Below are 225,297 nucleotides of genomic sequence, written 5' to 3'. Positions count from 1 at the left end.
GCCGCCGAACAGCGCCGGCGCCGACGCCAGCAGCGAGAACCACTCGAACTGGTGGCCGGGCTCCACGCGGTTGTCCGCCGGCGCCACCGCGCCCGCCACACCCGGCGCCAGCGGCAGCTCGGCGATGCAGCCGGTGGCCGGGTCGACGAAGGCACCCAGCACGGCCGTGGCGAGCGCCTGCAGGCGCGTGGCATAGAAGCTGTCGCCGGTCAGCGCGTGGGCCGCCAGGTAGGCTTCGGTGAGATGCATGATGGGGTTCTGCGCCGGCGTGGCGGCGGGGCTGAAATCCTCGGCCAGCGCGGCGTGGTAGAGGCCGTGCGCGGTGGCGAAGCGCGCCTCGATCAACTGCGTGGTGTCCTCCAGCAGCGTGCGCGCCGCGGCGCTGCCGGTGCGCTCGGCATAGGCCGCGCACGCGAACACCACGAAGGCGTGCGTGTAGAGATCCTTGGTGGTGTCGAGCGGCTTGCCCTGCGCGTCGATACTGTAGACGAAACCGCCGCGCGCGGCGTCGGCGAAATGCCGGCGCAGCGAGTCGAACAACTGCCCGGCGTGGGCGGCATCGCCGGCGCCGGGGCCTTGCGAGAACACGTACAACTGGCGCGCGCAGGCCATCGCGCGGTAGCGGCTCGCCGGCAGCGGCTGCCGGTCGGCGCCGCCCAGTGCCTCGCAGGGCAGTTGCATGGCGGCGTTCCAGCCCGGGCCGCGCCACAGGGGAAGGACGGCGGCGTCGTAGTGCGCGCGCAGCGCGGCGACGGACGCGGCGATGGACGCCGCGGCGGACGCGGCATCGTCGGGGGCAAGGCTCGGGGTGGCATTCATGCGGATGGCGGGTCGGTAAGGCGCACCGGCGGCGGCTCGGGGCGGCGCGGATGCTGCTATGGCCGCAAATATACATCAGGGCCGCGCGCGCGCCGCCGCCGGTGCAGCCAGGTGCCGTCGCGCCGGAGTGCCGCGCGCATCCCCTTTCGGTCGCGAACGGCCAGAATCCTTGATCCTGCCGCCAGATCGCCTAACCTTACCGCGTGGCCCCCGGCATCGCGCTGCGCGCCGAGCGGCTACCGAGCCGCAATGCCGCCCCCGCCGCGGCTCCCGGGCCACATATCCTGGTCCGTGCCTGCAAGATCGCCCGGAAAGCACCCGCTTCCCGCCGGCCAGGCACCTTCGGGCCATCCGGCGCCGCCGGATACCGTGCCCACGCTCCTTGGGAGAGCGCGATGGAGAAACCGATCGTAAGCCCGTCGAGGTTCGTCGAGATACTGAACGCCAGGCTGCCCGAACATCCCCTCTACCAGGAAGGGATGCGGGTCTACGCCATCCCCAACCATTCGGACCATCCACGCAGCCTGGTCTGCGTCGGCCCGCGCGGTGTCAATGGCGTATGCGCCACGGTGGAGCTGATCGTGCGCGGCGAATGCGAAGTGGTGCCGGACATCCCCGGCGAATGGCACGCGCCGCGCCACACGGCCGGCCGCGCCGCCAGCCGCTAGCGTCCGCGCCGCTTCCCCATCCTTCTCCCCGCCTTCTTTCCCGCCTTCCGCGCGCCGCAACCCGCGCGGGCGCTCACGCCGCCACGCGCCCCTCGCCGCGCACCGGCGCCGCGCCGGCATGGCCCGCGCTCACGGCGCTGGCCGGATAACCGGCCGAGAACACCAGCCGCCCGCACGACCACGTGTGCGTGACCAGCGGCTGCCCCGCCACCGTGGCCACCGCCACCAGGTCGGCGCGCAGCCCGGGCTCGATGCGGCCGCGGTCGGACAGGCCGCAGGCCAGCGCCGGGTTGGCGCTGACCAGCGCGGCCGCCTGCGACGGCGTGAGCTCCGCCTCGCGCTCGGCGGCGAAGGCCGCGGCGATCAGCGTGGAGGGCTGGTAGTCCGAGCACAGGCAGTCGGCCACGCCAGCGCGGATGGCGTCGATGGCACGCATCGAGCCGCTCTGGCTCTGCCCGCGCAGCACGTTGGGCGCGCCCAGGATGGTCGGCAGGCCGCGTGCCACGGCGGCCTGCGCGGTCTCCAGGTTGATCGGGAACTCGCTCATGCGCACGCCCAGCGCCTGCATGGTGGCGATGCGCTGGACCGAGTCGTCGTCATGGCTGGCGGCCGGCACGCCCAGGCGCGCGGCCAGCGCCAGCAGATGCTCCACGCGCGCGAGCGCGCCCTGCTGCGCGGCGGCCTTCCTGTCGGCCGCGGCGACGGCTTCCTCGCGGCTCATGTCGTGGTTGCCGATCATGTAGGCCACGTAGGCTTCGAGCGTCTTGAACTGGCCCTGGCCCGGCGAGTGGTCCATCACCGAGATCAGGTCCACCACGCCGGCTTCGAGCAGCGTCTCCAGCACCGGCAGCGCGCTGGCGTCGGTGACTTCGTAGCGGCAGTGGATGCGGTTGTCCACCAGGCTGTGCGCGCGGAAGGCGGCCACGGTGCGCACGATCTGCGAGGCGGTCTCGTTGTTGCGCACGCCGAACTGCGTGCTGGCGAACGACAGCGCGTGGTACGGCGTGGTGATGCCGGCCGCGGCGTTGCGGCGGTCCACCTGGGCCACGGCGAAGTCCAGCGGGAACATCACGCGCGAGCGCGGCTCGGCTTCTTTCTCGATGGCATCGCAGTGCAGGTCGATCAGGCCGGGCATCAGGGTCTGGCCGCGCAGGTCGATGACCTGGGCGGCGCGCGGCACGTCGGCGGCGTCGGGTTCGATGGCCGCGATGCGGCCGTCCTCGATCAGCAGCGCGCTGTCGCTCAGCACGCCGTCGGGCAGCACGATGCGCGCGCGGGTCAGGTAGGCAGGAAGCATGGTCGGTTCCGGGTACGGGTCAGGCACGGAAAAAACGGGAGGTTCAGGCCGGCACGGCGGACAGCCGGCCGGCCGGCGCGTCGGCGCCCGCCACCGGGTGCAGCGGCAGCAGGCGCGTGGCCACGGCATCGCGCACCGCCTCGTCGTGGAAGATGCCGACCAGGCAGCGGCCCTCGGCCAGCGCCTCGCGGATCAGCGCCACCACCACCGCGCGGTTGTCGGCGTCGAGCGAGGCCGTGGGTTCGTCCAGCAGCAGCACCGGATGGCCGCCGATCAGCCCGCGCGCGATGTTCACGCGCTGCTGCTCGCCGCCCGAGAAGGTGGCCGGCGGCAGCGCCCACAGCCGGCCCGGCACCTGCAGCCGCGCCAGCAGCACGGCGGCGCGCTCGCGCGCTTCCTCGAAACTGGCGCCGCGCTGCTGCAGCGGCTCGGCCACCACGTCGAGCGTGCTCACGCGCGGAATCACGCGCAGGAACTGGCTGACGTAGCCGATCACCTCGCGCCGCAGCCGCAGGATGCGCTGCTCGGGCGCGCGGGTCAGTTCCACCCACTCGGCGTCGTCGCGGATGCGGATGCTGCCTTCGGTGGCCAGGTAGTTGCCGTACAGGCAGCGCAGCAGCGTGCTCTTGCCCGCGCCGGAGCTGCCGGCCAGCACCACGCATTCGCCGGCGGCGGCGTCGAAGTCGATGGCCTGCAGCACCGGCAGGCGCGTGCCGCCCTGGTTGTGCAGCACGAAGGTCTTGCCCAGGCCGCGCACCGCGATGCGGCGCGGGTCGCCGGCATCGGCAGCGTTGGCGGCGAGATTGGTGTCGAAGTCTTGCGTCATGTTCAGCTCTGCAGGATGGAGGACACCAGCAACTGGGTGTACGGGTGGTGCGGGTCGTCGAGGATCTGGTCGGTCAGGCCGCTTTCCACCACGCGCCCGCCCTGCATCACCAGCGTGCGGTGCGCCAGCAGGCGCGCCACGGCGAGGTCGTGGGTGACGATGATGGCGGCCAGTCCCAGGTCGGCTACCAGGCCGCGCAGCAGGTCCAGCAGGCGCGCCTGCACGGACACGTCGAGCGAGGCGGTGGGCTCGTCCATGAACACCAGGCGCGGATGCGTGACCAGGTTGCGGGCGATCTGCAGGCGCTGCTGCATGCCGCCCGAGAAGCTGGCCGGCGCGTCGTCCAGGCGGCCGAGGTCCAGCTCCATGCGCTCCATCCAGGTGCCGGCCACCTGGCGCAGCTCGCCGTAGTGGCGCCCGCCCACCGCCATCAGGCGCTCGGCGATGTTGGCGCCGGCGCTCACGCGCATGCGCAGGCCGTCGCGCGCGTTCTGCCGCACGAAGCCCCAGTCGGTGCGCGCCAGCAGCCGCAGGCGCGCGTCCGACAGCGTGGCGAGGTCGGTCAGGCCCTGCTCGCGGGTGTCGTAGCTGACGCTGCCCGCCTCGGGCGCGGCCTGCCACGACACCGCCTGCAGCAGCGTGCTCTTGCCCGAGCCGGATTCGCCCACCACGCACAGCACCTCGCCGGGGAACAGGTCGAAGCTCACGTCGTGGCAGCCGTGCACGCCGTCCCAGGTGCGGGTCAGGCCGCGCACGGACAACAGCGGCTGGTCGGTGCGGCTCATGCTGGCTCCTTGCTGGTGCTGGTGCTGGTGATGCCGGCGCTGTCCGCGGCGTTGGCCGGGCCGGTCAGGCCCTGCTCCTGGCGCGTGGCGCAGTATTCGGTGTCGGAGCAGACGAACATGCGCCCGCCCGCGTCGTCGATGATGATCTCGTCGAGATAGCTGTCGGTCGAGCCGCACAGCTCGCAGCAGCCGGCCCAGGTCTCCACCGCGAACGGATGGTCGTCGAAGTCCAGGCTCTTGACGCTGGTGTACGGCGGCACCGCGTAGACGCGCTTCTCGCGCCCCGCGCCGAACAGCATCAGCGCCGGGCTGTGGTCCAGCTTGGGGTTGTCGAACTTGGGGATCGGCGAGGGCCGCATCATGTAGCGCCGGTTCACCATCACCGGGTAGTCGTAGGTGGTGGCGATGCGGCCGTGGCGCGCGATGTCCTCGTACAGCTTGACGTGCATGGCGCCGTATTCGGCCAGCGCGTGCATGGTGCGCGTCTCGGTCTCGCTCGGCTCCAGCCAGCGCAGCGGTTCGGGGATAGGCACCTGGAATACCATGATCTGCCCGGCCGCCAGCGGCGTCTCGGGGATGCGGTGGCGGGTCTGCACGATGCTGGCCTCGGCGGTGCGCTCGGTGGTGCGCACGCCGGTGACGCGGCCGAAGAAGCGGCGGATGTTGATGGCGTTGGTGGTGTCGTCCGAGCCCTGGTCGATCACCTTGAGCACGTCGTCGCCGCCGATGACGGAGGCCGTGACCTGGATGCCGCCGGTGCCCCAGCCGTAGGGCAGCGGCATCTCGCGGCTGCCGAACGGCACCTGGTAGCCGGGGATCGCCACCGCCTTGAGCAGCGCGCGGCGCAGCATGCGCTTGGTGGATTCGTCGAGGTAGCCGAAGTTGTAGTGCTCGTCGCGCACCACGGCGTCGGGCGCGGCATTCTCGTTGGGGGTCGTGCTGGCGTTGGTCATGATGCGAGTGCCTCCTGCGCTTGCGGGCCGTCCTGCGCGGGCCGGGCGTCCGCTTCGGGCCCGGCCGGCGCGGCCTGGGCGCGCTCGGCGCGCAGCCGGCGCAGCAGTTCGAGGTTGGTCTGGAAGTCCACGTAGTGCGGCAGCTTCAAGTGCTGCGTGAAGCCGGACGCTTCCACGTTGTCGCTGTGGTAGAGCATGAACTCGATGTCGTTGGCGGGCGCGTCGGCGGCCTCGCCCAGTTCGGCGGCGCGCATGGCGCGGTCGGCCAGCGCCATCGACATGGCCTTGCGCTCGCCGTAGCCGAACACCAGGCCGTAGCCGCGCGTGAAGCTCGGCCCTTCCTGCGCGTTGCCGGCGAACTGGCTGACCATCTGGCACTCGGTGACTTCGACCTCGCCGATGGTCACGGCAAAGCCGAGCTCCTCCACGAACAGCTCCACCTCCGCCTGGCCGTAGCGGATCTCGGCCGCGAACGGGTGCGAGTTGCCGTAGCCGCGCTGGGTGGAATAGCCCATCGACAGCAGGAAGCCTTCGTCGGCGCGCGCCAGGTTCTGCAGGCGCGCGGGGCGCGCCGCCGGCAATGCCAGCGGCTCGCGCGTCAGGTCGGGCGGGGCCGGGTCGCCGGCCGGCACGGTCTCCGGCTCGATCAGCGATTCCTGGCGCAGCAGGTCGGTCACGCGCGGCATGCGCGCTTCCAGCGTCGCCTGCGCGGGCGGCAGCGGCGCGGAGTCGCGCTCGGCCTCCAGCGTGAAGTCGAGCAGGCGCTGGGTGTAGTCGTAGGTCGGCCCGAGCACCTGCCCGCCCGGCACGTCCTTGAAGGTCGACGAGATCCGGCGCTGCAGGCGCATGGTGCCGGTATCGAGCGGCGCGCAATAGCCGAAGCGCGGCAGCGTGGTGCGGTAGGCGCGCAGCAGGAACACGGCCTCGATCAGGTCGCCCGCGGCCTGCTTGATGGCCAGCGCGGCGAGGTGCGGGTCGTACAGCGAGCCCTCGGCCATCACGCGCGACACCGCCAGCGGCATCTGCTCGCGCACCTGCGCCAGCGTCAGCTCCGGCACGGCGCGGTCGCCGCGGCGGTAGTCGTCGAGCATGCGATAGGAATTCAGGATGGCGCGTTCGCCACCTTTGACGGCTACGTACATGTCAGGCCTCCACCTGGGTGGTGCGCGGCAGCGCGCTCAGGGCGTGGCCGCTGGTCAGCAGCACGTCGACGCCGAGCGGGAAACGCGCGTGGTTGTCCCGCCACTGGGTCCAGAAAGCGGCGGGCAGGCCCTGCGCGCGCAGCGTGGCCTCGTGCTCGATGCCGGGGCCGCGCAGCGTCGCCGCCGGGCCGTCCGCCAGCGAGGCCACTTCCAGCAGCAGCGTGGCGGAGCGGTCCGGGTAGGCCGGATCGCCCTGGGCGCAGTCCGCGAGGTCCGGCGCGGCATGGCCCGCCGGCACCGCCACGAAGGCCGCCCGCGCCACCTCGTCCACCAGCGGGCAGCCGCAATGGAAGCGCAGGAAGGCGCGCACCGCCGCGGGCGTGCCGGGCGGCAGCCACAGCGGCGTGTCGGCGTCCACCAGCGTCAGCAGCAGCGCGCTCAGCGCCGGCGACAGGCCGTGCGGCACGCCGCAGGGCTCATGCAGCTCGCGCACGCTGCCGGGACGCGACATCGCGTCCAGCGCGGCGCGGAAGGTGCGCTGCGCCGACGTCACCGCGTCGTCGAAGCCGGGCAGCAGCATCGCCGCGCCGGCACGGCCCGCGGCCGCGTTGTCACTACCTGCCGCCGGGGCGGCAATCGCTTGGCCTGGCATCTCAATCCTCTCCACGCACCATCGTAAAAAACTCCACCTTGGTCTGTGCCGCCACCGCCGCCTGCCGCGCGTCGCGCGCCGCGCGCGCCTGCGCCAGCGGGGCGACCACCGCGGCCTGCACGCGCTCGTGCCAGCCGGGCAGCTGCAGCAGCGCGTCCAGCACCGCGATCTGTTCCGCCTGGCGGTGGGTGCGGCCCTGCACATAACCCACGCCGACCACGCCGCCCTCGTCCGACGCCATCGTCACCGCGCAGCGCGTGACGCTGACTTCGCCCAGGTTGAACTGCGCGCCGGCGCCGCCGGCACGGCCGCGCACCATCGCCATGCCGCTCTCGGGCTTGCGCAGCAGCCGGTGGGCGGGCAGCGTGCCGAGCTCGCCGAAGGCTTGTTCGAGCGCTTCCGGCGCGGCCAGCGCCAGCTCGCGCAGCCAGGCGGCGCGCGCCGCCTGCTCCGCCGCGAGGCCGCGCGGGGCGCCGGCGGTGCGTTCGGTATCTCCGGTATCGGTTCGATCCATCTGTACATCCCCTATACGTCTATACGTTTAGATGTAGAATACCATCCACCGACCGAACTAGACCACAGACAGATGAATCTTTCATGACGGCCCGCCAGCTTGTCCGGATCGACGCACGCGGCGCGCCGTTGAGGCACAATCGCATTCCATTGAAGCATGCCGATGATGAACGCTGGATGACGAAGGGACGGGAAACGATGCTGGAACAGGAAGTCGAACGGGGTTCGGGAGTCGCGGTGTGGCGCCAGATCGGCGAGGCCCTTGCGCTCGACATCCGCAACAAGCTCTACGAACCGGGCGAGCGCCTGCCGCCGGAGCCGGAGCTGGCCAGCCGCTTCGCCGTCAACCGCCACACCATCCGCCGCGCGATGGGCGAGCTGGAGCAGAACGGGCTGGTGCGCATCGAGCAGGGCCGTGGCACCTTCGTGCAGGAGCACGCGATCGACTACGCCATCGGGCGGCGCACGCGCTTCTCGCAGAACCTGGCCAGCCAGGGCGTGCGCGGCCACGTCGAGGTGATCGAGTCGCAGACCCTGCGCGCGCCCGAGATCGCCAAGCACCTGGGGCTGGCGCGCAACGCCCCGATCCTGCGCGTGCAGATGCTCGGCAAGGCCGAGGCGCGCACCATCGACGTGGCCGAGCACTACTTCGACGCGGCGCGCTTCCCCGAGCTCGAGGCGCAGTTGCGCGCGCGCCAGTCGATCTCCAAGGCGCTCGCGCATTTCGGCGTGGCCGACTACACCCGCAAGTGGTCGCGCATCACCGCGGCCATGCCGACCGCGCCGGTGGCGCGCCAGCTCAACCAGCCCAAGACGCGGCCCATCCTGCAGGTGGAAGCGCTCAACGTCGATACCGCCGGCACGCCGCTGCACTACAGCGTGGTGCGCTTCGCCGGCGACTGGGTGCAACTGACCGTGGCCGACCAGGACTGAGAGGCCCGCACAGGAAAACCGGCGCCGCCGGGCGCCGGGCAGCCGCATCGTTTTCCAGGCCATTGCCGCATCATGCGATGGCCGCCCGAGCAACAAAATTGGTCTAGACATCCGCTTGTCATCTGACCACGCTAAGGTCGCCAGCATGGATACCACTCTCGCCCCTCATCCCACTCTCGCCGGCCTCAGCGGCCGGCGCGTCCTCACCGCCGGCGGCATCGCGCCGGCCAGCCTGGCGTTCCGCGACGGCTGCATCGGCGCGCCCGGCGCCGCCGGCCCCACGCTCGACGCCGGCGACCTGCTGGTGCTGCCCGGCATCGTCGACATCCACGGCGACGCCTTCGAGCGCGCGGTGATGCCGCGCCCCGGCGTCAGCTTCCCGTACGCCGGCGCGCTGTTCGACGTGGACCGCCAGCTGCTGTCGCACGGCATCACCACCGAGCTGCACGGCGTCACGCTGTCGTGGGAAGGCGGGCTGCGCGGCGAGGCCTATGCCGAGCGCATGTTCGACGGGCTGGAGCGCATGCGCGGCGCGCTGGGCGCGCAGCACCACGTGCACCTGCGCTTCGAGGCGCACCACGTGGGCGGGCTGGACACCGCGCTGGCGTGGATCGCCAGCGGCAAGGTGCGCTTCCTGGCCATCAACGATCACCTGCCGATGATGCTCCGGCGCATGCAGGACACGCGCAAGCTCGCCGGCTACGCCGAGCGCGCCGAGTGCGACACGGCCACCTTCCGCGCTCGCCTGGAGCAGGCCGCCGCGCGCGCCGGCGAGGTGCCCGCCACCGTGGCCCGCCTGATCGCCGCGGCGCGCGCGGCCGGCCTGCAGGTGGCCTCCCACGACGACGGCGACGCCGCCACGCGCCAGGGCTTCCACCAGCAGGGCTGCCTCGTCGCCGAGTTCCCGCTGACCGTGGACGTGGCCCGCGCGGCGCGCGCGCTGCGCAACCTGACCGTGTTCGGCGCGCCCAACGTGGTGCGCGGCGGCAGCCACACCGGCGCGCCCGACGCCACCGAGATGATCGCCGCGGGCCTGTGCGACGTGCTCGCCTCCGACTACTACTACCCGGCGCCGCTGCAGGCCGCCTTCCGCGTCGCCCAGCTCGGCGTGCTGCCGCTGCCGGCCGCGTGGGACCTGGTCTCGCGCAACCCGGCCCGCGCCGCCGGCCTGACCGACCGCGGCACGCTCGGCCCCGGCCTGCGCGCCGACGCCATCCTGGTCGACGACCGCAATCCCGCCCTGCCCCAGGTCTGCGCCACCATCGTCGGCGGCGTCGTGCACCACGCCACGCGCGCCTTCCCGCTGCAGCAAGCCGGCGGCGAGCGCCGCGCCGCCTGACCCCACGCCCGCCCAGCCCGATGCAGCCGCCCGCCTACCGCTACGCCATCTACCTCACTCCCGCGGCGCCGTGGCGCGACCTCGGCGCGCGCTGGCTCGGCCGCAGCGCCGAGACCGGCGCCCCGGTCGAGCGCCTCGCCGGCGATGCGCGCCTCGCGCGCTGGACCGAGGCGCCCGCGCACTACGGCCTGCACGCCACGCTCAAGGCGCCGTTCCGCCTCGCGCCCGGCCGCACGCCCGCCGCGCTCGACGCCGCCCTGCGCGCGTTCGCGCTCGACCGCCATCCGTTCGCGGTGCCGCTGGCGCTGCGCAACCTGCGCGGCTTCCTGGCCTGGTGCCTGGGCGACGACCACGCCGCCAACGCGCGCATGCACGCGCTGGCGGACGCCGCCGTGCGCGAGCTCGACGCATTCCGCGCCCAGCCCACCAGCGCGGAAATCGCGCGCCGCAAGCCCGACGCGCTGCAGCCCGAAGCGCGCCGCATGCTCGCAGCCTGGGGCTACCCCTATGCGTTCGAGACCTTCATCTTCCACATCACGCTCAGCGGCCAGCTCGACGCGGCCGACCAGGCCGCCGCCACCGCGCTGCTGCAGGCGCACGCCGGCCACCTGCTGGCCACGCCGATGCCCGTGCGCGACGTGAGCCTGTTCGTCCAGCCCGCGCCCGACGCGCCGTTCGTGGCCGCGCGCCACTACGGCTTCGACGGCAGCACCGCCGACGCCGCCGGCGCGGCCCTGCTGGAGGAGGCGGCATGAGCGGCGGCATCAGCGATGTCACGAGCGATGTCACAAGCGACGCCGGCCGCCAGCTGGTCTACCTGATGGGCCCGTCGGGCAGCGGCAAGGACTCGCTGCTGCGCGCGCTGCACGAGCGCCTGCGCCCCGGCGAGCGCGTGGTGATCGCGCACCGCTACATCACGCGCGCCAGCGGCGCCGACGAGGCCAGCGTCGCCATCACGCCGGCCGAGTTCGCGCGCCGCGCGGCGCTGGGCTGCTTCGCGCTGCGGTGGGACAGCCACGGCCTGCATTACGGCATCGGCATCGAGCTCGACCACTGGCTGGCGCGGGGCCTGTGCGTGGTCGTCAACGGCTCGCGCGAATACCTCGCGCAGGCGCACGCGCGCTACCCCGGCCTGCACGCGGTGCAGGTCGGCGTGCGGCCCGAGGTCCTGGCGCAGCGCCTGCGCCAGCGCGGCCGCGAGGACGAAGCCGACATCGCCCGGCGCCTGGCGCGCGCGGCCGAGCCGTTTGCCGTGCCGGCGGGATGCCGCTTCACCGAAATCGACAACAGCGGCAGGCTGGAGACGGCGGCGCAGCGCTTGCTGGAAGTCGTGCGGGAAGCGCAGGAAGGCGCCGGCGGAGACACCGGGCTGCCGGCCGCGCGGCGCGCCTGAATGTCACGCAGTGGCGGCGGCGCGCGCCCGGCCGCCACCGCGCCATTCAGGCGTTGCCCTGCCGGTCCCAGTACGGCGGCGCGCCGAAACGCTCGATGAAGAAGTCCACGAACGCGCGCACCTTCTGCGAGGCGCGCCGGTTCGGCAGGTAGACCGCCTGGATCGCCCCGCCCGCGCCCAGCCCCGCCTCCCAGCCCGGCAGCACGGCGCGCAGCCGGCCGGCCTCGATGTCGGCGCCGACCAGCCAGCTCGGCATCAGGATCAGCCCCATGCCGCCGATGGCGGCCTCCCGCAGCATCTCCGAATTGTTCGCGCGCAGGCTGCCGCCGACGCGCACCGCCTCGTCCGAGCGCCCCGAGAAGCGCCAGATGCTGCTGCCGCGCGCGTAGGAGAAGGTCAGGCAGTCGTGCCCGGCCAGTTCGGCGGGCGCCTGCGGCTCGCCGCGCCGGGCCAGGTAGTCCGGGCTCGCGCACACCAGCCGCCGGTGCGGCGCCATCCTGCGCGCCACCAGGCTGGGGGCGTCGACGCTGCCCAGCCGGATCGCCAGGTCCAGCCGCTGCGCCACCAGGTCGACCACGTCGTCGGTCATGGTGAGATCGAGCCGGATGCCGGGATACATACGCGCAAACTCGGGCAGCGCCGGCGCGATGTGCAGGCGCGCGAACGCCACCGGCAGGCTCGCCCGCAGCAGCCCGCGCGGCGGCCCGGCGGCCTCGCCGGCCTCCAGGTTGGCGCTCTCCAGGTCGCCCAGGATGCGCACCGCGTGCTCCAGGTAGCTCTCGCCCACGCTGGTCAGCGTCACGCTGCGCGTCGAGCGGTTCAGCAGTTGCGTGCCGAGGCTGGCCTCCAGCGCGTCCACCTGCCGCGTGACCGACGACGTGGCCAAGCCCATGCGCCGCGCCGCGGGCGCGAAGCCGCCTTCCTCGATGACCGCCACGAAAGCCTTCAAGGCAGCGAATGTGTCCATGCACGGGGTCCGGTTTATCGTTGCGTACAGCGCAACACACCTACCGAACCTTACCCGATTATCAGCGCCGTCGCTACGGCCTAAAGTGAGGGCGTCAACACCACCACCGCACCCCGGAGCCGACCATGCCAGCCTCCCGCCCCCAGCCTCCCCGCCCCGAGACCCCGTCCCGGCGGCGCGCGCTCGTCGTCGGCGGCTCGCTCGGCGGCCTGTTCGCCGGCAACCTGCTGCGCCGCGCCGGCTGGGAGGCCGACATCTACGAACGCTCCCCGCGCGACCTCGACAGCCGCGGCGGCGGCATCGTGCTGCAGCCCGAGGTCGTCGAGGCCTTCCGGCTGTCCGGCGTGACGCTGCCGGACAGCGCGCTGGGCGTGGGCTCGCAAGCGCGCGTGGTGCTGCGCCCCGACGGCTCGGTCCAGAGCCGCCGGGACGCGCCGCAGACGCAGACCTCGTGGTCGCTGATCTATTCGACGCTGCGCCAGGCGTTCGGCGCGGCGCACTATCACCAGGGCCGCGCGCTGGCCGAGGTCCGCCAGCTTGCCGACCGGCGCGTCATGGCGATCTTCGAGGACGGCACGCAGGCAAGCGCCGACCTGCTGGTCGGCGCGGACGGCGGCAACTCGCGCATCCGCCAGCAACTGTGGCCGCTCGCCCAGCCGTCCTACGCCGGCTACCTCGCCTGGCGCGGCCTGCTGCCCGAGGACGCCATGCCGGCCGTCGCCCGGGAGGCGCTGCATGGCGACTTCGGCTTCGCCAACAACCGCGGCTCCCATATCCTCGGATATCTCGTGCCCGGCCCGGGCAACGACACGCGCCCCGGGCACCGCCTCTACAACTGGGTCTGGTACCGCGTGGCCGGCGCCACGCAACTGCGCAGCATCATGACCGACGCAACCGGGCGCCAGCGCGGCCACGCCATTCCCGAAGGCCTGCTGGCGCCGGCGTGGCGCGAGCACGTCTACCGCGAGGCCGACGCGCTGCTGCCCGCGCCGTTCCGCGCGGTGGTCAGGGCCACCGCGCAGCCCTTCGCCCAGGCCATCCGCGACCTCGCGGTGGACCACATGGTCGACGGCCGCGTGATCCTGCTGGGCGACGCCGCCTCGATTCCCCGCCCGCATACCGCCGCCAGCACCTCGAAGGCCGCCGCCAACGCCATCGCGCTCGCCGCCGCCCTGCGCGCCTTCCCGGACGACCCCGACCGCGCGCTGGCTAGCTGGGAGCCGCAGCAGGTGCTGCTGGGCCAGCGCCTGCGCGACCACGGCCGCGACATCGGCCAGCGCCTGCTGTTTCATGCCGCCCATCCCGTCGGCGTAGGCTAGCCGCCCACGCGCCACACCCAGGTCTTTTTTCCACCCAAGCCAAGGAGCCATGCCATGAAATTCCTCTTCGACGACGAATCGTTCTCTTTCGAAACCCTGCGCACCGCCGGCTTCGCCAACTACGGCGGCGCCGATCTCGGCGAGGTCATCGTCACCGCGCGCGCCATTCCCGAAGGCGACGAAGCCGCCTGGCTGAAGCAGTGGGAAGCCACCGCCGACCGCGTGGCCCGCATCGGCGAAAACGCGCTCGCCGCGGGGCACCGCGTGAGCGCGCGCGAAGCGTTCCTGCGCGCCTCCAACTACTACCGCACGGCGGAGTTCTTCAAGCGCGCCGCGCCCGTGGGCGACGCCGACGTCGCGCGGCTGTCGGGCCGCTCCACGCAGACCTTCATCCAGGCCGCGCAACGGCTCGACACGCCGTTCGAGATCGTCGAGATCCCCTACGAGGGCACCACGCTGCCCGGCTACCTGTTCCTGGCGGACAGCACCGGCGAGCCGCGCCCCACCGTCATCTACAACAACGGCTTCGATTCGACGCAGGAAGAGTCGTACGTGGCAATCGGCGCCGCGGCCCTGCGGCGCGGCTACAACGTGCTGGCCTTCGACGGCCCCGGCCAGGGCGCGGCGATCCGCGGCGCCGGGCTGCCGTTCCGCCACGACTGGGAGCACGTCATCACGCCGGTCATCGACTTCGCGCTCACGCGCCCGGAAGTCGACCCCGCCAGGATCGCCCTGTTCGGCTACAGCCTCGGCGGCTACCTGGTCGCCCGCGCGGCGGCCTTCGACCACCGCCCCGCCGCGATCATCCTCGACGACGGCATCCTGGACTTCCACGCCGCCTTCGAGCACATGCTGCCGCCGTTCCTGCTGGACTGGATCGGCGCGCACAAGGACGCCGAAGCCGACGCGGTGCTGCGCATGCTGATGCTCGCCAAGACCGGCGCGCGCTGGGCCATGCAGAACGGCATGTGGACCTTCGGCACGTCCTCGCCCAGCGAGTTCGTACGCCTGACGCGGCGCTACACGCTCGCCGGCGTGGCCGGCGACATCCGCGCCGCCACGCTGGTGCTCGACGCCGAGAACGACCAGTTCCTCAAGGGCCAGCCCCAGGCGATCCACGCGGCGCTGAACGCGCCCAAGGCGCTGGTGACGCTGACCGAGGCCGAAGGCGCCGGCGAGCATTGCCACATGGGCGCGATGTACCGCGCCCACCAGACCATCTTCGACTGGCTCGACGACACCCTGGCCCGCGCCTGACCCCTGCCGCAGGCTGCCGTGCGCCGCGCGGCGGCACCCCCTCACCCCACGGAGCAAGACCATGAACCAGCACCTCTTCCGGCCGATCGCGCTCGGCCCGCTCACCCTGAAGCACCGCGTCGTCATGGCGCCGCTGACGCGCTCGCGCGCCGGCCAGCCCGGCGACGTGCCCACCGCCATGAACGCCGAATACTACCGGCAGCGCGCCGGCGCCGCGTTCATCGTCACCGAGGCCACGCAGATCTCGCGGCAAGGCCAGGGATATGCGTGGACGCCCGGCATCTACAGCGACGCGCAGGTCGAGGCCTGGCGCGCGGTCGGCGACGCCGTGCACGGCCAGGGCGGCACCATCTTCATGCAGCTCTGGCACGTCGGCCGCGTCTCGCACCCGATGTTCCAGCCCGACGGCGCGCTGCCGGTCGCGCCCAGCGCCCTGCCCGTGCCGGGCAAGACCTTCATCATCGACGAACAGGGCAAGGGCGCCTGGGGCGACATCCCGGTGCCGCGCGAACTCACGGTGGAAGACATCGGCGCCATCGTCGCCGACTACCGGCGCGCCGCGCGCAACGCGATGCGCGCCGGCATGGACGGCGTGGAGATCCACGCCGGCAACGGCTACCTGCTCGACCAGTTCATCAACAGCAGCAGCAACCACCGCCAGGATGCCTACGGCGGCAGCATCGAGAACCGCGCGCGCCTGCTGCTGGAGGTGGTGGCAGCCGTGACGGACGAAGTGGGCGCCGGGCGCGTCGGCGTGCGGCTCACGCCGATGGGGCGCTTCATGGGCATGGGCGACGACACCCCGGAGGCCACCTTCGGCCATATCGCCAGCCGGCTCAACGACTGGAACCTGGCCTATCTCCACCTGGTGGAGCCGGCCATCGCGGGAACCGTGAAGGATGAGAACGCCGACCCGCGCCGCGACGCCATCATCGGCCAGATGCGCGCGGCCTATCGCGGCGTGCTGATGCTGGCCGGCGGCTACGACGGCGAGGCCGCCGAACAGGCGCTGGCCAGCGGCCGGGCCGACCTGATCGCCTTCGGCCGCCTGTTCATCGCCAACCCCGACCTGCCCGCGCGCCTGCGCGGCGGCCACCCGCTCAACACGCCCGACGCGGCCAGCTTCTTCGGCGGCGACAGCCGGGGCTACACCGACTATCCGGCGCTCGGCTGAACGGCAGGCGGACCGGCTGGCGGCTCAGCCTCCGGCCAGGTCGATGCTGAAGCTGATGCCGTGCTCGCGGAAGCCGAGCCGGCGGTAGAACTGGTGCGCCTGCAGCCGGCGCCCGTTGGACGACAGCGCGAGCTTGTCCGCGCCGGCCTCGCGCGCCAGCCGCATGGCGGCATCCATCATGGCCGAGCCGACGCCGCCGCCGCGCGCGCTCTGCGTGACCACCACGCCTTCGATGACGGCCTCGTTGTGCCCGGCGTGCACCAGCACCGGAAACACCAGCAGGCTGAAGGTGCCCAGCGCCGCGCCGCCGGCATCGCGCATCAGGTAGCAGCGGTAGTCGGGCACGGCCCGCACGCGGGCGAACAGCGCGCGCATGCGCGGCAGCGGCAGCGGCGCCTCGCCGTCCATCTCGGACAGCAGCGCGGCCACCTGCGCCAGCTCGGCGTCGGTGCCGGTGACTTCGTGCAGCGTCAGCGCGCCCGGCGCGGCGGACACGACATCGCCCCGGCCCGGCGCATTGTCCTCGGCCATGTCAGGCTGCCTGTGCCGGCCGGCGCAGGCAGCGCGCCACGATCGGCAGGTAATGTTCCAGCGGCGGCGTGGCGAGGCCGACCACCTTGGCGAGATCGTCGTAGCGGCGCAGGCGCACCGCCTCCGCGCCGTGGGGCTGCGCGAGGAAGGCTTCGGCCTGGGCCGCGTCGAACGGGCCGCCCTGCAGCGCCAGGCTCTGCTGCGAAGCCGGCGACAGCGCGGCCTGGTAGCCCGGCTCGATGGCGCACAGGTAGCGCTTGGCGGCCACGTGCAGGCGGACCGGCTCGGTCACGGCCGGGCCGAAGCCGACCGCGAGCAGGTCGGCGCCGACTTCCTGGTGGCGCATGTCGGTGGTGCTGTCCTCGGCCATCACGAGGTGGCCGAGGTCGTGCAGCAGGCTGGCCACCACCAGCGGCTCGGGGTCGCCGGCCTGCTCGGACAGGTGGGCGCATTGCAGCGCGTGCTCGGTCTGGGTGATGGCTTCTCCGCCGTAGTAGTTGGCGCCGTGGCCGGAGAAGAGGATTTCGATGCGCCTGAGGATGGTCATGAACTGATGTGTCGAGTGGAAAAGCCGGCGTCTTCCGGGTTGCGCGCCGGACGTGGTGGCGTCGCGCTCAGACCAGCGCCTTGCGGATCTGGGCGGACAGCACGTCGATGCCGGTGACGAAGATGACGATGATGATCATCACGGCGCAGGTCTCGGCGTACTGGAAGCTGCGGATGATCTCCCACAGCACGGTGCCGATGCCGCCGGCGCCGACGATGCCCAGCACCGAGGCCGAGCGCACGTTGGATTCGAAGCGGTACAGCGCGAACGAGATCCACAGCGGCAGCACCTGCGGGATCACGCCGTAGACGATTTCCTCCAGCGCGTTGGCGCCGGTGGCGCGCACGCCCTCGACCGGGCGCGGGTCGATCGACTCGGTCGCCTCGGAAAACAGCTTGGCCAGCACGCCGGTGGTATGCACCCACAGCGCCAGCACGCCGGCGAAGGGCCCCAGGCCCACCGCCACGATGAACAACATGGCGAACACCATTTCGTTGATGGCGCGGCAGGCGTCCATCACGCGCCGCATCGGCTGGTAGACCCAGCCCGGCACGATGTTGGCCGAGCACGCCAGGCCCAGCGGCACCGCCGCCACCACGGCCAGGAAAGTGCCCCAGATGGCGATCTGCACCGTCACGATCATCTCGTCGAGATAGATGCGCCAGTCGCGGAAGCTCGGCGGGAAGAAGTCGGCGGCGAACTTGCCCATGTTGCCGGAGTCGCGCAGCAGGTCGAGCGGGCGCATGTCGGCGCCCTGCCAGGACAGCGCCAGCAGCGCGAGCACCACGGCCCACACGAACAGGACTGGCAGGCTGGTGCGCGGCGGACGGGCGGCGCGGGGCGAGGTGGCTGGGATCATGGCGGGGTTGGCGGGACGATGCATAAAGACAAGAAAACCGGAAGCCCGGAAAGGCGGGCGTGAGTACTGCGGCGCCGCCCGGGCGGCCCGCCCCGGTTCTGCGGGACGGGCCGCGCGCGGCGGCGCGGCTGCTGCGGTACGGCTGCTACGTTGCTGCGGTGAAGCTGGCGGTGGCGCTTACTGGGCGCTGGCCGCGGCGACCTTGTCCAGCTCGGCCAGCTTGCGGCTCACGTCGGCCAGGCGCTTTTCCTTGTCGGCGCCGGCCAGCGTGGTGTCGGACTCGATCTTGGCCTTTTCCTTGGCCAGCTCGATCTGGCGGATCGGCACCAGCTGCGCGTCGGTCGAGGCGCGGAAGCCCTGGTACGTCAGCGGGGCCAGGTTGGCCTTCTCGCGGGCGGCGTCGGCGCCCTTGCCGTAGTTGACGAAGAAGGTCTTGATCTTGAGCTTGAGGTCGGCCGGCAGGTCCTTGCGGTAGACCAGCGGATCGGCCGGGATCAGCGGCGACTTCCACAGCACGCGCACCTGGTCGTAGGCGTTCTTGCCGGTGTTGATGCGATAGCGCTCGAAGTTCTCGGTGTTGTTCACCGCCACGTCGACCTGCTTGTTCAGCACCGACAGCAGGTTGGTTTCATGGTTGCTCACGCGCACGGTCTTGAACAGCGTCTTCGGCTCGATATTGCGCGCGCCCCACAGGTAGTGGCCCGGCACGGCGGTGCCGGAGGTCGAGTTCGGGTCGCCCGCGCCGTAGCTCAGCGACTTGCCGTTCTTGATCACGTCGTCGACCGACTTCAGGTCGCTGTCCTTGTTGACGATCAGCAGCGACCAGTAGCCGGGGTTGCCGTCCTTGTCGATCACCGAGGCGAACACTTCGCCGTTGGCGCGGTCCACGGCTTCCATCGCCGCCTTGTTGCCGTACCACGCGACCTGCACCTTGTTGAAGCGCATGCCTTCGATGATGCCGGCGTAGTCGGAGGCGAAGAACGGCTTGACCTGCATGCCGAGCTGCTTGCTGAGGTCGTCGATCACCGGCTGCCAGGCCGACTTCAGGTTGGAGGAGGTCTCGGTCGAGATAAAGCCCATCGTGATGGTCTTGCCTTCCTGGGCAAGGGCGGGCAGCGACAGCGCGCTGGCGGCGCCGGTCGCGATCAGGGCAACAAAGGTTCTGCGCAGCATGTAAAGGCTCCGGGAGAAAACGGGATTGAGGCTGGGTTGGGATTGCTTGCGGTAAGACTGGCGAAAGCGCTACGGGAAAGACATCGGGACCGGTGCGGGACGCGCGGCGTCAGGCGGCCGCCAGTCCGGCGGGCGCGAGCGCCGGCGCGTCCTGCAAGGCGTCATGCGGCAGGAGTTCGTCCGCTTCGGTGCCGTAGAGGTCGCGCAGCATGGCCGCCGTCAGCGCCGCCGAGGGGCCGTCGTAGACCACCTGGCCGTGGCGCAGCGCGACCACGCGCGGGCAGTAGCGCATCGCCACGTCCACCTGGTGCAGCGACACCACCACCGCCACCTTGCGCGTGCGGTTGATCTGCGCGAGCAGCTCCATCACGCGGCGCGCGGATTCCGGATCGAGCGAGGCGATCGGCTCGTCGGCCAGGATCACCTGCGCGTTCTGCACCAGCGTGCGGGCGATCGCCGCGCGCTGCTGCTGGCCGCCCGACAGGGTCGAAGCCCGTCGAAACGCATAGTCGTCTATACCAACCTGGGCAAGCGCTTGCAGCCCCGCGTCGATTTCCTCATTCCGGAAATAACGCACCAGGCTGCGCCACAGCGGCACGCGCGGCAGCATGCCGGTCAGCACGTTGGTGATCACCGGCAGGCGCCCCACCAGGTTGAACTGCTGGAACACGAAGCCGATCTCGGCGCGGGCGCGGCGCACGTCGCGCGCCAGGCGCCCGTCCTGCTGGATCACCCGCCCGTTGACGACGACCTTGCCGGCGCCGGCGTCGCCAGCCACGAAACCGGCCAGATGGCGCAGCAGCGTGGACTTGCCGGAGCCGGAAGCGCCCAGCAGCGCCACCATTTCACCCTGGGCGACGGCGAGGCCGACATTGTCCAGCGCCTTGCGTCCCGCCTGGAACGACTTGGACAAGCCGTGCACTTCGATCGCATGCGTCATCCCGCTCTCCTTGCATCATCACTTGCATAAACAGTGAGCGCATTCTGGGTGGCGCTGATGACAAAACGATGAAGGTTCGAGCATGGCGCCCTGGAAAGCGGCCAGGCATGCCGCCGGCGCATGCCAAGCGATGCCGGGACGACATGGCGCCCGGCCGCGGCGCGCGACCGGGGGGGGCCGCTTTCCGGCGGGCGGCCCGTCCTGTAGACGGGAGACGACATTGCCGACGCCGGTCCCGCCCCGGGCGCGCCTCAGCCCGGCAGCACCGCCGCCACCGAGTCGGCGAAACGCGCAATGATGCGGTCGATGTCCTGCGCCGTGCAGATGAACGGCGGCGCGAACAGCACGTGGTCGCCATGCACGCCGTCGACCGTGCCGCCCATCGGATAGACCTGCAGCCCGTTCTGCATCGCCGCGGACTTGAGCCGCGCATGCGTCTTCAGGGCCGGGTCCAGCGTGGCCTTGCTGGCGCGGTCGGCCACGAACTCCACGCCGACGAACAGCCCGCGCCCGCGCACGTCGCCCACGTTGGGGTGGTCGCCGAGCGCCGCGCGCAGGCCCGCGCGCAGCTGCTCGCCGCGCGCCCGCACGTTGTCGAGCAGATTCTCCTCGGCAATCGTGCGCTGCACGGCCAGCGCCGCCGCGCACGCGGTGGCGTGGCCGATGTAGGTATGGCCATGCTGGAAGAAACCGCTGCCGCCCACGATGGCGTCATAGATGCGGCCAGTCGACAGCATCGCGCCGATCGGCTGGTAGCCCGCGCCGAGGCCCTTGGCGATGGTCACGATGTCGGGCACCACGCCGTCTTCCTCGCACGCGAACAGGTAGCCGGTGCGGCCCATGCCCGCCATCACCTCGTCGAGGATCAGCAGCACGCCGTACTTGTCGCACACCGCGCGGATACGCCGGAGGTAATCGGCCACCGGCGGCACCGCGCCGGCCGTGGCGCCCACCACCGTCTCCGCCACGAAGGCGGCCACGCTGTTCGGCCCCAGTTCCAGGATCATCGCTTCCAGCTCGTCGGCCAGCCGCTGCGCGTATTGCTGGCCGGTCTCGCCGGCACGCTGGTCGCGGTAGGCATAACAGGGCGAGACGTGATGCGCCGGCACCAGCAGCGGCAGGAACGGCTCGCGCCGCCAGGCATTGCCGCCGATGGCCAGCGCCCCGAGCGTGTTGCCGTGATAGCTCTGCCGGCGCGCGATGAAATGGCGGCGCGCGGGCTGGCCGGTCTCCACGAAATACTGCCGCGCGAGCTTCAGCGCCGCCTCCACCGCCTCCGAGCCGCCCGAGACGAAATACACGTGATCGAGATCGCCCGGCGCGGCGCGCGCGAGCGTGTCGGCCAACTCCTCCGACACCTCGGTGGTGAAGAACGAGGTATGCGCGTAGGCGATGCCGTCGAGCTGCCGCTTGATCGCCTCGATCACGCGCGGATGCCCGTGGCCGAGACAGGACACCGCCGCGCCGCCGGACGCATCGAGATAATGCTTGCCGTTGTTGTCGATCAGCTCGATGCCGCGGCCGGCGACGGCCACGGGAAGCGCCTGGCGCGGATTGCGGTGGAAGACGTGGGTCATGATGTGCGGTACGGGAACGGGGCGGAGATGCCGGCCCGGGCAAGTATAAGGAAACGCCGCCGCGCATGCAACATATGTTTCTCAAATACGATTAATAGATTCACTTGATTCTCTCTTGCCGGAGCCCCGCCGGCCAGCCGCCCGGAACGCGCCGCCGAAGATTGTGCAACAATCGTTGCATCCATTCACAGCGAACCCACGATGCCGACCGAAAGCCCCCAGCCGCCGCAGACCCTGGACGACCTGCAGGCCCACCTGCGCGAGCACTTCGCCTCCCTCAGCGCGCAGTTCCAGGCCGGCGCGCGCTACCTGCTCGACCATCCGCAGGAAGTGCCCATGCTGTCCATGCGCAAGATCGCCGCCGACGCCGGCGTGCAACCCGCCACGCTGGTACGCCTGGCCCAGTTCCTCGGCTTCGACGGCTGGCAGGGCCTGCGCGAACTGTTCGTGGCCTCGCTGCGCGGCGGCCCCCAGCCCTACGCCAAGCGCGCCCGCAAGGTGGTGCGCGAAAGCGGCTCCACGCGCATGCTGGCCGAGATGCTCGAAGTCCAGCACCGCAACCTCGAGCGCACCGGCGCCGCCAGCGCCGACGCCATGCCGCGCGCGGCCGAGCTCATCAGCGCCGCGCCCAGCGTCCACGTGGCGGGCTTCCGCTCGTGCTACCCGATCGCCTTCACCTTCCACTACCTCTACCGCCTGTTCCGCGCCTCGGTGCACCTCGTGCGCGGCGACGCCGGCACGCTGGAAATGGAACTGCGCGCCTTCGCGCCCAGGGACGCGGTGGTGGTCGCCAGCTTCGCGCCCTACTCGCAGGAAAGCATCCGCGTGGCCACCGCCGCGCACGAAGCCGGCTGCCGCGTGATCGCGCTGACCGACAGCACCGTCGCCCCGATCGCCCTGCACGCCGACTGCACGCTGCTGTTCTCGCTCGACAGCCCCTCCTTCTTCCCCTCCATCACCGCCGGCGTGGCGCTGGCCGAGGCGCTGGTCGAGCAACTGCTGGCGAAAAAGGGCAAGGGCGCCATTAAGGCGCTCGAACTGGCGGAGGGGCAGCTTCACCAGACCGGGGCGTATGTGGCGGCGAAAAGGAACTGAAGAGGCTGAGGGAAGCTGAACGCGGCCCTATCGCCCTATCGCCCTATCGCCCTATCGCCCTATCGCTCTATTCGAACGCCTCGTCGCTCGGCTGCTCGTAAGCCTTCCTGACCGCGGCGCTCATCGGGAACTCGAAGCTCACGTTCTTCGGCGGAATCGGCTTGTTGAACCACTTGTCGTACATGACGCGGATCTCGCCGCTCTTCATCAGGCCGGTGATGACGCCGTCGACCAGCTTCTTGAACTCGGGATCGTCCTTGCGCATCATGAAGCCGTAGGCCTCGAACGACTGCGGCGTGCCCACCACGGTCCAGTCGGCCGGCGCCGGCGCCGTGGTCTTGACGCCCGACAGCAGCACGTCGTCCATCATGAAGGCGGCCACCCGGCCCGACTGCAGGATCAGGAAGGACTCGCCGTAGTCCTTGGCGCTCTGGATGGCGATGTTGGCCTTCTTTTCATCGTTGAGCCTGCGCAGGATGCGTTCGGAGGTGGTGCCGGCGTTGGTCACCACGGCCTTGCCGGACAAGTCGCCGAAGTCCTGCACCGGGCTGCCCTTCTTCACCAGCAGGCGCGTGCCCGCCACGAAGAAGGTGGTGGAAAACGCCACCTGCTGCTGCCGCGCCTTCAGGTTGGTGGTCACGCCGCACTCCAGGTCGACGGTGCCGTTCTGCACCAGCGAGATCCGGTTCTGCGACGTCACCGGCACCATGTGCACCTGCAAGCTGGCCACGCCGGCCCGCCTGCCGGCCTCGGCGATGACCTTGTCGCAGATGTCCTGGGAAAAGCCGACCACCTTCTGGCTGCCGTCGTAGAACGAAAACGGTATCGACGAGGTGCGGTGCCCGATCGAGATCGTCCCGGTCTCCCGGATCTTCGCCAGCGTGGCGCCGGCCGGCGCATCCGCCGCATGGGCCACCGGCACGCCGCACACCGCCGCGGCCATGCCGCACACCGCCGCCATCTTCATTGCCTTCGTTGCTTCCAGTGCTTTCATCGATTGCTCCTTGTCTGGCGGATACGGACATCCGTCGTCGTTTCAGATGCTAGCCACTGAGCAACATTTGTTCCATCATGGATAACCATGAAACAATCGTATTTTCCGAGAAAAAACCGAAACAGGCGATGCAATGCACAATCATGGTGAAACACATGGTGCAAAGCGGCATGGTTTTGGCGCACGGCAGCGCCCCGGGCCCGGCCGGCCCCTTTTGCGGGCGGGCCCGGGCATGGTTACAATCGGCTTCGCCGCCCGCGCCCCGCGCTGCCGCATCGCGGCCGCCGGGCCGTTGATCCGAGAACGGAAAACACGCGCCGCCCCGCAACCCCTGCCTGGACCCATCATGTCGAACTCACAAGCCACCGCCCGCCTGGGCCCCGCCGACGCCAACTATCTCGTGCACCTGCAGGCCGGCAGCCACGCGCTGACCGGCGACGAATCCGCCGGCCTCGGCGGCACCGACCAGGGACCGGCGCCGTTCGCCTTCGTGCTGTCGGGGCTGGTGTCCTGCACCGCGATCACGCTGAAGATGTACATGCAGCGCAAGGGATGGCCGGTGGCCGACGTGGAAGTCACGGCGGTGTTCCAGGGCAAGGACGAAGCGCGCTTCATCCGGCGCGAGGTCAAGGTGAGCGGCGCCGACCTGGGCGAAGCCGAACGCGAGCGGCTCGCGCAGATCTGCGAGCGCACGCCGGTGACGCTGTTCCTGAAGGCGGCGTCGCGGATCGAGACGACGTTGGTGTAGGGGACGTTATCGGGAAAAGCCTGGGGGCGCTGCCCGGGTTGGGGCATGCGGGCGACTTCGCTCTGGCGAGCGCTGACCCACTCCCCCTCTCCCTCTCGCAAGCGGGAGAGGGGGAAAACCAACGACTGACTACCAGCAAAGAAAACCTACTTCGCCCCAACCTCCGCCGCATGGGTACGGATCACCACCTCGGAATGCAGGGTGCGGTGCACCGGGCATTTGTCGGCGATCTCCAGCAGGGCGGCGCGCTGCGCGTCGTCGAGCGGGCCTTGCATGGTGATCTCGCGCTCGATCCAGTCGATTTTGCCTTCGGTGGTGGCGCAGTCCGAGCAGTCGGCCGCGTGGATCTTCTCGTGGCGCAGCGACACGGCCACGTGCTCGAGCGGCCAGCCCTTGCGGTCCGCGTACATGCGCATGGTCATCGAGGTGCAGGCGCCGAGCCCGGCCAGCAGCAGGTCGTAGGGCGCCGGGCCGCCGTTGAGGCCGCCGAACGAGACCGGCTCGTCGGCCACCAGCCGGTGCGGGCCGGCGGCGATGCGCTGCTGGTACTTGCCGATGTGCGCCTCTTCCACCCGCACGAAACCTTCCTCGGCCACCGCGGGCGGCATGTCGAGCGTCTCGGTGCCGAGGTAGCGCTGGCTCCAGGCGGCGATGGTGTTGGCCACGTAGATGGCGTCTTCCTTGCGCGTGAGCAGGTGGTCGGCGCGGTCCAGCGAGACGAAGCTTTTCGGGTGCTTGGCGGCGATGAAGATCTGGGTGGCGTTGTCGATGCCCACGGTGGTGTCCTGCGGCGCGTGCATGACCAGCAGCGCGCGGCGCAGCCGGGACACGCGCTCGAGCAGTTTCTGCTCGCCCACGTCCTCGAGGAACTGGCGCTTGATGCGGAACGGCCGGCCGGCAAGCTGCACTTCGGCTTCGCCCTCGGCCGCGATGCGCGCGGCTTCTTCGCCGAACAGGCCGACCACGTGGCCGGGATCGCTGGGCGCGGCGATGGTCACGACGGCCCTGGCTTCGGGCACGCCTTCCGCGGCGGCCAGCACGGCCGCGCCGCCGAGGCTGTGGCCGATCAGCAGCGCGGGCGCGCGGTAGTGCTGCCGCAGGTAGTCGGCCGCCGCCAGCAGGTCGGCCACGTTGGACGAGAAATTGGTGTTGGCGAAGTCGCCGCCGCTGCCGCCAAGGCCGGTGAAATCGAAGCGCAGCACGCCGATGCCGTGCTCGGTGAGCGCCTGCGCGATGCGCGTGGCGGCAAGCACGTCCTTGCCGCAGGTGAAGCAATGGGCGAACAGGGCAAAGGCCCGGACCGGGCCGGCCGGTAGATCCAGCCGCGCGGCGAGCTGCTCGCCATCGCTTCCGGGAAACTGCAGGCGCTGGGCTTCCATGGGCATCCTCATCGGTAACGCAAGCTGTGCGGGGGTTCCCACTCTAGCGCAAGTTCGCGCCGCGGGGGCGGCGCGGCGTGCGCTACCGGGCGCAATGCCCCGGCGCGCCACACCGCGCGCGCGGCCGCGCGCCGCACGCTTGCCAGCATGCGCCTTCCGTTGTACACAGGAAGGCACCCCGGGCGGCGGCGATGCCCTGCCCGCCGCCCGGGCGATCCAAGCTGCCGGGATGACTACGCCGCCTTCGGCTTTTCCGGCCGCTGGGAGAAGGTCCGCTCGAACACCGACTCGGCGATGCGGTTCTTGAGGATCTCGATCGAGCCGCCCGCGATCATCCAGCCGCGGCAGCGGCGCAGGCAGTATTCCACCAGCGCTTCCTGGCTGTAGCCCATGCCGCCCATCACCTGCAGCGCTTCGTTGGCCACGTCGAAGCCGGCCTGGTTGCAGAAGGCCTTGGCGATGGCGGTCTCCTCGGCCGACGGAAAGCCGCTGTCGGCGTTGGCGGCGGCGCGGTACAGCAGCAACTGGCCGGCGTCGAGCTTGATCTTCATCTCGGCGAACTTCCATTGCAGACCCTGGAACTCGCACAGCAGGCGGCCGAACTGGCGGCGCTGCATGGCCCATTCGCGCGCCACCTGGTAGGCGTAGCGGCCGAGCGCCAGCGAGCGCGCGGTGTTGCCCATGCGTTCCACGTTGAAGCCGGCGATCTGCTTCTTGAAGCCGCCCTCGCCGAGCAGCACGTCGGTGGCGGGGATGCGCACGTCCTCGAAGTAGATCTGCGCCCACTCCTCGCCCGACATGAAGCGCGAGCGCTGGCCGATGCGCACGCCCGGCAGGCGGGTGTCGATCAGCACCGAGCCGATGCCACCCACGCCGGGGCCGAAGCGCACGTAGGCCAGGATCACGTCGGCGTGCGGGCCGTGCGTGGTGAAGACCTTGGTGCCGTTGATGATGAAATCGTCGCCGTCGGGCGTGGCGGTGGTGCGCAGCTCGGTCACGGCGGAGCCGGCCTCGGGCTCGGTCATGCCGACCGAGATCAGCGCCTCGCCGGCCAGCAGGCGGCTGAGCCATTTGTCCTTCTGCGCCGGCGAGCCGTACTCCGCCAGCACGCGGATGGCGCCGAAATTGCCGGCCTGGATCACGTCGGCGCTGCGCGGGCACACCGCCGCCACCGCCTGGATGGCGATGATGGCGTCCATCAGGCTGCCGCCCTGGCCGCCGTCGGCCTCGGCCACGGTGATGCCGAGCAGCCCCTGCGCGCTCATCTTGCGGGCCACGTCCCAGGGATAGTCGTCGGTGTGCGCGCGGGCCACCGCGCCGGGCAGCAGCTCCTTCTGCGCGAAGCGGGTCACGGCCTGCTCGAACTCGGCCTGCTCCGGGGTCAGCTTGAAATCCATCGTTGTCTCCGTTTGCTGTTTCGGTGAATCCTGTCCATGCCGCGGCTCAATGCCGCGCGTCCTGGGCGTCCTGCGCGTCCGCTTCCGCCAGCCGCACCACGCAGTCCACGCCGACCACGCCGTCGGCGCGCACGAACAGCGGGTTGATCTCGGCCTCGCGCACGCGCACCTCGTGCAGCGCCGCCAGGCGCGAGAAGCGCACGATGGCGTCGGCCAGCGCATCCATGTCGCCGCGCGGCAGGCCGCGGAAGCCGCGCACCAGCGCCGTGCTGCGCACCTCGCCGATCATCTCCACGGCCTCTTCGCGCGTCACCGGCGCGGGCCGCAGGCTCACGTCGGCGTGCAGCTCGGCGGCGATGCCGCCCGCGCCGAGCATGACGACGGGCCCGACCAGCGGGTCGTCGCGGTAGCCCAGCATCAGTTCCAGCAGCTTGTCCTCCATGCGCTGCACGAGGATGCCGTCGAGGCGCGCGGCGGGCGCGGCGCGCGCCACGCTGGCCAGGATCGCCGCGCCGGCCTGCTCCAGCTCGCGGGTGTCGCGCACGCCCACGCGCACGCCGCCCACGTCGGTCTTGTGCAGGATGTCGCGCGAGCAGATCTTGGCGACCACCGGATAGGGAATGCCGTGATGGGCCTCGCCGGCGGGCACCAGCGCCAGCGGCGCGATCGGCACGCCCAGCGCCGCGAACACCTGGGCGGCTTCGTATTCGGACAGGTCGCCGGCCAGCGGCAGGCCGCGCGGCCATGCCTGCGGCGCGGGCGCGTCGCCGCTGCCGGCCGGCGCGCGCGCCGCCTGGAACAGTTGCGCCAGCGCGTCGGCACAGGCCTCCGGCGTGCGGAACGCGGCCACACCCGCGGCCTGGAGCACGCGCAGCGATGCCGCCGCCTCCGGCGCGAGGAAGGCCAGCAGCGGCTTGCCGGCGCCGCTGCCGGCGGCCTCGACGATGGGACGCACGGCCAGCTCGGGATGGAACTGCGCCGACGATCCGGCCACGCACAGCACGGCGTCACACCAGTCGCTCTGCAGCAGTTGCTCGACCAGGTCCTTGTACTGCGCGCTGGTCGCGGCCAGCGTCAGGTCGATGATGGGGGTCTGGCGGATGCGCACGCCGCGCGCCGCCATGTGGGCGATGAAGGCGTCGGGCGGCGCCACCGCCTCGATGCCGGACAGCCCCAGGCGGTCGACCACGGTGGCCGCGCCGCCGCCCGTGGTAGTGACCACCGCCACGCGCGGCGGGCGCGCCAGCGCGGGTACGCGGCTGCCGTAGCGCTGCGCCAGCGGCGCGGCCTCGAACAGCGTTTCCAGCATTTCCACGCGCATCACGCCGTGCTTGCGCAGGAATGCGTCGACCGCGGCGTCGTTGCCTGCCAGCGCGCCGGTGTGCGACTGCGCCAGCGCCTCGCCCTGCGCCGAGCGGCCCAGCTTGTAGGTGATCACCGGCTTGCCCGCGGCGCGCGCGCGGCGCAGCGCCGGGCCGAGCACGGCGGCGTCGCGGATGGTTTCCAGGAACAGCAGGATGACGCCGGTCTCGGCATCGTCGACCAGCAGGTCGACCAGCTCGCCCACGCCGACGTCGCTCTCGTTGCCGACCGACGCCAGCTTGGCGAAGCCCAGCCCGCGCGCCGCGCCGCGCGACAGCAGCGCGCCGAGCATCGAGCCGCTTTGCGAGACCAGGCTGATGGGGCCGGCATGGAGCTCGTCCATCTCGAACACCGCGTTGACGGACAGCACCGCGCCGGCCGCCACGTTGACCACGCCGATACTGTTGGGCCCGACCAGCCGCACGCCCGCCTCCGCGGCCTTGCGCACCAGCGCCTGCTGCGCGGCCATGCCGGCCTCGCCGGTCTCGGCGAAGCCGTCGGAGAACACCGTGACCACCTTCACGCCGCTGGCCGCGCATTGCGCCAGCGCGGCCTCGACCTGGCTGCCCGGCACCATGACGAAGGCGTGGTCCACCGGCCCCGGCACGGCCGCCAGCGACGGATAGGCCTTCTCGCCGAGCACCTCGGCGCGCGTGGCGTTGATCGGGTAGAGGCTGCCGCCGTAGCCGTGCTTGCGCATGAAACGCATGGGCCGGGCGGTGTTCTTGGCGATATCGCTGGAGGCCCCGATCAGCGCCACCGAGCGCGGCGCGAACAGCGCGGCGGCCAGCGCGGCGCCGGTCGCCGGGCGCGTGGTGTCGGACTGCTTGCCACCGACGCTATTGCCAGCGTTATTGCCCACGCTATTGCCAGCTTCCACCCCGGCGGCGCCGCCCGCCTGCGCGGTGGTTTCGATCACTTCTTTCATGTCGTTTCTCATCGTTTCAGGCCCTTCCCAGTTCCGCCAGCCGCAGCGCGCGCACGCTGCCGGCATCGAGCTGCCACAGCGCGGCCAGCAGCGCGCGCGCGGCGTCGCCGCCGATCACGGGCGCGGCCAGCTCGGTGAACTTGTCCGCCAGCGTGGCGTCGTCGAGCGGGGCTTCGGGGTCGCCCTTGCGGTACGGCGCGAAATGCGCGTGGCGCGTGCCGTCCTTGAGCAGGATTTCCACGCGCGCCGCGCGCTGGCGCGGAAACGCCGCGGTCAGCCCGGGATCGGCCCGCAGCACGACCGCGCGCATCAACTGGCGGATGCCCGCGTCGGCCAGGCGCGCGTCGGAGAACGCATCGAGCCGCACCGCGCCGTGCAGGATGCCGTGCGCGACCACGTAGGGCAGGCTGAAGCGCGCCTCGAACGCGGTGCGCGGCGTGGCGTTGCCGGTCACGTCGAGCGCGGTCTGGTAGGTGTCGACCGTGACCGACTCGATCGCCTCGGCGGCAATGCCGTGCTCGCGCACCAGCGCGATGGCCGCATCGATGGCCGCGAACGTATGGCCGCAGCAGCCGTGGTTCTTCTGCGTGATGCGCAGCACGTTGTAGTCCGTGCCCAGCCCCTGCGTGACGGCCGTCCAGTCGGGGTTGCCGCACAGCGCCGCGCCGAAGCCGGCCGCGCCTTCGAGGATGTCGTGCACGCCGTTGACGCCGGCGGCCGCGGCCTGCGCGGCCTGCACGCCCACCTGGGCGGCGTGGCCGGCGTGCAGCGCCTTGGTCATGGCGTCGGAGCGGAAGGCCTGCTGCAGGCCCGAGGCGAAAGTGGCGGCGGTGGCCAGCGCGTCGGCCGCCACGGTGGCGTCGCCGGGCGACACCAGCAGCGCGCCGGCCGCGGCGCTGCCGAAGCAGCCCACCGTGCCGGTGGTGTGGAAATAGCGGTAATGCGCGGGCTGGATCGCCGCGCCGATGCGCGTGGAGACCTCGTAGCCCGCCACCACCGCGCGCAGGAAGTCCTCGCCCGAGGCGTCGCGCGACTCGGCCAGCGCCAGCGCCGCGGCGATGGTCGGGCAGCCGGGATGGTAGACGGCATCGCGGAAGATGTCGTCGAACTCGGCCGCGTGGGACGCGCTGCCGTTGATCCACGCCGCCGTGGCCGGGAATGCCGTGGTGCCGTGCGCCACCACCGAGGCCGCGCCCACGCCCAGCTCCGCGCGGTGCGCCCGCACGAGGTTCGTGCCGGGCGACATGCGCGTGCCCGGGAACAGCGCGGCAAACCAGTCGATCACGGCACGCTTGCCGTAGTGCACCACCTCGGGCGGCAACGCGCGCCGGCCCTGCGCGCCGACATACTCGGCCAGTTCTTCGATCACCATGCTGCGTCGCTCCTTGTCTCTTGTCGTTCTTCCGCCTTGCGCGGCGTGTCTGTCCAGGTGCCCAATGTTAGGGAGCGCGCGGTGCCGAGACTTGAAATTTGGTGAAAGCTCGTGAGCAGGCACGTGAAGCGACGCATGCGCGGGCCCGCCAGGCCGCCGGCGGAGGGCCTGCGGCGGCGTTGCCGTCACGCCCGGGAAAATCCGGTTTGACGGCGGCGGCGCGCATGCATAGCATTGCTGCGCAACGGATGCGGCGCCCGCCCGCGTCCCCTGTTCGCCCTGTTCGCCCTGTTCGTTTTCTTGCCGTCTTTCCTCACCGTCTTTCCTCACGCATTCCCTACCCCGCATGGACATCGCCTCCCTGGAAATCCTCATCGCCGCCGTCGAGGAAAAAAGCCTGTCCCGCGCAGCCGAGCGCGAGAACCTCGTCACCTCGGCCGCCAGCAAGCGCGTCTCCGAGATGGAGCGCCAGGCGGGCACCGCGCTGCTGGTGCGGCATGGCCGCGGCGTGGAGCCCACGCCGGCCGGCGCCATGCTCTACCAGCGCGCCAAGGCCATCGTGCGCAGCATCCGGCTGGCCGAGGAAGCGCTGACCGTGTACTCCACCGACGGCACCGCCAAGATCCGGCTGGCGGCCAACCCGTCCACCATCCTGCAGTTCCTGCCCACCGACATCAGCGGCTTCCAGCAGAGCGCGCCCGACAGCCGCATCGACCTGATCGAGTCGTTCAGCTTCGACATCCCGCGCATGGTCTCCAACGGCGACGCCGACATCGGCATCTACCACGCCGAGGCGCCCAGCCCCGGCGTGTTCTCGCTGCCCTACCGCTCGGACCGCGTCGGCCTGGTGGTGCCGCGCGGCCACCCGCTGGAGGCGCGCGGCTCGCTGCGGCTCGAAGACGCGCTGGACTACGATTTCCTCGGCTATTTCCCGCGCCACACGTTCGATGCGTTCCTGCAACTGGTGAGCAGCACCATCTCGCGCCCGCTCACGGTGAAGACGCAGGTCTCGAACTTCGAGGCGCGCTGCCGCATGGTGCGCGAGGGACTGGGCATCGCCGTGGTGCCGGAGGGCATCGCCAGGAACTACCTGGGCATGATGGGACTGAGCCTGCTGACGCTGACCGACGCCTGGGCCGCGCGCAATTTCTACGTGTGCGTGCGCGACCGCCAGTCGCTGCCGGCCGGCACGGCGCGCCTGCTGGACTACCTGGGCCAGTGCGCCAGCATGGAGCGGCACTACCAGCGCGCGCGCTGAGAAGTCGTTTCAAAAGGATCCTGGCGTCGTTGCGCGGCCGTACAACCAGCCATCATGCGCAAAGAAAGCAGCGTTTCTCTTTGATCAACGCTGGGCCGCGCCAGGCCCCTACGATGTCTCCAACGGTCCGCGCCAATGCAGCGCGGGCCGAAACCACCTCGAACCGTGGAGCGAGACATGAATCCGACAAAGCGGCTGCACGCCGCCGCATTGCTATTGCTGGCCGGCGCCGCCAGCGCTCTCACCAGCACCGCTGCCATCGCCGGCACCGACAGCTATCCCAACAAACCCATCCGCATGATCGTGTCGTTCTCGGCCGGCGGCACCACCGACATCCTGGCGCGCGAAGTGGCCAACCAGCTCGGGCAGACCCTCAAGCAGACCGTGGTGGTGGAAAACCGGCCCGGCGCGGGCGGCAACATCGGCACCGAATTCGTGGCCAAGAGCGCGCCGGACGGCTACACGCTGCTGGCCACCTCGGTCGGCCCGATCGCCATCAACCCCACGCTCTATCCCAACCTGAAGGTCAATCCGCAGACCACGCTGGCCGCCGTCGCGCCGATCGCCGACGTGCCGAACGTGCTGGTGGTGCACCCGGGCGTGCCTGCCGCCGACGTGAGCCAGCTGGTGGCCTACGCCAAGGCCCATCCCGGCAAGATGAACTTCGCGTCCACCGGCGTGGGCACCGCGGCCCACCTGTCTGGCGCGCTGTTCAACGAGCGCACCGGCGCCAACGCCGTGCACGTGCCGTACAAGGGCGCCGATGCGCTCAACGACCTGCTGGCCGGGCGCGTGCAGTTCATGTTCGCCACCATCCCGTCGGTGATGAGCCATATCCGCGCGGGCCAGTTGCGCCCGCTGGCCGTGACCAGCGCGAAGCGCGCCGAAGCCCTGCCCGACACCCCGACGATGGCCGAAGCCGGCGTGAAGAACCTCGTGACCGGCGCGTGGTTCGGCCTGTTCGCGCCCAAGGGCACGCCGCCGGAGATCGTGGCCAGGCTCAACAAGGCGGTGGCCGAGGCGGTCAACCGCCCCGACATCCGCAAGAAGTTCGTGATGCAGGGCGCCGAGCCGATGACCTACACGCCCGAATCGTTCGGCAAGTTCGTGGTGGCCGAGTACCAGGCCTGGCAGCCGATCGTCAAGGCCAGCGGCGCGCGCATCGACTGAAGCGGCCCGGACGGCCCGGATGCCGCGCCGGCATGGCCCCGCTCGCGCCGGCTAGAACCTGGCCTTCTCGCGCACCGCGCCGCGCAGGAAGTCGGCCATCGCCACCACGTTGCCGGGCGTGGCCGGCTCGCGCTTCCACACCAGGCCCACGTCCATCGACGGCACCTTGTCGGCCAGCCCGCGCCGCGTGATGCGCTGGCCCTCCAGCGACCACGGCCGGTAGACCAGGTCGGACAGGATGGCCACGCCGCGCCCGGCCGCCACCAGGCTGCGCACCGCCTCGATCGAGCAGCTCTGGTAGCGCACCGCGGGCGCCAGTCCGTACTGGCCCCAGTATTTGCCGACCGTGGAGATGTGCTCGTCCATGTCCAGCAGGATGTAGTCGTGCCGCGCCACGTCGGCCAGCCCGACGCGCTCGGCCGTCATCAGCGGGTGCTCCGGGTGCCCCCACAACTGCCGCGGCGAGCGCAGCAGTGTCTCGCAGGTGACGTGGCCCAGGCCCGGCAGGTTCGACACCAGCAGCAGCGCCATGTCGATCCGGCCCTCCAGGATGCCGCTTTCCAGGTCGTGCCGCTCGCGCTCCAGCACTTCGAGCCGCAGCATCGGAAACTTCCGCTCGATTAACGGCAGCAGGCCGGGCAGCACGTAGGCCGTGATGGTCTCGGTCACGCCCAGGCGCACCGTGCCGCTGATCTCCACCGGAGACACGCCAACGGCCTCCACCGCGTCCAGCACCGAATCCTCGATACGCTGCGCATGCCGCAGAAAACGCGCGCCGGCGTCGGTCAGGCGGATGCCGCTGGCGTGCCGCGTGAACAGCTGCGCCCCGAGCGCCTCCTCCAGCCCCTTGAGCGACGCCGTCATCGACGACTGCGAGACATGGCAGCGAAGCGCCGCGCGCGACACCTGCCCGCACTCGGCCACCGCGAGGAAATGCTGTACCTGCTTCAAAGTGGGGAGCATCGATTTTTCCGATATTGCTTCTTCAAAATTAAGAATTAGAAATACCCGGCCATGCTAGCTAGCATCCGCCCTGGAGACAAGACGCATGGGCCGGCAATGAACGACGAACCGCACGACGTACCGGGAAGCGCCCCGGGCAAGATGGAAAAACACGGCTACTGCACGCTGTGCCGCTCGCGCTGCGGCACGGTCAACGTGGTGGAGAACGACACGCTGCTGTCGGTGCGGCCCGACCCGGCCCACCCGACCGGCAAGGCCATGTGCCTGAAAGGCAAGTCCGCGCCCGAGCTGGTGCACAGCGCCGAGCGCATCCTCCACCCGATGCGGCGCACCAACCCCAAGACCGATCCGGACCCCGGCTGGCAGCGCATCTCGTGGGACGAGGCGCTGGCCGAGATCGCCACTCGCATGCTGCAGGCCCGGCGCGAGAGCGGCGCCGAATCGGTGGCGTTCGCCGTCACCACGCCGAGCGGCACGCCGCTGAGCGACAGCATCGACTGGATCGAGCGCTTCATCCGGCTCTTCGGCAGCCCCAACACCTGCTACGCCACCGAAATCTGCAACTGGCACAAGGACTACGCCCACGCCTTCACCTTCGGCTGCGGCATGCCGACCGCGGACTACCGCCAGGCCGGGCTCATCGTGCTGTGGGGGCACAACCCGGCCAATACCTGGCTGTCGCAGGCCGACGCCATCGGCGCGGGCAGGAAGGCCGGCGCCAGGCTGCTGGTGGTCGATCCGCGCGAGACCGCGCTGGCCGCGCAGGCCGACCAGTGGCTGCGCGTGTGCCCCGGCACCGACGCCACGCTGGCGCTGGCCATCGCCAACCTGCTGATCGAGGCCAACGCCTTCGACCTGGACTTCGTGCGCCAGTGGACCAACGGGCCGCTGCTGGTGCGCAGCGACAACGGGCGCTTCCTGCGCGGGCGCGACGTCGGCCTGGCCGACGGCGACGCCTACCTGGCGTGGAACGCGCGCGCCGCGCGGGCGCAGCCCTGGTCCGGGCTGCGGCCCGCCGATTTCCCCCACGTCGCGCTGCGCGGCACGTTCAGCGTGGGCGACGCCGGCGCCCCCGGCCTGCCCGCGATCGCGTGCCGGCCCGCCTTCGACCTGTATGCCGAGGAATGCGCGCGCTACCCCGCGGCGCTGGCCGCCGAGCTGACCTGGGTACCCGAGGGCGACATCCGCCAGGCCGCCGGCCTGTTCGCCAGCGCCAGGCCGGTGGCCTATCACGCCTGGTCCGGCGTGGGCCAGCACGACAACGCGACCCAGACCGACCGCGCCATCGCCTGCCTGTACGCGCTGACCGGCAGCTTCGACCGCGCCGGCGGCAACCGCGTCTACCAGAAGCCGCCCTACAACCCGGTCAGCGGCTTCGGCCTGCTGCCGCCGGAGCAGAAAGCCAAGGCACTCGGCTACGGCGAGCGGCCGCTGGGCCCGCCCGCGCAGGGCTGGATCACCGCGCGCGACCTCTACCGCGCCATCCTCCATGCGCAGCCGTACCGCGTGCGCGCGCTGGTGGCATTCGGCACCAACCCGCTGCTGTCGCAGGCCGACGTGGAGGACGGCGCGCGCGCGCTGCGCAGCCTGGACTTCTACGCGCACTGCGACCTGTTCGAGACGCCCAGCGCGCGCTACGCCGACATCCTGCTGCCGGTCAACACGCCGTGGGAGCGCGAGGGCCTGCGCATCGGCTTCGAGATCAGCGCGGAAGCCGAGCAACTGGTGCAGTTGCGCCAGCGCATGGTCTCGCCGCGCGGCGAATCGCGCTCGGACAACGACATCGTGTTCGACCTCGCGCTCAGGCTGGGCATGTCGGACGCGTTCTTCGGCGGCAGCCTGGAAGCCGGCTGGAACCACATGCTGGCGCCCAGCGGCCTGACGGTGAGCCAGCTGCGCCAGCACCCCGAAGGCATCCGCGTGCCGGTGGCCGACGTGGAAAGGAAATACGCGGCCAAGCCGCGCGGGCGCGCGTTCGACACGCAGACCGGCGTGGTGGAGCTGTACTCCGAGCTGCTGCTGCGCCACGGCTACCCGGCGCTGCCACGCCCGTCGTCGCCCACGGAGCATTCGCCCGCGGCGAGCAACGCGCCCGGCGCAGCCCTGGAGCCGTTCCCGTTCATGCTGACCTCGGCCAAGAGCGGCTACTACTGCCACAGCCAGCATCGCGGCCTGCCGTCGCTCAGGCGCAAGGCGCCGCGCCCGGAGGCGGAGATCTCCACCGCGCTGGCCGCCGCGCGCGGCATCGCCAGCGGCGACGCCATCCGCGTGAGCACGTCCGCCGGCAGCGCCACCTTCACCGCCCGGGTCAGGGAAGGGCTGCATCCGCGCGTGGTGGTCGGCGAGTTCGGCTGGTGGCAGCGCTGCGACGCGCTGGCCCAGGCGCCGCTGCCGGTGGCCGGGCCGGGCAACAGCAACTACAACGGGCTGATCGGCACCGACAGCATCGACCCGCTGAGCGGCTCCGTGCCGCTGCGCGCGTTCCGCTGCAACGTCGAGCGCGAGCCGGGGCTGGACGTGGCGCGGCGCGCGTGGGAGGGCTATCGCGCGTTCCGCGTGGCCGGCCTGCGCAAGGAGGCGCACGAGGTCACGTCGGTCTTCCTGGAGCCCGCCGACGGCGGCGGCCTGCCCGATTTCCTGCCCGGCCAGCACGTGACGATCCAGCTCGCCGCGCAGCCCGGCGGCGAGGACGCGGTGCGCTCGTATTCGCTCACCGGCCCGGCCACGGTGCCGGGGCGGCGCGGCTATTCGATTTCGGTGCGCCGCGCCGGCGGCGCCGTGCCCGGGCTGGTGTCCTCCCACATCAACCAGCGCCTCGCGGTGGGCGACGCGGTCGCGCTGCGGGCGCCGTCCGGCACCTTCGTGATGCCGGTGCGCACGCGGCGCCCGCTGGTGCTGCTGGCCGGCGGCATCGGCATCACGCCGTTCCTCTCGCTGCTCGAATCGCTGGAAGGCGTCGACGACCCGCCCCGGATCCTGCTGCTGTACGCCAACCGCAACGGGCAGGCCCACGCGTTCCGGGCGCGCCTGCGCGCGCTGCGCCGGCAGATCCGCGGCCTGGAAATCATCGATTTCTACGACTGTCCGGACCCCCACGACCGGCCCGGCACCGACTACGACGTGGCCGGGCGCGTCGGCGCCGGGTACGTGCCCGCGCCGTGGCTGGCCGCGCGCCCGCTGGTCTACATGTGCGGGCCGGCGCCGATGATGACCGCGTTTGCCGACGGGCTGGCGGCGCTCGGCGTGCACCGCTCGGACATCTTCCGCGAGGTCTTCCGCGCGCCCGGGCGCGCGCCGGCCGGCCCCGCGCAGCAGTTCCGCGTGGTGTTCGCCAGGTCCGGCATGGCCGGCACCTGGCATTCGGCGCACGGGCCGCTGCTGAGCTTCGCCGAGCGGCTGGGCGTGGCGCTGCCCAGCGGCTGCCGCGTCGGGCAGTGCGAGAGCTGCGCGGTGCCGGTCGCCTCCGGCCAGGTGCGCCACCTGCACGGCGAATATCCCGAGGACCCCGGCATGTGCCTTGCGTGCCAGGCCATCCCCGCCAGCGACCTCGTGCTCGACGCCTGAGCGCGGCGCGCCATGCCAGCCACCGCCAGCGACCGTTTCCTCCCTTCTCACTTCATCACGCGACCATGCTGACACTGGACTCCGACACCACCCGCGCGCTGCTGCCGTTCGACGCGCTCATCCCCGCCCTGCGCGAGGCCTTCATCCGCGGCTGCGAGGTCCCGCAGCGGCACAGCCACGCCATCGGCGCGCCCGGCCAGGGTACGAGCACGGGCACGGTGCTGCTGATGCCCGCCTGGCAGACCGGCGCCTATCTCGGCGTGAAGACCGTCACCATCTATCCCGGCAACACGCAGGCCGGGCTGCCCGGCCTGTACTCGACCTACCTGCTGCACGACGCGCGCACCGGCCGGCCACTGGCGATGATCGACGGCAACGAGATCACCTCGCGCCGCACCGCCGCCGCGTCGGCGCTGGCCGCCTCGTACCTGAGCCGGCCCGGGGCGTCGTCCATGCTGGTGATCGGCGCGGGGCGGGTGGCGAGCCTGCTGCCCCACGCCTACCGCGCGGTGCGGCCGGTGGCGCGCGTCGCGGTATGGGACATCGACGCCGGGCAGGCCGCCGCGCTGGCCGCCCGGCTGTGCGCCGACGGCTTCGACGCGCGCGTGGCGGCATCCGTGGAGGCGGGCTGCGATGGCGCCGACATCGTGACCTCGGCCACGCTGGCCACCGTGCCGCTGGTGCGGCGCGCCTTCCTCGGCGCCGGCACGCACCTGGACCTGATCGGCGGCTTCACGCCCGAGATGCGCGAGGCCGACGACGCCTGCTTCGGCGGCACCTCGGTGTTCGTCGACACCGGCGAAGCCATCCTCAAGGCGGGCGACCTGCTCCACCCCATCGGGCAGGGCGTGCTGCGCGCCGCCGACATCCGCGCCACGCTCGCCGAGCTGTGCCGGCAAGCCCATGCGGGACGCGCGGACGAGCGCGAAATCACCGTGTTCAAGGCAGTCGGCACCGCGCTGGAAGACCTGGCCGCGGCCGTCATGGCCTACGAAGGATTCGAAGACCCGCGCGGCACCGCGCCGCGCGCCATATCCCTGGCAAAGTAAGGAGAGAGCAATGACGAGCACACCCCTGTCGCTGGAAAGCGAAGATCCCCCGAGCCGCGGCGGGCTGGAACGCCTGGCCGTCAAGGTCACCGACTGGTCCGAGCGCTGGTTCCCCGATTCCTACATCTTCGCCGCGATCGCGGTGGTGGTGGTCGCGCTCGGCGCGCTCGGCATCGGCGCCTCCACGCAGAGCGTGGCGCAGGCCTTCGGCGACGGCTTCTGGAGCCTGATCCCGTTCACCATGCAGATGGCGGTGGTGGCCATCTCCGGCTACGTGGTGGCGGCGTCGCCGCCGGCGTCGCTGCTGATCGCGCGGCTCGCCGCGCTGCCCAGGACGGCGCGCGGCGCGGTCGCCTTCGTGGCGCTGGTGAGCCTGCTGACCTCGCTGCTGAACTGGGCGATCAGCCTGATCTTCAGCGGCCTGCTGGTGCGCGCCATCGCCCGCCGCAGCGGGCTGCGCGTGGATTACCGGGCCGCCAGCGCGGCCGCCTACCTGGGCATGGGCGCCACCTGGGCGCTCGGCCTGAGCTCGTCGGCGGCGCAGTTGCAGGCGAACCCGGCCAGCCTGCCCAAGTCGCTGCTCGACATCACCGGCGTGATCCCGTTCGCCGAGACCATCTTCCTGTGGCAGTCGATGGCGATGACCGCCGTGCTGATCGCCGCCTCGCTGCTGGTGGCCTATTTCTCCGCGCCCGCCGGCGACCGCGCGCGCACCGCGCAGGACATGGGCGTGGATCTCGACGATGCTGCCGACGTGACCGCGCGCCCCACGCGCCCTGGCGAATGGCTCGAATACAGCCCGCTACTGACCGTGGTCATCGTCGCGCTCGGCGCCGGCTGGCTGGTGCACGAATTCACCAGCAAGGATCCCATCCTGGCGATCTCCAACCTCAACACCTACAACTTCCTGTTCCTGATGCTGGGGATGCTGCTGAACTGGCGGCCCAGGCGCTTCCTGCGCGCGGTCGCGCGCTCCGTGCCGTCCACGGCCGGCGTGCTGATCCAGTTCCCGCTGTACGGCGGCATCGCGTTCATGCTGACCAAGGCCATCGGCGTGGACGGCGCGAGCCTGTCGCACCACCTGGCCTCGGCCTTCGTCTCGGTGGCCACCCGCGAATCGTTCTCCGCGGTGATGGGCGTCTATTCGGCGGTGCTGGGCTTTTTCGTGCCCTCCGGCGGCGGCAAGTGGGTCATCGAGGCGCCCTACGTGATGCAGGCCGCCAACCAGCTGCAGGTCCACCTCGGCTGGGCCGTGCAGGTGTACAACGCCGCGGAGGCGCTGCCCAACCTCATCAACCCGTTCTGGATGCTGCCGCTGCTGGGCGTGCTCGGCATCCGCGCCAAGGACGTGGTGGGCTTCACCTTCACCCAGCTGCTGGTCCACGCGCCGCTGGTGCTGTTCATGCTGTGGGCCTTCGCGACCACGCTGCCCTATCGTCCGCCCGTGATGCCCTGACGGATCGATGGCGCGGGGACCCGCGCGGGAGGAAAACGCCGGGGCGGCCCGCGTCCCGGTTTAAGATGCGGCTTTCCGGCCACGGCCGGAACCCGATTTTTCCACCCAGCCAAGCCAACGATGAAGAAGATCACCCTGTTCCTCGCCGCCCTCGCCACCGCCGGCGCCGTCCACGCCGCCGCGCCCGCGGGCCCGGCCGAGACGCTGCCCTCGGGCATGACCATCCAGCACCTCGTCAAGGGCACCGGCCCGTCGCCCAAGGCGTCCGACACGGTCAAGGTCCACTATCGCGGCACGCTTACCGACGGCACCGAGTTCGACAGCTCGTACAAGCGCGGCCAGCCGATCTCGTTCCCGCTCAACCGCGTGATCCCGTGCTGGACCGAGGGCGTGCAGAAGATGCAGGTCGGCGGCAAGGCCAAGCTGGTCTGCCCGGGCCCGACCGCCTACGGCTCGCGCGGCGTGCCCGGCACGATCCCGCCCAACGCGACGCTGAACTTCGAGGTCGAGCTGCTGGGCATCGGCGGCTGACCAGGGCACCGGCGCATGGCCTGCTCCAGCGGGCCGTGCGCGGCGCTGCCGGCCTGCCGCATCCGCTACACTTCTCTGTCGACAAGAATGCAGGCACGGGGATGAGAAAAGGCGGACGGATCAAGGCATGGCATGCCGACAAGGGCTATGGGTTCATCGAGATCCACGCCCAGTCGAAAGACGTTTTTTTCCATATCAGCGCGCTGCAGGGCCGCGCCGTCGCGCCCAAGGTCGGCGACCGCGTGTCGTTCGAATTGTCGGCGGGCAAGGACGGCCGCCCGCAGGCGAGCCAGGTCTCGATCGCGGGCGCGCCCGGGCAGGCCGGGCCGGCGGGACGGACGAACCTGCTGCCGGCGCTGGTAGCAGCGTTCGCGCTGCTGGCGATCTTCGCGGCTTCGCTCGCCGGCCGTCTGCCGCGCGGCGTGGCACTGGCCAGCCTCGGGCTGAGCGTGGCGGCCTTCGCGCGCTATGCCGTCGACAAGCGGCGCGCCGTGCGCAGCGAACAGCGCATTCCGGAGAACGAGCTGCACCTGCTCGCGCTGTGCGGCGGCTGGCCGGGCGCGCTGGCGGCCCAGCACCTGCTGCGGCACAAGAACCGCAAGGCGTCGTTCCAGGCCACCTTCTGGGCCACGGTCCTGCTGAACGTCGGGGCGATGGTGCTCTGGCCGACGGTGCTCGACGCGTAAGCCGCAACACCCGCGCGGGCGGCGCTTGCCGGCGCCGATCGAGCCGTGTTACCTTGCGCCTTCCAGGAGAACGAGGCGCCTTCACCATGCATGGGAAGACCCCTCTACCGAAGGCGTACCCCTGAAACGCTCAGGTGCAAAAGACTGGAAACCGAACGAACTGGAGAGCGCCGGGCCGCACCGACAAGGTGAGCGGCACGCGGCCGCCGAAGGGGCAAGCCGCCACCCATGCCGGGTGCGGCGAATCTCTCAGGTAAAAGGACAGTGGGGACAGACAGGCCGGATGGCCTGGCTGTCCCTTTTTGCTATCCGGAGCCTGAGAAATGAAAGTCATCGTGATGGGAGCCGGCGTGATCGGCGTCGCCTCGGCGTGGTACCTGGCGCGCGCCGGGCATGAGGTGGTGGTGCTGGAGCGCAATGCGGGCGCGGCCCGCGAAACCAGCTTCGGCAACGGCGGGCAGATCTCCGTCAGCCATGCCGAGCCGTGGGCCAACCCGGGCGCGCCGCTGAAGATGCTGCGCTGGCTGGGGCGCGAGGACGCGCCGCTGCTGTTCCGCCTGCGCGCCGATCCGGCGCAGTGGTCGTGGGGCCTGAAGTTCCTGCGCGAGTGCTCGGCGCGGCGCTCCACCCACAACATGGTCCAGTTGCTCAACCTGGGCACCTACAGCCGCGCCAGCCTGCAGGCGCTGCGCGCCGAAACCGGCATCGAGTACGACCACCTGACGCGCGGCATCCTGCACTTCTACACCAGCCAGAAAGAGTTCGACGCGGCCATCGAGCCGGCGCGCATCATGCGCGAGCTGGGCTGCGAGCGCCGCGTGATCGGCCCGGACGAGGTGGTGCGGCTGGAGCCGGCGCTGGCGCACATCGCGCCGCGCCTGGCCGGCGCCACCTATACCAGCGAGGACGAATCGGGCGACGTGCACCGCTTCACCACCGCGCTGGCGGCGCGCTGCGAGGCGCTCGGCGTGCGCTTTCGCTACGGCGTGCGGGTGCAGCGCCTGCATGCCGAGGGCGGCGCCATGCGCGGTGTGGAGATCGCCGACGAGACCGGCGCCTACCGCATCGAGAGCGCCGACGCCTACGTGCTGGCGCTGGGCAGCTTCAGCCCGATGCTGGCGCGCCCGCTCGGCGTGAAGCTCGACATCTACCCGGCCAAGGGCTACTCGGCCACGCTGCCGGTGCTCGATGCCACGCGCGCGCCCAGCGTGAGCCTGACCGACGACGAGTACAAGCTGGTGTTCTCGCGCTTCGGCGACCGCCTGCGCATCGCCGGCACGGCGGAGCTCAACGGCTATGCGATGGATCTCAACCCGGTGCGCTGCGAGGCCATCGTGCGGCGCACGCTGGAGGTGTTCCCGGGCATGAGCCGGCCCGAGCTGGCGCAGTTCTGGACCGGCCTGCGCCCGGCCACGCCGGGCAACGTGCCGTACATCGGCGCGTCCGCCGTGCGCGGGCTGTACCTCAACACCGGGCATGGCACGCTGGGCTGGACGCACGGCTGCGGCTCGGGCCGCGCCATCGCGGACATCGTGAGCGGGCGCGTGCCGGAGGTGGACTTCGCCTTCACCGGCGAACTGCCGGCGGGCGCGCCACGGCCGGCCACGCCGGCGCCGGCCGCGGCGCGGCCCGCGGCGCACTGACGCCATCGGCCAGCCGGCGCCATCGCTGCCGCGCGCCGGGCGCGCGGCAGCAGGCCGGACTTATCCGTTCACCGCGAGCCTCACCGGGGCGGTCAGGAAGTTCGCAGCCACGGCGTTTCACTCACCGCAACCAGCAGTCCTTCCGGGCTCAGGAAGCGCGTCACCTTCTGGCCCCAGGGTTCTTCCCGGTTGGAGATCAGCAAATGGTAGCCCTTGGCCATTAATCCTTCGGTGGCAACGGCGATATTCTCGACGTCAAACTCCAGCCAGGCCTGCGGCGTCGGCAAATCGGCAGGCCAGGTCTCGCAGCCGAAACAGGACCGGGCCGCTTGCGCCAACGGCCACAGCGCGAAATGCTTGACTCCCTCCAAGGCGCCCGCCTCGGACAGCAAGTAGTCCTTGTTGTCGCCATAAGACTTGAGGGGCAAGCCAAGCGTATCCACGTAAAGGGCGCGACTGCTCTCCGAATCCTTGGTGATCGGACCGAAACCGGCAACGAACAGCACGCCAAGTCCAGCGAATTCCTGCTCCATGACCAAATCAGCCCCCATTCCCGAAATGCTTCGGGCAAGCCCTGCCGAGCCCGCCGGGCGCTACCGAACGCGCCACGGCTCGGAAAACATCGTCAGACGTCGATCGCCGTATCCGATTTGACCTTGCGGCGCAGCTCGAACTTCTGGATCTTGCCGGTCGAGGTCTTGGGCAGCGGGCCGAAGTAGACCGCCTTGGGTACCTTGAAGCCGGCCAGCAGCGTGCGGCAGTGCGCGATCAGCTCCTCGGCGGTGGCGCTGGCGCCGTCCTTGAGCTCGACGAACGCGCATGGCGTCTCGCCCCACTTGGCGTCCGGCTGGGCCACCACCGCCACGGCCAGCACGGCCGGGTGGCGGTAGAGCGCGTCCTCCACCTCCACGCTGGAGATGTTCTCGCCGCCGGAGATGATGATGTCCTTGCTGCGGTCCTTGATCTTGACGTAGCCGTCCGCCGTGCGCACGCCCAGGTCGCCGGTATGGAACCAGCCGCCGGCGAAGGCTTCGCGCGTGGCGCGCTCGTTCTTGAGGTAGCCCTTCATGCAGATGTTGCCGCGGAACATGATCTCGCCGATTTCCTCGCCGTCGGCGGCCACCGGCTGCATGGTGTCCGGGTCGAGCACGGCGACGTCGGCCTGCAGGTGGTAGCGCACGCCCTGCCGGGCCTTCTTGGTGGCGCGCTCTTCCTGCGACAGCGCGGCCCAGTCGTCCTGCTCGGCGCACACGGCGGCCGGACCGTAGGTTTCGGTCAGGCCGTAGACGTGGGTCAGCTCGAAGCCCATCGCTTCCATCTGCGCCAGCACCGCGGCCGGCGGCGGCGCGCCGGCCACCATGCCGCGTACCGGGCCGCGCAGGCCCTCGCGCCAGGCCGGCGGCGCGTTGACCAGCGCGGTGTGCACGATGGGCGCGGCGCAGTAGTGGGTCACGCCCTCGTCGCGCATCAGGTCGAACACCAGCTTGGGCTCGAACTTGCGCAGGCACACGTTGACGCCGGCGCGCGCGGCGATGGTCCACGGGAAGCACCAGCCGTTGCAGTGGAACATCGGCAGCGTCCACAGGTAGACCGCGTGCTTGGGCAGGTCCCACTCGAGGATGTTGGAGACGGCGTTGATGGCCGCGCCGCGGTGGTGGTAGACCACGCCCTTGGGGTCGCCGGTGGTGCCCGAGGTGTAGTTGAGCGCGATGGCTTCCCATTCATCGGCGGGCATCTGCCAGTCGTAGTCGGGGTCGCCCGAGGCCAGCAGGCCCTCGTAGTCGGTCTCGGCGAAGCGCGGCGCGTCCTGCGGGCCGAGCGCGTCGATCACGGCCACCACCTTCAGGCCCGGGATCTCGTTGGCGATCTGGCGCGCGAGGTCGGCGAACTCGGTGTCGGCCAGCAGCACCTTGGCCTCGCCGTGGCGCAGCATGAAGATCAGGTTGGAGGCATCGAGCCGGATGTTGAGCGCGTTGAGCACCGCGCCCGCCATCGGCACGCCGAAGTGGGCTTCCACCATCGCCGGCGTGTTGGGCAGCAGCGCCGCCACGGTATCGCCCTTGCCCACGCCCAGGCGCGCCAGCGCGCTGGCCAGGCGGCGCGCGCGCGCATAGGTTTCGCGCCAGGTCTGGCGCACCGGGCCGTGCACGATGGCCAGGCGCTCGCCATAGACCGCGGCGGCGCGGGCCAGGTAGTCGAGGGGCGTGAGGGGAACGTGGTTGGCCGGGTTCTTGCCCAGGCCGGTGTCGAAATCGGTTGGCATTGCTGGTCTCCGCTTGCGCCGGGCGCTGACTGCGCCGCCGGTCGCTGTTACTTTTTGCTGCGCAAGGCTATCATCCCACACGACAAAGCTTTGTCGTCCGGATGACAGTGCCCGCCTGGCCAGCGCTCCGGGCTTGACCCACATCAATGTCCAGCCTGCCCCTCCCCCCTGCCTCCGCCGGACTGCCCGGGACCGCCGCCCCCGCCGCCACAGCCCCTGCCGCCACGCCTGCCGCCACACCCGAGCCGCCCGCCGTGCTGCTTGCCCGCCACGAGTGGTTCGCGGCGCTGGCGCCGCAGCACCAGGCGCTGGCCGCGCGACAGACGGTGTTGCAGGACTTCGCCGCGGGCGCCTTCGTGGCGCGCCGGGGCGAGCCCTCGCGCTACTGGATCGGGGTGGAAAGCGGGCTCATCAAGCTGGCGGTCTACACGCCCGACGGGCGCGGCTGCACGTTCTCCGGCGTGCCGGCGGGCGGCTGGTGCGGCGAGGGCAGCGTCATCAAGCGCGAGGCGCGCCGCTACGACGTGATCGCCATCCGCGACTCGCGCATCGCGCTGGTGCCGGACACGGTGTTCCACACGCTGCTGGCCGAAAGCCTGCCCTTCTCCAGCTTCGTGGTGCGCCAGCTCAACGAGCGCATGGGCCAGTTCATCGCCACCGTGCAGAACGACCGGCTGCTGGGCGCGGACGCGCGCGTGGCGCAGGCCATCGCGCAACTGTTCCATGCGGCGCTTTATCCGCGCACGAACGCCGTGCTGGAGCTGTCCCAGGAGGAAATCGGCCTGCTCACCGGCCTGTCGCGCCAGCGCGTCAACCAGGCGCTGCGCCGGCTGGCGGCCGACGGCATGGTCGACATTTCCTACCAGAGCATCCGCGTGACCGACCTGGAGCGGCTGCGGCGGGTCGGGCTGTCGGAGCTGTAGCGCGGGCAATGGTCGCCGCGACGACAATCTGGCGCGCCGACCCACGTACAATGCGGCTTTTCCGTCCGCGCGCGGCATGCCCACGGCATGCGCGCCAGCCGCGCCCCTGAACCTCGCATGGCCCTCGTCAGCAGCACCGAGCTGCGCCTGTCCCACCTGCGTTTTCCCTTCGCCGTGCGCGTGGACGCCCTGCGCGGCGGCGCGCGCCTGCGCGACGCCAACGCGCGGCGCGAGGTGGTGCCGGGCAAGCCCTTCGTGGTGCCGGCCTTCGCGTATTTCGACTGCGACCTGCTGCCCAGGACCGGGCAGGACACGGCGCTCGCGCTGCGCGCGGTGCCCGACGCGGCCTGCCCGCGCATGACGCTGGGCGGCCTGCCGCACGGCCAGGGCGCCGCCGAGAAATGCTGGTCGCGCGCGCTGGCCGGCGCGATGTTCGAACTGCCGCGGCTGGCGTGGGACGCCGCGCTGGTGTCCGAGCGCTGGCAGGTGCCGCCGCGGCTGGTGCGCGCGCGCCTGTTCGCCGAGGGCGAGGCGCTGCGCGTGCTGCTGCGCGAGCAGCGCGTGGCGCACGCGCTCTACCTGCTGGCCACCGGCCGGGGCATTCCCGGCGACTGGCTGGCGCGGCAGGCCGGGCTGCCTCATGCGCGCGCGCTGGCGGCGGCCTGCGCCAATACCGTGGGCCCGGCCGCCGTGCGGCTGCTCGACGCCGGCGAGCCGGACGCGCCGCGCGCCGGCGCGGCGTTCGGCCTGCCCGGCTTCCATCTCGCGGCCTGAGCCGCGCCGCTGCCTCGACGCCGCCCGCCTGGACCTTCGCGCGGGCTCGCAACTGCAAATACCGGGCAACCCCTGCGCCACCAGTAAAAATCGCGGACGTTGTAAAAAACGCCGGGAAACCGTGGCGCGGGTGCGTGAAAGTGGCGCCGCGCATATGACGCCCCGCCGACTTCCGCACGGCCCGATGGCGCCTCCCTGCTTTTGCGCGACCTTTGCGCGCGGCGGCGATCCCTTGCCGGCGCGCGCCTCGCGGGTGTGCGGCGCGCGCTGGGCGGCGCGGGCGCCACCGCGCGTGGCACGCGGCTTGCACCCTTTCCCGTCACGCGGCATTCCGCCGCGCCACGGAGAGCACGATGGGACAGCAACAATCCGGCCAAGGCCAGCAAGACCAAGGCAAGCAGCAACAGCAATCGGGTCAGCAAGGCTCCCAGTCCGGCAGCCATGACCAGAAGGGCGACCAGCAGCAGCAACAGGACCGCGGCCAGGGCCAGCAGGGCCAGCATGGCCAGAAGACCGACCAGGCCGGCCAGCAGAACCAGCAAGGGCAGAAGAGCGGCCAGCAAGGCGGGCAACGCTGACGGCATCGCGGCGGCGCGGGAGCGGGGCGAAAGCCCCGGCGCGTCGCCGTTGTTCGGTCACGGTCCGGTGCACATCGATCCAGAGCCACTTATTGAACCGGCCGGCACACGATCCGTCGTGCGCCGGCGATCGTGGCTCAACAGACTGGCTTCCTGGTCATCGGGCCGCTTCACCCGTTTCACTCAGTTCACCAGCGGGCAGGTCTACTCTGCGACACCGTCTTTCGCTATTCGCCGATGGCAATGATCTGGTTCAACTGCTCGCATGCCGCGGCAAAAACGTCCGCGGGAACCTGCTTCCACGGGTGGGCCTTCGCTCCGCGGGCACGCCAGTCGAATGATTTTGGCTGATGCGCGAGCACGTAGCTCGTCATGCTCTTCGGCCCCTTGAACTGGATCGCGAACGGATTGGTGTCGTTGAACTCGGCCGTCGTCATCGGTAGCCCGATCACAATGCCGGTTCGCTCGTTGAATGCTTTCGGCGACAGGACCAGCATGGGATGCAGGTTCTTCATCTCGCGTCCCGAATTGCCGGGACGTTTCAACATGTCGATACGCGCAGCAAGCGCTGCCCCCGCCCGGCAGCGCCCGGCTGTCTATTGCTGCCTGCCGGCGCGCTTGCCGCGCGTGCGGTAGAGGTCGGTGTCCTCCAGCCCGCGCTCGATGTCGCGCCCGGCCTGCTGGACTTCCTTGCGCGGGCCGCTGTGCTGGCTGTGGTGGCTTTCGTCGTGCTCGTGCGGCAGACGCGGCTGCGGGCTGCCCAGGCCGTCCTGGGCGCGCGTGGCGCGGCCGCTGCGAGCGGGCCCGGCGGCGTGGCCGGGTTCTTTGCGGGGTGATCGGGTCATGGCGGTTTCCTTTCTTGGATGGCCGCCGGCAGCGGCATGGTCCGATACCGCCGCAAACACCATGCCATGCGCGCCCCGCGGAAAAAGTGACGCGCGCCATTCCCGCCCGCGTCCTCATACGGCGTGGGCCATTCCGTGCCACAGTGCGAATCTGCAAACCAGCAGGCGATACCAAGAAGGCGCCGCGCGGGAATACTGCAGAATCCCCACCAGACAGAGAACTTCCCCCACCGCACGGCAAAGGAGTGGCTATGAGCGACGACGTTGGAAAACCCCGGCTGAGCGCCAGCGCAGCCGCCCTCCGGTACGGCGGCATCGGGGCGGCGACGCTCGTGCTCGCCTGCGCCTTCGCCTACGCGGGCGGATGGCTGTCGCCGGGCCGGCTCACCCAGGACCGGGTCATCTCCGGGTTCGAGGCCGCGAACGGCAAGCACGCCGGCTTCCGCCGCAATCACGCCAAGGGCCTGTGCGCGAGCGGCTGGTTCGACAGCAACGGCGCCGGCGCCGCGCTTTCCCGCGCGGCGCTGCTCGCGCCGGGCCGCGTGCCCGTGGCCGGGCGCTTCGCCTTCGCCGGCGGCATGCCGTTCGTGCCGGACGGCCCGGGCCTGGTGCGCAGCCTCGCCCTGCAGTTCAAGCCCGCCGGCGCGCAGGAATGGCGCACGGCGATGGTGGACATTCCCGTGTTTCCGTTCAGCACGGTGCAGGCGTTCTACGACCAGATGATCTCGTCGGTGCCCGACCCGAAGACCGGCAAGCCCGACCCCGCCAGGATGAAGGCGTTCGCCGACGCGCACCCGGACTTCGTGGCCGCGGTCGGCGTGGTGGGCCAGCGCGCGGTGTCGTCCGGCTTCGCCAACAGCACCTACAACGCGCTCGATACCTTCCTGTTCGTCGACAAGGCCGGCGCCACGGTGCCGGTGCGCTGGTCTGCCGAGGCGGTCACGCCGTTCGAGCCGGCGGCCAAGCCGCAGCCCGCCGATCCGAACTACCTGTTCGACGCGCTGATCTCCGACGTGGCGCGGCACCCCGCGCAGTGGAAGATGATGGTGACGGTCGGCGAGCCGCAGGACCCGGTCGAGCCCGACAAGGCCTGGCCCGCCAGCCGGCGCAAGATCGACATCGGCACGGTGACGATCGACAAGGTGGCGAGCGAGGACGGCGGCGGCGATGGCGGCAGCTGCACCGACATCAATTTCGACCCGGCCATCCTGCCCGCCGGCATCACCACCTCCGCCGACGACATCCCGAGCGCCCGCTCGGCCGCCTATGCCCGCTCCTTCACGCTGCGCGAGAACGAGCGGGGCCAGAAGCCGCCGAGCGCGGTCACGCGGCAGGAAGTGAACGCAGGAGGCAAATCATGAGACCCCACGCTCCCGGCTTCTCGCTGCCGTCGCGGCTGCTCCACTGGCTGATGGCGGCGCTGATCCTGGCCATGCTGTTCATCGGCGTGGGCATGGTCGCCACGGTCTCGGACCGCTATGTGCTGCTGCTGTCGATCCACCGCCCGCTCGGCGTCGCCATCCTGGTGCTGGCGGCGCTACGGCTGGTGAACCGCGTGATCCACCCGCCCCCGCCGCTGCCGGCCTCGCTGCCGCCGCTGCAGCGCGTTGCCGCGCATCTGTCGCACGTGCTGCTGTACGTGCTGATGTTCGCCATTCCACTGATCGGCTGGGGCATGCAGTCGGCGGGCGGCTACCCGATCGTGCTCTACGGGCAGGCGCAGCTGCCGCCGATCCTGCCGCACAGCGCCGCGCTGTACGCGCCGCTGCGCGCGGCCCACACGGTGCTCGCCTTCCTGCTGTTCGCCACCGTCCTGGCGCACTTCGCCGCGGCGCTGTACCACGGGCTGATCCGGCGCGACGGCGTGCTCGCGGCGATGACCAGCGGCAAGCCGCAATGAGCGCCGCGCCAGGTCTTCACCCGGCCTGGCCGCCACCGGGCGCGTGAAGGCGCCGCCCAGGATCGCGTCTCACGCCGCCAGTTCCGCGCCGACTTGACAGCGCGCCCCGCGCCCCGGTCACGCCGTTGCCGGGGCGCTCCCTGCGTTGGCGCGGCATCACGGGCGTCCCCGCGCCCGGTCGGCCACCGGCCGGGCAAACGCCACGTAACGTTTATGACGCTCCGCCGCAGTGCCAGCAGCCGGCATGCTTCACGCCCGCGCCCGGCACCGCCACCGTCACGCCGCCCACGGCATCGCCGGACGCATCCCGGCGCTTTCGCCGCGCCCGGCGCTGTCATCGTGCTGTCACGCACCATCCCCACAATCCGCGCTGTAACGGGTTATCGCCTTGCCGGCGCGGGTTTCGCTCACGCGCCGCAATATCACAAAGGCTTGCTGCCCGATTTTTTTGCGACTTGAATGAAAACGTTTTCATTTCTGGAAAACGTCTTGGCTCCTTCCCCGAACCCGACCCGCGCCATCAACGTGAACCGCAACCAGGAACGCTCGCCCGCCGTCCCGCACGACGCCGCCGCCACCCTCGTGGACGTGGCGCAGGCCGCCGGCGTATCGCTGGCCACGGCGTCGCGCGCCTTCAACAGCCCGGGCCTGGTGCGCAAGAGCACCGTGCAGCGCGTGCTCGACGCCGCGCGCGAACTGAGCTTCCGCCCCAACCTGCTCGGCAGCAAGCTGCGCGCGCAGCAAAGCCGCATGATCGGCGTGATGCTGCCGACGCTGGAGAACGCCGTGTTCGCCGACTGCTGGCGCGGCATCGAAGACACCGCGCTGGCCGCCGGTTACTCGCTGATGCTCGTGACCAGCGCCTACGACCCCGCGCGCGAGCGCGAGCGCATCGAATACCTGCTGCGCCACCGCGTCGACGGCATGGTGCTGACGGTGGCCGACGCCGCGCGCAGCGCCGTGCTCGACCAGCTCGACACCGAAGGCGTGCCCTACGTGCTGGCCTACAACCAGGCCGCCGCGCGCGGCCAGCGCCATTCGGTGTCGGTCGACAACCGCGCCAGCGCGCGCGAGGGCGTGGCGGCGCTGATCGCCGCCGGGCACCGCCGCATCCGCGTGGTGTCGGGCGCCTTCGCCGCCTCCGACCGCGCGCGCCAGCGCTTCGACGGCTACCGCGACGCGATGCGCGCGCACGGCCTGGCGCCGGCGCCGGCGCTGTGCCTGCCCAGCCATACGGCCAGCAACGCCGAACAGATCGGCGCGCTGGCCACGGGGCCGGACGCGCCCAGCGCCTTCTTCTGCACCAACGACCTGCTCGCCATCGGCGTGATCTCCGACCTCAAGCGCCTCGGCCTGCGCGTGCCGCGCGACATCTCCGTGCTGGGCTGCGACGGCATCGCGCTCGGCGCGCTGGTGGAGCCGCCGCTGGCCTCGGTGGTGCAGCCCAATGCCGAGATCGGCGAGCGCGCCGTGGCGCGCCTGCTGGCCCGCTTCGATCCCGCCGCCGCGCCCGGCGGCGCGCGCGTCACGCTGCTGCCGCACGGGCTGCGCCTGGGCGGCACGGTTGCCGCGCCGGCGCGAGGCAAGGCATGACCCCCGACCCATTCCCCCAGCCCCAGTCCGCAACCAAGGAGTTCACCATGCAAGCAAGCCGTTCCTGGCACAAACCGCTACGCTGGATCGCCATCGCGCTCGGCGCCGCCGCCTTCAGCCAGGGCGTGGCCGCCCAGACCGCGATCTGCTACAACTGCCCGCCCGAATGGGCCGACTGGGCCGCGCAGATCCGCGCCATCAAGGAAAAGACCGGCGTCACCGTGCCGCACGACAACAAGAACTCCGGCCAGTCGCTCGCGCAACTGGTGGCGGAGAAGGCCAGCCCGGTGGCCGACGTGGTGTACTACGGCGTGACCTTCGGCATCCAGGCCAAGAAGGACGGCGTCACCGCCGCCTACAAGCCGGCCCACTGGAACGACATTCCGGACGGCCTCAAGGACCCGCAGGGCAACTGGTTCGCCATCCACTCGGGCACGCTCGGCTTCATGGTCAACGTCGACGCGCTGCGCGGCAAGCCGGTGCCGCAGTCGTGGGCCGACCTGCTCAAGCCCGAGTACAAGGGCCTGGTCGGCTACCTCGACCCGGCCAGCGCCTTCGTCGGCTACGTCGGCGCGGTCGCGGTCAACCAGGCGATGGGCGGCTCGATGGACAACTTCGGCCCGGCCTTCAAGTACTTCAAGGACCTGCAGAAGAACCAGCCCATCGTGCCCAAGCAGACCGCCTACGCGCGCGTGCTGTCGGGCGAGATCCCCATCCTGCTGGACTACGACTTCAACGCCTATCGCGCGCGCTACAAGGACAACGCCAACGTGGCCTTCGTGATCCCGAAGGAAGGCACGGTGGTGGTGCCCTACGTGATGAGCCTGGTCAACAAGGCGCCGCACGACGCCGAAGGCCGCAAGGTGCTGGACTTCGTGCTGTCCGACGCCGGCCAGGCGCTGTGGGCCAACGCCTACCTGCGCCCGGTGCGCAGCGCCGGCATCCCGAAGGAAGTGCAGGCGAAGTTCCTGCCCGCGGCGGACTACGCGCGCGCCAAGCCGGTGGATTTCGGCAAGATGGCCGATGCGCAGAAAGCGTTCAGCGAAACCTACCTGAAGGAAGTCCGCTGAACGCGGCATGACCGCCCATGCCAGCCCATGCCAGCCCATGCCAGCCATTGGGCCGGCGCGGGCTCCGGCCGCAGCCGGCGGCGGGCTTCCCGGCCCGCCGCCGATTCCAGCCGCGGCGCCCGTGCCGGCGCCGCGCGAACCCGCCTCCACCGGCCCGCGCCGCGGCGCGCCCAGCCCATGAAGAAGCCCTTTCCTCTTCTCCTCTTCGCCCTGCCCGCCCTGATCGTGTTCGTGGCCTTCTTCTGCCTGCCGATGGCGAAGCTGCTGGCCATCAGCATCGCCGGCAAGGACGGCGCCAGCGTCTACTGGACCGTGCTCTCCAGCCAGCGCTACCTGCACAGCCTGCTGGTCACGGTGCTGCTGTCGGCCGCGGTGACGCTGGCCACGCTGGTCATCGCCGGCATCACGGGCACCTTTCTCGAGCGCAACGCGGTGCCGGGCAAGGCGCTGCTGGTGGCCATGCTGACCTTCCCGCTGGCCTTCCCCGGCGTGGTGATCGGCTTCATGGTCATCATGCTGGGCGGGCGCAACGGCCTGCTGGCGATGGCCGGCGACTGGCTGGCCGGCGAGCGCTGGACCTTTGCCTACGGCCTGACGGGATTGTTCGTCGGCTACCTGTATTTCTCCATCCCGCGCGTGATCCTGACCGTGATGGCCGCGGTGGCCAAGCTCGACGCCTCGCTGGAAGAAGCCGCGCGCTCGCTCGGCGCGGGCCGCTGGCGCGTGGTGCGCGACGTGATGCTGCCGGCGCTGATGCCGGCCATGATCTCCAGCGGCGCGATCTGCTTCGCCACCAGCATGGGCGCGTTCGGCACGGCGTTCACGCTGGCCACGCAGCTCGACGTGCTGCCGCTGACCATCTACAACGAGTTCACCAACTACGCCAACTTCGGCATGGCGGCGGCGCTGTCCGTGCTGCTCGGCACGGTGACGTGGGCCCTGCTGGCGCTGGCGCGCTGGTTCTCCGGCGACGCCGTCGCCGCCACCGCCTGAGGAGCGCGCACATGATGCATTCACGACGACGCGGCGGCGCCTACTGGCTGCAGCTTGCCCTGGCGCTGCTGGTATGCCTGTTCATGGTGGTGCCGGTGGTGCTGTCGGTGCTGGCCGGGCTGACCAACAACATCTTCATCGGCGTGGCCAGCGGCCTGACCACGCGCTGGCTGGCGGAGGTGTGGTCGCTCTACCGCAACACCATCTTCCTGTCGCTCGGCATCGCGCTGGCCTGCCTGGCCTGCACGCTGGCGCTGGGCGTGCCCGCCGCCTACTACATGGCGCTGCGGCGCGGGCGCGTGACGCGCCTGATCGAGGAGCTGCTGATGCTGCCGGTGGCCGTGCCCGGGCTGGCCACGGCGCTGGGCCTGATCCTGCTGTACGGCGGCTGGCAGGCGTTCCGCACCAGCTGGGTGTTCATCCTGGTCGGGCACGTGCTGTTCACGCTGCCGTTCATGGTGCGCTCGGTGCTGGCCATCATGTCGGCCATCGACATCCGCACGCTCGAGGACGCCGCCGCCAGCCTGGGCGCCACGCGCGTCCAGCGCTTCTTCACGGTGGTGCTGCCCAACTGCCGCCAGGGCATCCTGGCCGGCGCGCTGATGGTGGTCACGCTGTCGGTGGGCGAGTTCAACCTGACCTGGATGCTGCACACGCCCACCACCCAGACGCTGCCCGTGGGGCTGGCCGACAGCTATGCCTCGATGCGGCTGGAGATCGGCTCGGCCTACACCATCGTGTTCTTCTTCATGATCATTCCGCTGCTGGTGCTGATGCAGGCCGCAAGCGCGCTCGGCGCGCGCGCCCGCCGGCACCGGCCGCCCGCCGACGACGCCGTGGCCGAGAGCCTTGCCGGCGCCGATCCGCTTCCCGCTTCCGAGGCCCGCCATGCATGAACCCACTCCCATCACGCTGCACCGCTGCGGCAAGACCTTTGCCGACGGCACGCTGGCGCTGGAGCCGCTCGACCTGGAGATCGGCGCCGGCGAGACCGTGGTCCTGCTCGGGCCTTCGGGCTGCGGCAAGACCACCACGCTGCGCATCATCGCCGGACTGGAATATCCCGACGCCGGCGGCGTGGTCATGTTCGGCGACAACGACGTCACGCCGCTGCCGATCGAGCGGCGCGGCGTGGGCATGGTGTTCCAGAGCTACGCGCTGTTCCCCAACATGACGGTGGCGGAGAACATCGCCTACGGCCTGCGCGTGCGCCGCGTGGATGCCGCCGCGCGCCGCCGCCGCGTGGACGAGATGCTGGCGATGATGCACCTCGGCCCGTTCGCCGGGCGCCGCGTCGACCAGCTCTCCGGCGGCCAGCGCCAGCGCGTGGCGCTGGCGCGCGCCATCGCCGTGCAGCCGCGCGTGCTGCTGCTCGACGAGCCGCTCACCGCGCTCGACGCCAAGCTGCGCGACGCGCTGCGCGCCGACATCAACCAGTTGCTGCGCAGCCTGCGCATCACCGCGGTCTACGTCACCCACGACCAGGCCGAGGCGATGGCGCTGGGCGACCGCATCATCGTGATGGACCGCGGCCGCATCGCCCAGGCCGGCACGCCGCAGCAGATCTACCGCGCGCCGGCCAACGCCTTCGTGGCGGACTTCATCGGCACCATGAACCGCCTGCCGGCCGCGCTGGAAGGCAACGCCTGGCGCGTGCCCGGCGGCCTGGTGCCGTGCGCGGCCGATGTGGCCAATGTGGCCGCCGCGCAGAACGCCGAACTGCTGTTCCGCCCCGAGGACGTGGCGCTGGCGCGGCCCGAGGACGCGCACCTGGGCGGCGCGGTGGTGACGGCGCTGTTCCTCGGCAACTACACGCGCCTGCTGGTGGACGTGGGCGCGCCGGCGCCGCTGGTGGTGGACACCACGCGGCGCGACGGCTGGCACCCGGGCGACCGCGTCGGCCTGCGCCTCGACACCGGCCACCTGATCACGCTGGCGCAAGCGCGCGCCGCCTGAAGCAACGGGCGACGAATACCGCATCGGCACCGCATCCGCACCGCACAAGCCACACATGAACACCCCGAACCAAGACCCCGCCGCAGGCGCCCCCGGCAGCGACGCCGGCAGCTACCTGCTGGCCCACATCACCGACCTGCACATCAAGGCCGGCGGCAAGCTGTCCTACGGCATGGTGGACACCGCCGGCGCGCTGCGGCGCTGCATCGACACCATCCTGGCCGCGCCGCAGCGGCCCGACGCGGTGATCGTCACCGGCGACCTCGTCGATTTCGGCAGCGAGGCGGAATACCGCTTCCTGCGCGGCCTGCTGGCCGGCCTGCCGCTGCCGCTGCACCTGCTGCCGGGCAACCACGATCACCGCGCCTCGCTGCGCCGCGTGTTCGCCGACCACGCCTACCTGTTCGCCAACGGCGACGGCGACGCGCCCGTCCACTACAGCGTGGACGCGGGCCCGCTGCGGCTGGTGGCCTTCGACTGCACGGTGCCGGGCCAGCCGGGCGGGCGCGTCGAGCCGGCCGCGCTGCCGTGGCTCGAAGCCACGCTCGCGGCGGCGCCGGCGCGGCCGACCTTGCTGATGCTGCACCATCCGCCGTTCCACACCGGCATCGGCCACATGGACCAGCAGGGGCTGGAGAACGCCGGCCTGCTGGAAGCCGTGGTGCGCCGCCATCCGCAGGTGGAGCGCGTGCTATGCGGGCACCTGCATCGCCATATCGTGCACCGCTTCGGCGGCACCATCGCCATGACCGCGCCGGGGCCGGCGCACCAGGTCACGCTCGACCTCGACCCGCGCGCGGCCTCGCACTTCCGCATGGAGCCGCCGAGCTACCTGCTGCACTGGTGGCATCCGGCCCACGGGCTGGCGAGCCACGCGGCGGTGATCGGCGAGTTCGGCGCGGACCATCCGTTCTTCGACGCGGCCGGCAAGCTGATCGACTGATCGACTGAACGGGGTTGAGCGGGCCGGAGGCGGACACGACGATGCGATGCGATGCGGGCAGGGCAACGGGCGCGGGCAGCCGCATCGGGCGCGCGCCGCCGCCGGCCATGCGGCGCCAATGGCGCCGATGGCGCCGATCGACCCTGCGAGGTGCACGGATCGTACAGGCGAAAAAAAGCCCACAGCCGGGTGGTTGTGGGCAAGAAAAGTGGTATGAGCGAGTCGCGGAAATCGCCCACGCCTGCATGGTGACAGCGGGGCCCCGGCGGCGAAATAATCTTTCCGGACTAGTGCGGCCCGCCGCCGGGCCGCTCCGGCACCCCGCGAAGCCAGCGCTGGCGCGGCCTGGCGGGAAATCGGCGGGGGCCGGCGGCGAAACCTTTCCCCTCGAAGGTAGGGGTGATGGACAGTGCGGCAAGAATCGAGTCCAATGCGCCCTTCGGCCCCCGGCATCGCGCGCGCGGCTTCGCGGCGGGGCGCTTGCTATGCTTAGTCTTTCTGCCACGGCCACCGTGCCGCCCACCGCCCCCATGCTCAACGCCCGACTGCTGCTGATCGACGACCACACCCTGTTCCGCACCGGCCTGCGCCTGGTGCTGGCGGACAGCCCCAGCGTGGCCGGCATCATCGAGGCCGGCTCGGTCATGGGCGCGGTGCAGGACCACCGCGGCGCGGCCGTGGACATCATCCTGCTCGACATCCAGATGCCGGGGCTCAACGGCCTCGAGGGCGTCAAGGTGCTGCGCCGGCATTTCCCGGCGGCGCGCATCCTGATCGTCTCCGGCACGTCCGGGCTGGACGCCATTCCGGACGCGGCGCGCAAGGAGATCGCGGGCTTCCTGCCGAAATCGGCGGACAGCGTGCAGATCGAGCAGGCCATCGCCCGCGTCCTCGGCGGCGAGACCTATTTCGGCCCCGACCTCGACGCGCTACCGGACAGCGCCGGCACGGCGGACGGCGCGTCCCGCAACCCCGGCGGCGCGGGCGGCGCCGGCAGCGCAGGCGGCGGCGCCTACCAGGCCAGCTCGCTGACGCCGCGCCAGTTGGAGGTGCTGGAGCAGCTCAGCCTGGGCCGCTCCAACAAGATCATCGCGCATCACCTGGGCCTTTCGGAGAACACCGTGCGGGTCCACGTGGCGGCCATCCTCGACCACCTCGGCGTGGTCAGCCGCGTCGAAGCGGTGCTCGAGGCGCAGCGCCGCGGCCTGGTCCAGAACGGCAGGTGAGCCATGGCGCTGCCCGTTCCCCGCTATGACGAACCGCGCCTGCTGGCCGCGGAGATGGAACTGATCGACCAGAGCTTCGGCATCGCCATGCTGGGCTGCGCGCTGGCGGGGCTGATCCTCGCGCTGGGGCTGAGCGTGGGCAACCGCCACCCCGGCGCGTTCGCCTGGGCCGCCGCGCTGGCGGCGTGCTGCGCGCTGGGCCACTTCGGCCGGCGCGCCATGCCGGACCGCACCGGCGAGACCGGCGCCGGCGCCTACGCGCGCGGCATGACGGCGCTGCTGACGGTGATCGGCGGCCTGTGGGGGCTGGCCGCGTGGCTCTACATGGACGTCGGCTCCCCGGCCACGGTGATCTGCATCCTGTCGCTGATCGCCGGCATGAGCGCCGCCGCGCTGGCGGTGTTCTCCGCGTGCCTGCCGGTGGCGATCGGGTTCTTCGTGCCGGCCATCGTGCCGGTGTGGGCGGTCTTCGTCGCCACCGGGGACACCGCCTACCTGGCCATGTTCCTCGGCGCGCCGCTCTACCTGGCGGTGCTGATGGTGTTCGCGCGCAACTATGCGCGCGTGGCGCGCCACGCCATCGCGCTGCGCTTCGCCAACGTCGAGCTGATCGCGCGCCTGCGCGAGCAGACCGCGCGCGCCGAGTCGGCCCAGCGCGAGGCCGAGGAAGCCAACCGCGCCAAGTCCGTGTTCCTGGCCTCGGCCAGCCACGACCTGCGCCAGCCGCTGCACGCGCTCGGGCTGTTCGTGGTCACGCTGGGCCGCTCCGAGCTCAACGACAAGCAGCGCCAGTTGCTGGCGCATATCGAGGCGGCCTCGGGCGCGGCGCGCGAGATGCTCAACACGCTGCTGGACTTCTCCAAGGTGGATGCCGGCGTGATCACGCCGCGGCCGCGCCTGTTCCCGCTGCAGCCGATGCTCTACAAGCTGGAGAACGAGTTCGCGCCGCAGGCCGACGCGCGCGGCCTGTTCTACCGCACGCGCGACACCACCGTCGCGGTGTTCGCCGACCCCAACCTCGTCGAGCTGATCCTGCGCAACCTGATCGCCAACGCCATCCGCTACACCAGCCAGGGCGGCGTGCTGGTGGCGTGCCGCCTGCGGCGGGACACGGCGGTGCTGGAAGTCTGGGATACCGGCATCGGCATCCCGCTGGGCCAGCGGCGCGCGATCTTCCGCGAGTTCCACCAGCTCGGCAACCCGGAGCGCGACCAGCGCAAGGGGCTGGGGCTGGGGCTGGCCATCGTGGAAGGCCTGGCGCGCACCATCTCGACCCGCGTGCTGCTCAACTCGCGCCCCGGGCGCGGCTCGGTGTTCCGCTTCGCCCTGCCGCTCATGGGCCATGCCACGCAGGCCATGCAGGCCGCGCAGCCCGAGGACGCGCCGGACGACATCGCCGCCGGCCTGCTGCCGCGGCCCGCGCTGAACGGGCTGCGCGTGCTGGTGCTCGACGACGACCCCGACATCCGCACCGCCATGCGCGAGCTGCTGCAAAGCTGGCAGGCCGCCTGCCTCGCGGTGGAGTCCGAGGACGAAGCGCTGGACACGCTCGACGACTTCAAGCCCGACCTGCTGCTGGCCGACTACCGCCTGCGCGGCGAGCGCACCGGCAGCCAGGCGATGGAAGCCATCCGCGCGCGGCTGGGCCGGCCTATCCCCACCGTCATCATCACCGGCGACACCGCGCCGGACCGCCTGCGCAGCGTCCATGCCGACAGCGCGGCGCTGCTGCACAAGCCGGTGGTGGCGCAGCACCTGCATACGGCCATGACGGCGCTGCTGAGCGAAGCCGGCTGGCGGCCCGAGATCCCGCGCGCGGCCGGCATGCGGGCGCATGGCTGAGGTGCGCGGCCGAGGTGCTGCCGAGGTGTGACCAAGGTGCCGCTGCGGTACGACCAGCGGCGCGGCTGCGGTGCGCGGGCCGGTGCCGCCGCGGCGCGCGCTTGCCCGACTCATGCAAATTTCGTATTAATCAATCCATCCTATTAATTGGACTTAGAGCCGGCGCCCGCCCACACTGCATGCATGACAGCAGGCACGGGCTCCGGCAAGCCGCATGCGCCCCGCGTCACCGTGCCGCCCGGTTCCACCGACCCAAGCGAGGAGCGACCATGAGCACGCAGCCCGAACTGCCCCGACACGACCTGCTGATCGACGGCAAGCGCCAGCCGCCCGGCACCGGCGAATACTCCACCGACCTCAACCCCGCCACCGAGGCGCCCATCGCGCTGGTGGCGCAGGGCAGCGCCGCCGACGTCGACCTCGCGGTGGCGGCCGCGCGCGCCGCGCTCAAGGTCTGGAACGGCATGCGCGCCGCCGAGCGCGGCCGCATCCTGTACCGCCTGGCCGACCTGCTCGAGCTGCACCAGGAGGAACTCATCGCGCTGGAAAGCCTGGACGCCGGCAAGCCGCTCGCCGCGGTGCGGCGCCAGGACATGCCGGCGGTGATCGACACGCTGCGCTACTACGCCGGCTGGGCCGACAAGATCAACGGCCAGGTGGTGCCGGCGCGCCCCGGCGCGCTGACCTACACCGTGCGCGAGCCGGTCGGCGTGGTGGCGGCCATCGTGCCGTGGAACTTCCCGCTCATGATCGGCATGTGGAAGATCGCGCCGGCGCTGGCCTGCGGCTGCACGCTGATCGTCAAGCCCGCCGAGATCACGCCGCTGACCGCGCTGCGCGTGGCCGAGCTGGCGCTGGAAGCCGGGCTGCCGCCGGGCGTGCTCAACATCGTCACCGGCAAGGGCAGCGTAGTGGGCAACGCGCTGGTGGCGCACCCCGGCATCGACAAAGTCACCTTCACCGGCTCGCCCGGCGTGGGGCGCGGCATCATGCAGGGCGCCGCGGCCAACTTCAAGCGCGTCACGCTGGAGCTGGGCGGCAAGTCCGCCAACCTGATCTTCGCCGACGCCAACGTGGACGCCGCCGTGCGCGCCGCCGCCTCCGGCATCTTCTTCAACTCCGGCCAGGTCTGCTCGGCGGGCTCGCGCATCCTGGCCCAGCGCGAGATCTACGACGAGGTGGTGGAAAAGCTCGCGGCGCGCGCCAGCTCGATCCGCGTGGGCGACCCGGCCTCGCCCGACACCACGATGGGCCCGGTGGTCTCCGCCGCGCAGATGAAGACCGTGCTCGACTACGTGGAGATCGGCAGGCGCGAGGGCGCCACCGCCGTCACCGGCGGCGCGCGCCTCGGCGACAAGGGCTACTTCGTGGCGCCCACGGTGTTCGCCAACGTCGAGCACGAGATGCGCATCTCGCAGGAAGAGATCTTCGGCCCGGTGGCCAGCGTGATCCGCTTCGAGGACGAAGCCGACGCCGTGCGCATCGCCAACGGCACCGCCTTCAGCCTGGCCGCCGGCGTGTGGAGCGCGGACATCGGCCGCGTCCACCAGGTGGCCGGCGAACTGCGCGCGGGCACCGTGTGGATCAACACCTACGGCCACACCGACGTGCGCCTGCCCTGGGGCGGCGCCGGCGATTCGGGCCTGGGGCGCGAGCACGGCGACGCGGCCATCGACAACTTCACCGAGCCCAAGGCGATCTGGCTGGCGCTGCGGCAGTAGGCGGCCCAGCGGGGCGGGCAGTGGCGCGCGCGGCCGTGAATATCCCGCCCCGCGCCGCACGTCTTGCGACCGCGCGCGCTAGATCTTCGGAATCCGCAGCGTCTTGCTGATCATCAGCGAGCCCGACAGCACGAACAGCAGTGCCAGCGGATGCAGGTCCGCGGGGCCGATGGTCCACACCCCGCCGAACAGCGCGTCGCCGAGCCGGTCGCGCCATGCGCACCACGCCAGCACGCCGGTCAGCAGCACGCTGGTGGGGATCGGCGTGCCCTCGAAGTAGGCCACCTTGTCGGCGCCCGCGGACAAGGTCTCGGCGGTCACGTTGAAGCGCGCCAGCCGGCTCACGCCGCAGCACACGAAGTAGATCAGCGCGGCCATATCCCAGCCGCCGCGCATGCCCGCGGCGAACGCCAGCGCGGCCGGCCCCACGCCGAACGAGATGATGTCCGCCAGCGAGTCCAGCTCGCGGCCGAGCGCCGAGTGCTGGTGCCGCCAGCGCGCGATGCGGCCGTCCAGCACGTCGAAGAGGAATGCCGCGGGCGCCAGCGCGGCGGCCGCGTAGAAATGCGCCGGCGCGCGCGTGGCCACGTAGAACATGGCGAAGAAGACCGACGCCATGCCGCAGGCGGCATTGCCCAGCGTGAACAGGTCGGCGAGCTGCATCTCGCGCAGCATGGAGAAATGCTTGGGACGTTCCGGTGTCGAGGCCATCCTGGCGAGCTCCTGGGTCCGTTGGCATGTGGCGATGGCTCGCAAGGCGCGAGCCCGCCGCTAGAAACGCAGGCCCGCCTCGCGCAGGGCAAGCTCGGTGCCGGCGGCGCCGACATGGTGCACCGCCTGCCAGCCGAGCGCGGCGGCGGCGGCCACGTTGGCCGCGTTGTCGTCGATGAACAGCATCTCGTGCGGCGCGATGCCCGGCAGATGCCTGCCGACGCGCGCCTGCATGAGGCGGTAGATGGCCGGGTCGGGCTTGGCCACGCCCACCTCGCCGGACACGAGGATGTCACGGAACACGTGCAGGAAATCGCCCATGCGCTGCGCGTGCGGGTAGGTCTCGACGGACCAGTTGGTCAGGCCGAACAGCGGCACGCGGGCGGCATGCAGGCGGCCCAGCAGGTCCACGCCGGCATCCAGCGGGCCGCGCAGCATCTGCGGCCAGCGGCCGTAGAACGCGCGGATCAGGCCCGCCTGCGCGGGATGCTCGGCGACGAGCTGCTCGGTCGCCTCGCGCAGCGGGCGGCCCGCGTCCTGGCGCAGGTTCCACGCGGGCGAGCAGACCTCCGACAGGAAGCGCGCGCGCTGCGCGGCATCGGGGATCAGTTCGCGGTAGAGGTATTCGGGGTTCCAGTCGAACAGGACGCCACCAAAATCGAACACGACGGCATTGACGGTCACGGGATCTCGCCGGGCGGGCGGAAGTCAGCGGAATAGCAGGCATTCTCGCAGAGTCTGTCGACGGCAAACCGTGCGGCGGACCAAAATGAGATTTTTCTCAGCGAACCGGCGCGCCGCGCGCCATACGCTGAAGGCATCGCGACCTCTGCCGCCAGCCGGCCCAAGCCATGCGCCCGATGCCTCCGCCGTCCGCCCTGCCGTTTCCGCCCGCGCCGCCGTCGTCATCGGCGCCACCAACACCATCGGCGCCACCAGAATCACCCGCGCCGCCCGCGTCGTCTCCGTTCCGGCGCCTTGCCCGCGCCGGCCTCGCCTGGGCCTGCCTGGCGGCGCCGTGGCTTGCCTTGCCCGCCCATGCCGCGCCGCGGGCGGCCCAGTGCGGCATGCCCGCCACGGCCATCGCCGAGCTGCGCGCGGCCGGCGTGTCCTCGGTCGGCCGCCGCGTCACGCTCGAAGCCGTGGTCAGCGCCGACTACACCGGCGGCAACGGCTTCGCCGGCTTCTTCGTCCAGCAGGACGACGCGCAGCGCCAGCGCCGCCCCGGCATCTCGGACGGCATGTTCGTGTCCGCGCCGCGCGCCGGCATGCGCGCCGGCGACCTCGTGCGGCTGGACGGCACCGTCGAGCAGCGCGCCGGCCAGATGCAGTTGCGCCTGTCGGGCGCGGCCACGGTCTGCGCGCGGGACCGGCCGCTCACGCCGGTGGACATCGCGCTGCCGTTCGCGCACGCGGAGGCGCCGGCCGCCCACGCGGGCATGCTGGTGCGCCTGCCGCAGGCGCTCACCGTGAGCGACACCTACGAGCTGGGCCGCTACGGCAGCGTGGTGCTCAGCAACGGCCGCCTGCCGATCCCCACCAGCGTCGCCGCGCCCGGCGACGGCGCCCGGGCGCAGGCCGCCGCCAACGCGCTGAACCGGCTGGCACTGGACGACGGCTCCAGCCGCCAGAACCCGGCCACGGTCATCCATCCGGCGCCGGGCCTGAGCGCCGCCAACACGCTGCGCGCCGGCGCCACGGTGGCCGGCGTGCAAGGCGTGCTGGACTGGCGCTACGGCGGCTGGCGCGTGCAGCCGCTGCCGGACGCGCCGCCGCCGCGCTTCGTGGCGGCCAACCCGCGCGCCGGCGCGCCGCTGCGCGCGGCCGGCAGCGACCTGCGCGTGGCCGCCTTCAACCTGCAGAACTACTTCACCGGCGACGGCAAGGGCGGCGGCTTCGACGACCCCGCCAACCGCGGCGCGGCCTCGGCGGCCGAGTTCGCCCGCCAGGAAGCCAAGCTGCTGGCCGCGCTGCGCGCGCTCGACGCCGACGTGATCGGCCTCATGGAAATCGAGAACGACGGCTTCGGCGCTGGCAGCGCCATCCACCGGCTGGCGGCGCGGATGGGGCCGGACTGGCGCGTGGTCGACCCCGGCGGGGTCAGCCTCGGCGGCGACGCCATCGCGGTCGGGCTGCTCTACGACAGCCGCGCGGTGCAACTGGCGGGCCGGCCCGCCACGCTGTGGTTCGGCGAGCGCACGCGCCAGCCGCTGGCTGCCACCTTCAGCCTGCCCGGCCACGCGCGCCGGCTCACCGTGGCCGTGAACCACTTCAAGTCCAAGCGCTGCACCGACGCGCGCGGCGCCGACGCCGACCAGGGCGACGGGCAGGCCTGCTGGAACCGCGCGCGCATCGCGGCGGCGATGCGCCTGGCCAACTGGCTGGCCGGCTCGCCCACCGGCGTGCCCGACGACGGCAAGCTGGTGATCGGCGACCTCAACAGCTATGCGCGCGAAGACCCCGTCCGCCATCTGGCCGAACGCGGCTACGCGGACATGATCGCGCGCTTTTCCGTGGCGCCGCCGTACAGCTTCGTGTTCGGCGGCGAGGCCGGCTACCTGGACCACGCGCTGGCCGATGCCGCCGCGGCCGGCCGCGTCCGCGCCGCGCGCCACTGGCACATCAACGCCGACGAGCCGGCGGCGCTGGCCTACCCGTTCGCCGGCAAGAGCGCGGCGCAGCGGCAATCCTTCTACGCGGCCGACGCCTACCGCTCGTCCGACCATGATCCGGTGCTGGTCGACGTGGCGATGCGCGACGAGGCCACACCGCCCGCCGGCGGAGCGCCGGCAGCGGACAGTCAGGAGAACGGCGCGCTGGCGTGGCCGGCCGAAGGCGGCGGTAGCGGCGGTGGCGGCGGTGGCGCCGTGGACCCGCTGCCGGCCCTCGCGCTGGCCGGGGCGGCATGCATCGCGCGGCGGCGGCGCTGGCCACGCCGCTGGCGCCGGCGCAAATGACGCCGGTGGCGCAGGCAACGCCGGTGGTGCCAGTGGCGCTAGCGCGCGCTGGCCGGCGCGCGCCGGATGCCGTTGGCCAGGTAGACCACGATCAGCACGTTGGCCACGGCCAGGCCGAGATGGACCGGCGTCGGATGGGCGATGGCCTCGTAGGCCTCCACCGGGATGTAGACCGCGCCGGACCAGACGCCGAGCCAGCTTGCCCATACGCGCTGGTGCCACAGCCCGAAGGCCTCGGTGAAGCGCATCGCCGCGTACATCGCGGCCGAGCCGCCGATCGCCCACAGCCGCGCATCGCTCGGATGGTTCAGCAGCGACAGGAAGATGGTGGGATAGCGGCTGCCCGGATTCAGGTGCAGCCGCATCACGATGGTCTCGGCCAGCGTCTGCGCGTCGCGGTGCAGGAGCGCGACCAGCCCCAGCCCGGCCAGGATCACCAGCGCGCCCTTGGCGGCCTCGAACAGGGCGATGCCCTTCAGGCCCGCGCCTCCCGCTGCGTGCTTTGCCATATTGCCTTTCCTTTGTCGAAACCGGCCTGCCGGACGCGCCGCGGACCCAAGGCGGGATCGTACCGCGCCGCGCCCGCGCGCGGCAATCGGCGCCGCCGGACGCGGGCCGCGCACCGGCGCGCCGTTGCCGTTGCCGTTGCCGTTGCCGTTGCCGTTGCCGTTGCCGTTGCCGTTGCCGTTGCCGTTGCCGTTGCCGTTGCCATTGCCATTGCCATTGCCATTGCCGGCGCCGTGCCGCCGGCACGCTGTTACCATCGGGCTGCCGCCGCCATCCGACGCCCGTGCCATGAACCCCGAACACCTGCAGCTCCTGCTCACCCGCACCATGCCCTACGGCAAGTACAAGGGCCGCGCGATCGCGGACCTGCCGGGCAACTACCTGAACTGGTTCGCGCGCGAAGGCTTCCCGCCCGGCGAGATCGGCCAGTTGCTGGCGCTGATGCACGAGCTGGACCACAATGGCCTCAAGGGGCTGCTGGAGCCGCTGCGCGGGCGCTAGCCGCGCGGCGCCCGCCGCGGCGGCGCCACGGATTGGTAGTACGATTACGCCCTTGCCACGCAACGCCATACAGCAGGGGGAGAGTTTTGCCATCAGTGGAACGCCGCAGCGCCGGCTCGCCGCGCGCCCGGACCGAGACCGTGTCGGAGAACGAACGGGCCTATGCCGGCCTGCGCGAGCGCCTGACCACGCTGGTCTACCGCCCCGGCGAGCATCTCAACATCTCCACGCTGGTGGACGACCTGGAGATCGGCCGCACGCCCATCAACCAGGCGCTGCACCGCCTGGCCAACGAAGGTCTGGTGCAGATCCTGCCGCGCAAGGGCGTGGTGGTCGCGCCGCTGTCGCTCGACGACGCGCTGCACCTGATCGACGTGAGGCTGGCCAACGAGACGCTGTGCGCGCGGCTGGCCGCCGAGCGCGTCACCGCGCAGGGGATCGCCGCGCTGGAAGGCATCCTGCGCGAGCTGGACGCGGCCGTGGCGCGGCGCGACCTGCCGCTGGTGACGAACCTGGACCGCCTGTTCCACGAGGAAGTGGCGCAACTGTCCGGCAACCCCATCCTGATCGAGATCCTGAAGGTGCTGCACGCGCGCTCGCAGCGCTTCTGGGCCATCTCGCTGTCGTCCGAGGGCCACCTGGGCGAGGTCGGCGAGGAACACCGCGCCATCCTGCAGGCGCTGCGCGACGGCGACGGCGCGGCGGCGGCCAGCGCGGTGACGGCGCACGTGCTGTCGTTCCGCCAGGCCCTGCTGCAGGGCCGCCGCGAGCCGGTCTTCGCCATGACCGGCGCGGCCGGCTAGCGGCCGGCTAACGGGCGACCGGCCGGCGCCACGCGGGCGCCGCCAACACAGCAGTCAACGCCGCCGTCAGTTCTCCAGCGGCTTGCGCGCCGTCTCGCGCGCCACCAGCAAGGCCACCAGCGTGACGGCCAGCGCCAGGCTCACGTAGAGCGAGATCGCGGTGGTCGAGCCATACGCCTTGTACAGGCTGGCGATGATCAGCGGCGCGAAGCCGCCGCCGAGGATGCCTGCCAGCGTATAGGCCAGCGACGAGCCAGCGTAGCGCACCCGCGTGGGAAACTGCTCCGTCACGAAGGCGGCCTGCGGGCCGTACATCATGGCGTGGATCACCAGCCCGCCCACCACCGCCGCGCAGATCTGCCACGGCTGCGCGCTGTCCATCAGGCGGAAGAACACGAAGGCCCACGCCACCGCCAGCAGCGCCCCGGCGACATACACCGGCCGCCGGCCGAGCCTGTCGGACAGGCTGCCGAACAGCGGCACGGCAAGCGCGTTGCAGCCGGCGCCGATCATGGTGGCGGTCAGCGCCAGCGGGCGCGACAGGTGCAGCACGCCGGTCACGTAGGTCAGCGTGAACACCACCACCAGCGCATAGAGCACGTCCGAGCCGATGCGCGCGCCGCCGGCGACGAGCAGGCGCCGCCAGTGGTCCGCGAACACGTCCTTGATCGGCGTCTTCGCCGTGCTCTTGCGCGCTTCCATCTCCCGGAACAGCGGGGTTTCCTCCACGCCGCGGCGCAGCCACAGCCCGAACACGACCAGCAGCACGCTGGACAGGAAGGGAATGCGCCAGCCCCACGCCTGGAAGTCCTCGGGGCTCAGCCACAGCGACACCAGCGCGATGAAGCCGGTGCCCAGCAGCGTGCCGCACGACGGCCCCACCTGCGTGAACGAGGCATTGCGCCCGCGCTGGTGCTGCGCGCCGTGCTCCATCGACAGCAGCACCGCGCCGGCCCACTCGCCGCCGATGGCCGCGCCCTGCACGAAGCGCAGCGCCACCAGCAGCAACGGGCTCCAGACGCCCCACGACTGGTAGGTCGGCAGCACGCCCATCAGGCCGGTGGCCACGCCCATCACGACCAGCGTGGCCACCAGCACGAAGCGGCGCCCGAGCTTGTCGCCGAGGTGGCCGAACACCACGCCGCCGAGCGGGCGCGAGACGTAGCCCACGGCATAGGTGGAAAACGCCAGGATGGTGCCGGTGAGCGGATCGAACGAGGGGAAGAAGATGGCGTTGAAGACCAGCGCCGCCATCAGGTTGTAGACGGTGAAGTCGTACCACTCCAGCGTGGTGCCGATGGTGCTGGCCGCGGCCAGCCGGCCCATGCGGGGCTTGCCGGTGGCGGCGTGCGCGCCGGCCGGCATGCCGGCGTGCGCGACCGGGTGCGTGGCGGCCTGCGCGCCGGCCAGCTCCTGCGCGGCGGTGGCGGTGGCGATAACGGTGTCGGCGCCGCGCATCATGCCACCTCCCGCGAGAACAGCTTCCACCGCAGCGCATAGCGCGCGGCGCCGGCGGCGTCCGCGCCGCATGCATCCAGGCGCGCGGCCGCGTCGCGCAGCGCGGCCACGCCGGCGGCTTCGCTGCTGGTCTCGATCACCAGGAGCGGGCGCAGTTGCCGGTTCTCCACGCTCTCGCGCGGCAGCGGCTGGCTCAGCGCGGCGTCCGGCACCAGCAGGTAGGACTGCACGAAGCCGGGCCGCGCGGAGAGCTCGCCGCCCACGTCGGCGGCCTGGTCGACCAGCGCCGGCACGTCGTCGGGCCGCGCCAGCGGCAGCACGGCCAGCCAGCTTCCGCTGCCCTGCCCGACCACCGCGGCGACTTCGCTCACGCGGCGCACCGGCTGGCGCATGCGGCCGAGGTTGGCGACCGACCACGGCGTCTGGCGGCCGAACGCGGCCTGGTAGGCGGCGGACGTGAAGGCCGCCAGCGATTCGGTGCGATACAGGCCCAGGTATTTCGGGCCGCCCTGCACCGCCTCGTAGCGCGCGGCGGAGATGAAGCCGCGGATGCGGGCGCGCTCTTCCACGTGCTCGCGGTCGTACCACTGGTTGAAATCGTCCTCGTCGGCCGCGTCCACGTTGGCGGCGACGAACAGCATGCCGTGCGGCGCCATGCCCGCCGGCGCGTCGTCCACGCCGGACGTTCCGGCCATCCCGCGCATTTGCCGCATCTCGCGCATTTCCTGCGTATCGTGCATCTCGCTCATCCTTCTCTCCTGTGGCCCGCGCCGTCTGCGGGCGGTGAGAAGATGATCGGCGCCGGCCGCGCGCGCGGCAAACGGGTTTTTCTTCGCGTTTCCGATCAGTTTTTCTGTTCGATGCGGCCATGCGCGCGCACCAGCACGGCGCGCGCGCGCCCTATGCCGGCGCAAATGGTGCAGGCAGCGACCGCACGTAGCGGTCGGATTCGCGGCAGGCCAGCTCCGCCACCAGGCGGATCGCCTCGGAGGCGGCGTGGTCGAGGTGGCTGACCACCAGCCGCTGGTGCGGCAGGGGCACGTCGCACGGGATCACGCGCAACTCGCCGCGCTCCACTTCCTCGCGCACCGGCGCCAGCGGCATCAGCGCGTTGCCGAAGCCGCCCCTGACCAGCCGCACGATGGCCGCGATGGAGCTGACGCAATGCACCTTGCCCACCGGCAGCCCGGCCTTGCGGTACAGCTCCTTGAGCGCGAGATGCGGCTGCGAGCCGGGGCTCATGGTGATGGTGGGATGCTGGAGCAGCGTGGCCAGCCGGCCTTCGCCGGGCTGCGCGGGCCCGAGCGGGCCGACCCAGCCGATGGCCATCGGCAGGCACGGCGTGCTGGTGATGCCCTCGCCCACCGCCGGATCGGTCTGCAGGGCAATGTCGATGCCGCCCGCGCGCAGGGTGTTGTGCAGGCTCTGCGTAGTCTCCGAGGTGAGCTGCACCTCGATGCCGGGATAGTGCGTCTGCAGGTGGCGCAGGAAATCGACCAGCCACGTATGCACCACGCTCTCGATGGCGCCGATGCGCACCAGCCCCAGCGGCGCGTCGCCGGCGCGCCCGAGCACCATGATCTCGCGCTGCAGCTCCAGCAGCCGCTCGCCGTAGCCGAGCAGGCGCAGGCCGACCGGCGTGAGGCGCAGGTCGCGCGCCTCGCGCTCGAACACCCGCGCGCCGATCTCCTGCTCGAGCGAGGCGATGCGGTTGGACATCGCCGCCTGCGTGATGTGCAGCTTCTCGGCCGCCGCGCGGAAGCTGCCCAGGCGGGCCACCCACATGAAGGCTTCGATGAAGCGCGTGTTCATGGCGCCGGACCTGCCGCGCGCCCACGCCGGCACGCATGCCGGCACCAGCGCCGGCCGCCGTGCCCGCCGCACGAGCCGCCTCCGCCGCGCCGGCGCGGCGCCAGCGGCGCCTGCCTGGCTACCGCAGCGGCCACAGCCGTGGCCGCCGGCACGCCGGATGTCCCGGGCGCGCGGGATGTCCGGAACGCCCCGGATGCCGTCATTCGCATGTTCCCCCTGTTCGATAAACTGAAATTTCACAGTAATGGCAGGGCGATTCTCATGCAATTTCCGCACCAGTGCTGTAGTGGGATTCCCTAGGAAAGCGGCGGGCGCGGAGGCGAACGAAAAAGCGGACGAAAAGGCAAGCAGGAAGACCGACGCAGCGGCGGCAGCCGCGCGCGCCGCCCGCCTCCCGCCGTCAGGCAGCCGGCTCCGCCACGCCGCGCTCGGCCAGCCACGTCTCGAACGCCGCCGGCGGCATCGGCATGGCGAACAGGTAGCCCTGGCCGATCTCGCAGCCGTGCGCGCACAGGAAGGCGCGCTGCGACTCTTCCTCGATGCCCTCGGCGACCAGGGTCAGGCCGATGCTCTGGCCGATGCGGATGGCCGCGTCCACCAGCGTGGCGGCGGCGTGGTGCGAGTCGAGGCCCTGCACGAAGCTCTTGTCGAGCTTGAGCTCGTCGACCGGCAGGTTCAGCAGGTGGCCGAGGCTGGAGTAGCCGGTGCCGAAGTCGTCCATCGACAGGCGCACGCCCAGCCCGCGCACCGCGGCGAGCGTGGCCTGTATCTCGGGCTTGCTCTCCATCACCAGCCCCTCGGTGATCTCCACGGTCAGGTCGCTGCCGGCCAGGCGATGCCGCCGCAGTATCCCGGCGATGACGTCGGGAAGCTCATGGTGATGGAAATTCAGCGGCGACAGGTTGACGGCCACCGACGGCACCCGCAGCCCGGCGGCCCGCCAGCGCGCCAGTTGCCCGCAGGCCTCGTCCAGGGCCCAGTAGCCCAGGTCGACGACCAGGCCGCATTGCTCGGCCAGCGGAATGAACTGGTCCGGGGAAACGTTGCCGGTCTCGCCGTGGTGCCAGCGCGCCAGCGCCTCGACCCCGGCCAGGCTGTTGTCGCACAGGCGGATCTTGGGCTGGTAGTGCAGTTGCAGCCGGTTCTCGAGCAGCGCCGCCTTGAGCGCCTGCTCGAGCCGGGCGCGCGCCAGTTCGCGCGCGCCCAGCTCGGCGTCGAACAGGCGCACGCGGTTGCGGCCGCCGTGCCGGGCCTCGCGCAGGGCGAGGTCGGCATGGCGCATCAGCGTGTCCCAGTCGCGCCCGTGCGCGGGGCAGACGCAGGCGCCGATGCTCGCCGACACGTTCAGCTTGCGCCCGGGTATCGACACCAGCGGCCGCGCGATGGCCGCGCGCAGGTTTTCGGCGAGCGCCAGCGCGGCTGGCGCGTCCAGGCCGGGCAGGATCATGACGAATTCGTCGCCCGAGCGCCGGCCCAGCAGCGCGGCGGCGGGCGCGTGGGCGCGCAGGCGCCCGGCGATCTCCTCCAGCAGCAGGTCGGCCTGCCGGTGGCCCAGCACGTCGTTGATCTGCTTGAAGTCGTCCAGATCGATGAACAGGGCGGCGAGCGGCACGCCGCCGCGGTCCGTCTGCGCAATGGCGTCCTCGGTCAGGCGGCGCACGGCGTGAAGATTGAGCAGACCGGTCAGCGCATCGTGATTGGCCTGCCAGCGGATCCGCTCGCGCGCGGCGTCGCGCTCCAGCGCCAGCGCGCACAGATGCGTGCAGATCTCGGTGAGGCGGCAGTGATAGGCGTCCGGGCCGCGGCGGGTGGAATAGTAGAACGCGAAGGTGCCGAGCACGCTGCCGTCGCCGGACTTGATCGGCGTCGACCAGCAGGCGGCCATGCCGGACAGGCGGGCCATGTCCTGGAACGACGCCCACAGCGGATCGGTGAAGATGTCGGTGACGGCAACCGGCTCGCCGCGGAACGCCGCCGTGCCGCACGAGCCGTTGCACGGACCGACCGGCGCGCCGTCGATGCCGGCGGAGTAGCGCGGCGGCAGGCTGGGCGCGGCGAGCGGGCGCAGGCGCCCTTCGGCGTCGACGCGCAGCACCGAGACCGCGACGCCGGGCGTGACGCGCTCGATCGCGCGGCACATGGCGTCCATGATTTCCGCCAGCGGCCGGTCCTGCGCGATGGCTTCGAGCGCGGTGCGCTGGATGCCGTCGCGCAGCTTGGTCTCGGTGATGTCGGTCAGCACGCAGACGAGGCTGGCCAGCGCGCCGTGGTCGTCGAGCACCGGATTGGTGAGCGCGGAAAACCAGCGGGGATATCCGCCGGCCGTGTCCAGCAGGCATTCGCCGCGCACCGCCTGCCCGGCCGTGAGCCGGCCCAGGAACTCGCCGGCCGGCGTCGCCGGCTGCAGCCACGCCCACAGGGCCGCGCCGCCCGCCGGGCCGGCCAGCGGGCCGAACAGGGACACGAAGCTGGCATTGGCCTGGACGATGCGGCCGCGCGCGTCGGCAACGGCCACCGGGCTGTCCATCGTATCCAGCCCGATCGCGGGCGGCGCCGCCGCAAGCCCGCCAAAGCGCGCGCCGGGAACGAACAGGCGATTCATCTGCGATGACATTCAGGCATCCTCATGAGACCGGCGATGCGCCAACCGGCGGCTTGCGCGCCACTTTCCCATGTTCCGTGGGAACTCGCGATCCATATTAGCCGGGCGGCGGCGTGCGGCACAAGCGCGGCAGCATGACAGCCGCCGCCCGGACTATGCGCTGCGTGCCGGCGCGCGCTCCGTGCGTTGCGGCACGCAGCGCCGCCGGCGGGGCCGGCGGGGCCGGATTGGCGCCGGAATCTGCTAGATTTGCCTTGCGGGCCCGGCGCATTCCGCGCCGCATGGCGACTGCGCACAGGGGGCACATCGTGAGCACCGATACCGCGACACTGCAAGCCTACGACCGCGCCGCCGCCGACCATGCCAGGGACTGGCACGCGCGGCCCGCGCCGGCCGGCCTCTACGCCACGCTGCTTGCAACATTCGCGCCCGGTCCGAGCGCCGACATCGGCTGCGGCGCGGGCCGCGACACGGCGTGGCTGGCCGCGCACGGCTTCGACCCGTGCGGCTTCGATCCCTGCGAAGCGCTGCTGGAAGAGGCGCGCCGGCGCTACCCCGCCCTGCCCTTCGAGCAGGCGGCGCTGCCGGAACTCGAAGGCGTGCCGCGCGGCTATTACCAGAACGTGCTGTGCGAGGCCGTCATCATGCACCTGGAGCCACGCATGATCGCCAGCGCCGTGCGGCACCTGCTCGGCATCCTGCGTCCCGGCGGCACGCTGTGCCTGAGCTGGCGCGTCACCGACCACGTCTCGCGGCGCGACCCGGACGGCCGCTTCTACGCGGCCTTCGACAAGGCGCTGGTGGCCGGCGCGCTGGAGCGCGGCGACAGCGTGCTGTCCGACCAGGAAGAGGCGGGCCCGCCGCCGGGCAAGCGGATGCACAGGCTGATCGTGCGCAAGGCGGCGGCTTGATGGAGGCCTGATGGAGGCCTGATGGAGGCCTGATGGAGGCTTGATGCGGCTGGACGCCGCCCGCGGCGCTCAGGCCAGGCCCAGCCGCGCGTTCAGTTCCACCAGCGCGGGCGCGCAGGCGGCGTCCACCTTGAGCGCCAGCAGCGCGTCGGCGCGGGTCTGGCCGAGATTGACGGCGGCCACCGGCTTGCCCTGCTTCTGCGCCTCGAGGCAGAAGCGATAGCCGGAGAACACCGTGAGCGAGGAGCCGATCACCAGCAGGGCATCGGCCTGCGCCAGCGCCTGCATGGCGGCATCGACGCGCTCGCGCGGCACGGACTCGCCGAAGAACACCACGTCGGGCTTGAGCACGCCGCCGCAATGGCCGCACGCGGGAATGCGCACGGACTCGAAGCTGGCCAGTTCCAGATGGGCGTCGCCGTCGGAAGCGGGCAACGCGCGCAGTTCGGCCAGCGCCGGGTTGTCCGCCTCGAGCTGCGCCTGCAACGCGGCGCGCGGACGGCGCGTGCCGCATTGCAGGCAGACCACCGTGCCCACGTGGCCATGCAGCTCGATCACGCCGTGGCTGCCGGCACGCTGGTGCAGGCCGTCCACGTTCTGCGTGACCAGCAGGCGCACGTGGCCGGCCGCCTGCAGCCGCGCCAGCGCGAAATGCGCGGCGTTGGGCTGCGCGTTGGCCAGCACCGGCCAGCCCAGCATGCTGCGCGCCCAGTAGCGCTGGCGCACCGCGTGCGAGCGGAAGAAGTCCTGCGCCTGCACCGGCAGCGTGCGCTGCCAGTTGCCCCGCGCGTCGCGGTAGCCGGGAATGCCGGAATCGGTGCTGATGCCGGCGCCGGTCAGCACCAGCAGGCGCGGATGGCGCCGCACGAAATCGTGGAGATCGGCCACGGCGGGCTGGCCGGCGGCGAGTACGGGAGACTCGGGAGATTCGGAAGACAAGGCGGCGCGCACGCTTTCAGAAGCTCGGGCCGCCGGCGGCGGCGGCATCCGCCGTCTCGCCGGCCAGGGCCTGCCACGCCTTCAGCTCGGCGCGGTAGCGCGCCATCGCCTCGGCGTGCAGGTCGAAGATGCAGGGCTCGCAGCCGTTGCCGCAGCACTCGTTGATGTCCGGCGCGACCGGCGCTTGCGGCCGCGGCGGCAAGGCCGCCGCGGGCTGCGGCGCGGGCTGCGCGGCTGCGCTGCGCTCTGCTGTGGACGCGGGGTTTTGTACCGACACCATCGACTCCGGTTGGATTGCACCCCAAGTATACCGCCGGGCGGACAACCCGGCTGCGGCCGCCGTGGGAGCGCCCGCGCAACGGTCCCGCGCATTCGGGCGCGGCGGCGGCGCTGGCATAATCACGGGCTGGCCGGCCCCTCGCGGGTCCCGCATGCGCCAGCCCGCGGCCCATGCCCGGGCCGCGGGCGCAATACCACGAACACCGACATGCCAGCCACGACACCGCAGACCGGAACGCCCCCGGCGCCCGACCACGAGGGCGGGCTCACCGATCCGGACCAGATCCTGCTCGTCCTGCTGGGCCTGGCCCGCCAGGGCGCGTCGCTGCGCCTGCGGCCCGCCGGCATGCATCCCATCGCCACCCGGCTGCTGCTGGCCGAGCCGGCAAGCCGCGCCTGCATCCTGGAATGGTGCCGCAACGGCGCCGAGCTCGACGCCATCCTGAACGCCCGCGAGCTGACGCTCTCGGGCTCGCTCAACGGCGCGCCCGTCCGCTTCCTGGTCGGCACGCCGGCCATCACCCGCTTCGACGACCGGCCCGCCTTCGTCACGCCGTTTCCGGCCAGCGTCCATTACCTGCATCGCCGCCGGCATTTCCGCGCCAGCGTGCCCGCGGGCAGCGGCTTTCGCTGCGAGATCCCGCTCGACGACGGCCAGCTCGCGCATCTGCGCATCGCGGACCTGTCCGTGTCCGGCGTCGGCCTGCGCGCCCCGCAGGCCGACGCGCCGCCACTGCTGCGCGATGCGCGCATCAGGCGGTGCCGGCTGTCGTGCGCAGACCTGGGCACGCTCGAAGTCGATCTGGAGGTGGTCAGGCACCGCGTTGCCTGGCGCGGCGGCAAGGCCGTCCACCATTTCGGCGGCGCCTTCCGCCATGTCGACGGCCAGACCGAGAAGCAGTTGCAGCGCCTGGTGTTCGCCTGCGAACTGGCGCATCGGGCCTAGGCGCGAAAAAAAAAGCGCCCTGGGGGCGCTTTTGGGAGTGCCGACGACATCGGCCTGCCGCTTGTGTGCTCCCCGCTCCCGCTTGCGGGAGCGGGGTCGGGGGAGAGGGAGGACACCTTGCTTGGGCCAGCTCTGGCGACTTGGGCCCGTTCTGGCGGCTTCGTCAGTCGCCTCAGGCTTGCGCCGCCGCGGCCTTACCGCTTCACGGGTTCGCCGCGAGCGGCGCCGGCGGCGCGGACGAGCCGGCGTCGGGCAGCGGCCCCCAGCCGCCGCCCAGGCTGCGCACCAGCGCCACCGTGGCGGAGGCGCGCAGGCCGGCTACCTGGTTGGCGTCGCGCTGCGACTGCAGCACCGTGCGGTCGGCGTCGATCACCGTCAGGTAGTCCACCGCGCCGGCCTCGTAGCGGCTGCGCGAGATCTTCGCCGCGCGGCGCGCGCCGCCCAGCGCGCCGTCCAGCGCGCCGGCCTGCTGGCTCAGCCAGCGCACGTCGGCGAGGCTGTCTTCCACTTCGCGCAGCGCCGTCAGCACGCTCTGGCGGTAGCTTGCCACCGCTTCTTCGTGCTGGGCCTTGGCCGCGTTGAGGTTGGCGCGGTTGCGCCCGCCGTCGATGATCGGCGCGACGAGCGTGCTGCCGACCAGCGGTCCCAGCATCCATGCCGACGACGACCACTTGAACAGGTTCGACAGGTCGCTCGACTCGAAGCCGAACAGCCCGGTCAACGTGATCTTCGGGAAGAACGCCGAGCGCGCCACGCCGATGCGCGCGTTGGCCGCGGCCATCAGGCGCTCGGCCTGGGCGATGTCGGGGCGGCGCTCCAGCAGGTCCGAGGGCAGCCCGGCCGGCACCGTGATGAGCGTGGCGTCGAGCGGGCGCGCGGCCAGTGTGAACGCGGCCGGCGGCGCGCCGGTCAGCACCGCCAGCGCGTGCTCCTGGTTGGCGCGGCGCCGTTCGATGGCGGCCAGGTCGGCGCGCGCGGTGCCGAGCTCGGCTTCGGCGCGGGCCGGGTCGAGGTCGGTGGTCTCGCCTTCGTCGAAGCGGCGCTTGAGCAGCTTGAGCGCGTCCTCGCGCAGCACGATGGTGGCGTTGAGCAGGTCGCGCTCGCTGTCGAGCGTGCGCAGCGAGAAGTAGGCCTGCGCCACGTCCGCCTGCAGCGCGAGCTGCACCGAGCGGTACAGGTCTTCGGCGGCGGCGCCCTCGGCGCGCGCGGCCTTGACGTTGTCGGCCACGCGGCCGAACAGGTCGAGCTCGTAGCTGGCGAACGCGCGCGCCTTGTACACGGTCTGCGCCGGCACCTTGGTGCCGTCGGGGAAGCCCTGCGAGGCGGCCGAGTACTGCGTGCGGGTCGGGTCCAGCCCGACGCTCAGTTGCGGATACAGGTCGGCCTCGGCCACGCCGGTGAACGCGCGCGCCTGCTTCAGGCGCGCCGCGGCCACGGCGAGGTCCTGGTTGGACTCGCTGGCCTGGGCGATCAGGCGGTCGAGGTCGGCGTCGCCGAAGATCTTCCACCATTCGCCGCGCTGCGCGCCTTCGGCGGGCGTGGCCACTTTCCACTGGCTGCCTTCGGCCCGCGCGGCCTCGGCTTCCTTGTAGGCCGGCGTGGCGGCGGTGGCGGCCTCGGGCACCTTGTACGTGGGCGCCAGCGAGCAGCCGGCCAGGATCAGGGCCACGGCCAGCGTGGCCAGGCGCGGCAGGGTCCCGGATGTGATTGATGCAGTCATGTCAGTCGTCCTTATTCTGCGGAGGCGATGGCCTTGTGGCTCGCCGACGGGGCATCGCCCGCGCTGGCGGCGCGGCGGCGCTCGCCGCGCGTGGCCAGCAGGCGCAGCGCCACATAGAACACGGGGGTGAGGAACAGCCCGAAGAAGGTCACGCCCAGCATGCCGGCGAACACCGCCACGCCCATCGCGTGGCGCATCTCGGCGCCGGCGCCGGTGGAGATCACCAGCGGCACCACACCCATGATGAAGGCGAACGAGGTCATCAGGATCGGGCGCAGGCGCAGGCGGCTGGCCTCGATCGCGGCCTGCACGATGGAGCGGCCTTCATGCTCCAGCTCGCGCGCGAACTCCACGATCAGGATCGCGTTCTTCGCCGACAGCCCCACCAGCACGATGAAGCCGATCTGCGTGAAGATGTTGTTGTCGCCGCGCGTGAGCCACACGCCGGTCATGGCGGCCAGCAGGCTCATCGGCACGATCAGGATCACCGCCAGCGGCAAGGTCAGGCTTTCGTACTGGGCGGCCAGCACCAGGAACACCAGCAGCACGCACAGCGGGAAGATCCACACCCCCGCGTTGCCGGCCAGGATGTCCTGGTAGGTCAGGTCGGTCCATTCGAACTTGATGCCCTTGGGCAGCGTCTCGGCGGCGATGCGCTCGGCCGCGGCCTGCGCCTGGCCCGAAGAGAAGCCCGGCGCCGGGCCGCCGTTGATGTCGGCGGCGGTGAAGCCGTTGTAGCGCACCACGCTGTCCGGGCCGAAGCCCTGCTTGACGGTGAGCAGCGACGACAGCGGCACCATGTCGCCGGCGCGGTTGCGCGTCTTGAGCTGCAGGATGTCCTCGGCGTGGTTGCGGAACTGCGCATCCGCCTGCACCTTGACCTGGTACGTGCGGCCGAACTTGTTGAAGTCGTTCACGTAGGCCGAGCCGAGGTAGGTCTGCAGCGTGTCGAACACGTCCGTGACCGGCACGCCGAGCTGCTTGGCCTTGACGCGGTCGAGCTTGACGTCGAGCTGCGGCACGTTGACCTGGTAGTTGCTGAAGATGCCGGCCAGCTCGGGCGTGGCGCGTGCCTTGCCCATGAACGCGTTGGTGGCGTCGAACAGCGCGTCGTAGCCGAGCGCGGCGCGGTCCTCGATCATCAGCTTGAAGCCGCCGATGGTGCCGAGGCCCTGCACGGGCGGCGGCGGGAACACCGCGATGAAGGCGTCCTGGATCGACGCGTACTTCTGGTTCAGGTCGGCGGCGATCGCGTTGCCCGACAGCGCGGCGCTCTTGCGCTCCTCGAACGGCTTGAGCGTGGCGAACACGATGCCGGCGCTCGGGCTGTTGGTGAAGCCGTTGATCGACAGGCCCGGGAAGGCCACCGCCGACTCCACGCCCGGATGCTTGAGCGCGATCTCCGACATGCGGCGGATCACGTCCTCGGTGCGGTCCAGCGTGGCGCCGTCGGGCAGCTTGGCGAAGCTCACCAGGTACTGCTTGTCCTGCGCCGGCACGAAGCCCTTCGGCACCAGCTGGAACACGCCCCAGGTCAGCACCAGCATGACCGCGTAGACGCCGAACACGGCGGTCTTGCGCGAGATCACGCCCTTCACGCCGCGGCCGTAGCGCTCGGCGCTGGCGCCGAAGAAACGGTTGAAGCGGGCGAAGAACTTGCCCAGCACGCGGTCCATGCCGCGCGACAGCCAGTCCTTGGGCGCGTCGTGGCCGCGCAGCAGCAGCGCGGACAGCGCCGGCGACAGCGTCAGCGAGTTGAAGGCCGAGATGATGGTCGAGATCGAGATGGTCAGCGCGAACTGCTTGTAGAACTGCCCGGTCAGGCCGCTCATGAAGGCCAGCGGCACGAACACGGCGATCAGGGTCAGCGCGATGGCGATGATCGGGCCGCTGACTTCGCGCATGGCCTTGTAGGTCGCTTCCTTCGGACTCAGCCCTTCCTCGATGTTGCGCTCGACGTTCTCCACCACCACGATCGCATCGTCCACCACGATCCCGATCGCCAGCACCAGCCCGAACAGCGAGAGCGCGTTGATCGAGAAGCCGAACGCGTGCATCAGGCCGAAGGTGCCGACGATCGACACCGGCACGGCCAGCAGCGGGATGATCGAGGCGCGCCAGGTCTGCAGGAACAGGATCACCACCAGCACCACCAGCGCGATCGCTTCGAACAGCGTGTGGGTGACGGCCTCGATACTGTGGCGCACGAACTGCGTGGGGTCGTAGACGATGCTGTAGTCCACGCCGTCGGGGAAGTTCTCCTTGAGCTCTTCCATCGTCTTGCGCACGTCGTCCGAGATCTGGATGGCGTTGGAGCCCGGCGCCTGGAAGATCGGCAGCGCCACCGCGGACTTGTTGTCCAGCAGCGAGCGCAGCGCGTATTCCGACGCGCCCAGCTCGATGCGGGCGATGTCCTTGAGGTAGGTCACCGCGCCGTCGGCCGAGGTCCGCACCACCACGTCGCCGAACTCTTCCACGCTGGTCAGGCGGCCCTGCGCGTTGACCGAGAGCTGCAGGTCGGTGCCGGGCAGCGAGGGCGACTGGCCGATCACGCCGGCGGCCACCTGCACGTTCTGCTCGCGGATCGCGTTGACCACGTCGCTGGTGGCGAGCTGGCGCTCGGCCATCTTCTCGGGATTGAGCCACACGCGCATGGAGTAGTCGCCCGAGCCGAACATCTGCACCTGGCCCACGCCCTGGATGCGCGCGAGGCGGTCCTTGACGTTGATCAGCGCGTAGTTGCGCAGGTAGGTCATGTCGTAGCGGTCGTTCGGCGAGACCAGGTGGACCACCATCGTCAGGTCAGGCGAGCTCTTGACGGTGGTGATGCCCAGGCGGCGCACGTCTTCCGGCAGGCGCGGCTCGGCCTGCGAGACGCGGTTCTGCACGAGCTGCTGCGCCTTGTCCGGGTCGGTGCCCAGCTTGAAGGTCACGGTCAGCGTGAGCGTGCCGTCGCTGTTGGCCTGCGACGACATGTACAGCATGTCCTCGACGCCGTTGATCTGCTCTTCCAGCGGCGTGGCCACGGTTTCCGCGATCACCTTGGGGTTGGCGCCCGGGAACTGCGCGCGCACCACCACGGACGGCGGCACCACCTCGGGGTACTCCGAGATCGGCAGCTTGAACATCGAGATGGCGCCGATCAGGAAGATCAGCACCGATAGCACGCCGGCGAAGATAGGCCGGTCGATAAAGAATTTCGAGAGATTCATCTCAGTCTCGGCGAAAGCGCTCCCCCTGGCGGCCCGGGTGGCGGGCGCCATATGGAGCGTGGGGAAGCAAATAAATGGCTCGGTTTTCCGGGGGGCGGCGTTTCGCCGGGACCGGTGCGCATGTCTTGCGCCGGCCCCGGTGAAATGCCATCCCCCGGCCCCTCTCCCGCACGCGGGAGAGGGGAGCAAACCCTCAGCAGATTCCGTTCATGTCGGGTTCATGTCGGCCATTCGGGGCTCAGGTCACCGGCTTGCCCTCGGCGGCCTTGTCGGTTTCCTTGTCGGCGGCGGCCTGCTTGCGCTCGGCGGCGTCGGCGCGCTGGTCCAGCTCGCGCTTGTAGGCCATCTCCACCGCCTTGGGCGACACCGTGTCGCCGGGGCGCACGCGCTGCAGGCCGTTGACCACGATCTTCTCGTCGGCCTTCAGGCCCTGGCGGATCACGCGCAGGCCTTCGTACGACGGTCCGAGCGTGACTTCGCGGTAGGCCAGCTTGTTGGCCTTGTCCAGCACCAGCACGAACTTCTTGCCCTGGTCGGTGCCGATCGCGCGGTCATTGATCAGCACCACCGGATGCGGCGCGCCGCCGCCGAGCTTGATGCGCGCGTACAGGCCCGGCAGCAGGCGGCCGTCCGGGTTGTCGAACACGGCGCGCACGCGGATGGTGCCGCTGCGCGTGTCGAGCCGGTTGTCGATCGACTGGATGCGGCCCTCGCGCGGGTATTCGTCCTCGTTGCCCAGGCCCAGGAACACGGGCAGCCTGGACTGCGCGCCCTGGGCGCCGCCCGTGCCGCCGGCCTCGGGCGCGGTGTAGCGCAGGTAGGTCTGCTCGTCGACCTCGAAGTTGGCGTACATCGGCGACACCGACACCACCGTGGTCAGCACCGGCGACGAAGCGCCCGGCGCGACCAGGTTGCCGACCGTGATCTCGGCGCGCGAGACGCGCCCGCTCACCGGCGCCACGATGCGGGTGTAGGTCAGGTTCAGCCGCGCCACTTCGAGCGAGGCCTGCGCGGCGCGCACGTTGGCGACTTCCTCACGCGCGGTGTTGTCGCGCTCGTCGAACTCGCGGCGCGACACGGCGTTGTCCTGCACCAGCCGCTGGGCGCGCGCCAGTTCGGTCTGCGCGTGCGAGGCGCGCACCTGGGCGGCGGCCAGCGCGGCCTCGGCGCGCGCCACTTCGGCGGCGTAGGGGCGCGGGTCGATGGTAAACAGCGGGTCGCCCTTCTTCACCAGCGCGCCCTCGCGGAAGTGCACGGCGTCGATGGTGCCGCCCACCCGCGCGCGGATCTCCACGCGGTCCACCGCTTCGAGGCGGCCGGAGAACTCGTCCCACTCGGTGATGGTCTTGCCGATCACGCCGGCCACATCCACGGCGGTCGGGGCGGGTGCCGGCACGGCCTGCGCCTCGCCGGCATGCCAGGGCTTGAGCAATGAGGTCGCCAGGCCCGCGCCGAGCACGGCGACGATGGCCAGGGCAATCATGGTGCGTCGATATTGCTGCTTCATTTTTCTACACTCCGTATTCCGTAGCGGGTTTTCTTCAACTGGAAAGCAAAAAAAGGACGAACGCCGCCGCCGGGGCGCGCCAGGGGCCGCGCCCGGTATGCCTGCTCGCGCAGGCCGGCTTGTCGTGGTTCGCGCGGGTCAGCCTGGCGAGCTGGCGCCCGGGTCGCGTCCGGTCCTTGGTGAGGCATCGTCATCGCCGGCAAGGCAGCCTTGCAGGTAATGCGCGCCTTCGTTGACCCAGACCTGACATCGGTCGAGGGTCTGTTCCACCCCGTCGCCACAGGCGCCGGGCATGATTCTGGCTTCGGCCGGCACGCCGGCCGCCTGCAGCCGCGCGGCGAAGGCCTCGCCCTCGGCGCGCAGCGCATCTTCTTCCGCCACCTGGATCAGCGTGGGCGGCAAGCCCGCCAGCCGCGAGGCCAGCGCGGGCGCCGCATACGGGTGCACGCTGGCGGCCGGGGTCGGCAGGTAATCGCGGTAGAAACCCGCCAGGCGCTGCAGCCGCTCCAGCGACACGCTCGGCCCGCCCTGCGCGAACGCGCACGAGGCGTGCTCTAGGCAGGGGTCCGTCACCGGCCGGATCAGCCACTGCGCGCGCGGCTCGGGCAGGCCGCGGTCGCGCAGCATCTGCGACAGCGCGATCGCCAGGTTGCCGCCGGCCTCCTCGCCCACCAGGGCGAAGCGCAGCTTGTCCACCTTCAGGCGGCGCGCGTGACGCAACACCCAGGCGGTGGTATTGAATACGTCTTCCGGCGCCGCCGGAAACGGAAAATCGGGTGCCAGCGAATAGGCCGGCGTCACCACCACCGCCGGCATCGTGGCCGCCAGCCACGCGGCCAGGCGCTGGGATTTCTCCACGCTGCATTCCACGAAGCCGCCCGCGTGCAGATAAAGCAGCCACGGCAGCAGCGCGGCGCCCTTGCCTTCCGGATAGCCCGGCGGATAGCTCAGGCGCACCAGGATCGTGCGGCCGCAGCTCTCGACGGCGTGCTCGGTCGTGCGTCCCACGGCCAGTTCGGCGGCGGACGCTGCGGCTGCAGCTTTCGATCGGGAAGGCATGGCGATCACATGCGCCGCGTTAACGGCGCTTCCATTGCATATTGCGATGCAGCGAATTATGGTGGTTGATAAAGGTGGGATAAAGCGAGGCTTTACCAATGCACTGTTTCTGCCGTGAAATAATCCGGCGCGCCCGCGGCGGGAAACCCTGCGCCGTGCAAGGTCATTGGTTTTGTGATCCACTCCCGCACTTCCGCGGCCGCGCGCGCTGCGCGATGCGCTCCCGGCCCGGCCGCTAAAGGTCTGGCCCGGGCGGCCGACAAGTCCAGCAGGCCCTGTAATCCCAACAGGCCCGGCAGGCCCGACGGACTCGACAAGAAGTCCGGCACGCCAGCCAGGCCCGCCCGTATCCTTTTCCCGGGGAGTGAACATGGATCGTCTCGTATCAATGCAGGCATTCACCCGCGTCGTGGATATAGGCAGCTTCGCGCGGGCGGCCGAATCGATGGATCTGCCCAAGGCCACCCTCACGCGGCTGATCCAGAACCTGGAAACGCACCTCGGCGTGAAGCTGCTGCATCGCACGACGCGGCGCATCAGCGTCACTACCGACGGCGCCGCCTATTACGAGCGCTGCGTGCGCATCCTGGCCGACGTGGAGGAAGCCGAGCAGTCGCTGACCCACCAGAACAACACGCCGCGCGGCACGCTGGCGGTGGATACCTCCGCCGGGCTGGCGCAGATGGTGCTGATCCCCGGGCTGCACGAGTTCTTCGCCGCCTATCCCGAGCTGAAGATGGAGCTGACCATCAACGGCAAGCCCATCGACCTGCTCAAGGAAGGCGTGGACGTGGTGCTGCGCGTGGGCGACCCGGTGGACGAGACGATGGTGGCGCGCCGCATCGGGCAGCTGCGCCTGGGCTTCTATGGCTCGCCGCTCTACCTCAACCGCCAGGGCACGCCCACGCAGCCGAGCGACCTCGCGCAGCACAGGGCGGTCAACTACCTGTCCAACCGCACCGGCCGCGAAATGCCGTGGCCGATGGGCCAGGGCGACAAGCGCACCGAGCTGCTGCTGCCTTCGGCCATCTCCACCAACGACGCCGACGCCTACCTGGCCTGCGCGCTCGAAGGCCACGGCCTGGCGCGCATCTCGCGCATGATGGCGCAGCCCTACGTGGAAAGCGGCCGGCTGGTCGAAGTGCTGACCGACTGGCCCACCGACTCGCTGCCGGTGTCCGCCATGTATCCGCAGAACCGCCACCTGTCCGCCAAGGTCCGCGTGTTCGTCAACTGGGCCGCCGACCTGTTCGCCCGCCACCCGCATTTCGGCGACAGCAAGGACGGCCGCCCCGCGCAGCCGCCCAAGCTGGCGGCGTAGGCGCGGCCGCATCACGCCGGGCGGGCCGCCGGGGCATCCGCCACCGCCAGCGCCTCGATCTCGAACAGCATGCCGTCCAGCGCCAGCCGCGGCACCGGGATCAGCGTGCAGGCCGGCGCGGGCGCGTCGCCCCAGATCCGGCGCAGCTCGCCGGACAGCACCGCCAGGCGCGCTTCGCTGTGATCCACCACCAGTACCGTGAGCCTGGCCACCTGCCGCGGCTGCGAGCCCGCCGCCGCCAGCGCCACGCACAGATTGTCCAGCGCCTGCCGCACCTGGGCCATGAAACCGGCGGGCAGGCTGCCGTCGGCGCGTTCGCCGCCCTGCCCGGCCACGCAGACCAGGGCGGCGCCGGGCGGGATCATCGCCACGTGGGAATAGCCGTTGGCGCGGGGATCGTACAGGCCGAGCGGGTTGAGCATGGTGAGCTGGCGCGGCGCGGGCCGGATGCCGGGGGCGTGCATGGGGCGGTCTCCTTTTGACTCTTGACGAATGCGGCGGATGCCGGACAGGGCGGAAGCAAAGCGCCGCGCTCGACAACGCGCGCGGGCTGCCCTAATATCCAAGAAAGTTTTTGGATATTAGGGCGCCACCATGCATTACGCAATAGAAAACTTGGATAACCCTGCCGGGTCTCCGGGTGATCGCATCCTGTTCCTGCTCAAGACGCGCGGCCCGGCTTCCACCACGCAGATCGCCCAGGCCCTCGGCGGCACCGCCGAGGCCGCGCGCCAGCAGGTGCACAAGCTGCTGGCGGCGGGACTGATCGAAGGCCGCCAGCAAACCCCGGCCGGCGCCGGGCGGCCCCGCCAGGACTGGGTGCTCACCGCCAGCGGCCACGGCCGCTTTCCCGACACCCACGCGCAACTGACCATCCAGTTGATCGGCTCGGTGCGGCAACTGTTCGGCGAAGCCGGCATGGAACAACTGATCGCCAGGCGCGAAGCCGACACCCGCGCGCAATACCTCGCCGCGGTGGCGGGGCAGGCGGAGATCGGCCGGCGGCTGGAGACGCTGGCCGGGCTGCGCAGCGCCGAAGGCTACATGGCGCGGCTCGAGCGCGACGGCGAAGACTGGCTGCTGATCGAAGACCATTGCCCGATCTGCGCGGCGGCGCAGGCCTGCCAGGGCTTTTGCCGCGCCGAGCTGGAGATCTTCCGCGAGGTCGCCGGCGCCGGCGCCACCGTCGACCGCGAGGCGCATCTGCTGAGCAACGCGCGCCGCTGCGTGTACCGGATCCGCGCGGCGGCCTGACGCGGGCGGGCCGCGTTTGATGGGCGGGCGCGGCAATGCTATCTTGGGCCGGCCGCCCGGCACCCCGACAAGAAACCGGCGCCCGCCACCAATGGAGACAACCATGCCGAACCGCCCCGCTTCCGGATTCGCCCGCCTGCCCGGCGCGGCATGGATGATGGCCCTGCTGCTCGCCGTGCTGCTTGCGCAGGCGTGGCTGGCCGCGCCGGCGCGCGCGCAAGGCGCGCCGGAAGTGATCGACCTCCCGACCCGGCCCGGCGTCACGCAGCGCTTCATCTACCTCGCGCCGGCGCAGCCGACCGCCGCCGTGATCCTCTACGCGGGCGGCCACGGCGGGCTGCGCATCGCGCCCGGCGGCAGCTTCGGCTGGGGCGCCAACAACTTCCTGGTGCGCGCGCGGCAACTGTTCGTCGACAACGGCCTGGCCGTGGCGGTGGTCGACGCGCCCAGCGACCGCCTCGCGCCGCCCTTCCTCAACGGCTTCCGCCAGACCGCCGAGCACGCGCAGGACGCCCAGGCCGTGATCGCCTGGATGCGCAGCCGCGCCAAGGTGCCCGTGTGGCTGGTCGGCACCAGCCGCGGCACCCAGTCGGTGGCCGCCATCGCCATCCGGCTGGCCGACGGCGGCGGCCCCGACGGCATCGTGCTGACCTCCACCATCCTGCGCGAGGAGCGCGGCCGCGCCGTGCCCGCGATGGACCTCGACAAGCTCAAGGTGCCGGTGCTGGTGGTGCACCACGTGCAGGACGGCTGCAAGCTGTGCCCGTTCGGCGAGGTGCAGGGCCTGATGGACAAGCTGGCGAAGGCGCCCAGGGCCGGCCTGATCCGCTTCGACGGCGGCAACAACGAGGGCGATCCGTGCGAGGCGCTGGCCTACCACGGCTTCAACGGCATCGAGCCGCAGGTGGTGCAGGCCACGGCGCGCTGGATGGCGCAGAAGTAGCCGCGCAAGCGGCCATGACAGCCGAAGTGGCCACCGCGCGCGCGGACGCTAGAATAGCGGGCATGCCTTCCGCCCCGCATCTCATCAGGAACCCGCCATGACCCATTCCACGCTGCTGCTGTTCGTGCTGGCCTCTGCCGTCACCATCGCCACGCCCGGCCCGACCGTGCTGCTGGCGCTCAGCAACGGCTCGCGCTTCGGCGTGCGCGCGGCCTGCTGGGGCATGGCCGGCGCGGTGTGCGCCGACATGCTGCTGATCGCCACCGCCGCGGCCGGGCTGGGCGCGGTGATCGCCGCGTCGGAGGTCGCCTTCCGCGCGCTCAAGTGGATCGGCGCCGCGTACCTGGCCTACGTGGGCTGGAAGCTGCTGCGCGCCAGGGTCGGCCACCTGCCCGCCGGGGCCGCGCGGCAAGCCGGCCACCCGCGGGAAAGCGCGCCCGCGCGCGAGCTGTTCATGCGCTGCTTCCTGGTGGCCGCGACCAACCCGAAGGCGCTGCTGTTCATGTCCGCCTTCCTGCCGCAGTTCATCGACACCGGCGCGCCGCTGCTGCCGCAATACGCGCTCATCATGGCCATCCTGGCGCTGCTGAACCTGCTGGCCATGCTGGTCTACGCGATCCTCGGCGCGCGCGTGATGCACGCGTTCCGCGACAGCGGCATGCGCTGGCTCAACCGCGTCTCCGGCGCGACGCTGATCGGCCTGGCCGGCGTGCTGGCGGTGTACCGGCGCGCGCAGGCCTGAACCGCCGGCGGCTACGGCAGGCGCGCCGCCATCTCCTTGCCATGCACGAAGCCCGCGGCCTCGGCCGCCTCGGGCGTCGAGTACTGCTCCGAGGGCTTGGCGGACTCCACCAGGGTGCTCGCGGCCCGGATATTGGTGCCGGGCCGGCACACGCGCACCGTGTAGTCCCACGCGCTGGGCGTCTTGGCGCGCACCAGCACCTGCACCTCGTGCGTTTCGAACACACGCTTCTTCCAGGCAATCTCATAGGGCATGACTGTCTCCGTTCTTATGGGGCGGTCCCGGTGCCGCCGCTGGCGAACGATGGCGAACGATGGCGCTTGCGCGTCACCCGCGCCCGCGCGCGCGGGTGCCGGAACCTAGTCACTATCCTATCAAAGCTGGCCGCGAACGCCGCCCGCGTCGGGCCGGCTGTTGCGCCGGCGACACCGTGCCGGCGCCCTGCCGGCACGCAGATGCTCAGAAGATGGAGTGCCCGCTGAGCGTGGTCAGCCATTCCAGCGCCTGCACGCCGGCCAGCGAATTGCCGCTGTGGTCCAGCCCCGGCGACCACACGCACACCGCCCAGCGGTGCGGCAGCACGGCGACGATGCCGCCGCCCACGCCGCTCTTGGCCGGCAGGCCGACGCGGTAGACGAAATCCCCGGCCGCATCGTAGGTGCCGCAGGTCAGCATGAGCGCGGACAGCCGCTTGGCCGGGCTGGCGCCGAGGATGCGCTCGCCGCTCCACGGCACCACGCCACCGTGCGCGAGGAACAGCGCGGCGCGGGCCAGGTCCTGGCAGCTCATGGTGATGGCGCACTGGCGGCAATAGGCCTCGATGACCTTGTCGACGGGCATCTCCAGGCGGCCGAAGCTCTTCATGAAATAGGCCATCGCGCGGTTGCGCTCCGCGTGCTCGGACTCGGACTGCGCCACGCGGGTGTCGTAGTCGATGGCGGGATTGCCGCTGAGGCGGCGCATGAACTGCACCAGCGCGGTCTCGGCCTGGACGAAGCGGCTGCACAGGACATCCGTCACCACCAGCGCGCCGGCGTTGATGAACGGGTTGCGCGGCAGGCCCTGCTCGTATTCGAGCTGCACCAGCGAGTTGAAGGCGTTGCCCGAAGGCTCGCGCCCGACGCGCTGCCACAGGTCTTCGCCCAGCAGCTGGAACGCCAGCGTGCAGGCGAACAGCTTGGAGATGCTCTGGATCGAGAACGGCACCGCGGCGTCGCCCACGCAGTGGCTGCGGCCGTCGGCGAACACCAGCGCCATGCCGAAGCGGTCGCCGCGGACCTTGCCAAGTTCGGGAATGTAGTCCGCCACCTTGCCCTGGCCGAGCAGGGGCTGGATGTCGCGGTGGATGCGTTCGAGGATGTGCGCGTAGTCCATGCGTGGCGGCGGGCGTGGGTTGAAAAAACAGCGCACATCGTACCGCGGCACGGGCGGCGCGGGGCCGCCCCCCGCGTCGAAAGATCGAAAGGCCGGAAGGTCAGAAGAACAGGCCGCGGATCAGCGGCGCGGCCAGCACGCTGACCAGCCCCGCGATCATCATCACCAGCGAGGCCACCACGCCCTGCACTTCGCCGAGCTGGCGCGCCTTGGCGGTGCCGGCGCCGTGCGCCGCCGCGCCGAAGATGGCGCCCTGCGCGAGCCGGCTGCGCACCGACGGCAGGCACGCGAGCACGGTCTCGCCGATGGCCATGCCCAGCAGCCCGGTGATGACCACGAACACCGCGGCCAGATCGGGCGGGCCGCCCAGCGCGCGCACCGCGTCCACCGCGAACGGCGTGGTCACGGAACGCACCGCCAGCCCCTTCTGCAGCGCCTCCGACAGGCCGAAGCCGCGCGCCAGCCAGACCGAGCTGAACACGGACGTCGTCACCGCGGCCAGCACGCCGAGCGAGATCGACAGCCAGTGCTGGCGCACCAGCGCGCGATGGTCGTAGATGGGCAGCGCGAAGGCGATGGTGGCCGGGCCCAGCAGCCACATCAGCCAGCGCGTGTCGGCGATGTAGTCGCGATAGGGAATGCGCGCGGCCAGCACCAGCGCGATCAGCACCGCCGGCGTGGCCAGCAGCGGCATCAGCCACAGCCGCGCGCGGCGCGCGTAGACGCGCTTGTTGAGATAGTAGAAGGCGACGGTGGCCGCGAAGCTCAGCGCCGCCAGCACGGTATCACGCATGACGATGCTGCTCCTTGCCCAGGTGCCGCTGCCGGAGATGCTTGCGCCCGCGCGCGCGGCGCGCCAGGCACAGCTCCAGCCGGTAGACCTGCTCCACCACCAGCGCCGTGACCAGCATCACCGCCACCGTGCTGGCGCCGATCACCGCGCAGATGCGCAGGCCCTGGTGCCGGACCAGGTCCGGGTACTGCACCACGGCCAAGACGGCGGGAATGAAGAACAGCAGCATCTCGCCCAGCAGCCAGTCGGCGCCGCGCCGCACCCAGCCGCCGCGCACGGCGCCGCTGAACAGCAGCGCCGCCAGCGCCATCAGGCCCAGCAGGCCGGTCGGCAGCGGAATGCCCAGGCGCACGCGCAGCCAGTCCGCCAGCAGCCACAGGGCGGACAGTGCGGCCACCTGCGCGCCGGCCACGGCGCCGTTGCGCAGCCGGCCGGCGGGCCGCGGGGAGGGAATGGACGGCGCCGGGTGGCCGGGGTCCGGCGTGGAGGGAACTGCGCTGTGCATGGATCGGGGAAAAACCAGGGATGGCGACGGAAGCTAGTGTACGAAGCGCACTTCGATATATAAAATGAATATAAATTATCGAATCGATGCCGATCTGGAATACCAATCCGGCGCGGCGATCCGACCACGATCCGACCACGATCCGACCGCAATCCGACGGCGATCGGAGTTGGCAATCTTTCAGGCAGCCCAATGGACATTCGCGCCCTGCGCTATTTCGTCGAGGTGGTCCGCCAGGGTGGCTTCACCCGCGCGGCCGAGACCCTGCACGTGACCCAGCCCACCATCAGCAAGATGGTCAAGAGCCTGGAGGAAGAACTGGGCGGCCCGCTGCTGCTGCGCGAGGGCCGCACCGTGCAACTGACCGACGCGGGCGAGGTGGTGTTCGCGCGCGGCCAGGCCGTGCTGGCCGAGGTGGCCCGCCTGCGCCAGGAAGTGGCCGAGGTGGACGGCATGGCGCGCGGCGAGCTGCGGGTCGGCATTCCGCCGATGGCCGGGCGCTACATGGCGCCGGTGATCGGCGCGTACCGGCGCCTGTACCCGGGTGTCAAGCTGCGGCTGCGCGAGCAAGGCGGCCGCGCGCTGGAGGAAGGCGTCGCCGCCGGCGAGCTGGACCTCGGCGTGACCGTGCTGCCGGCGGCGGTGGCGGGGCTGGCCAGCCTGGCCGTGACCAGCCACGCGCTGGTCGCGGTGTTTCCCGCCGGCGACGCGCCGCGCAAGGCCGGCGCGGTGAAGCTGGCGGATCTGGCCGGCCGGCCGTTCGTGATGTACGAGGACGACTTCGTGCTCTACCGCATGCTGCTCGACGCCTGCGAGGCGGCCGGCTTCACGCCGCAGATCGCCGGGCAGAGCCGCCAGTGGGACTTCATCGGCGAGCTGGTGGCGGCCGGCGTGGGCGTGGCGATCCTGCCCGCGCCGGTCGCCGGCCAGCTCGACCCCGCGCGCGTGGCCACCCGCCCGCTGGCCGCGGGGCTGGTGTGGGAGCTTGGCCTGGTCTGGCGCGAGGGCTACCTGTCGCGCGCCGCGCGCGCGTGGCTGGCGTGCTGCGAGCAGGCTTTCGGCACCGCCCGCAAGCCCGCCTGAAACACGCCGCGCCGCGCCGCAATCGCGCGCGGCTCTCAGTCGCGACCGATCTCCTGCAGGATGCGCGACATCAGGTAAAGCCGCGGCACGATCGAGTCGATCTCGATGTATTCGTCGCGCGCGTGGTAGCCGAAGCCCGCCAGCCCGAAGCTCTCCAGCACCGTGGGCTTGCCCGAGCGCGCGGCGTAGCCCGCGTCGGTGCCGCCGCCGGTCTGCGGCACCATCGTCAGCTCGCGGTCGATCTCCTGGTAGATGGCCTGCGCGCGCGCCGCCAGCGCGCGGCCGCGCTGGTCCGCCACGTAGGGCAGATGTCCCGGGGTCAGCGTCAGCGTGGTTTCCGTGTCGGGGATCAGCTTGCCGGCGGCCAGCTTGCTCTGCAGCGCGGCCTGCAGCTTTTCCAGCGCGCCGGGCCGGGTCAGCCGCACGTCGCCCACCGCCTCGGCTTGCTCCGTGACCTGGTTGAGCGGGCCGCTGGCGCTGGCGCGGGTCCAGATCAGCGCGGCGCCGGGCACGTCCCTGGCCACGTCGCGCGTCTGCAGCATCTGGTAGGACAGTTCATAGAGCGCGTTGCGGCCCAGTTCGGGCGCGGCGCCCGCATGCGCGGCGCGGCCCTTCACGTCGAGCGTGGCAGTGGCCACGCCGGCCGAGGCCAGCAGCAGCGGCTGGCCCTTCATGACCACCGAGCCCGCCGACGGCTCGCAGGACAGCACCACGTCATGCTGCTCGGCCAGCGTGGCGATGGTGTCGCCCGAGCCCGGCGAGCCCACTTCCTCGTCCGGGTTGAACAGCACCGTGAGCCGGGCGTAGTCCTGCCAGCCGGCGGCCTTGAGCAGCGCCAGCGAGTGCAGGATCACGGCGATGCCGCCCTTGTCGTCGGCGATGCCGGGGCCGTACAGGCGGTTGCCGTCCTGCCGGATCGGCTGGGTGGCCAGCGTGTCGGGGCCGTAGACGGTGTCCATGTGCGCGATCAGCATGATGCGGCGGCGCCCGTTGCCGGTGAAGGTGCCCTTGACGATGGTGCCGGGCCCGCGCGTGACGGCGATGCGCTCGGTGGTGGCGCCGAGCGCCTTGAGGCGGCCCTCGGTGAAGCTGGCCATCCGCGCCAGGCCCGCGGCATTGGCGCTGCCCGACTCGATCGACACCATGTCCTTGAGCGACTGGATCACCGCGGGCTGGGCCACGCGCGCGCCGTCGAGCAGTTGCTGGTCGGCCGCGCGGGCGCTGCCGGCGGCGCCGAGCGCCAGGGCGAGCACGGCGGCGGCATGGGTAAGTCGGCGCAGGGATGGCTGCATGAAGTCTCCTGTTGGCATTGTTGTCGTGGCGGCGGCGTGGTGCCGGCCGAGCGACGATGCTAGCCCGGGCGCGCGCCTCGGGGTAGGATCGATCCCGCCATTTGGAATGCCGATCTCGCCATGACCGCCTCCACCGACCCGACCGCCCTTCCACCCGCCGCCGCGCCGCCACCGCGCGCCGTGCCGCTGCGCGTGCGCCTGCTGTGGCTGCCCGATGCCATGCCGGGCATGCTGTTCGGCGCGCTGGACGTGCTGCGCACCGCGGCCGGCGTGGCCCGCCTGCAGCGCCCCGACGCCGACCCCGGCCTGAGCTGGAGCGTGATCGGCCCCGGCGGCCGCGCGCTGTCGCTGCCCGCGCTCGGGCTGGAGCCGTCGCGCCGCCGCCGCGGCGGCGAGGACGGCAACGCGCTGGTGGTGGTGCCGGGCGTGCACGCGCGCAATGCGCCGCACCTGGAGGAGATCGTGAGCGGCGCCGGCCCGGCGCTGCGCCTGCTGGAGCGGCACGCGCAGGCGGGCGGCTGGATCGCGGCCGGCGAATGCGGCATCGCCTTCCCGGCCGAGCTCGGCCTGCTCGACGGCGCGCGCATGGGCGCGCCGTGGCCGTTCCAGAGCTGGATGGCCAGGCGCTATCCGCGTTGCGATTTCTCCGCGAGCGAGCCCATGAGCGTGCACCAGCGCGTGTTCGGCTGCGTGGCGCCGGCGCTCCAGACCGAGTTCATGCTGCGCGTGCTGGGCCACCTGCACGACCCCGACCTCGCGCAGGCCTGCTCGCGGCTGCTGCTGTACCAGGCCGGGCGCCAGCAGCTGACGCCGGAGCTGGTCTCGCAGCGCTGGCTGAGCCGCACCGCCGACAGCCCGGTCTACCGCGCCATGCGCTGGCTGCAGGCCAACGTGGACGCGCCCTACCGGCTCGCGCAGGTGGCCGAGGCCGCCGCGGTCAGCGAGCGCACCTTGCTGCGGCACTTCCGCCAGGTCAGCGGCATGAGCCCGCTCGACTACCTGCACACGCTGCGCGTGGAGCGCGCCAAGACCTTGCTGGAAGTGACGCTGCACGGCGCGCAGGCGGTGGCCGAGGCGTGCGGCTACAGCGACGCGGCGGCGTTCCGCCGGCTGTTCCAGCGGGCCACGGGGATGTCCATGTCGAACTACCGCGCGCGCTTCGCGCTGCGGGCGCAGCGGCGCTACTGGCGCGTGGAGGACATGGCGCGCGCCACGGGCGGGGCGTAGCGCGCCGCGCCCGCCGCGGGGGACTTCAGTTGCTCAGGACGATGCGGTTGACCACGTCCTCCACGCCGTGGACGTACCAGGCGTCGCGCTCGGCCTGGCGCCGGGCGGTCTCGCTGGTGGCATAGCCTTCGAGCGTGACGACGCGGTTGCGCGTCTGCACGTGGATGCGGTCGGCGTCGACGAACGGATCGGTTTCCAGCACCAGGCGCAGCGCCTCGGTGACTTCGTCGTCGCGGTCGGTCTCGGCCGGGGCCACCACCAGTTCGTTGACGACGCAGCGGCAGCCGCGCGACCACCACGCCAGCACCCCGGCCAGGCGCATGTGCGACAGGCTGATCACGTGGCCGCGCAGCGTGACCACGCCGTCGGTGACTTCGATGGCGATCTCGCCGCTGGATTCGCCCACGGCCTCGCGCACGGGCTCCACGCGGCCCTTGGCATGGGCGCAGATGCGGCAGTTGCGGAAATCGATGGCCTGCAGCAGCCGCACGCAGATCGCATTGCGCAGCTCCGCGTCGCCCACCGGCGTGCCCTCGGCCGCGATGCGCAGATGGTCTATCACCTCGGGCACGCCGTCGACGCGGCGCACCATCGCGGCCACGCGGGATTTGTCGACGATGTCCGGGACGTCGCCTTCGAGGATCAGCGCGCCGTCGCTCAGGCGCAGGTGGATGGTGGGATGGATGGGATGGCTGTGGAACGGCACGTGGGCGATGGCCGCCCGGGCCTGGGTCAGGACTGCTTCACTGCTATGCATGATGTCTGCCTTATCTTTAATGGGTCTGGATATAGGAGACGCGTTCCGTCCGGCGAACGCACGCGACGCCGCGCGCCGGAGTGCGGCGCGCGGCAGGCAGTTTTCATTATAGGAAGCCAGTCCGGGCGTGCCCGGACTGTTGGCGCGGCGGGCTCAGGTCTCCACCGTGGCGTGCATGCTGATTTCGGCCTTGAGCACCTTCGACACCGGGCAGCCCGCCTTGGCCGCCTGCAGGCAACGCTCCACGGCGGCCTTGTCGGCGCCCGGCACGCGCACCGCCACGTCGAGCTGCACCGCGGTGATGGTGAAGCCGCTGTCGTCCTTGTCCAGCGTGACGGTGGCCTTGGTCTCGATCTTCTCCGGCACCAGCTTCGCCTCGCCAAGGATCAGCGACAGCGCCATCGAGAAGCAGCCCGCGTGCGCCGCGCCGATCAGTTCCTCGGGGTTGGTGCCGGGGCCGCCTTCGAAGCGCGCCTTGAAGCCGTAGGGCGCGTCCTTCAGCACCCCGCTCTGGGCCGAGATGGTGCCCTGCCCGTCCTTGATGCCGCCCTGCCATCTGGCCGATCCATACTTTTGCATGACTGTGCTCCCACGAGGAAAAGCGAAAAGGTTGCGGCAGGGCCTGCGCCGAGCCGATGATGTGACGGAACCGCATCCCGCCCGGACCGCTTGCCGCGCGCGTGCGCCGCATGCGGCGCCGGCGCGCTCCGGTGCCGCCGGCTTCACCCGGGACGGCGCCATCTGGCGGAAATTCGCCGAAGCAACGGCAATTCCAGCAAATTCACCACCAATTTCTGTCAATTCATGCGAATTATCGGGAACCGAATTACCCGCGGGCCTGCCTTATCTCCGCGATGCACGCCTGGCGCGCGGCTTGCGTGCCCAGGCTGAACCACAATAGGACGCAAAGGGGGAAACGGCCAGCGGCATGCCCGGCGGGCCCGATACGGCACAAAACCGCGCCACCATCGCAAGATCCAACGAAAAAAGGGAGAACGGATGACTTTGACTTCGACGAAACTGCCGGCCTGGACGCTGTGGCTGCCGCTGGCGGCCTGGGCCATCCTGGCGGCGGGCCTGGCGCTGCCCGGCCAGGCGCTGCTGCTGGCGCTGGCCGGCGTGGCGCTGGCGGGTTCCGTGTTCGCCGCCGTGCATCACGCCGAGGTGGTGGCGCACAAGGTGGGCGAGCCGTTCGGCACGCTGGTGCTGGCCATCGCCGTGACGGTGATCGAGGTGGCGCTGATCGTCTCGGTGATGCTCTCGGCCGGCCCGGAAAAGGCGGGACTCGCGCGCGACACGGTGTTCGCCGCGGCCATGCTGGTATGCAACGGCATCGTCGGGCTGTGCCTGCTGGTGGGCGGCCTGCGCCACCGCGAGCAGGCCTTCCAGGCGCCCGGCGCCACCGCCGCGCTGGCGGTGCTGGCCGCGCTGGCGGGACTGACGATGGTGCTGCCGAACTACACCAGCGCGGTGCCCGGGCCGATGCTGTCGCAGTCGCAGCTGGCCTTCGCCGGCATCGCCTCGCTGGTGCTGTACGGCAGCTTCGTGTTCGTGCAGACGGTGCGCCACCGCGACTACTTCCTGGTGCCCGGCAACTCCGACGAAAGCGTGCACGCGCCGCCGCCGCCCACGCGCGTCGCGCTGGCCAGCGGCGGCATGCTGCTGGTGTGCCTGGTGGCGGTGGTCGGGCTGGCCAAGCTGCTCTCGCCGACGGTGGAAGCCGCGGTGGCCAGCGCCGGCGCGCCGCCCGCGGTGGTGGGCATCGTGATCGCCGCGCTGGTGCTGCTGCCCGAAGGCCTGGCCGCGCTGCGCGCCGCGCGCGCCGACCGGCTGCAGACCAGCATGAACCTGGCGCTGGGCTCGGCGCTGGCCAGCATCGGCCTGACCATTCCCACCGTGGCGGCGGTCTTCATCGTGGTCGGCAAGCCGCTCGTGCTGGGCCTGGGGCCGACCGAGACCGTGCTGCTGGCGTTCACGCTGCTGGTCAGCACGCTGACGCTGCACTCGGGGCGGACCACCATGCTGCAGGGCGTGGTGCACCTGGTGCTGCTGGCGGCCTACCTGTTCCTGTCGGTGGTGCCCTGAGCGCGCCCTCGTTCCGGGCCAGGCGCGCGCACGATCCTTGCTAGCGAGAACTTATCGTTCTCACTAGCGCCCGAGCGCCCACGCCATGCTCCACCCGCCTCGCCTGTACCTCTACCTGGACGCCGTGGCCCGCCACGGTTCCATCCGCAAGGCCGCCGAACAGCTGCACGTGGCGTCCACCGCGCTGAACCGCAAGATCCTGGAGGTGGAGCAGCAGGTCGGCACCGCGCTGTTCGAGCGCCTGCCGCGCGGCGTGCGCCTGACCGCCGCCGGCGAGGTGCTGATCGCCACCGTGCGGCGCAGCCTGGCCGACCTGGACGCCGCCGCCGCGCAGATGGAGCAGCTGCGCGGGCTGGTGCGCGGCACCGTGCGCGTGGCCACGGTGGAATCGGTCGCCACCGATTTCCTGCCCGAGGTCATCGGCCGCTACCAGGCCACCCACCGCGGCGTGCAGTTCCGCGTCTCGGTGGGCAACTCCGGCGAGCTGCTGGCCGCGCTGCGCGAGGACGAGGCGGACCTGCTGCTCGCGCACGACCCGCCGCCCACGCCGTTCCTGCACGAGCTGTCGGTCTCCGCGCAGCCGTTCTGCGCCATGATGCGGCCCGACCATCCGCTGGCGGAGCGGCGCTCGCTGCGCCTGTCCGACTGCCAGCCCTACCCGGTCGCGCTCGGGCCCGAGAGCTTCGGCAGCCGGCAGTTGATCGAGGCCATCTGCGCGCGCAACCGGCTGTCGCTGCGGGTCATGCTGGAGGCCACCACGGTGGAGATGCTCAAGAGCTTCTCGCGCCAGACCGGCGCCATCAGCTTCCAGTTCCAGGCCGGCACGCTGCGCGAGACGCGCCAGGGCACGCTGACCGCCATCCCGCTGTCGGACCCCGAGCTGTGCGCCGGCCGGCTGGTGCTGGGCGCGCGCAAGGGCCGCATCCTGCCGCCGGCGGCGGCGGCCTTTTCCGAGCACCTGAAGGCCGCGCTGGCGGGGCTGTACCAGCCGCTGGCGCAAGCCGCGTGAGGCGACGGCGCCGACAGCGCCGGGCGACGATGGCGCCGGCCCCGCCAGCGCACACATTTTGCGCGCGCCATGAGAAGAAATAAGTGCTGGTTGCGTGCGGTCGAATTGCCGCAAACTGCATCCATCGCAGCCATCCATCGCCAACCGATGCAACATCCACGACGCGCGCAGGCCGGCCCGCAGCGGCCGCCAGCCTAGCGGCGGGCCCGCCCTGGGCCCGGCCATTTCCAGCGAACCGCAAGACGCCAGATGCAACGGGGACGTGTCCCGCTCACGCCCCCGCGGGCCCTGTCGCGCCCGCGCCGGGCCGGCGCCCGGATGCAGCGATGCCATACCACAAGAGCCAGCAACCACAGCAATGACAAGAACGGGATCAACCAGGGAGGTCTTCATGCATTACAAGTTCAAGCCGGTGGTCAAACCGGCGATCATGGCCGCAGCCTTGCTGTGCGGCAGCGCGATGGCGCAGTCCAGCGTCACGCTCTACGGCATGGTCGACGCCTTCGCCGGCGCCAGCAAGGCCGGCGGCGGCCAGCGCGCCTACGGCGTCGACAGCGGCGGCATGCAGACCTCGTACTGGGGCGTGCGCGGCACCGAGGACCTCGGCAGCGGCCTCAAGGCGATCTTCGACCTCAACGGCTTCTTCCGCCCCGACGCCGGCAAGCAGGGCCGCTTCGACGGCGACCCGCTGTTTACGCGCAACGCCTTCGTCGGCCTGCAGAGCGACAAGCTGGGCGCGGTCCGGCTCGGGCGCAACACCACGCCGTACTTCATCTCGACGATCCTGTTCAACCCGCTGATCGACTCCTACACCTTCTCGCCGTCGATCTTCCACACCTACTTCACCGCCAGCAACGGCCGCGTGTTCGACCCGGGCATCATCGGCGACTCGGGCTGGAGCAACTCGCTGGTGTACTCCACGCCCACCATCGGCGGCCTCACCGCCAACGCGATCTACGCCTTCGGCGAGCAGCCGGGCAGCAACGGCCAGAACAAGTGGGGCGGCAACGTGCTCTACTTCAACGGCGGCTTCGGCGCCACCGTGGCGTTCCAGCAGGTCAAGTTCAGCAACGTGCCGGGCGACGTCACCTCGCCCGCCACGCTGGCCGGCTTCGACAAGCAGAACGCGGTGCAGGTCGGCGTGAGCTACGACTTCAAGGTGGTCAAGCTGTTCGCGCAGGGCCAGTACATCAAGAGCAGCGTGAACAACGCCACCGGCGACATCAAGCACACCAACGGCCAGATCGGCGCGTCCATCCCGGTCGGCGCGGGCAGCGTGCTGGTCTCGTATGCCTATGACAAGACCAGGAACGACGCGGCGGACTTCCGGCGCAATACCGCGGGCCTCGCCTATGACTACAACCTGTCCAAGCGCACCGACGTGTACGTGGCCTACTTCTACGACAAGCTGACCGACCAGTCGCACGGCGACAGCTTCGGGCTGGGGATGCGGCACCGGTTCTGATGCGGGCGCGCTCCGGGGCTGCCGCGGCCGGCGGCGAGTTGGAGCTAGGGATTACCCTGGGCGCAGCGCCGGTCCCCGGTGGTGGCCGTACAATTTCCGCCATGTAGTCGGACATGTCCACGGAGGGCCCCATGAGCAAAGGCACCGCTGAAGGCTTGTCGCAGTTTCTGGCGATGGAAACCTGGCTCCCGCAAGGCGAGCAGGCTGCCTATCTGCGTTCGCTGACGCACCTGGGCGAATCTCTCAGTCTGGAGAGCGGGGTCTGCCTGTTCAGCCAGGGGCAGATCGACCAGGCGTTCTACGTGGTGGTGGAGGGCCGCCTCCACGTTCACATGCTCAGCGAGGACGGGCAGGAATCCATCCTCAACATCATGGGGCCGGGCAGCGTCATCGGCGAAGCCGCGGCCTTCCTGCAGCGCCCGCGCTGCGCGTCCGCGCGCACCATGGAGCCTTCGCGACTGCTGCGGTTCGACATCCGGCGAATGCCGGCGATGGTCGCGAGCGATCCGACCTTCGCCATGGCCATGCTGTACCTGCTCAGCATCAAACAGCGCCAGGCCATCGAACGGCTGCGGCAGACCGTGTTCGATCCGCCCGAACAACGCATCGTCCAGTTCCTCGAGCAGTTCCGGGTAACACACCAGCATCCCGAATCCCCGGGGCGCGCGGTGGCCGTCGACCTCACGCATGAGCAGATCGGCCATCTCACCGACCTGTCCCGCGTTACCGTGACCCGCGTCCTCAACCGCTTCCGGCGTGACGGCGTCATTGCCTTCAGCGGCCGGCGCGTGCTCTTGCTGAAGTCTCTCGTTCAGCCCTCCCACTAGCGCCAGGCAAACACGCCGGCGCGGGCGCACGGCACCCCTTCGGGGGAAACCCCTAGGGCTGCTTCCCCCCTCTTGTATCGCCAGATACAGCGTGACGCGCCGCCCGCTGAGAGACTGCCCTCTCCACCAGCACGCAATCCGGCGCTTGCCTCCGAGTGGCAACGCGGCCGGCGCGAGCCGGGATCTTCGAGGGGGACAAGACATGTTGGGAATCAAGCGGTCCGCCGCGGCGCTCAGTCTCGCCGGCCTGGCGCTGGCCCACGCGGCAAACGCCGATACGCGCCCGGAACTGCGCATCGGCGTGGTGAGTTCCATGACCGGCGGGGCATCGGCCATCGCCGCCGGCGCCGTGGCAACCATCAATCTGATGCAGGAGCGGCTGGGCCAGGACGCCGAACTCCCTTTCCGCGTCACGTTCGTCAAGTACGACGACGGCTCCGACCCGGCGCGCGCGGTCAATGCCACGCGCAAATTGATCCAGGAGGATCGCGTTCATCTCGTCATCTGCTGCACGACGACGCCCGCATCGCTGGCGGTCAACAAGGTGGTCGAGGAGGAGAAGACGCCGAATCTGTCGCTGGCCTCGGCGGCCGCGGTGATCGAGCCGGCCGATCAGCACCGCTTTACCTTCAAGACCCCGTTGACCGATCGCCTGATGATCGTCCGCACCGTCGACTACCTGCGCAGCAAGGGCTATCGCACGGTCGCCTTCATGGGCCTGGAGGATTCTTATGGCGAGGGCGGCTGGGTCGAATTCCAGCGCATCGCCGGCGAGAAAGGCATGAAGATCGTCTCGGCGGAACGCTTCGCGCGGGGCGACACCAATTTCACGCCGCAGGCGATGCGCGTAGTGCGGCAGAAACCGGATGCCGTGTACGTCCACGCCATCCCGCCTTCGTCCGCGCTGGCGCACGAAAGCCTGCGCCGGGTCGGCTTCGGGGGCGAGATCCTGCACGGTGCCGGCTCGTCCACCGCGGCGCTCATCGCCGTGGGCAAGAAGGCGATCGAGGGCGCCGTGGTCGGCACGGCCGCGCTCACCGTCTACCGGCAGCTGCCGGCCAGCCACCCGATCAAGCCGGTGGTCGAGCGCTTCGTCGGCCTGTATGAGGGCAAGTACGGCGCGGGCAAGGCCGACCTGTTCGCCGCGCAGGCCTACGACACCGTGAACATTCCGGTCGCCGCCTATCGCCAGGTCGTTGCCGCCGGCAAGGCTTCCGGCCTGGCCCAGGCCAGGCTCGCGTTACGCGATGCGATCGAGCAGACGCGGGAATATGTCGGCGTCACCGGCATCTACAACTACAGCCCGCAGGACCACCTCGGCCTGGACGGGCGCAGCACCTTCCTCGCCATCGTCAGGAACGGCAAGTTCGAGTTGCTGAAATGACCATGGACGCCCTCACCTCGCTGTTTCTGCTCGTGGATGGCCTGACCAACGGCGCCGTCTACTCCCTGCTCGGACTGAGCCTGGTGCTGGTCTACACCACCACGCGCGTGGTCAACATCGCGCAAGGCGAGTACATCACCTTCGGCGCATTGACCTACGCGAGCTTCCTGGAAAGCACGCTGGCGCCGGTCGCCTATGTGGTGGCCGCCGGCGGCGCCGTCTGCCTGCTGCTCGATCTGCGCCGCGCGCGCCACGGCCAGCGCAGCCTGCTGCGCCCGCTGGCGGGCTATCTCGGGGCCTTCCTCGCGCTGGCGGTGCTATGCATGCTGTCGCTGCGGCTGCCCTTTGCCGGACTGCGCATGCTGGCTTCCGCGGCACTGGTGGCGGCGCTGGGGCCGATCGTCTATCGCCTCACCGTGGAGCCAAAGCCGGACAGTTCCACGGTGGTGCTGGTCATCATCGGCGTGGGGGTGGCGATGATCCTGCATCCGCTGGCGCTGCTGCTGTGGGGCCCCGACCCACGGCCGGTGCCCGCGCTCAGCGATGCGAGCCTCGCATTCGCCGGCATCGGCGTGGGCGCCCAGTCACTGTTCATCGTCGCCATCTCGCTGGCCGCGGCGCTGGCGCTGTATCTGTTCTTCCGCCACACGCTGGCGGGCAAGGCATTGCGCGCGGCCTCCATCAACCGCGAGGGCGCCGAGTATTGCGGCATTCCGGTCGTGTTCGCGGGCCGGCTCAGCTACTTCCTGGCGGCCGCGCTGTCCGGCCTCAGCGGCATGTTGCTGGCCCCGCTGGTGACTGCGCACTATGAAATGGGCTTTGTCGTTGGCCTCAAGGGCTTCGTCGGCGCCGCCATGGGCGGGCTGATCAACTATCCGCTCTCGGTGGCGGGGGTGTTCCTCGTGGGCGCGCTCGAATCCTTCGCGTCGTTTCTGAGCAGCGCATATCGCGACGCACTCGTCTTTGCCCTCGTCATTCCGATCCTGCTGTGGCGCAACCGCGGCGCCGCCGCGCACGACGAATGACGCGCCCCTGACAACTCCCTGGCTCGAAAGCGCATGCATTCCACCAAATCGATTCTTGTCGGCACCACGCTGGTCCTGGCGACCATGATTGCGGCATTGCCGACCTATTACGCGGGGCTGCTTGCGCTGGCCGGCATCCACGCGATCGTCTGCCTTGGCCTGTCGTTCCTGCTGGCGGCCGGGCAGTTGTCCCTGGGCCATGCCGCGTTCCTCGGCACGGGCGCCTATGCCGCCGCCATTCTCACCCGGGACGCCGGCTGGCCGCCGCTGCTGGCCCTGGCTGCCGCCGTGGCCGGCTGCGCGGCGCTGGCCTACCTGCTCGGACACCTGACGCTGCGCCTGCGTGGCCATTACCTGCCGCTGGCCACATTGGCCTGGGGCATGGCGATCCATGTCTGCTTCGGTGCCGCGACCGGGGTGACGGGCGGGGCTTCCGGCCTGCCGGACATCCCCGCCTTCAGCCTGCATGGCGCCGTGCTGGGCACGCGCGCCATGACGGCGCTCACCTGGGGTGTGGTGGCATTGTCCTTCCTGGCTTTCTGCCGCATCCATCGCGGGCGGATCGGAAGAGCCGCCGCGGCCATCAAGTCCAATCCGACGATGGCGAGCGCGTTCGGCGTCGACGTGGCCGCGGTGAAGATCCGGATATTCGTCCTGTCCGCCGCCATGACTGCGCTGGCTGGCGGCTTGTACGCGTTCTACATGCAATTCCTCAGTCCCGGTTCGTTTTCCGTCGGCGCCTCGTTCAACCTGCTGATCATGGTGGTTCTCGGCGGCGTGCTCCATCCGCTCGGCGCGCTGCTGGGGGCCATCGCGTTCACCGGCCTGGAAATCGGCGCGCAGTACCTGGTCGCCAGTCTGCTCGACCTGCCGGGACAGATGGAGAGCATGCTGTTCGGTGCGATTCTCATCGCCGCGCTGCTGCGTTGGCCGAACGGCCTGATGACCTGGGTGCGCGTGCCCCGCTCTGCCGCCGCGCCGGCAATGGAAGGCCATGCGGTCTCGCCTGCCGGGGCGGACAGGTTGCCGGCCCGCGCGCTGCGCGTGGAGGCGGTGGAGAAGCACTTCGGGGGCCTCAGAGCGCTGCAGGGCGTGTCTATCGAGATCGGCGCCGCGCGCATCACCGGCCTGATCGGGCCCAACGGGGCGGGCAAGTCCACCCTGTTCAACGTCATGACGGCCGTGCTGCCCGCCACCCGGGGCCGGATCACCCTGGGCGGCGAGCCGCTGGCAAGGACATCGGCGCAGGTCGTCCGCCAGGGCGTGGCCCGGACCTTCCAGCACGTGCAACTGGTCGCGGAACTGAGCGTCCTGGAGAACGTCATGCTCGGCGGCTACATCCACGGCCGCGCCGGCCTGCTGGCGGCGGCGCTGGGCCGGGACCGGGCCGAGGAGCGCGCCCTGGCCGCGGCGGCTCATGCCGCGCTGGCGCAGGTCGGGCTGGCGGCGGAGGCGGGACGCCCGGTGGCCGAGCTGACCCTGGGCAGCCAGCGCCTGGTCGAGGTAGCCCGCGCGCTGATGGCGCATCCCCGCGTGCTGTTGCTGGACGAACCGGCGGCCGGCCTGCGCGAGCCGGAGAAGCGCGCGCTCGTCGCCCTCATGCGCAGGCTGCGCGACGAACGGGGGATGGCCATCCTGCTGGTGGAGCATGACATGGACCTGGTCATGGGCTGCGTCGACTACCTTTTTGTCCTGAACTACGGCGAGCTGCTGTCGCAAGGCGCCAGCGCCGAGGTGCAGCGCGACCCGGCCGTGGTCGCCGCCTATCTGGGAGCCGACGCATGAGTACGCTGGCCGTGCGCAATCTCACCGTGGCCTATGGCCGGGTCAATGCCCTCGAGGATGTCAGCTTCGACGTGCCGCAGGGGAAGCTGGTGACGTTGATCGGCGCCAACGGCGCCGGCAAGAGCACCTTGCTCAAGGCCCTGATGGGCAGCCTGCCCATCCATTCGGGCAGCATCGCGCTGGACGGAACCGCCATTGGGCATGCGCCGGTGGTCGAGCGCGTGCGCCGCGGCATGAGCCTGATCCCGGAAAAACGCGCGTTGTTCGGCTCGATGCGCGTCGAGGACAACCTGCTGCTGGGCGCCTACACCCAGCGGCGGCGGACCGATCTCGCGCGCGAGCTCGCGCGGATCTACACGTTGTTCCCGATCCTGCAAGCGCGCCGCGGCCAGTTGGCGGGGACATTGTCGGGCGGCGAGCAGCAGATGGTCGCCATTGGCCGCGCCCTGATCGCACGCCCGAAGATACTGTTGCTGGACGAACCCTCCATCGGACTGGCGCCGAAGATCGTCCAGCAGATCATGGAAGTGGTGGTGGCGCTGCGCCGCGAGGAAGGGCTCACCGTCATCCTGGTGGAGCAGAACGCCCGCCTGGCCCTGAGGAACGCCGACCTGGCGTATCTGATCGAACTCGGCCGCATCGTCAAGTCCGGCAGCAGCCAGGCGATGGCCGACGATCCCGATCTGTTGCGCAGCTACCTTGGCAGCGCCAGGCGGAACGAATGCGAATCCTCCGCCGTTCAGGGCCGGGCGGCATGATCCACCAAGCCAGTTTCCAGCGCCTGCGCGCGTTGTACCGCGACCGTGCGCTGACCCCGGTCGACGTCGTTCGTTCGGCCCTGGAGCATGCCGAGCGGGTCGATCCGGTCCTGAATGCCTTTGCGCTGATCGATCGGCAGCCGGCCCTGGTGGCGGCGTCGCAGTCCGCCAGGCGCTGGCGGCACGACACGCCGCTGGGGCCGCTCGACGGCATGCCCATCACTGTCAAGGAGTCCGCTTCCGTGCGGGGATGGCCGTCCCGCCGGGGATCGGCCACCACCGCCGACACTCCCACCCCGGACACCACGGTCTTCGTGCGGCGGCTGCTGGCCTCGGGGGCGATATTGCTGGGCCAGACGCGCGCGCCGGAGTTCAACTGGAAAGGCGTGACCGACAGCCCGGCCTTTGGCATCACCCGCAATCCGTGGAACACGGCGCTCACGCCGGGCGGCAGCAGCGGGGGCTGCGCCGCGGCGGTGGCGGCCGGCGTGGTCCGCATCTCGCTGGGCAGCGATGCCGGCGGGTCGGTGCGTATCCCCGCGGCCTTCTGCGGCGTCATCGGGCTCAAGCCGAATCATGGCCGCATCCCGCTGGCGCCGTTCCCCAGTGCGTTTTCGCACCTGGTGCATGCCGGCCTGCTCGGCACGCACGCGCGCGACATCGCCGAAACCCTGCAGGTCGTCAGCGGCCCCAGCCCGGCGGACTGGACCTCGAACCTGGGCCAGGCGCTGCGGATATGCGCCGCGGGCACGCCTCCGGGCAAGCTGCGCATCGGCCTGCTCGCGCCGCGACGCTGGGCAGAAAGCGAGCCGGCCGTCCACGCGGCCATGCACGGCATGCTCGTCCTCCTGGCCGACGGCGGCGCCTGCATCGAGGAGGTGGACTACGACATCCATGCGGCATCCCGGACCGCCGCAGAACTATACCGGCTGGGGTGCGCGGCCGCGGTCGCGGGCGTCCCGCCCGCCCAGCGCGCAAAGCTGGACCCCGGGCTCGTCGCGTTTGCCGGCGCCGCCCGATGCGGGTCGATGCCGGAGTACCACGCCCTGTGCCGGCAGCGGGATGCGCACGCCGGCGCACTGGAGGCGCTGTTCGAGCGCGTGGACATGCTGCTGCTGCCCACTGTCCCGATCCGGGCCTTCCGCGCGGGGATGGACCAGCCGGAGCACTGGCCCGGGGCGGACTGGATGTCGTGGAATCCCTATACGCCGGCGTTCAACGGCGCGCAGGTACCGGCAATGTCCTATCCGCTCTGGACATCGGCCAGCGACGATCTGCCCGCGGGCATCCAGTTTGTCGCTCCACGCTACCAGGAAGGAAGACTGCTCGCCCTGGCGATGTGGCTGGAGAGCGTGTTGCCGCTGCGGCTGGCCCCGTTCGCCGCTTGAGTGCCGCTGTATCTCTGGATACAGCGCCACGCAAGCCACCACAAGAAAATCGATGACATCGAATCGCCGCTGGCAGCGGCATGGACAAGGAGAACCACATGGAGCGCAATATGGACGACATGAATTTCAACATCCTTCGCCTCGGGCATATCGAATACTTCGTTGACGATCTCTCCCGTTCACGCGATTTCTACGTGGACGCGGTCGGCTTGTTCGAGACCGAGCGCGACGAACGGCATGTGTATCTGCGCGCCATCGAAGATCGCGAGCATCACAGCATGGTGCTGACGCAGTCCGGCACGCCGGGCGTCGGCGCCATTGGCTTTCGGGTGTCCCGCGAGGAAGACCTGGACCAGCTCGCACGGAAGTTCCAGGCCCGGCAGTTGCCGATGCGCTGGCTCCAGCCGTGGGAAAAGCGCGGTCAGGGGCGCACCTTGCAGGTACAGGACCCGTTCGGCTTCCCGATCGAGTACTACGCCACCAAGCAGCCGGTGGAATCGCTGCTGCAGCAATACCACCTGCATCGCCACGGTTGTCCGACGCGGCTGGACCATGTGAACGTCCTGATGCCGGACGCGCAGGCCGGCTACGAGTGGTACACCCGCGAGCTGGGCTTCTTCTGCTCCGAGTACACGCAATCGGCTCCGCCCGACGACCACGTGTACGGCGCCTGGCTCTATCGCAAGCCCACGACGCACGATCTGGCGGTCATGACCGGGCCGGGGCCGACCATGCACCATGCCGGCTTTTCCCTGATGGAACCGATGGGCGTGATTCGCGCCTGCGATGCCCTGGCCGCGGCCGGATACGCCGACAACATCGAGCGCGGTCCGGCCCGCCACGGCATCTCCAACGCCCTGTTCGTCTACGTCCGCGACCCCGATGGCAACCGCTTCGAGCTGTACACCGGCGACTACCTTACCGTGGACCGGGACCAGCCGCCCAAGCGCTGGGAGCTCGACAACCCGCGCCGCCAAAGCCTGTGGGGCCCGCCGCCGCCGCGTTGCTGGTTCGAGGAGTCCATGCGCGTGACCTCCCTGGCGACCGGCGAACCCCAACCGGTACAGGCACCCACTACGCGCGCCATCCCCCTCTACGTCGAATGAAACCCTCGATCCGCCGCACGGAGAACAGCATCCTCATGAAGCGCGAAGTCATCATCCCTGCCACGGGCCTGCTGCCGCACCGCCCTTACTCGCCCGCGATCCGCGTCGACGACCTGCTGTTCGTTTCCGGGCATACCGGGTCCGACCCGGTATCCCGGGAAATTCCCGAAGGCATTGCCGCGCAAACCGAGCTGGCATTCCGCAATATCCGCGCGGTACTCGATGCCGCCGGGGCGAGCATGGCGGACATCGCCAAGCTGACGGTCTTCATGACCGACCTGGATGCCGACTTCCAGGGCATGAATGCCGTCTTTCGCCGGACCTTTCCCGAGTCTCCGCCCGCGCGCTCCACCGTCGGCGTGGCGCAACTGGCCCGCCCCGGCCTGAAGATCGAGATCGAAGCCGTCGTCGCGGTCGGCTCCGCCGGTGCCGGCCATCGCGCGCGCCTCCCGTAAGACACCATGCGGCGCCGCCCGCCCGCTCACCGATCGAGAAGCCAAGCCATGATTTCCCACCTGATCAACGGCCGGTCAGTCGAAAGTCCGTCCGTCATTGAAAATCTGAATCCCGCCACGGGCAAGGTCCTGGCCGAGGTTGCCCGCGGCACCGAGAAGGAGATTGCCCTGGCCGTCGCCGCCGCCAAGGCAGCCTTTCCCGCCTGGGCGGGCCGGCCCGCCAGGGAACGCGCCCGCATCCTGCGCGACCTCGCCGCGCTGATCGAGCGCCATGTGCCGGAGCTCGCCGCGATGGAGACGGACGATACCGGGTTGCCGATCCAGCAGACCAGGCATCAACTGGTACCCCGGGCCGGCGAGAATTTCAATTTCTTCGCCGAGGTTGCCACCCGCGTCAACGGCCACACCTATCCGGCCGACGACCGGATGCTCAATTACACGCTGTACCAGCCGGCGGGCGTGTGCGGCCTGATCTCGCCGTGGAACGTGCCGCTGATGAATGCCACCTGGAAGGTCGCGCCGTGCCTGGCCTTGGGCAATACGGCGGTGCTGAAGATGTCCGAGTTGTCGCCGATGACGGTCGACCGGCTGGGCCAACTGGCCCTGGAAGCGGGCGTGCCCGCGGGCGTGCTGAACATCGTGCATGGCTATGGCGCCGAGGCCGGCGATGCCCTGGTCAGGCACCCCGATGTGCGGGTGATCTCCTTCACGGGCGGCACGGCCACGGGACACCGCATCGCCGAGCGCGCGGGCATCAAGCGCCTGTCCATGGAACTGGGCGGCAAGTCCCCCGTGCTGGTGTTTGCCGATGCGGATCTGGACCGGGCGCTGGATGCCACGCTGTTCACCATCTTCTCGATCAACGGCGAGCGCTGCACGGCCGGCTCGCGCATCTTCATCCAGCGCAGCATCTACGACAGCTTCGCCCACGCCTTCGCCAAGCGCTCACAACGTCTGGCGGTGGGGGATCCGCGCGATCCGGCCACTCATGTCGGCGCCATGATCACGCGACAGCACCGGGAAAAGGTCACGGGCTACGTCGAGATGGCACGGCAAGAGGGGGCCACCGTCGCCGCGGGCGGCGCAGTGCCGCCCGGGCTGCCGGCGAGCATGCGGCATGGCAACTTCGTCCAGCCCACCGTCCTCACCAACGTCGAGAACCGCATGCGCGTCGCCCAGGAAGAGATCTTCGGCCCGGTGGCCTGCCTGATTCCGTTCGACGCCGAAGACGACGGGCTGCGGATGGCCAACGACATCCGCTACGGCCTGGCCTCCTACGTCTGGACGCGGGACATCGGCAAGGCTCACCGCCTGGCTCGCGGCATCGAGGCAGGCATGGTCTTCATCAACAGCCAGAACGTGCGCGACCTGCGCCAGCCCTTCGGCGGCATCAAGGATTCCGGCATCGGCCGCGAAGGTGGCGCGGCAAGCCTGGAGACCTTTTGCGAGATCAAGAACGTCTGCCTCTCGATGGGGCAGCACGAGATCCCCCGATGGGGCATCGCCGAGCCATCCGATGCGTCATCGATCGTTCGTTGAATTGCGGATCTTCGGCATGTGTCGTGGAGGATCCATCTGGCTCCAGCCTGCCGATCAGCCGCCTTCGCTCGACTCCGGCGGGAGCGACAGGCGCGCGCCCGTCGACCGGGATAGCGAATAGACTCTCGACAATGCCGACCGGCAGCTTTCGCCGCCAGACCCGATGCCGTACGCATTTCACGACGTGCCAGCCACCGAACCCGACCTTCCCGCCCTACTCGCCCAGGTCCGCGCGTGCCGCGTCTGCGCCGGCGCGCTGCCGCTCGGCCCGCGCCCGGTGGTCCAGGCCGCGGCCCCCGCGCGCATCCTGATCGTCGGGCAGGCGCCCGGCGCGCGCGTGCACGCCAGCGGCATCCCGTGGGACGACCCGAGCGGCGACCGGCTGCGCGAATGGATGGGCGTGGACAAGACGGTGTTCTACGACCCGGCGCGCATCGCCATCATCCCGATGGGCCTGTGCTATCCGGGACGCGGCGCCAACGGCGACCTGCCGCCGCGCAAGGAATGCGCGCCGCTGTGGATGGACGCGCTGCTGGCGCGCCTGCCGCGCGTCGAACTGACGCTGCTGGTCGGACAATACGCGCAGCGGCATTTTCTCGGCGCGGCGGCGCGCGAGGGCGTGACGGCCACGGTGGCCGGCTTTGCCGCGCACGGGCCGGCGTATCTGCCGCTGCCCCACCCGTCGCCGCGCAACCAGGGCTGGTTCAAGCACAACGCCTGGTTCGCGCAGGACCTGCTGCCGGTGTTGCGCGGGCGCGTGGCCGAGGTCCTGCGGAGCGCCGCGCAGGACTAGCCGCCTGCGCGCCCTCCCTATGCGCGCTCAATGCGCGGCCAGCTTCGCGGCGATGGTGGCCACGTGGCGGCCCTGGTAGCGCGCGATGGCCAGTTCGTTCTCGCTGGGCTGGCGCGAGCCGTCCGCCGCGGTGAGCGTGGACGCGCCATACGGCGTGCCGCCGGTGATCTGGCTCATGTCGAGCAGCCGGGCCTCGGCGTAGGGCACGCCCACGATCACCATGCCCTGGTGCAGCAGCGTGGTGTGGAAGCTCGTGATCGTGGTTTCCTGCCCGCCGTGCTGGGTGGCGGTGCTGGTAAAGACACTGCCGACCTTTCCCACCAGCTTGCCGCTCATCCACAGGCCGCCGGTCTGGTCGAGGAAATTGCGCATCTGCGCGCACATGTTGCCGAAGCGCGTGGGCGTGCCGAACAGAATGGCGTCGGCGTCGGCCAGCTTGTCCGGCTCGGCCACCGGCACGTGGGCGAAGGCCGCGCGCGCGGCCTTGGCGCCGCTCTTTTCCAGCACCGCGTCGGGCACCAGTTCCGGCACCTGGAGCAGCGCCACTTCCGCGCCGTCGACCTCGCGCGCGCCGGCCGCCACGGCCTCGGCCATCTTGTAGACGTGTCCGTACATGCTGTAGAAGACCACCTGGATCTTGCAGGTCATGAGCACTCTCCTGTCGGAAAACGGGGAACGGGGAACGGCGGCATGCGATGCGCGCCGGCGCGCATCGCGCCCACTCCGTTGAGTCTAGGCGAAGCGCGGCCGCGGCGCGAAGGCGGCTGCGCGACTCATGCGCCGGCCTGCACCTCGGGCGCGACCGGCGTGGCGTCGTCCGCCGCGCTGTAGACGTGGCGCGTGGCCAGCAGCGCGGCGAGGTCGGCATCGCCGGCGATGACCGCCCGCAGGATCTGCGCGTGCTCGTCCCAGTTCTGCTGCGCGCGCAGGCGGTGCGCCGGCGCGAACACCAGCCCGGTGCGCTCGCGCAGCGAGCGCATCATCTCCTGCAGCACGCTGTTGGCGGCAATGTTGCCGAGCACCTCGTGGAAACGGAAGTTGAGCGCGAGCAGGCGCTCCTCCTCGCCGCCGCGCGCGGCCGCCGTGCCCTCGCGCAATACCGCCTGCAGCTCCGTCACCAGGCGCGGATCGCGGCGCTGCGCGGCCAGCTTGGCGTTGAGCCCTTCCAGCGTGGCGCGCACTTCCACCATCTCGCGCGCCATATGCTCCGACAACCGCGCCACCGAGGCGCCGCGGCGCGGCTCGATGCGCACCAGCCCTTCGGCCGCGAGCGCGCGCAGCGCCTCGCGCACCGGCACGCGCGACACGCCGAGCTCCTCCGACAAGGCATGCTCCACCAGGCGGTCGCCCTGGCGGTAGACGCCGCCCACGATGCGCTGGCGCAAGGTATCCGTCACCTGCGCGAACAGCGGCGAATGGCGCGCGCCGAGGCTGCCGCCGGGCTGGTCCATGTTCAGGTGCGCTGGAAGGTGAAGCTGTCCGCGTAGATGTGCGCGCCGCTGGCGCCCAGGCCCATGAAGGTCTCGCGCGCGTCGCGGATCATGTCCGGCGAGCCGCACAGGTAGATGGCGTGCTCGGACAGGTCGGGCAGGTCCTCGGCCACCGCTTGCTGCACGTGGCCGCGGCGCCCGCTCCAGCCCTCGCCCGCGCGCGACAGCACCGGCACGTACTGGAAGTCGTACAGGCGCGCGCCCCACTGCTGGATCTGGTCGTGCAGGTAGAGATCGGCCTCGGTGCGCATGCCCCAGTAGAGCGACACCGGCGGGCAGTCCGGGTCGTCCATCAGCGATTCAAGAATGCTCTTGATCGGCGCCAGCCCGGTGCCGGTGGCCACCATCACCAGCGGGCGGTAGTCGTCCTTGCGGAAATAGAAGCCGCCCAGCGGCAGCTCCACGTCGAGCTGGTCGTCGGAGCGCAGGCCGGCCAGCAGGCGCTCGGTGAAGTAGCCGCCGGGAATGCGGCGCACGTGCAGGTCCACGATGCGGTCCTTCGGCACCGACGCCATCGAGAAGCTGCGCGCCACGCCGTCGCCGGTGAAGATCTTCAGGTACTGGCCCGGACGGTAGTCGAGCGCCTCGGCCTGCGGCAGCTCCAGCGTCAGGTGCACCACGTCGGCGCACAGCGGCTCGATCTTGCGGATCACCGCGGTGTGCCGCGCGGGCTCGACGCAAGGCTCGCCGGGCCGCGCGGTGCTGATCACGAGGTCGCTGGTGGGACGCGCCTGGCAGGCCAGCGCGAAGCCTTCCTCCTCTTCCTCCGGCGTCAGGCTCATGGGGTATTCCTCATAGGCCACCGTGCCTTCCACCAGCCTGACGCGGCACGTGGCGCAGCCGCCGAAGCGGCAGTCGTGGGCCATTTGCACGTTGGCGCGCAGGGCGCCGTCGAGCACCGATTCGTCGGCGCCGACTTCGAACGATTGCTGGGATTCGATGAGATGGATACGGTAAGACATGGCTGACTCGGCAATGCGTGAAAAGCGAAGGCGCGGCGTGCTGCCGGCGGTCTGCTCCCCTCTCCCGCACGCAGGAGAAGGGAGACAACAGTCGGCAGGCCGATTTGGCGGTTTCCTGCTTACTTCTTGATGTCGGCTTCGACCAGCACCTTGAGGTCGTCGCCGGCCAGCAGTTCCTGCAGCGCGGCCAGCGCGGCCACGCCGCAGGCGGTGTCCTGCTCGCCGTTGCCGCCGCTCAGGCCGATGCCGCCGATCACCTCGCCGTTGACCACGATCGGGAAGCCGCCGACGAACACCGCGAACTTGCCCTCGAAGCTCCACTGGATGCCGAACGCTTCGTTGCCCGGCAGCGCGGGGCCGTTGGGCACCTGGTTGAACAGATGGGTGGAGCGCTTGTGGCCGGCGGCCGTGAAGGCCTTGTTCCAGGCGATCTGCGGGCCGGTGATGCGGGCGCCGTCCATGCGTTCGAGCGCGAGCGGATAGCCGCCGTCGTCGACCACGCAGATCGTTTCCAGCACGCCGATTTCCTCCGACTTGCGGATCGCGGCCGCCACCATGTGGCGGGCTTCCTTCAGTTCCAGCTTGATGGCTTTTCTCATGTCCTGCTCCTGCTTCCTGCTTGATGGGTTGAGTCCGCGCCGCCTCAGCAGCCGCGGTACACGGTCTTGATCTGCGTATAGAACTCCAGCCCGGCCCGGCCCGACTCGCGGAAGGTGGAGGTGCTGGACTGCTTGAGCCCGCCGAACGGCGCGTTGACCAGGTTGCCGGTGGTGGTGCGGTTGATCTTGACCGTGCCCGACTGGATGTCGCTGGCGAACTCGTGCGCGTAGCGCGGGTTGCTGGTCACGATGGCGGCGGACAGGCCGTACTCGGTGTCGTTGGCCTTGGCGATGGCGTCGGCGTAGCTGCTCACCTCGATGATGGCGATCACCGGGCCGAAGATCTCCTCGCGGGCGATGCGCATCTGCTGCGTGACGTCGGTGAAGATGGCCGGCGCGACGTAGAAGCCCTTGTCGAAATCGCCGCCGCTCAGGCGCTCGCCGCCGCACAGGAGCGTGGCCTCGGCCTTGCCGATGTCCACGTAGCCCAGCACGGTCTCGAGCTGCTTGCGCGTGGCCAGCGGGCCGAGGTCCATGCCCGGGGTCATGCCGCTGCCGATCTTGAGCGTACCGACCTTGGCCAGCAGCTTCTCGGTATAGGCGGCCTTGACCGAGGCCATCACCAGCACGCGGCTGGTGCCGGTGCAGGCCTGCCCGCTCAGCGAGAAGCCGCCCTTGATGGTGAGGTCCACCGCGCGGTCGAGGTCGGCGTCTTCCATCACGATCAGCGGGTTCTTGCCGCCGAGCTCCATCTGCGTGCGCGTGCTCAGCGACACCGAGCGGTGGATGTGCTGGCCGGCCGCGGTCGAGCCGGTGAAGGAAATCGCGCGCACGGCCGGCGCCTCGGTGATGGCCGGGCCCACGTCGCCGGCGCGGCCGGTGATGAAATTGAGCACGCCCTTGGGCATGCCGGCCTCGACGAAGGCCTGCGCCAGCCGGTAGCCGCTCAGCGGCGCGTCCGACGAGGGCTTGAACACCACCGTGTTGCCGGCGATCAGCGCCGGCGCGATCTTGCGCGCGGGAATCGACACCGGGAAGTTCCACGGCGAGATCACCGTCACCACGCCGAGCGGCTCGCGCTGGCTGTAGACCAGCATGTCGGGGTCGTCCTGCGGATAGGTCTCGCCCGCGAACGACTGCCCTTCCACGGCGTAGAAACGGATGGTCTGCGCCGAGCGCAGGACTTCGTCCTTGCTCAGGCCGAGCGCCTTGCCTTCCTCGCGCGTGAGCTCCTCCGCGATCTGGGCGGCGTTGGCTTCGAGCCAGTCGGCCGCGCCGTTGAGGATCTTCGCGCGCTTGCCGATCGGGGTCTTCTTCCATGCCTCGAACGCCGCCGCCGCGGCGGCGACCGCGGCCTGCGCGTCTTGCGCCGTGGAGGCCTGGAAGCGGCCGACGATGTCGTCCGTGTCCGCGGGGTTGACGTTGTCGAAGGTGCGCCCGCTGGCGCTCTTGGTCCATTCGCCGTTGATGTGGTTGGCGAATTCGTCTGTCTTGGTTACTGCCATGATGTGCAAGCCTTTCGTCCGGTCAGGCCCCGCGCGGGGGCCGTCGATGCCAATGCAGTCGTGCCTTGTCCTCGTTCAGGCGGCGAGTTCGAGCTCGGGCAGCGGGATTTCTTGGGCGACGTAGTCGTGGTAGAGCGCGGTGGTGTAGAGCAGGCGCATCTGGGCGCCGATCTCGCAGATCTTCAGGCAGCGCTGCTGCAGTTCGGGCGTGTTGGCGTGCTCGAGGACGATCTGGTAGCCGCGCTCGCCGTGGATCTCGTCGGAGACGATGTGCAGGTCGAAGAACTCGACTTCCTCGTCGGTGAAGCCGTACTTCTCGCGCAGCGTGGGGGTCTGCTTGCGGTAGATGGAAGGCACCTGCGATTCCAGGCCGACCACGAGTCCGGCGACGGCGACGATGGGGTCCTCGCGCATGGCGACGGCGTAGCACCAGCTTTGCAGGCCGCGGGTGGTGGCGGACATGTTGTCGGGGTCGATGACACGCTCGCGGGTGGTGCCGCAGGCTTCGGCGAAGCGGATGAGCAGGTCGGTGTGGCGGTCGCCGCCGATTTCCTCTTCATACATATTGGCGAGCAGGAAGTCCTTGGCTTCGGTGAAGCGGTCGGGGGTGCGGGCGTAGATGTAGGCGAGGTAGTCGGCGAAGGGGCCGACGTAGTGATAGTGGTTCTCGGCCCAGCGGGCGAGGTGATCGCGGGAGAGCTTGCCGCTGGCCCAGGCGATGCTGAAGGGGGCCTTGTTGGCGCTCTTGCCCTTGATGGCGTTTTCGAGCGCGGCGCGGAAGACTTCGCGGTTCATGAGTTCGGGCATTTGGGGGCTCCAGGGTTGGGATCGCGTTGGAATCGGGCCGCTGCGGCCCTGCCGGTGAATCAATGTGTAGATTGTATACTATCTACCGGGTTGACCAAGGTCAATGAGTTTTTTGCGGAATCGGGGATGGTTTTTCCGGCGCGACAGGAAGACGCCGCGAAAGCGACGAGGGCGGCGGCGCCGGCAGGCACGGCCGCCCTCGAAAACAGGCAGTGGCGAAGATGCAGCCCGAGGAAAGCGGCCCGAGGAAGCAGCCCGGAGCCGCCCCGTTCAGGCCGGTCAGGTGGTCAGGTCAGTGCCAGATCAGCATCGCGCAGACCGTGGAGACACCGAGCCCGATCAGCACCGGCAGCAGCAGCGCGCGCACCGCGTCGAGCACCGGCACGCGCGCGAAACCCGCCACCGCGATCAGCGAGGACCACGCGATCAGCGTGCCGCCGCCGGTCCAGACCGCGCCCATCTGGCCGATCGCCGCCAGCGTGGCCGAATCGAAGCCGACCACCGGCCCCAGCGCGCCGGCCAGCGTGCCGGTCAGCGGCAGGCCGGCGAAGCCCGAGCCGTCGATGCCGGTGATCATGCCCACCACCAGCACGCCGAAGGCGACCAGCACGTGGTTGTCCGGAATCATGTGCTGGTAGGCCTGGATCAGCTCGAACAGCAGGCTGGGCGCGCGGTCGGCGCTCACGCCCAGGATCTGCGCGGCGGTCTCGCCGGCGCCGACGAAGAAGAAACCGGCGATCGGCAGCACCGAGCCCATCGCCTTGAAGGCGAACACGAAGCCGTCGGTGATGTGCTCGGGACAGACGTCGAGCATCTTGCGCGGGCCTTCGGCGGCCAGCGTCGCCAGCATCATCAGCACGGCCGCCACGCCGCCCACCAGCGCCGCGGCGTCGCCGCCCTTGAGCTCGGGCAGGCCGGTGCCCATCTTGGGCAGCACCATCACCGCGACCACCGCCAGGAAAGCCAGCGGCGTGACGATGGCGAAGCACTTCGACCACTTCACGCGGCGCTGCGCCACCATCGACAGGCTGCGCTCGATGTTGGAATCGGTGACGAGCGGCTCCTCATGCTCGGTGCCGCGCGCGATCTCCGCCTTGTCGAAGGTGCCGGAATGCTCCAGTTCGGCATCGGTGCCGCTGGCGCGCGCCTGCCACTTGGTCAGCAGGCTGCCGCTGGCCGGCACGATGTGCCGGCGCATCGACAGATACGCCAGCGTCAGCGCGATGCCGCCCGTGATGATCGACAGCACCAGCGCGCGGTCCGCCACCACCGCGGCGCTGACCGCGGCGCCGGCGGCCTTGGCGCTGATGCCCGGCGCCACGCCGATCACGTAGTCCGACGACAGCGCCATGCCCTGCCCCGCGATGGCGATGGCCATCGCGCCGGCCAGCGGCGGCAGCCCGGCCGCGATCGCCGCCGGCAGCAGGATGGCGGACACCAGCGGCACCGCCGGCGTGGGCCAGAAGAACAGCGAGATCACGTAGGTGATGCCGGCCAGGATGAAGAAGGCGGAATGCCCGTTCTTCATCACCACGCGGAATGGCTCGACCATGCGGATGTCCGAGCGCAGCGTCTTGAGCGAATTGAGCAGCGCCGTCATGAAGGCGATGACCAGGAAGATGTTGAACAACTCCTTGGCCGCCACCAGGCTGGCCGAAAAAATGCCTCCGAGCGCCGAGACCGGGCTGCCGGTCAGCGCGAACACCACCAGGAACGTACCCAGAATCGAGGGTACGACCACGTTGGCCCGCAGGATCATGGTCAGGACGATGACCGCCACGCCCAGTAGATAGATCCAGTGTGCCGCGCCAATCACTGCTTCGTGTTGCATGTATTCCCCTTGGATCCTTGCCTGTAGAGACCTGTGTGCTGTTTTCTCTGGGTGCTATCGCTGCCCCATGAACGTATACTATATTCTTGATCGAGGTCAAAACAAGCGAAATCTGAAAGGATTAGGGAATGCCCCCGGATTGGTGCGAACCCTTATATTTCCGCGCTAAAACAGGGATTTCCAGCACCTTTTGAGAGCAGACCTAAGTTGTGTGCATTTCCGGCAGATGCCTTCATCCCGCATTTTATGTAGACTGTATACAAATAGACGTAAGAAAGCGCAGCCGGCGCCTGTTGCCGGCCCGTTCCCGCCGCCCCGACCGCACATGACATCCGCATTTCCGCCTCCCGCCGGCGTCACCGCCCCGCCATCCGGCCCGATGGGGATGCCGCGCGCCGCCGCTGAGCCGGACAGGCGCGCCCGCCGCCTCACCGGCTGCGACGCAGCCGGTTCCGACCCGATCGACCCCCACCTCATCCATTGACCCATCGCGCCCCCGCGCCATCCGAGGAAACACACCATGCTGCATATCACCGACGAGATGATCGACCGCCACGTCAGCCCCGCCGACGTCCAGCAAGTCATGCTGGACGCCTTCCGCAGCTTCGGCGAAGGCAAGGCCGCCATGCAGGAGCGCATCCGCACCGAGGCCGGCGGCGTGAAGCTGTCGACGCTCGGCGCCGTGATCCCCGAGCAGCAGGTGGCGGGCGCCAAGGTGTACACCACCATCAACGGCCAGTTCTCCTTCGTGATCCTGATCTTCTCCACCGAGGACGGCCGCCCGCTGGCCTCGTTCGATGCCGGCGCCATCACCCGCCTGCGCACCGCGGCCTGCTCGGTGCTGGCCGCGCGCCACCTGGCCCGCGCCGGCGCCGAGGTGCTGGCGCTGTTCGGCGCCGGCACGCAAGGCGTGCAACATGCGCGCCAGCTCGCCGCGGCCCTGCCGCTCAAGCGCATCCTGCTGTCCGACCCGTATGCCGATGCCGCCATGCCGGAGCGCCTGGCGCAGTGGTGCGGCATCCCGGTCGCCTTCGCCGAGCCGGACGAGGCCGTCGCCCAGGCCGACATCGTGGTCACCGCCTCGCGCTCCACCACGCCGCTGTTCTCGGGCCGCTCGCTCAAGCCCGGCGCCTTCGTCGCCGCGATCGGCTCGAGCCTGCCGCATACCCGCGAACTCGACGACGTGGCGCTCGCGCGCGCCAGCAAGCTGGTGGTGGAGTGGCGGCCGCAGTCGATGCGCGAGGCCGGCGACATCGTGCTGGCCGATCCCGCCGCGCTGCCGGCCGACAAGATCGTCGAACTGGCCGACGTCGTGACCGGCAAGGTCCGGCCGCGCGCCAGCGAGGCGGACGTGCTGATCTACAAGTCGGTCGGCGTGGGCCTGGAGGATGTGGCGCTGGCGGGCTTCGCCTACCGGAAGGTGCGCGAGGCAGGTGAACTCAAGGTCGCCTGAAGCGGAAAAACGCGCCGGGCGCCGAAAAAATCCGAAAACCGGGTTGACCTTGGTCAACCCGGTAGATAGTATACAATCTACACATTGATTCACCGGCAGGGCCACAGCGGCCCGATTCCAACGCGATCCCAACCCTGGAGCCCCCAAATGCCCGAACTCATGAACCGCGAAGTCTTCCGCACCGCGCTCGAAAACGCCATCAAGGGCAAGAGCGCCAACAAGGCCCCCTTCAGCATCGCCTGGGCCAGCGGCAAGCTCTCCCGCGATCACCTCGCCCGCTGGGCCGAGAACCACTACCACTACGTCGGCCCCTTCGCCGACTACCTCGCCTACATCTACGCCCGCACCCCCGACCGCTTCACCGAAGCCAAGGACTTCCTGCTCGCCAATATGTATGAAGAGGAAATCGGCGGCGACCGCCATACCGACCTGCTCATCCGCTTCGCCGAAGCCTGCGGCACCACCCGCGAGCGTGTCATCGACCCCGACAACATGTCCGCCACCACCCGCGGCCTGCAAAGCTGGTGCTACGCCGTCGCCATGCGCGAGGACCCCATCGTCGCCGTCGCCGGACTCGTGGTCGGCCTGGAGTCGCAGGTGCCTTCCATCTACCGCAAGCAGACCCCCACGCTGCGCGAGAAGTACGGCTTCACCGACGAGGAAGTCGAGTTCTTCGACCTGCACATCGTCTCCGACGAGATCCACGGCGAGCGCGGCTACCAGATCGTGCTCGAACACGCCAACACGCCCGAACTGCAGCAGCGCTGCCTGAAGATCTGCGAGATCGGCGCCCAGATGCGCCTGCTCTACACCACCGCGCTCTACCACGACTACGTCGCCCAAGAAATCCCGCTGCCCGAGCTCGAACTCGCCGCCTGAAGGCGCGTTGAATTTGCCATGACGCGGGCGGCATCGCGCGATGCCGCCCGCACCAGAGAGACCGCCCGCGGGACAGTCGTATGCCGAAAGTCGTATTCCACAAGAACGGCGAGACCTATGAAGACGAGGTCAAGCCCAACACCAACCTGGTGGTGCGCGCCGGGATCAAGCAGTTTCCGTATCCCAACCTGCGCTACGAGTGCGGCATGGGCAAGTGCTCGAAATGCGCATGCCGCGTGATCGCGGGCGCCGAGCACCTGCCGCCGCCCAACTGGAAGGAAAAGAAGCAGCTCGGCGAGCGGCTGGAACAGGGCTACCGCCTGACCTGCCAGCTCTGGCTGGAGCATGACATCGAACTGGAGCAGGACGAGCTGCCGGCGCAGAGCGCCGCCGCCGCGCTCCAGCCGGCCACGATAGCGCCGGCAGCCAATCCGTAATCTCCGGCAATCCGCCGCAACCCACCGCATCCAGCAGGCAGCGCAGTCATGTACGTCATTCTCAGCAGCAAGCCAGGCCAGTTCCGCACCGAGCTCGTCGACGGGCTGGTGGCCGTGGAGGCCTACGACTACCTTTTCTACGGCCGCAAGACGGCGCAATACGTGATCGCCGAGCTGGCGCATCCGGTCAAGCTCAAGGTGGTGGAGGAAACGGAAGCCGACAGCGCCGCGCCGCCGCTGATCAACTACGTGCCCTCCAAGTTCCTGGAAAAGTTCGACACGCTCGAAGACGCGCGCCAGGAACTCAGGCACCTGGCCAGCTTCGGCAGCATGGACATCGCGCTGGTCAGGCGCTGAGCCCGCCGCCCGCCCCACGACAAACCCCGAGTATGACCGGCACGGCGCCGGGCAGCCCCCTCATGCAATCGGACCGCCCCATGATTGAAATCACCTTCCTCACCAACGGCAGCAAGGTCGTCAGTGCTCCCGAGAACAGCAACCTGCTGCGCGTGTCGCTGCGCGAGAAAGGCGGCATCCCCTTCAAGTGCGGCGGCGGCCTGTGCGGCACCTGCAAGTGCAGGATCGAACAAGGGCGCGAATCCACCGACGCCATCAAGCCCAAGGAACGCCGGCACCTGACCGACGAGCAGTTCGCGCAGGGCTACCGCATGGCGTGCCAGACCTTCGTCAACGGCGACATCAGCGTGTCGTGGGAGCCGCAGGCCGACCCCGCCAGGCCGCCCTCGATCGCCGTGCGGCCCACCGCGGCCGCGCCGGCGCCCACCGCCCCGGCAGCCAGCACCACCGACGCCGAATAGGCACGCGGACGCCGTTCGCCGTCACGCCGCGGGCGCCCTGCCCGCCGCGGGACGTGCGCGCGCCGCCCCTCCGGCAGCCGCCGGTCCGCGCCAGGGTTGCCGCCCCGGCGCGAAGCCGGCTACGATGCCGCCTCTGCACGGACCGGCAGCGCCAGCCCCCAGGCGCGCCGGCACAGGAGACAAGCCCCCAAATGGATTCACACATCGCCCTCGGCGCGGCCCACTGGGTCTACCTCGCCGGCGTGTTCGCCATCGTGCTCACGATGGTGTTCCGCGCCAACGTGGTGGTGCCCGCCATCATCGCCACCTTCCTGGTCACGCTGGCCTGGACCCACAACCCGGTCAGCGCACTGGCCAGCATCTTCAACGCCAGCTTCGTGGCCGCGCGCGAGCTGTTCAACATCTTCCTGGTGATCGCGCTGATGACGGCGCTGCTCAATGCGCTCAAGGCGCTGCGCTCCGACGTGCGCATGGTCGAGCCGTTCCGCGCGGTGATGAAGAACGGCCACGCGGCGTACTTCATGCTGGCGGCCATCACCTACGCCATCTCGCTGTTCTTCTGGCCCACCCCGGCGATCCCGCTGGTGTCCGCCATCCTGCTGCCGGCCGCGATCGCCGCCGGGCTGCCGCCGCTGGCCGGCGCGATGGCCATCGCCATCGCCGGCCAGGGCACGGCGCTGTCGTCCGACTACGTGATCGGCGTGGCGCCCGGCATCAGCGCCAAGGCCGCCGGCGCCGCGGTCAGCGCCACGATGGTGGCGGACCGCGCGCTGGTGCTGTCGCTGATCACCGGCGGCATCGCGCTGACGCTGGCCTACCTGTCCATCCGCGGCCACATCCGCCCCGCCAGCGCCAGCCTGCTGGAGCGCTGGCAGGGCCGCGCGCCCGACGCGGACCTGGCCCGCGTGGAAGCCGCCGGCAGCTTCGACAAGAGCGAGCTGGCGCGCGGCACCGCGCACGGCGAGCCGCTCGGCACCGATGCGAACATCGCGCGCAGCCTGTCGATGGTGGAGCAGCGGCGCATCAAGTGGTCCAAGGCCTTCGCCATGCTCACGCCGCTGGCCTTCGCCGCGGTCATCGCGCTGATGGTCTCGCCCAAGCTCGGCCTGGGCATGGCCGAGCTCAAGGGCGGCGAGGCCGCCGCGCTGGTCGGCGGCACCGCCGCGCTGCTGATGATCCTGTGCACGCTGGCCGCCGAAGGCCCGCGCAGGATGCTCGACACCAGCGCCGAGCACATCACCGACGGCTTCGTGTTCGCCTTCAAGGCGATGGGTTCGGTGCTGCCGATCGCCGGCTTCTTCTTCATCGGCGCCGGCGACACCGCCGGCGCCATCCTGCAGATTGGCGCCGGCCACGCGCCCAGCCTGCTGTTCGAGCTGATCCAGGGCGCCGAGAACTGGATCCCCAGCAACCACGTGCTGGTGGCCTTCGGCGTGCTGCTGGTCGGCATGATCACCGGCATCGACGGCTCGGGCTTCGCCGGCCTGCCGCTGACCGGCACGCTGGCCGGCGCGCTCGGCCCGACCGTCGGGCTGGACGCCGCCACCTTGTGCGCGGTCGGCCAGATGGGCGCGGTGTGGACCGGCGGCGGCACGCTGATCGCCTGGTCCTCGCTGGTGGCCATCGCCGGCTTCGCGCGCGTGCCGGTGCTCGACGCCGTGCGCGCGCTGCTGGTGCCGGTGCTGGCCGGCCTGGCGGTATCGACGATGTGTGCCGTGGTGCTGTGGCGCTGAAACGCCGCAACGCCGAAACGCTGAAACGCAAGCCCCCCATTCCCCTCACCTCGATGGAGCAAACCGCATGACAACCGCAATCCCGCCCGAAGGCGTGCGCGCGCCGCACTGCATGGTCGCCACCGGCCACCCGCTCGCCGCCCAGGCGGCGCTGCGGGTGCTGCGCGAAGGCGGCAGCGCCGTGGACGCGGCGCTCGCGGCCGACGCCATCCTCGGCGTGGTGGAGCCGATGGCCACCGGCATCGGCGGCGACATGCTGGCCATGATCGTCGAGCCCGACGGCCATGCGGTCAGCTACAACGGCACCGGCCGCGCGCCGGCCGCCTTCCCCGTAGAGGCGCTGGCCGGTCTGCCCAACCAGCGCATCCCCGAGCGCCACGCGCTCTCGCTGACCACGCCGGGCGCGGTGCGCGGCTGGGAAGACCTGCACCGCCGCTACGGCCGCATGGAGTGGAAGCAGTTGTTCGCCCCGGCCATCGCGCTGGCGCGCGACGGCTTCGCGGTGGCGCCGGTGGCCGCGCGCGAATGGGCCGTGTTCGACCGCGTGCTGCACCAAGACCCGGTCTGCGCCGCGCTCTACCGTGCCGGGCGCCCGCCCGTGGCCGGCGAGACCTTCAGCAACCCGGAACTGGCCAGGGTACTGAGCGCCATCGCCGCCGAAGGCGCCGACGCCTATTACCTGGGCGCGCCCGCGCAGGCGGCCGAGACCGCCAGCCGCCATGCCGGCGGCGCGCTGGCCGCGGCGGATTTCGCGGCCCACCGCGGGGACTTCTGCACGCCGGTTTCCACCGAGTTCCGCGGTCTGACCATCCTCGAGTGCCCGCCCAACACGCACGGCGTGGCCATCCTGCACGCGCTCGACGAGCTCGGCCAGCTCGATCCGGCCCTGCTGGCCGAGGACGATCCCGCCGCCGTGCTGCGCACCGTGCGGGCGATGGGCCGCGCCATGCAATACGCCAAGCAGACCGTGGCGGACCCGGCCGGCAACACCGTCTGCACCGTGGTGGTGGACCGCGACGGCCTCGCCGTCACGCTGATGACCAGCATCTTCAAGCGCTTCGGCTCCGGCATCGCGGTGCCGGGCTGCGGCTTCGTGCTGCAGAACCGCGGCTTCGGCTTCGCCGGCCCGGGTCACATCAACAGCCCGGCACCGGGCAAGCGCCCGTATCACACCGTGGTGCCGGGCGCGGCGCTGCGCGACGGGCGCTTCCACGCCGGCTTCGGCGTGGTCGGCGGGCTGATGCAGCCGCAAGGCCAGCTGCAGTTGCTGGTGCGGCTGGCGGCGTGGCAGCAGCCGCTGCAAGCCGCGCTCGACGCGCCGCGCTGGCGGCTGGAGTCCGACACCGCGCTCGCCATCGAAGCCGGCACGCCGCCGGCCATCGCGAAGGCCCTGCGCGACGCCGGCTACGGCGATCCGGCCGGCCTCGGCGAACTCGGCGGGCGCAGCGATTTCGGCGGCGCGCAGATCGTCATGCGCGATGCCGACGGCAGCCTGCTGGGCGCGTCGGACAAGCGCAAGGACGGCATCGCGCTGGGCGAGTGAGCCCGGCGCCGCCCCTTCCCAACCCTCGAACCAACCCGCACCCCATCCGTGACCCTGAAGATCTACGGCATCGCCGCCTCGCGCGCCATCCGCCCGCTGTGGGCGGCCGAAGAACTCGGCCTGCCCTACGAGCACGTTCCGCTGCACTACGCCTCGCCCGAAGCCAAGGCGCCGGCCTACCTGGCGATCAATCCCAACGGCATGGTGCCGGCCATCGACGACGACGGCCTGGTCCTCTACGAATCGCTGGCCATCACCCTGTACCTCGCGCGCCGGCACGCCGGCCGCGTGCTGTGGGACGGCACCGCGCGACAGGATGCCCTCATCCTGCAATGGACGCTGTGGGCCGCCACGATGGTCGAGCCGCTCACCACCCAGCTCGCCCAGCACACCCGCCTGCTGCCGCCGGCGCAGCGCGACCCGGCCCAGGCCGCCGCCGCGCTGGCCGCGCTGCGCAAGCCGCTGGCCGTGCTCGACGCGCATTGCGCGCGCCAGCCCTACCTGCTCGGCGACAGCTTCACCGTGGCCGACCTCAACCTCGCCGCGGTGCTGCATCGGCTGGCCGACCTGGACGCGGCGGACCTCGCCAACGTGGCCGCGTGGCACCAGCGCTGCGTGGCGCGGCCGGCGGCGCAGCGGGCCTTCGCGCTGCGGCAGAAGACCGCCTAGCGCCGCGTCGGTCCGGCGCCTCAGTCCAGCGCCTCAGTCCAGCGCTTCAAGCGCCAGCGCGATGCCCTGGCCGCCGCCGATGCACAGCGTCACGATGCCGCGCCGGATGCCGTCCGCGCGCATCGAGTACAGCAGCCGCGTGGTCAGCACCGCGCCGGTGGCGCCGATCGGATGGCCGTGCGCGATGGCGCCGCCGTCCACGTTGATGATGTCGAGCGGCAGGCCCAGCTCGCCGGCCACCGCCAGCGGCACCGCCGCGAACGCCTCGTTGATCTCCACGCGCTCCACGTCGCCCAGCGCCCATTGCGCGCGCTGCAGCGCCTGGCGCACGGCCGGTACCGGGCCCAGGCCGAACAGGCCCGGCTCGACCGCGCCGACGCCGTAGGCCACCAGCCGCGCCATCGGCACGAGGCCCTTCGCCTCGGCCAGCGAGCGCTCGGCCACCACCATCGCCGCCGCGCCGCTGTTGAGCCCCGGCGCGTTGCCCGCCGTGATGGTGCCGTTCTTGCGGAACGCCGGCTTCAGCTTGCCGAGGATCTCGAAGGTGGTGTCCGGCCGGTTCGCCTCGTCCACGCTGAACGTCGCCATGCCGCCCTTGGCCTTGACCGGCACGCCGACGATCTGCGCGGCAAAGCGGCCCTGCTCCTGCGCGCGCGCGAAGCGCTGCTGCGAGCGCTCGGCCCAGTGGTCCTGGTCTTCGCGGGTCAGCTTGCTGCGCTCCACCAGATCTTCGGTGTGCCAGCCGGAATGCTCGCCCGAGAACGCATCCACCAGGCCATCGCGCAGCATGCTGTCGTACAGCACCGCGTCGCCCATGCGGCTGCCCCAGCGCCCGGCCGGCATCAGGTAGGGCGCCTGGTCCATGTTCTCCATGCCGCCGGCGATCGCCACGTCCACGTAGCCCAGGCGGATCTCGTCGGCCGCGCTGGCGATGGCCTGCGCGCCGGAGCCGCACACGCGGTTGACCGTCATCGCCGGCAGCGAAACCGGCAGGCCGGCGCCGCGCGCGGCCTGCCGCGCCGGGTTCATCTTGTTGCCGGCCTGGATCACGTTGCCGAACACCACGCTGCCGACCAGCTCCGGGTCGAGCCCGGAGCGGCGGAACGTCTCGGCGATCACCGCCGCGCCGAGCTCGGTCGCCGGCGTCGATTTCAGTGCGCCGTTATAGGCTCCGATTGCCGTTCGCACCGGATGGCACAGCACCACGTCTCTCGCTTTCATCACATCGCTCCTGGTTGGGGCGAACGTTCCGCCCTTGCGTCATTCGATTGAATGACGATCATCATACTAAAGAACCGGAAAGAAGATGAAGCGCCGGATGCCGGCGTATCCGCCACTTCTACCACCGTGGACCGGCCATTGAATGATGACCGTCATGCCATCGTCATGGCATGATGTGGCATCGGCTGCCGGTCGCTTCATCATCCGGATATGATGATCGTCATCCAATCAGCGCCGCCCTCAACCTACGGAGTCCAATCGTGCGTTACTCGCCGGAACACAAGGCCGAAACCCGCAAGCAGATCGTCGAGGCCGCCGCGGCCGAATTCCGCGAGCACGGCATCGACGGCGTCGGCCTGGCGCAGCTGATGAAAAGCGCCGGGCTGACCCACGGCGGCTTCTACGCGCACTTCGATTCCCGCGATGCCCTGGTCGCCGACGCGGTCGACGCCGCCTTCGGCCAGACCACGGCCTTCCTCGAAGCGGCCGCCGCGGCGGCGCCCGCGCGGCAGCGCAAGCGCGCGATCCTGCACGCCTACATGAACCGGAAGCACCGCGACAAGCCCGCCAGCGGCTGCGCCATCGCCGCGCTCGGCGCCGACGTGTCACGGCTCGACGCCAGGACCCGCAAGCGCTTCGAGGCCGGCGTGGCGGCGCTGATCGAACTGATCGCGGGCGACGACAGCGCGTCGTCGCGCAAGGACGCGATCCTGATGCTCGCCACGATGGTCGGCGGCCTCGTGCTCGCGCGCGCGGTGCGCTCGGAGGCGCTGTCCACCGAAATCCTGGATACCGTGCAGGCGTCCCGCTAGCGGCGCGCGGCGGCGCGTTGCACCACCGCGCATCGCCATCGCTTCGCATGCGAACCATTATTTTCGCGCGGTGATGTGGCTGCCGCCGACCCTCTTTTTTTCTCTCTCCCTCCTCTTCCCGCTTCATCGAGGTAAACCCTCGCCAGCCCGCCGCGCGCTTGACCTGCCGAAATCCGCTAACTAGCATGTAGACAGTGGATACACCGAGACGGCCACCCGGCGCGGGTGCCTGGACACCCGGCAAACCGGCGGCATCCTGGCAACCAGCCGGATCGCTCCGCCCAAATCTATCCACTGTCTATATATGCCACGCACCAGGACCGGAAGTCCCCGTGCGGATACCCATACCAAAGGAGAACCCATGTCTCGCGCAGTGATCGTTTCCTACGCCCGCACCCCCATCGGCAAGGCCGGGCGGGGCGCCTTCAACCAGACGCACGGCGCCACGATGGCGGGCCACGTCATCGAGCATGCCGTGCGGCGTGCCCGCCTCGAAGGCGGCGAGGTGGAAGACGTCATCTTCGGCTGCGGCCAGCCGGTCGCCGCCACCGGCGGCAACGTGGCCCGCACCGGCGCCATCCGCGCCGGCCTGCCGGTCTCGGTGAGCGGCACCACGCTCACGCGCTTCTGCGCTTCCGGCCTGCAGGCGGTCGCCTTTGCCGCGCAGCGCGTGCTGGTCGACAAGGTGCCGGTCATGGTGGCCGGCGGGGTCGAGTCGATCAGCCTGTCGCAGCCGGTCACGCTCAAGGTGGCCCAGCAGGAAGCGTGGCTGGCCGAGCACCGGCCCGACGTGTACCTGCACATGATCGACACCGCCGAGATCCTGGCCCGGCGCTACGGCGTGTCGCGCGAGCGCGCCGACGCCTTCTCGCTGCGCAGCCAGCAGCGCACCGACCGCGCCCAGCAGGCCGGCCTGTTCCGCGACGAGATCGTGCCGCTGGCCACGCGCAAGGGCGTGACCGACAAGGCGACCGGACAGACCACCACCGAGGCCTGCCTGCTCGAAGCCGACGAAGGCAACCGCCCGGACACCACGCTGGAAAAGCTCGGCGCCCTGCCCCCGGTCAAGGGCGAGGGCTACCAGGTGACGGCCGGCAACGCCAGCCAGTTGTCGGACGGCGCCGCCGCGCTGGTGGTGATGTCCGAGCGGGAAGCGCAGCGGCGCGGGCTGGCGCCGCTGGGCTATTTCATCGGGCTGGCGACGGCCGGCGTGGAGCCGGACGAGATGGGCGTCGGCCCCGTGCGCGCGGTACCGCGCCTGCTCGAGCGCAACGCGCTCACCGTCGACGACATCGACCTGTGGGAGCTCAACGAGGCCTTCGGCTGCCAGGCGCTGTACTGCATCGACCAGCTCGGGCTGCCGGAGGAGCGCGTCAACGTCAACGGCGGCGCCATCGCCATCGGCCACCCCTACGGCATGACCGGCGCGCGCCAGGTCGGCCACCTGCTGCTCGAAGGCCGGCGCCGCAAGGCCAGGTACGGCGTCGTGACCATGTGCGCCGCCGGCGGCATGGGCGCGGCCGGCCTGTTCGAGTTCATCCACTGAACGACCGGAAAGCCAACAAACAAGACGGCGCACGCTGACAGGAGACAAGCCAATGACAACCAACCCGACCACCCCCATCACCGAATACGACACCGTGTTCGTCGACCGCGACGGCGGCTGCGGCATCGTCACGATGAACCGGCTCGAGAAGTACAACGCGCTCAACGCCACGCTACGCAACGACATCCACGCGGCGATGTCGGCGCTGATGGCCGACAAGACCATCCGCGGCATCGTGCTGTGGGGCGGCACCAAGGCCTTCGTCTCGGGCGGCGACCTGGTCGAGATGCTCAAGCGCCGCCCGCTCGATGCGTTCGGCCCCACCAGCGGCGCGTCCGACCTGTGGGCGCTGATCCATCACAGCACCGTGCCGGTGGTGGCGGCCATCGCCGGGCCGTGCTTCGGCGGCGGCCTGGAGCTGGCGATGGCCTGCGACCTGCGCGTGGCTGCCGACAACGCGCTGATGGGACAGACCGAGACCAACGTCGGCCTGATCCCGGGGCGCGGGGGCACCCAGCGCCTGGTGCGGCTGGTGGGCGCGACGCGCGCCAAGGAAATGATCTTCACCGGCGAGATCATCAAGCCGGACGAGGCCTACCGCATCGGCCTGGTCAACAAGGTGGTGCCCGCCGCGCAGCTGCTCGACGAGGCCAAGGCCTACGTGCACCGCATCGCGGAGAAATCGCCGCACTCGATCGCCCTGGCCAAGCTGATGATCAACAACGGGCAGGACACCAACCTGGATACGGCGCTGATGATGGAGCAGCTTGCCTTCGCCACGCTGTTCAGCACCGACGACATGCACGAAGGCGGCGATGCCTTCCTGAACAAGCGCCGTCCGGCCTACCGGGGATCCTGACCATGACGCAAGCCGCCATCGAAGCCGCCGCCCGCGCGCGGCGGGACCTCTACCAGCCCGGGCTGCGCGTGGCCACGCTCGGCGACATCGAGCGCTTCGAGCAGACCCCGCTGCCGGCGCGCGACCTGCCGGCCAGCACCTACGACCTGCTGCGCCTGGCGCGCGACCGCGCGCCCGACGCGCCCGCGCTGCACCACTTCGCCTCCGGCGACGAGCTGGAGCGCGCCACCACCGTGAGCCACGGCCAGTTGTTCGGCCGCATCACCCAGACCGCCAACCTGCTGCATGCGCTCGGCCTGGGGCCGGCCGACGTGATCGGCATCCTCATGCCGGTCGCGCCGGAGTCGCAATACGCGCTCTGGGGCAGCGAGGCGGCCGGCATCGCCTGCCCCGTCAACTGGATGCTGGAGCCGGAGATCATCCGCACCCTGCTCGCCAACGCCGGCGCGAAGGCGGTGATCGTCTACGGCCCCGACCCGGACATCGAGGCCTGGAACAAAGCCATGCTGATCCGCCGGGAGCTGCCCGGCGTGCGCCACTGGATCAAGGCCGGCGGCGGCCCCGCGAGCGAAGATGGCGTGGTCGACCTGCTGGCCGAGCTGCCGCGCTTCGGCGCCGAGACGCTCGACAGCGGCCGGCGCATCGCCCCCGGGGACACCGCCTCGATGTTCCACACCGGCGGCACCACCGGCACGCCCAAGCTCGCCCTGCACACGCACGGCAACGAGGTCTTCATGGCCTGGGCCAGCGGCATGCAGTACGACGTGCAGCCCGCGGACGTGCGCGTGTGCGGCGTGCCGATGTTCCACGTCACCGGCGTGCTGACCAACTGCCTGATGCCGCTCGCGCGCGGCGCCTCGGTGGTCATGCTGACCTCGGGCGGCTGGCGCGATCCCTCCGTGATCCGCAACATCTGGCGCATCATCGAGCGCTTCCGCGTCACCACGCTCAGCATGGTGCCAGCCGTGGTCAACATGCTGCTCAACATCCCCATCGAGGATGCCGACATCGGCTCGCTGCAGGCCGCCACCTGCGGCACCGCGCCGCTGTCGACGGCCATCGCCGAGGCCTTCGGCAGGAAGACCGGCTCGGTCATTCTGGAAGGCTACGGCCTCACCGAAGGCACCGCGCTGAGCGCCTGCAACCCGCGCCACGGCGAAGCGCGCACGGGCTCGATCGGGTTCCGCATGGCCTACCAGCAGATGAAGGCGGTCAAGGTGGCCGGCCGGCGCATCGTGCGCGACTGCGAGCCCGGCGAGCCGGGCGTGGTGGTGGTGCGCGGGCCCAACGTCTTCGCCGGCTACCTCGACCCGGCGCACAACCGGGACATCTGGTTCGACGGCGGCTGGTTCAACACCGGCGATCTCGGCTACATGGACGCGCAAGGCTACTTCTGGCTGACCGGCCGCGCCAAGGACCTCATCATCCGCGGCGGCAACAACATCGACCCGCGCATGATCGAGGAAGCGCTGTACCGCCATCCGGCCGTGTTCGACGCCGCGGCGGTCGGCATCCCGGACGCGCACGCGGGCGAGCTGCCGGTAGCCTACATCGCGCTCAAGCCGGGCAGCGACTATCCGCTCGGCCGCCTCAGGCACTACGCCTACGAGGCGATTCCCGAGCGCGCGGCGGTGCCCAAGCAGTTCTATCTGGTCGACGCCATTCCCAAGACCGCGGTCGGCAAGATCCAGAAGAACGTGCTGCGCGGCGACGCCATCCGGCGCGCCCAGCAGCAGATGCTGGCCAATGCCGCCGCCGGGGCGCCGCTCCCCGTGCGCGACATCCGCGTGGAAGACCGCGGCGACCTCGGGCTGGCCTCCACGCTGGTGCTGCCCGCCGCCATGAGCGAAGCCGAGCGCGCCGCGGCGATGGCCACCATCGAGACCGCCTTCGCCACGCTGACCACGCGCTACTCGGTGGTGTACGAGTAGCACGGAAAGGCTGGCGAAAGCCAGCCGAAATGCGGAACCGAGAACTGATCGAAATCAGATCGAAAACAGATCAAGACAGGAGACAACCATGACCACGTCCAACACGGCCGCGCGCCTCGCGGCCGGGGTGGCCGGCTTGCTGCTGCTGGCGCCCCACCCCGCGCATGCCGAAAAGCCGGCGGATTACCCCACCCATCCGATCCGGATCATCGTGCCCTACGCCGCCGGCGGCGGCACCGACATCATCGCCCGCACCGTGGGCGCGGCCCTGTCGCGGCAGATGGGGCAGCCGGTCGTGGTGGACAACCGGCCCGGCGGGCAGACGGTGGTGGCCTACTCGATCGCCTCGAAGGCGGCGCCGGACGGCTACACCCTGCTGCTCAACAACTCCGCGCACAGCATCCAGCCGGCGCTGTTCAAGGACCTGCCCTACGACGCCATCAAGAGCTTCCGCGGCGTGGCCGGGATCGCGGCAGCGCCCGTGGTGTTCGTGGTGGACCGCAAGCTGCCGGTGACGGACCTCAAGAGCTACCTGGCCTATGGCAAGGCGTCGCCCGAGCGGCTCAACTTCGGCTCCTTCGGCGCCGGCACCGGCTCCCACCTGTGGGGAGAGATGCTGGCCTCGGTCAGCGGCATCGACATGATGCACGTGCCGTACAAGGGCTCCGCGCCGGCGATCCAGGACCTGATCGGCGGCCAGATCAACGGCCTGTTCGTCGATCCGCTGGCGATCAAGCCGCACATCCAGGCCGGCACCGTGCGCGCGCTCGGCGTGACCGGGCCGCGCCGCTGGAAGGGCCTGGAGAGCGTGCCCACCTTCGCCGAGCAGGGCTATCCGCAGTTCGCCGACGTCGGCTGGTTCGGCCTGTTCGCGCCGGCCGGCACGCCGGACGCGATCGTCAACCGTCTCAGCGCGGAGGTCGCGAAGGCGGTGGCGGTGCCCGAGGTCAAGGCCCGGCTGCAGGAGCTGGGCACCGAGCCGAGCGGCACCACGCCGGCCGCGTTCGACGCGCAGATCCGCAAGGACGCGGAGCGCTGGGCCAGGGTGGTCGCCGAAAAGCACATCACGCTGCAATAGCAATCACCATCGCCGCGCGCGCGGATGCGGGGCGGGCGCGCTGCCGTTGGCGCTAACATGGAGGCCTGACGACACCGCCCACGGCAACACCATGACCAACGCCACCACCCCGCCGCCCCGCCAGAGCTACCACCACGGCAACCTGCGCGAGGAAATGATCCGCTGCGGCAGGGAGATCCTCGCAACCGAAGGCGTCCACGGCCTGACGCTGCGCTCGGCGGCGCGGCTCGCGGGGGTCTCGCACGGGGCGCCGCGCAACCAGTTCGCCGACAAGGAAGGACTGCTCGCCGCCATCGCCGCCGACGGCTTCCGCGAGCTGGTGGCGATACGGCGCGCCCGCATGTCGCCCGACATGACGGCCGAGGGACGGCTGCTCACGGTGATGGACGGCTACATCGAATTCGCCGTCAGGCACCCCGCCCTGTTCTACCTGATGTTCGGCCCGCAGATCGTCGGCAAGGAGAATTACCCCGAGCTGCTGGAGGCGGGCGCGGCCTCCTACCAGTTGCTCTACGGCGCGGTGCAGGACTATTTCAGCGAGAACGGGCTGGACGCGCAGTTCGACGACATGATGGTGCGCTGCGCCTGGTCCGCCATGCACGGCGTCAGCATGTTCTTCAGCGCCAAGCCGACCGGGCCGACCACGCGCCCGAAGGTGGCGCTGGCGCAATGGCGGCAAGGCGTGCAGCAGTTCGTGCTGACCGGCCTGCTGGCCGCCGGCAGGGAGAAGGCGGCATCGGCCGCATCGGCCGCGCCGAAGCCGCGGACGCGGCAGCGCGCCGCGGCCCGCTCATAGGCCGCGGCCGTTCGCGCAGGGCACCGCGCGCAACTGCCGGGCGGCCACCGCCGCCTTGCGCCCCTCCTTGCGCCGCCCCCACCAGCCGCCGATCACCAGCAGCAGCGCCACCGCCACGATGTCGCCGCCCAGCGCGATGGGCCGCGAAGGCCGCCCGCCGGCGATGCCGTAGGTAAAGCCCTCGATCACCACCGACACCACCGCGCCGAACACGAAGCAGAACAGGCTGTGGCGGCCGATCTGCACCACCGGCCCCATCACCGAGGCCAGCCGCGCCACCCAGCCCGCGCGCACCGCCAGGTAGGCCAGCCACGCCAGCCCGAGGAAGCTCGCCACGCGCAGCGCCGCCAGGCTCTTCTTGGGCAGCGGGAAGACCATCGTCGGCAGCCATGCCGGCAGCCACGGCTCGTACACGTGTGGGCGCATCCACAGATAGGCCAGCAGCACGCCGGCCAGCGTCATCGCCACCGCCAGCACCGTCACCACCCAGCGCACCAGCGGCTGGCGCGGCAGGATCACGTCCGGCCGCAGGCGCGACATCAGCCCCAGGCCGAACATCAGTTGCCACGCGAACGGGTTGAAGCTCCAGCCGTTGCCGTCGCTGCTCGGCAGCAGCGGCGTGAGCATCGGCGCCATCAGCCACAGCAGCGCGCTGGCGCCGACGAAGGTCAGCGGCCGCGCGCGCGCCATGCGGATCGACAGCGGCGCGCACAGGATGAAGACCGCGTACATCGGCAGCACGTCGGAGACGAAGGGCTGGCGCGCCACGCTGAACACCTCGATCAGCGTGCTGAACGGATGCGCCATGAAGATCGGCGCCTCGGTGGACACCACCGCCGGCGCCGGCACGCGCGCGAGCGCCAGCAGCAGGCCGAACACCAGCATCAGCAGCCCGGTCAGCACGAAGGCCTTGTAGATTTCCCAACTGCGCCGCACCAGGCGGCTCTGCGCGGCGGCCGCGCCATGCCGCGCCTCCATCGCCAGGAAGGCGGAGCTGGCCGAATAGCCGGCCAGGAAGACGAAGATCTCCGCCGCGTCGAAGAACGCGAAATTGCGGATGGTGTAGTCAGCCAGCACGCTGCCGTTGACGTGATCCACCACGATGAAGATCAGCGCCACGCCGCGGATCAGGTCGACCTCAGTTCTGCGCTGGGTTTCGTTTGTCGCCAAAAGCCTCTCCTGCATCACAGGCAGCGGGCGTCCCGACAAGGCGCCCCGCCACCCCGGACCCGCCATATGGCGAATCCGCTACCTGTTTCACTATGAAATCCGGCACGTTGGACAGCGCAAAGACAAAAATGTGCCGCGCCCGCGACGCGGCCTGCCCTGGCGGCCAATGCACCGGGCGAGATGATACGGCATATTGGGGATTACCCTAGGGCAAGGCTGCCGGGGGCTGGGGAAACGCGGGAGGGCGGGAAGGCGGGAAGGCGCGAGGGAGGAAAGACGGCGCCGGCTCGCGCGAGCCGGCGTGCGGAGAGCGCGGACGGTTGCCGGTACTGGTGCCGGTACTGGTGCCGGTGCCCGATTCCGGCCTACGACTGCAGCGGCTGGATTTTCGCGCGATGCACGATCGCGCGCCATTTCAGGGTTTCGCTGGAGATGGTCCTGGCGAACGCTTCCGGCGTGCTGCCCACCGGCTCCAGGCCGAGACCCAGCAGCTTCTCGCGCACCTCCGGCTGGCGCAGCACGGCGGCCGCGTCGGCCTGCCACTTGCGCACCACCGCGTCCGGCGTGCCCTTGGGCGCCACCAGTCCGTACCACGAAGTCACGTCGAAGCCCGGATACGACTCCGCCACCGTCGGCACGCCCGGCAACTGCGCCAGCCGGTGCGGCCCGGCCACCGCGACCGCCACCAGCTTGCCCGAGCGGATGTGCTGGAGCACGCTCGACACGCCCGCGAACACCATCTGCACCTGCCCGCCCAGCACGTCGTTGAGCGCCGTCGCGATGCCGTTGTAGGGAACGTGCACGGTCTTGATGCCCGCCTCCAGGTTCAGCAGCTCGCCCGCGAGGTGCGCGCCGCTGCCGTTGCCCGGCGAAGCGAAGTTCAGCTCGCCCGGATGGGCGCGCGCGTATTCGACCAGCGCCTTGAGCGTGTGCGCCGGCAGGCCCGGATTCACCACCAGCACGTTCGGCGAGGTCGCCAGCAGCGTGACCGGCACGAGGTCCTTCACTTCGAAGCCGAGCTTCGGGAACAGAATCGGGTTCACCGTCAGGTTACCCGCCGGCGCCAGCGCCAGCGTGTAGCCATCGGCCGGCGCGCGCGCCGCCGCTTCCATGCCGATATTGCCGGCCGCGCCTGGCTTGTTGTCGATCACCACCGGGCGGCCCCACTGCTCCGCCAGCTTCTGCCCGACCAGGCGCGGCAGCGCATCCGCCACGCCACCCGCCGCGAACGGCACGATCACCCGGACCGGGCGCGCCGGATAGCCTTCCGCCCCGGCCGGCCCCGCGGCCGGCGCCGGCAGGCTCGCGCAGGCCAGCAAGGCGGCGCCGGCGATGCGGATGACAAGGGAATCGGCCAACAGGCGGACAAGACGGTTCACTTCTGACTCCAGAAACATGGAAAGACAACAAGCGCGCCGGGACCGCGCGCGCTTGTAGATCAGACCGATGTTATCGGGCCGCCCGCTACTTGTATAGACAACTTTTCGGCTATGGAAAGGCGGTTTTCGCATATGGGCACGGCCGCCAGCGCCGAGGATGCGCAAAAAAAAGGCCGGCTCGCCGCCGGCCAGGGTGCGCAGCAGGCGCCCCTATTGCGCCGCCGCCGGCGCAGCCGCCGCGCTCACGGCCTGCGTGGCCTGTTCCATGAAGAATGCCGCGCGCAGTTTCGCGCTCGCGGATTGCGTGCTGGCATCGACCGACTTCATCAGGTTGGGATAGTCGGGCGCCTCGTCCCATTCACCGGCCACCGGCGTGGTGATCTGTACCGGCTCATACCATTCCAGCCGGTTGGTGCGCAGGTCGATCATCTGCCCCACCAGCGACACGTAGCCCACCGGCGCGCCCAGCGGCATGAACGCATAGTAGTTGCGCTGCGTGCCCAGCCACTTGGATTCGATCAGCAACAAGCGGTCGGCCCCGTACCGCTTGGCCAGCGGCCGGTAGTCCATCTTCGCGACGCCGTCGCCAGAACCCTCCGTGAACTTCGCCAACTGCTCCGTATCGAGCGGCTCCGGCACCAGCACGGTCTTGATCTGGCGCGACTCCAGCCCCTGCGCGAACGCCTGGGGCAGGTTCTTCACCGCCGAGAAATCCTGCTGCTGCAGGCGGTCCACGATCGCCTTGGCGTTGGCCTTGTTGATCGCGTAGTCGAGAACGCCCTGCGCGCCGGTCATGCTCTGATTCGGCTCCGGCAGTTTCTGCACCGCCACCGCGACGGTGCTCGCGCGGTTGTCGAAGAGCTTCGCGGAAGCGGGAATCGGCGTCTGAACGACGGCACAGCCACCCAACAAGCCCAGCGCCAGGAACAGCCCGGCAAGACGGATACGACCCATGATTCTCCTGTTTGATTTTGTAGAGTGAGGCTGCGCGCTACCGGCCCATCAGGCGCCCGCGCGCCGCAATCTGGCAGATTCGACGATCTCTGGCGTATTCATCCAAATTGACGCTTGTGTTGACCAAAGACGATATACACCTGCTGCCATTGATTGCAGATATCGGCACGGATGCCTGCTCCTGAATCCCCACCGAAGTCTGGGCCCGCGGCGCGTATGCGCCATCCCCGTGCGTGCCGGCTTCCCCGGCCGCCACATGCACCCTCCTGCGGCACGCACGCACCGTCACGGGGAATATCCGCCAAACGCTAAAGCCGCGGCGCGCGGGCGTCGATATGGGAATGCCAGCCAACCCTCCAGCCAGGCCCGGCATCTTTCTTGCCTCTTTCCCGCCAGCCCGTTGGAGTGCGCCATGAGTCACCCTAAATAATGCGCGACGGTGCGCGCACGATGAAAGACAATCCCTTCTTCCGGTTTCTCGGGCGCCTGCGCGTGGGCCGCAAGCTGCTGCTGATCTATCTGCTGGATCTGAGCGCGGTGGTCTATATCAGCGGGATACTGATCCACGAGAAATACATCGCCATCGATTTCTCCAACAAGGAGATCGGCGGCAACATCTACCTGCACACGGTGCGCGACGCGCTGGCCGACGTCGCGCTGACCGAGGCCGGGGCGCGGCCGCCCGCCGCGCGCTTCGAGCAGATCGGGGCTGAGCTGGCCCACGCCGAGCAGCAGTACGGCACGCACATGCAGAGCGCCGAGCTGAGCCGGCGCGTGCGCGCGGCACTCGCCGCCATCGCGCGCGAGCCGCAGCCCACGCCCGCCACCGTGGGCGAGGCCCTGGAGGCCTGCCGCGAGCTCGTCACGCGCATCGGCAACCAGTCCAACCTGATCCTCGACCCCGACCTCGACAGCTACTACGCCATGTCGCTGTCGATCCTGCGCTATCCGGCACTGGTCGACGCGGTGCACGGCATCGGCCGGCGCCTGCACGACGGCATGCACGGGCAGGAATCCCGCGAGGCCCTGCGCACGCGCTACCTCGTGCTCGAAGGCCAGCTCGACGCGGTGCTGGAAGGCCTGCGCTCCGACCTCGCCGAGGCCGGCGCCGCCGACCGCGCGCTCGGCACCGCGCTGGCGCCTTCCGTGGCGCGCATGCGGGCCGCGGTGGAAGCGTACCGGCACGCCGCGCGCATCGTGGTGAACGGCAGCGACAAGACCGACCCCGCCCTGCTCGCCAACCTCGACACCGCGCAGCAGGCGCTGGTGCTGAGCGTGCGCGACACCTGGCGCGACACCAGCGAGCAGCTCGACACGCTGCTCCACGCGCGGGTGCGCGGGCTGTTCTCGCGCATGTGGCTGCATCTGGGCACCGCGCTGTTCCTGCTGTGCGGCATCCTCGGCATGGTGTACTTCGTCGCGCAGCAGATCTCGCGGCCGCTGCGGCAACTGGCGCGCGTGATGGACACCGTGCGCCGCACCGGCGACCACACGCTGCGCGCGAGCTGGCACAGCCAGGACGAGATCGGCCAGCTGGTGCGCGGCTTCAACGAGATGCTGGAGCAGCTCGACCGCGAGCGCGACGTGCAGAAGGAACTCGCCGCCACGGCGCGCGCCTCCGCCGCGCAGCACGCGCTGGTGGAAGCCACGCCGGTGCCGATGATGGTGACGGCGGTCCCCGGCCACGAAGTGCTGCACGCCAACCAGCCCGCGCTCTACTGGCTCAACGGCTGCACGGCCGACCCGTGGGCCTTCGCGCTCGACTCGCCCGTGCGGGCGCGCTTCTTCCAGCAGTTGTCCGACCGCGACGCGGTGGAGGAATTCGAGGTGCGCTGGAAGGCCAGCGCCGAGCCGACCTGGGCCATGCTGTCCGCGCGGCGGCTCAAGTTCCAGGGGCGCGACGCGGTGCTGACCGCCTTCACGCCGATCAACCAGATCAAGCTGATGGAGCAGCGGCTCGAGCTGTGGGGCAAGGTGTTCGAGGCGTCCTCGGAAGCGATCCTGATCCTCGACCAGGAGCGGCGCCTGCTGACGGCCAATGCGTCGTTCTACCGCGCCACCGGCTATCGCGCGGAAGACGTCACCGGCAAGCTGCCCGAGTTCGTCGTCGCGGCCGCGGGCGGCACGCCGCTGATCGAGGGGCTGGCGACGCTGGTCGACCTGTCGAGCGTGTGGAACGGCGAGGCGCAGATCCGGCGGCGCTACGGCGGCGACTACCCGGCCTGGCTGATGATCAGCGCGGTGCGCGACAAGCGCGGCAACGTCTCGCACTACATCTGCACGCTGATCGACATCACCGACCGCAAGAAGAGCGAGGCGCGCATCCAGTTCCTGGCCGAGCACGACGTGCTCACCGAGCTGCCGAACCGCGCGCTGTTCACCAAGCGCCTGGGCACCGCGCTCGAGCGCGCGCGAAACTCGCCGGCGCGCGTGGCCGTGCTGTTCATCGACCTCGACCGCTTCAAGGACATCAACGATTCGCTCGGCCACCACATCGGCGACGCGCTGCTGCGCTCGGTGTCGCGGCGCCTGCTGCAGGCCGTGCGCAGCGGCGACACCGTGAGCCGGCTGGGCGGCGACGAATTCACCGTCATCCTGAACGACATCGGCGGCGCGGCGGACGTCGCCAGCACCATCGACGACCGCCTGCTGCCGCTCGTGCGCGAGCCGCACGCGATCGGCGGCGCCACGCTGCAGGTCTCGTGCAGCGTGGGCGTGGCGATGTACCCGGACGACGGCACCGACATCGACACCCTGATGCAGAACGCCGACGCGGCCATGTACCAGGCCAAGGCGGCCGGGCGCAACCTGGTGAAATTCTTCTCGCCCGACATCGCCGAGCGCGCGCGCCAGCGGCTCACGCTCGAAGCCTGCCTGCGCACCGCGATCGAGCGCCAGGAACTGCGCCTCGCCTTCCAGCCCTGCCTCGACGCGATCACCGGCGCCGTCATCAGCGTGGAAGGGCTGCTGCGCTGGACCCATCCGCAGCTCGGCAGCGTGATGCCGGCCCAGTTCATCCCGATCGCGGAAGACACGCGCCTGATCATCCCGATCGGCGCCTGGGTGATCGACGAAGCGTGCCGCCAGCTCGCGCAGTGGAGCACCGCCGGCCTGCCCGGCATCCGCATGTCGATCAACCTGTCGGCGATCCAGCTGCGCGACGCCGACCTGGCCGCCACGCTGCGCGCGAGCCTCGCGCGCCACGCCGTCGCGCCGGAGCGGCTCGAACTGGAGATCACCGAGACCGTGCTGATGGACAGCGCGGAAAACTATCTCGACGCGATCAACGCGATCCGCGCGCTCGGCGTCAAGCTGTCGCTCGACGACTTCGGCACCGGCTACTCCAGCCTCAGCTACCTGAACCGCTTCCCGCTCGACCGGCTCAAGATCGACCGCGCGTTCGTGCACGACATGCTCGACGCGCCCGCCGACCTCGCCGTCATCAAGGCCATCGTCGAACTGGGCCACGACCTCGGCCTGCGCGTGGTCGCCGAAGGCGTGGAAAGCCGGCACCAGGCCGACATCCTGCGCAGCCTCGGCTGCGACGAGCTGCAAGGCTTCCTCTATGCGCGGCCGATGTCGGCGCAGGCGCTGGAAGACTGGCTGCGGGAGCAGGCGCTGGTGGATGCCTGAGCGCTATCGCTGCCCGTCAGCCCCGACGACATTCTCCTTGAGCAGGCCACCGAGACGCGAATGCACGCGGCCGCCGGTGCCCATGACCAGCGCGAACAGGATCTCATCGGGGCGCGGCGCGTCCTGGATGCCGATCTCGATGCTGTTGAAGTGGCTGCGCACGTAGGACGCATGGATGTAGTGCACCGGCACCATCATCCGGTAGCCGGCCGAGGCCACGGCCTTCACCGCCGGCACCATCGCCTTGGGCTCGCCGAGCACGGTGCGCATGGCCCAGCCGCCCGCCTCGTGCCACACCGCGCCATGCTCCATCTCGCCGTTGATGCCGACGATGGCGGCCTTGCTGTAGACCTCCACCTTGTCCTTGCCGCCGAGCGTGTCGACCAGTTCGCCGGCGAGCAGCGAGCCGAGCGAGCGCAGCTCCGACATGAACGGCATCAGGTCCGGCTCGTAGCGGCCCGCGTAGGGATTGCGGATCACCGCGCACGACGCCGCCAGCTTGAGCGGCTTCTCGGGCGGCGGGCCGCCTTCGTGATACGTGGTTTCGACGATCAGGCAGCGCTTGCGGATTTCGATCAGGGACACGGGAAACTCTCCAGAAAACACAGAAAAAAGCGGGCAACGCCGACCGCACGGCCAGCGCAGCCAGCACGGCCAGCACCGCCTATTCCGGCGTGATGCCGGCTTCCTTGACGATGGCCGCCCACTTGCCGATCTCGGCCTTGACGAAGGCGCCGAACTCCGGCGCCGGCTGGCGCTTGGGCGTCAGGCCCTGCGCGGCGAAGCGGCGGATCAGTTCGTCCGAGGACAGCGCCTTGTCGAGCGAGGCCGACAGGCGCCGCGCCACGTCGTCCGGCAGCCCGGCCGGTGCCATCAGGCCGAACCACACCGTCAGGTCGAAGCCCGGCGCGCCGCTTTCGTTGAGCGTGGGAATGTCCGCGGCCAGCGGAAAACGCTCGCGCGTGCTCACGCCATAGACCTTGACCTTGCCGGCGCGCGCCTGCTGCAGCCCGTTGGCGAAATCGGTGAAGGTCAGCTTGACGATGCCGCCCATCACGTCGGTCAGCGCCTGCGGGCCGCCCTTGTACGGCACCTGCGTGATGTCCGACTTGCCCATGTGGGCAAGCTTCGCGCCGAACACCTGCGCGCTGCCCGAGCCATAGCCATAGGTCAGCTTGCCCGGGTTCTGGCGCGCGTAGCTGAACACGTCGCCGACCCGCTTGCCCGGCGCGTCCGGCGAGCCGACCAGCAGGTAAGGCGTCTCCGCCACGCCGCCGAGCGGCTGCAGGTCCTTGACCGGATCGTAGGGCAGCTTCTTGAACAGGCTCACGTTGCTGGCCGCGGTGGTCACGCCGACGATCACGATCGTGTAGCCGTCGGCCTTGGCCTGCGCGGCCTGCTGCGTGCCGATGATGCCGTTGGCGCCGGGCTTGTTGTCGATCACGAACGGCTGGCCCAGGTCCTGCGACATCGGCTCGGCCAGCGCGCGCGCAACCACGTCGGTGATGCTGCCGGCCGGGAACGGCACCACCATCCGGATCGGCCGCTCGGGATAACCGCCGGCCAGCGCGCCCATGCTGAAAGCCAGGCCGATTGCCGCGGCGGCAATGCCTCGGTAAATGCTCATGTTGTTGTCTCCTCTTGTGCTTTTGTGCTTTTGTGCTTTTGTGCTCTTGTGTTCTTGTCGTGGCGGCGCGAGGCCGCCCGTGCTACGCCTGCTTGTCCAGGTAGCGGATGATCTCCGTGTTGTCCGCGCGCGGGTCGAGCGCCCCGGCGGCCTGCTGCCACAGCGACGCGCACAGCGACAGTTGCGGCGCCTCGACGCCCGCCAGCGCCTGCAGCCCCGCGGCCGTGGCAAGGTCCTTGGCCTGCAGCCGCATGGCGAAGCCCGCGTTGAACGTGCCCGGGATGATGAACTGCGCCAGCTTGGTTTCCGTGGCCACGTTGCGGCCGCTCGACGCGTTGAGCACGCTCGCGAAGATGCCCGCGTCGAGGTCCATGCGCTGCGCGATCAGCAGCGCCTCGGATGCGGCCAGCAATCCGGCCGCATAGACGTAGTTGTTGAGCGCCTTCATCGCGTGCGCGGAGCCGACCGCGCCGGTCACGATCAGCGTCTCGCCCATGTGCTCCAGCAGCGCGCGCACACGCTCCACGTGCGCCGGATCGCCGCCGGCCATGATCGCCAGCGTGCCGGCGCGCGCCTTGGCCACCGCGCCCGAGACCGGCGCGTCGACCAGCGCGATGCCGCGCCCGGCCAGCGTGGCGGCAAGGCGGCGCGTATCGGCCGGGTTGGACGAACCCATGTCCACCACGGTGGCGCCCGCGGCAAGGATGTCCGCCAGTCCCGCGCGGCCGCCCTCGCCGGCAACGACCGCGTTGGTGATCGGGCTATTCGGCAGCATCGTGATCACGACCTCGCAGCCGGCCAACGCCTCCAGCGCCGTGGCGCGCGCGAGCGTGCTGCCCCAGGCGGCATGGCCGGCGAGCCGCGCGAACGGCGCGTCGGCGGTGTCGAAGGCCCGGATCTCCAGGTCCGCGGCCGTGGCCAGGTTTTCGAGCATCGGCAAGCCCATCATTCCCAGGCCGATAAAGCCGATCTTGCGGCGCATGTGGTCTCCTCTCTTCCTATGTCTTTTTTGCCGTCCGTATCCCGGCATGTGCTCCAGATCGTATGGGTTTTGCCGTGACTTGTCGTATGCTCTTGTGATTGTGGGTTATAACCATCTGTTATCGATGCGCTTCAAACTCAGACAAATGGAGGTCTTCCGGGCCGTCATGCTGACCGGCTCCATGAACGGCGCCGCCAGCCTGCTGTGCATTTCCCAGCCCGCCGTGAGCCGGCTGATCGCCTACACCGAGCAGAGCCTCGGCCTGCGGCTGTTCGAGCGCGTCAAGGGCAAGCTGCGGCCGACCGCCGAAGCGCAACTGCTGTTCCAGGAAGTCGGCTCGCTCTACGAAGAAGCGCTGCGCATCGACGAATTCGCGCGCGACCTCGCCACCAACCCCCAGGGCGTGCTCAAAATCTGCTCCAGCCCGAGCCTCGCGCTGAACTTCCTGCCGCCCATCATGGCCGCCTTCCTCGACGCCCATCCCCAGGTCCGGCTCACCATGCGCACCACGCTGCTGGCCGACATGGCGCTCGAGCTGCTCGGCCGCAAGGCCGAACTGGCGGTGTCGGTGCTGCCGATCGAACATCCGAACCTCGTGGTGGAACCGTTCGCGCAGGGCCGCATGGTCTGCATCCTGCCCGAAGGGCACGCGCTCGCCGCATCGCCGGTGCTGACGCTGGCCGAGGTCGCCGCCCACCCGCTGGTGCTCTACGCGCGCCAGATCCCGTTCGGGCAGTTGATGGCGGCGGCGTTCGCGCAAGCCGGCGTCGAGTGGCGCGCGCGCGCCGACATCGAACGCGCCGAGATCGCCTGCGCGCTGGTCCGCGCCGGCGTGGGCCTGGCCATCGTCGACGAATTCTCGGTCGGCCGCGCCGGCTGGCCCGGCACCGTGGTGCGGCCGCTGCGCGAACACATTCCGCTGACGCTGAGCCTGGTGCGCTCGCGCTTCGATACGCCAAGCCGTCAGGCGCAGGCGTTTGTGGGGTTGTTGAGGGCGCAGGCGGGGGGCGGGACGCCGCAATGACGCGCCGGGTTCGTGAAGGGCCAGCCTAAGGCTGAAAGGACTGAAAGACGTGCGCCACCACACGGCGCACGAAATCTTCGTCCAGCGGCGCAAAAGACACGACAAGATGGTAGTAAATCGCGCCATAGAGGAGGTCCAGCATCAAGTCCAGGTCCGCATTCGCATGGAGTTCGCCACGCCCGACTCCGCGCGCGAGGACTTCGCGGCCCGCGCGCCGGCGCGGCTCGATCCATCTTTTCAGAAACACCTCCTTCAACTCCAGGTCCAGCTGCGCCGCCCCTAGCAGGTGGCGCAGCATTTCCCCCCGTTCGCCGGCCAGCGCCTTGACAAGGCGCTCGATCGTCGCCTGGACGGTCTCGAGGACGGTGGCTTTCTCCTCATAGTCGATCAGCGGCAGGATTTCCGTGAGGAAACCGTCCATCACCACCGCCGGCCCGTTGGCCCAGCGCCGGTAGATGGTCGTCTTCGCCACGCCCGAGCGCTGGGCGATGCGCTCGACCGTGGCGTTGGCGATGCCCCCGGCGTAGGCCAACTCCAGCGCGCACTGCTGGACTAGCCTCGTCGCCTCGTCATTTCGCGGCCGCCCTTTCGCGCCTCCGCCCGTGGTGTCCAGAGCAGTTTCAAGCATTCCCATCTCCTGTTTGGATACCGCAGTTTTCCCATTCCACCATAACGGCGGCGTGATGGGTCAGATCGGCAACGATACGTATCGTATCATCCACTTTCCAGTCCATACCTAGGGATTACCATTATAGATACGATACGAACCGTTGCATAATGTTGTCCCCGCAAACCGGCCGTGCTGGCCGGCGGCAGCAGACTACTGAATTCGCACGGGGCAATACATGCAATCCACAAGCGCGCCGGACCAGATTGTCCGATACGTACACGCGGGCAGCGTCACAGAAGCACGATGGCACTCCAACGGGCACACGCTTCTCGACCATTTGCGGGAAGAACGAAAGCTGCGCGGAACCAAGGAGGGGTGCGCGGAAGGCGACTGCGGCGCCTGCGTCGTGGTCATTGGGGAAATGTCGGGCCAGCGGGACACCGTGGTCTACCGGGCGGTGAATGCCTGCCTGTTCCCCATGAGCGCGCTCGACGGAAAGCTGCTGATCACGGTCGAGGACTTGTCTTCGCCTGGCAGCGAACTGCATCCGGTTCAGCGCGCCATGGTCGAGTGCCATGCCTCTCAGTGCGGGTTCTGCACGCCTGGTTTCGTCATGAGCCTGTACGCGCACTATCTCAATCACGAAGAGCCCGTACCGCAGACGCGCATGCACGATGTGCTGGCGGGAAACCTGTGCCGCTGCACGGGCTACGCTCCCATCCTGCGCGCCGCGCGGCGCATGTACGACTACCCGCGCACGGCGCGCGACGTGGAGTCGGACCTTCGGCTGCTCGCGACGCTCGACCACGCCACGGACACGGCGAAAGTGCTTGCCGCGCGCGACGAAGTGGCTTTCTCCCCGCGAAGCCTGGAAGAAATGGCACGGCTCTACCTCGAAAATCCCGATGCCGTGCTGGTCGCGGGCAGTACCGACGTCGGCCTCTGGATAACCAAGCAGAAGCGCACGCTCAAGAAAGTGATCCACCTGAAGAAAGTGGATGAGATGCGCCAGACCGCCGCGGTGCGCGGCCGCATGTCGATCGGTGCCTCGGTACCGCTGTCCGACGCGCTGAAGACCATCGTCGGCGTCTACCCCGAGTTCGAAGAACTGGCCGCCCGCTTTGCGTCCCTCCCCGTGCGCAACGCCGCCACGCTGGGCGGCAACATCGGCAACGGCTCGCCCATCGGCGACTCGATGCCCGCGCTGATTGCCGCCAATGCCATCGTGCGGCTCCGGCAAGGCGCCACCACGAGAGAGCTGCCGCTGGAAGATTTCTATCTCGGCTACCAGAAGAAAGACCTCCGCTGCGGCGAGTTCATCGAATCGGTCCATTTGCCCGCGCGCGCCCCGGAAACGTATGTACGCGCCTACAAGGTATCCAAGCGCCTCGACGACGACATCTCCGCCGTCTGCTGCGCTCTGGCCATCCGGCTTTCGGAGGGGCGCTGCGTGTCCGTGCGGATCGCGTACGGAGGCATGGCCGCCATGCCCCGGCGCGCGATGCACGCGGAACGCGCCCTGCACGGCAGGCCGCTGGACCGGCAGGGCATCGAGCATGCGATCGCCGCGCTCAAGGATGACTTCCAGCCGATGTCCGACCACCGTGCTACCGCCTGGTATCGGTCCGAGGTGGCCGGCAATCTCTTGAGAAGAGCGGTTGAAGAGCACTCTGCAGAGGCAGCCACGCGGGTCGTCAGCTATGTGGGAGCGCTGCAATGAGTGCGCTCGAAACACAGCCGGCGGATGCCGCCGTCGGCCGCGCTCTCGAACATGAGAGCGCGGCATTGCACGTGAGCGGCCACGCGGTCTACACCGACGACATTCCGGAGACCGAAGGCACGCTCCATGCCGCGATCGGATGTTCGACCGTGGCCCACGGAACCATCGAGGCGATGGATCTTGCGGAGGTCGAGCGCTTTCCCGGCGTCGTGCGCGTCCTGACGGCCAGGGACATTCCGGGCAGCAACGCCTTCGGCATCGTGACGCACGATGAATCGCTGCTCGCGGACACCACGGTCGCGTATTGGGGACATCCCGTCTTCCTCGTGGTGGCGGAGAGCACCGACATCGCACGGCGGGCAGCCCTGCTCGCGCGCATCACCTATGGCCCCCTGCCCGTGGTCCTCGATCCGTTCCAGGCCAAGTCCCGCGGGCAGTTCGTGGCGCCGACGCGCTCGGTCGAGCGCGGCGCCCCGCGGCCAGCGCTGGCCGCCTCGCCCGTCGTTTGCGAAGGTTCGCTGCAGATTGGCGGTCAGGAGCATTTCTACCTCGAGGGCCAGGTTGCCTATGCCATTCCGGTCGAAGACCGGAAAATGCTGGTCCACTCGGCAACCCAGCACCCGACCGAAATGCAGCAGGTGGTGGCGAAGCTCCTCGGCTGGCCGTCGGCCCGCGTGACCGTCCAGTGCCGCCGCATGGGCGGGGCGTTTGGCGGCAAGGAATCGCAGTCGTACATCTTCACCGGGCTGGCCGCCTTGGCCGCGTACGCCACCGGGCGCCCCGTCAAGCTCAGGGTCGACCGCGACGAGGATTTCCTGATTACCGGCAAACGCCATGAATTCTGGGTCGACTACCGGATCGGCGCCGCGCTGGACGGACTGCTGCGCGCCGTCGATCTGCGGCACGTCGTGCGGTGCGGCCACTCCAGCGACTACTCGGAAGCCGTGTGCGACCGCGCCGTCTTTCACGCGACCAATGCCTACTACGTCGCCAATCTCGAATGCACGTCCTTCCGAGCCCGCACCAACACGCAATCCGCCACCGCCTTCCGCGGCTTCGGCGGCCCGCAGGGCGTGCTCGGCATGGAGGTCGCCATGGAGGCCCTGGCGCTCGAGCTGGGAATGGACCCGCTCGACGTGCGCGAGCGCAATCTGTACGGAAGCGGCGAACGGGCGGAGACCCACTATGGTTTCCGCCTGGAAGACAACGTAATGCCCGATCTCGTCGCCCAGCTCGCTCACAGCTCCCGTTATCGCGAGCGACGCGCGCAGATCGCCGCCTTCAATGAAGCGCAGACGTTCCTGAAGCGCGGAATCGCGCTGATGCCCGTTCTCTTCGGCGTGGGGTTCGGCGCCACCTTCCTGAACCAGGCCGGCGCCCTGCTCCAGGTCTACGCCGATGGAAGCGTGATCCTGAATCACGGCGGCACGGAAATGGGCCAGGGCCTGCATACGAAGCTGATCCAGATCGTCGCGCAGGCGCTCGGCATCTCGTGCGACCGCGTCGTCTGTTCAAGCACCGATACCAGCAAGGTCCCCAATACCGCGTCGACCGCGGGCAGCACCGGAACGGACATCAACGGCATGGCCGCCCTCGACGCGGCACGGAAGATCCGCGGCCGGATGGCGGATTTCGCCGCCATCCGCTTCGGCTGCCCGGCCGGGTCCGTGACGTTTGCCGGCGATGCGGTCACCAGCCCGTCGGGAGAGTCGATGACGTTCTCGTCCCTGTGCTCGCTGGCCTTTCACGCGCAGATCTCGCTCTCGGCCACGGGGTACTACCGGACCCCCAAGGTCGGGTATGACTTCGAGGCGTTCCGGGGAAGACCGTTTTTCTACTACGTGTACGGCGCGGCCTGCAGCGAAGTCATGATCGACGTGCTGACCGGAGAGTCGAAGGTGCTTCGCGTGGACATCCTGCAGGATGTCGGCCGCTCGATCAATCCCGCGCTGGACCGCGGCCAGATCGAGGGCGGCTTCATCCAGGGCATGGGCTGGATGACGAGCGAAGAGCTGGTCTGGCGTCCCGACGGATTCCTCGCGACGCATGCGCCGCAGACATACAAGATTCCCACCTCCCGCGACATCCCCGCCGAGTTTCACGTCGATTTTTTCGAGAACGAGAACGTGGAGCAGACCATCCATCGATCCAAGGCGGTTGGCGAGCCGCCGTTGAAGCTCGCGCTCTCGGTGTATCTCGCCATCTGGGATGCGGTGGCGTCGGCCGGCGGCCGGAAAAAGGCACCTTCGCTGAAGGTGCCGGCCACGCCGGAATCCATTCTGCGCGCTCTCGCGAGTGTCCGCGAACCCGCTCGAGACCGGCAATGAACACCCGCGCGGACGCCGCCGGAAGGCCGGAGGACAGCTCCCCGGACATCGTCCTGGGAGTCGGTGTCGTGATCCGGCGTGCCGGCCGGTACCTGCTGGGGCACCGCAAGAACGCGCACGGCGCCGGAACATGGGGATTTCCCGGCGGAAAGGTGGACCCCGGCGAGGATCCGTTCGACGCCGCCACGCGGGAGCTTCGAGAAGAAACGGGATTGCTGCTGCACGAACCGCTGGCCGCCGGCTGGAGTACGGGATGGCTCGCCGCGGGCCGCCTGCGGCATCTCACGCTGTTCGTGGCGGGAACGGCGAGCGGCGAGCCTGAAGTCCGCGAGCCCGACAAATGCGGAACATGGCGCTGGTTCGCCCGGCACGAGCTGCCATCGCCGCTGTTCGCGCCGACCCGCGACTTCTTTGCGGCCAGGTCCGGCAGATCAACACCGGGGGCAACCGACGGCGGCCCTCCCTGCGTCAATCATTACATCGACATCACGAAGAACGCAAAATGAATACGGTATCTGGAGTCACGGCGTCAGGAGACGCTACCACAGGGCGGCTTGACCGCTTCTTCGGCATCTCGGCTGAAGGGTCGACCCTTCAGCGGGAGGCCGTCGCCGGTGTCACGACTTTTCTCACGGCCATGTACATCATCGCCGTCAATCCGGCAATCCTCGCGCAAGGCGGCGTGCCGTTCGCCGGCGCCATCACGGCCACCGTGCTGGTGAGCTTCTTCGGCAGCTGCGCCATGGGTCTGTATGCGCGGAACCCCGTGCTGGTGGCCCCGGGGATGGGCATGAACGCGCTCTTTGCCTTCGTGATGATCCACGGCGGCAAGATGCCGTGGCAGACGGCACTGGGGTGCGTGTTCTGGTCTGGCGTCATCTTCGCGGTGCTTGCCGCCTTCAACGCGCGCAAGCTCGTCGTGGAGGCGATCCCTCCCAATCTCCGCCATGCCATGTCATGCGGAATCGGCCTGTTCATCGCGGTCATCGGCCTGGTGAACGCCCGTTTCCTGGTCGGCGATCCGGCAACCGTGATCCGCGGCGCCCATCTGGATCCGGTGCTCTGCACGTTCCTGGCCGGACTCGTGTTCACCTTCGTCGCCGTCGTGCGCCGCGTGCCGGGCGCATTGATCGTCGGCATCGTCCTCACGACCCTGATCGCCATCCCGATCGGACGCTGGTGGGGCGACGGTGCCGCCTATCTGCCCGCCGGAAGCGCCCGGACCACGCTGGTGAACTGGCAGGGCGTGTTCGCGTCTCCGGACTTCTCCACCATCCTGCAGCTGGATCTGCTCGGGTCGCTGAAACTCGCTTACATCCCGTTCATCTTCGTGATGCTGTTCACCGCGTTCTTCGACGCGCTTTCCACCTTCATGGCCGTTGCCAACGCCGGCGGCCTGACGGATTCGCACGGCAATCCGCGCAACATCAACCAGTCGATGAAGGTCGACGCCTTTTCGGCCCTGATCTCCGCCCCGTTCGGCACGTCGCCCGCGAACGCCTACATCGAGTCCGCGGCCGGCATCGCCGCGGGCGGGCGGACCGGCCTGACTGCCGTCGTCGCTGCATCGTGCTTTCTGCCGTTTCTGTTCCTTTCGCCGCTGCTGTCCTTGATCCCCGCCATCGCAACCGCCCCGGCGCTGGTCCTGGTCGGCGTGTTCATGATGGACTCGATCAGCGAGATCGAGTGGAAAAACCTGGACGAGGCGATACCCGCGTTCGTTGCGCTGATCACAATCCCCCTGACCTTCTCCATCACCTCCGGCATCGCCTATGGCTCCCTGTCGCTGATCGTCGTGAAAATTGCCGCGGGCAAGGGGCGCGAAATCAGGCCGGCCATGTGGCTCGTTGCGATGCTCTCCGCCGTGCTGCTGTGGCAGGGCCACTGACGCGCGGGAGATCTCGCGCGCGCTCGCGCAACCCGCGCCATCGCATGGTGCCGCTGGCAGGGCCGCCACGGCTCCCGGCCCGGGCGGCGGTGCCGCACGACGTCATTCGGGCGCCGACGGCCAGGTCTTGAGGACGTACTCGGCCAGCGCTTCGATCGCCTTCCTGGAAGCGCCGGCTTTCGCCTGGACCGCCATGCCCTGAGAGACCGCCATCACGAAAGAGGCCAATGTGGCGCCGTCCACCGAGGCGGGCAGATCGCCTTCCCGCTGGGCACGTTCCAGGCGCTTGCGGAGTGCCGTCTGCGTTGCGGCGCGGCGAACCACGAGTTCACGGCGAATGGATTCCGCCTCGTCAGAGCAAGCCAGCGCGCCGTTGATGCCCAGGCAGCCCGGATGGGCCGCACTCATGGTCTGGACACCGGCAGCCCCACGCAGGATGCGCTCCACGACCTTGTAGGACGTAGGCTCGTCCAGCGCATCGGCCATGAAGCCCATGTACTTGGCATCGTAGAGATCGAGTGCCTTGATGAAGAGCTCTTCCTTGTTGCCGAACGCCGCGTAGAGGCCCGGACGAGCCACGCCCGTTGCCTCGGTCAGGTCTGAAAACGAAGTGCCCTCGTAGCCTTTCTGCCAGAAAACCGACAGCGCGGCCTCCAGCGCCTTGTCTGTATCGAACTCCCGGTGACGCCCCATGGCCGGATCCGCATCCAAATTTCAGTAACGATCAGTATAAAACACTTGACGCCCATCGGCCAATACAATACCGTTCGTTACCATAACGATCAGTATCGTATTACACAAAGATTGAGGAACAGGCGTGACGAGTCATGGAAAGCAGGCCCGCAGCGAGGAACGCACGAGGAGCGCGTGGTGGCCGGTCTGGTCGGTTGCCGCCGGCACATTCCTGCTCGTCACCACGGAGTTTCTGCCGATCGGCCTGCTATCCCGCCTGGCCGATGATCTGCAGGTCTCCGCGGGCGCCGCGGGCTTGTCGGTGATGGCTCCGGGCCTGATTGCCGCGTTGGCGGCGCCGGCGCTGGCGCTGCTGGCGGGAAGGCTGGACCGGCGCATCGTCATGATCTCGCTGACGGTTGCCATCATCGTGTCGAACGTGGTCTGCGCGGCCGCCGCCGGGTTTCCGGCCTTTCTGTCTGGGCGCGTCATCCTCGGCCTTGCCGTCGGCGGCCTGTGGACGTTTGCCATTGCAGTCGGCCGCCAGCTGGTACCGGAAAGCGCGGGCGCGCGCGCCACCGTCATCATCTCCGTGGGCATTTCCGCCGGCACGGTCTTCGGCATGCCGGTTGGCGCCGTGCTGGGCGACTGGCTCGGCTGGCGCGCGGTCTTCGCCCTCAACGCTGTCTTCGGCGCGCTGGTCGCGATTGCGCAACTTCGCCTCCTGCCACGACTGCCCACGACTTCGGCCATCAAGGCCGCCGGACTGATCGAATTCTCCGCGATTCCGATGGCCCGGACCGGGCTGCTCGCCAGCGGCTTCGTCACGGCGGGCCATTTTGTCGCCTACACCTTCCTCGAGCCTTACCTGCGCGGCGCCCTGCACCTCGGCCAGCCCGGCGTGGCATGGGCGCTTGCCGGCTATGCCTTCGCCGGCATCGTCGGGGCGTTCCTCGGCGAACGGCTGGCCGTGCGCAACATCCGGCAGGCATTCGTCGTCGTGTCCCTGTCATTGGCGGCGTCCGTGCTTGCGGCTGCAGCAACAATGGGAACGCCTGCGGCAGCCGTCGCCATGGTGCTGGTCTGGGGCGTGGCGTTCGGGGCCGTGCCCGTGTGCGTGCAGATATGGATGTTCACCTCGTCTCCCGAACGCTACGAAGCCGGCTCCGCGCTGATGGTCAGCGCCTTCCAGATCGCCCTTGCCTCCGGCGCCGCGCTGGGCGGCGTACTGGTCGACCATGTGGGCATCGCCACCACTTTTTGCGCCAGTGCCACCCTCATCCTCACAGGGGCAACGGCGGCGATTTTCCTGCGCTCGACACCGGCCGGCGCCGGCAATGCGAGCCTGCGACCGGAGAAACAAGCATGAAGACAGACCGCATCGGCGCGAGCGATTCCGCCATCACCCTGTACGAGACCTCGATCCCGGCGCTCCTGGGCGGCTTGCGCAGCCTTTCCTGGCTGATCGACAAGGCAGGCGAGTTCGTGGCCCAGGGAAGGATCGACGAGCAGGCACTGCTGGAGGCGCGGCTGGCCGACGACATGGATTCGTTCCGCCGGCAAGTCCAGCATGCCAGCGATACCGCGAAGGGAGCCGCGATGCGGCTTGCGGGCAAGCGCGTTCCAAGCCTCGAAGACACCGAGACCACCTTGCAGGAACTACGCGAGCGCATCGGGAAGACCGAAGAGATCCTGCGCTCGCTGCCCCCCGCCGACTTCGCCGGCAGCACGGAGCGCACGATCAAGCTCAACCTGCGCCGGCGCTGGGTAACGTTCGACGGCCGCACGTATTTGACCGAGTTCGCGCTGCCGAATTTCTTCTTCCATGTAACGACCGCCTACGCAATCCTGCGCACCATGGGAGTGAAGATCGGCAAGCTCGATTATCTGGTCGATGTCGCCAGGCGCCGCGAAGGCGCGGCCGGCAAGAGCCTGTCCCGCTGACGGCAGACGATCCCCGACTTGCAGGAGTCTCCACCATGTCCGACACGACAACCCCTTTGCATGGCAAGTTTGCGCTCGTGACCGGCGGCGCGCGCGGCCTCGGCCTCGAAATCGTCCGGCAGCTCGCGGCACTCAGCGCGCATGTGATCGTCGGCGCCCGGGACAAGACCAGGACCGAGGCCATCGCGGCCGGCCTGCGGACCCGAGGTCATGCGGCATCCGCGCTCCAGCTCGACGTCACGAGCGAAGAAGACCGGAAGGCCGCCTGCGCCGGCATCGACCAGGCGCACGGCAGGCTCGACATCCTGATCAATAACGCTGGCATCCTGCTGGATAGCCCCGACGCCGGAGTCCCCGCCACGCGGCAGGCCAGCGAAGCACCACCCGGCGTGGTGCGAGACACCTTCGAAACAAACTTCTTTGCGCCCGTTTTTCTGACGCAGGCCCTGATGCCGCTGATACGGCGCTCGAGCGCGGGCCGTGTCGTGAACGTGTCGAGCATCCGCGGATCGCTCACCCATCTGTCCGATCCGGACTCCCCGGTCTACCCGATCAAGGCGCTCGGGTACGACACCTCGAAAGCCGCGCTCAATGCATTCACCATCCTGATCGCCGAAGAACTGCGGCATACGTCGATCAAGGTCAACGCGGTTCATCCCGGCTGGCTCCGAACCGACATGGGAGGCGGGCAAGCCAACATGAGCGTCGAGGCCGGCGCGCTCGCCGTCGTCAAGTACGCCAGCCTCGGGGACGACGGCCCCACGGGCGGCTTCTTCCTCGGCGACGAACGGCTGCCTTGGTGAAGGCGCGCCTCCAACCCATTTGTTCAACCAACCTGGAACATGAAATGAGCAAGACACTATCCGGAAAAGTCGCCCTGGTAACCGGCGGCTCGCGAGGCCTGGGCGCGGCGACCGCCGCCGCGCTGGCCGATCAGGGCGCAGACGTCGCCATCAGCTACGCAGCCTCCGACGAGAAAGCACGGGCCGTCGTCGAAAGCCTCAAGGCAAAAGGCGTGCGCGCCGTCGCCATCAAGGCCGACCAGGGCGACCCCGCCATGTCGGAACTGCTGATACGCGAAGTGGTATCGACGCTCGGAAAGCTCGACATCCTCGTCAACAACGCCGCCGTCGCATGGCAAGGCAAGACCATCGACGCCCCCGACATCGACAACGCGGCGATGGACCGGCAGTGGGCCATCAACACGATGGGGGTGATCGCCAACATCCGCGCTGCCGTGAAAGTGCTGCCCGATGGCGGGCGGATCATCTCGGTCGGCTCAGGCCTTGGAACGCGCGTCGCCTTCCCCGGAACGACCGACTACGCAGCCAGCAAGGCCGCCATCGTCGGCTACAGCAAGGGAGCGGCGCGCGACCTTGGCGCACGCGACATCACCGTCAATGTCGTCCAGGCAGGCCTGATGGATACCGACATGGCAGCCGCGTCGAAGGGAAAAATCCCTCCGGCCGTCATGGAGTCGCACGCCATCCATCGCTATGCCGGCGTCGAAGAAGTCGCGGCGGCAATCGTCTTTCTCGCCGGGCCGGATGCCCGGTTCATCACCGGGTCGGTCGTCGACGTCAATGGCGGCTTCACCGCCTGATCCACGCAGCCGGGCATTTCAGGGAAACCACGGCGGCAGTGTCGCAAACCGTGCCCGCTTTCTCCTGGAAGTCGACGAATTCTCGGTCGGCCGCGCCGGCTGGCCCGGCACCGTGGTGCGGCCGCTGCGCGAACACATTCCACTGACGCTGAGCCTGGTGCGCTCGCGCTTCGATACGCCAAGCCGTCAGGCGCAGGCGTTTGTGGGGTTGTTGAGGGCGCAGGCGGGGGGGATGTAGTGACGTGCCGGGATGGCGTGTGTGGGCTTCGTTCAGGGGGCGGTGCGGTAGCACAAGTTAACATTCTGCTTGCGCGGTTGTATTGACAGCCCTTCGTTGATCGCGAAGAATCGGCTCGTCATCCAAAACAACGGGCGACCGGGTTTAGCAGCCTGTCATGCACGCCTCCCACCCATACACGGAGGTCTCATGCAAATCCATACTACTTTCCCTGACCACATCGGCACCGGCGCCAATCCCGCGCCAGCATCGACGCAACACAATCCGCCCAGCACCGAAACGCCAACCCTCGCGGCCTCGCGATACCGGGATCTCGTCGCGGAACTGATCTTGATGGCCGACCCCGACGCGCCGCGCGTCGGGCCGGTCTTTTCAGAGATCACAGCCGAACTCGGCGCGCTCGGCGATACCGTGCGCGACGCCACGCTCGAAAGCTGCGATGCGCTGTTGCGCGTCAGCGCGGCACGGGAATCGGTCCTTGCCATGCTGGACCAGCAGCGTGAAGACTCGACGTTTGGCCTGGGGCTGCATGCGCTGCTCTTGCCGCAGAAGGCGCAGTTGGATCTGGCTGTCGGTCGGATTCAGGGGATGTACTAGCGCCGAGGTGAGAGGCGCGGCCGCGGGCCGTGTCTCTTGCCTATGAACACCACACCGTCAGCAACCGGGCACGCCCCTACGCTTTGATTCCATTGTCCAGTCTGCTCTAGCGCGGCTGGCCGCAGTTTCTGGACTTTGATGTACGGATTATAGGTGGATCCCTATTTCATACTCTCGGGTAGCCGTTTGAATCGATAGATAGCGAAGTACTTGGCCGTCCCCACAGGAATTGCGCCGAGGCGCAGACTCATGTGGACTTGCATTCCACGTTCAAAGATGAGATTTCCAGAGGGATCCAGGTACAAAGTGACGACAGAATCGGAGCGATTTGGCCCAAACTCAGATCGCCCCCCATCACTTGACCCTCCCCAAGAAATGATTCCATTCTCGCCAGTGCAGACAAATCTGCCCTTGTTCTCAAAGGACGAAACGTACTCAATAGATCTTCCGCCCTCATATTGCAGATCGAGTGTCACAAGACGCTCTCTCATCCTCACTTTTGCGTAAATAAGGCGGAGGTGCCGACCGTCGCTTGACTGGGAAGTAGCTAGCACGTCTTTCAATTGACGAGTGTCCCGGAAGGGAAAAACATTTGATAGCCGCCAGCTCCTCTCCCCTTGTTTTGCTGTTGCGTCCCCTTCAATGAGTTCACCCATCCCTTCATATCGCCCACTGAGATTCGGGCAACGTGCAGCCGCGTACTCTGCCGGATCAAGATTGTTGCCTCCAGCACCTGGGTAGTTCGGCGGGGAATGGAAACAAGCAGTACAACTAAGAGCCAGTCCCACAATACATGACTTAGCTCGCGTCATTTTTTGTCCTTTTTTTGCTGTGCCTGGTTACGGAATATCGACCAATCGATGCCATATTGATTCAGCAATGTGACTGCGGCGAAAGGCGCCGCCAACGGGATGTCAATATCCGTCTGGATTTCGAACATCATGCGCTGGAACGACGTCATGCTCTCCTTCAGGTTGCCAAGGCTGTCGTCAGCAGTAAGGCTACCAAGGAAATCATGCGGCCCAGCAAAAGACTCCAACACCTTGTCGGTAAATGTGCCTGGTAAGTGTGGCGATTTTGCAAGCGTGCCGCCTAGCCCTTGGAACCCTTCCGCAAACCCTCCCTCATTGATTATTTAACTTTCTTAAAACGATATCTCGAAAAATACTTAGCCGTCCCCGTCGGAATTGCGCCAAGTCGCATGCTCATATGAACCTGTGTAGATTCCTCACTAATTAGATTCCCTTTATCATCCAAATACAGCATTACGATGGAATCCATTGAATTAGGGCCAAACTCTGAGCGCCCACCTTCGCTAGCTCCTCCCCATATAATTTTTCCGTTTTCGCCGGTACAGACAAATCTATTTACATCCTCAAACGAGAATTCGTTATTCGCAACTTTCCCACCTGAATAGATTAAATTTAGCCTGAGAACTCTCGACCTAACCAGTTCGACCCGAGCCGTAACGGGAGTTTGAACACGTCCATCTTCCGCTCGCGCAGCAGCCCGAATTCTGCGTAAATCCTCCTCATTTGAGAAAGGGAAAACATATTCTATTCGCATCGATTTGGATAATCTTCGGACTGTAGCATCACCATCCAATAGCTCTCCAAGGGTTTCATAGCCGCCACTGAGATTCGGACAGGTCTTGGCGGCATAATCGCTCGGATTGATGTTGCCACCACCGCCGCCTGGATAATTTCTAGGCGAATGTAAACACCCGGCGCAGACTACAGCAAGTAAAATCGGAAGCAATGCCGCTCTATTCATTTTTCGCCCTTTGACTACTGAGCTTGGTTACGAAAGACAGATCAATCGACGCTATATTAATTGACCGAGGCAATCATGCGCTCAGCGAGAGACTCTAGCACCTTCCTGGTAAATGTGCCTGGTGAATATGGCGATTTTGCAAGTGCACCGCCCAGTCCTAGGAGCACTCCCATAAGCCACCGTCATTGTTGAGTGCTTGCCCAAATACCCACGTCTTTCCCGTGCCCCAATCAATAGTTCCCGAGAACTCCCAGGAATCGTCTATCCGCTCTACAACCGTTCCGTATTTTCTGAAATCATCGAAGCTTATACACGTTCCGGCAATTTTCATCCCATCACCGTCAAGAGCTCGGCTTATATTGCGGAATTTTCTGAATCAAGCGAACATTGCATGCAACTGGGGCCGATGCCCGACTCGCGGGTGTAGCCCCCCCCCCCCCCCCCGCGCGCCCCCATCACCCAATCACCTCCCCCGCCAACTCTCCCTCCAGCCACGCCCGGAACTGCCGCACCCCGGGCCGTTCGGTGTCGGCGGCAACGATCTGGTACGTCAGCCCGTCGACGGCATGCTCCGGCAGCACCACCTGAAGCTGGCCGCTCTTGAGCATCGGCAACACCATCGGCGTGCGCCCGATGGCGATGCCGGCCTGCTGGACGGCGGCGTTGAGGACGTGGGCGTATTGCGAGAAATACAGGCAGGCCTGCTTGGACGAGCGCGCCAGGCCCAGGCGCTGGTACCACTGCGTCCACGACATCCAGGCGAAGCGCGCGCCGGGATCGTGGAAGACCAGCAGCGGCGCGTCGAGCATGTGGCGCGGCTCGGCGATGCGCGCGGCGATGGCGGGCGCGGCCACCAGCATCAGGCGCTCGCGCAGCAGCGGGCGCGCGTCGCCGGGGCCGGGGGGCTGGGCGTTGAGGCGGATGGCGAGGTCGATGCCTTCGCGCTCGAGGTTGAGCATGGCTTCGGAGGCGTCGATGCGCACGTCGATGCCGGGCTCGGCGGCCTGGAAGCGGGCCAGCTTGGGCACCAGCCACAGCGCGGCGAACGATGGCGTGGTGGTGACGGCGATGGAAACGCGGTCGACCGCCAGCAGGCGGTCGATGGCCGCGCCCAGCTGGCCGATGGCGGCGCGCGCGGCTTCGTAGAGCTGGCGGCCTTCGGGCGTGAGGCTCAGGCCTTTGCCGCCGCGCCGGAACAGCGCGGCGCCGATGATGTCTTCGAGGCTCTTGACCTGTTTGCTGACGGCGGACTGGGTGATGCAGAGTTCTTCTGCCGCGGCGGTGAAGCTCAGGTGGCGCGCGGCGGATTCGAAACCGCGCAGGGCTTCGAGGGACATGGCGCGCAGCGCGCCGGTGGAGGCTCGGCTCAGGATCGACATGACGCCCAGGCATACCGCTGATGAAAATCCTTCCGGCCGCGCTGGCCGGAACCCGGCAAGAATGCAGTCAACGTTCCGGACGCTGCCCGCGGTCCGGAACGCCTTGCCCGGAGACCATCATGCCGATGACAAACCCGACAGAGCACCCCGCCGCGCAAGGCGTCTGGCTGCTCGGCCCGGCCGCGCTGCGGATCCCGCTTGGCTGTGGATCTTACCTGATCTGCACGCAGGGCACGGCGTGGCTCACGGAGCAATCGGCCGCGCCCGGGGCGGCCGGACGCGACACGGTGCTGGCGTGCGGCGAGCGCTTCGTCGCGCGCCGCGCGGCGGTGGTGTTCGTCTCCGCTTTTCGCGGGCGGCCGGCGCGCGTCGCCGTGGGGCACGCGGCCTGAACACCGGCCATGCAGAACGACACGAACCACGACAGGAGAACGACCATGAACGAGACCAGCCCGCGCCACGGCGCGCACGGAGTGCACGGAGTGCACGGCGACGATGCGCGCGGCCACGACGACGCGCCGGTGCAATGTCGCGCGCTGGGCGCGCACGCGCTGCTGGTGCTGAACCGCCCGGCCAAGCTCAATGCGCTGAGCTACGCGCTGATCGACGACCTGATGGAAAAGCTCGACGCCATCGAGGCGGACCCGGCCGTGCGCTGCGTGATCCTGACCGGCAGCGGCACGCGCGCCTTCAGCGCGGGCGCGGACATCGCCGGCTTCGCGCCGGACCTCGCGGCTTCGCCGGAGCAGGCGCTGCGCCGTTTCCTGCAGCGCGGGCAGGCCATGACGCGGCGCATCGAGGCATTCCCCAAGCCGGTCATCGCGGCGGTCAACGGGCTGGCCTTCGGCGGCGGCTGCGAGATCCTGGAAGCCTGCAGCCTGGCCATCGCGGCCGCTCACGCCACCTTCGCCAAGCCGGAGATCAAGCTGGGCTTCCCGCCCACGTTCGGCGGCACGCAGCGGCTGCCGCGCCACGTGGGGCGCAAGCGCGCCAACGAGATGATCCTCACCGGCGAGGCCATCGACGCCGCCGCGGCGCTGCGCCTCGGGCTGGTCAACGAGGTGGTGGAGGCGGCCGGCCTGATCCCCGCCTGCGTGCGGCTGGCCGACCGCATCGCCCGCCATTCCGCGGTGGCGGTGACGGCCAGCCTGCGCGCGGTCACGCGCGGCATCAACCTGCCGATCGACGAAGGACTGGCGGTGGAGGCGATGCAGTTCCTGGTGGCCGCGGCCTCGCACGATGCGCGCGAGGGCACCAGCGCGTTCGTGGAGAAACGCCCGCCCGCGTTCCGCCACGCCTAGGCCGCGCTTGCGCTTGAGCCTGTGCTTGAACCACGCGTGAGCCACGCTTGAGCCACGTTCAGGCCGCGCCCGGACCGAACCGCGGGACTGGCGCCGGAGGCTTGCAGCGCATATATTGACCTCCACACGCGCGGGCCGCACAAGCGGTCGCCCGCCGGCGCCTCGCCGGGGGCGCCGCATACGCCGCACGCCGTGCCCAAGGAGACAGGCAATGCAAGCGCAAATGGCCGGGACGGCCGTACCCGGGTCCTCGAAACTCGCCGCGGTCCTGCGGGTGACCAGCGGCAATTTCCTCGAGCAGTTCGATTTTTTCCTGTTCGGCTTCTACGCCACCTACATCTCCCAGGCGTTCTTTCCCTCGGACAGCGAGTTCGCCTCGCTGATGCTGACCTTCGCCGTGTTCGGCGCGGGCTTCCTGATGCGCCCGCTCGGCGCCATCATGCTGGGCGCGTACATCGACAAGGTGGGCCGGCGCAAGGGCCTGATCGTGACGCTGACGCTGATGGCCAGCGGCACCATCCTGATCGCGCTGGTGCCGAGCTACGCCACCATCGGCGTGCTGGCCCCGCTGCTGGTGCTCACGGGCCGCCTGCTGCAGGGATTCTCGGCCGGCGCGGAGCTGGGCGGCGTGTCGGTCTATCTCGCGGAGATGGCCACGCCGGGCCACAAGGGCTTCTATACCGCGTGGCAATCGGCCAGCCAGCAGATCTCCATCGTGGTGGCGGCCGCGCTCGGCTTCGGGCTGAACCAGTGGCTGGCGCCCGAGGCGCTGCATAGCTGGGGCTGGCGCATCCCGTTCCTGATCGGCTGCCTGATCGTGCCGTTCCTGTTCGTGCTGCGCCGCTCGCTGCAGGAGACCGCGGCCTTCAGCGCGCGCCGCAGCCGCCCGAGCACGCGCGAGGTGCTGGACTCCATGCTGCGCAACTGGCGCACCGTGCTGGCCGGCACCATGCTGGTGGCCATGACCACCACCACGTTCTACCTGATCACGGTCTACACGCCCACTTTCGGCAAGACCGTGCTCAAGCTGAGCACGGCCGACAGCCTCGCGGTGACGCTGTGCGTGGGCATCTCCAACTTCATCTGGCTGCCCGTCGGCGGCGCGCTGTCCGACCGCATCGGCCGCCGGCCCATCCTGCTGGCGATCTCGCTGATCGCGCTGGTGACGGCCTACCCGGCGCTGTCCTGGCTGGCCGGCGCGCCGAGCTTCGAGCGCATGCTGCTGGTGCTGCTGTGGCTGTCCTTCCTGTTCGGCATGTACAACGGCGCGATGGTGGTGGCGCTGACCGAGGTGATGCCGGTGGAGGTGCGGGTGGCGGGCTTCTCGCTCGCGTACAGCCTCGCTACCGCCATCTTCGGGGGCTTTACGCCGGCCATCTCCACGTATCTGATCGAAGTCACCAAGGACAAGGCCGCGCCGGGCTACTGGATGGCCTTCGCCGCGGCGTGCGGGCTGGCCGCCACCATCATCCTGTACCGCAAGAACCGCGTGCAGGCGACCGTGTAGGCAGCGGGCTCCCCCGGCCCGGCGCCGCCGGCGCCGGGTTCCTCGCCGCGCCGGCGGTCGTGACGATGGTCCTCGCAGCCATCGTCACAGCCGCCGCGCCGCCGCTTGTGCGGCGCACAAAATCGCCGCGCAAGGCTCACTTCCAAAAAGCCAAATTGTCGAACCCGCCGTCAGGCGCGACACTCTTTCCCCAGCGGCTGGCGCCCTGGGCGCCCCGGACCACGCTCTCCTCAACGCTTTCCCGCTCCGGCGGGAAGTTCGCTGCGCCCCCGATGACAAGTACCGACTTCGTTCCCCTTCCCGCCCTGGTCGACGCGCAGGCCGCCTCGCGCCCGCGCCACCCGGCCCTGGTGCTGGACGGGCAGAGCATCGACTACGCCACGCTGAACCGCCTGGCCGACCGCGTCGCGGCGGCCTTGCAGCGCGACGGCGTGCCCGCGCAGGGCACCGTCGCCATCTGCGCGGCCATGTCCATCGGCTACGTTGCCGCGTTCCTCGGCGCGCTGCGCGCGGGCGTGGCGGTGGCGCCGCTGTCGCCGGCGCTGAACCCGGACACCCTGCGCACGATGGTGCGGGATGCGGGCGCGCGCCGCGTGTTCGTCGACGCCACCACGCGCGAGGCGCTGCGTGGTGGCGCGCAAGCCGGGCCGGACGCGCCCTGCATCGCGCTCGACGACAGCGCGGCCGGCCTGCCGTTCAGCCAGTGGCTGGCACCCGCCGGCACGCCGCCCGCGCCGGTGGCGATCCAGCCGGACTGGGCCTTCAACCTGATCTATTCGTCCGGCACCACGGGCGTGCCCAAGGGCATCATCCAGCCGTTCGGCATGCGCGCCTCGCACGTGCGGCGCGCCGCCCAGGGCGGCTACGGCCCGGACAGCGTGGCGCTGCTGGCGACGCCGCTGTACTCCAACACCACGCTGGTCAGCCTGCTACCCACGCTGGCGCTGGGCGGCACGGTGGTGCTGATGGGCAAGTTCGACGCCGGCCGCTACCTGGCGCTGGCGGCGCGCCACCGTGCCACCCACACCATCCTGGTGCCGGTGCAGTACCAGCGCATCCTCGCGCACGCGGACTTTGCCGGCACCGACCTGTCCGCGTTCCGCTACAAGTTCTGCACCAGCGCGCCGTTCCCGGCGGCGCTCAAGGCCGAGGTGCTGCAACGCTGGCCGGGCGCGCTGATCGAGTATTACGGCATGACCGAAGGCGGCGGGCGCTGCGAGCTGCGCGCGCACGAGCACCCGCACAAGCTGCACACCGTGGGACGCCCCTCGGCGGACACCGACATGCGCCTGCTCGGCGACGATGGCCGCGAGCTGCCGCCCGACGCGCCGCCCGGCACCCCGGGCGAGATCGTGGGGCATTCGTCGGGCATGATGTCCGGCTACCACAACCAGCCCGCCAAGACCGCCGAGGCGGAATGGTTCGACGCCCGCGGCAAGCGCTTCATCCGCACCGGCGACGTCGGCTATTTCGATGCCGACGGTTTCCTGGTGCTGATGGACCGCAAGAAGGACATGGTCATCTCGGGCGGCTTCAACCTCTACCCCAGCGACATCGAGGCCGTGCTGCTGAAGCACGCCGACGTCGCCGACGCGGCGGTGGTGGGCGTGCCCTCCGAGCGCTGGGGCGAGACGCCGGTGGCCTTCGTGGTGCCGCGCGCCGGCGCCGCGGCCAGCGCCGAGGCGCTGCTGGAGTGGGTCAACGGCCGGCTGGAAAAAATGCAGCGCCTGGCCGCGCTGGAGCTGACCGGCGAGCTGCCGCGCAACGCCATCGGCAAGGTGCTCAAGCGCGAGCTGCGCGAGCGCTTCGGGCGCGCGCCGTGAGATCGCGCCACAATCCAGGGCGAGGCAAGAACGCGCTGGCCGGATAGCGGGCAGACCGGCAGACCCGCCGGCGGATTCCATCCATTCCATCATCCGTACCCGGAACAACCAGGGAGACCCATGAGCATCAACGGCAAGGCATACATCGTCGGGGCCTACGAGCACCCGACGCGCAAGGCTCCGGACAAGAGCGTGGCGCAGCTGCACGCGGAATGCGCGCGCGGCGCGCTCGAAGACGCCGGACTGACCCTGCAGGACGTCGACGGCTACTTCTGCGCGGGCGACGCGCCCGGCCTCGGCATGATCAACATGGTGGACTACCTCGGCCTCAAGGTGCGCCACGTGGACTCCACCGACACCGGCGGCTCGGCCTACATCGCCCACGTCTCGCACGCCGCGCAGGCCATCGCCGCCGGCAAGTGCAACGTGGCGCTGATCACGCTGGCCGGCCGCCCGCGCTCGGAAGGCTCGAGCGGCACGCAGGCGCGCAACTGGGGCGCCAACCTGCCCGACCAGCCGTTCGAGGCACCGTATAACGCCGTCACCGTGAACCTGTACGCGATGGTGGCGATGCGCCACATGTTCCAGTACGGCACCACCAGCGAGCAGCTCGCGTGGATCAAGGTGGCGGCCTCGCACCATGCCCAGCACAACCCCCACGCCATGCTGCGCGAAGTCGTGACCGTGGACGACGTGCTGAACTCGCCGATGATCTCCGACCCGCTGCACAAGCTCGACTGCTGCGTGGTCAGCGACGGCGGCGGCGCGCTGATCGTAGCGCGCCCGGAAATCGCGGCCCGGCTCAAGCGCCCCAAGGTCAAGATCCTCGGCGCCGGCGAAGCGGTCAAGGGCCAGCTCGGCGGCGAAGTCGACCTGAGCTGGTCGGGCGCGGCCATCTCCGGCCCGATCGCCTTCGAGGAAGCGCGCATCCGCCCGTCCGACATCAAGTACGCCTCGATCTACGACAGCTTCACCATCACCGTGCTGATGCAGCTCGAAGACCTGGGCTTTTGCAAGAAAGGCGAAGGCGGCCGCTTCGTGGCCGACGGCAACCTGATCTCGGGCGTCGGCAAGCTGCCCTTCAACACCGACGGCGGCGGCCTGTGCAACAACCATCCGGCCAACCGCGGCGGCATCACCAAGGTGATCGAAGCCGTGCGCCAGCTGCGCGGCGAGGCCCACCCCGCCGTACAGGTCAAGAACTGCGACCTGGCGCTGGCCCAGGGCACGGGCGGCTATCTCGGCTCGCGCCACGGCAGCGCCACTGTGATTCTGGAACGGGAGTAACACCTATGAGCACACCCTACACGGCCACGCCGCTCAAGTCGCCGCAGGTGGCGCCCGACAACACCGCGTTCTGGGAAGCCGCGCGCGAAGGCCGCCTGCTGGTCAAGCACTGCAAGTCCTGCGGCAAGCCGCACTGGTACCCGCGCACGCTGTGCCCGTTCTGCATGGGCGACACCGAATGGAAGCAGGCCTCCGGGCGCGGCACCATCTACTCGTTCAGCGTCACGCGCCGCGCGGGCCCGACGCCGTTCTGCATCGCCTACGTGACGCTCGAAGAAGGCGTGACCATGATGACCCATATCGTGGATTGCGACCTCGACACGGTGCGCATCGGGCAGCAGGTGAAGCTGACCTTCACGCCGACCGAGGACGGGCCGCCGGTGCCGACCTTTGCGCCTGCGGAGGCAGGCTGACAGCGGCGGCGCTCTTGGGCGCCGCGGGATCTGACGGAGAAGGGTCTGGAGCGAGGACCGGCGCTTGCGGATGATGAAGGTCATCGCTTCGTGGATGCGCCGGCCCTCTCCCCCCGCCCCTCTCCCGCATGCGGGAGAGGGAAGACCACAGGTAGCAAAGCCGGCGCCGCCGGCAATTGGACCGCGCGTATGGCGCCGTCCGATTGCCGATGCATCCCGATTGCCAGCGGTCCGCTCCCCCTACGCCTCCAACCGGAACACCGCCACCGCCTGCTCCATGTGCTGCGCCTGTTCCTTGAGCGCGTCGGCCGCGGCGGCGGCCTGCTCCACCAGCGCGGCGTTCTGCTGCGTGACCTGATCCATCTGCGCCACCGCCTGGTTGACCTGGGCGATGCCGTTGCTCTGCTCGCGCGAGGCCCGGCTGATCTCGTCCATCATGGTGGTGACGCGCCCGACCGCGCCGACGATGTCGTCCATCGTCGCGGCGGCGTCGCCGGCCAGCGTGGAACCCGCCTCCACGCGCTGCACCGATTGCGAGATCAGCGTGCGGATCTCCTTGGCCGAGCTGGCGGCGCGCTGGGCCAGGCTGCGCACCTCGGTGGCCACCACCGCGAAGCCGCGCCCGTATTCGCCGGCGCGCGCCGCTTCCACCGCGGCGTTGAGCGCGAGGATATTGGTCTGGAAGGCGATCCCGTCGATCACCGCGATGATCTCGACGATGCGCCGGGAGTCGCCCTCGATCTCGCTCATGGTCTGCAGCACGCGCCCCACCGAGGCGCCGCCGGTCTGCGCGATCTCGCGCGCCTCGCCGGCCAGCACGCTGGCCTGGTCGGCGCTGCTGGCGTTCTGCTGCACCGCTGCGGTGAGCTGCTCCATGCTGGCGGCGGTCTGCTCCAGCGAGGAGGCCTGCTCCTCGGTGCGCTGGGACAGGTCGAGGTTGCCCTGCGCGATCTCTCCCGCGGCGGCCAGCACGTTCTGCGCGCCGGCCTTGGTGTCGCCGATCAGCACGCGCCAGGTCCGCACCAGCGACAGCAGGTGACGCTTGACCTCGCTGAGCTCGTCCTTGCCGCGCGCTTCCGCGTGCACGGCCAGGTCGCCGGCATTGATGCGCTCGACCATCCCCGCCACCTCGCGCACGTCGCCGCGCATGCCGGCGGCGAAACCGGCAAACAGATAGAGCGCCGCGCCCACGGCCAGCAGCGCCACGCCGCCGAGCACTTCGAGCTGACGGGTCTCGGCAGCGATGCGCCGCGCCAGCATGGCGTGCGTGATGTCCGAGAATTCCTTGTTGACCGAGGACACCGCCTCGATGGCGGCGCTGGCGTTGTCGAAGTACACCTTGGCGTCGATGGAAATGCCGCCGGTGCCGAGCATCTTGTCCCTGAGCGTGCCGTGGAAGGCATCCATCGCCGACAGCTTCGCCTGCGCCGCGTCCACGCGCTCGCGGTAGTCGGGCGCGGCGCGCAGGACGCGGCCGATGTCGCGCCGCACTGATTCCAGCCCGTCATGAATCTGCTCGGCCAGCGCCGCCAGGTCGGCTTGCTGCGCCGCGTCGGAATAACCGCCCTGGGTGATGATGGCCGCGCCGCGGCCGCGCGCCAGCGCGCTGAGCTCGGCCAGCTTCGGCATGGGCCCGACCAGCAGGTTGATCAGGTAGTAGGAGCCGGCATCGGGGTCCAGCGCGAGCGAGGAACGGTCGGCCACGTCGCCGATGAACAGGCGGGTCTGCTTGACCAGCGCGCTGTGCTGCTCGAACAGCGGCGCGGCGGTGCCTTTCAGGCCCGATTCATGCATGGCCTGCCACGCCTGCGCGAGCTTTTCCGCATCGGGCACCACGTCGAAGCCGCTGCTCGCGGCGGCGTCCTGCCTGAGCTGCGCGAGGTGTGCCGCCGCCTTGGCATCGGCGGCGTCGAAGGTGGCGCGGAAGGCGGCATTGCCCGCCAGCACGGCGTTGGCCGCGCCGCGCCTGACCTGCGTCTCGCGCATGAAATCGAGCGCGCGGTCGACGATCACGAGGCCGCGCAGTTCGTCGCGCGCGGCGCCGACAGACTGCAGCGACATGCTCAGTACCGCGTAGAGCGCGCCGCACAGCGGGATCAGAAACAGGACGGCCAGCAAGGCGAGCTTGCGGATGATGTTCAGGCGCGCCATCAGGCGCACTGCGGGGGAAAGAAAAGACACCACGAAAATCCTTGGGAAAATACTCGCATGCGGCTTGTATCGGCTGCGCGCCGGCATCCTGAAGGCCTTGATGACAGCTTATTTTTTCGCCGCACAACGACGGGGCGAGAACGGCACAGGCGCGGTGCGGCATGCCCGCAAAGCGGGCGCCGGCAAGCGCTGGCGGGAAGGGACCGATTGGGCAAAGGACGCGGGAAACGGGTAAGCCGGCGGCAGGATGGCAAGAAGGTCAGCAAAGGACCAACAAGGCGGACACAAAACGGACGCAAAGAAAACGTACAACGAAGCCAAGCGAAGCCGGTGCGATGCACCGGCCAGGAGGCACGCCGGGAGGCACGAAAGACCTTGAACCTATTCGCGGCAATGCTGTCTTTTGGTCAGCAGTTTTGTCCTCGAAGGCCTGCGAGCGCGGGCTACCCTACCCAGGAGTCACCGATGCTGAGTCCCCATGAATTTGCCACCTTGCTGCTGGTCCGCGATGCGCAGGACTGCCTGGAACTCGACCCCGTCGATCTGGACACCCTGGTCGAGCGCGGCCTGGTGTCGCTCGAGGATTGCACGGGCGGGCATCGCTGCCCGCGCGTCACGGCACATGGCTTCGCCGTGCTGAAGGCGGTGGGCTGGCGGGACGAGGTACCGCGCCAGGCACAGTGGCAGGCGCGGGCGCAAGGCACGCAGGCGCTGTAGCACGCGGCATGCCGGCACTCCCGCCGGCATGCGCGCGGACGGGCGGCGCGCGCCGCCGCCCGCGCGGGCAAACGCAGCAGGCAGGCAGACAAGCAGGCAAGCGGGCGCGCAGCAAGCGCCGCTCAGTGAAAATCCCGGCTCATCACCATCAGGCGGCCCAGCAGCGGGCTGAGGTCCACCAGTTGCTGCGCCACCAGGTGCCTGACCTCGCCCTGCCGCTGCCAGGTGCCGATCACGCCCAGCATGGTGGCGCCCAGCACTTCCTTGCGCTGGCGCTCGATCAGGTCCGGCCACAGGATCACGTTGACGGCGCCGGTCTCGTCCTCGATCGAGACGAAGATGGTGCCGCTGGCGGTGGCGGGCCGCTGGCGCACGGTGACGATGCCGCAGGCGCGCACGCGCCGGCCGTTGCCGCACTGCGCAAGCTGCCGCGCGGTGGCGAATTTCATGGCCGCCAGGCGCGGGCGCAGCAGCGCCAGCGGATGCGACTTCAATGACAGGCCCGTGCTGGCGTAGTCGGCGGCCACGTCTTCGCCCAGGCGCGGCGCGGGCAAGGCAAGCGCGCTCTCGGCCGGTGGCGCCGCGTAGAGCAGGTCGCGGTGGACCGCCTGCAGCGCGGCGGCGCGGGCCTGCCAGCGCGCCTGGCGGCGATGCCCGGCGAGCGCGGACAGCGCATCGGCGGCGGCCAGCGCGTCGATGTCGTGGCGGTCCAGGCAGGCGCGCAGCACCAGGTCTTCCACGCTGGCGAAGGGCCGCCCGGCGCGCGCCGCCTCGATGCGCAGCGCCACGTCCTTGCTCATGCCTTTCACGCGGCCGAGGCCGAGCCGCACGGCCGGGCGGGCGCTGCCCGCTTGCGCGCCTGCTTGCGTGCCCGCTTGCGTGTCCATGTCCGCGTCCATATTTGCTCCCACCTCCGCACTCCCATCCGCATCCGCTTCGAGCGTGCTTTCCCAGCCGCTCACCGTGACGTCCGCCGGCAGCGTGCGCACGCCGTGGCGGCGCGCATCCTGCACCAGTTGCGAGGGCGAGTAGAAGCCCATCGGCTGGCTGTTGAGCAGCGCGCACAGGAAGGCGGCCGGATGGTGGCACTTGATCCACGCGCTGAGGTAGACCAGCTTGGCGAAGCTGGCGGCGTGGCTTTCCGGGAAGCCGTACTCGCCGAAGCCTTCGATCTGCCGGCAGATGGCCAGCGCGAAGGACTCGGGATACTTGTTGGCGGTCAGCCCCCTGACCAGCTTGTCCTGGTACTTGCGCAGGTCGCCCTTGCGCCGCCACGCCGCCATCGAGCGGCGCAGATGGTCGGCCTCGCCGGGCGTGAAGCCGGCCGCGTCGATGGCCAGCTGCATGACCTGCTCCTGGAAGATCGGCACGCCCAGCGTGCGGCCCAGCACGTTCTGGATGATCTTGTCGTGGTACACGGGCTGCTTGCCGGTGCGCCGCACCACTTCGCGCCGCTTGAGGAAGGGATGCACCATGCCGCCCTGGATCGGGCCGGGCCGCACGATGGCCACCTCCACCACCAGGTCGTAGAAGCTGCGCGGCCGCAGGCGCGGCAGCATCGACTGCTGCGCGCGCGACTCCACCTGGAACACGCCGATGGTGTCGGCCGCGCAGATCATGTCGTAGGTCTTGCCGTCCTCGCGGGGAATCTCCGCCATGCGCATCGGCCCGCCGGACGGCCCCGGGATCATTGCCAGCGCGCGCCGGATCGCCGACAGCATGCCCAGCGCCAGCACGTCCACCTTGAGCAGGCCGAGCGATTCGAGGTCGTCCTTGTCCCACTGGATCACGCTGCGCTCCGCCATCGCCGCGTTCTCGATCGGCACCAGCCGCGACAGCTTGTCCCGCGCGATCACGAAGCCGCCGACGTGCTGCGACAAATGGCGCGGAAAGCCGCGCAACTGCATGGTCAGACTGGCCCACTGGCGCACCGCCAGCGACTCCGGGTCCAGCCCGTATTGCGAGATGCGCTCGATGAAGCCGCGCGGGCCGTCCCACCACGCCTGCCCCTTGACCACCTGCTCGATCACGCTGGCGTCGATGCCGAGCGCGCGGCCCACGTCGCGCAGCGCGCTGCGCGAGCGGTAGGTGATCAGCGAGGCGGCCAGCGCGGCGCGGTCGCGGCCGTATTTCCCGTAGATGTACTGGATGACCTCTTCGCGCCGCTGGTGCTCGAAGTCGACGTCGATGTCGGGCGCCTCGTCGCGCTCGCGCGAGAGGAAGCGGCCGAACAGCATGTTGGCGTCGGCCGGATGGACCTCGGTGATGAACAGGCAATAGCAGACCAGCGAGTTGGCCGCCGAGCCGCGCCCCTGGCACAGGATGTCCTTGCTGCGCGCGAAGCGCACGATGTCGTGCACGGTGAGGAAGAACGACTCGTAGCCTTTCTCCCGGATCAGGCCGAGCTCGTCCGCCAGCTGCTTGTCCCACCTGGGATCGAGGCCGTCGGGAAACCGTATCGCCTTGCCCTTCATGGTCTCGCTGTACAGGTAGCTGAACGGCGTCAGGCCGGCGGGCACCAGTTCCTCCGGATATTCGTAGCGCAGCGTGTCCAGCGAGAAATCGCACATGGCGGCGATGCGCAGCGTCTGCGCCAGCGCCTCGCGCGGGTAGAGCCGCGACAGCCGCTGGCGCATGCGCAGGTGCTGCTCGGCATTGGGCGCCAGCGCCATGCCGCACTCGGCCAGCGTCTGCCCGGTGCGGATCGCGCTGAGCACGTCGGACAGCGGCTTGCGCGAGCGCACGTGCATGGTCACGGCGCCCGCCGCGGCCAGCGGCACGCCGGCCTGCGCGGCGGCGTCCTCCAGCCGCTGCCGGTGCAGCGCATCGGCATGGCCCTGCAGTTGCTCGAGCGCGATCCAGGCGCGCTCGCCGAAGACCTGCCGCATCCAGCGCGCCTGCCGCAGCAGCGCTTGCGGCTCGGGGCAGTACGCGGGCAGCAGCAGCGCCACGCAGCGGGGCATGCCGCGCAGGTGCGCGTGTTCCGCTGCGGGCGCGGCGATGTCCTCCGGGCGCAGGCGGTAGGCGCCCTTCTCCGCGCGCCGGCGGCCCAGCGTGATGAACTCGCAGAGATTGCCAAAGCCTTCGCGGTCCTGCGCCAGCAGCACCAGGCGCAGGGCCGGATCATCGTTCTGGCCGTCCTTGCCATCCTGGCCGGTCAGCGTGAAGCGGCTGCCGATCAGCAGGCGGAAGGCCTGCGCGGCGGCGGCGATGGCGGAGAGTTTTTCATGGCGCCGCAGGCGGGCCTCGGCGGCCTCGCCGGGGCCGGCGGCTTGCAGCAGGACGTCCTGCGCGCCGGGGTCGTGGCCTTCGCCGTCTTCCGCCTCCTCCGCGGCCAGGGCTTCGAGGTCATCCTCGTCTTCGTCGTCTTCCTCGCCCGCGTCGAGGCCGGCGGCCAGCCGCGCCGCGCTGCGCGCGAGCGCGGCGCTGGCGCGCTCGCGCAGGTCCTTGAGCGCGTGGTGCGCGCGCGCCGTGCCGGCCACCGAGCATTCGTCGGTGAGCGCGAGGCCGCCATAACCCAGCGCGAACGCGCGCTCGATCAGCTCGACCGGATGCGAGGCGCCTTCGAGGAAGGTGAAGTTCGAGATGCAGTGCAGCTCCACGTAATCGGGCAAGGCCGGCAGCAGCGCCGAGAGCGCGGGCGGCAGGGCGGAAAACGAAGGCGCGGCGGGCAGGCTGGACATGATCGAGGACGGATATGAAACAGGGTGAGGCCAGGTCGAACCAGATGAAGCCGGATGGAGCCGGACGAAGCCAAGCGAAACGAAGCCGGGCAAGACGGAGCGGGATGCAACCGGACCGGGCCGGATGGCGCGCGGCGCGGGCGCGCTCGGTGCAGCCGGCTCAGAACAGCCCGTGCAGGAACCAGCGGTATTCGCCGCCCTCCTCGCGCCCCGGGCGCTGGCGGTAGACCCAGCAGCGCAGGCCGTCGGCGCGCTCGGCGACGAAATAGTCGCGCGTGGCGAGCGCGTCGTCCCACCAGCCGGACTCGATGCGCTCGGGCCGCGACAGCAGCACCAGCGGCCCGCCGTGGCAGGGCCGGTGGCGCTGCACGGCCAGCGGCAGCGGCTGCGCCAGCAGCCACGGCGGGCGCGCGGGCCAGGCCTGCGCGGGTGCCGCCGGCGCGCGCGCGGGCATCTCGTCCACCGGGCACCAGCGGCTGGCGCGCTCGGGCCGGTGGTCCGCCAGCGGCATGGGCTGCAGCACGTTCTCGCGGCCCAGGCGCGCCATCAAGGTGTCGAGCAGGCGGCCCAGCCCGGCCGGCGTGCCGCCCGGCTCGGGAAACAGCGCCTCGCTGCGCGGCAGGCATTCCTGCATGGCCTCCACCACCAGCAGCAGCCCCACCGCCGGCACGGTGAACTGCACCTTGTCCAGGCGCTCCTGCAGCAGCCGGCACAAGTGCGCCGGGTCGCGGCTGGGCTCGGCCAGGCTTACCGTCACCGGCGTGGCCGGGGTCTCGCAGCCCAGGCGGTAGCGCTCATGCTCGAGCCGCAGCGCCAGGCGCGTCACGCCGGCCTGCCGCACCGCCAGCCAGCCGCCCAGCGCCAGCAGCAGGCGCTGCGCGCCGGCCATCACGCCCTGGACCGATTCGGTGCGGCCCGGCAGTTCCATGCGCTGCGCGAACTCGGGCGGCGCGGCGAACCAGGCGAAGCGCACCGGCACCTCGCCATAGGCCTGGTCCAGCCGCGCCAGCACGTCCGCGCCGAGGCGGCGCTGCAAACCCGCGCGCGGCAGGCCGCGCACCTCGCCCACGGTGCGGCAGCCGATGCCGTCGAGCCAGCCTTCGTCGGCCACGTTGCGCAGCATGGCCACCGGCAGGCGGTCCAGCAGCCGCGCCATGCGCGCCGGACGCAGCGCGCGCCGCGCCGGGCGCACCATGCGGCCGTGCCGGTCGCGCCGGAACGGCTGCGCCGCCAGCCACGCCGCGCCGAAGGCGGTCGGCGCGCAGCCCAGTTGAAGGAACACGCCCAGCCGGCGCACCCGCGCATACACCGCGCGGCACAGCGCGCGATGCCCGCCGAACAGCCGCACGCTGGCGCCCGCGTCGATCATCACCGTGGCCGCGTCGGGCTCCGGATGCAGGCTCACGTGCGGCGAGAAATGCAGCAGCGCCAGCGCCAGCGCCGTCATCAGCTGCGCCTCCGCCGCCGGCTCGCGCTCCAGTTGCACCACCTGCGCCGACAGGGCCTGCACCCCGCCGCGCCGCATGCCGGCCTGCACGCCCAGCGCCACCGCCGGGGTATTGGCCAGCACCACGCGCTCGCGCTCCATCACCGCCACCGGCACGCCGTGATGCAGCACGCCGGGGACCGCGGCGGCAGCGTCCGGCTCAGGCCAGTTCGGCTGCAGCGCGTCCAGCGACAGGCGCGGCAGATGCACCGCGATCCAGTACGACATGGTCTTGCTCTCCCGCAACGGCCTGTGAAACCCGCGGCAACGGCGCCTCCGCAGGCGCGGGCCGCGGCGCGGACGGACGGCCCGGCACCGCCGCCATCTCGTCGAGCGGCAGCACCAGCGGCTGCTCGCGCACCGGGCCGCGCCGCTTGTGGAAGGTGATCGACACCGCATTGCCCGGCGCCGGCGCCAGCAGCAGGCGCAGCACCGCCGGCGACGACTCGCGCAGCACGCCGGCCGGGCGCACGGCCCACGCCACCGCGTCGCCCGCCTGCGCCAGCACCTGCAGGCGGCGCAGCGCCTCGGGCCGCGCCGCGGGCAGCCACACCACGACCCCGCCGAAGGCCTGGCTGCGCAGCACCTGCTCGGCCGCCCACAGCAGGTCGGCCTGCGCCGCGGCCTTGCCGGCGCCGGCCGGCGCGCGCACCCAGAACACCTGCCGCGCCGGCAGCCCCCAGCCGGCCAGGCACGCCGCGTTCGGCAGGTGCGGCGGCCCCACCAGCGCCAGGCGCCGCGGCGCCGCCGCCAGCGCGGCCAGCGCCGGGCGCAGCAGGCGCAGCTCGCCCACGCCGGGCTCGGCCAGCAGCAGCTCGGTCAGCGCCCCCAGCGGCCAGCCGCCGCCCGGCAATTCGGCCGACAGCGCCGCATGGCCGGTTTCCAGCGCCGGCACGCTGCCCGCCTGCCCCGCGCGGCCGAGCTGCCCGGCGCGCCACAGGCCGGGATGGCGCTGCGCGAGCGCCTCCAGCGCCGCCTGGCGGCCGGCCCCGGCGGGCTGGGCCACGGGTGGCACGGGTGGATCAACGGGCGGCGCGTGCGAGCCGGAGGAAACGAGGGAACTCATGTGATGCTTGCGGCCTTGTGACGGCCTTATCCGCGCGGCAAGGCGGCGGGATAAGGTGGGACAAGGCGGGATAGGCGGAATCTCCGAATACTGTATGTTTATACAGTATCGCGGCGGACGCAAGGGGGAGATGCAGGGAGTGCCGGGATCGCCGCCCCGTGGCGGGACGGCGGCGGGACGGCGGCGGGATCGTGACGAGAAGGCGGCCGGGACACAGCCGCCGCGGGCATCGCGGCAACGGTGTCCCGGCCCGATTTGCGCTACGAGAAGCGCGCTTCCGGATCGGGCACGTTGCCCTGCCTGGCGAGGAAATCGAGGTCGCAGCCTTCGTCCGCCTGCAGCACGTGCTCGATGTGCAGCAGGCCGAAACCGCGCTCGTAGTGCGGCGGCGGCGCGACCCAGGCCTTGCGCCGCGCCTCGATCTCGGCCTCGTCCACCAGCAGGTCGAGCCGGCGGCCTTCGGTGTCGAGGCGCACCAGGTCGCCGTCGCGCACCAGCCCCAGCAACCCGCCCACGCGGCTTTCCGGGCAGACGTGCAGGACGCAGGTGCCGTAGCTGGTGCCGCTCATGCGCGCGTCGGAGATCCGCACCATGTCGCGCACGCCGGCCGCCAGCAGCTTCTTGGGGATCGGCAGCATGCCCCATTCCGGCATGCCGGGCGCGCCGGTCGGGCCGCTGTCCTGCAGCACCAGCACGCTGTCCGCGGTCACGGCGAGGTCGGGGTCGTCCACGCGCGCGAGCATGTCCTGGAAGTTGCGGAACACCACGGCCGGGCCGGTGTGCTGGAGCAGGCGCGGCTCGGCGGCGGCGCGCTTGAGCACCGCGCCGCGCGGCGCCAGGTTGCCGCGCAGCACCACCAGCCCGCCGGCCCCGTAGACCGGGTTTTCCTCGGTGCGGATGACGTCGTCGTTGTAGACCTCGGCCTGCTCGATGTTCTCGCCCAGCGTGCGGCCGGTGACGGTCTGGCAGGACAGGTCGAGGTGCCCGGCGATGCGCTTGAGCAGCGCCAGCAGCCCGCCCGCGTAGAACAGGTCCTCCATCAGGTAGGTGCCGCTGGGCTGCAGGTTGCACAGCACCGGCACCGTCTCGCTGGCGCGCGAGAAATCGTCGAGCGACAGTTCGACGCCGAGGCGGCGCGCCATCGCCACGAGGTGGATGAGGGAGTTGGTCGAGCCCGACAGCGCCATGTCCGTGACCACGGCGTTCAGGAAGCTCTGGCGCGTGACGATGTCCTTCGGCCGCAGGTCTTCCCACACCATCTCGACGATGCGGCGCCCGGACATCGACGCCATCTGCGAATGCGTGGCGTCGACCGCGGGGATCGAGCTGGCGCCCGGCAGGGTCAGCCCCAGCGCGTCGGCCATGCTGGTCATGGTCGAGGCGGTGCCCATCGTGTTGCAGGTGCCCGGCGAGCGCGCCGTGCCCTCGCCGACCTGCCGCCACGATTTTTCGTCGAGCTTGCCGGCGCGGTAGTCGGCCAGGGCCTGCCAGGTGCTGGAGCCGGTGCCCAGCATCTGCTGGCCGCGCCAGTGCCCGCGCAGCATCGCGCCGGCGGGCACGAAGATGGCCGGGATATTCATCGATGCGGCCGCCATCAGCAGCCCGGGCGTGGTCTTGTCGCAGCCGCCCAGCAGCACGGCGCCGTCGATCGGGTGCGAGCGCAGGATCTCTTCCGCGTCCATCGCCAGCAGGTTGCGGTAGATCAGCGTGCTGGGGCGCACGTAGGTCTCGCCCACGCTCAGCGTCGGCATCACCACCGGGAAGCCGCCGGCCTGCCAGACGCCGCGCTTGACCTCCTCGATGCGCTGCGGGAAATGCGTGTGGCAACTGTTGAGGTCCGACCACGTGCTGAGGATGCCGATGACCGGCTTGCCCTGGAAGTCCTCGCTGGTGTAGCCCATCTGCTTGGTGCGGTACGACTTGTGGTTGCCGGGCTGGCCGGCCGCGCCGAACCAGCGCTGGCTGCGCAGCTGGGACAGTTCAATTCGCTTTCTGCTCATGGGGAATGGCTCTCAGGCGGCGGTGATTTCCGCGAGCAGGGCTTCGCTGCGCCGCGCCAGGATCGACAGGTCGGAGCCCACCGCGACGAAGTCGTAGCCCTGCGCCAGCAGCTCGCGCGCCTGCGCGGGGTTGAAGTTGAGGATGCCCGGCGCCTTGCCGGCCGCGCGGATGTCGGCCAGGATGCGCGCGATCGCCGCCGTCACCTCGGGCGCGCCCGGCTGGCCGTACAGCCCCATGTTGGCGGCCAGGTCGTTGGGGCCGACGAACAGGCCGTCCACGCCGTCGACCGCGCCGATCTCGCGCACGGCCGCGGCGGCCGCCGGCGATTCGATCTGCACCACGATGCACTGCGCCTCGGCGTAGCGCTGGCCGTAGTCCTTGATGCGCGAGAAGCCGTTGGCGCGCATGTTGCCGCTCACGCCGCGGATGCCGTGCGGCGGGTAGCGCGTGGCGGCCACGGCCTGCCGCGCTTCCTCGGCGGACTGCACGAACGGCACCATGAACGAGCGGATGCCGGCGTCGAGCAGGCGCTTGAACACGACCGGCTCGTTGGCCGGGATGCGCACCACCAGTTCCGCCGTGCCGCCCTGCGCGGCGCGCAGGTGGTCGACGACCTGGGAGACGTCGACGCAGGCGTGCTCCATGTCGAGCAGCAGCCAGTCGTAGCCGGAGCCGGCCACCACCTCGGTGACGTGGGGGCTTTCGAGCGTGAGCCACAGGCCGGGCTGCTTGCGCCCCTCGCGCAAGCCTTCCTTGAAGCGGTTCGGTCGCAGGGTTTCAGGTGTTTTCATGTCAGTCGGCCTTGATGTTGGCGGCTTTGGCGAGATTTGCCCACTTGGGCGCTTCGGTGTGCACGAAGGCATTGAATGCCCTGGCGTCCATGCCCGCGGGCTCCAGCCCCTGGCCGCGCAGTTGCTGGATCACCTCGGGCTGCTGCAGCGCCTTGAGCACCGCGCGCGACACCGTGTTGACGATCGCGTCGGGCGTGCCCGCCGGCGCGAGGAAGCCCTGGAAACCGGTGGCATCGATGCCCGGCAGGCCGGCCTCGGTGAAGGTCGGCACGTTGGGCAGCGTGGCCAGCCGCTTGCTGCCGGTGACGGCCAGCGCGCGCAGGCGGCCGGTCTGGACGAACGACTGCACCACGGGCGGCGCGTCGACCATGAACTGGACCTGCCCGCCGAGCACGTCGTTGAGCGCGGGCACGCTGGCCTTGTACGGCACCATCAGCATGTCGACGCCGGCGCTGCGCTTGACCATCTCCATGGCGAAATGCTGCGACGAGCCGACGCCGGCCACGGCCGCGCTGATCTTGCCGCCGCTCGACTTGCTGTAGGCAATGAATTCCTTCAGGTCGCGCGCGGGCACGCCGGGGTTGACCACGGCCACCAGCTCGTTGGTGGTGGCGCGGGCCACCGGCACGAAATCCTTCAGCGGATCATACGAAAGCTGCTTGTAGATGGCCGGGTAGATCACGATGACGCCGGTATTGGCCAGCAGCAGCGTGTAACCGTCCGCCGGCTGGCGGGCCGCGTAGGCGGCGCCGAGGATGCCGCCCGCGCCGGGCCGGTTGTCGATCACCACCGACACGCCCAGGTATTCGGACAGCTTCGATTGCAGGGTGCGGGCGATGAAGTCGATGTTGCCGCCGGGCGCGAACGGCACCACCAGCTTGACCGGCTTGTCGGGATACTGGGCCGCGGCCACGGTGGCCCACAGCATGGCCACGCAGGCCAATAAGCGCTTCATGAATGTCTCCGGATGGTTTTTATAGGTGAGCACGGAAAGTCTAAGTGTGCCCTCATGGATTGTCAATAATCTAATCGATAATTCAACGGGCCGACAGCCTGGCCTGCCCGGCGGGGTCGCGCCGGGGCGGGTAGCACATACCGCGGGGAAAAAGAAGGTCGTTGCGCAGCGGCCCGGCAAGGCCGGAAGCGGCGGTGCCCGATGCCGCTCTTGTGGCGGACCTTGGGCGAACTTGTGGCGCTCTTGTGCCGCCCTATGCCGCTCTACACCACCCCACGCCGCCCCACGCCGCCTTATGTCGCCCTACGCCGCGTACCGGTGCACGAACTTGGTGTTCAGGTATTCCCGCACGCCGATCTCACCGCCCTCGCGGCCGAAGCCGCTTTGCTTGATGCCACCGAACGGCGCCTCCGGCGTGGCCACCGCCGTGGTGTTCACGCCCACCATGCCGGACTCGAGCGCGTTCGCCACGCGGTCCGCGGCCTCGGCCGAGCGCGTGTACAGATAGGCGGCCAGCCCCGCCTCCAGCGCGTTCGCGCGCGCGATGGCCTCGTCGGCATCGTCGACGGGAACGATCGCCATCACCGGCGCGAACGGCTCCTCGTGGAGGATCTCGGCGTCGTCCGGCACGTCGGCCAGCACCGTGGGTTCGTAGAAATAGCCGCGGACCAGCTCGGGCGGACGCCGCCCGCCGCACAGCAGCCGCGCGCCGCGGGACAGCGCATCGCGCACCAGCCGCTCGGTGCGCACCCGCTGCCGCTCGGTCGCCAGCGGCCCCATGTCGACGTTCTCCTGCTGGCCGTTGCCGACGCGCAGGCGCCGGGCGCGGGCCACCACCGCGGCCTCGAAGGCCGCCATCACCGGACGCGCGACGAAAAAGCGGCCCGGCGACACGCACACCTGGCCGGCGTTGCGGAACTTGGCCTGCACCGCCGCCGCCGCCGCGGCCTCGACGTCGGCATCGTCGAGGACGATGAACGGCGCATGCCCGCCCAGCTCCATCGTCAGGCGCTTGACGGTATCCGCGCTCTGGCGGATCAGCAGCTGGCCAACGCGGGTCGAGCCGGTGAAACTGATCTTGCGCACCGCCGGCGCGGCCATCAGCGGCGCGACCACGTCGTCGGGCGTGCCGATCAGCAGGTTGACCGCGCCCGCGGGCACGCCCGCGTCGTGGCAGCACCGCACCAGCGCGGCCACGCTGCCCGGCGCTTCCTCGGCCGGCCGCACGATGACCGCGCAGCCGGCCGCCAGCGCCATCGCCAGCTTGCGCGCGGCCAGGTTGACCGGGAAATTCCACGCCGTCAGCGCCAGCACGACACCCACCGGCTCGTAGCGCACCTCCAGCCGGCTGGCCGCCGTGCGCCCGCCCAGCACCAGGCCGTAGAGGCGCCGGGCCTCGTCGGCGCACCACTCGAAATGCTCGGCGGAGACCGCCACCTCGGCGCGCGCCTCGGCCAGCGTCTTGCCGACTTCCAGCGTCAGCAGGCGCGCCAGTTCCTCCTGGCGCTCGCGCATCAGGCGGCCGACCTCCCGCAGCACGTCGGAGCGCGCCCACGGCGCCGTCCCGCTCCAGCGCTCCAGGCCGCGCTGCGCGGCCCGCAGCGCGGCGCCGACCTCCGCCTCGCCGGCGCCGGCCACGGTGCCGAGCAGCGTCTCGGTGGCGGGATCGATGACCGGAATGGCGGGGGCATCGGCAGCCGCGGCCAGGACCTCGGCCCCGTCGATGAAGTGTGTGGGTGTCTTGTACATGATGCCTCTCTGTGGATCGTTGGGACGGGGATGCGCCGCGGCAGGCTCATGCCTGGCAAGACATCCGGTCGGGTCTGGCGGGGTGCAGAGGACGCGGGGCGTCCGTGCCGCGATTCTGGGACGCCCCGACCAGATTGTCAATAATCGTATTGATATTAATATGGACACAGTCGCCGCGCCGCATTGACCGCCCGCCGCGGCCCCGCGTAACCTCTCTCCGGGGCGCATGTAGAATTGCCGCGATCCACGTCCCTGCGGGAAGGCGTGCGACGCGGCGCGCGGCGCCGCGCCCTGTCCCGTCTTACTTACGATCCATTCATGTCCGTCGCGCAAAACCGCCATATCGAATCCGCCAGCAAACCCTTCGACGTTCCCGCCGCCGTGTGCGAACTGGAAGAGGACATCGTGCTCGGCCGGCTGCATCCGCGCGAACGGCTGATCGAAGACGACCTGATGCGCCGCTTCGACCTCAAGCGGCACGCCGCGCGCGAGACGCTCTCCGAGCTGGCCCGCCTCGGGCTGGTCGAGCGCCGCAAGAACATCGGCTGCGAGGTGCGCGCGTTCAGCGCGCGCGAAGTGGCCGAGCTGTACCAGTTGCGCGAGCTGCTCGAGAGCGAGGCCGCGCGCATCCTGCCCTGCCCGCTGCCCGAGGAAGGCCTGCAGCGCCTCATCGAGATCCAGCGCGAGCACGATGCCGCCGTCGCCGCGAACGACCCGCGCGCGGTGTTCCGCAGCAACCAGCACTTTCACGAGACGCTGTTCGGCTTCTGCGAGAACGCCACGCTGCAGCGCGCGATCCAGGAATACGCGCGCCAGACGCACCCGATCCGCTTCAGCTCGCTGGTCGACCCGGCCTACCGCGCGCGCGCGCGCGACGAGCACTGGGCCATCATCGACGCCCTGCGCGAAGGGCGCCGCGACGACCTCGTCACGTTGTGCCGCAATCACCTCGCGCCGTCGCGCGACGCCTACCTTGCGCTGAACCGGCATCTGTTCGCCGGCGCCTGAAACCGCGCGGCGCCACGCGCCCCTGACACCACGCCGGTCACACGCGCCGGCCACGCCGGCTGGCCATGCCAGCCCTCACCCTCTTCCGCTCCCCGGCGATCTCCGCTCGACAAGCCCCGGCGTTCGTGCCAGAATCCGTCAATAGTATTATTGATAATTATCCGGAGAGCGTTCACCATGCCTCAGACTCCCAAGGACGGCACCACCGTCGTCCTGCCGCGCGGCCTTCGCAAGGGCCTCACCAACTACGGTGACACCGGCTTCTCCCTGTTCCTGCGCAAGGCGTTCATCAAGGGCGCCGGCTACACCGACGAGGCGCTCGACCGCACCATCGTCGGCGTGGTCAACACCGGCAGCGGCTACAACCCGTGCCACGGCAACGCGCCGCAACTGATCGAGGCGGTCAAGCGCGGCGTGATGATGGCCGGCGGGCTGGCGATCGACTTCCCCACCATCTCGATCGCCGAGAGCTTTTCCGCGCCCACCAGCATGTACCTGCGCAACCTCATGTCGATGGACACCGAGGAAATGATCCGCGCGCAGCCGATGGACGCGGTGGTGCTGATCGGCGGCTGCGACAAGACCGTGCCGGCGCAGCTGATGGGCGCGGCCTCGGCCAACATCCCGATGGTGCAGCTCATCACCGGCTCGATGCTGACCGGCGGCCATCGCGGCGAGCGCGTGGGCGCGTGCACCGACTGCCGCCGCTACTGGGGGCGCTTCCGCGCCCAGGAGATCGACGAGCAGGAGATCACCGAGGTCAACGGCAAGCTGGTGGCCAGCGTCGGCACCTGCTCGGTGATGGGCACGGCCAGCACGATGGCGTGCCTGGGCGAGGCGCTCGGCATCGTCATGCCGGGCGGCGCCTCGCCGCCGGCCGTCACCTCCGACCGCATCCGCATCGCCGAGCTCAGCGGCAGGCAGGCCGTCGAGATCGCGCGCACGGGCCTCACGCCGGACCGCATCCTCACCGCCAAGGCGTTCGAGAACGCCCTGCGCGTGCTGCTCGCCATCGGCGGCTCGACCAACGGCATCATCCACCTGACCGCCATCGCCGGCCGCATGGGCTTCGAGGTGGACCTCGACGCCTTCGACCGCATGAGCCGCGAGACGCCGGTGCTGGTCGACCTCAAGCCGTCCGGCCAGCACTACATGGAAGACCTGCATTTCGCCGGCGGCATGCCCGCGGTGCTGCGCGAGCTGCGCCCGCTGCTGCATCTCGACGCGCTGACCGTCACCGGCCGCACGCTCGGCGAGGAGATCGATGCGTTCCGGCCGTTCCCGCAGACCGTGGTGCGGCCCATCGCCGACCCGATCTACCCGGCCGGCGGCATCGCCTTCCTGCGCGGCAACCTCGCGCCCGGCGGCGCCATCATCAAGCAGTCCGCCGCCAACCCGGAACTGATGGAGCACGAAGGCCGCGCCGTGGTGTTCGAGGATTCGGCGGACCTCGCCAGCCGCATCGACGACCCCGAGCTCGACGTCCACGCCGACGACATCCTGGTGCTCAAGCACATCGGCCCGGCCGGCGCGCCCGGCATGCCCGAGGCCGGCTACCTGCCCATTCCCAAGAAGCTGGCCAGCGCCGGCGTCAAGGACATGGTGCGCATCTCCGACGGCCGCATGAGCGGCACCGCGGCCGGCACCATCGTGCTGCACGTCACGCCCGAGGCGGCGCTCGGCGGGCCGCTCGCGCTGGTGCGCAGCGGCGACCGCATCCGCCTGAGCGTATCGGCGCGCAGCATCGCGCTGCTGGTATCGGACGCAGAACTCGCGCGCCGCCGCGAGGCGCTGACGCAGCAGCCCGCGCCGGCGGCGCCGGCGGCCCCCCTGCGCGGCTACCGCAAGCTGTTCCTCGAGCAGATCACGCAGGCCGACAAAGGCTGCGATTTCGCGTTCCTGCGCGCCACCGAGATGGTCGGCCGCGTGCCGGGCCATGCGGCGGATGCAGCGGATGCCGCGGATGCGCCGGACCAGAAATGACCCGGGCCAGGCACAAATGAACAAGGCCGCGCCCAGGGCGCGGCCAGTCATGCCAGGCGCGGCGACGGGACCGGCGCTACCGCAATGCCAGACGCAGCGGCGCCTGCCAGGCCTCCGCTTCCAGCAACGGCGACAGATGTCCGTAGCGCCCGTGCACGGTGGCGCGCACGACGGAGGCCGGATAGTCCGCGCGGGCCGCCGCTGCCGCGGCATCGTCGTCGGGAGGAAACAATACGTCGGAGGTACAACGCAGCCAGTGGACCGGCATGGGCGCCGCCGCCAGCGCCGCGCTCGCGTCGAAGCGGCGGGCGGCATCGCGCAGGGCCGCCAGCGACCACGGCGAAAAGCGCGTGGCCCAGGCTTCGGCCTCGCCCCGCAGGCGGGCTTCCACGGCATTCATGTCATGCGGCTGACGGTCGGCGAGCCACGCGGCGTAGCCGTAGCGCTGCAAGGTCGCGCGCCGCATGGCGACCCAGGCTTCGCGCGCGGCCGGCACGCCCGCGTCGAGCGCGGCGGCGAGCTGGCGCAGCTGGGTCACATCCTGCGCGGTGCCGTTGCCGCGCGGCGCCGAGGCCAGCACCACCACCCGCGCCGCCGGCACGGGTCCGGCCACCGCCCACTGGAACGCCTGGTATCCGCCATAGGAAAAACCGAGCACGGCATCCAGGCGCGCCACGCCGAGCGAGCGCAGCCACAGCCCCTGCAGGCGCACCGTGTCCGCGATGGAAACCGGCGGGAAATCCGCGGCAGACGTGGCAGATGTAGCAGACGCGGCAGGAGAATCGGCCGGGCCGCTGCTGCCGAAGCAGGAGCCCAGCGCGTTGGGCACCAGCACGCAGGTCTGCCGCGTGTCGAGAAGCGCGTCCGGCCCCAGCCAGGCGCTGGCCCAGCCGGCATCGGGATGGGCCGGTCCGCTGGCGGGCGGCAGCGCGTGATGGCTGCCTGAAATGCCGTGCAGCAGCAGCACCACCGAACGCGCGTGCGCGGGCTCCGGCCCGTAGCGCGACCACGCCAGGCGCACCGGCGAGAGCGCGCCGCCGCCGTCCAGCGGCAGGCTGTCGAACGTGGCAATACCCGCCGCGCTGGCGACGGATGACATCGGGAATGGCGTCTGGCTGGTGGACTCGCTCATGGACATGGGAGATTCATGGACATGGGAGCTGCCAGGGCGGCCGCCCGCCCATCGCGGTGATGCGACAGATGGCGTGGCGCATGGCGGCGGGCAGTTCCCGCGTGGTGGTCTTGTGCATCACGCGGCGATTGTCCCACAGCATGACATCGCCCGCCGGCCGCCCGATGGTTCAGTTGATGCGGTACCGCTTGACCATGTCCCAGTCCAGCTCGATGCCGAAGCCCGGGCCTTGCGGGATCGCCATGATGCCGTCCTTGATGTGCGGCGGGTTGGCCCACATGCCGGGGAAGATCGGATCGCGGTCCGGGTCCGGGAAGCACTCCACGCAGATGCCGTGCGGCAGCGCGCCGAGCATGTGCGAGGCGATCTGCGGCTCCTCGTGGTGCGCCATGCGCACGCCGGCCAGCGCGCAGGCCGCCGCCGCGCGGCGCCATTCGGTGATGCCGCCGCCCTCCGAGGCGTCGAAGTTGACGATGTCCACCGCGCCGGCGTCGAGCAGGCGGCGCACGCCCGCCGCGCTGACCTCGCTCTGGCCCGCGTTGATGGGGATCGAGGTGGCGCGCCGCACCTCGGCCATGCCGCGCACGTCGTCGTGCCAGTGGCACGGTTCCTCGAACCACGCGATGTCGTAGCGCTCGACGAGGCGGGCGAAGCGCGTGGCTTCCTCCACGCTCCAGCCGCGGTTGGCGTCCACCGCCAGCAGGAAATCGTCGCCGCCGCCTTCGCGCGCGTACTTCACGCGCTCGGCGTCCACCTCGGGCGTCGCGCCGCCCACCTTGACCTTGCAGCCGGCCATGCCCACCGAGCGCAGCCACGCCATCTCGCCGGCGAGGTCGGCCGGCGTCTTGCCGGGCAGGTAATAGCCGGCGATGGCGATGATGGGCAGCTCCTGGCGGTAGCCGCCCATCAGCCGGCACACATTGATGCCGAGCGCCTTGCCGGCCAGGTCCCACACCGCCGAATCGACGCAGGCGATGGCGTTCATCACCAGCGGCCGGTCGGCCGCGCGGATGGTCAGGCAGAACAGCTTTTCCCAGATGCGCTCGCTGGCATGCACCGATTCGCCGATCAGCAGCGGCGCCATGTCCTGCTCGATCATGCGCGCGATCTCGGGGCCGTGCTCGCGCGGGTCGCCGTTGTAGACCTCGCTCACCAGCCCGGAACTGGTGTGGATGCGGGTGATCACCGTGGCGCGGCTGTCGACCTTGTACGAGCTGCCGGAAAACACCTTGTTGAGCGGGATGCGGACGGCGATGGCCTCTACGCGTTCGATCTTCATTGTTGGAATTCCTTTGATCCTGGCTATGTTTTCGTATGAAGGAATGTCGGAGCGGCAAGGCTCAGTCGATCGTCGCGCCCGAGCGCTTGACGATGGCCGACCACTTGACGCTCTCGGACTGGATGTAGGCGCCCAGCGCCTCGGGCGTGGAGCCCACCGGCACGATGCCGTCGAACATGAAGCGCTTGCGCAGGTCCGAGCTCTTGATCAGCTCGGCGATCTCCGCGCTGAGCTTGTCGATGATGGGCCGCGGCGTGCCGCGCGGCGCCAGCAGCGCGTACCACACGTTGGACTCGTAGCCGGGCACGCCGGCCTCGGCGATGGTCGGCACGTCGGGCATGGAGGCCGCGCGCTGCGCGGTGGACACGGCCAGCACGCGCAGCTTGCCGGCCTTGATCTGCTGCGACGCCACGCCGTAGCTGGCGAACATCGCGCTGACCTCCCCGGCCAGCAGCGCCGGCATGGCCGGCCCCGTGCCCTTGTACGGCACGTGCACGAGGTTGAGCCCGGCCATCGACTTGAGCAGCTCCATCGACAGGTGCGGCCCGCTGCCGTTGCCGGACGAGCCATAGGTGTACTTGCCCGGGTTCGCCTTGACCAGCTTGATGAACTCGGCCAGGGTCTTGGCCGGCACGGAGGGATTGACCACCAGGAAATACGGCGCCGAGGCCAGCAGCGAGACCGGCTCGAAATCCTTGACCGGGTCATACGACAGGTGGCGGTACAGGCTCGGGTTGACGGCAAGCTGCGAGGTCAGCGCCAGCGCCAGCGTATAGCCGTCCGGATCGGACTTGGCCACCAGGTCCATGCCGATGTTGCCGTTGGCGCCGCCGCGGTTGTCGACGATGATGCGCTGGCCCATGTGTTCCGACATGTACATCGTCAGCGGGCGCGCCACGGTGTCGCCGCCGCCGCCCACCGGATAGGGCACCACCAGCCGCACGGGGTGGTTCGGGTAGCCGTCGGCCTGCGCGGGGGCCGCCAGCGCGGCGCCCGTGCACAGCAGCGCCAGCGCGGCCATGCGTCTCGATATCCTGGCAATCCGGTTCATGGTTGTGTCTCCTGTCTGTGTGACGTGTGTTTGTTATGTGTCGTCTGGATGCGGCGCGCGCCGTCAGTCGAGCCAGCCGCTGGCCCGGGTCTCGGCCAGGAAGCGCTCGACGATGCGCGGCGCCTGGCCGACGTAGGTGGCGGGATCGAGCAGCGCCTTGAGCGCGGCCGGCTCGAGCGCGGCGCGGATCGCCGGGTCGCGCGACAGCGCCTGCTCGAAGGTGATGCCGCCCTCCATGCCCTGCATGGCGGCGGCGTAGACCAGTTCGTGCGCGCTCTGCTTGCCGACCTTGTCGGCCAGCGCGAACATCACGCGCTCCGACATCAGGAAGCCGCCCAGCAGGTCGAGGTTGGCGCGCATGCGCGCGGCGTTCACGGTGAGGCCGGACAGCGCGTACTGCATCATCTGCAGCATCGCCGCGGCCATCATGCAGGCCTCCGGCACCGCCTTCCACTCCATGCGCACCGCGGCCACGTCGCGCTCGTGCTCGGCCATCTGCGCGTCGTGCATCATCGCCACGCTGTAGCGGATCGCGCGGCTGAGCGTGACCACGGTTTCCACCACGGCCGGGTTGCGCTTGTGCGGCATGGTGGAGGAACCGACCTTGCCCTCGCTGAACGGCTCGGCCAGCTCGCCGGTCTCGTCGCCCTCCAGGTTCATGATCTCGTTGGCGATCTTGCCCAGCGAGGCGCCGATCAGGCCGAGCACGCTCACGTACTCGCCCAGGCGGTCGCGCGCCGGCTGCCAGCTGATCGGCGCCACGCCCAGCCCGAGGCGCGCCATCAGGCGCGCCTCCAGCGCACCGGCCTGCTCGCCGAACGAAGCCTGCGTGCCCACCGCGCCCACCATCTGGCCGACGAAGGTGCGCGGCTCCAGCGCGCGCATGCGCTCGTGGTGGCGGCCCAGCTCCGACAGCCAGATCGCGCACTTGTGGCCGAAGGTGATCGGCAGGGCCTGCACGCCGTGCGTGCGCCCGGCCATCGGCGTGTGCTTGTGCTCGTCGGCCAGCCGGTACAGCTCGCGCGACACCGCGGTCAGGTCCCGCATCAGGATGGCGTGGGCCTGCCGCACCTGGAGCATCATGCCGGTGTCGTAGACGTCCTGCGAGGTCGGCCCGAAATGCACGAACTCGCCCAGCCCGCCCGCGCACTGGCGCTGCAGCGCGCGCACCGCCGGCACCAGCGGGTGCTTCACGCGGCGCGTCTCGGCGGCCAGCGCGGGCAGGTCGATGTCCGCCACGCGCGCCTTCGCGCCGATCTCGGCGGCCGCGGCCGCGGGAATCATGCCGAGTTCCGCCTGCGCGGCCGCCAGCGCGGCCTCGAAGTCGAACCACTTCTGCACGCGGTTCTCTTCCGAGAACACCGCGCGCATTTCATCGGTACTCCACATGTGCTGCTGGAGCGGCTGGTCGAACACGCTGCTTGTCATGGCGGGAAGCCTTTGTCTCCTCGATCGGTGGGGCCATTCTGGGCTTCGGGCTTCTTTCTGTAAAATGACATGTTCGTAGACAATCATTACCGGAATGGCATGATATGACCCTCCAGCAATTGCGCTGCCTGCAGGCGGTCATCGCCAGTCAGCTCAGCATCTCGCGCGCCGCGGATGCGCTGCACACCACCCAGCCGGCGGTCAGCAAGCTGATCCGCTCGCTCGAAAACGAGATCGGCGTGGAACTGTTCGTGCGCCGCGGCAACCGGCTGGTCGGCCTGACCGACGCGGGCCAGGAAGCGCAGGCGCTGTCGCGCCGCGTGCTCAACGACACGCGCGCGCTCGCGGGCCTGGCCGGCGCGGGGCAGGCCGGCGGCAGCGGCACGCTGCGCGTGGGCACCACCCACATCCACGCGCGCTACGGCCTGCCGGACGTGATCCGCCGCTTCAGCAAGGCCCATCCGGCGGTCAACCTCGAACTGCTGCAGGGCCATCCCGCGCAGATCGTGCAGTGGGTCAGCGACAACGCGGTGGACCTCGGCATCTCCACGCTGCCGGACAACACGCCCGAAGGCATCGTCGCGCTGCCGGCCTATCCCATTCCGCGCTGCCTGATCGTGCCGCGCCGCCATCCGCTGCTCAAGCTCGCGCGCGTGAGCGTGGAGGACATCGCGCGCTATCCGCTCGTGACCTACGACGAGCACTTCAATTCGGGATGGATGGTCACGCGCGAGTTCCAGCGCCGCGGCCTGTCGCCGCGCGTGGTGGTGCGCGCCACCGACGCCAACGTGATCAAGGCCTACGTGGCCGCCGGCCTCGGCGTGGCGGTGGTGCAGCAGATGGCGGTGGAGCCGCGGCGCGACACCGACCTCGCCGTGATCGACACCGGCGAGCTGTTCCCGCCGTCGATGGCCTCGGTCAGCCTGCGAGAGGACCAGTACGTGCGCGGCTACATGCAGGACTTCATCGACATGATCGCGGCGGGCGGGCGCCGCTGAAACCGCGGCCATTCCCGGCACGCCCTCCCGCATTTCCCCTTCCCGCCTCTCTCCTTCCCGCCTCGCGCCGGCATCGTAGATGAAATACCACTCGTATGTGGGGATTTCTGGTGCATGTGCTTTTTACACGAATACCCTAAAACTAGAATCTGTTTGAAATACGATTTTTTGCAGACAAAATCATCTGGTCATTAGCAGGATTCCGCCTTGCATTAAAAGGCCCACCGCAATTCGACGCAATCCGACGCAATTGAACCGGGGGAGACACAGATGCAATTGAACGCGCAATTCAGCAGGCTTCTGGCATTCATCGTGCTCGTGGCGGCAACCGCGCTGGGCGGTTGCGGCGGCGACGGCGGCGGCGGCGGCCACGCCGGCACCGCCGACGCCAGCGGCTCGCCGGCACCCGTCGCCGGCAACCCCGCCAACCCGGCCAATCCGGCCAATCCCCCTTCCACGCCACCGCCCGGCGGCGCCGACGCGCAGGCGCACACCCTGGTGCTCGCCGGCATCGACGGGCTCACCGCGGGCGCGCACGGCAGTACGTGGCGCGCTTATTTCCTCGCCGCCACGCGCGGCGGCCTCGGCGACGGCGGGCCCGGCTACCTGCCGTTCGACGACCTCGCCGCCACCAGGACCGCCGACCTGCGCCGCCTCCACATCCATGACCCGATGGGCAGGCTCTCGCTCGACGGGCGCGGCATCGCCACCGACGCGGGCACCGGCACCGCCGCCTTCTCGCTGACCCCGCCCAGCCTGTGGTCGAGCGCGCGGCTGTTCTACCTCCGGCAGCCCGGCGGCGGCGCCATGCAGTGCCGGACCACCAACGCGGGCGACGCCGGGCAGGCCGTGCAGACCGACGCCGCCGCCAACACGCTGGCGTGGATCGACCTGGCCTACCAGCCGGCCGCCGGCGGTGGCGGCGTGGGCGTGGGCTGCAGCCAGATCACCGGCAAGGTGACGGTGTTCGGCGCGCTGTTCTCGCTCGGCAGCCTCGGCATCCAGCTCGGCAACACCGGCCAGCGCGGCCGGCGCCTAGCCGCGGTGGCCGCGCAGGACAGCGACATGCGCCGGCAATGGTTCGCCGCGCTCAAGCCCGCCGCCTACCTGCTCAACGGCGGCCTCAACGACCGCTATTCCCGCACCGCGCAGCAGCACGAGTCCGACCTGCTCGCCGTCATCCAGGACATCGTCGCCGCCAGCCCGGCCACGCGCATCCTGGTGGTGCAGTCCGGCGAGACGCGCGACTGGCAGATCTCCGCGCTGGCCGCGTTCGCGCCGCGCAAGCAGAGCGTCGCCACGCAGACCGGCGCCGGCTACGTCGACCTGCGCGCGCTGCTCGGCTCGTTCGCGCAGGCCACCGCCAGCGGCTACATGGCGGACGACGAGCATCCCGGCGATGCGGGCAACCGCCTGATCGGCCCCTACCTCGCGGACCAGCTCGGCCTGCGCTCGCTGCTGCCGGACCCCGGGGCCACGGCCTTTCCCCCGCTGCTTTCGCCATGAGCCGCCAGGAGCCCACCGCCGGTGGGCTTCTTGCATAAGGCGTCGTTTCAAGAAGATCCTGGCGTCGTTGCGCGGCACGGCAAGTACTGCTTGTACTGTCCGCGGCCGCGCGCCTGGCCAGGACCGCTTCGCTTCATCTTGAAACGACTTCCAGGAGGCCGCCTGCGCGGCGCGGCCGGCAACCCGCACAGCCCGTACCACGCCATCCGAGGAGACGCATGAAAGATACGACCGTGTTCACGAGCCAGGAACTGGATACCTATTTTTCCTCCTACGTGGGGATGGAAGGCGGCAACCCGGCGGCGGCGGTCTGGTTCTGCGACAGCAGCCCGCAGCGCTGGACCGAGCCGCTGCGCGCGCCGCTGCTGCCGCGCCTGGCGCCGCACGCCTGGGACGCGGCCTTCCGCGCCGAGCACCGCGACAGCATGGCCCGATGGCTGAGCTACCAGCGCATCGCGCGCATCATGGCCGCGGCGCGCGCCGAGGTGCTGGGCCGGCGCCTGAGCGACACCGACTGGAAACCGTATTTCGAGCAGGAACTGTTCAGCCCCGACGGCGCCGAGTTCAAGCTCAACCTGTTCCCCGTGCCAGACCAGCTCGACGGCGTCGCCAGGTGGTCGACCGTGTTCCGCGGCCAGCCCGCGCTGCTGCCCAAGGAGCGCTACCTCGACCTGTGCCGCTTCGGCGGGCGCTTTCGCTTCCTGGCCCGCATCTGCGCGTGCTGGCAGCCCAAGGTGGTGGTCTGCTTCGGCCAGCGCCACACGCAGGACTTCATCCGCGCGTTCGGGCTCGGCAAGACCGTGGCGGACGAATGGCAGCTGCAGCCCGCCGACCTGGTGATGTCGCTGCGCGTGTTCCGCGGCGACGGCACCACCTGGATCATCTGCCCCGCGCTGGCCGGCGCCAACGGCCTGAACTCGGACGTGCTGCTCAACGCGTTCGGCAAGCTGCTGGCCACCAGCTTCGGCGCCGCCCGCGGCGACGCGCCGGCTGCGCGCGGGCCGCGGCGGCAGCCCGCGCCCGAGGATGCCGGCGGCCACTGCTGCACGTAGCCCCCCCGCACGCTCCCCCGGCCGATGCCGCCATGCCACCGCCCGGTGGCACGGCGCGGCATGCCGGAAGCAAACCGGTCCGGCATCGGATTGCGCGCGCCGCAATGCCGATCCGGCATCGGCATTGATATCGGCATCGATGCCGATCGCGTATTTTTTCCAATATTTACCGTAAAACAACTTAGTAGCTCGGTGGGGTATTTTTTTGATTTTCACCTCGCCGCCATCGCGCGCCGCGCATTTCCTTCAGGCGAAGCACACGACTGCCACGGTTTTGAAACACGGCGGCCCTCCCGGCAGGTAGTCCGTCCGGATGACCCTCATCCGCACAATTCCACCCCGGCGCCGGCGCGGGACCATCCGAGTGCCCGGCGCCAACCATCCCCGGCACCGGACCGCCGCCACCGATCGCGGGCCGGCATGCCCGCCGCGCCGCGCCAGGCAACGGCGCCGGCGCAGCCCGCCCCGCGCGGACGCCTCCACCGTGCCAGCCATCCGCGAGCCTAGTGCTTATGGCCTCTGCCGCTGCCCCGCCGCATCGCCAAATACTGCTTCGCGTGTGCCAGCAACGTGACACCCGCCCACGGGCGGCAAGCGATCACGCAGGCAGGGCAGGCAAGCAGCAAGCGGCAGGCAACTGCCCGCGGCGCCACGATGCAGGGCGCGCGCGGGCCGCGCCGGCCTTGGATGGGAAACACGGGCGTGGCCGGCACCAGCCGGCGGCGCCTTCGCATCTGGTCGATGCCAGCAGTCATGGTCCGGCAGCGCGGGCGGCACGCCGCGCCGCCGGGCCAGCACCGTCCCCTCGCCTCACCGCAGCGGCGCCGGCAAGCATATGCCGCGCACCGACGGGGACGCTTTTTCTGTAGTCGCAGCGCACTCCGGGGGAAACAACGTGAACTCATCGCAGCACAGCCGCAAGCGCTTGCGAACCACGCTCAGGACGACCGCCGTCCTGCTGGCGCTGTTCGCCCGCGAACAATGCGCAACCGCCGCGGCAAGACAGCCGGCGCCGGCCCAGCCACCCGCGCCGAGCATGGCGCAGCCCGCCGCGCCCGACGGACCCGACCAGCTCAGGCAGCGCCTGTTCGACCTCGCCGAGGGCGGCTCGCCGGCCCTGGCGCTGGAGCAGGCCGCCGCGCGGCCCGACGTGTTCGGCACGCGCGACCTGCTGCTGCTCGAGCACCTGCGCCTGGCCCAGCAACTGCGCTGGGCGCGCCAGCAGGCCAACGCCTCCAACGACCCCGACCGGCTGGACGCGGCCGACCGCGCGCTGGCCGACGCCGACGCGCTGCTGGCCCGCATCCCCGACGAGGCCGAGTACGACGCGGTGCGCCGCGCCGCGCTGACCGACCGCCTCGTCGCGCTGGCCGTGCGCGGGCGCATGAAGGAGGCCACCGCGCTGTACGCGCAGCTCTCGCAGGCGCCGGCGCCGCTGCCGGCGCCCGCCTACGCCGCCGCCGGCGACGCCTACAGCTACCTCGACCAGCCCGGCCCCGCCGCGCGCGCCTACGAGCAGGCGCTGCAAAGCCAGGTCGATCCGCTCAAGGAGACCCCCGAGCCCTACGCGCTGTCGCTGCCGGACGTGGAGGAAAGCCTGTTCTTCGCCTACCTCGACCAGGGCCACTACGAGGCCGCGCGCGCGCTGATCGCCACCATGGCGGGCAAGACGCCGCAGCACGACGCGCTCTCCGAAGACGCCGACAAGGTCAACCCCGAGTACGGCCGCGTGCAGAAGCTGCAGGCGCAATACCTGCTCTACACCAACCGCGTCGCCGAAGGCGTGGCGGCGCTGGAGGCATTGCGCAAGGACGCGCCGTTCGACCCCACCCTGCTGAGCGCGCGCGCCGACGGCGCGCTGGTGCTGGAGCGCCCCTACGGCTCGCTGGCGCTCTACGAGCAGGCGCAGGCCGACCACCCCGGCGACGTCGAAAGCCTGGCCGGGCTCGGCAAGAGCGCGCTGCAGATCCATCAGTACGACAAGGCCGGCGCCGTGGCCACGGCGTTCGGCGCCAACTTCCCCGACAACAACGCGGTCAAGAACTTCCAGCGCGAGTACCGCGCCTACGACAGCCCGCAGCTCATCGTCAACGCCGGCGTCGAGCACGGCAACTCGGTGCTCGCCGACACCGCCTGGAGCATCGACACGCAGCTCTACTCGCAGCCGCTGGCGGGCTACTGGCGCGTGTTCGCCCACCAGTTCTCCGGGCGCGCCAGCACCGGCGACGGCCAGAGCGTCAGCCGCGTGCGCAACGGCATCGGCGGCGACTTCCGCCGCGACGGCTGGGAAGCCGCCGCCGAGGTGCACCAGTCCGCCGGCGGCAACGGCCGCACCGGCGGCACCGGCACGGTGGCGTTCCGCCCCAGCGACCACTGGCGCTTCGGCGCGGGCGTGGACTCCGACGACAACACGCTGCCGTGGAAGGCCTACCAGGCCGGCGTCACCGGCCGCAGCGCCACCGCCTCGGCGCGCTACATGCAGGACGACGCGCGCTACCTCAACGTGATGTACGGCGTCGGGCGCTACAGCGACACCAACCTGCACCAGTTATGGGAAGGCACCTGGTACCAGCGGCTGATGAACCAGCCGCGCCACCAGGTCTCGTTCTGGCTCGACGTGGGCACCAGCAGCAACACGCTGGCCGACACCGCGTACTTCAACCCGCGCCGCGACTACACCGCGCAGCTGCGCTCCATGTACCAGTGGACGCCGTGGCGCTACGCCGAGAAATCGTTCAGCCAGCGCGTCTACGCCACCGTCGGCGGCTACCGCCAGAACGACTTCGGCACCAGCATGCTGTGGGAGGCCCGCCTCGAACAGTACTGGCAGCTTGGCCGCAAGGCGTCGCTGGCCTACGGCATCGGCGTGGGCAGCAAGCGCTACGACGGCACGCGCGAGACCACCAAGCTGATCTACCTCAACCTCAACGTCCCGCTATAGGTCATCATGAGCCAATTCAATCGCCGAAAATTCCTTGGCTTCGCCGGCGCGCTGTCGGTGGCCCAGAGTGTCCACGCCCGCTACGGCCTGCCGCTGCTGCCGCCGCCGGACCGCGACGACGGACTGACCTTCCGCGTGCTCGCCTTCCACGACATCCGCGACGACCTGCGCGCCGACGTGGACACCGTGGCCGACACCTGCGCGATCAGCACCGCCACGCTCAACAACATCTTCGCCTGGCTCAAGGGCAACGGCTTCCACCCGGTCAGCGTCGACCAGATCATCGCCTCGCGCCGCGGCGGCGCGCCGCTGCCGCCGCGCGCCGTGCTGCTGACCTTCGACGACGCCTACGAAAGCCAGTACAGCAAGGCCTTTCCGCTGCTGCGGCAGTACGGCTACCCGGCGCTGGTGGCGGTGGTGTCGAGCTGGACCAACGCATCGCCGCAGGGGCCGGTGCGCATCAGCCACAAGTCGCTGATGCCGCGCGGCTACTTCATGAGCTGGAGCAACCTGCGCGAGATGGCGCAGTCCGGGCTGGTGGAGATCGCCTCGCACACGCACGACATGCACTACGGCGCGGTGGCCAACCCGCAGGGCAACGAGCTGCCCGCGGCCAGCACCCATCTCTATCTCGCCGCCCTGCGGCGCTACGAGACCGACGCCGAGTACGAAGACCGCGTGGGCGCCGACCTGCGGCAAAGCGCCGAGCTGATCCGCGCCAACACCGGCGTCGGCCCGCGCTCGATGGTGTGGCCCTACGGCATGTACAACGCGGTGCTGATCGGCGCCTCGCGCAAGCTCGGCATGCACGTGCATTTCACGCTCGACGACGGCCCCAACACGCCGGACGTGCCGCTGAGCAAGATCCGCCGGCTGCTGGTCTCCTACGACTGGGACGCCGGCATCATGCTCGGCCAGTTCCGCCAGCAGTCGGCCTACCGCGGCGACAGCGAGCCGGTCGAGCGCGTGGTCAACGTCGCGCTCGACGACGTGTACGACCCCGACCCCGAGCGCCAGGAGGCGCGCCTGTCGCGGCTGCTCGACCGCATCAAGGACCTGGAGCCGAAGTCGGTCTACCTGCAGGCCTACCACGACCCCGACGGCAGCGGCACGGCGCAGGCGCTCTACTTCCCCAACCGCCACATGCCGGTGCGCGCCGACCTGTTCTCGCGCGCCGCGTGGCAGCTGATCACGCGCGCCGGCGTGCAGGTCTACGCCGCCATGCCGGTGCTCGCCTTCCGGCTGCCGGCCGGCCATCCGGCGGCGTCGCGCCTGGTGCTCTCCACGCCGGGCACGTTGCAGGACGGCAGCGGCCCGCGCCAGCGCACGCGGCTCAGTCCGTTCGACCCGCTCGCGCGGCGCGCGATCCGCGAGATCTACGACGACCTCGCGCGCTACACCAGCTTCAACGGCATCGTGTTCGGCGACGACGCGAGCCTGGGCATGCACGAAGACGCCGGCGAAGCCGCGCTGGCGGCCTATGCGGACTGGGGGCTGCCGCGCGACCTCGCCGCCATCCACGCCGACCCCGAACTGCTGCGGCGCTGGTCGGACGCCCGCCTCGACCACCTCGTCCGCTTCACTGGGCAACTGGCCGACGCCATCAAGGACTACCAGGGCGGCGGCAACGTGCTGACCGTGCGCAGCCTGCCGGCCGACGCCGTGCTGCGCCCCGGCGCGGCGCCGCGCCTGGGCCAGGACCTCGACGCGTTCGCCGCGCACTACGACTTCGTCAACCTGCTGGCCTATCCCGACCCGGGCGGCGGCGCGCCGCCCGCGCCGTGGCTGGACAGCCTGGCCGCCGCCGTGGCGGCGCACCCGGGCGCGCTGGCCAGGACCATCTTCGCGCTGCTCACGCTGGACACGCGCACGCACGCGCCGGTGCCCAGCACGACGCTGCGCGCGCAGATGGAGCGCCTGCGCGTGGCCGGCGCGAAGCACCTCGGCTACTGCCCGGACCAGTTCATGTCCGGCCAGCCCGACCTCGCCGTGCTGCGCGACGTCATGTCCATGCAGAACCTGGTGCGGCCGCGCGCGGGCATCCGGGCCTAGGCGGCCACCGAACGAAGCTGGGAGATACCATGAAAAACACCGCGAGCCTGATCTCGAACTTCGTCTTCTACTACCCGCTGTTCATGTCGTACCTGTGGATGACCGGCGGCCTGCTGCACTACTTCCTGATCGAGCGGCGCGAGCGCAAGAAGCTGCGCGCCGACGACCCGCCCGAGTTCCCCAAGGTCTCGGTCATCGTGCCCTGCTACAACGAGCAGGACAACGTGCGCGAGGTCATCGCCAACCTGGCGCGGCTGCACTACCCCAACTACAACATCATCGCCGTCAACGACGGCAGCCGCGACGCCACCGGCGCCATCCTCAACGAGTTGACCGAGCAGTACCCGCAGTTGCTGGTGATCCACCAGAACAACAACGAGGGCAAGGCCATCGGCCTGACCACGGCCACCATGCTGACCGATGCCGAGTACCTGCTGTGCATCGACGGCGACTCGCTGCCCGACCCCGACGCGATCGGCTGGATGCTGCGCCACTTCCTCAAGGACCCCGGCGTGGGCGCCGTCACCGGCAACCCGCGCATCCGCAACCGCACCTCGCTGCTGGGGCGCATGCAGGTCGGCGAGTTCTCCTCCATCGTCGGGCTGATCAAGCGCACGCAGGAAATGTACGGCCGCCTGCTCACCGTGTCCGGCGTGATCTGCATGTTCCGCAAGAGCGCGCTGCGCAGCGTGGGCTACTGGAGCCCCGACATGCTCACCGAGGACATCGACATCAGCTGGAAGCTGCAGGTCCACGGCTGGCGCCTGCACTTCGAGCCGCGCGCGCTGAGCTGGATCCTGATGCCGGAGACCCTGCGCGGCCTGTTCCGCCAGCGCCTGCGCTGGGCACGCGGCGGCATCCAGGTGCTGCGCCGCTACGCCGCGCCCATCGTCGCCCGCCGGCGGCCGATGCTGTGGCCGATCTTCCTCGAATACTCGGTCAGCGTGGTGTGGGCCTACTGCATGCTGTTCACGCTGGCCATGACCGCCGCCACCGCGCTGTTCACCCTGCCCGACTCCTGGCGCTTCGCCAGCATGCCGCGCGGCGCGGGGGTGTTCCTGTTCCTGACCTGCTGCCTGCAGATCCTGGTCGGCTGCGCCATCGACCACCGCTACGACACGCGGCTGCTGCGCTATCTGCTGGACACGATCTGGTACCCGGTCGCGTTCTGGACCATCAGCATGGTCGCATCGGTGATCGCCCTGCCCAGCGTGCTGCTGCACCAGCGCCGCACCCGGGCCAGGTGGGTCAGCCCCGACCGGGGCATCCGCGCGGACACGCCGGCATCCGCGCCGCCGCAGCCACCCGTGCCGGCACCGTCGCACGCTGCGCCACTCGAGCAGCACCACTGAGGAGGAAACGATCATGGAAAACCCGATCATCGACGCATCGAACGCCACGCTCGGCCATTACCTGCAGCGCCACGCGCGCAGCGAGGCGCTGCGGCGCTATCTCTGGTACCGCCTGGCGCGGCCGCTGCTGGTGGCCTCGATCTGGGTCATGGCGGCACTCTACATCGGCTGGTGCGTCACCTCGGCCGGCAGCAACGAATTCACGCTGCGCGGCATCGTGCCGGACGTGCTGGTGGTGCTCGGCATGATCGCCTCGCTCACGCTGTGGACCACGGTGCGCCGCCTCGAGCAGAGCGTCTCCGGCGCGATGCGCCCGGCGCGCGCGGTGCCCGCCACGACGCTGGACCTGGCCCGCGACGTGGTGCTGGCGGTGGGGCCTAGCCGCCGCCTGGTGGCCTACCACGACGACGACGGCCTGATCTCGCGCGTCGCGCCGCTGCAGCAGGAACTCGCCTGAGCCGCGAGGCCCGTCCCGGGGGGGGGGGGGGGGGGGGGGGGGGGGGGGGGGGGGGGGGGGGGGGGGGGGGCCGCCGGCCGCCCGCGCCTTCACCGAGCATGAACTCAGCTATCCGGGGGAAATCATCATGTGTGGCATTGTCGGTGCAGTCTCTCAACGCAACGTGACGCCGGTCCTGCTCGAAGGGCTGCGGCGCCTCGAATACCGCGGCTACGATTCGTGCGGCATCGCCGTGCTGCAGGAGGGCGAGCCGCGGCGCGCGCGCAGCGTGTCGCGCGTGACCAACCTGGCGCAGCAGGTGCACCGCAGCCGGCTGGAGGGCACGGTGGGCATCGCCCACACGCGCTGGGCCACGCACGGCGCGCCGCTCACCCACAACGCCCACCCGATCTTCTCCAGCGGCGAGATCGCGCTGGTGCACAACGGCATCATCGAAAACCACGAAGCGCTGCGCGAGACCCTGCGCGCGCGCGGCTACGCGTTCGAGTCGCAGACCGACACCGAGGTGATCGCCCACCTGATCCACCACTGCTTCCACCAGCAGGGCGACGGCGACCTGTGCCGCGCCGTGCAGCTCGCGCGCGCGCAGCTGCGCGGCGCCTACGCCATCGCCGTGTTCGCGCGCAGCCAGCCGGAACTGGTGATCGGCACGCGCTGCGGCTCGCCGCTGGTGGTCGGCCTGGGCGAGGACGGCAACTACCTGGCCTCGGACACGCTGGCGCTCACGGGCTACGCCGGGCGCTTCATCTACCTGGAGGAAGGCGACCTGGTCTCGCTGTCGCGCGACGGCATCGCGATCGTCAACCAGAACGGCGAGCCGGCCACGCGCGAGACCCACGAGCTGGCCGCCACCGAGTCCGCCGTCGAGCTCGGGCCCTACCAGCACTACATGCACAAGGAGATCTTCGAGCAGCCGGCCGTGATCGCCGATGCCACCGAGCGCCTCGACGCCTTCGAGCCGGCGCTGTTCGGCGCCGACGCGGCCGACCTGTTCGCGCGCATCGACTCGGTGCTGATCCTGGCCTGCGGCACCAGCTACCACGCCGGGCTGACCGCCCGCTACTGGCTGGAGTCGATGGCGCAGATTCCCACCAGCGTGGAGATCGCCAGCGAATACCGCTATCGCGACAGCGTGCCGAACCCGCGGTGCCTGGTGCTGGCGATCTCGCAGTCCGGCGAGACCGCCGACACCCTGGCCGCGCTGCGGCACGCGCAGCGGCTCGGCCACCGCCACACGCTGGCGATCTGCAACGTGGCCGGCAGCGCCATCACGCGCCAGGCGCGCCTGCGCTTTCTCACGTGCGCCGGCGCGGAGATCGGCGTGGCGTCCACCAAGGCCTTCACCACGCAGCTGGCGGCGCTGTTCGTGCTCACCGCCACGCTGGCCAGGTGCCGCGGCTGGCTCGGCGCGTGGCAGGAAGCGGTCATGCTGCAGCAGCTGCACCACCTGCCCGCGGCGCTCAACGGCGTGCTGGCGCTGGAGCCGCAGATCAAGGCCTGGGCCGCGGTGCTGGCGCGCCACGAGAATGCGCTGTTCCTCGGCCGCGGCATCCACTACCCGATCGCGCTCGAGGGCGCGCTCAAGCTCAAGGAAATCTCGTACATCCACGCCGAGGCCTATCCGGCCGGCGAGCTCAAGCACGGCCCGCTGGCGCTGGTCACGGAGAAGATGCCGGTCATCGCGGTCGCGCCCAACAACGCGCTGCTGGAAAAGCTCAAGTCCAACCTGGAAGAGGTGCGCACGCGCGGCGGCGAGCTCTACGTGTTCGCCGACGCCGGCACCATGATCGAGAGCGCGCCCGGGCTGCACGTCATCCGCATGCCCGAGCACTACGGCCGGCTCTCGCCGATCCTGCACGTGGTGCCGCTGCAATTGCTGGCCTATCACACCGCGTGCGCGCGCGGCACCGACGTGGACAAGCCGCGCAACCTGGCCAAGTCGGTCACGGTGGAATGAACATGCGCCGGCAAGCGATGCGCCGCCCGTCCGGTTTGCTGCCGCTGCTGCCGCTGCTGCTGGCCGGCGCGCTGTGCGCGGGGCCGGCGGCGGCCGGGCCCGAAGTCGATCCCGCAGTCGGCCCCGCAGTCGGCCCCAAGCCCGGCCCCGACCCGCGCGCGTACATGCACGGCATCGGCGCGGTGGCGGGGCCCGCCGGCCTGACCTACGTCTTCTTCAGCAGCTCGGGCCTGCCGCCGCGCGGCCCGGGGCGCGACCGCAACTGGACCCACGACATCTACGTCGCCAGCTGGAAGCCCGGGCAGGCCGCGCTCGGGGAGCCGCGCGTGCTGTACGCGCGCAACGAGGCGCAGGAGCCGGTCTCCGCCGCGCGGACCGCCGACGGCCGCATCATGCTCAGCTTCGAGGACGGCTGGAACACCGCCCGCAACGTCAGCCAGCGCTACCTGGTCTACGGCCCCGACCTGCGCCCGCGGCAGGCCGGCGCGCGCGACGTGCGCGCCGGCGGCCATTCCGGCCACGTCGCCGCGGTCGGCAACCGCTTCGTGGTGTTCTACTCGGACGACTGGGTCGACGGCGGCGGCGTGGACGATCTCGGCACCGGCAACGGCGTGTACCTCAAGACCTACGACAGCGCCGGCCGGCTGCTGCGCAGCGCCGACGTGGCCAGGAACACGCGGCAGTGGTGGCCGCTGCTGGCCGCCTCGGACAACGAGGCGCTGCTGGTCTGGCAGGAGTTCGTGCCGGGCCGCACCTACGCGCGCCTGCGCACGGCGGTCTACCGGCCGGGCGCGGCCGCGCCCGGCGCGCCGCGGGTGCTCGACGAGCGCCTGGCCTACTACACCTACGGCGTGGCCTACGTGCCGGCGCTCGCGCGCTTCCTCGTGGTCGGCACCGGCACCGGCGGCCGCGGCTTCGCCCATCTGCTGGACACCGCGGGCCGCGTCACCGCCTCGCTGCGCTGCATGCCGGCCAGCGTGCGCGAGGCCGGCATCGCGGTGATCGGCGACAAGGCCTTCACGCCGGCGCAGGACGGCCGCCTGCTCCATCTCCAGTTGTCCGCCGATGCCATCGCGCTGGCCGGCAGCCAGCCCTCGCCGGTGCCGTGGAGCATCCAGGGCAGCCTCGGGCTCGCGCATTCGGCCACCTCGCTGCACTGGGTCTCGCTCACGCCGGAGGGCCTGCGCGAAGCGGATTTCGACCTGCGCGCGGCCACGCCGCCGTCCGCGGCCGACCGCTGCGAATAGCACGAATAGCACGAACAGCGCTGCCCGGCGCTATTCGCGCGGCCCCCACGACGCCAGGATCTCGCGCGTGTCGATGGCAGCGCGCGCGAGCGCCACCGCTTCCTCGATGGCCTCGTCCTCGTCCAGCGCCAGCCGGTGGTCGAGGCCGTCGCAGACGAACCTGCCGCAGAGCACGGAGTCCAGGTCGATCGCGCCCGGCCCGCTGACCGCGAATGCCTCGTACACGCTGATCCACAAACCCGTGGCGCCGCGCTGCGCGAACGCCCGGACCTCGAAGCCGCGATAGGCAAAGTACCTCGTGCGCATGTCCGTTCCTCGTCCGTTTCCTCGTTCACCGGCGGCCGCGCCGGCGCGGTTCAGCCGTTGACCGCCCGCGACTCGCGCCGGTCGGCCTCCAGCCTGGCTCCGCGCTGGCGCGCGGCGTAGATGGCCTCGGTCTTGTTGCGCACCTGCAGGCGCTGGTAGATCAGCGCCACGTGGCTTTTCACGGTGGCCACCGAGATATTGAGCATGCGGCTGACCGTCTTGATCGGATAACCCTGCGACAGCAGCACCAGCACCTCGTACTGGCGCGGCGTGAGCTGCAGCAGCCGGGCCTCGCCGATCAGGTCGGGGCCGCCGTCCTGCGGGGACAGCGTCGCCAGCGACAGGCGCCGCTGCGGACCGGCCTCGCCGTGGCCGCGCGCCTTGCCGGCCAGCGCCAGCCGGATCACCGCCTCGATCGCGCCGAGCGACGCCGAGCGCGGCAGCCACGTGCAACTGCCGCGCGCCAGCCCCGCCGGCAGGATGCCGGGCTGCATGGAATCGGCGAACAGCAGCAGGCATTGCGGCGACAGCAGCTCGCAGGCGGTTTCCAGCAGCCACCGCTGGCGCTCCGCCTCGGCCGGCACGCCCAGGATCACCAGCGCGATGTCGCCGACCGGGCCGCGCAGCATCGCCAGCTCGGCCGGCGCCACGCAGATCACCTCGCCCACGCCTTCGATGTTGCCCAGGATGTGGAGCAATCCCAGCCGCAGCAATGCATTGTCTTCGATCAGCAATGCATTCACGGTGCCCTGGCCAATGATTTCGGTTCTCATATGCTCTGCCCCTTATGGCTCGGCTCGACCCGATGCCCTGCGATAATCGGAAAAATACAATCGGCATCCGTCATGGAATTCGATTTATCTCCAGGCACGGACATTGCCTGGATTTTTCCGGAGGAAAATAAAGCCGGCGCGCGCCGGCATTGCCGCGTTCGAAAATCGGAAAATCGTGAGGACGACATGCGCGCGCGGCCCCGGCGGCGGCGAAAAGCCCGCCCCGTTGCCGGCATCGGGATTGCGTGAAAAAGCGTGCGCTCGTTTTCCGCACGCCGGCCGGAAGCCGCGCCATGCGCGCCTTCCTGGCGGACCGGATGCCGCCGGCCTGCGAGGCCGGCGGCCGGGGAGGCGGGCCTGCGCCCCGCTCTCCCGTCGTTTCATTTTTGGAACCTGAGCCGTTATCGGTCGGCCCTTCGCTCATCCACCCGCCCGCAATCCGTCATCATCGACCGCAATCAGTAAAGCACCATTCGCCTCCTGTCGCTTCTCATGCCATTTCGTGCCCGTCTTTGCGCGGCACCGGATAATCAATTCAATTAAAGAATTGTTATCTTTACATGCAAAAGAATATGCGGCAGCCAGAGGTTTTTCTCCCCACTAAGGCGGGGTTTCTGGAAATTTTAAGGATGAGATGGATTTTCGGCGCGAGTTTCGGCAAAAGCGGAACACGAGCGAGGGTATACGCGCTGGCCGCGATTGCGGGCATTTGCCGTTGCGCCATGCGCGCAGGGCGCGCGGGCACCGCGAGGCGCCCGCGCCGCGGCCTCAGTCCAGCACGCGCGCCGGGCTGAACGCGTCGCGCAATTCGCGCTTGAGCACCTTGCCGATGGCGCTGCGCGGCAGCGTGTCCACCAGCTCCAGCGCGGCCAGGCGCTGGGTCTTGCCGACCTGCCCGTTGGCCCACGCCATCAGCGCTTCGGCGGACACGTCCACGCCGTCGCGCAGCACCACGAAGGCCACCGGCGTCTCGCCCCAGCGCGGCGAAGGCACGCCCACCACGGCGCAGTCCGCCACCGCGGGATGCTGCTGCAGGACCGCCTCCAGGTCGCTCGGATAGATGTTGAAGCCGCCGCTGATGATCATGTCCTTCTTGCGGTCCATCAGCGTGAGGAAGCCGTCCTCGTCGAAGCGGCCCACGTCGCCGGTGCGGACGAACAGCTTGCCGCTGGCATCGTGCCAGTGCGCGGCGGCGGTCTTCTCGGGCTGCTTGTGGTAGCCGCTCATGATGGTGCTGGAGCTGCCCACCACTTCGCCGATCTCGCCCACCGGCACTTCCCTGCCCTCGTCGTCGATCAGGCGGATGTCGTGCCCTTCCATCGGCCGGCCCACGGTATGGAGCTTGCCGGGGAACTCATGCGCGGCCAGCACGCAGCTGCCGCCGCCCTCGGTCATGCCGTAGTACTCCACCAGCCCGCCCGGCCAGCGCCTGAGCACGTCGGCCTTGAGCGCGGCGCTCAGCGGCGCGCTGGTGGAGAACTTCATGCGGTAGGAGGACAAGTCGTAGCTGTCGAAATCCGGGCGCGCCAGCAGGCGCTGGTACTGCACCGGCACCAGCATGCTGTGCGTGACGCGGTGCGCCGCGGCCAGCTCCAGGTAGCGCTGCGCGTCGAACTTCGGCATCAGGATCGCGGTGCCGCCCAGCGCCAGCGTGGGCAGGAAGCTCACCAGCGTGGTGTTGGAATACAGCGGCGTGGAGATCAGCGTGATGGCGTCCGGGCCGTAGCCGCTGCTTTCCTGCACGCGGCGGATCTGGTTCCAGCGCAGCGCGTGCGCGTGCACGATGCCCTTGGGCGTGCCCGTGGTGCCCGACGAGTAGATGATGTTGAAGACCTGCTCCGGCTCGACCGGGCGCTCTTGCGGGCGGCTGCCCGCGGGCGCAAGCCACGCCTCGAACGACTGCCCGGCGGGCGCGCCCGCCAGCCCGACCAGCGGCACCGCGATGCGGTCGCGCACCGGCGCCAGCTCGCGCAGCACGTCCGCGTCCACGAACAGCAGCCGGGCATCGGAATCGGCCACCATGCCGGCCAGGCTGGCCGGCGTCGAGGACGGCGCCAGCGGCACCAGCGCCACCCCCGCGCGCAGGCCGCCGACCAGCAGCGCCGCGTACTCGATCGAAGCCGCCGCGCAGATCGCCAGCGCCGCGCCAGGCCGCAGGCCGTCGCGCTGCAAGGCGCTGGCCACCTGGTCGGCCAGCGCGTCGAATCCGGCGTAGGTCAGCGTGCGGCGGCTGTCGATCACCGCCACGTGCGCGGGCCGCTCGGCGGCGTGCAGCCGCACGCAGTCGGCCAGGTTGCCGACCGGCTGCGCGAGAAGTTCTGTGATGCCCATGAGAAGTCCTGTCTCCATTGGATGCCGCGATCGGCCGCGGCGGCACGGGGCCGCGGCGGCTTTCGCGAACGGATTCATGTCGTCGAACGGGCAAGGGGCCGCGCCGTTCGTCCGTGCGTCCGCCCGGCTGCGGCGGACCCGCGGGATTCTCGCATGGGCGCGGCGTTATATTTTTGGGGCTGCGGAGACGGCAAGGCCCCGGGGCAAACCCGGGGCCTTCTCGCGGGAACGCTCAGGCCGGCGGAAAACCCGCCTTCTGCGGCCACAGGTTGGCGAAGGCGTGGATGGTGGACTGCCCGTACACGCCGGCCTGCGTGAACGGCTCGGCCGCCAGCCACGCGCGCGCCTCCGCCTGCGAGGGAAAGTCGATCACCAGCAGGCTGCCGACCATCGTCTGGCCGTCGTCGCCGAGCAGCGGGCCGGCGAAGGCGATGCTGTCCGCCCTGGCGCCCAGATAGGCCTTGTGCTCGGGACGTACCCTGGCGCGCAGCTCGCCGGTGCCGGGCTTGTCGAGCAGATGAAATACGAACAGCATGGGACTACCTCCGCCTGGATGGGTTGGATAAGGTTGCGGCCGGCGCCGGGTTGAGGATGAAATCGATCTCGAGGCTGGCGGAAGCAGCGGCGGGCGCTACGCCGCCAGCCACCCGTCCAGCAGCGCGTTGACCTCCGCGGGCGCCTCGTACTGGACCCAGTGCCCGGCCCCGGGCACGATGCGCACCTGCCGCCGCGCGCTGCCCTGCGTCATGGCCTGGCCCGCCGGCACCGGGTCGGCCGTCACGTCATGCTCGCCCCAGGCCAGCAGCACGTCGCCGCCGAAGGTGTCGAGCGCCTCGCGCAGGCCGCCCGCGCGCGAGATCGGCTTGCTGCGAAAGCGCGTGTGGCGGCAGGACACGGTATGCGCGTGCAAGGCCACGGCGTCGATCTTGTCCGGGTCGGCGATCATGAACGCGGCGAGATTGTGGCGCATGGCCTGCGCCAGCGCGGCGTCGTCCGGCGCGCGGCGCCAGTCCACCAGCGCCTGCTGCTGGCGGCGCGCGCCGCCGTGCCCGCCCGGGCCGAGCAGCGCCAGCCGGTTCACGCCGACGCGCGCGGCGGCCACGTGCGCCGCCACCAGCCCGCCGAACGAGAAGCCGGCGAGGTCGAAGCCGTCCGCGCAGCCCGGCAACTGGCCGGCCGCCGCGGCCAGCGCGCCGACGATCGCCGGCAGCTCGCTGGGCACGTCGCCGGATTCGCCGAAGCCCGGCATGTCCGGCGCCCAGACGGTGCGCCGCGCGGCCAGCGCCTCGATATTGCGCAGCCAGTGCAGCCAACTGCCGTGCCCGCCGTGCAGCAGCACCAGCGGGCGGCCCTGGCCGAAGCCGCGCCACGCCACGCGGCAGCCGCCGGCCTCGGTGACGACGCGCCGGGCCTGGCACTCGAGCGCCGCGATGGCAAGCGAGGCGGCCGCGGCGGCCTCGGCGGATGGAAGGGAAAGATCGGGAACCGTGCCTTGCATGGCGAGCCTGCGGAAAAAAGCGCTGAACGAGCGACGAACGAACCAGGAATATCCGCCGGCACGGGCGGCCGGCGAGCCAGGCGGCAGTGTAGCGCCATGTGCCGCCAGGCAGCGCGGTTGCGTCGAAGATGCCCGGACTTGCGCCAATGGCGCCGGACCAACACCCAACCGAAGAGGGGCTTGGATTCTCGCGAGCGGGCAGGCGCAACGGTTCGCGGGCCGCGCGGTCGATGCCGGCGCGGCCATGTGGCGCAATTTCATCATGGCGCCCGGCGGCGCCGATAGAATACCGCCCCGGAACGCCGCCTGCCCGCCGCTTCGCCTGCTGGGCCGGATGGCTTCCGGGCCGAAGCCCCGTCCGGGACTGCCGGCCCAGCAGGGTCACTGCGCCACCCGGCGCGCCAAACACCAACACGGCAAGAACACAGACGTCCGGCCCTCGATCGCCGGGCGCGCAGCCAATCGGGAAACCAGGGGAATATCATGAAGCAAGCCAGGACACGTTCGATCTATCTGTCGGTCATCGCAGCCGCGGTGCTGAGCGCCTGCGGCGGCGGCGACGACGGCGCCCAGTCCGCGGGCGCCTCCGCCGGCACCGCGCCGCCGCCGGCCACCATCTCGGGCGTGGCCGCCACCGGCGCGCCCATCGCCAATGCCGTGGTCGACATCCGGTGCGCGGCCGGCACGGCCACCGCCACCACCTCCGCCACCGGCGCATGGAGCGTCTCGGCAGCCGGCCTGGCCGTGCCCTGCGCGGCGCGCGTGACCGGCCCGAGCGGCGTGCTGCACACGCTCATCACCGGACCCGGCACCACCAACATCACGCCCATCACCGAACTGGTGGTGGCGAGCGCCGCCCAGAACCCGGACACCGAAGCCTTCTTCAACACCTTCTCCACGACCTCGGGCAACGCCGCCATCAACCGCCTGCCGACCGCGCTGACGCTGACCAGGCAGCGGCTGGCCAACCTCGGCGTCTCGGTGGACACGCTCAACCTGATGAACCAGGCGTTCCAGCCCCAGGCCGGCGACGCCTACGACGACAAGCTCGAAGCGCTGATCGTGCGCCTGAAGGCCACCAACGCCACGCTGACCACGGTGGCGCAGGACCTCGCGCGCGGCGACGTGGGCGCGCCGGGCGCGCAAGGCGCGACCGGGGCCACCGGCGCGGCGGGCGCCACGGGCGCCGACGGCGCGCCCGGTGTTCCGGGCGCCACCGGCGCGACCGGCCCGCAAGGCAGCACGGGGCCGGTCGGGGCGACCGGCGCGACCGGTCCCACGGGGGCGACGGGGGCGGTCGGCGCGACCGGCAGCACGGGCGTCACCGGGCCGACCGGCGCCGCGGGCGCAACGGGTGCCACCGGCGCGACGGGCACCACCGGCCCCCAGGGCTCTCCCGGCACGCAGGGCGCCACGGGGGCGACCGGCGCCCAGGGTAGTACGGGTGCCACCGGCGTGACCGGCGCCACGGGGGCCACCGGCCCTACGGGGGCGGCCGGCGCAACTGGTGCGACCGGCGCCACGGGCGGCAATCAGGACATGGGATTGCCTGGCAGCGTAGTCGAGGGCGGCGGCGGCGGCCAATGCGTGATGGGTACGGTGTGGCTGACCGCCGCCACTTACGGCCCGGGCATGCCAGCAGATGGCCGACTGCTGGCAATCAGCCAGTATTCGGCTCTGTTTGCACTGCTGGGGGTCAAGTACGGTGGCAACGGCACGAGCAATTTCGCGTTGCCGAACCTGACTTCGGTCACGCCTAACGGGTTGACCTACATGATCTGTGTCGAGGGCATTTTCCCCAGCCTGCCCACCTGACCGCCATGCATGGCGGACGCGCCTCCAACTCGCCGTCCGCCATCGCCATGCATGCGCCCCTCACTCTCGCCTCAATAGGCACGCCTCACGGACTCAGCAGCTTCCCCGTGCGGAACGCCCGCGCGCCGGACACACGGCCGATCTGGTCGCCCGGCTTCACGTAGCGCACCTCCCGTCCCATGTAGAACACGCCGTCGGCATGGCTGACGGTGGTGGCGCGCGTGCCTTCGACCGGATCGACGATGTCGAACAGCGGCTGCCCGGCCGTCACCCGCTCGCCCACCTGCGCGCGATACACCAGCAGGCCCGCCGCGCCCGCCACCAGCTGTTCGCTGCCGGCCAGCGGCGTGGCGGGCTGCGGCAGCAGGGGCAGCGGCGGCGCCTCGCCGGCGATGGCGCCGATGTGGGTCAGGTAGTCGAGCAGCGCCTGGGTGTCCTGCTGCGCGAGCGCGTCGGTCACGTCGCGCTGGCCGCGGTGCTCCACCGTCACGGCGATGCTGCCGTGCGGGATCGGGAAGCGCGCGCCGAACTCCTGCTGCAACTGCCACCACGTATAGCTGTGCGCCTCGTCGAACGAGTGCGCGCCGGAGTCGAGCGCCAGCAGGCTGGCGGTGGCGCCGAGATAGCGCGCCAGCGGCTCCACCTCGGGCCAGATCGCGTCGCCGGTGTACACGTGCATGGCCGCCTCGCGCGAGCAGTGCAGGTCGAGCACCACCTCGGCGTCGTGCGCCAGCAGCATCAGCGCCTGCTGCAGCGACTGGAAGGCGTTCACCGGCGGCTGCGCCAGCAGCGCCTCGCGCCAGGCCGCGCGGATGACGCGCAGGTTGTGCGCGCCATCCTGCGTGAGCTTGTCCTCCACCGCCGCCGCGACCGGCTTGAACAGCATCGGGAAACCGCGGTTGAAATTGTTGCCGCTCGACAATTCGAAGCGGCCGATGAAGCCGCCCAGCACCGCCTGGCCCAGGCCGATCGGGTTGGCGGCGCTGACCAGCACCACCTGCGCGCGCAGGCGGCCCTGCGCCTCGAGCTCCCGCAGGCGCGCCTTGAGCGTGACGGCCACCAGCATGGCGGGAATCTCGTCGGCATGCAGGCCGGCCTGCACGTAGATCTTGCGCGCGGCGCCGGCGTCGCCGAAATGGTGGCTGGCGAGTTGCAGGGCAAGGCCCGGCGCCGGGGCAATCAGGGGATGGATCTGGCTTTGCATATGGGGTCGCTCGGTTGGCGCTTGATTGATGTGCGCGGTTGATGTTCGGTCCGTGGCTTGCGCGGATGCCCGCTCACGGCGCGGCGGCGGTGCCGCCCTGCTGCCCGTGCCGTGCCAGCGTCTGGCGCAGGATCGCCGGAATCACGCCGCCGTGCCGCAGCAGTTCGACTTCGAGTCGGGTCTCCACCGCGGCCGTGGCGTCGAACGATGCCACCGTGCCGTCGCCGCACACGATGCGCACCGGCACCGCGCAGCGCGGCGCCAGCCGCTCCGGCGGCGCGCCCACGTGGATGCGGTCGCCGGGCCGGATGGCCAGCGTGCGCGGATGCATGCCCAGGGGCATGCGCAGCGGCAGGATGCCCATGCCGATCAGGTTGGCGCGGTGAATCCGCTCGAAGCTGCACGCCAGCACCGCGCGGATGCCCAGCAGGCGCTGGCCCTTGGCCGCCCAGTCGCGCGACGAGCCGGTGCCGTAGCGCTCGCCGGCGACCAGCACCACGGCGTCGCCCTCCTCGGCGTAGCGCCGGGCCGCTTCGAAGACCGGCAGCACGGTGCCGCTGGGCGCGTGGACGGTATGCGCGGCCGGCGCGTCGGGCTCGAGCAGGTTGACCAGCGTCTTGTTGTAGAACGCCGCGCGCACCATCACTTCCCAGTTGCCGCGCCGCGAGGCGAACACGTTCAGGTCGTCGCGGTCGTCGCCGCGGCTGACCAGGAAATCGGCGACGTGGCAGTCCTTCGGGATCGCGCTGGCGGGCGAGATGTGGTCGGTGGTCACGTCGTCGCCGAGCACCAGCAGCGCATAGGCGCCGTAGTCGCCCAGCTGCGTGCCCTGGTCCGCCGCGGCGAACGGCGGGCGGCGCAGCGCCGTCGAGTGCGCGTCCCACGGATAGCGCGGCGTGTCGGCGAAAGGCAGGCTGTCCCACACCGGGTTGCGCGAAGCCGCGGCGAACGCGGGCCGATAGTCGGCGGCCTGCGTGCCGGCGGCCACGCAGGCCGCCACCTCCGCGCGCGTGGGCCACAGGTCCTTCAGGTACACCGGCGTGCCGTCCGGGGCGATCTGCACCGGGTCGCGGCCCAGGTCGCGCGCCGCGTCGCCGGCCAGCGCGAACGCCACCACCAGCGGCGGCGACATGATGAAGCCGAGGTCGAGATCGGGATGCACGCGGCCCGGGAAATTGCGGTTGCCGGACAGCATCGCCACCGGGCGCGCCGCCCGCCGCGCGATGGCGTCGCGGATCGGCGCGGTCAGCGGCCCCGCGTTGCCGATGCAGGTGGTGCAGCCGAAGCCGACGATGTCGAAGCCGAGCGCCGACAGATCGCCCAGCAGGCCGCCGCGCTCCAGGTAGATGGCCGCCGCCGGCGAGCCCGGCGCCAGCGAGGTCTTGACCCACGGCGGCGCCGACAGCCCGAGCGCGCGCGCCTTGCGGGCCAGCAGGCCCGCCGCGATCAGCAGGGCCGGGTCCGACGTATTGGTGCAGCTCGTGATGGCCGCGATGGCCACCGGGTGGCGCGGCAGGCCATGCTCCCGCCCCGCCGGCTCCGGTGCGAACGGCGCGAGCGCGCGGGCGGTCTCGGTATAGGACAGCAGGTCCTGCGGCCGCCGCGGGCCGGCCACGTGCATGCGGACCGCCGACAGGTCGAGGTCGAGCACGCGCGTGTAGCGCGGCGCGGCATCCGGCTCGAACCACAGGCCGGCGCGCCGGGCGTAGTCGCCGACCAGCGCCACGCCGGCTTCGCCGCGGCCGGTGGCGCGCAGGTAGTCCAGCGTGCGCGCGTCGATGGGAAAAAAGCCGGTGGTGGCCCCGTACTCGGGCGCCATGTTGGCCACCACCGCGCGCTCGCCCGCGCTCAGCGTCGCCACGCCGGGGCCGAAGAACTCGACGAACTCGCCCGCCACGCCGAGCGCGCGCAGGCGCTGCGTCACCGTCAGCGCGAGGTCGGTGGCCAGCGCCCACGGCGGCAGCGCGCCGGTCAGCCGCACGCCGGTGACGTCGGGCAGGCGCTGCATCACCGGCATGCCGAACATCACGGTCTGCGCCTCCAGCCCGCCCACGCCCCAGCCGAGCACGCCGATGCCGTTGATCATCGGCGTGTGGCTGTCGGTGCCGATCAGCGTGTCGGGCACGGCCCAGGCCTGGCCGTCGCGCTGCACCGTAGTCACCACCGTGGCCAGCTGCTCGAGGTTGATGGTGTGCATGATGCCGGTGCCCGGCGGATGGATGCGCACGCCGCGCAGCGCCCGCGACGCCCAGCGCAGGAAACCGTAGCGCTCGGCGTTGCGCCGGCCCTCGGTCTCCAGGTTGATCGCCGCGGCATCGGGCCGGGCGAACGCTTCCACGGCCAGCGAGTGGTCCACGGACACGTCCACCGGCAGCCCGGGATTGAGCACGGCGGGATCGACGCCGGCCTCGGCCAGCGCATCGCGCATGGCGGCGATGTCGACCAGCGCCGGCGTGCTGGTGGTGTCGTGCATCAGCACGCGGCCCGGCTGGAACGCGATCTCGGCCGTGCTGGTGCCGTGATCCGGCCACGCCGCGATGGCGTCGATGGCGGCATCGCGCTCCGCTCCCGCCATGTTGCGCGCGACGTTCTCCAGCAGCAGGCGCAGCACCACGGGCAGGCGCGGCAGCCGCTCGCCGAGCATCGCCGGCAGGTCGACGCAGCGGTATGTCAGGCCGCCGGAGTGGAACTCGCCGGCAAGGGGGCGGCAGTGCGTCATCAGGGCAGCGGATGGGCCAGCTCGGCGGCGGGCGCCGGCGCCCGCGGCGCCTGCGACAACTGCGCGAACAGGTTCTTGGGGTCGTCCAGCACCGGGATCAGCGCGATGCGCTCGCCGATCTGGAGCAGCGCGGCCTGGTCGCGCAGGTAGCGCAGCGCGGAGAAGTCTTCCAGCGCGAAGCCGACCGAGTCGAACACCGTGATCTCGCCGGCGTCGCGGCGGCCGGGCGCCTGGCCCTCGAGCACGCGCCAGAGCTCGGTCACGGCGAAGTCCGCCGGCATCTGCTGCACGTCGCCTTCGATGCGGCTCTGCGGCTCGTATTCGACGAACACGCTGGCGCGGCGCAGCACGTCCGGGTGCAGCTCGGTCTTGCCCGGGCAATCGCCGCCCACGGCATTGAGGTGCATGCCGGGCTCGAGCATCTCCGGCGTGACGATGGTCGCGTAGGCCTTGTCGGCCGTGACCGTGGTGACGATGTCGGCGCCGCGCACGGCTTCGGCGGTGCTGGCGCACACGCGCAATTCGAGGCCGGGCACGTCGGCGAGATTGCGGCGCAGCCTGGCGGTGGCGGCGGCATCCACGTCGTAGGCCTGGATGCGGCGGATGCCCAGCAGGTGATAGAACGCCAGCGCCTGGAATTCGCTCTGCGCGCCGTTGCCGACCAGCGCCATCGTGGCGGCGTCGGCCCGCGCCAGCCGGCGCGCCGCCACCACCGACGTGGCCGCCGTGCGCAGCGCCGTGGTCAGCGTCAGCTCACTGAGCAGCAGCGGCATGCCGGTGGCCACCTCGGCCAGCACGCCGAACGCCATCACCGTGGGCAGGCCGCCGCGCGTGTTGCCCGGATGGCCGTTGACGTACTTGAAGCTGTAGAGGCTGGCGTCGGCCGTGGGCATCAGCTCGATCACGCCGGCCGGCGAGTGGCTGGCCGAGCGGGCGGACTTGTCGAACTCCCGCCAGCGGCGGAAATCGTCCTCGATGTAGCCGGCCATGCCGCGCAGGGCATGCGCGATGCCGCGCGCGGCGATGATGCGGGATACGTGCTGGGTGGAAAGAAATGGCGTCATCTGTGGCTCCGGTGAGCGGGTCTGGAAAGTTGCGGACCATTCTCACCGCCGTGGCACCCAAAATGAAGTGGTTATTGTGCACACAAAATACTATCATCACGTCAAACCGAGCACAACGACTTTCATTTCGACACATGGTTTCGACACATGGATGACTTCGACCACAAGCTGCTGGGGCTGCTGCGCGCCGATGCCCGGGCCAGCGTTGCCCTGCTGGCGCACCGACTCGGGGTGGCACGCACCACCATCACCAACCGGATGGCGCGCCTGGAAAAAGCGGGGGTGATCGTCGGCTACACGGTGCAGCTACGCCCGGCGGCGCGGCGCGACGCGATTGCCGCGTGGATGAGCATCGCCGTGGACGGGAACCAGGCACGGGAGGTGATTGCCAGCCTGCTGGGCGAGCCCGGCGTGGTCGCCCTGCACGACACCAACGGGCGCTGGGACCTGCTGGCGGAAGTGCGCGCCGCCACGCTCGACGGGCTGGCCTCCGTGCTCGAGCGCGTGCGGCTGATCCGCGGCATCAGCGCGACGGAGACCAGCATCCACCTGACCAGCTACAAGCTGTCGTGAGGCGTGGCCGCGGCCGGGAGATTGCGCGGCCGGGCGGGACCGGTCAGGCCCCCGCCGGCGGCACCTCTTCCGCCGGGGCGGCCTCGCTCGCGGCCGGGCGGCGCAGGCGGCTCGCCACGTCCAGGTGCCGGCGCATCAGGTCGGCGGCGCCGTCGCGGTTGCCGGACTCCAGCGCCGCCAGGATGCCGAGGTGCTCGTGGCAACTCACCTCCACGCGCTCGCGGCCGTGCTTCCAGTCATAGTTGGACAGCCGCCGCATGCGGTTCAGGCGGCGGATCGCGTCGACGAAGAAGCGGTTGCCCGAGGCCATCGCGAGCCCTTCGTGGAACGCCGCGTTGGTCTCGAAGAACGCCACCGGCGAGGCCTCGGTCCACGGCTGCGTCAGGAACGCCGAATGCTGGATCCGCATGTGCGCGGCCCATTCGGGCGAGAGCTGGAAGCTCGGCTCCAGGATGGCCGCCGGCTCGATGACCATGCGGAAGCGGTAGCCCTCGATGCGCGCCTCGCGGTGCCACATCGCGTCCTGGAATTTCCAGCGGTAGCCCAGCCGCCGCTCGACGATGCCAAGGTCGGCCAGCCGCACCAGCGCCTGCTTGATGGTGGCGCGCGTCTCGCCGTAGGTCTGCATCAGGTCGCGCTCGGACACTTCGTCGGCCAGCGCGCCGCGCTGCCGGTCGTGGGCGATGCGCGTGAGCAGCTGGTCTTCGTCGGCCGGCGCGGTCTCGTCGGCCTGCGCCACCGGCGGCGCCGACAGCAGCGCCACGCCCTTGTTGCGGCGCCGCTCGACGAAACCCTGCGCCTCGAGCTGGTCCAGCGCCGCGCGGATCGGCGTGCGCGACACCCCCAGCGACTCCGCCAGCTTCTGCTCGTTGAGGCGGTCGCCCGCCGCCAGGGCCTCGTCGCGGATCCACTGGGCGATCCGGTCCCGCAGCGCCAGGCGCGAGCGGCCCACCGACTCGTTCGGCATGCTCATTTATTTTTTTGTTTCATCAAAATACATTTAAAATTGTACATCACCGCCGCGCGGACAGCCTGGCCCGCGGCACGCGCCCGCCATCCGCGTGCGGACAGGGCGGCCAGCCGCAAGCTTAGCCGGAAAGTGCCGTGCGGGCTGGTCCGGCCGGTCTCGTTCTTGTCGTCTTGCCGGGGCGGCGCCCGCCCGCTTCAGCCGGTCATGGCCGCGGCGGCACCGTCTCGGCCACGATCCGGTCGCGGCCGCCCTGCTTGGCCTGGTACAGCAGCAGATCGGCGCGCTGCATCAGCCCGTCCGCGTCCTGCGCCTCGCCCGGCATGACGAAGGCGGTGCCGAAGCTGGCCTGGATGCTGAACCGTTCGCCGCTGTCGGCCACGAGCGGCGTCGCCGCCAGGCGCGCGCGCAGCTGCTGCGCCATGTCCAGCGCATCCTGGCAGGCCGGCACGCTGGCCAGCACCGCGAATTCCTCGCCGCCGATGCGCGCCACGATGTCGCCCTCGCGCCATACCTCGCGGCTCAGCTCGGCGATCCGCCGCAGCGCGCGGTCGCCCGTGGCATGACCGTACTTGTCGTTGACGCGCTTGAAGTGATCGATGTCGAACAGCGTCAGCGACAGCAGCTGCCCGCCCGCGCGCCGTCCCGCGCCGGAACAGGCGTCCTTCAGCCTGATGTCGAAGGCGCCGCGGTTGAACAGCCCGGTGAGCGCATCGGTTTGCGCCATGCGCGACAGCTCGGCGATCAACTGGCGGCGCTCGCGCTCCAGCCTGGCGCGCTCGACGGCGTTGCCGCGCAGCACCTGCACGGCATCGAACAGCTCGCGGATCTCTCCGCGGTACGGTCTGGACGACAGCGTCACGGCGAGGTTGCCGGCCGCGATGGCGCGGATCGCGCGCGCGGCGTCCGCGAACGGCCGGACCACCTGCCGGCGGAACAGCCACACGCCGAGGAACAGGAACACGATCACCGCCGAGAGGATGGCGACGATGCCGCCCAGCCACGCCAGCCGGGTGTCGCGCTGAGCCCGCACCTGCCGCTCGACCAGATCGAGAATCTCGTCGCGAAAGCGCGTGATCGCGCCCATCGAGGGCACATAGTGATCGACGAATTCGGCGCTCGAGACGCCCGCGTCGCCGGGCAGGCTCGCCAGCGCGTGCACGCGCGAGAAATACTCCAGGCCCGCGCCGAAATACTGCCGCTCCACCACCTGGAACGCCCCTTGCGGCAGCTCCGGATCGCTCAGCACGCGCGGCTGGAGCAGCGCGCGCAGCTGCGCGATGGTGCCCAGCGTGCGCTCGATGGCGAACTGCTCGGTGCTGTTCAACTGCCGGTTGGTGCCCAGCGCGGGCGTGAGCTGCGAGCCGAGCAGCCCGGCCTGCTCCCGCAGCAGCGCCGCCAGCCGCGCCGCCAGCAGGCGGCTGAGCGCGCCGGGCACGCCCCGGTCGACCTTGGCGGCGCTGACGTCGGCGATGGCGGACAACGGCGGCATCACCCGGATCATGCCGTCCGCCGCGCGGTGCAGCGCCTCGCCGGTGCGCTGGCCGTGCGGCTGGCGCAGCAGGCCGTCGACCTCGGCGCGCGCGCGGGCGAGATCGTCGCGCGCGCGCAGCACCGTGTCGCGCTCGCTGAGGCAGTTGCCGCACTCCGGCGCTTCGAGCTGGCCCAGCAGCCCGGCGATGCGCCGGTCGCTTTCCGCGCGCGCGTCCAGCAGCGCCTGCCCTTGCGCCGGCGGCAGCGGCAGCGCCTCTCCGAGCGCGGCGTTGCTGGGGCCGCGCTCGACCGAGACCTGCTCCATCGCGAGCAGGATCGCGCGAAAGATGCGCAGGTCGGTAAGCGCGTGCTCGGCATTCGCATAAGCCACCCACTGGTATCGAAACAGCCAGATGGACAGCGCCAGCAGGACAAAGCCCAGGGTGGCGGCGAGCAGCGCAAAGCGGCGTTCCAGCGGCGAGGCTGGCAGGGGGATCTTTAGCATCGTGGGACGGGGCGCCGGCGCAAGCGCTGCGCGCGGCACCGGGCCAGGGCTTCGTGGCGTGTCGAGGTCGCGCGGCGCCCGCATCCGGGCGTTGCCGCCCGGCGGGCCGCAATGTCGAAAATCCTCGGAACAAGGCCTGCATTCTAGCGGGCGCCGCCCCCGCGGTGTTGCAGATCTGGCCCGACCCCACGGGTGCGGGGTGACTTGGACACAATTTGCGCCGCATGCCCGGCACCGCTGCCTTGCCCGGCCCCTCGCCGGGTGCGGCGGCCACTCCCCCCGGAATGGCCGCCGGCGCCGCGGGCGTTCAGCCCCGCCCGGCGTCCGCGCGCACCCAGCCCGCGGCCTTCTCGGCCATCATCAGCGTGGGGCTGTTGGTGTTGCCGCTGGTGATCGACGGCATCGCGCTGGCATCGACCACGCGCAGGCCGGCGATGCGGCCGCCGCGCCCGTCGCGCACCCGCATGCGGCTGTCCAGCACGGCCGCGGGGTCGCCGTCGCGGCCCATCGCCGCGGTGCCCACGGGGTGGAAGATGGTGGTGGCGATGTCGCCGGCCAGCCGCGCCAGGTCCTCGTCCGTCCGGTATTGCGGGCCGGGCTTGTATTCCTGCGGCTTGTAGCGGGCCAGCGCCGGCTGCGCGACGATGCGGCGAGTCACGCGCAGCGAGTCCGCCGCCACCTGCCGGTCCTCGGCGGTGGACAGGTAGTTGGGCGCGATGGCCGGCGCCTGGCGGAAGTCCTCGCTGCGGATGCGCACGGTGCCGCGGCTGGTGGGGTTCAGGTTGCAGACGCTGGCCGTGAAGGCCGGGAAGGCATGCAGCGGCTCGCCGAACGCCTCCAGCGAGAGCGGCTGGACGTGGTACTGGATGTTGGGCCAGGCCTGCTCCGGCGAGCTGCGCGTGAAGGCGCCCAGCTGCGACGGCGCCATGCTCATGGGGCCGCTGCGCGACAGCAGGTATTGCAGGCCGATGCGCGCCTTGCCCCACAGGCTGGACGCCAGCACGTTGAGCGTGGCCGCGCCCTCGATCCGGTACACGGCGCGGATCTGCAGGTGATCCTGCAGGTTGCCGCCCACGCCGGGCAGGTCGGCCAGCACCTCGATGCCGTGCTCGCGCAGCAGCGCGCCCGGGCCCAGGCCCGAGAGCTGCAGGATCTGCGGCGAGCCGATGCTGCCCGCGCACAGGATCACCTCGCATGCGGCGCGCACGGTGACGAACTGCCGGCCGTCCCACACCCGCGCGCCGGTGCAGCGCAGGCTGCCGTCGGCCCGCGGCTCGACCAGCAGGCGCGCGACCTGCGCGCCGGTCCACAGTTCGAAATTGGGCCGGCTGCTGCAGGCGGGACGCAGGAACGCCTTGGCGCTGTTCCAGCGCCAGCCGGCTTTCTGGTTGACCTGGAAGTAGCCCACGCCCTCGTTGTCGCCGCGGTTGAAATCGCCGGTGTGCGGCACGCCGGCCTGCGCCGCGGCTTCGGCGAAGGCGTCGAGGATGTCCCAGCGCAGGCGCTGCTTTTCCACGCGCCACTCGCCGCCGTGGCCGTGGTAGTCGGCGAAGGCCGCGTCGTGCTCCGGGGTGTCGCCGAGATAGTGGTCTTCGTGCTGGCGGAAGGCCGGCAGCACGTTGTCCCAGCGCCAGGTGTCGTCGCCGGTGCGCTGCGCCCACTGCTCGTAGTCGCGCGACTGGCCGCGCATGTAGATCATGCCGTTGATGCTGGAGCAGCCGCCGAGCGTCTTGCCGCGCGGGTAGCGCAACTGGCGGCCGTTGAGGCCCGCGTCGGGCTCGGTGCGGTAGAGCCAGTCGGTGCGCGGGTTGCCGATGCAGTAGAGATAGCCGACCGGGATGTGGATCCAGTGGTAGTCATCCTTGCCGCCGGCCTCGATCAGCAGCACGCGCCGGTCCTTGTCGGCGCTGAGCCGGTTGGCCATCAGCGCGCCGGCGGTGCCGGCGCCGATGACGATGTAGTCGAAAGCGGGATCGGTGCTGTGGGTCACGACGCTGTGTCTCCGGAACGCGAGCTTTATTTGCCGCGCTAAAATTGTTGTGGCGAGTGCGCGTAGTTTCCTCCCGGGATATTCCGAAATCCATTGAGTTTCGGCAATCTGAGATATAGGTTTCACAAATATGAATCCGGCCAATCTTGATCTGCAGACGCTGCGGGTGTTCGTCGCGGTGGCGCGCGAGGGCAATGTCTCCAAGGCGGCCGAGCAGATGCACCGCTCGCAGCCGGCCGTCAGCCTCCAGCTCAAGCGCATGGCGGAGATCACGGGCCTGACGCTGTTCCACCGCACCGCCCACGGGCTGGTGCTGAGCGCCGACGGCGCCGCGCTGCTGCCCCAGGCCGAGCGCGCCCTGCATGCCATCCAGGACGTGGCCAATGCCGTGAGCCGGCTGCACGGCACCGTGCGCGGCAAGCTGCGCATCGGCACCATCCTGGAGCCGTCGTTCATCCGCCTGGGCGACTGGCTCGGGCAACTGGTGCAGTCGGCGCCGCAGATCGAGACCGAACTGCGCCACGGCATGAGCGGCAGCGTGATGGCCCAGCTGCAGCAGGGCAGCCTGGACGTCTGCTTCTACCTGAGCCCCGACCGCGAAGCCACGCACCAATTGCAGCCGGACCTGGCGGTGCGCACGCTGACGCGCTTCGAGTACCGGGTGGTGGCGCCGGCCGGCTGGGGGCCGCAGGTGACGGGCTGCGACTGGGAAGCGCTGGCCACCCTGCCCTGGCTGGCGACGCCGCCGGAATCCGTGCATTCGCGCCTGCTGGCGGGCATCTTCGGCCCGCGCGGGCTGGCGCCGCGCCGCGCCGCGCTGGTGGACCAGGAGCCGTCCATGCTCGATCTCATCAAGTCGGGGGTCGGGCTCAGCCTGGTGCGCGATGCCACCGCCATGCGCGAGAGCCAGACGTCAGGGTTGGCCGTGGCGGACCGGGTCCGCATCGGCTGCGAGCTGCAGTTCGTCTGCCTGGCGTCCAGGCTGGAGGAGGCGCTGATCGTGGAGGCGCTGGGCGCGCTGAACCGGGTGTGGCTGGACTGACGGGCGGCGCCGGCGCCGGCGTGCTTCAGCCATAGGTGGCGCGCACGGCGGCGAAGGCCGCGCTCACCACCGGGTCCTCCATGCGCCTGGCCAGCGCGATGAACGAGAGATCGGCGGTCAGCGTGAGCGTCTGCGCCACCACCAGCCCGTGCGACTGGGCCACGCGCAGCGCCACCGAGTCGCGCGCCAGCGAGAGGCCGACGCCCGACACCACCAGGTCCACCATCGACGCCTCCAGGTCCACTTCGGCGGCCACCAGCGGGCGCACGCCGAGCTCGTCGAACTTGCGGCTCAGCATGCGGTGGTGGGTCGAATGCTCGTGCGTCCAGACCCACGGCAGCAGCGCCACCTCGGCCCAGCTCTTGCCGGCCACGCGCGCGTCCCAGCCGCGCGGCGCGATCACGTAATAGTGGATGGCGCGCAGCTTGAGCGCGCAGATGTCGTCGCCCGAGCCGACCTCGCCCGGCGGGCCGAGATAGAACGCCGCGTCCAGCGCGCCGCCGCGGATCTGGCTCAGGACCCAGCCCGACATGCCGTGCCGCAGCCGCGGCTGCACGTTCGGATGATGCTCGACCAGGTATTGCAGGCAGGCGCCCAGGCGGATGGCCTCGGGATTGAGGATGGTGCCCAGGCCGAGCGTGCCGTAGGCGGCGCTGCGCATGGCCTCGGCGGCGCGGCCGAATTCCTCCACGGCCTCCAGGATCTTGCGGGCCGCGGGCACCAGCGCCCGGCCGTGCGCGCTGAGCATGAGCCCGCGCCCGGTGCGCACGAACAGCGTCACCTGCAGCAGCTCCTGCAGGCTCTTGATCTGCATGCTCACCGCGGGCTGCGTCAGGTGCAGGCTTTCGGCCGCGCGGGTGAGATTGCCCTCACGCGCGATCGCCTCGAAGGCGCGTAAGTGCTGTAGGTCCACAGGCGTTCCCATGCGGGAGGGAGATGTCGGAAGTCGGTTCGGGAAGATCCCGGCGCCGCTGCGCGGCACGGCAAGTGCCGCGCAGCGCCCGCGCGGGACCGCTGCGCGCCATTCTGGGACAACTTCCCGGGCCTGCAAAGCCGGGCATCCCCCAACAGGCGGCTGGACAGCCCGGCGGTTATCCCGCCGCCGCCAGCACGCGGCGCGCCTGCTCGATGATCGGCGCATCGACCAGCCGGCCATCGACCCTGACCGCCGCCCCGCCGGCGCCGGCCGCCGCCTCGATCACGCGGCGCGCCCATTCGCATTCGGCCGCCGGCGGCAGGAAGCCGCGGTTGACGGCCTCGATCTGCGTGGGATGGACGCACAGCTTGGCGCCGAAGCCGAAGCGCTTGGCGCGCTCGACCTCGTGCTCCAGCCGCCGGGCATCGTCCAGCGCCAGGCAGACGCCGTCCACCGGCGGCGGCAGCCCGGCCAGCCGCGAATGCATCGCCAGTTGCGAGCGGAAATAGTGCAGCGGCGCGTCGTCGTCGGGCAGGCCGATGTCGAGCATCAGGTCGGCCGCGCCCAGCATCAGCCGGCGCACGCCGGGCGCGCGCGCGATGTCGGCCAGATGCAGGAAGCCGGCGGCCGACTCGACCAGCAGGTAGAGCGCGCTGGCGCTCCCCGCGGCGCGCGCCAGCGCCGCCAGCACGACGAGGTCGTCCGGCTTGGGCACCACCACGCCGTGCACCGGCAGGCCGGCGCAGGCCTGCACGTCCTGCGCGTGCCACGCGCTGCCGTGGGCGTTGATGCGCACCAGCAGCTCGCAGCCCGCGCCGTCGCACAAGGCGCGCAGGGCCGCGGCCTCGCCCGCGAAGATGGCGCGCGCGCGCTCCTTGTCGGGCGGCGCCACGGCGTCCTCGAGGTCGACGATGACGGCGTGCGCGCCGCTCGCGGCCGCCTTGGAAAAACGCTGCGGCTGCGTGGCGGGGACAAACAGGAAGGAATGCTGGGCCGGCATGTCTGTGCGCTACTCCACGGTGATGTGGGCGGCCTTGATGAGCTCGCCCCACTTGACGATTTCCGAATCGATGAAGCGGCTCCAGTCGGCCGCGCCGCGCGCATCAGGCAGCAGGCCGCGCGAGAGCATCTGCTCGCGCACCGCCGGGTCGTTGACGATGGCGCGGGTGTCCTCGCCGATGCGCTCGATGATGGCGCGCGGCGTGCCCTTGGGCACGGCCAGCCCGCCCCAGCTCACCGCCTCGAAGCCGGGATAGCCCAGTTCGGCGATGGTCGGCACGTTCGGCAGCTGGGGCATGCGCTGCGCGCTGGCCACCGCGATGGGGCGCAGCGCGCCGGCCTTGATCTGCGGCAGCGCCGAGGCCACGCTGTCGAACAGCAGCCCGACCTGCCCGCCCAGCAGGTCCTGCATGGCCGGGCCGCTGCCCTTGTAGGGCACGTTGATGACCTGCAGACCCGCGCGGAAGCGGAACAGCTCGGCCGAGAGATGCTGCGTGGTGCCCGGCGGCCCGCCGATGGCGATGGCCAGCTTGCCGGGCTCCTTGCGCGCCGCGGCCACGACGTCGGCCAGCGAATGGTATGGCGAGGCATTGCCGGCCACCAGCATGATCGGCGCGAGGTAGATGCCGCCCACCGTGTCGAAATTCTCGCGCGGATCGTAGGGCAGCTTGGGATAGAGGCCGGGGTTGATGGCCATCGTGGACGACGGCGCCACGATGATGGTGTACCCGTCCGGCGCGGCGGTCTTGCCGGCGATCATGGCGGGCAGGCCGCTGCCGCCGGGCCGGTTGTCGACCACCACCGCCTGCTTCCAGCGCTGCGTCAGCCGGTCGCCCAGCAGCCGCGCCGAGATGTCGAGGGCGTTGCCGGGCGGCGTGGGAACCAGCAGCCTGACCGGCTTGTCCGGCCAGGTCTGCGCCTGCGCCGCCCACTGGCCGAGCGGCGCGGCCAGCGCCGCGGCCGTGGCCTGCATGAACCTGCGTCTCTTCATGGTTTGTCTCCTGATGTTTTTTTATATGTCCGGGCGCCGCCGCGTGCCTGCGTCACATGATGCCGGCCTCCCGCATGGCGTCGAGCTCGCCGGCCGTCATGCCGAGCAGCTCCTGGAAGACCGCGTCGTTGTGTTCCCCCAGCGCCGGGCCCAGCCACTTGATGCCGCCCGGCGTGCCGGACAGCTTGGGGATGACGTTCTGCACCGCCACCGGCCCCGCGCGCGACGGCACCGTCTTGATGTTCTCGCGCAGCGCGTACTGCGGGTCCTCGAAGATGTCGGCCACGCTGTACAGCGTGGCGGCCGGCACGCCGCCGGCGTCGCACCGCGCGAGCAGGTCGGCGCAGTCGATCGACGCGGCCCACGACGCCACGCGCGCATTGACCGCCGCGCGCTCCGCCAGGCGGTGCCCGACCGGGCCCCAGCGCTCGGGCGCCGCCAGTTCCGGCTCGCCCATGACCGCCGCCAGCCGCGCGAAGATCTTGTCGTTGGTGCAGGCGATGGCCACCCACTTGCCGTCGCGGGTCTGGTAGTGGCTGTGCGGCACCACGTTCACCGTGTCGGCGCCCTGCCGCTCGCGCACCATGCCGGTCTGCTGGTAGACCGGCACCATCTCGTCCAGGACGCGGAACATGGATTCGTAGAGCGCGAGATCGACCACCTGCCCCACGCCCGTGCTCTCCCGCGCGCGCAGCGCCAGCAGCACCCCGACCGCGCCGTACAGACCCGAGCCGTAGTCGGCCAGCGACGTGGACCCGGGCGTGACCGGCGTGCGGCCCGGCTCGCCGGCGAGATAGGCGAGCCCCGAGAAGGCGTGCGCCACCCGCGCGAAACCCGGCCGGCCGCGGTACGGGCCTTCCTGGCCATAGGCCGAGATGCGCACCAGGATGGCGCGCGGGTTGAGCCGCTGGATCTCTTCCCACGGCAGGCCCCAGCGCTCCAGCACGCCGGGCCGGTAGTTCTCCACGATCACGTCGCTGCGCGCGGCCAGGCGCTTGAGGACTTCCTGCCCCTTGGGGTCGCGCAGATTGAGCGTCACGCACTTCTTGTTGCGGCTCTCGTTGAGCCACATCAGCGTGTCGCCGCAGTCGGTATGGGTGCCGAAGCGCCGCAGCGAATCGCCCGTTCCGGGCGGCTCCACCTTGATGACCTCGGCGCCGAATTCCGCCAGGATGGTCGTGCAGAAAGGGCCGGCGACGAACGTGCCGAGATCGAGGACCCGGATGCCATCCAGTGCCTGTGCCTGGTTCTTCTGGGATGTCTGCTCTGTCATGTTCTCTGTCTTTTGCCGCAAAGCCTTGCGGTTGGCAGGATTCTAGGCAGCGCTGTCGGGCCGGTCCAATGACATTCCATGAATAGCTTTATCAACGATGCTTAAGAAGCCGTTGCGGCATCGCCCGCCGGGCTGGCCGGCCGGGCTGGCCGACATGCCGTCCGGCGAAGCGCGCGCGAAATGTTCCTTGACACCGGATTTTCCAGCCGATAACCTTCGAAACGCACATTGCACACGATGTACATTTAAAGCCACGAAAGACCAACAGAGAGAGACAGGAGCGGACATGAAGCTGGTACGGTGGGGACAGCCCGGCGCCGAGAAGCCGGGCGTGCTGGATAACGAAGGACAGGTGCGCAGCCTCGTCGGCGTGGTCGACGACTGGCATGGCGCGGCGCTCGCGGACGGCTCGCTCGCGCGCGTCGCGGCGCTCGACCCGCGCACGCTGCCGGCGGTCGCGCCGGGCGAGCGGCTCGGGCCGTGCGTCGGCGCGGTCGGCAAGCTCGTCTGCGTCGGCCTGAACTACACGGACCACGCGAAGGAAGCCAACATGGCGGCGCCCAAGGAGCCGATCCTGTTCCTGAAGGCGACCAGCTCGATCAACGGGCCGTTCGATCCGGTCGAGATCCCGCGCGACGCGCAGAAGGTCGACTGGGAAGTCGAGCTCGGCATCGTGATCGGCAAGACCGCGCGCTACGTGACGAAGGAAGACGCGCTGGCGCACGTGGCCGGCTACTGCGTGGTGAACGACGTCTCCGAGCGCGCCTTCCAGCTCGAGCGCGGCGGACAGTGGGACAAGGGCAAGGCGGCGGACACCTTCGGCCCGCTGGGCCCGTGGCTCGTCACCGCCGACGAGGTGCCCGACCCGCAGGCGCTGGCGCTGTGGCTCGAGGTCGACGGCGTGCGGCGCCAGGACGGCAGCACGCGCGACATGATCTTCGGCGCGGCGGAGCTGGTGTCGTACATCAGCCAGTTCATGAGCCTGCAGCCGGGCGACGTGATCGCGACCGGCACGCCGGCCGGCGTCGGCATGGGCCTGAAGCCGCCCGTCTATCTCCAGCCGGGACAGACCATGACCGTCGGCATCGCCGGCCTCGGCGAGCAGCGCTCGACCGTGGTGGCGTTCGGCGCGGCAGTGGCGCGCTGACCTCGCCGGCACGGCAATACGGCGATACGGCAATACGCGGCAAGAACCGCCAAAACGACTACAACTGGACGGGGGAGCACAACGGCGGCGGCCCGCGCACCTGCGCGTGTCTCTTATCCACCCCTCCAA

The 225,297-nt window shown here is 70.4% G+C and carries 197 protein-coding genes, 1 pseudogene and 1 riboswitch (1 of these 199 cut by a window edge); of the genes and pseudogenes, 106 read left to right on the top strand and 92 right to left on the bottom strand.

Annotation, left to right across the window (positions count from 1 at the left end):
- On the bottom strand, window positions 1–819 hold the 5' portion of the coding sequence (locus tag AC3WXD_RS01930; protein WP_020203572.1) for an AGE family epimerase/isomerase. The gene continues 354 nt to the left of window position 1, outside the view; the window shows 819 of its 1,173 coding nt (coding positions 1–819); its start codon is at window positions 817–819; the stop codon falls past the left edge of the window.
- A gap of 395 nt (window positions 820–1,214) precedes the next feature.
- On the opposite strand from AC3WXD_RS01930, the gene AC3WXD_RS01925 reads away from it, so the two are divergent.
- A complete protein-coding gene (locus AC3WXD_RS01925) occupies window positions 1,215–1,487 on the top strand; it encodes a hypothetical protein (RefSeq protein WP_029043733.1) in 273 nt (90 codons plus the stop codon).
- A 73-nt stretch (window positions 1,488–1,560) separates the two neighbouring features.
- Here the strand turns inward: AC3WXD_RS01925 and AC3WXD_RS01920 are convergent, their stop codons facing one another.
- The 7 genes from AC3WXD_RS01920 to phnG form a co-directional block, all read right to left on the bottom strand.
- A complete protein-coding gene (locus AC3WXD_RS01920; RefSeq protein ID WP_020203574.1) occupies window positions 1,561–2,784 on the bottom strand; it encodes an alpha-D-ribose 1-methylphosphonate 5-triphosphate diphosphatase in 1,224 nt (407 codons plus the stop codon).
- A gap of 43 nt (window positions 2,785–2,827) precedes the next feature.
- On the bottom strand, window positions 2,828–3,610 hold the full coding sequence (phnL, locus tag AC3WXD_RS01915) for a phosphonate C-P lyase system protein PhnL (RefSeq protein ID WP_020203575.1): 783 nt from the start codon (window positions 3,608–3,610) through the stop codon (window positions 2,828–2,830).
- Window positions 3,611–3,612: 2 nt separating this feature from the next.
- On the bottom strand, window positions 3,613–4,395 hold the full coding sequence (gene phnK, locus AC3WXD_RS01910) for a phosphonate C-P lyase system protein PhnK (protein ID WP_020203576.1): 783 nt from the start codon (window positions 4,393–4,395) through the stop codon (window positions 3,613–3,615).
- The gene (locus AC3WXD_RS01905; protein WP_492322913.1) at window positions 4,392–5,348 is read right to left on the bottom strand and encodes an alpha-D-ribose 1-methylphosphonate 5-phosphate C-P-lyase PhnJ; all 957 of its coding nucleotides are present in this window, start codon (window positions 5,346–5,348) and stop codon (window positions 4,392–4,394) included. The genes phnK and AC3WXD_RS01905 overlap by 4 nt, the downstream gene beginning before the upstream one ends.
- Window positions 5,345–6,490 (bottom strand): carbon-phosphorus lyase complex subunit, encoded by a 1,146-nt coding sequence (locus AC3WXD_RS01900; protein WP_492322912.1) that lies wholly within the window; start codon window positions 6,488–6,490, stop codon window positions 5,345–5,347. The genes AC3WXD_RS01905 and AC3WXD_RS01900 overlap by 4 nt, the downstream gene beginning before the upstream one ends.
- Window position 6,491: 1 nt before the next feature.
- The gene (phnH, locus tag AC3WXD_RS01895; RefSeq protein WP_020203579.1) at window positions 6,492–7,070 is read right to left on the bottom strand and encodes a phosphonate C-P lyase system protein PhnH; all 579 of its coding nucleotides are present in this window, start codon (window positions 7,068–7,070) and stop codon (window positions 6,492–6,494) included.
- Window positions 7,071–7,143: 73 nt separating this feature from the next.
- Window positions 7,144–7,656, bottom strand: coding sequence for a phosphonate C-P lyase system protein PhnG (gene phnG, locus AC3WXD_RS01890; protein ID WP_492322911.1), 513 nt, complete (start codon window positions 7,654–7,656; stop codon window positions 7,144–7,146).
- 197 nt (window positions 7,657–7,853) lie between these two features.
- On the opposite strand from phnG, the gene phnF reads away from it, so the two are divergent.
- From phnF to phnN, 4 genes are all read left to right on the top strand, one after another.
- Window positions 7,854–8,588 carry a phosphonate metabolism transcriptional regulator PhnF gene (gene phnF, locus AC3WXD_RS01885; RefSeq protein WP_059414174.1) on the top strand — a complete coding sequence of 245 codons (735 nt, stop codon included), beginning with the start codon at window positions 7,854–7,856 and terminating at the stop codon, window positions 8,586–8,588.
- A 145-nt stretch (window positions 8,589–8,733) separates the two neighbouring features.
- Window positions 8,734–9,927, top strand: coding sequence for an alpha-D-ribose 1-methylphosphonate 5-triphosphate diphosphatase (locus AC3WXD_RS01880; protein ID WP_492322910.1), 1,194 nt, complete (start codon window positions 8,734–8,736; stop codon window positions 9,925–9,927).
- Between the two features lie 20 nt (window positions 9,928–9,947).
- Window positions 9,948–10,682 carry a DUF1045 domain-containing protein gene (locus tag AC3WXD_RS01875; protein WP_492322909.1) on the top strand — a complete coding sequence of 245 codons (735 nt, stop codon included), beginning with the start codon at window positions 9,948–9,950 and terminating at the stop codon, window positions 10,680–10,682.
- Window positions 10,679–11,320 (top strand): phosphonate metabolism protein/1,5-bisphosphokinase (PRPP-forming) PhnN, encoded by a 642-nt coding sequence (gene phnN / locus AC3WXD_RS01870; RefSeq protein WP_492322908.1) that lies wholly within the window; start codon window positions 10,679–10,681, stop codon window positions 11,318–11,320. Before AC3WXD_RS01875 ends, phnN begins: the two co-directional genes overlap by 4 nt.
- A gap of 46 nt (window positions 11,321–11,366) precedes the next feature.
- Here phnN and AC3WXD_RS01865 read toward each other — a convergent pair whose 3' ends face one another.
- Window positions 11,367–12,287: a LysR family transcriptional regulator gene (locus AC3WXD_RS01865; RefSeq protein ID WP_492322907.1), complete on the bottom strand. Its 921-nt coding sequence runs from the start codon at window positions 12,285–12,287 to the stop codon at window positions 11,367–11,369.
- Between the two features lie 125 nt (window positions 12,288–12,412).
- Between AC3WXD_RS01865 and AC3WXD_RS01860 the strand changes: the two genes are divergently transcribed.
- The 3 genes from AC3WXD_RS01860 (at window position 12,413) to AC3WXD_RS01850 (ending at window position 16,037) form a co-directional block, all read left to right on the top strand.
- Window positions 12,413–13,606 (top strand): FAD binding domain-containing protein, encoded by a 1,194-nt coding sequence (locus AC3WXD_RS01860; protein ID WP_492322906.1) that lies wholly within the window; start codon window positions 12,413–12,415, stop codon window positions 13,604–13,606.
- A 54-nt stretch (window positions 13,607–13,660) separates the two neighbouring features.
- Window positions 13,661–14,863 carry an alpha/beta hydrolase family protein gene (locus AC3WXD_RS01855; RefSeq protein WP_492322905.1) on the top strand — a complete coding sequence of 401 codons (1,203 nt, stop codon included), beginning with the start codon at window positions 13,661–13,663 and terminating at the stop codon, window positions 14,861–14,863.
- 61 nt (window positions 14,864–14,924) lie between these two features.
- Window positions 14,925–16,037, top strand: coding sequence for an alkene reductase (locus tag AC3WXD_RS01850; RefSeq protein WP_492322904.1), 1,113 nt, complete (start codon window positions 14,925–14,927; stop codon window positions 16,035–16,037).
- Window positions 16,038–16,061: 24 nt separating this feature from the next.
- Here AC3WXD_RS01850 and AC3WXD_RS01845 read toward each other — a convergent pair whose 3' ends face one another.
- The 6 genes from AC3WXD_RS01845 to AC3WXD_RS01820 form a co-directional block, all read right to left on the bottom strand.
- On the bottom strand, window positions 16,062–16,568 hold the full coding sequence (locus AC3WXD_RS01845; RefSeq protein WP_020203589.1) for a GNAT family N-acetyltransferase: 507 nt from the start codon (window positions 16,566–16,568) through the stop codon (window positions 16,062–16,064).
- 1 nt (window position 16,569) lies between these two features.
- Window positions 16,570–17,115 carry a phosphonate degradation HD-domain oxygenase gene (locus AC3WXD_RS01840; protein ID WP_059414162.1) on the bottom strand — a complete coding sequence of 182 codons (546 nt, stop codon included), beginning with the start codon at window positions 17,113–17,115 and terminating at the stop codon, window positions 16,570–16,572.
- A gap of 67 nt (window positions 17,116–17,182) precedes the next feature.
- Window positions 17,183–17,974 (bottom strand): phosphonate ABC transporter, permease protein PhnE, encoded by a 792-nt coding sequence (gene phnE, locus AC3WXD_RS01835; protein WP_020203591.1) that lies wholly within the window; start codon window positions 17,972–17,974, stop codon window positions 17,183–17,185.
- A gap of 177 nt (window positions 17,975–18,151) precedes the next feature.
- The gene (gene phnD / locus AC3WXD_RS01830; protein WP_020203592.1) at window positions 18,152–19,147 is read right to left on the bottom strand and encodes a phosphonate ABC transporter substrate-binding protein; all 996 of its coding nucleotides are present in this window, start codon (window positions 19,145–19,147) and stop codon (window positions 18,152–18,154) included.
- Between the two features lie 109 nt (window positions 19,148–19,256).
- Window positions 19,257–20,087, bottom strand: coding sequence for a phosphonate ABC transporter ATP-binding protein (gene phnC / locus AC3WXD_RS01825; RefSeq protein ID WP_059414160.1), 831 nt, complete (start codon window positions 20,085–20,087; stop codon window positions 19,257–19,259).
- A gap of 251 nt (window positions 20,088–20,338) precedes the next feature.
- A complete protein-coding gene (locus tag AC3WXD_RS01820; RefSeq protein ID WP_492322903.1) occupies window positions 20,339–21,664 on the bottom strand; it encodes an aspartate aminotransferase family protein in 1,326 nt (441 codons plus the stop codon).
- A 201-nt stretch (window positions 21,665–21,865) separates the two neighbouring features.
- Between AC3WXD_RS01820 and AC3WXD_RS01815 the strand changes: the two genes are divergently transcribed.
- Entirely contained in the window at window positions 21,866–22,759 is an 894-nt protein-coding gene (locus AC3WXD_RS01815; RefSeq protein WP_020203595.1) for a MurR/RpiR family transcriptional regulator, read from the top strand.
- Between the two features lie 67 nt (window positions 22,760–22,826).
- Here AC3WXD_RS01815 and AC3WXD_RS01810 read toward each other — a convergent pair whose 3' ends face one another.
- The gene (locus tag AC3WXD_RS01810; RefSeq protein WP_492323347.1) at window positions 22,827–23,702 is read right to left on the bottom strand and encodes a transporter substrate-binding domain-containing protein; all 876 of its coding nucleotides are present in this window, start codon (window positions 23,700–23,702) and stop codon (window positions 22,827–22,829) included.
- Window positions 23,703–24,099: 397 nt separating this feature from the next.
- Between AC3WXD_RS01810 and AC3WXD_RS01805 the strand changes: the two genes are divergently transcribed.
- Complete coding sequence (locus AC3WXD_RS01805) at window positions 24,100–24,501, top strand: OsmC family protein (protein ID WP_020203597.1); 402 nt, start codon at window positions 24,100–24,102, stop codon at window positions 24,499–24,501.
- Window positions 24,502–24,647: 146 nt separating this feature from the next.
- On the opposite strand, the gene AC3WXD_RS01800 is transcribed toward AC3WXD_RS01805, so the two are convergent.
- The 4 genes from AC3WXD_RS01800 to AC3WXD_RS01785 form a co-directional block, all read right to left on the bottom strand.
- Window positions 24,648–25,880, bottom strand: a complete 1,233-nt coding sequence (locus AC3WXD_RS01800) for a bifunctional alpha/beta hydrolase/OsmC family protein (RefSeq protein ID WP_492322902.1) — start codon at window positions 25,878–25,880, stop codon at window positions 24,648–24,650.
- A gap of 233 nt (window positions 25,881–26,113) precedes the next feature.
- Window positions 26,114–27,277, bottom strand: coding sequence for an acyl-CoA dehydrogenase family protein (locus AC3WXD_RS01795; RefSeq protein WP_020203599.1), 1,164 nt, complete (start codon window positions 27,275–27,277; stop codon window positions 26,114–26,116).
- Between the two features lie 46 nt (window positions 27,278–27,323).
- The gene (locus tag AC3WXD_RS01790; RefSeq protein ID WP_492322901.1) at window positions 27,324–29,567 is read right to left on the bottom strand and encodes an acetate--CoA ligase family protein; all 2,244 of its coding nucleotides are present in this window, start codon (window positions 29,565–29,567) and stop codon (window positions 27,324–27,326) included.
- A gap of 16 nt (window positions 29,568–29,583) precedes the next feature.
- Complete coding sequence (locus tag AC3WXD_RS01785) at window positions 29,584–30,939, bottom strand: MmgE/PrpD family protein (RefSeq protein ID WP_492322900.1); 1,356 nt, start codon at window positions 30,937–30,939, stop codon at window positions 29,584–29,586.
- 346 nt (window positions 30,940–31,285) lie between these two features.
- Here AC3WXD_RS01785 and AC3WXD_RS01780 point away from each other — a divergent pair, with 346 nt between their 5' ends.
- The gene (locus AC3WXD_RS01780) at window positions 31,286–32,197 is read left to right on the top strand and encodes a LysR family transcriptional regulator (protein ID WP_020203602.1); all 912 of its coding nucleotides are present in this window, start codon (window positions 31,286–31,288) and stop codon (window positions 32,195–32,197) included.
- Between the two features lie 177 nt (window positions 32,198–32,374).
- Window positions 32,375–33,367 carry a Bug family tripartite tricarboxylate transporter substrate binding protein gene (locus AC3WXD_RS01775; protein ID WP_043366834.1) on the top strand — a complete coding sequence of 331 codons (993 nt, stop codon included), beginning with the start codon at window positions 32,375–32,377 and terminating at the stop codon, window positions 33,365–33,367.
- Window positions 33,368–33,418: 51 nt separating this feature from the next.
- On the opposite strand, the gene AC3WXD_RS01770 is transcribed toward AC3WXD_RS01775, so the two are convergent.
- A complete protein-coding gene (locus AC3WXD_RS01770) occupies window positions 33,419–34,330 on the bottom strand; it encodes a LysR family transcriptional regulator (RefSeq protein ID WP_454733113.1) in 912 nt (303 codons plus the stop codon).
- Window positions 34,331–34,426: 96 nt separating this feature from the next.
- Here AC3WXD_RS01770 and AC3WXD_RS01765 point away from each other — a divergent pair, with 96 nt between their 5' ends.
- From AC3WXD_RS01765 to AC3WXD_RS01740, 6 genes are all read left to right on the top strand, one after another.
- Window positions 34,427–37,894 carry a molybdopterin-dependent oxidoreductase gene (locus tag AC3WXD_RS01765; RefSeq protein WP_492322899.1) on the top strand — a complete coding sequence of 1,156 codons (3,468 nt, stop codon included), beginning with the start codon at window positions 34,427–34,429 and terminating at the stop codon, window positions 37,892–37,894.
- A 65-nt stretch (window positions 37,895–37,959) separates the two neighbouring features.
- The gene (lhpI, locus tag AC3WXD_RS01760; protein ID WP_059414147.1) at window positions 37,960–38,943 is read left to right on the top strand and encodes a bifunctional Delta(1)-pyrroline-2-carboxylate/Delta(1)-piperideine-2-carboxylate reductase; all 984 of its coding nucleotides are present in this window, start codon (window positions 37,960–37,962) and stop codon (window positions 38,941–38,943) included.
- Window positions 38,944–38,953: 10 nt separating this feature from the next.
- A complete protein-coding gene (locus AC3WXD_RS01755; protein WP_492322898.1) occupies window positions 38,954–40,399 on the top strand; it encodes a short-chain fatty acid transporter in 1,446 nt (481 codons plus the stop codon).
- Between the two features lie 120 nt (window positions 40,400–40,519).
- Complete coding sequence (locus tag AC3WXD_RS01750) at window positions 40,520–40,930, top strand: FKBP-type peptidyl-prolyl cis-trans isomerase (protein WP_020203608.1); 411 nt, start codon at window positions 40,520–40,522, stop codon at window positions 40,928–40,930.
- A 101-nt stretch (window positions 40,931–41,031) separates the two neighbouring features.
- Window positions 41,032–41,616, top strand: coding sequence for a DUF1294 domain-containing protein (locus AC3WXD_RS01745; RefSeq protein ID WP_492322897.1), 585 nt, complete (start codon window positions 41,032–41,034; stop codon window positions 41,614–41,616).
- 150 nt (window positions 41,617–41,766) lie between these two features.
- A riboswitch (glycine riboswitch) is annotated at window positions 41,767–41,891 on the top strand.
- 48 nt (window positions 41,892–41,939) lie between these two features.
- Window positions 41,940–43,259, top strand: coding sequence for a D-amino acid dehydrogenase (locus AC3WXD_RS01740; RefSeq protein ID WP_492322896.1), 1,320 nt, complete (start codon window positions 41,940–41,942; stop codon window positions 43,257–43,259).
- A 92-nt stretch (window positions 43,260–43,351) separates the two neighbouring features.
- Here AC3WXD_RS01740 and AC3WXD_RS01735 read toward each other — a convergent pair whose 3' ends face one another.
- Both AC3WXD_RS01735 and AC3WXD_RS01730 read right to left on the bottom strand, forming a co-directional pair.
- Complete coding sequence (locus tag AC3WXD_RS01735) at window positions 43,352–43,792, bottom strand: VOC family protein (protein ID WP_492322895.1); 441 nt, start codon at window positions 43,790–43,792, stop codon at window positions 43,352–43,354.
- Between the two features lie 92 nt (window positions 43,793–43,884).
- Window positions 43,885–45,522 (bottom strand): acyl-CoA synthetase, encoded by a 1,638-nt coding sequence (locus tag AC3WXD_RS01730; protein ID WP_020204730.1) that lies wholly within the window; start codon window positions 45,520–45,522, stop codon window positions 43,885–43,887.
- Window positions 45,523–45,776: 254 nt separating this feature from the next.
- On the opposite strand from AC3WXD_RS01730, the gene AC3WXD_RS01725 reads away from it, so the two are divergent.
- From AC3WXD_RS01725 to AC3WXD_RS01715, 3 genes are all read left to right on the top strand, one after another.
- Window positions 45,777–46,445: a Crp/Fnr family transcriptional regulator gene (locus AC3WXD_RS01725; protein ID WP_454733108.1), complete on the top strand. Its 669-nt coding sequence runs from the start codon at window positions 45,777–45,779 to the stop codon at window positions 46,443–46,445.
- A 117-nt stretch (window positions 46,446–46,562) separates the two neighbouring features.
- Window positions 46,563–47,219 carry an AraC family transcriptional regulator gene (locus AC3WXD_RS01720; RefSeq protein WP_492322894.1) on the top strand — a complete coding sequence of 219 codons (657 nt, stop codon included), beginning with the start codon at window positions 46,563–46,565 and terminating at the stop codon, window positions 47,217–47,219.
- A gap of 353 nt (window positions 47,220–47,572) precedes the next feature.
- Window positions 47,573–47,797, top strand: a complete 225-nt coding sequence (locus AC3WXD_RS01715) for a hypothetical protein (RefSeq protein ID WP_020204733.1) — start codon at window positions 47,573–47,575, stop codon at window positions 47,795–47,797.
- A gap of 227 nt (window positions 47,798–48,024) precedes the next feature.
- Here AC3WXD_RS01715 and AC3WXD_RS01710 read toward each other — a convergent pair whose 3' ends face one another.
- Complete coding sequence (locus tag AC3WXD_RS01710) at window positions 48,025–48,345, bottom strand: type II toxin-antitoxin system PemK/MazF family toxin (protein ID WP_454733105.1); 321 nt, start codon at window positions 48,343–48,345, stop codon at window positions 48,025–48,027.
- Window positions 48,346–48,393: 48 nt separating this feature from the next.
- Window positions 48,394–48,642, bottom strand: a complete 249-nt coding sequence (locus AC3WXD_RS01705; RefSeq protein ID WP_020204736.1) for a hypothetical protein — start codon at window positions 48,640–48,642, stop codon at window positions 48,394–48,396.
- Window positions 48,643–48,893: 251 nt separating this feature from the next.
- Here AC3WXD_RS01705 and AC3WXD_RS01700 point away from each other — a divergent pair, with 251 nt between their 5' ends.
- The 11 genes from AC3WXD_RS01700 (at window position 48,894) to AC3WXD_RS01650 (ending at window position 61,886) form a co-directional block, all read left to right on the top strand.
- A complete protein-coding gene (locus AC3WXD_RS01700) occupies window positions 48,894–50,003 on the top strand; it encodes a catalase family peroxidase (protein WP_492322893.1) in 1,110 nt (369 codons plus the stop codon).
- Window positions 50,000–50,542, top strand: coding sequence for a cytochrome b (locus AC3WXD_RS01695; RefSeq protein WP_020204738.1), 543 nt, complete (start codon window positions 50,000–50,002; stop codon window positions 50,540–50,542). Before AC3WXD_RS01700 ends, AC3WXD_RS01695 begins: the two co-directional genes overlap by 4 nt.
- A 489-nt stretch (window positions 50,543–51,031) precedes the next feature.
- Window positions 51,032–52,135, top strand: a complete 1,104-nt coding sequence (locus AC3WXD_RS01690; protein ID WP_020204739.1) for a substrate-binding domain-containing protein — start codon at window positions 51,032–51,034, stop codon at window positions 52,133–52,135.
- Between the two features lie 47 nt (window positions 52,136–52,182).
- A complete protein-coding gene (locus tag AC3WXD_RS01685) occupies window positions 52,183–53,205 on the top strand; it encodes an ABC transporter substrate-binding protein (protein ID WP_020204740.1) in 1,023 nt (340 codons plus the stop codon).
- A gap of 177 nt (window positions 53,206–53,382) precedes the next feature.
- The gene (locus AC3WXD_RS01680) at window positions 53,383–54,198 is read left to right on the top strand and encodes an ABC transporter permease (RefSeq protein ID WP_020204741.1); all 816 of its coding nucleotides are present in this window, start codon (window positions 53,383–53,385) and stop codon (window positions 54,196–54,198) included.
- Between the two features lie 14 nt (window positions 54,199–54,212).
- Window positions 54,213–55,094, top strand: a complete 882-nt coding sequence (locus tag AC3WXD_RS01675; protein ID WP_029043967.1) for an ABC transporter permease — start codon at window positions 54,213–54,215, stop codon at window positions 55,092–55,094.
- Complete coding sequence (locus AC3WXD_RS01670; RefSeq protein WP_020204743.1) at window positions 55,087–56,154, top strand: ABC transporter ATP-binding protein; 1,068 nt, start codon at window positions 55,087–55,089, stop codon at window positions 56,152–56,154. Before AC3WXD_RS01675 ends, AC3WXD_RS01670 begins: the two co-directional genes overlap by 8 nt.
- 55 nt (window positions 56,155–56,209) lie before the next feature.
- Window positions 56,210–57,097 (top strand): phosphodiesterase, encoded by an 888-nt coding sequence (locus AC3WXD_RS01665; RefSeq protein ID WP_492322892.1) that lies wholly within the window; start codon window positions 56,210–56,212, stop codon window positions 57,095–57,097.
- Window positions 57,098–57,627: 530 nt separating this feature from the next.
- Window positions 57,628–58,323 (top strand): response regulator, encoded by a 696-nt coding sequence (locus AC3WXD_RS01660; RefSeq protein ID WP_020204745.1) that lies wholly within the window; start codon window positions 57,628–57,630, stop codon window positions 58,321–58,323.
- Between the two features lie 3 nt (window positions 58,324–58,326).
- Window positions 58,327–60,165 carry an ATP-binding response regulator gene (locus tag AC3WXD_RS01655; RefSeq protein ID WP_020204746.1) on the top strand — a complete coding sequence of 613 codons (1,839 nt, stop codon included), beginning with the start codon at window positions 58,327–58,329 and terminating at the stop codon, window positions 60,163–60,165.
- Between the two features lie 269 nt (window positions 60,166–60,434).
- Entirely contained in the window at window positions 60,435–61,886 is a 1,452-nt protein-coding gene (locus AC3WXD_RS01650) for an aldehyde dehydrogenase family protein (RefSeq protein ID WP_020204747.1), read from the top strand.
- Window positions 61,887–61,964: 78 nt separating this feature from the next.
- Here AC3WXD_RS01650 and AC3WXD_RS01645 read toward each other — a convergent pair whose 3' ends face one another.
- Complete coding sequence (locus AC3WXD_RS01645; RefSeq protein WP_492322891.1) at window positions 61,965–62,597, bottom strand: CDP-alcohol phosphatidyltransferase family protein; 633 nt, start codon at window positions 62,595–62,597, stop codon at window positions 61,965–61,967.
- Between the two features lie 60 nt (window positions 62,598–62,657).
- On the bottom strand, window positions 62,658–63,281 hold the full coding sequence (locus AC3WXD_RS01640; protein WP_020204749.1) for an HAD family hydrolase: 624 nt from the start codon (window positions 63,279–63,281) through the stop codon (window positions 62,658–62,660).
- Between the two features lie 383 nt (window positions 63,282–63,664).
- Between AC3WXD_RS01640 and AC3WXD_RS01635 the strand changes: the two genes are divergently transcribed.
- Entirely contained in the window at window positions 63,665–65,554 is a 1,890-nt protein-coding gene (locus AC3WXD_RS01635; RefSeq protein ID WP_492322890.1) for an ExeM/NucH family extracellular endonuclease, read from the top strand.
- 38 nt (window positions 65,555–65,592) lie between these two features.
- Here the strand turns inward: AC3WXD_RS01635 and AC3WXD_RS01630 are convergent, their stop codons facing one another.
- Window positions 65,593–66,063 carry a DUF2127 domain-containing protein gene (locus AC3WXD_RS01630; RefSeq protein ID WP_492322889.1) on the bottom strand — a complete coding sequence of 157 codons (471 nt, stop codon included), beginning with the start codon at window positions 66,061–66,063 and terminating at the stop codon, window positions 65,593–65,595.
- Window positions 66,064–66,349: 286 nt separating this feature from the next.
- Between AC3WXD_RS01630 and AC3WXD_RS01625 the strand changes: the two genes are divergently transcribed.
- Window positions 66,350–66,562 (top strand): DUF3820 family protein, encoded by a 213-nt coding sequence (locus AC3WXD_RS01625; protein ID WP_059414129.1) that lies wholly within the window; start codon window positions 66,350–66,352, stop codon window positions 66,560–66,562.
- 95 nt (window positions 66,563–66,657) lie between these two features.
- Window positions 66,658–67,365, top strand: coding sequence for a GntR family transcriptional regulator (locus AC3WXD_RS01620; protein ID WP_020204755.1), 708 nt, complete (start codon window positions 66,658–66,660; stop codon window positions 67,363–67,365).
- Between the two features lie 66 nt (window positions 67,366–67,431).
- Here AC3WXD_RS01620 and AC3WXD_RS01615 read toward each other — a convergent pair whose 3' ends face one another.
- The 4 genes from AC3WXD_RS01615 to AC3WXD_RS01600 all read right to left on the bottom strand — a co-directional run bounded on the left by AC3WXD_RS01615 (window position 67,432) and on the right by AC3WXD_RS01600 (window position 73,249).
- Window positions 67,432–68,730, bottom strand: coding sequence for an MFS transporter (locus AC3WXD_RS01615; RefSeq protein WP_492323346.1), 1,299 nt, complete (start codon window positions 68,728–68,730; stop codon window positions 67,432–67,434).
- 92 nt (window positions 68,731–68,822) lie between these two features.
- Window positions 68,823–69,518 carry a DUF4286 family protein gene (locus AC3WXD_RS01610; protein ID WP_155888187.1) on the bottom strand — a complete coding sequence of 232 codons (696 nt, stop codon included), beginning with the start codon at window positions 69,516–69,518 and terminating at the stop codon, window positions 68,823–68,825.
- Between the two features lie 205 nt (window positions 69,519–69,723).
- Window positions 69,724–70,635 carry a LysR family transcriptional regulator gene (locus tag AC3WXD_RS01605; protein ID WP_020204758.1) on the bottom strand — a complete coding sequence of 304 codons (912 nt, stop codon included), beginning with the start codon at window positions 70,633–70,635 and terminating at the stop codon, window positions 69,724–69,726.
- A gap of 400 nt (window positions 70,636–71,035) precedes the next feature.
- Window positions 71,036–73,249 (bottom strand): sensor domain-containing protein, encoded by a 2,214-nt coding sequence (locus AC3WXD_RS01600; protein WP_492322888.1) that lies wholly within the window; start codon window positions 73,247–73,249, stop codon window positions 71,036–71,038.
- A gap of 296 nt (window positions 73,250–73,545) precedes the next feature.
- Between AC3WXD_RS01600 and AC3WXD_RS01595 the strand changes: the two genes are divergently transcribed.
- Window positions 73,546–74,148 carry a class I SAM-dependent methyltransferase gene (locus AC3WXD_RS01595; RefSeq protein ID WP_492322887.1) on the top strand — a complete coding sequence of 201 codons (603 nt, stop codon included), beginning with the start codon at window positions 73,546–73,548 and terminating at the stop codon, window positions 74,146–74,148.
- A gap of 69 nt (window positions 74,149–74,217) precedes the next feature.
- On the opposite strand, the gene AC3WXD_RS01590 is transcribed toward AC3WXD_RS01595, so the two are convergent.
- Complete coding sequence (locus AC3WXD_RS01590; protein ID WP_492322886.1) at window positions 74,218–75,087, bottom strand: NAD-dependent protein deacetylase; 870 nt, start codon at window positions 75,085–75,087, stop codon at window positions 74,218–74,220.
- A gap of 16 nt (window positions 75,088–75,103) precedes the next feature.
- On the bottom strand, window positions 75,104–75,367 hold the full coding sequence (locus AC3WXD_RS01585; protein ID WP_020204762.1) for an oxidoreductase-like domain-containing protein: 264 nt from the start codon (window positions 75,365–75,367) through the stop codon (window positions 75,104–75,106).
- Between the two features lie 207 nt (window positions 75,368–75,574).
- On the opposite strand from AC3WXD_RS01585, the gene AC3WXD_RS01580 reads away from it, so the two are divergent.
- Window positions 75,575–76,312 carry a flagellar brake protein gene (locus tag AC3WXD_RS01580; RefSeq protein WP_492322885.1) on the top strand — a complete coding sequence of 246 codons (738 nt, stop codon included), beginning with the start codon at window positions 75,575–75,577 and terminating at the stop codon, window positions 76,310–76,312.
- 202 nt (window positions 76,313–76,514) lie between these two features.
- On the opposite strand, the gene AC3WXD_RS01575 is transcribed toward AC3WXD_RS01580, so the two are convergent.
- The 4 genes from AC3WXD_RS01575 to AC3WXD_RS01560 form a co-directional block, all read right to left on the bottom strand.
- A complete protein-coding gene (locus AC3WXD_RS01575; RefSeq protein WP_454733095.1) occupies window positions 76,515–78,032 on the bottom strand; it encodes an efflux transporter outer membrane subunit in 1,518 nt (505 codons plus the stop codon).
- Window positions 78,033–78,043: 11 nt separating this feature from the next.
- Complete coding sequence (locus AC3WXD_RS01570; protein WP_020204765.1) at window positions 78,044–81,244, bottom strand: efflux RND transporter permease subunit; 3,201 nt, start codon at window positions 81,242–81,244, stop codon at window positions 78,044–78,046.
- A 238-nt stretch (window positions 81,245–81,482) separates the two neighbouring features.
- Window positions 81,483–82,751, bottom strand: a complete 1,269-nt coding sequence (locus tag AC3WXD_RS01565; RefSeq protein ID WP_059414111.1) for an efflux RND transporter periplasmic adaptor subunit — start codon at window positions 82,749–82,751, stop codon at window positions 81,483–81,485.
- A gap of 138 nt (window positions 82,752–82,889) precedes the next feature.
- On the bottom strand, window positions 82,890–83,810 hold the full coding sequence (locus tag AC3WXD_RS01560) for an alpha/beta hydrolase (protein WP_043367010.1): 921 nt from the start codon (window positions 83,808–83,810) through the stop codon (window positions 82,890–82,892).
- A 370-nt stretch (window positions 83,811–84,180) separates the two neighbouring features.
- Between AC3WXD_RS01560 and AC3WXD_RS01555 the strand changes: the two genes are divergently transcribed.
- Window positions 84,181–85,131: a LysR family transcriptional regulator gene (locus AC3WXD_RS01555; protein WP_059414109.1), complete on the top strand. Its 951-nt coding sequence runs from the start codon at window positions 84,181–84,183 to the stop codon at window positions 85,129–85,131.
- An 11-nt stretch (window positions 85,132–85,142) separates the two neighbouring features.
- Here the strand turns inward: AC3WXD_RS01555 and AC3WXD_RS01550 are convergent, their stop codons facing one another.
- Entirely contained in the window at window positions 85,143–85,595 is a 453-nt protein-coding gene (locus tag AC3WXD_RS01550; protein ID WP_492322884.1) for a RidA family protein, read from the bottom strand.
- A gap of 130 nt (window positions 85,596–85,725) precedes the next feature.
- Here AC3WXD_RS01550 and AC3WXD_RS01545 point away from each other — a divergent pair, with 130 nt between their 5' ends.
- From AC3WXD_RS01545 to AC3WXD_RS01535, 3 genes are all read left to right on the top strand, one after another.
- Window positions 85,726–86,385, top strand: a complete 660-nt coding sequence (locus AC3WXD_RS01545) for a helix-turn-helix transcriptional regulator (protein WP_492322883.1) — start codon at window positions 85,726–85,728, stop codon at window positions 86,383–86,385.
- Window positions 86,386–86,488: 103 nt separating this feature from the next.
- Entirely contained in the window at window positions 86,489–87,328 is an 840-nt protein-coding gene (locus AC3WXD_RS01540; RefSeq protein ID WP_492322882.1) for an alpha/beta hydrolase, read from the top strand.
- A gap of 97 nt (window positions 87,329–87,425) precedes the next feature.
- A complete protein-coding gene (locus AC3WXD_RS01535; RefSeq protein WP_059414102.1) occupies window positions 87,426–88,070 on the top strand; it encodes a LysE family translocator in 645 nt (214 codons plus the stop codon).
- 11 nt (window positions 88,071–88,081) lie between these two features.
- On the opposite strand, the gene AC3WXD_RS01530 is transcribed toward AC3WXD_RS01535, so the two are convergent.
- From AC3WXD_RS01530 to AC3WXD_RS01515, 4 genes are all read right to left on the bottom strand, one after another.
- Window positions 88,082–88,324, bottom strand: coding sequence for a hypothetical protein (locus AC3WXD_RS01530; protein ID WP_020205509.1), 243 nt, complete (start codon window positions 88,322–88,324; stop codon window positions 88,082–88,084).
- Window positions 88,325–88,529: 205 nt separating this feature from the next.
- Window positions 88,530–89,444: a glutaminase gene (locus AC3WXD_RS01525; protein ID WP_020205508.1), complete on the bottom strand. Its 915-nt coding sequence runs from the start codon at window positions 89,442–89,444 to the stop codon at window positions 88,530–88,532.
- A gap of 100 nt (window positions 89,445–89,544) precedes the next feature.
- Entirely contained in the window at window positions 89,545–90,237 is a 693-nt protein-coding gene (locus AC3WXD_RS01520) for an LrgB family protein (RefSeq protein ID WP_492322881.1), read from the bottom strand.
- On the bottom strand, window positions 90,230–90,742 hold the full coding sequence (locus AC3WXD_RS01515) for a CidA/LrgA family protein (protein WP_492322880.1): 513 nt from the start codon (window positions 90,740–90,742) through the stop codon (window positions 90,230–90,232). The genes AC3WXD_RS01520 and AC3WXD_RS01515 overlap by 8 nt, the downstream gene beginning before the upstream one ends.
- 192 nt (window positions 90,743–90,934) lie before the next feature.
- Here AC3WXD_RS01515 and AC3WXD_RS01510 point away from each other — a divergent pair, with 192 nt between their 5' ends.
- On the top strand, window positions 90,935–91,825 hold the full coding sequence (locus AC3WXD_RS01510) for a LysR family transcriptional regulator (RefSeq protein ID WP_492322879.1): 891 nt from the start codon (window positions 90,935–90,937) through the stop codon (window positions 91,823–91,825).
- 35 nt (window positions 91,826–91,860) lie between these two features.
- Here AC3WXD_RS01510 and AC3WXD_RS01505 read toward each other — a convergent pair whose 3' ends face one another.
- Entirely contained in the window at window positions 91,861–93,117 is a 1,257-nt protein-coding gene (locus AC3WXD_RS01505) for a glutamate carboxypeptidase (protein ID WP_492322878.1), read from the bottom strand.
- A 120-nt stretch (window positions 93,118–93,237) separates the two neighbouring features.
- Between AC3WXD_RS01505 and AC3WXD_RS01500 the strand changes: the two genes are divergently transcribed.
- The gene (locus AC3WXD_RS01500) at window positions 93,238–94,344 is read left to right on the top strand and encodes a GlxA family transcriptional regulator (RefSeq protein WP_492322877.1); all 1,107 of its coding nucleotides are present in this window, start codon (window positions 93,238–93,240) and stop codon (window positions 94,342–94,344) included.
- A 25-nt stretch (window positions 94,345–94,369) separates the two neighbouring features.
- Here the strand turns inward: AC3WXD_RS01500 and AC3WXD_RS01495 are convergent, their stop codons facing one another.
- Window positions 94,370–95,101, bottom strand: a complete 732-nt coding sequence (locus AC3WXD_RS01495; RefSeq protein ID WP_020205502.1) for a BON domain-containing protein — start codon at window positions 95,099–95,101, stop codon at window positions 94,370–94,372.
- 153 nt (window positions 95,102–95,254) lie between these two features.
- Window positions 95,255–95,680: an OsmC family protein gene (locus tag AC3WXD_RS01490; RefSeq protein WP_020205501.1), complete on the bottom strand. Its 426-nt coding sequence runs from the start codon at window positions 95,678–95,680 to the stop codon at window positions 95,255–95,257.
- Between the two features lie 420 nt (window positions 95,681–96,100).
- On the opposite strand from AC3WXD_RS01490, the gene AC3WXD_RS01485 reads away from it, so the two are divergent.
- The 13 genes from AC3WXD_RS01485 (at window position 96,101) to AC3WXD_RS01425 (ending at window position 110,720) form a co-directional block, all read left to right on the top strand.
- Window positions 96,101–97,186, top strand: a complete 1,086-nt coding sequence (locus AC3WXD_RS01485; protein WP_029044145.1) for a calcium:cation antiporter — start codon at window positions 96,101–96,103, stop codon at window positions 97,184–97,186.
- Window positions 97,187–97,271: 85 nt separating this feature from the next.
- Window positions 97,272–98,195, top strand: coding sequence for a LysR family transcriptional regulator (locus tag AC3WXD_RS01480; protein WP_043367138.1), 924 nt, complete (start codon window positions 97,272–97,274; stop codon window positions 98,193–98,195).
- A 391-nt stretch (window positions 98,196–98,586) separates the two neighbouring features.
- Window positions 98,587–99,660, top strand: coding sequence for a porin (locus tag AC3WXD_RS01475; protein WP_020205498.1), 1,074 nt, complete (start codon window positions 98,587–98,589; stop codon window positions 99,658–99,660).
- Between the two features lie 131 nt (window positions 99,661–99,791).
- Entirely contained in the window at window positions 99,792–100,487 is a 696-nt protein-coding gene (locus AC3WXD_RS01470) for a Crp/Fnr family transcriptional regulator (RefSeq protein WP_020205497.1), read from the top strand.
- 91 nt (window positions 100,488–100,578) lie between these two features.
- The gene (locus AC3WXD_RS01465) at window positions 100,579–101,871 is read left to right on the top strand and encodes an ABC transporter substrate-binding protein (protein WP_492322876.1); all 1,293 of its coding nucleotides are present in this window, start codon (window positions 100,579–100,581) and stop codon (window positions 101,869–101,871) included.
- Window positions 101,872–101,873: 2 nt separating this feature from the next.
- Window positions 101,874–102,896: a branched-chain amino acid ABC transporter permease gene (locus AC3WXD_RS01460; protein WP_492322875.1), complete on the top strand. Its 1,023-nt coding sequence runs from the start codon at window positions 101,874–101,876 to the stop codon at window positions 102,894–102,896.
- A 33-nt stretch (window positions 102,897–102,929) separates the two neighbouring features.
- Window positions 102,930–104,681 (top strand): branched-chain amino acid ABC transporter ATP-binding protein/permease, encoded by a 1,752-nt coding sequence (locus tag AC3WXD_RS01455; protein WP_492322874.1) that lies wholly within the window; start codon window positions 102,930–102,932, stop codon window positions 104,679–104,681.
- Window positions 104,678–105,439, top strand: coding sequence for an ABC transporter ATP-binding protein (locus AC3WXD_RS01450; RefSeq protein ID WP_492322873.1), 762 nt, complete (start codon window positions 104,678–104,680; stop codon window positions 105,437–105,439). The genes AC3WXD_RS01455 and AC3WXD_RS01450 overlap by 4 nt, the downstream gene beginning before the upstream one ends.
- Complete coding sequence (locus tag AC3WXD_RS01445) at window positions 105,436–106,827, top strand: amidase family protein (RefSeq protein WP_492322872.1); 1,392 nt, start codon at window positions 105,436–105,438, stop codon at window positions 106,825–106,827. The genes AC3WXD_RS01450 and AC3WXD_RS01445 overlap by 4 nt, the downstream gene beginning before the upstream one ends.
- Window positions 106,828–106,925: 98 nt before the next feature.
- A complete protein-coding gene (hpaD, locus tag AC3WXD_RS01440) occupies window positions 106,926–107,933 on the top strand; it encodes a 3,4-dihydroxyphenylacetate 2,3-dioxygenase (protein WP_231401690.1) in 1,008 nt (335 codons plus the stop codon).
- A 35-nt stretch (window positions 107,934–107,968) separates the two neighbouring features.
- Window positions 107,969–108,388, top strand: a complete 420-nt coding sequence (locus tag AC3WXD_RS01435; protein WP_043367136.1) for a RidA family protein — start codon at window positions 107,969–107,971, stop codon at window positions 108,386–108,388.
- 48 nt (window positions 108,389–108,436) lie between these two features.
- Window positions 108,437–109,927 carry a 5-carboxymethyl-2-hydroxymuconate semialdehyde dehydrogenase gene (hpaE, locus tag AC3WXD_RS01430; protein WP_492322871.1) on the top strand — a complete coding sequence of 497 codons (1,491 nt, stop codon included), beginning with the start codon at window positions 108,437–108,439 and terminating at the stop codon, window positions 109,925–109,927.
- Window positions 109,928–110,090: 163 nt separating this feature from the next.
- Window positions 110,091–110,720, top strand: a complete 630-nt coding sequence (locus tag AC3WXD_RS01425; protein WP_492322870.1) for a uracil-DNA glycosylase family protein — start codon at window positions 110,091–110,093, stop codon at window positions 110,718–110,720.
- Between the two features lie 27 nt (window positions 110,721–110,747).
- On the opposite strand, the gene wrbA is transcribed toward AC3WXD_RS01425, so the two are convergent.
- The 7 genes from wrbA to AC3WXD_RS01390 form a co-directional block, all read right to left on the bottom strand.
- Window positions 110,748–111,368 (bottom strand): NAD(P)H:quinone oxidoreductase, encoded by a 621-nt coding sequence (gene wrbA, locus AC3WXD_RS01420; protein ID WP_020205487.1) that lies wholly within the window; start codon window positions 111,366–111,368, stop codon window positions 110,748–110,750.
- Window positions 111,369–111,493: 125 nt separating this feature from the next.
- Window positions 111,494–112,171 carry a GntR family transcriptional regulator gene (locus AC3WXD_RS01415; RefSeq protein ID WP_454733081.1) on the bottom strand — a complete coding sequence of 226 codons (678 nt, stop codon included), beginning with the start codon at window positions 112,169–112,171 and terminating at the stop codon, window positions 111,494–111,496.
- A gap of 2 nt (window positions 112,172–112,173) precedes the next feature.
- Window positions 112,174–113,172 carry a 2Fe-2S iron-sulfur cluster-binding protein gene (locus tag AC3WXD_RS01410; RefSeq protein WP_020205485.1) on the bottom strand — a complete coding sequence of 333 codons (999 nt, stop codon included), beginning with the start codon at window positions 113,170–113,172 and terminating at the stop codon, window positions 112,174–112,176.
- Window positions 113,173–113,291: 119 nt separating this feature from the next.
- A complete protein-coding gene (locus AC3WXD_RS01405; protein WP_020205484.1) occupies window positions 113,292–113,771 on the bottom strand; it encodes a GlcG/HbpS family heme-binding protein in 480 nt (159 codons plus the stop codon).
- 44 nt (window positions 113,772–113,815) lie between these two features.
- Window positions 113,816–115,276 carry an aldehyde dehydrogenase family protein gene (locus AC3WXD_RS01400; RefSeq protein ID WP_020205483.1) on the bottom strand — a complete coding sequence of 487 codons (1,461 nt, stop codon included), beginning with the start codon at window positions 115,274–115,276 and terminating at the stop codon, window positions 113,816–113,818.
- 75 nt (window positions 115,277–115,351) lie between these two features.
- Complete coding sequence (locus AC3WXD_RS01395) at window positions 115,352–116,083, bottom strand: iron-containing redox enzyme family protein (protein ID WP_492322869.1); 732 nt, start codon at window positions 116,081–116,083, stop codon at window positions 115,352–115,354.
- 292 nt (window positions 116,084–116,375) lie between these two features.
- The gene (locus AC3WXD_RS01390; RefSeq protein WP_020207105.1) at window positions 116,376–117,914 is read right to left on the bottom strand and encodes a hypothetical protein; all 1,539 of its coding nucleotides are present in this window, start codon (window positions 117,912–117,914) and stop codon (window positions 116,376–116,378) included.
- Window positions 117,915–118,434: 520 nt separating this feature from the next.
- Between AC3WXD_RS01390 and AC3WXD_RS01385 the strand changes: the two genes are divergently transcribed.
- The 8 genes from AC3WXD_RS01385 (at window position 118,435) to AC3WXD_RS01350 (ending at window position 125,446) form a co-directional block, all read left to right on the top strand.
- Window positions 118,435–119,367 (top strand): ornithine cyclodeaminase family protein, encoded by a 933-nt coding sequence (locus AC3WXD_RS01385; RefSeq protein ID WP_492322868.1) that lies wholly within the window; start codon window positions 118,435–118,437, stop codon window positions 119,365–119,367.
- Between the two features lie 147 nt (window positions 119,368–119,514).
- Window positions 119,515–120,246: an iron-containing redox enzyme family protein gene (locus AC3WXD_RS01380; protein WP_059414075.1), complete on the top strand. Its 732-nt coding sequence runs from the start codon at window positions 119,515–119,517 to the stop codon at window positions 120,244–120,246.
- Between the two features lie 80 nt (window positions 120,247–120,326).
- Window positions 120,327–120,683, top strand: coding sequence for a 2Fe-2S iron-sulfur cluster-binding protein (locus AC3WXD_RS01375; protein ID WP_020204125.1), 357 nt, complete (start codon window positions 120,327–120,329; stop codon window positions 120,681–120,683).
- Window positions 120,684–120,731: 48 nt separating this feature from the next.
- On the top strand, window positions 120,732–121,040 hold the full coding sequence (locus tag AC3WXD_RS01370; RefSeq protein WP_020204124.1) for a hypothetical protein: 309 nt from the start codon (window positions 120,732–120,734) through the stop codon (window positions 121,038–121,040).
- Between the two features lie 80 nt (window positions 121,041–121,120).
- A complete protein-coding gene (locus AC3WXD_RS01365) occupies window positions 121,121–121,501 on the top strand; it encodes a 2Fe-2S iron-sulfur cluster-binding protein (RefSeq protein ID WP_029043843.1) in 381 nt (126 codons plus the stop codon).
- Between the two features lie 191 nt (window positions 121,502–121,692).
- Window positions 121,693–123,234, top strand: a complete 1,542-nt coding sequence (locus AC3WXD_RS01360; RefSeq protein WP_059414069.1) for a hypothetical protein — start codon at window positions 121,693–121,695, stop codon at window positions 123,232–123,234.
- Window positions 123,235–123,301: 67 nt separating this feature from the next.
- Entirely contained in the window at window positions 123,302–124,777 is a 1,476-nt protein-coding gene (locus AC3WXD_RS01355; protein ID WP_059414067.1) for a gamma-glutamyltransferase family protein, read from the top strand.
- Between the two features lie 48 nt (window positions 124,778–124,825).
- On the top strand, window positions 124,826–125,446 hold the full coding sequence (locus AC3WXD_RS01350; RefSeq protein ID WP_492322867.1) for a glutathione S-transferase family protein: 621 nt from the start codon (window positions 124,826–124,828) through the stop codon (window positions 125,444–125,446).
- Window positions 125,447–125,479: 33 nt separating this feature from the next.
- Here AC3WXD_RS01350 and AC3WXD_RS01345 read toward each other — a convergent pair whose 3' ends face one another.
- Complete coding sequence (locus tag AC3WXD_RS01345) at window positions 125,480–126,667, bottom strand: thiolase family protein (RefSeq protein WP_059414064.1); 1,188 nt, start codon at window positions 126,665–126,667, stop codon at window positions 125,480–125,482.
- Window positions 126,668–126,718: 51 nt separating this feature from the next.
- Between AC3WXD_RS01345 and AC3WXD_RS01340 the strand changes: the two genes are divergently transcribed.
- The 7 genes from AC3WXD_RS01340 to AC3WXD_RS01310 all read left to right on the top strand — a co-directional run bounded on the left by AC3WXD_RS01340 (window position 126,719) and on the right by AC3WXD_RS01310 (window position 133,689).
- Window positions 126,719–126,841 (top strand): hypothetical protein, encoded by a 123-nt coding sequence (locus tag AC3WXD_RS01340; RefSeq protein WP_492322866.1) that lies wholly within the window; start codon window positions 126,719–126,721, stop codon window positions 126,839–126,841.
- A gap of 86 nt (window positions 126,842–126,927) precedes the next feature.
- Window positions 126,928–127,479 carry a TetR/AcrR family transcriptional regulator gene (locus tag AC3WXD_RS01335; protein WP_059414061.1) on the top strand — a complete coding sequence of 184 codons (552 nt, stop codon included), beginning with the start codon at window positions 126,928–126,930 and terminating at the stop codon, window positions 127,477–127,479.
- A gap of 361 nt (window positions 127,480–127,840) precedes the next feature.
- A complete protein-coding gene (locus AC3WXD_RS01330; protein WP_492322865.1) occupies window positions 127,841–129,025 on the top strand; it encodes an acetyl-CoA C-acyltransferase in 1,185 nt (394 codons plus the stop codon).
- 52 nt (window positions 129,026–129,077) lie between these two features.
- Window positions 129,078–129,884 (top strand): enoyl-CoA hydratase/isomerase family protein, encoded by an 807-nt coding sequence (locus AC3WXD_RS01325; RefSeq protein WP_492322864.1) that lies wholly within the window; start codon window positions 129,078–129,080, stop codon window positions 129,882–129,884.
- A gap of 2 nt (window positions 129,885–129,886) precedes the next feature.
- On the top strand, window positions 129,887–131,815 hold the full coding sequence (locus tag AC3WXD_RS01320) for an acyl-CoA synthetase (RefSeq protein WP_492322863.1): 1,929 nt from the start codon (window positions 129,887–129,889) through the stop codon (window positions 131,813–131,815).
- 88 nt (window positions 131,816–131,903) lie between these two features.
- Window positions 131,904–132,893: a Bug family tripartite tricarboxylate transporter substrate binding protein gene (locus tag AC3WXD_RS01315; RefSeq protein WP_059414057.1), complete on the top strand. Its 990-nt coding sequence runs from the start codon at window positions 131,904–131,906 to the stop codon at window positions 132,891–132,893.
- A 91-nt stretch (window positions 132,894–132,984) separates the two neighbouring features.
- Entirely contained in the window at window positions 132,985–133,689 is a 705-nt protein-coding gene (locus AC3WXD_RS01310; protein ID WP_020204112.1) for a TetR/AcrR family transcriptional regulator, read from the top strand.
- Here AC3WXD_RS01310 and AC3WXD_RS01305 read toward each other — a convergent pair.
- The 3 genes from AC3WXD_RS01305 to AC3WXD_RS01295 all read right to left on the bottom strand — a co-directional run bounded on the left by AC3WXD_RS01305 (window position 133,684) and on the right by AC3WXD_RS01295 (window position 137,192).
- Complete coding sequence (locus tag AC3WXD_RS01305) at window positions 133,684–134,859, bottom strand: OpgC domain-containing protein (RefSeq protein ID WP_020204111.1); 1,176 nt, start codon at window positions 134,857–134,859, stop codon at window positions 133,684–133,686. The genes AC3WXD_RS01310 and AC3WXD_RS01305 overlap by 6 nt on opposite strands.
- A 365-nt stretch (window positions 134,860–135,224) precedes the next feature.
- A complete protein-coding gene (locus tag AC3WXD_RS01300) occupies window positions 135,225–136,238 on the bottom strand; it encodes a Bug family tripartite tricarboxylate transporter substrate binding protein (protein WP_231401636.1) in 1,014 nt (337 codons plus the stop codon).
- A gap of 210 nt (window positions 136,239–136,448) precedes the next feature.
- A complete protein-coding gene (locus AC3WXD_RS01295; RefSeq protein ID WP_492322862.1) occupies window positions 136,449–137,192 on the bottom strand; it encodes a hypothetical protein in 744 nt (247 codons plus the stop codon).
- 450 nt (window positions 137,193–137,642) lie between these two features.
- Between AC3WXD_RS01295 and AC3WXD_RS01290 the strand changes: the two genes are divergently transcribed.
- On the top strand, window positions 137,643–140,825 hold the full coding sequence (locus AC3WXD_RS01290) for an EAL domain-containing protein (protein ID WP_492322861.1): 3,183 nt from the start codon (window positions 137,643–137,645) through the stop codon (window positions 140,823–140,825).
- 3 nt (window positions 140,826–140,828) lie between these two features.
- Here the strand turns inward: AC3WXD_RS01290 and AC3WXD_RS01285 are convergent, their stop codons facing one another.
- From AC3WXD_RS01285 to AC3WXD_RS01275, 3 genes are all read right to left on the bottom strand, one after another.
- Entirely contained in the window at window positions 140,829–141,410 is a 582-nt protein-coding gene (locus AC3WXD_RS01285; RefSeq protein ID WP_020204106.1) for an amino acid synthesis family protein, read from the bottom strand.
- Window positions 141,411–141,489: 79 nt separating this feature from the next.
- The gene (locus tag AC3WXD_RS01280; protein WP_492323345.1) at window positions 141,490–142,446 is read right to left on the bottom strand and encodes a Bug family tripartite tricarboxylate transporter substrate binding protein; all 957 of its coding nucleotides are present in this window, start codon (window positions 142,444–142,446) and stop codon (window positions 141,490–141,492) included.
- Window positions 142,447–142,534: 88 nt separating this feature from the next.
- Entirely contained in the window at window positions 142,535–143,434 is a 900-nt protein-coding gene (locus AC3WXD_RS01275) for an NAD(P)-dependent oxidoreductase (RefSeq protein ID WP_020204104.1), read from the bottom strand.
- 124 nt (window positions 143,435–143,558) lie between these two features.
- Between AC3WXD_RS01275 and AC3WXD_RS01270 the strand changes: the two genes are divergently transcribed.
- Window positions 143,559–144,458: a LysR substrate-binding domain-containing protein gene (locus tag AC3WXD_RS01270; protein WP_492322860.1), complete on the top strand. Its 900-nt coding sequence runs from the start codon at window positions 143,559–143,561 to the stop codon at window positions 144,456–144,458.
- Window positions 144,459–144,483: 25 nt separating this feature from the next.
- On the opposite strand, the gene AC3WXD_RS01265 is transcribed toward AC3WXD_RS01270, so the two are convergent.
- Window positions 144,484–145,086 (bottom strand): TetR/AcrR family transcriptional regulator, encoded by a 603-nt coding sequence (locus AC3WXD_RS01265; protein WP_492322859.1) that lies wholly within the window; start codon window positions 145,084–145,086, stop codon window positions 144,484–144,486.
- 217 nt (window positions 145,087–145,303) lie between these two features.
- Here AC3WXD_RS01265 and xdhA point away from each other — a divergent pair, with 217 nt between their 5' ends.
- Genes xdhA through AC3WXD_RS01245 form a run of 4 tightly spaced genes read left to right on the top strand, consistent with a single transcriptional unit; the run spans window position 145,304 to window position 151,003 of the window.
- Window positions 145,304–146,788 carry a xanthine dehydrogenase small subunit gene (xdhA, locus tag AC3WXD_RS01260; protein ID WP_492322858.1) on the top strand — a complete coding sequence of 495 codons (1,485 nt, stop codon included), beginning with the start codon at window positions 145,304–145,306 and terminating at the stop codon, window positions 146,786–146,788.
- Window positions 146,785–149,115 (top strand): xanthine dehydrogenase molybdopterin binding subunit, encoded by a 2,331-nt coding sequence (gene xdhB / locus AC3WXD_RS01255; RefSeq protein WP_492322857.1) that lies wholly within the window; start codon window positions 146,785–146,787, stop codon window positions 149,113–149,115. The genes xdhA and xdhB overlap by 4 nt, the downstream gene beginning before the upstream one ends.
- A complete protein-coding gene (locus tag AC3WXD_RS01250; RefSeq protein WP_492322856.1) occupies window positions 149,112–149,621 on the top strand; it encodes a nucleotide triphosphate diphosphatase NUDT15 in 510 nt (169 codons plus the stop codon). Before xdhB ends, AC3WXD_RS01250 begins: the two co-directional genes overlap by 4 nt.
- Complete coding sequence (locus AC3WXD_RS01245; RefSeq protein ID WP_492322855.1) at window positions 149,618–151,003, top strand: NCS2 family permease; 1,386 nt, start codon at window positions 149,618–149,620, stop codon at window positions 151,001–151,003. Before AC3WXD_RS01250 ends, AC3WXD_RS01245 begins: the two co-directional genes overlap by 4 nt.
- A gap of 102 nt (window positions 151,004–151,105) precedes the next feature.
- Here the strand turns inward: AC3WXD_RS01245 and AC3WXD_RS01240 are convergent, their stop codons facing one another.
- Window positions 151,106–151,696: a TetR/AcrR family transcriptional regulator gene (locus tag AC3WXD_RS01240; RefSeq protein WP_492322854.1), complete on the bottom strand. Its 591-nt coding sequence runs from the start codon at window positions 151,694–151,696 to the stop codon at window positions 151,106–151,108.
- A gap of 124 nt (window positions 151,697–151,820) precedes the next feature.
- Here AC3WXD_RS01240 and AC3WXD_RS01235 point away from each other — a divergent pair, with 124 nt between their 5' ends.
- From AC3WXD_RS01235 to AC3WXD_RS01210, 6 genes and pseudogenes are all read left to right on the top strand, one after another.
- Window positions 151,821–153,044, top strand: coding sequence for an MFS transporter (locus AC3WXD_RS01235; protein WP_492322853.1), 1,224 nt, complete (start codon window positions 151,821–151,823; stop codon window positions 153,042–153,044).
- Window positions 153,041–153,619, top strand: a complete 579-nt coding sequence (locus tag AC3WXD_RS01230) for a DUF1993 domain-containing protein (RefSeq protein ID WP_492322852.1) — start codon at window positions 153,041–153,043, stop codon at window positions 153,617–153,619. The genes AC3WXD_RS01235 and AC3WXD_RS01230 overlap by 4 nt, the downstream gene beginning before the upstream one ends.
- Before the next feature lie 35 nt (window positions 153,620–153,654).
- Window positions 153,655–154,422 (top strand): SDR family oxidoreductase, encoded by a 768-nt coding sequence (locus AC3WXD_RS01225; protein WP_492322851.1) that lies wholly within the window; start codon window positions 153,655–153,657, stop codon window positions 154,420–154,422.
- 44 nt (window positions 154,423–154,466) lie between these two features.
- Window positions 154,467–155,222, top strand: coding sequence for an SDR family NAD(P)-dependent oxidoreductase (locus AC3WXD_RS01220; protein WP_492322850.1), 756 nt, complete (start codon window positions 154,467–154,469; stop codon window positions 155,220–155,222).
- A 70-nt stretch (window positions 155,223–155,292) separates the two neighbouring features.
- Window positions 155,293–155,460 (top strand): annotated as a pseudogene (locus tag AC3WXD_RS01215) (LysR family transcriptional regulator); the annotation flags it as partial.
- 189 nt (window positions 155,461–155,649) lie between these two features.
- Entirely contained in the window at window positions 155,650–156,057 is a 408-nt protein-coding gene (locus tag AC3WXD_RS01210) for a DUF1484 family protein (protein WP_492322849.1), read from the top strand.
- An 808-nt stretch (window positions 156,058–156,865) separates the two neighbouring features.
- Here the strand turns inward: AC3WXD_RS01210 and AC3WXD_RS01205 are convergent.
- From AC3WXD_RS01205 to AC3WXD_RS01195, 3 genes are all read right to left on the bottom strand, one after another.
- On the bottom strand, window positions 156,866–157,018 hold the full coding sequence (locus AC3WXD_RS01205) for a hypothetical protein (protein WP_454733068.1): 153 nt from the start codon (window positions 157,016–157,018) through the stop codon (window positions 156,866–156,868).
- Window positions 157,019–157,188: 170 nt separating this feature from the next.
- On the bottom strand, window positions 157,189–157,830 hold the full coding sequence (locus AC3WXD_RS01200; RefSeq protein WP_492322848.1) for a hypothetical protein: 642 nt from the start codon (window positions 157,828–157,830) through the stop codon (window positions 157,189–157,191).
- A gap of 455 nt (window positions 157,831–158,285) precedes the next feature.
- Window positions 158,286–159,209: a LysR substrate-binding domain-containing protein gene (locus AC3WXD_RS01195; protein ID WP_492322847.1), complete on the bottom strand. Its 924-nt coding sequence runs from the start codon at window positions 159,207–159,209 to the stop codon at window positions 158,286–158,288.
- Window positions 159,210–159,334: 125 nt separating this feature from the next.
- Here AC3WXD_RS01195 and AC3WXD_RS01190 point away from each other — a divergent pair, with 125 nt between their 5' ends.
- The 6 genes from AC3WXD_RS01190 to AC3WXD_RS01165 all read left to right on the top strand — a co-directional run bounded on the left by AC3WXD_RS01190 (window position 159,335) and on the right by AC3WXD_RS01165 (window position 165,540).
- On the top strand, window positions 159,335–159,601 hold the full coding sequence (locus AC3WXD_RS01190) for a DUF2917 domain-containing protein (RefSeq protein ID WP_492322846.1): 267 nt from the start codon (window positions 159,335–159,337) through the stop codon (window positions 159,599–159,601).
- 45 nt (window positions 159,602–159,646) lie between these two features.
- Window positions 159,647–160,510, top strand: a complete 864-nt coding sequence (locus AC3WXD_RS01185; RefSeq protein ID WP_492322845.1) for a crotonase/enoyl-CoA hydratase family protein — start codon at window positions 159,647–159,649, stop codon at window positions 160,508–160,510.
- 211 nt (window positions 160,511–160,721) lie between these two features.
- The gene (locus tag AC3WXD_RS01180) at window positions 160,722–162,017 is read left to right on the top strand and encodes an MFS transporter (protein WP_059414037.1); all 1,296 of its coding nucleotides are present in this window, start codon (window positions 160,722–160,724) and stop codon (window positions 162,015–162,017) included.
- Between the two features lie 272 nt (window positions 162,018–162,289).
- A complete protein-coding gene (locus AC3WXD_RS01175; protein ID WP_492322844.1) occupies window positions 162,290–163,840 on the top strand; it encodes a class I adenylate-forming enzyme family protein in 1,551 nt (516 codons plus the stop codon).
- A 120-nt stretch (window positions 163,841–163,960) separates the two neighbouring features.
- A complete protein-coding gene (locus AC3WXD_RS01170) occupies window positions 163,961–165,127 on the top strand; it encodes a thiolase family protein (RefSeq protein ID WP_020204092.1) in 1,167 nt (388 codons plus the stop codon).
- A 5-nt stretch (window positions 165,128–165,132) separates the two neighbouring features.
- The gene (locus tag AC3WXD_RS01165) at window positions 165,133–165,540 is read left to right on the top strand and encodes a Zn-ribbon domain-containing OB-fold protein (RefSeq protein WP_492322843.1); all 408 of its coding nucleotides are present in this window, start codon (window positions 165,133–165,135) and stop codon (window positions 165,538–165,540) included.
- A gap of 240 nt (window positions 165,541–165,780) precedes the next feature.
- Here AC3WXD_RS01165 and AC3WXD_RS01160 read toward each other — a convergent pair whose 3' ends face one another.
- Window positions 165,781–167,721: a methyl-accepting chemotaxis protein gene (locus AC3WXD_RS01160; RefSeq protein ID WP_492322842.1), complete on the bottom strand. Its 1,941-nt coding sequence runs from the start codon at window positions 167,719–167,721 to the stop codon at window positions 165,781–165,783.
- 435 nt (window positions 167,722–168,156) lie between these two features.
- Between AC3WXD_RS01160 and AC3WXD_RS01155 the strand changes: the two genes are divergently transcribed.
- Window positions 168,157–168,408 (top strand): hypothetical protein, encoded by a 252-nt coding sequence (locus AC3WXD_RS01155; protein WP_020201483.1) that lies wholly within the window; start codon window positions 168,157–168,159, stop codon window positions 168,406–168,408.
- A 122-nt stretch (window positions 168,409–168,530) separates the two neighbouring features.
- Here the strand turns inward: AC3WXD_RS01155 and AC3WXD_RS01150 are convergent, their stop codons facing one another.
- The 7 genes from AC3WXD_RS01150 to AC3WXD_RS01120 form a co-directional block, all read right to left on the bottom strand.
- Window positions 168,531–172,091 carry an error-prone DNA polymerase gene (locus AC3WXD_RS01150; RefSeq protein ID WP_492322841.1) on the bottom strand — a complete coding sequence of 1,187 codons (3,561 nt, stop codon included), beginning with the start codon at window positions 172,089–172,091 and terminating at the stop codon, window positions 168,531–168,533.
- A gap of 160 nt (window positions 172,092–172,251) precedes the next feature.
- On the bottom strand, window positions 172,252–173,805 hold the full coding sequence (locus tag AC3WXD_RS01145) for a Y-family DNA polymerase (RefSeq protein ID WP_492322840.1): 1,554 nt from the start codon (window positions 173,803–173,805) through the stop codon (window positions 172,252–172,254).
- On the bottom strand, window positions 173,738–174,643 hold the full coding sequence (gene imuA, locus AC3WXD_RS01140) for a translesion DNA synthesis-associated protein ImuA (RefSeq protein WP_492322839.1): 906 nt from the start codon (window positions 174,641–174,643) through the stop codon (window positions 173,738–173,740). The genes AC3WXD_RS01145 and imuA overlap by 68 nt, the downstream gene beginning before the upstream one ends.
- A gap of 260 nt (window positions 174,644–174,903) precedes the next feature.
- A complete protein-coding gene (gene araD, locus AC3WXD_RS01135) occupies window positions 174,904–176,643 on the bottom strand; it encodes an L-arabinonate dehydratase (protein ID WP_454733050.1) in 1,740 nt (579 codons plus the stop codon).
- Between the two features lie 12 nt (window positions 176,644–176,655).
- Entirely contained in the window at window positions 176,656–177,435 is a 780-nt protein-coding gene (locus AC3WXD_RS01130) for an HpcH/HpaI aldolase family protein (RefSeq protein WP_029043283.1), read from the bottom strand.
- Window position 177,436: 1 nt separating this feature from the next.
- A complete protein-coding gene (locus AC3WXD_RS01125) occupies window positions 177,437–178,390 on the bottom strand; it encodes a Bug family tripartite tricarboxylate transporter substrate binding protein (protein ID WP_063923065.1) in 954 nt (317 codons plus the stop codon).
- Window positions 178,391–178,693: 303 nt separating this feature from the next.
- Complete coding sequence (locus AC3WXD_RS01120) at window positions 178,694–180,139, bottom strand: NAD-dependent succinate-semialdehyde dehydrogenase (protein WP_492322838.1); 1,446 nt, start codon at window positions 180,137–180,139, stop codon at window positions 178,694–178,696.
- A 318-nt stretch (window positions 180,140–180,457) separates the two neighbouring features.
- Between AC3WXD_RS01120 and AC3WXD_RS01115 the strand changes: the two genes are divergently transcribed.
- Together AC3WXD_RS01115 and AC3WXD_RS01110 are read left to right on the top strand one after the other, a co-directional pair.
- Window positions 180,458–181,147 carry a GntR family transcriptional regulator gene (locus AC3WXD_RS01115; protein ID WP_020201491.1) on the top strand — a complete coding sequence of 230 codons (690 nt, stop codon included), beginning with the start codon at window positions 180,458–180,460 and terminating at the stop codon, window positions 181,145–181,147.
- Window positions 181,148–181,324: 177 nt separating this feature from the next.
- Window positions 181,325–183,130 (top strand): IlvD/Edd family dehydratase, encoded by a 1,806-nt coding sequence (locus AC3WXD_RS01110; RefSeq protein WP_492322837.1) that lies wholly within the window; start codon window positions 181,325–181,327, stop codon window positions 183,128–183,130.
- A gap of 76 nt (window positions 183,131–183,206) precedes the next feature.
- On the opposite strand, the gene AC3WXD_RS01105 is transcribed toward AC3WXD_RS01110, so the two are convergent.
- The 4 genes from AC3WXD_RS01105 to purB all read right to left on the bottom strand — a co-directional run bounded on the left by AC3WXD_RS01105 (window position 183,207) and on the right by purB (window position 188,020).
- Entirely contained in the window at window positions 183,207–184,268 is a 1,062-nt protein-coding gene (locus AC3WXD_RS01105) for an alpha/beta fold hydrolase (protein ID WP_492322836.1), read from the bottom strand.
- 163 nt (window positions 184,269–184,431) lie between these two features.
- Window positions 184,432–185,541, bottom strand: a complete 1,110-nt coding sequence (locus AC3WXD_RS01100) for a mandelate racemase/muconate lactonizing enzyme family protein (protein ID WP_492322835.1) — start codon at window positions 185,539–185,541, stop codon at window positions 184,432–184,434.
- A gap of 61 nt (window positions 185,542–185,602) precedes the next feature.
- Complete coding sequence (locus AC3WXD_RS01095; RefSeq protein ID WP_029043284.1) at window positions 185,603–186,592, bottom strand: Bug family tripartite tricarboxylate transporter substrate binding protein; 990 nt, start codon at window positions 186,590–186,592, stop codon at window positions 185,603–185,605.
- A 63-nt stretch (window positions 186,593–186,655) separates the two neighbouring features.
- Window positions 186,656–188,020, bottom strand: coding sequence for an adenylosuccinate lyase (gene purB, locus AC3WXD_RS01090; RefSeq protein WP_059414014.1), 1,365 nt, complete (start codon window positions 188,018–188,020; stop codon window positions 186,656–186,658).
- A 104-nt stretch (window positions 188,021–188,124) separates the two neighbouring features.
- Here purB and AC3WXD_RS01085 point away from each other — a divergent pair, with 104 nt between their 5' ends.
- The 9 genes from AC3WXD_RS01085 to AC3WXD_RS01045 all read left to right on the top strand — a co-directional run bounded on the left by AC3WXD_RS01085 (window position 188,125) and on the right by AC3WXD_RS01045 (window position 201,582).
- Window positions 188,125–189,018, top strand: a complete 894-nt coding sequence (locus AC3WXD_RS01085; protein ID WP_020201497.1) for a LysR substrate-binding domain-containing protein — start codon at window positions 188,125–188,127, stop codon at window positions 189,016–189,018.
- A 270-nt stretch (window positions 189,019–189,288) separates the two neighbouring features.
- Window positions 189,289–190,524, top strand: coding sequence for an SGNH/GDSL hydrolase family protein (locus tag AC3WXD_RS01080; RefSeq protein ID WP_492322834.1), 1,236 nt, complete (start codon window positions 189,289–189,291; stop codon window positions 190,522–190,524).
- Between the two features lie 218 nt (window positions 190,525–190,742).
- On the top strand, window positions 190,743–191,576 hold the full coding sequence (locus AC3WXD_RS01075) for a hypothetical protein (protein WP_020201498.1): 834 nt from the start codon (window positions 190,743–190,745) through the stop codon (window positions 191,574–191,576).
- An 895-nt stretch (window positions 191,577–192,471) separates the two neighbouring features.
- Window positions 192,472–194,517, top strand: coding sequence for a poly-beta-1,6 N-acetyl-D-glucosamine export porin PgaA (pgaA, locus tag AC3WXD_RS01070; RefSeq protein ID WP_492322833.1), 2,046 nt, complete (start codon window positions 192,472–192,474; stop codon window positions 194,515–194,517).
- A gap of 6 nt (window positions 194,518–194,523) precedes the next feature.
- Window positions 194,524–196,569, top strand: coding sequence for a poly-beta-1,6-N-acetyl-D-glucosamine N-deacetylase PgaB (gene pgaB, locus AC3WXD_RS01065; protein WP_492322832.1), 2,046 nt, complete (start codon window positions 194,524–194,526; stop codon window positions 196,567–196,569).
- A gap of 29 nt (window positions 196,570–196,598) precedes the next feature.
- On the top strand, window positions 196,599–197,921 hold the full coding sequence (gene pgaC, locus AC3WXD_RS01060) for a poly-beta-1,6-N-acetyl-D-glucosamine synthase (protein WP_059414004.1): 1,323 nt from the start codon (window positions 196,599–196,601) through the stop codon (window positions 197,919–197,921).
- Between the two features lie 13 nt (window positions 197,922–197,934).
- Window positions 197,935–198,378 (top strand): hypothetical protein, encoded by a 444-nt coding sequence (locus AC3WXD_RS01055; protein WP_020201502.1) that lies wholly within the window; start codon window positions 197,935–197,937, stop codon window positions 198,376–198,378.
- A 127-nt stretch (window positions 198,379–198,505) separates the two neighbouring features.
- Complete coding sequence (glmS, locus tag AC3WXD_RS01050; RefSeq protein WP_492322831.1) at window positions 198,506–200,335, top strand: glutamine--fructose-6-phosphate transaminase (isomerizing); 1,830 nt, start codon at window positions 198,506–198,508, stop codon at window positions 200,333–200,335.
- Between the two features lie 2 nt (window positions 200,336–200,337).
- Window positions 200,338–201,582 carry a hypothetical protein gene (locus AC3WXD_RS01045; RefSeq protein WP_492322830.1) on the top strand — a complete coding sequence of 415 codons (1,245 nt, stop codon included), beginning with the start codon at window positions 200,338–200,340 and terminating at the stop codon, window positions 201,580–201,582.
- 30 nt (window positions 201,583–201,612) lie between these two features.
- Here AC3WXD_RS01045 and AC3WXD_RS01040 read toward each other — a convergent pair whose 3' ends face one another.
- Together AC3WXD_RS01040 and AC3WXD_RS01035 are read right to left on the bottom strand one after the other, a co-directional pair.
- Complete coding sequence (locus AC3WXD_RS01040; protein ID WP_059414000.1) at window positions 201,613–201,888, bottom strand: hypothetical protein; 276 nt, start codon at window positions 201,886–201,888, stop codon at window positions 201,613–201,615.
- 50 nt (window positions 201,889–201,938) lie between these two features.
- The gene (locus tag AC3WXD_RS01035; protein WP_020201506.1) at window positions 201,939–202,661 is read right to left on the bottom strand and encodes a helix-turn-helix transcriptional regulator; all 723 of its coding nucleotides are present in this window, start codon (window positions 202,659–202,661) and stop codon (window positions 201,939–201,941) included.
- Window positions 202,662–202,733: 72 nt separating this feature from the next.
- Between AC3WXD_RS01035 and AC3WXD_RS01030 the strand changes: the two genes are divergently transcribed.
- Window positions 202,734–202,910, top strand: coding sequence for a hypothetical protein (locus tag AC3WXD_RS01030; protein ID WP_155887968.1), 177 nt, complete (start codon window positions 202,734–202,736; stop codon window positions 202,908–202,910).
- 519 nt (window positions 202,911–203,429) lie between these two features.
- Here AC3WXD_RS01030 and AC3WXD_RS01025 read toward each other — a convergent pair.
- The 3 genes from AC3WXD_RS01025 to AC3WXD_RS01015 form a co-directional block, all read right to left on the bottom strand.
- On the bottom strand, window positions 203,430–204,992 hold the full coding sequence (locus tag AC3WXD_RS01025; protein WP_492322829.1) for a class I adenylate-forming enzyme family protein: 1,563 nt from the start codon (window positions 204,990–204,992) through the stop codon (window positions 203,430–203,432).
- A gap of 232 nt (window positions 204,993–205,224) precedes the next feature.
- Window positions 205,225–205,527, bottom strand: coding sequence for a YciI family protein (locus AC3WXD_RS01020; protein ID WP_492322828.1), 303 nt, complete (start codon window positions 205,525–205,527; stop codon window positions 205,225–205,227).
- 96 nt (window positions 205,528–205,623) lie between these two features.
- Window positions 205,624–206,490, bottom strand: coding sequence for an alpha/beta fold hydrolase (locus tag AC3WXD_RS01015; protein WP_492322827.1), 867 nt, complete (start codon window positions 206,488–206,490; stop codon window positions 205,624–205,626).
- A 483-nt stretch (window positions 206,491–206,973) separates the two neighbouring features.
- On the opposite strand from AC3WXD_RS01015, the gene AC3WXD_RS01010 reads away from it, so the two are divergent.
- Window positions 206,974–208,305, top strand: a complete 1,332-nt coding sequence (locus AC3WXD_RS01010; protein ID WP_492322826.1) for a tail fiber protein — start codon at window positions 206,974–206,976, stop codon at window positions 208,303–208,305.
- 85 nt (window positions 208,306–208,390) lie between these two features.
- Here the strand turns inward: AC3WXD_RS01010 and AC3WXD_RS01005 are convergent, their stop codons facing one another.
- From AC3WXD_RS01005 to ocd, 3 genes are all read right to left on the bottom strand, one after another.
- Entirely contained in the window at window positions 208,391–209,509 is a 1,119-nt protein-coding gene (locus tag AC3WXD_RS01005) for a succinylglutamate desuccinylase/aspartoacylase family protein (protein WP_492322825.1), read from the bottom strand.
- A gap of 73 nt (window positions 209,510–209,582) precedes the next feature.
- Window positions 209,583–212,228 carry an aconitate hydratase AcnA gene (gene acnA, locus AC3WXD_RS01000; RefSeq protein WP_492322824.1) on the bottom strand — a complete coding sequence of 882 codons (2,646 nt, stop codon included), beginning with the start codon at window positions 212,226–212,228 and terminating at the stop codon, window positions 209,583–209,585.
- Window positions 212,228–213,292, bottom strand: coding sequence for an ornithine cyclodeaminase (gene ocd, locus AC3WXD_RS00995; protein ID WP_492322823.1), 1,065 nt, complete (start codon window positions 213,290–213,292; stop codon window positions 212,228–212,230). Before ocd ends, acnA begins: the two co-directional genes overlap by 1 nt.
- Before the next feature lie 147 nt (window positions 213,293–213,439).
- Between ocd and AC3WXD_RS00990 the strand changes: the two genes are divergently transcribed.
- A complete protein-coding gene (locus tag AC3WXD_RS00990; protein ID WP_059413986.1) occupies window positions 213,440–213,865 on the top strand; it encodes an Lrp/AsnC family transcriptional regulator in 426 nt (141 codons plus the stop codon).
- Window positions 213,866–213,908: 43 nt separating this feature from the next.
- On the opposite strand, the gene AC3WXD_RS00985 is transcribed toward AC3WXD_RS00990, so the two are convergent.
- The 3 genes from AC3WXD_RS00985 to AC3WXD_RS00975 form a co-directional block, all read right to left on the bottom strand.
- Entirely contained in the window at window positions 213,909–214,838 is a 930-nt protein-coding gene (locus AC3WXD_RS00985; protein WP_492322822.1) for a GntR family transcriptional regulator, read from the bottom strand.
- Window positions 214,839–215,037: 199 nt separating this feature from the next.
- Window positions 215,038–216,810, bottom strand: coding sequence for a GGDEF domain-containing protein (locus tag AC3WXD_RS00980; protein ID WP_492322821.1), 1,773 nt, complete (start codon window positions 216,808–216,810; stop codon window positions 215,038–215,040).
- A 307-nt stretch (window positions 216,811–217,117) separates the two neighbouring features.
- Window positions 217,118–218,800, bottom strand: a complete 1,683-nt coding sequence (locus AC3WXD_RS00975) for a GMC family oxidoreductase (protein ID WP_492322820.1) — start codon at window positions 218,798–218,800, stop codon at window positions 217,118–217,120.
- A 130-nt stretch (window positions 218,801–218,930) separates the two neighbouring features.
- On the opposite strand from AC3WXD_RS00975, the gene AC3WXD_RS00970 reads away from it, so the two are divergent.
- The gene (locus AC3WXD_RS00970; protein WP_020201518.1) at window positions 218,931–219,842 is read left to right on the top strand and encodes a LysR family transcriptional regulator; all 912 of its coding nucleotides are present in this window, start codon (window positions 218,931–218,933) and stop codon (window positions 219,840–219,842) included.
- Window positions 219,843–219,867: 25 nt separating this feature from the next.
- Here the strand turns inward: AC3WXD_RS00970 and AC3WXD_RS00965 are convergent, their stop codons facing one another.
- The 4 genes from AC3WXD_RS00965 to AC3WXD_RS00950 form a co-directional block, all read right to left on the bottom strand.
- Window positions 219,868–220,755, bottom strand: a complete 888-nt coding sequence (locus tag AC3WXD_RS00965) for a LysR family transcriptional regulator (protein ID WP_020201519.1) — start codon at window positions 220,753–220,755, stop codon at window positions 219,868–219,870.
- 178 nt (window positions 220,756–220,933) lie between these two features.
- Window positions 220,934–221,758, bottom strand: a complete 825-nt coding sequence (locus tag AC3WXD_RS00960; protein WP_492322819.1) for an HpcH/HpaI aldolase/citrate lyase family protein — start codon at window positions 221,756–221,758, stop codon at window positions 220,934–220,936.
- Between the two features lie 9 nt (window positions 221,759–221,767).
- Entirely contained in the window at window positions 221,768–222,748 is a 981-nt protein-coding gene (locus AC3WXD_RS00955; protein ID WP_231401564.1) for a Bug family tripartite tricarboxylate transporter substrate binding protein, read from the bottom strand.
- Window positions 222,749–222,800: 52 nt separating this feature from the next.
- The gene (locus AC3WXD_RS00950; RefSeq protein WP_020201522.1) at window positions 222,801–224,021 is read right to left on the bottom strand and encodes a CaiB/BaiF CoA transferase family protein; all 1,221 of its coding nucleotides are present in this window, start codon (window positions 224,019–224,021) and stop codon (window positions 222,801–222,803) included.
- A gap of 286 nt (window positions 224,022–224,307) precedes the next feature.
- Between AC3WXD_RS00950 and AC3WXD_RS00945 the strand changes: the two genes are divergently transcribed.
- Window positions 224,308–225,168 (top strand): fumarylacetoacetate hydrolase family protein, encoded by an 861-nt coding sequence (locus AC3WXD_RS00945; protein WP_454733028.1) that lies wholly within the window; start codon window positions 224,308–224,310, stop codon window positions 225,166–225,168.
- Window positions 225,169–225,297: the final 129 nt, after the last annotated feature.

The organism is Cupriavidus sp. FW216-B1, assembly GCF_058789195.1.
This window is presented reverse-complemented; position numbering and strand designations above follow the sequence as displayed.

Excerpts from the sequence above, each read along its gene's own strand:
- AC3WXD_RS01700 (WP_492322893.1), top strand. The coding sequence starts at position 48,894 with ATGAGCGACGACGTTGGAAAACCCCGGCTGAGCGCCAGCGCAGCCGCC.
- AC3WXD_RS01120 (WP_492322838.1), bottom strand. The coding sequence starts at position 180,139 with ATGTACAAGACACCCACACACTTCATCGACGGGGCCGAGGTCCTGGCC.
- AC3WXD_RS00985 (WP_492322822.1), bottom strand. The coding sequence starts at position 214,838 with ATGAGCATGCCGAACGAGTCGGTGGGCCGCTCGCGCCTGGCGCTGCGG.
- AC3WXD_RS01460 (WP_492322875.1), top strand. The coding sequence starts at position 101,874 with ATGGACGCCCTCACCTCGCTGTTTCTGCTCGTGGATGGCCTGACCAAC.
- AC3WXD_RS01645 (WP_492322891.1), bottom strand. The coding sequence starts at position 62,597 with ATGGCCTCGACACCGGAACGTCCCAAGCATTTCTCCATGCTGCGCGAG.
- AC3WXD_RS01525 (WP_020205508.1), bottom strand. The coding sequence starts at position 89,444 with ATGGACTACGCGCACATCCTCGAACGCATCCACCGCGACATCCAGCCC.
- AC3WXD_RS01180 (WP_059414037.1), top strand. The coding sequence starts at position 160,722 with ATGCAAGCGCAAATGGCCGGGACGGCCGTACCCGGGTCCTCGAAACTC.
- AC3WXD_RS01315 (WP_059414057.1), top strand. The coding sequence starts at position 131,904 with ATGACCACGTCCAACACGGCCGCGCGCCTCGCGGCCGGGGTGGCCGGC.
- AC3WXD_RS01165 (WP_492322843.1), top strand. The coding sequence starts at position 165,133 with ATGAGCACACCCTACACGGCCACGCCGCTCAAGTCGCCGCAGGTGGCG.
- AC3WXD_RS01500 (WP_492322877.1), top strand. The coding sequence starts at position 93,238 with ATGACCGCCTCCACCGACCCGACCGCCCTTCCACCCGCCGCCGCGCCG.
- AC3WXD_RS01685 (WP_020204740.1), top strand. The coding sequence starts at position 52,183 with ATGCAAGCAAGCCGTTCCTGGCACAAACCGCTACGCTGGATCGCCATC.
- AC3WXD_RS01675 (WP_029043967.1), top strand. The coding sequence starts at position 54,213 with ATGCATTCACGACGACGCGGCGGCGCCTACTGGCTGCAGCTTGCCCTG.
- phnD (WP_020203592.1), bottom strand. The coding sequence starts at position 19,147 with ATGCTGCGCAGAACCTTTGTTGCCCTGATCGCGACCGGCGCCGCCAGC.
- AC3WXD_RS01530 (WP_020205509.1), bottom strand. The coding sequence starts at position 88,324 with ATGCCCTATGAGATTGCCTGGAAGAAGCGTGTGTTCGAAACGCACGAG.
- AC3WXD_RS00955 (WP_231401564.1), bottom strand. The coding sequence starts at position 222,748 with ATGAAGAGACGCAGGTTCATGCAGGCCACGGCCGCGGCGCTGGCCGCG.
- AC3WXD_RS01240 (WP_492322854.1), bottom strand. The coding sequence starts at position 151,696 with ATGGGGCGTCACCGGGAGTTCGATACAGACAAGGCGCTGGAGGCCGCG.
- AC3WXD_RS01820 (WP_492322903.1), bottom strand. The coding sequence starts at position 21,664 with ATGACCCACGTCTTCCACCGCAATCCGCGCCAGGCGCTTCCCGTGGCC.
- AC3WXD_RS01615 (WP_492323346.1), bottom strand. The coding sequence starts at position 68,730 with ATGCCGGCCGGCGCGCACGCCGCCACCGGCAAGCCCCGCATGGGCCGG.
- imuA (WP_492322839.1), bottom strand. The coding sequence starts at position 174,643 with ATGAGTTCCCTCGTTTCCTCCGGCTCGCACGCGCCGCCCGTTGATCCA.
- phnG (WP_492322911.1), bottom strand. The coding sequence starts at position 7,656 with ATGGATCGAACCGATACCGGAGATACCGAACGCACCGCCGGCGCCCCG.
- AC3WXD_RS01110 (WP_492322837.1), top strand. The coding sequence starts at position 181,325 with ATGCCTCAGACTCCCAAGGACGGCACCACCGTCGTCCTGCCGCGCGGC.
- AC3WXD_RS01450 (WP_492322873.1), top strand. The coding sequence starts at position 104,678 with ATGAGTACGCTGGCCGTGCGCAATCTCACCGTGGCCTATGGCCGGGTC.
- wrbA (WP_020205487.1), bottom strand. The coding sequence starts at position 111,368 with ATGACCTGCAAGATCCAGGTGGTCTTCTACAGCATGTACGGACACGTC.
- AC3WXD_RS01800 (WP_492322902.1), bottom strand. The coding sequence starts at position 25,880 with ATGGAAGCCCAGCGCCTGCAGTTTCCCGGAAGCGATGGCGAGCAGCTC.
- araD (WP_454733050.1), bottom strand. The coding sequence starts at position 176,643 with ATGAGCAGAAAGCGAATTGAACTGTCCCAGCTGCGCAGCCAGCGCTGG.
- AC3WXD_RS01145 (WP_492322840.1), bottom strand. The coding sequence starts at position 173,805 with ATGTCGTACTGGATCGCGGTGCATCTGCCGCGCCTGTCGCTGGACGCG.
- AC3WXD_RS01855 (WP_492322905.1), top strand. The coding sequence starts at position 13,661 with ATGAAATTCCTCTTCGACGACGAATCGTTCTCTTTCGAAACCCTGCGC.
- AC3WXD_RS01445 (WP_492322872.1), top strand. The coding sequence starts at position 105,436 with ATGATCCACCAAGCCAGTTTCCAGCGCCTGCGCGCGTTGTACCGCGAC.
- AC3WXD_RS01035 (WP_020201506.1), bottom strand. The coding sequence starts at position 202,661 with ATGAGAACCGAAATCATTGGCCAGGGCACCGTGAATGCATTGCTGATC.
- AC3WXD_RS01485 (WP_029044145.1), top strand. The coding sequence starts at position 96,101 with ATGACTTTGACTTCGACGAAACTGCCGGCCTGGACGCTGTGGCTGCCG.
- AC3WXD_RS01925 (WP_029043733.1), top strand. The coding sequence starts at position 1,215 with ATGGAGAAACCGATCGTAAGCCCGTCGAGGTTCGTCGAGATACTGAAC.
- AC3WXD_RS01480 (WP_043367138.1), top strand. The coding sequence starts at position 97,272 with ATGCTCCACCCGCCTCGCCTGTACCTCTACCTGGACGCCGTGGCCCGC.
- AC3WXD_RS01265 (WP_492322859.1), bottom strand. The coding sequence starts at position 145,086 with ATGCTTGAAACTGCTCTGGACACCACGGGCGGAGGCGCGAAAGGGCGG.
- AC3WXD_RS01905 (WP_492322913.1), bottom strand. The coding sequence starts at position 5,348 with ATGACCAACGCCAGCACGACCCCCAACGAGAATGCCGCGCCCGACGCC.
- AC3WXD_RS01370 (WP_020204124.1), top strand. The coding sequence starts at position 120,732 with ATGTACGTCATTCTCAGCAGCAAGCCAGGCCAGTTCCGCACCGAGCTC.
- AC3WXD_RS01475 (WP_020205498.1), top strand. The coding sequence starts at position 98,587 with ATGCATTACAAGTTCAAGCCGGTGGTCAAACCGGCGATCATGGCCGCA.
- AC3WXD_RS01405 (WP_020205484.1), bottom strand. The coding sequence starts at position 113,771 with ATGAGAAAAGCCATCAAGCTGGAACTGAAGGAAGCCCGCCACATGGTG.
- AC3WXD_RS01865 (WP_492322907.1), bottom strand. The coding sequence starts at position 12,287 with ATGGACACATTCGCTGCCTTGAAGGCTTTCGTGGCGGTCATCGAGGAA.
- AC3WXD_RS01805 (WP_020203597.1), top strand. The coding sequence starts at position 24,100 with ATGTCGAACTCACAAGCCACCGCCCGCCTGGGCCCCGCCGACGCCAAC.
- AC3WXD_RS01320 (WP_492322863.1), top strand. The coding sequence starts at position 129,887 with ATGACGCAAGCCGCCATCGAAGCCGCCGCCCGCGCGCGGCGGGACCTC.
- AC3WXD_RS01020 (WP_492322828.1), bottom strand. The coding sequence starts at position 205,527 with ATGCTGTTCGTATTTCATCTGCTCGACAAGCCCGGCACCGGCGAGCTG.
- AC3WXD_RS01740 (WP_492322896.1), top strand. The coding sequence starts at position 41,940 with ATGAAAGTCATCGTGATGGGAGCCGGCGTGATCGGCGTCGCCTCGGCG.
- AC3WXD_RS01040 (WP_059414000.1), bottom strand. The coding sequence starts at position 201,888 with ATGCGCACGAGGTACTTTGCCTATCGCGGCTTCGAGGTCCGGGCGTTC.
- AC3WXD_RS00945 (WP_454733028.1), top strand. The coding sequence starts at position 224,308 with ATGAAGCTGGTACGGTGGGGACAGCCCGGCGCCGAGAAGCCGGGCGTG.
- AC3WXD_RS01325 (WP_492322864.1), top strand. The coding sequence starts at position 129,078 with ATGACAACCAACCCGACCACCCCCATCACCGAATACGACACCGTGTTC.
- AC3WXD_RS01190 (WP_492322846.1), top strand. The coding sequence starts at position 159,335 with ATGACAAACCCGACAGAGCACCCCGCCGCGCAAGGCGTCTGGCTGCTC.
- AC3WXD_RS01515 (WP_492322880.1), bottom strand. The coding sequence starts at position 90,742 with ATGCACAGCGCAGTTCCCTCCACGCCGGACCCCGGCCACCCGGCGCCG.
- AC3WXD_RS01125 (WP_063923065.1), bottom strand. The coding sequence starts at position 178,390 with ATGAAGCGCTTATTGGCCTGCGTGGCCATGCTGTGGGCCACCGTGGCC.
- AC3WXD_RS01015 (WP_492322827.1), bottom strand. The coding sequence starts at position 206,490 with ATGCAAGGCACGGTTCCCGATCTTTCCCTTCCATCCGCCGAGGCCGCC.
- AC3WXD_RS01470 (WP_020205497.1), top strand. The coding sequence starts at position 99,792 with ATGAGCAAAGGCACCGCTGAAGGCTTGTCGCAGTTTCTGGCGATGGAA.
- AC3WXD_RS01010 (WP_492322826.1), top strand. The coding sequence starts at position 206,974 with ATGAAGCAAGCCAGGACACGTTCGATCTATCTGTCGGTCATCGCAGCC.
- AC3WXD_RS01845 (WP_020203589.1), bottom strand. The coding sequence starts at position 16,568 with ATGGCCGAGGACAATGCGCCGGGCCGGGGCGATGTCGTGTCCGCCGCG.
- hpaD (WP_231401690.1), top strand. The coding sequence starts at position 106,926 with ATGGAGCGCAATATGGACGACATGAATTTCAACATCCTTCGCCTCGGG.
- AC3WXD_RS01815 (WP_020203595.1), top strand. The coding sequence starts at position 21,866 with ATGCCGACCGAAAGCCCCCAGCCGCCGCAGACCCTGGACGACCTGCAG.
- AC3WXD_RS01570 (WP_020204765.1), bottom strand. The coding sequence starts at position 81,244 with ATGAATCTCTCGAAATTCTTTATCGACCGGCCTATCTTCGCCGGCGTG.
- AC3WXD_RS01745 (WP_492322897.1), top strand. The coding sequence starts at position 41,032 with ATGAGAAAAGGCGGACGGATCAAGGCATGGCATGCCGACAAGGGCTAT.
- AC3WXD_RS01005 (WP_492322825.1), bottom strand. The coding sequence starts at position 209,509 with ATGCAAAGCCAGATCCATCCCCTGATTGCCCCGGCGCCGGGCCTTGCC.
- AC3WXD_RS01100 (WP_492322835.1), bottom strand. The coding sequence starts at position 185,541 with ATGAAGATCGAACGCGTAGAGGCCATCGCCGTCCGCATCCCGCTCAAC.
- AC3WXD_RS01790 (WP_492322901.1), bottom strand. The coding sequence starts at position 29,567 with ATGAAAGAAGTGATCGAAACCACCGCGCAGGCGGGCGGCGCCGCCGGG.
- AC3WXD_RS01045 (WP_492322830.1), top strand. The coding sequence starts at position 200,338 with ATGCGCCGGCAAGCGATGCGCCGCCCGTCCGGTTTGCTGCCGCTGCTG.
- AC3WXD_RS01770 (WP_454733113.1), bottom strand. The coding sequence starts at position 34,330 with ATGCTCCCCACTTTGAAGCAGGTACAGCATTTCCTCGCGGTGGCCGAG.
- AC3WXD_RS01355 (WP_059414067.1), top strand. The coding sequence starts at position 123,302 with ATGACAACCGCAATCCCGCCCGAAGGCGTGCGCGCGCCGCACTGCATG.
- AC3WXD_RS01345 (WP_059414064.1), bottom strand. The coding sequence starts at position 126,667 with ATGAAAGCGAGAGACGTGGTGCTGTGCCATCCGGTGCGAACGGCAATC.
- AC3WXD_RS01245 (WP_492322855.1), top strand. The coding sequence starts at position 149,618 with ATGAATACGGTATCTGGAGTCACGGCGTCAGGAGACGCTACCACAGGG.
- AC3WXD_RS01075 (WP_020201498.1), top strand. The coding sequence starts at position 190,743 with ATGAAAGATACGACCGTGTTCACGAGCCAGGAACTGGATACCTATTTT.
- AC3WXD_RS01810 (WP_492323347.1), bottom strand. The coding sequence starts at position 23,702 with ATGGCCGCGGCGGTGTGCGGCGTGCCGGTGGCCCATGCGGCGGATGCG.
- AC3WXD_RS01860 (WP_492322906.1), top strand. The coding sequence starts at position 12,413 with ATGCCAGCCTCCCGCCCCCAGCCTCCCCGCCCCGAGACCCCGTCCCGG.
- AC3WXD_RS01205 (WP_454733068.1), bottom strand. The coding sequence starts at position 157,018 with ATGACGTCGTTCCAGCGCATGATGTTCGAAATCCAGACGGATATTGAC.
- AC3WXD_RS01390 (WP_020207105.1), bottom strand. The coding sequence starts at position 117,914 with ATGCAACACGAAGCAGTGATTGGCGCGGCACACTGGATCTATCTACTG.
- xdhB (WP_492322857.1), top strand. The coding sequence starts at position 146,785 with ATGAGTGCGCTCGAAACACAGCCGGCGGATGCCGCCGTCGGCCGCGCT.
- AC3WXD_RS01170 (WP_020204092.1), top strand. The coding sequence starts at position 163,961 with ATGAGCATCAACGGCAAGGCATACATCGTCGGGGCCTACGAGCACCCG.
- AC3WXD_RS01775 (WP_043366834.1), top strand. The coding sequence starts at position 32,375 with ATGAATCCGACAAAGCGGCTGCACGCCGCCGCATTGCTATTGCTGGCC.
- purB (WP_059414014.1), bottom strand. The coding sequence starts at position 188,020 with ATGACAAGCAGCGTGTTCGACCAGCCGCTCCAGCAGCACATGTGGAGT.
- AC3WXD_RS01365 (WP_029043843.1), top strand. The coding sequence starts at position 121,121 with ATGATTGAAATCACCTTCCTCACCAACGGCAGCAAGGTCGTCAGTGCT.
- phnK (WP_020203576.1), bottom strand. The coding sequence starts at position 4,395 with ATGAGCCGCACCGACCAGCCGCTGTTGTCCGTGCGCGGCCTGACCCGC.
- AC3WXD_RS01230 (WP_492322852.1), top strand. The coding sequence starts at position 153,041 with ATGAAGACAGACCGCATCGGCGCGAGCGATTCCGCCATCACCCTGTAC.
- AC3WXD_RS01850 (WP_492322904.1), top strand. The coding sequence starts at position 14,925 with ATGAACCAGCACCTCTTCCGGCCGATCGCGCTCGGCCCGCTCACCCTG.
- AC3WXD_RS01900 (WP_492322912.1), bottom strand. The coding sequence starts at position 6,490 with ATGTACGTAGCCGTCAAAGGTGGCGAACGCGCCATCCTGAATTCCTAT.
- AC3WXD_RS01080 (WP_492322834.1), top strand. The coding sequence starts at position 189,289 with ATGCAATTGAACGCGCAATTCAGCAGGCTTCTGGCATTCATCGTGCTC.
- glmS (WP_492322831.1), top strand. The coding sequence starts at position 198,506 with ATGTGTGGCATTGTCGGTGCAGTCTCTCAACGCAACGTGACGCCGGTC.
- phnL (WP_020203575.1), bottom strand. The coding sequence starts at position 3,610 with ATGACGCAAGACTTCGACACCAATCTCGCCGCCAACGCTGCCGATGCC.
- AC3WXD_RS01055 (WP_020201502.1), top strand. The coding sequence starts at position 197,935 with ATGGAAAACCCGATCATCGACGCATCGAACGCCACGCTCGGCCATTAC.
- AC3WXD_RS01150 (WP_492322841.1), bottom strand. The coding sequence starts at position 172,091 with ATGTCCAGCCTGCCCGCCGCGCCTTCGTTTTCCGCCCTGCCGCCCGCG.
- AC3WXD_RS01665 (WP_492322892.1), top strand. The coding sequence starts at position 56,210 with ATGAACACCCCGAACCAAGACCCCGCCGCAGGCGCCCCCGGCAGCGAC.
- AC3WXD_RS01920 (WP_020203574.1), bottom strand. The coding sequence starts at position 2,784 with ATGCTTCCTGCCTACCTGACCCGCGCGCGCATCGTGCTGCCCGACGGC.
- hpaE (WP_492322871.1), top strand. The coding sequence starts at position 108,437 with ATGATTTCCCACCTGATCAACGGCCGGTCAGTCGAAAGTCCGTCCGTC.
- AC3WXD_RS01715 (WP_020204733.1), top strand. The coding sequence starts at position 47,573 with ATGGGACAGCAACAATCCGGCCAAGGCCAGCAAGACCAAGGCAAGCAG.
- AC3WXD_RS01115 (WP_020201491.1), top strand. The coding sequence starts at position 180,458 with ATGTCCGTCGCGCAAAACCGCCATATCGAATCCGCCAGCAAACCCTTC.
- AC3WXD_RS00970 (WP_020201518.1), top strand. The coding sequence starts at position 218,931 with ATGAATCCGGCCAATCTTGATCTGCAGACGCTGCGGGTGTTCGTCGCG.
- AC3WXD_RS01195 (WP_492322847.1), bottom strand. The coding sequence starts at position 159,209 with ATGTCGATCCTGAGCCGAGCCTCCACCGGCGCGCTGCGCGCCATGTCC.
- phnE (WP_020203591.1), bottom strand. The coding sequence starts at position 17,974 with ATGATCCCAGCCACCTCGCCCCGCGCCGCCCGTCCGCCGCGCACCAGC.
- AC3WXD_RS01155 (WP_020201483.1), top strand. The coding sequence starts at position 168,157 with ATGCTGAGTCCCCATGAATTTGCCACCTTGCTGCTGGTCCGCGATGCG.
- AC3WXD_RS01560 (WP_043367010.1), bottom strand. The coding sequence starts at position 83,810 with ATGCCTTCCCGATCGAAAGCTGCAGCCGCAGCGTCCGCCGCCGAACTG.
- AC3WXD_RS01375 (WP_020204125.1), top strand. The coding sequence starts at position 120,327 with ATGCCGAAAGTCGTATTCCACAAGAACGGCGAGACCTATGAAGACGAG.
- phnH (WP_020203579.1), bottom strand. The coding sequence starts at position 7,070 with ATGCTGCTGCCCGGCTTCGACGACGCGGTGACGTCGGCGCAGCGCACC.
- AC3WXD_RS01220 (WP_492322850.1), top strand. The coding sequence starts at position 154,467 with ATGAGCAAGACACTATCCGGAAAAGTCGCCCTGGTAACCGGCGGCTCG.
- AC3WXD_RS01555 (WP_059414109.1), top strand. The coding sequence starts at position 84,181 with ATGGATCGTCTCGTATCAATGCAGGCATTCACCCGCGTCGTGGATATA.
- AC3WXD_RS01395 (WP_492322869.1), bottom strand. The coding sequence starts at position 116,083 with ATGCCCGAACTCATGAACCGCGAAGTCTTCCGCGCCGCGCTCGAAAAC.
- AC3WXD_RS01130 (WP_029043283.1), bottom strand. The coding sequence starts at position 177,435 with ATGAAAACACCTGAAACCCTGCGACCGAACCGCTTCAAGGAAGGCTTG.
- AC3WXD_RS01650 (WP_020204747.1), top strand. The coding sequence starts at position 60,435 with ATGAGCACGCAGCCCGAACTGCCCCGACACGACCTGCTGATCGACGGC.
- pgaC (WP_059414004.1), top strand. The coding sequence starts at position 196,599 with ATGAAAAACACCGCGAGCCTGATCTCGAACTTCGTCTTCTACTACCCG.
- AC3WXD_RS01435 (WP_043367136.1), top strand. The coding sequence starts at position 107,969 with ATGAAGCGCGAAGTCATCATCCCTGCCACGGGCCTGCTGCCGCACCGC.
- AC3WXD_RS01385 (WP_492322868.1), top strand. The coding sequence starts at position 118,435 with ATGCTGCATATCACCGACGAGATGATCGACCGCCACGTCAGCCCCGCC.
- AC3WXD_RS01490 (WP_020205501.1), bottom strand. The coding sequence starts at position 95,680 with ATGCAAAAGTATGGATCGGCCAGATGGCAGGGCGGCATCAAGGACGGG.
- acnA (WP_492322824.1), bottom strand. The coding sequence starts at position 212,228 with ATGACGCACTGCCGCCCCCTTGCCGGCGAGTTCCACTCCGGCGGCCTG.
- AC3WXD_RS01270 (WP_492322860.1), top strand. The coding sequence starts at position 143,559 with ATGCGCTTCAAACTCAGACAAATGGAGGTCTTCCGGGCCGTCATGCTG.
- AC3WXD_RS01655 (WP_020204746.1), top strand. The coding sequence starts at position 58,327 with ATGGCGCTGCCCGTTCCCCGCTATGACGAACCGCGCCTGCTGGCCGCG.
- AC3WXD_RS01585 (WP_020204762.1), bottom strand. The coding sequence starts at position 75,367 with ATGGTGTCGGTACAAAACCCCGCGTCCACAGCAGAGCGCAGCGCAGCC.
- AC3WXD_RS01710 (WP_454733105.1), bottom strand. The coding sequence starts at position 48,345 with ATGTTGAAACGTCCCGGCAATTCGGGACGCGAGATGAAGAACCTGCAT.
- AC3WXD_RS01535 (WP_059414102.1), top strand. The coding sequence starts at position 87,426 with ATGACCCATTCCACGCTGCTGCTGTTCGTGCTGGCCTCTGCCGTCACC.
- AC3WXD_RS01630 (WP_492322889.1), bottom strand. The coding sequence starts at position 66,063 with ATGGCAAAGCACGCAGCGGGAGGCGCGGGCCTGAAGGGCATCGCCCTG.
- AC3WXD_RS01705 (WP_020204736.1), bottom strand. The coding sequence starts at position 48,642 with ATGACCCGATCACCCCGCAAAGAACCCGGCCACGCCGCCGGGCCCGCT.
- AC3WXD_RS01185 (WP_492322845.1), top strand. The coding sequence starts at position 159,647 with ATGAACGAGACCAGCCCGCGCCACGGCGCGCACGGAGTGCACGGAGTG.
- pgaB (WP_492322832.1), top strand. The coding sequence starts at position 194,524 with ATGAGCCAATTCAATCGCCGAAAATTCCTTGGCTTCGCCGGCGCGCTG.
- AC3WXD_RS01105 (WP_492322836.1), bottom strand. The coding sequence starts at position 184,268 with ATGTCCATGAGCGAGTCCACCAGCCAGACGCCATTCCCGATGTCATCC.
- AC3WXD_RS01505 (WP_492322878.1), bottom strand. The coding sequence starts at position 93,117 with ATGCAGCCATCCCTGCGCCGACTTACCCATGCCGCCGCCGTGCTCGCC.
- AC3WXD_RS01545 (WP_492322883.1), top strand. The coding sequence starts at position 85,726 with ATGCATTACGCAATAGAAAACTTGGATAACCCTGCCGGGTCTCCGGGT.
- AC3WXD_RS01340 (WP_492322866.1), top strand. The coding sequence starts at position 126,719 with ATGACGATCATCATACTAAAGAACCGGAAAGAAGATGAAGCGCCGGAT.
- phnC (WP_059414160.1), bottom strand. The coding sequence starts at position 20,087 with ATGACGCATGCGATCGAAGTGCACGGCTTGTCCAAGTCGTTCCAGGCG.
- AC3WXD_RS01660 (WP_020204745.1), top strand. The coding sequence starts at position 57,628 with ATGCTCAACGCCCGACTGCTGCTGATCGACGACCACACCCTGTTCCGC.
- AC3WXD_RS01735 (WP_492322895.1), bottom strand. The coding sequence starts at position 43,792 with ATGGAGCAGGAATTCGCTGGACTTGGCGTGCTGTTCGTTGCCGGTTTC.
- AC3WXD_RS01755 (WP_492322898.1), top strand. The coding sequence starts at position 38,954 with ATGACGAGCACACCCCTGTCGCTGGAAAGCGAAGATCCCCCGAGCCGC.
- AC3WXD_RS01765 (WP_492322899.1), top strand. The coding sequence starts at position 34,427 with ATGAACGACGAACCGCACGACGTACCGGGAAGCGCCCCGGGCAAGATG.
- AC3WXD_RS01510 (WP_492322879.1), top strand. The coding sequence starts at position 90,935 with ATGGACATTCGCGCCCTGCGCTATTTCGTCGAGGTGGTCCGCCAGGGT.
- AC3WXD_RS01635 (WP_492322890.1), top strand. The coding sequence starts at position 63,665 with ATGCCCGCCACGGCCATCGCCGAGCTGCGCGCGGCCGGCGTGTCCTCG.
- AC3WXD_RS00950 (WP_020201522.1), bottom strand. The coding sequence starts at position 224,021 with ATGACAGAGCAGACATCCCAGAAGAACCAGGCACAGGCACTGGATGGC.
- AC3WXD_RS01310 (WP_020204112.1), top strand. The coding sequence starts at position 132,985 with ATGACCAACGCCACCACCCCGCCGCCCCGCCAGAGCTACCACCACGGC.
- AC3WXD_RS01605 (WP_020204758.1), bottom strand. The coding sequence starts at position 70,635 with ATGAACACGCGCTTCATCGAAGCCTTCATGTGGGTGGCCCGCCTGGGC.
- AC3WXD_RS01600 (WP_492322888.1), bottom strand. The coding sequence starts at position 73,249 with ATGTCATCGCAGATGAATCGCCTGTTCGTTCCCGGCGCGCGCTTTGGC.
- AC3WXD_RS01095 (WP_029043284.1), bottom strand. The coding sequence starts at position 186,592 with ATGAACCGGATTGCCAGGATATCGAGACGCATGGCCGCGCTGGCGCTG.
- AC3WXD_RS01580 (WP_492322885.1), top strand. The coding sequence starts at position 75,575 with ATGCCAGCCACGACACCGCAGACCGGAACGCCCCCGGCGCCCGACCAC.
- ocd (WP_492322823.1), bottom strand. The coding sequence starts at position 213,292 with ATGACGCCATTTCTTTCCACCCAGCACGTATCCCGCATCATCGCCGCG.
- AC3WXD_RS01400 (WP_020205483.1), bottom strand. The coding sequence starts at position 115,276 with ATGGCAGTAACCAAGACAGACGAATTCGCCAACCACATCAACGGCGAA.
- AC3WXD_RS01695 (WP_020204738.1), top strand. The coding sequence starts at position 50,000 with ATGAGACCCCACGCTCCCGGCTTCTCGCTGCCGTCGCGGCTGCTCCAC.
- AC3WXD_RS01175 (WP_492322844.1), top strand. The coding sequence starts at position 162,290 with ATGACAAGTACCGACTTCGTTCCCCTTCCCGCCCTGGTCGACGCGCAG.
- AC3WXD_RS01025 (WP_492322829.1), bottom strand. The coding sequence starts at position 204,992 with ATGGGCATCACAGAACTTCTCGCGCAGCCGGTCGGCAACCTGGCCGAC.
- AC3WXD_RS01550 (WP_492322884.1), bottom strand. The coding sequence starts at position 85,595 with ATGCACGCCCCCGGCATCCGGCCCGCGCCGCGCCAGCTCACCATGCTC.
- AC3WXD_RS01290 (WP_492322861.1), top strand. The coding sequence starts at position 137,643 with ATGAAAGACAATCCCTTCTTCCGGTTTCTCGGGCGCCTGCGCGTGGGC.
- AC3WXD_RS01495 (WP_020205502.1), bottom strand. The coding sequence starts at position 95,101 with ATGCATAGCAGTGAAGCAGTCCTGACCCAGGCCCGGGCGGCCATCGCC.
- AC3WXD_RS01720 (WP_492322894.1), top strand. The coding sequence starts at position 46,563 with ATGGCCCTCGTCAGCAGCACCGAGCTGCGCCTGTCCCACCTGCGTTTT.
- AC3WXD_RS01565 (WP_059414111.1), bottom strand. The coding sequence starts at position 82,751 with ATGAAGCAGCAATATCGACGCACCATGATTGCCCTGGCCATCGTCGCC.
- lhpI (WP_059414147.1), top strand. The coding sequence starts at position 37,960 with ATGCTGACACTGGACTCCGACACCACCCGCGCGCTGCTGCCGTTCGAC.
- AC3WXD_RS01575 (WP_454733095.1), bottom strand. The coding sequence starts at position 78,032 with ATGACTGCATCAATCACATCCGGGACCCTGCCGCGCCTGGCCACGCTG.
- AC3WXD_RS01200 (WP_492322848.1), bottom strand. The coding sequence starts at position 157,830 with ATGAATAGAGCGGCATTGCTTCCGATTTTACTTGCTGTAGTCTGCGCC.
- AC3WXD_RS01780 (WP_020203602.1), top strand. The coding sequence starts at position 31,286 with ATGGACATCGCCTCCCTGGAAATCCTCATCGCCGCCGTCGAGGAAAAA.
- AC3WXD_RS01425 (WP_492322870.1), top strand. The coding sequence starts at position 110,091 with ATGCCGTACGCATTTCACGACGTGCCAGCCACCGAACCCGACCTTCCC.
- xdhA (WP_492322858.1), top strand. The coding sequence starts at position 145,304 with ATGCAATCCACAAGCGCGCCGGACCAGATTGTCCGATACGTACACGCG.
- AC3WXD_RS01785 (WP_492322900.1), bottom strand. The coding sequence starts at position 30,939 with ATGGTGATCGAAGAACTGGCCGAGTATGTCGGCGCGCAGGGCCGGCGC.
- phnN (WP_492322908.1), top strand. The coding sequence starts at position 10,679 with ATGAGCGGCGGCATCAGCGATGTCACGAGCGATGTCACAAGCGACGCC.
- AC3WXD_RS01795 (WP_020203599.1), bottom strand. The coding sequence starts at position 27,277 with ATGGATTTCAAGCTGACCCCGGAGCAGGCCGAGTTCGAGCAGGCCGTG.
- phnF (WP_059414174.1), top strand. The coding sequence starts at position 7,854 with ATGCTGGAACAGGAAGTCGAACGGGGTTCGGGAGTCGCGGTGTGGCGC.
- AC3WXD_RS01680 (WP_020204741.1), top strand. The coding sequence starts at position 53,383 with ATGAAGAAGCCCTTTCCTCTTCTCCTCTTCGCCCTGCCCGCCCTGATC.
- AC3WXD_RS01540 (WP_492322882.1), top strand. The coding sequence starts at position 86,489 with ATGCCGAACCGCCCCGCTTCCGGATTCGCCCGCCTGCCCGGCGCGGCA.
- AC3WXD_RS01415 (WP_454733081.1), bottom strand. The coding sequence starts at position 112,171 with ATGGACCAGCCCGGCGGCAGCCTCGGCGCGCGCCATTCGCCGCTGTTC.
- AC3WXD_RS01670 (WP_020204743.1), top strand. The coding sequence starts at position 55,087 with ATGCATGAACCCACTCCCATCACGCTGCACCGCTGCGGCAAGACCTTT.
- AC3WXD_RS00980 (WP_492322821.1), bottom strand. The coding sequence starts at position 216,810 with ATGCTAAAGATCCCCCTGCCAGCCTCGCCGCTGGAACGCCGCTTTGCG.
- AC3WXD_RS01520 (WP_492322881.1), bottom strand. The coding sequence starts at position 90,237 with ATGCGTGATACCGTGCTGGCGGCGCTGAGCTTCGCGGCCACCGTCGCC.
- AC3WXD_RS01380 (WP_059414075.1), top strand. The coding sequence starts at position 119,515 with ATGCCCGAACTCATGAACCGCGAAGTCTTCCGCACCGCGCTCGAAAAC.
- AC3WXD_RS01880 (WP_492322910.1), top strand. The coding sequence starts at position 8,734 with ATGGATACCACTCTCGCCCCTCATCCCACTCTCGCCGGCCTCAGCGGC.
- AC3WXD_RS01840 (WP_059414162.1), bottom strand. The coding sequence starts at position 17,115 with ATGACCATCCTCAGGCGCATCGAAATCCTCTTCTCCGGCCACGGCGCC.
- AC3WXD_RS01295 (WP_492322862.1), bottom strand. The coding sequence starts at position 137,192 with ATGGGTCGTATCCGTCTTGCCGGGCTGTTCCTGGCGCTGGGCTTGTTG.
- AC3WXD_RS01275 (WP_020204104.1), bottom strand. The coding sequence starts at position 143,434 with ATGCGCCGCAAGATCGGCTTTATCGGCCTGGGAATGATGGGCTTGCCG.
- AC3WXD_RS01625 (WP_059414129.1), top strand. The coding sequence starts at position 66,350 with ATGAACCCCGAACACCTGCAGCTCCTGCTCACCCGCACCATGCCCTAC.
- AC3WXD_RS00960 (WP_492322819.1), bottom strand. The coding sequence starts at position 221,758 with ATGCCGGCCCAGCATTCCTTCCTGTTTGTCCCCGCCACGCAGCCGCAG.
- AC3WXD_RS01250 (WP_492322856.1), top strand. The coding sequence starts at position 149,112 with ATGAACACCCGCGCGGACGCCGCCGGAAGGCCGGAGGACAGCTCCCCG.
- AC3WXD_RS01225 (WP_492322851.1), top strand. The coding sequence starts at position 153,655 with ATGTCCGACACGACAACCCCTTTGCATGGCAAGTTTGCGCTCGTGACC.
- AC3WXD_RS01455 (WP_492322874.1), top strand. The coding sequence starts at position 102,930 with ATGCATTCCACCAAATCGATTCTTGTCGGCACCACGCTGGTCCTGGCG.
- AC3WXD_RS01750 (WP_020203608.1), top strand. The coding sequence starts at position 40,520 with ATGAAGAAGATCACCCTGTTCCTCGCCGCCCTCGCCACCGCCGGCGCC.
- AC3WXD_RS01360 (WP_059414069.1), top strand. The coding sequence starts at position 121,693 with ATGGATTCACACATCGCCCTCGGCGCGGCCCACTGGGTCTACCTCGCC.
- AC3WXD_RS01875 (WP_492322909.1), top strand. The coding sequence starts at position 9,948 with ATGCAGCCGCCCGCCTACCGCTACGCCATCTACCTCACTCCCGCGGCG.
- AC3WXD_RS01410 (WP_020205485.1), bottom strand. The coding sequence starts at position 113,172 with ATGTCTTACCGTATCCATCTCATCGAATCCCAGCAATCGTTCGAAGTC.
- AC3WXD_RS01210 (WP_492322849.1), top strand. The coding sequence starts at position 155,650 with ATGCAAATCCATACTACTTTCCCTGACCACATCGGCACCGGCGCCAAT.
- AC3WXD_RS01030 (WP_155887968.1), top strand. The coding sequence starts at position 202,734 with ATGGAATTCGATTTATCTCCAGGCACGGACATTGCCTGGATTTTTCCG.
- AC3WXD_RS00990 (WP_059413986.1), top strand. The coding sequence starts at position 213,440 with ATGGATGACTTCGACCACAAGCTGCTGGGGCTGCTGCGCGCCGATGCC.
- AC3WXD_RS01330 (WP_492322865.1), top strand. The coding sequence starts at position 127,841 with ATGTCTCGCGCAGTGATCGTTTCCTACGCCCGCACCCCCATCGGCAAG.
- AC3WXD_RS01085 (WP_020201497.1), top strand. The coding sequence starts at position 188,125 with ATGACCCTCCAGCAATTGCGCTGCCTGCAGGCGGTCATCGCCAGTCAG.
- AC3WXD_RS01730 (WP_020204730.1), bottom strand. The coding sequence starts at position 45,522 with ATGCCAACCGATTTCGACACCGGCCTGGGCAAGAACCCGGCCAACCAC.
- AC3WXD_RS01610 (WP_155888187.1), bottom strand. The coding sequence starts at position 69,518 with ATGGCCGGAACGTCCGGCGTGGACGACGCGCCGGCGGGCATGGCGCCG.